Origin of the sequence: Stenotrophomonas sp. STK16_22, assembly GCF_051984505.1 — a bacterium.
Taxonomy (GTDB): domain Bacteria; phylum Pseudomonadota; class Gammaproteobacteria; order Xanthomonadales; family Xanthomonadaceae; genus Stenotrophomonas; species Stenotrophomonas maltophilia_A.
Genome location: NZ_CP196972.1, coordinates 3287052 through 3517737 on the forward strand (window position 1 = coordinate 3287052; position 230686 = coordinate 3517737).

General features: G+C 66.7%; 202 protein-coding genes, 4 tRNA genes and 1 riboswitch (2 of these 207 only partly in view). Of the genes, 83 read left to right on the forward strand and 123 right to left on the reverse strand.

Annotated features, from left to right (window positions below; genetic code table 11):
* The 28 genes from pnp to ACSYAO_RS15580 all read right to left on the reverse strand — a co-directional run.
* A protein-coding gene (gene pnp, locus ACSYAO_RS15445; RefSeq protein WP_134951918.1) for a polyribonucleotide nucleotidyltransferase crosses the window boundary here: on the reverse strand, positions 1-121 show its 5' end (the start). Its footprint begins 1988 nt before the window's first position; 121 of the gene's 2109 nt are visible here — the first part of the coding sequence; its start codon is at positions 119-121; its stop codon lies off the left edge, out of view.
* 151 nt (positions 122-272) lie between these two features.
* Entirely contained in the window at positions 273-533 is a 261-nt protein-coding gene (gene rpsO / locus ACSYAO_RS15450; protein ID WP_005410445.1) for a 30S ribosomal protein S15, read from the reverse strand.
* 172 nt (positions 534-705) lie between these two features.
* A complete protein-coding gene (gene truB / locus ACSYAO_RS15455; RefSeq protein WP_049462111.1) occupies positions 706-1614 on the reverse strand; it encodes a tRNA pseudouridine(55) synthase TruB in 909 nt (302 codons plus the stop codon).
* A gap of 107 nt (positions 1615-1721) precedes the next feature.
* Positions 1722-2105, reverse strand: coding sequence for a 30S ribosome-binding factor RbfA (gene rbfA, locus ACSYAO_RS15460; protein WP_005410447.1), 384 nt, complete (start codon positions 2103-2105; stop codon positions 1722-1724).
* A gap of 132 nt (positions 2106-2237) precedes the next feature.
* Complete coding sequence (infB, locus tag ACSYAO_RS15465; RefSeq protein ID WP_149909458.1) at positions 2238-4883, reverse strand: translation initiation factor IF-2; 2646 nt, start codon at positions 4881-4883, stop codon at positions 2238-2240.
* Between the two features lie 92 nt (positions 4884-4975).
* Complete coding sequence (nusA, locus tag ACSYAO_RS15470; RefSeq protein ID WP_005410449.1) at positions 4976-6487, reverse strand: transcription termination factor NusA; 1512 nt, start codon at positions 6485-6487, stop codon at positions 4976-4978.
* Positions 6488-6491: 4 nt separating this feature from the next.
* Positions 6492-7082 carry a ribosome maturation factor RimP gene (gene rimP, locus ACSYAO_RS15475; protein ID WP_005410450.1) on the reverse strand — a complete coding sequence of 197 codons (591 nt, stop codon included), beginning with the start codon at positions 7080-7082 and terminating at the stop codon, positions 6492-6494.
* Positions 7083-7448: 366 nt separating this feature from the next.
* A tRNA-Met gene (locus ACSYAO_RS15480) sits at positions 7449-7525 on the reverse strand.
* Between the two features lie 82 nt (positions 7526-7607).
* Positions 7608-7684: transfer RNA gene (locus ACSYAO_RS15485), tRNA-Met, on the reverse strand.
* A 129-nt stretch (positions 7685-7813) separates the two neighbouring features.
* On the reverse strand, positions 7814-9274 hold the full coding sequence (gene nuoN, locus ACSYAO_RS15490) for an NADH-quinone oxidoreductase subunit NuoN (RefSeq protein WP_049462729.1): 1461 nt from the start codon (positions 9272-9274) through the stop codon (positions 7814-7816).
* Between the two features lie 15 nt (positions 9275-9289).
* Positions 9290-10798 (reverse strand): NADH-quinone oxidoreductase subunit M, encoded by a 1509-nt coding sequence (locus tag ACSYAO_RS15495; RefSeq protein WP_005410452.1) that lies wholly within the window; start codon positions 10796-10798, stop codon positions 9290-9292.
* Between the two features lie 23 nt (positions 10799-10821).
* Entirely contained in the window at positions 10822-12981 is a 2160-nt protein-coding gene (nuoL, locus tag ACSYAO_RS15500) for an NADH-quinone oxidoreductase subunit L (RefSeq protein WP_049462728.1), read from the reverse strand.
* Positions 12982-12988: 7 nt separating this feature from the next.
* Positions 12989-13294, reverse strand: a complete 306-nt coding sequence (gene nuoK, locus ACSYAO_RS15505; protein WP_005417921.1) for an NADH-quinone oxidoreductase subunit NuoK — start codon at positions 13292-13294, stop codon at positions 12989-12991.
* Positions 13291-13947: an NADH-quinone oxidoreductase subunit J gene (locus tag ACSYAO_RS15510; protein WP_032128645.1), complete on the reverse strand. Its 657-nt coding sequence runs from the start codon at positions 13945-13947 to the stop codon at positions 13291-13293. Before ACSYAO_RS15510 ends, nuoK begins: the two co-directional genes overlap by 4 nt.
* A gap of 9 nt (positions 13948-13956) precedes the next feature.
* The gene (nuoI, locus tag ACSYAO_RS15515; protein ID WP_006381128.1) at positions 13957-14445 is read right to left on the reverse strand and encodes an NADH-quinone oxidoreductase subunit NuoI; all 489 of its coding nucleotides are present in this window, start codon (positions 14443-14445) and stop codon (positions 13957-13959) included.
* A gap of 3 nt (positions 14446-14448) precedes the next feature.
* A complete protein-coding gene (nuoH, locus tag ACSYAO_RS15520; RefSeq protein WP_006381129.1) occupies positions 14449-15543 on the reverse strand; it encodes an NADH-quinone oxidoreductase subunit NuoH in 1095 nt (364 codons plus the stop codon).
* Complete coding sequence (nuoG, locus tag ACSYAO_RS15525) at positions 15540-17774, reverse strand: NADH-quinone oxidoreductase subunit NuoG (protein ID WP_049462727.1); 2235 nt, start codon at positions 17772-17774, stop codon at positions 15540-15542. The genes nuoH and nuoG overlap by 4 nt, the downstream gene beginning before the upstream one ends.
* Positions 17771-19111: an NADH-quinone oxidoreductase subunit NuoF gene (gene nuoF, locus ACSYAO_RS15530; RefSeq protein ID WP_049462726.1), complete on the reverse strand. Its 1341-nt coding sequence runs from the start codon at positions 19109-19111 to the stop codon at positions 17771-17773. The genes nuoG and nuoF overlap by 4 nt, the downstream gene beginning before the upstream one ends.
* Positions 19112-19115: 4 nt before the next feature.
* Positions 19116-19643 (reverse strand): NADH-quinone oxidoreductase subunit NuoE, encoded by a 528-nt coding sequence (gene nuoE, locus ACSYAO_RS15535; RefSeq protein ID WP_006381132.1) that lies wholly within the window; start codon positions 19641-19643, stop codon positions 19116-19118.
* Between the two features lie 97 nt (positions 19644-19740).
* Positions 19741-21048, reverse strand: a complete 1308-nt coding sequence (locus tag ACSYAO_RS15540) for an NADH-quinone oxidoreductase subunit D (protein WP_005417935.1) — start codon at positions 21046-21048, stop codon at positions 19741-19743.
* Positions 21045-21794: an NADH-quinone oxidoreductase subunit C gene (locus tag ACSYAO_RS15545; protein WP_005410462.1), complete on the reverse strand. Its 750-nt coding sequence runs from the start codon at positions 21792-21794 to the stop codon at positions 21045-21047. The genes ACSYAO_RS15540 and ACSYAO_RS15545 overlap by 4 nt, the downstream gene beginning before the upstream one ends.
* A gap of 33 nt (positions 21795-21827) precedes the next feature.
* Positions 21828-22382 (reverse strand): NuoB/complex I 20 kDa subunit family protein, encoded by a 555-nt coding sequence (locus ACSYAO_RS15550; protein WP_005410463.1) that lies wholly within the window; start codon positions 22380-22382, stop codon positions 21828-21830.
* A complete protein-coding gene (locus tag ACSYAO_RS15555; RefSeq protein WP_008265012.1) occupies positions 22373-22729 on the reverse strand; it encodes an NADH-quinone oxidoreductase subunit A in 357 nt (118 codons plus the stop codon). Before ACSYAO_RS15555 ends, ACSYAO_RS15550 begins: the two co-directional genes overlap by 10 nt.
* A 111-nt stretch (positions 22730-22840) precedes the next feature.
* A tRNA-Leu gene (locus tag ACSYAO_RS15560) sits at positions 22841-22925 on the reverse strand.
* 51 nt (positions 22926-22976) lie between these two features.
* Entirely contained in the window at positions 22977-23414 is a 438-nt protein-coding gene (gene secG, locus ACSYAO_RS15565) for a preprotein translocase subunit SecG (RefSeq protein WP_010486424.1), read from the reverse strand.
* 31 nt (positions 23415-23445) lie between these two features.
* Entirely contained in the window at positions 23446-24201 is a 756-nt protein-coding gene (gene tpiA / locus ACSYAO_RS15570; protein WP_032128643.1) for a triose-phosphate isomerase, read from the reverse strand.
* An 836-nt stretch (positions 24202-25037) separates the two neighbouring features.
* Positions 25038-26272, reverse strand: a protein-coding gene (locus tag ACSYAO_RS15575; RefSeq protein ID WP_223224739.1) for an IS3 family transposase whose coding sequence is annotated in 2 segments (ribosomal slippage) — positions 25038-25921 and positions 25921-26272 — 1236 coding nt in all. Because the reading frame shifts where the segments join, the coding sequence is not laid out codon by codon here.
* A gap of 94 nt (positions 26273-26366) precedes the next feature.
* Entirely contained in the window at positions 26367-27302 is a 936-nt protein-coding gene (locus tag ACSYAO_RS15580) for an isopenicillin N synthase family dioxygenase (RefSeq protein WP_032128257.1), read from the reverse strand.
* Positions 27303-27497: 195 nt separating this feature from the next.
* On the opposite strand from ACSYAO_RS15580, the gene ACSYAO_RS15585 reads away from it, so the two are divergent.
* The 3 genes from ACSYAO_RS15585 to ACSYAO_RS15595 are packed head-to-tail and all read left to right on the forward strand — an operon-like array spanning position 27498 to position 31400.
* The gene (locus tag ACSYAO_RS15585; protein ID WP_049463486.1) at positions 27498-29384 is read left to right on the forward strand and encodes a DUF3413 domain-containing protein; all 1887 of its coding nucleotides are present in this window, start codon (positions 27498-27500) and stop codon (positions 29382-29384) included.
* A gap of 20 nt (positions 29385-29404) precedes the next feature.
* A complete protein-coding gene (locus ACSYAO_RS15590) occupies positions 29405-30550 on the forward strand; it encodes a glycosyltransferase family 4 protein (RefSeq protein WP_032128255.1) in 1146 nt (381 codons plus the stop codon).
* On the forward strand, positions 30543-31400 hold the full coding sequence (locus ACSYAO_RS15595; RefSeq protein WP_032128254.1) for a polysaccharide deacetylase family protein: 858 nt from the start codon (positions 30543-30545) through the stop codon (positions 31398-31400). Before ACSYAO_RS15590 ends, ACSYAO_RS15595 begins: the two co-directional genes overlap by 8 nt.
* 81 nt (positions 31401-31481) lie before the next feature.
* Here ACSYAO_RS15595 and glmM read toward each other — a convergent pair whose 3' ends face one another.
* From glmM to trpB, 5 genes are all read right to left on the reverse strand, one after another.
* Complete coding sequence (gene glmM, locus ACSYAO_RS15600; protein ID WP_032128253.1) at positions 31482-32843, reverse strand: phosphoglucosamine mutase; 1362 nt, start codon at positions 32841-32843, stop codon at positions 31482-31484.
* Complete coding sequence (gene accD, locus ACSYAO_RS15605) at positions 32843-33718, reverse strand: acetyl-CoA carboxylase, carboxyltransferase subunit beta (protein ID WP_005410473.1); 876 nt, start codon at positions 33716-33718, stop codon at positions 32843-32845. Before accD ends, glmM begins: the two co-directional genes overlap by 1 nt.
* A 218-nt stretch (positions 33719-33936) precedes the next feature.
* Entirely contained in the window at positions 33937-34746 is an 810-nt protein-coding gene (trpA, locus tag ACSYAO_RS15610) for a tryptophan synthase subunit alpha (RefSeq protein ID WP_049463483.1), read from the reverse strand.
* A gap of 1 nt (position 34747) precedes the next feature.
* Entirely contained in the window at positions 34748-35425 is a 678-nt protein-coding gene (locus ACSYAO_RS15615) for a hypothetical protein (RefSeq protein ID WP_049463482.1), read from the reverse strand.
* Positions 35422-36639: a tryptophan synthase subunit beta gene (gene trpB / locus ACSYAO_RS15620; RefSeq protein ID WP_032128250.1), complete on the reverse strand. Its 1218-nt coding sequence runs from the start codon at positions 36637-36639 to the stop codon at positions 35422-35424. The genes ACSYAO_RS15615 and trpB overlap by 4 nt, the downstream gene beginning before the upstream one ends.
* A gap of 97 nt (positions 36640-36736) precedes the next feature.
* Between trpB and ACSYAO_RS15625 the strand changes: the two genes are divergently transcribed.
* Positions 36737-37624, forward strand: coding sequence for a LysR family transcriptional regulator (locus tag ACSYAO_RS15625; protein WP_032128249.1), 888 nt, complete (start codon positions 36737-36739; stop codon positions 37622-37624).
* 48 nt (positions 37625-37672) lie between these two features.
* Here ACSYAO_RS15625 and ACSYAO_RS15630 read toward each other — a convergent pair whose 3' ends face one another.
* From ACSYAO_RS15630 to prmB, 10 genes are all read right to left on the reverse strand, one after another.
* Positions 37673-39529, reverse strand: a complete 1857-nt coding sequence (locus ACSYAO_RS15630) for a C40 family peptidase (RefSeq protein WP_080356591.1) — start codon at positions 39527-39529, stop codon at positions 37673-37675.
* 48 nt (positions 39530-39577) lie between these two features.
* Positions 39578-40267 carry a hypothetical protein gene (locus ACSYAO_RS15635; RefSeq protein WP_080356590.1) on the reverse strand — a complete coding sequence of 230 codons (690 nt, stop codon included), beginning with the start codon at positions 40265-40267 and terminating at the stop codon, positions 39578-39580.
* Positions 40268-40520: 253 nt separating this feature from the next.
* A complete protein-coding gene (locus ACSYAO_RS15640) occupies positions 40521-41177 on the reverse strand; it encodes a phosphoribosylanthranilate isomerase (RefSeq protein ID WP_019660598.1) in 657 nt (218 codons plus the stop codon).
* Positions 41174-41944 (reverse strand): tRNA pseudouridine(38-40) synthase TruA, encoded by a 771-nt coding sequence (truA, locus tag ACSYAO_RS15645; RefSeq protein WP_049398724.1) that lies wholly within the window; start codon positions 41942-41944, stop codon positions 41174-41176. The genes ACSYAO_RS15640 and truA overlap by 4 nt, the downstream gene beginning before the upstream one ends.
* Before the next feature lie 32 nt (positions 41945-41976).
* Positions 41977-42339, reverse strand: coding sequence for a VOC family protein (locus tag ACSYAO_RS15650; RefSeq protein ID WP_032128247.1), 363 nt, complete (start codon positions 42337-42339; stop codon positions 41977-41979).
* Positions 42340-42365: 26 nt separating this feature from the next.
* The gene (locus ACSYAO_RS15655) at positions 42366-44420 is read right to left on the reverse strand and encodes a FimV/HubP family polar landmark protein (protein ID WP_049463607.1); all 2055 of its coding nucleotides are present in this window, start codon (positions 44418-44420) and stop codon (positions 42366-42368) included.
* A gap of 148 nt (positions 44421-44568) precedes the next feature.
* Positions 44569-45597 (reverse strand): aspartate-semialdehyde dehydrogenase, encoded by a 1029-nt coding sequence (locus ACSYAO_RS15660; protein ID WP_012511725.1) that lies wholly within the window; start codon positions 45595-45597, stop codon positions 44569-44571.
* A gap of 93 nt (positions 45598-45690) precedes the next feature.
* Positions 45691-46728, reverse strand: a complete 1038-nt coding sequence (locus ACSYAO_RS15665) for a 2-hydroxyacid dehydrogenase (RefSeq protein WP_049460694.1) — start codon at positions 46726-46728, stop codon at positions 45691-45693.
* On the reverse strand, positions 46721-47824 hold the full coding sequence (aroC, locus tag ACSYAO_RS15670) for a chorismate synthase (protein WP_010483045.1): 1104 nt from the start codon (positions 47822-47824) through the stop codon (positions 46721-46723). Before aroC ends, ACSYAO_RS15665 begins: the two co-directional genes overlap by 8 nt.
* Positions 47821-48750: a 50S ribosomal protein L3 N(5)-glutamine methyltransferase gene (gene prmB, locus ACSYAO_RS15675; RefSeq protein ID WP_032128243.1), complete on the reverse strand. Its 930-nt coding sequence runs from the start codon at positions 48748-48750 to the stop codon at positions 47821-47823. The genes aroC and prmB overlap by 4 nt, the downstream gene beginning before the upstream one ends.
* A gap of 122 nt (positions 48751-48872) precedes the next feature.
* Here prmB and ACSYAO_RS15680 point away from each other — a divergent pair, with 122 nt between their 5' ends.
* Both ACSYAO_RS15680 and asd read left to right on the forward strand, forming a co-directional pair.
* Positions 48873-49523, forward strand: a complete 651-nt coding sequence (locus ACSYAO_RS15680; RefSeq protein WP_006381470.1) for an SCO family protein — start codon at positions 48873-48875, stop codon at positions 49521-49523.
* Positions 49520-50362: an archaetidylserine decarboxylase gene (gene asd, locus ACSYAO_RS15685; protein WP_006381472.1), complete on the forward strand. Its 843-nt coding sequence runs from the start codon at positions 49520-49522 to the stop codon at positions 50360-50362. The genes ACSYAO_RS15680 and asd overlap by 4 nt, the downstream gene beginning before the upstream one ends.
* A 91-nt stretch (positions 50363-50453) precedes the next feature.
* Here asd and ACSYAO_RS15690 read toward each other — a convergent pair whose 3' ends face one another.
* Both ACSYAO_RS15690 and ACSYAO_RS15695 read right to left on the reverse strand, forming a co-directional pair.
* Positions 50454-50801, reverse strand: coding sequence for a ribonuclease E inhibitor RraB (locus ACSYAO_RS15690; protein ID WP_032128242.1), 348 nt, complete (start codon positions 50799-50801; stop codon positions 50454-50456).
* Positions 50802-50825: 24 nt separating this feature from the next.
* Positions 50826-52430 carry a transglycosylase SLT domain-containing protein gene (locus ACSYAO_RS15695; protein WP_049460696.1) on the reverse strand — a complete coding sequence of 535 codons (1605 nt, stop codon included), beginning with the start codon at positions 52428-52430 and terminating at the stop codon, positions 50826-50828.
* 122 nt (positions 52431-52552) lie between these two features.
* Here ACSYAO_RS15695 and ACSYAO_RS15700 point away from each other — a divergent pair, with 122 nt between their 5' ends.
* Together ACSYAO_RS15700 and greB are read left to right on the forward strand one after the other, a co-directional pair.
* A complete protein-coding gene (locus tag ACSYAO_RS15700; protein ID WP_049460698.1) occupies positions 52553-54058 on the forward strand; it encodes a helicase HerA-like domain-containing protein in 1506 nt (501 codons plus the stop codon).
* A 78-nt stretch (positions 54059-54136) separates the two neighbouring features.
* A complete protein-coding gene (gene greB, locus ACSYAO_RS15705; protein ID WP_032128239.1) occupies positions 54137-54643 on the forward strand; it encodes a transcription elongation factor GreB in 507 nt (168 codons plus the stop codon).
* 158 nt (positions 54644-54801) lie between these two features.
* Here the strand turns inward: greB and ACSYAO_RS15710 are convergent, their stop codons facing one another.
* Positions 54802-55638: a DUF3025 domain-containing protein gene (locus ACSYAO_RS15710; RefSeq protein WP_049460700.1), complete on the reverse strand. Its 837-nt coding sequence runs from the start codon at positions 55636-55638 to the stop codon at positions 54802-54804.
* Positions 55635-56996 (reverse strand): 30S ribosomal protein S12 methylthiotransferase RimO, encoded by a 1362-nt coding sequence (gene rimO, locus ACSYAO_RS15715; RefSeq protein WP_049398716.1) that lies wholly within the window; start codon positions 56994-56996, stop codon positions 55635-55637. Before rimO ends, ACSYAO_RS15710 begins: the two co-directional genes overlap by 4 nt.
* 203 nt (positions 56997-57199) lie before the next feature.
* Between rimO and ACSYAO_RS15720 the strand changes: the two genes are divergently transcribed.
* The 3 genes from ACSYAO_RS15720 to ACSYAO_RS15730 are packed head-to-tail and all read left to right on the forward strand — an operon-like array spanning position 57200 to position 58473.
* Positions 57200-57871, forward strand: a complete 672-nt coding sequence (locus tag ACSYAO_RS15720; protein WP_049460703.1) for a dienelactone hydrolase family protein — start codon at positions 57200-57202, stop codon at positions 57869-57871.
* Positions 57868-58290, forward strand: coding sequence for an HIT domain-containing protein (locus ACSYAO_RS15725; RefSeq protein ID WP_049398714.1), 423 nt, complete (start codon positions 57868-57870; stop codon positions 58288-58290). The genes ACSYAO_RS15720 and ACSYAO_RS15725 overlap by 4 nt, the downstream gene beginning before the upstream one ends.
* 15 nt (positions 58291-58305) lie before the next feature.
* A complete protein-coding gene (locus ACSYAO_RS15730) occupies positions 58306-58473 on the forward strand; it encodes a LiaI-LiaF-like domain-containing protein (RefSeq protein WP_049460705.1) in 168 nt (55 codons plus the stop codon).
* Between the two features lie 96 nt (positions 58474-58569).
* Here ACSYAO_RS15730 and dcd read toward each other — a convergent pair whose 3' ends face one another.
* Positions 58570-59142, reverse strand: a complete 573-nt coding sequence (gene dcd / locus ACSYAO_RS15735) for a dCTP deaminase (protein ID WP_010483020.1) — start codon at positions 59140-59142, stop codon at positions 58570-58572.
* A 77-nt stretch (positions 59143-59219) separates the two neighbouring features.
* Entirely contained in the window at positions 59220-60074 is an 855-nt protein-coding gene (gene apbC, locus ACSYAO_RS15740) for an iron-sulfur cluster carrier protein ApbC (RefSeq protein WP_026347084.1), read from the reverse strand.
* 214 nt (positions 60075-60288) lie between these two features.
* Here apbC and ACSYAO_RS15745 point away from each other — a divergent pair, with 214 nt between their 5' ends.
* The 8 genes from ACSYAO_RS15745 (at position 60289) to ACSYAO_RS15780 (ending at position 78353) form a co-directional block, all read left to right on the forward strand.
* Positions 60289-63078 carry a TonB-dependent receptor plug domain-containing protein gene (locus tag ACSYAO_RS15745; protein ID WP_134951065.1) on the forward strand — a complete coding sequence of 930 codons (2790 nt, stop codon included), beginning with the start codon at positions 60289-60291 and terminating at the stop codon, positions 63076-63078.
* Between the two features lie 342 nt (positions 63079-63420).
* Positions 63421-66228: a TonB-dependent receptor domain-containing protein gene (locus ACSYAO_RS15750; RefSeq protein ID WP_049460709.1), complete on the forward strand. Its 2808-nt coding sequence runs from the start codon at positions 63421-63423 to the stop codon at positions 66226-66228.
* A gap of 168 nt (positions 66229-66396) precedes the next feature.
* Complete coding sequence (locus tag ACSYAO_RS15755; RefSeq protein WP_107431283.1) at positions 66397-68424, forward strand: alpha/beta hydrolase family protein; 2028 nt, start codon at positions 66397-66399, stop codon at positions 68422-68424.
* Positions 68425-68610: 186 nt separating this feature from the next.
* Positions 68611-71463 carry a TonB-dependent receptor plug domain-containing protein gene (locus ACSYAO_RS15760; protein ID WP_149909470.1) on the forward strand — a complete coding sequence of 951 codons (2853 nt, stop codon included), beginning with the start codon at positions 68611-68613 and terminating at the stop codon, positions 71461-71463.
* Positions 71464-71653: 190 nt separating this feature from the next.
* The gene (locus ACSYAO_RS15765; protein WP_049398732.1) at positions 71654-73756 is read left to right on the forward strand and encodes a M13 family metallopeptidase; all 2103 of its coding nucleotides are present in this window, start codon (positions 71654-71656) and stop codon (positions 73754-73756) included.
* A gap of 308 nt (positions 73757-74064) precedes the next feature.
* A complete protein-coding gene (locus tag ACSYAO_RS15770) occupies positions 74065-76071 on the forward strand; it encodes a M13 family metallopeptidase (RefSeq protein ID WP_049460715.1) in 2007 nt (668 codons plus the stop codon).
* Positions 76072-76197: 126 nt separating this feature from the next.
* Complete coding sequence (locus tag ACSYAO_RS15775; protein ID WP_032128230.1) at positions 76198-76692, forward strand: VOC family protein; 495 nt, start codon at positions 76198-76200, stop codon at positions 76690-76692.
* Positions 76693-76769: 77 nt separating this feature from the next.
* A complete protein-coding gene (locus ACSYAO_RS15780; protein ID WP_049460726.1) occupies positions 76770-78353 on the forward strand; it encodes a phytoene desaturase family protein in 1584 nt (527 codons plus the stop codon).
* A gap of 240 nt (positions 78354-78593) precedes the next feature.
* On the opposite strand, the gene ACSYAO_RS15785 is transcribed toward ACSYAO_RS15780, so the two are convergent.
* From ACSYAO_RS15785 to ACSYAO_RS15815, 7 genes are all read right to left on the reverse strand, one after another.
* Positions 78594-79268 (reverse strand): rhomboid family intramembrane serine protease, encoded by a 675-nt coding sequence (locus ACSYAO_RS15785; protein WP_005410509.1) that lies wholly within the window; start codon positions 79266-79268, stop codon positions 78594-78596.
* 93 nt (positions 79269-79361) lie between these two features.
* A complete protein-coding gene (locus ACSYAO_RS15790; RefSeq protein ID WP_414574461.1) occupies positions 79362-79790 on the reverse strand; it encodes an MGMT family protein in 429 nt (142 codons plus the stop codon).
* Complete coding sequence (locus ACSYAO_RS15795) at positions 79697-80617, reverse strand: DMT family transporter (protein ID WP_049460728.1); 921 nt, start codon at positions 80615-80617, stop codon at positions 79697-79699. Before ACSYAO_RS15795 ends, ACSYAO_RS15790 begins: the two co-directional genes overlap by 94 nt.
* A gap of 188 nt (positions 80618-80805) precedes the next feature.
* Positions 80806-82164, reverse strand: coding sequence for a glutathione-disulfide reductase (gorA, locus tag ACSYAO_RS15800; RefSeq protein ID WP_049460720.1), 1359 nt, complete (start codon positions 82162-82164; stop codon positions 80806-80808).
* Positions 82161-83411: an NAD(P)/FAD-dependent oxidoreductase gene (locus tag ACSYAO_RS15805; RefSeq protein ID WP_049460722.1), complete on the reverse strand. Its 1251-nt coding sequence runs from the start codon at positions 83409-83411 to the stop codon at positions 82161-82163. The genes gorA and ACSYAO_RS15805 overlap by 4 nt, the downstream gene beginning before the upstream one ends.
* A 3-nt stretch (positions 83412-83414) precedes the next feature.
* Positions 83415-84659: a DUF418 domain-containing protein gene (locus tag ACSYAO_RS15810; protein ID WP_049460730.1), complete on the reverse strand. Its 1245-nt coding sequence runs from the start codon at positions 84657-84659 to the stop codon at positions 83415-83417.
* A 99-nt stretch (positions 84660-84758) separates the two neighbouring features.
* Positions 84759-85241: an FKBP-type peptidyl-prolyl cis-trans isomerase gene (locus tag ACSYAO_RS15815; protein ID WP_049398704.1), complete on the reverse strand. Its 483-nt coding sequence runs from the start codon at positions 85239-85241 to the stop codon at positions 84759-84761.
* 73 nt (positions 85242-85314) lie between these two features.
* On the opposite strand from ACSYAO_RS15815, the gene ACSYAO_RS15820 reads away from it, so the two are divergent.
* Together ACSYAO_RS15820 and ACSYAO_RS15825 are read left to right on the forward strand one after the other, a co-directional pair.
* On the forward strand, positions 85315-85893 hold the full coding sequence (locus ACSYAO_RS15820) for a C40 family peptidase (protein ID WP_180862759.1): 579 nt from the start codon (positions 85315-85317) through the stop codon (positions 85891-85893).
* Between the two features lie 131 nt (positions 85894-86024).
* Positions 86025-86798: a C40 family peptidase gene (locus ACSYAO_RS15825; RefSeq protein WP_005414115.1), complete on the forward strand. Its 774-nt coding sequence runs from the start codon at positions 86025-86027 to the stop codon at positions 86796-86798.
* Positions 86799-87088: 290 nt separating this feature from the next.
* Here the strand turns inward: ACSYAO_RS15825 and ACSYAO_RS15830 are convergent, their stop codons facing one another.
* The gene (locus ACSYAO_RS15830) at positions 87089-88423 is read right to left on the reverse strand and encodes a dicarboxylate/amino acid:cation symporter (protein WP_006381938.1); all 1335 of its coding nucleotides are present in this window, start codon (positions 88421-88423) and stop codon (positions 87089-87091) included.
* A gap of 154 nt (positions 88424-88577) precedes the next feature.
* Between ACSYAO_RS15830 and ACSYAO_RS15835 the strand changes: the two genes are divergently transcribed.
* The 5 genes from ACSYAO_RS15835 (at position 88578) to ACSYAO_RS15855 (ending at position 93989) form a co-directional block, all read left to right on the forward strand.
* Positions 88578-90284 carry an alkaline phosphatase gene (locus ACSYAO_RS15835; protein WP_032128997.1) on the forward strand — a complete coding sequence of 569 codons (1707 nt, stop codon included), beginning with the start codon at positions 88578-88580 and terminating at the stop codon, positions 90282-90284.
* Positions 90281-90826, forward strand: a complete 546-nt coding sequence (locus ACSYAO_RS15840) for a WG repeat-containing protein (protein WP_049460724.1) — start codon at positions 90281-90283, stop codon at positions 90824-90826. The genes ACSYAO_RS15835 and ACSYAO_RS15840 overlap by 4 nt, the downstream gene beginning before the upstream one ends.
* 711 nt (positions 90827-91537) lie before the next feature.
* Positions 91538-92824 carry a tRNA lysidine(34) synthetase TilS gene (gene tilS, locus ACSYAO_RS15845; RefSeq protein WP_180862758.1) on the forward strand — a complete coding sequence of 429 codons (1287 nt, stop codon included), beginning with the start codon at positions 91538-91540 and terminating at the stop codon, positions 92822-92824.
* Between the two features lie 36 nt (positions 92825-92860).
* Complete coding sequence (locus ACSYAO_RS15850; RefSeq protein ID WP_005410522.1) at positions 92861-93121, forward strand: exodeoxyribonuclease VII small subunit; 261 nt, start codon at positions 92861-92863, stop codon at positions 93119-93121.
* Positions 93111-93989 carry a polyprenyl synthetase family protein gene (locus ACSYAO_RS15855; protein ID WP_049462723.1) on the forward strand — a complete coding sequence of 293 codons (879 nt, stop codon included), beginning with the start codon at positions 93111-93113 and terminating at the stop codon, positions 93987-93989. Before ACSYAO_RS15850 ends, ACSYAO_RS15855 begins: the two co-directional genes overlap by 11 nt.
* An 85-nt stretch (positions 93990-94074) precedes the next feature.
* Here ACSYAO_RS15855 and ACSYAO_RS15860 read toward each other — a convergent pair whose 3' ends face one another.
* Positions 94075-94446 (reverse strand): DUF4870 domain-containing protein, encoded by a 372-nt coding sequence (locus ACSYAO_RS15860; protein WP_010482972.1) that lies wholly within the window; start codon positions 94444-94446, stop codon positions 94075-94077.
* Between the two features lie 87 nt (positions 94447-94533).
* Positions 94534-95901, reverse strand: coding sequence for a metalloprotease PmbA (gene pmbA / locus ACSYAO_RS15865; protein ID WP_100437646.1), 1368 nt, complete (start codon positions 95899-95901; stop codon positions 94534-94536).
* 68 nt (positions 95902-95969) lie between these two features.
* Here pmbA and yjgA point away from each other — a divergent pair, with 68 nt between their 5' ends.
* A complete protein-coding gene (gene yjgA, locus ACSYAO_RS15870; protein ID WP_049462721.1) occupies positions 95970-96557 on the forward strand; it encodes a ribosome biogenesis factor YjgA in 588 nt (195 codons plus the stop codon).
* A 41-nt stretch (positions 96558-96598) separates the two neighbouring features.
* On the opposite strand, the gene tldD is transcribed toward yjgA, so the two are convergent.
* The 4 genes from tldD to ACSYAO_RS15890 are packed head-to-tail and all read right to left on the reverse strand — an operon-like array spanning position 96599 to position 104078.
* The gene (gene tldD / locus ACSYAO_RS15875; RefSeq protein WP_049462720.1) at positions 96599-98044 is read right to left on the reverse strand and encodes a metalloprotease TldD; all 1446 of its coding nucleotides are present in this window, start codon (positions 98042-98044) and stop codon (positions 96599-96601) included.
* Positions 98045-98104: 60 nt separating this feature from the next.
* Complete coding sequence (locus ACSYAO_RS15880; RefSeq protein WP_049462719.1) at positions 98105-101959, reverse strand: YhdP family protein; 3855 nt, start codon at positions 101957-101959, stop codon at positions 98105-98107.
* A 30-nt stretch (positions 101960-101989) separates the two neighbouring features.
* A complete protein-coding gene (gene rng, locus ACSYAO_RS15885) occupies positions 101990-103477 on the reverse strand; it encodes a ribonuclease G (RefSeq protein WP_010482960.1) in 1488 nt (495 codons plus the stop codon).
* Positions 103470-104078, reverse strand: coding sequence for a Maf family nucleotide pyrophosphatase (locus ACSYAO_RS15890; RefSeq protein ID WP_032128990.1), 609 nt, complete (start codon positions 104076-104078; stop codon positions 103470-103472). The genes rng and ACSYAO_RS15890 overlap by 8 nt, the downstream gene beginning before the upstream one ends.
* 131 nt (positions 104079-104209) lie before the next feature.
* Between ACSYAO_RS15890 and ACSYAO_RS15895 the strand changes: the two genes are divergently transcribed.
* From ACSYAO_RS15895 to ACSYAO_RS15910, 4 genes are all read left to right on the forward strand, one after another.
* Positions 104210-104947, forward strand: coding sequence for an SIMPL domain-containing protein (locus tag ACSYAO_RS15895; RefSeq protein ID WP_006382138.1), 738 nt, complete (start codon positions 104210-104212; stop codon positions 104945-104947).
* A gap of 216 nt (positions 104948-105163) precedes the next feature.
* The gene (locus ACSYAO_RS15900) at positions 105164-105814 is read left to right on the forward strand and encodes an energy transducer TonB (protein ID WP_049462718.1); all 651 of its coding nucleotides are present in this window, start codon (positions 105164-105166) and stop codon (positions 105812-105814) included.
* Positions 105815-106005: 191 nt separating this feature from the next.
* The gene (locus ACSYAO_RS15905; protein ID WP_032128988.1) at positions 106006-108840 is read left to right on the forward strand and encodes a TonB-dependent receptor; all 2835 of its coding nucleotides are present in this window, start codon (positions 106006-106008) and stop codon (positions 108838-108840) included.
* 138 nt (positions 108841-108978) lie between these two features.
* Positions 108979-110400 carry a basic amino acid/polyamine antiporter gene (locus ACSYAO_RS15910; protein WP_149909443.1) on the forward strand — a complete coding sequence of 474 codons (1422 nt, stop codon included), beginning with the start codon at positions 108979-108981 and terminating at the stop codon, positions 110398-110400.
* A 133-nt stretch (positions 110401-110533) separates the two neighbouring features.
* Here the strand turns inward: ACSYAO_RS15910 and ACSYAO_RS15915 are convergent.
* From ACSYAO_RS15915 to ACSYAO_RS15950, 8 genes are all read right to left on the reverse strand, one after another.
* Positions 110534-110610: transfer RNA gene (locus ACSYAO_RS15915), tRNA-Asn, on the reverse strand.
* Positions 110611-110632: 22 nt separating this feature from the next.
* Positions 110633-111103, reverse strand: a complete 471-nt coding sequence (gene rlmH, locus ACSYAO_RS15920; protein ID WP_005418108.1) for a 23S rRNA (pseudouridine(1915)-N(3))-methyltransferase RlmH — start codon at positions 111101-111103, stop codon at positions 110633-110635.
* Positions 111104-111167: 64 nt separating this feature from the next.
* Positions 111168-111578 carry a ribosome silencing factor gene (gene rsfS, locus ACSYAO_RS15925; RefSeq protein ID WP_005418109.1) on the reverse strand — a complete coding sequence of 137 codons (411 nt, stop codon included), beginning with the start codon at positions 111576-111578 and terminating at the stop codon, positions 111168-111170.
* Between the two features lie 58 nt (positions 111579-111636).
* Entirely contained in the window at positions 111637-112302 is a 666-nt protein-coding gene (gene nadD / locus ACSYAO_RS15930; RefSeq protein ID WP_049463217.1) for a nicotinate-nucleotide adenylyltransferase, read from the reverse strand.
* 3 nt (positions 112303-112305) lie between these two features.
* Positions 112306-113343, reverse strand: coding sequence for a DNA polymerase III subunit delta (gene holA, locus ACSYAO_RS15935; protein ID WP_032128985.1), 1038 nt, complete (start codon positions 113341-113343; stop codon positions 112306-112308).
* A 9-nt stretch (positions 113344-113352) separates the two neighbouring features.
* On the reverse strand, positions 113353-113937 hold the full coding sequence (locus ACSYAO_RS15940) for an LPS-assembly lipoprotein LptE (RefSeq protein WP_032128984.1): 585 nt from the start codon (positions 113935-113937) through the stop codon (positions 113353-113355).
* Between the two features lie 136 nt (positions 113938-114073).
* Positions 114074-116716 (reverse strand): leucine--tRNA ligase, encoded by a 2643-nt coding sequence (gene leuS, locus ACSYAO_RS15945; protein WP_032128983.1) that lies wholly within the window; start codon positions 116714-116716, stop codon positions 114074-114076.
* Positions 116717-116822: 106 nt separating this feature from the next.
* Entirely contained in the window at positions 116823-117425 is a 603-nt protein-coding gene (locus ACSYAO_RS15950; protein ID WP_149909442.1) for a DUF998 domain-containing protein, read from the reverse strand.
* Positions 117426-117550: 125 nt separating this feature from the next.
* On the opposite strand from ACSYAO_RS15950, the gene trxA reads away from it, so the two are divergent.
* From trxA to ACSYAO_RS15970, 4 genes are all read left to right on the forward strand, one after another.
* A complete protein-coding gene (gene trxA, locus ACSYAO_RS15955; protein WP_049463215.1) occupies positions 117551-118408 on the forward strand; it encodes a thioredoxin in 858 nt (285 codons plus the stop codon).
* A gap of 107 nt (positions 118409-118515) precedes the next feature.
* A complete protein-coding gene (locus ACSYAO_RS15960; RefSeq protein ID WP_149909441.1) occupies positions 118516-120216 on the forward strand; it encodes a FecR family protein in 1701 nt (566 codons plus the stop codon).
* Entirely contained in the window at positions 120213-121838 is a 1626-nt protein-coding gene (locus tag ACSYAO_RS15965) for a CHASE2 domain-containing protein (protein ID WP_440565899.1), read from the forward strand. The genes ACSYAO_RS15960 and ACSYAO_RS15965 overlap by 4 nt, the downstream gene beginning before the upstream one ends.
* 75 nt (positions 121839-121913) lie before the next feature.
* The gene (locus ACSYAO_RS15970) at positions 121914-122366 is read left to right on the forward strand and encodes a DUF4442 domain-containing protein (protein ID WP_032128978.1); all 453 of its coding nucleotides are present in this window, start codon (positions 121914-121916) and stop codon (positions 122364-122366) included.
* 7 nt (positions 122367-122373) lie between these two features.
* Here ACSYAO_RS15970 and ACSYAO_RS15975 read toward each other — a convergent pair whose 3' ends face one another.
* The gene (locus tag ACSYAO_RS15975) at positions 122374-123690 is read right to left on the reverse strand and encodes a hypothetical protein (RefSeq protein ID WP_149909439.1); all 1317 of its coding nucleotides are present in this window, start codon (positions 123688-123690) and stop codon (positions 122374-122376) included.
* 76 nt (positions 123691-123766) lie between these two features.
* Between ACSYAO_RS15975 and ACSYAO_RS15980 the strand changes: the two genes are divergently transcribed.
* The 9 genes from ACSYAO_RS15980 (at position 123767) to rnfB (ending at position 132714) form a co-directional block, all read left to right on the forward strand.
* Positions 123767-124462 (forward strand): DUF502 domain-containing protein, encoded by a 696-nt coding sequence (locus tag ACSYAO_RS15980; RefSeq protein ID WP_005414135.1) that lies wholly within the window; start codon positions 123767-123769, stop codon positions 124460-124462.
* Complete coding sequence (locus ACSYAO_RS15985) at positions 124459-125244, forward strand: queuosine precursor transporter (RefSeq protein WP_049398695.1); 786 nt, start codon at positions 124459-124461, stop codon at positions 125242-125244. Before ACSYAO_RS15980 ends, ACSYAO_RS15985 begins: the two co-directional genes overlap by 4 nt.
* 94 nt (positions 125245-125338) lie before the next feature.
* The gene (locus ACSYAO_RS15990; RefSeq protein WP_032128975.1) at positions 125339-127279 is read left to right on the forward strand and encodes a DUF885 domain-containing protein; all 1941 of its coding nucleotides are present in this window, start codon (positions 125339-125341) and stop codon (positions 127277-127279) included.
* A gap of 16 nt (positions 127280-127295) precedes the next feature.
* Positions 127296-128366 carry a serine hydrolase domain-containing protein gene (locus ACSYAO_RS15995; RefSeq protein ID WP_049463209.1) on the forward strand — a complete coding sequence of 357 codons (1071 nt, stop codon included), beginning with the start codon at positions 127296-127298 and terminating at the stop codon, positions 128364-128366.
* Positions 128363-128767 (forward strand): SMU1112c/YaeR family gloxylase I-like metalloprotein, encoded by a 405-nt coding sequence (gene gloA2 / locus ACSYAO_RS16000; protein ID WP_049463208.1) that lies wholly within the window; start codon positions 128363-128365, stop codon positions 128765-128767. Before ACSYAO_RS15995 ends, gloA2 begins: the two co-directional genes overlap by 4 nt.
* A gap of 196 nt (positions 128768-128963) precedes the next feature.
* Complete coding sequence (locus tag ACSYAO_RS16005; RefSeq protein WP_032130402.1) at positions 128964-129407, forward strand: DUF2147 domain-containing protein; 444 nt, start codon at positions 128964-128966, stop codon at positions 129405-129407.
* Positions 129408-129508: 101 nt separating this feature from the next.
* On the forward strand, positions 129509-131608 hold the full coding sequence (gene metG / locus ACSYAO_RS16010; RefSeq protein ID WP_149909438.1) for a methionine--tRNA ligase: 2100 nt from the start codon (positions 129509-129511) through the stop codon (positions 131606-131608).
* A 76-nt stretch (positions 131609-131684) separates the two neighbouring features.
* Positions 131685-132275 carry an HAD family hydrolase gene (locus ACSYAO_RS16015; RefSeq protein WP_049463206.1) on the forward strand — a complete coding sequence of 197 codons (591 nt, stop codon included), beginning with the start codon at positions 131685-131687 and terminating at the stop codon, positions 132273-132275.
* A 25-nt stretch (positions 132276-132300) separates the two neighbouring features.
* Positions 132301-132714 carry an Rnf electron transport complex subunit RnfB gene (rnfB, locus tag ACSYAO_RS16020; RefSeq protein ID WP_080291848.1) on the forward strand — a complete coding sequence of 138 codons (414 nt, stop codon included), beginning with the start codon at positions 132301-132303 and terminating at the stop codon, positions 132712-132714.
* Positions 132715-132854: 140 nt separating this feature from the next.
* On the opposite strand, the gene ACSYAO_RS16025 is transcribed toward rnfB, so the two are convergent.
* Entirely contained in the window at positions 132855-133202 is a 348-nt protein-coding gene (locus ACSYAO_RS16025) for a RidA family protein (RefSeq protein ID WP_049463205.1), read from the reverse strand.
* Between the two features lie 192 nt (positions 133203-133394).
* On the opposite strand from ACSYAO_RS16025, the gene mprF reads away from it, so the two are divergent.
* Positions 133395-135959, forward strand: coding sequence for a bifunctional lysylphosphatidylglycerol flippase/synthetase MprF (gene mprF / locus ACSYAO_RS16030; protein WP_149909437.1), 2565 nt, complete (start codon positions 133395-133397; stop codon positions 135957-135959).
* Positions 135960-136881: 922 nt separating this feature from the next.
* On the opposite strand, the gene ACSYAO_RS16035 is transcribed toward mprF, so the two are convergent.
* From ACSYAO_RS16035 to ACSYAO_RS16050, 4 genes are all read right to left on the reverse strand, one after another.
* A complete protein-coding gene (locus ACSYAO_RS16035; protein WP_053092114.1) occupies positions 136882-138228 on the reverse strand; it encodes a virulence factor family protein in 1347 nt (448 codons plus the stop codon).
* Between the two features lie 78 nt (positions 138229-138306).
* Complete coding sequence (locus ACSYAO_RS16040; protein ID WP_049463333.1) at positions 138307-138924, reverse strand: DUF998 domain-containing protein; 618 nt, start codon at positions 138922-138924, stop codon at positions 138307-138309.
* On the reverse strand, positions 138921-139094 hold the full coding sequence (locus tag ACSYAO_RS16045) for an oxidoreductase-like domain-containing protein (protein WP_049398321.1): 174 nt from the start codon (positions 139092-139094) through the stop codon (positions 138921-138923). The genes ACSYAO_RS16040 and ACSYAO_RS16045 overlap by 4 nt, the downstream gene beginning before the upstream one ends.
* A gap of 50 nt (positions 139095-139144) precedes the next feature.
* Entirely contained in the window at positions 139145-139747 is a 603-nt protein-coding gene (locus ACSYAO_RS16050) for an HD domain-containing protein (RefSeq protein ID WP_049463332.1), read from the reverse strand.
* A gap of 228 nt (positions 139748-139975) precedes the next feature.
* Between ACSYAO_RS16050 and ACSYAO_RS16055 the strand changes: the two genes are divergently transcribed.
* Positions 139976-141130, forward strand: a complete 1155-nt coding sequence (locus ACSYAO_RS16055; protein ID WP_032129363.1) for a tetratricopeptide repeat protein — start codon at positions 139976-139978, stop codon at positions 141128-141130.
* 6 nt (positions 141131-141136) lie between these two features.
* Here ACSYAO_RS16055 and ACSYAO_RS16060 read toward each other — a convergent pair whose 3' ends face one another.
* Complete coding sequence (locus ACSYAO_RS16060) at positions 141137-141472, reverse strand: zinc ribbon domain-containing protein YjdM (protein WP_010482882.1); 336 nt, start codon at positions 141470-141472, stop codon at positions 141137-141139.
* 192 nt (positions 141473-141664) lie between these two features.
* Between ACSYAO_RS16060 and ACSYAO_RS16065 the strand changes: the two genes are divergently transcribed.
* The 3 genes from ACSYAO_RS16065 to ACSYAO_RS16075 all read left to right on the forward strand — a co-directional run bounded on the left by ACSYAO_RS16065 (position 141665) and on the right by ACSYAO_RS16075 (position 143743).
* Complete coding sequence (locus ACSYAO_RS16065) at positions 141665-143026, forward strand: Hsp70 family protein (protein WP_032129362.1); 1362 nt, start codon at positions 141665-141667, stop codon at positions 143024-143026.
* Positions 143027-143297: 271 nt separating this feature from the next.
* Entirely contained in the window at positions 143298-143549 is a 252-nt protein-coding gene (locus ACSYAO_RS16070; protein WP_005410565.1) for a YkgJ family cysteine cluster protein, read from the forward strand.
* Positions 143550-143560: 11 nt separating this feature from the next.
* Positions 143561-143743: a hypothetical protein gene (locus ACSYAO_RS16075; RefSeq protein ID WP_005410566.1), complete on the forward strand. Its 183-nt coding sequence runs from the start codon at positions 143561-143563 to the stop codon at positions 143741-143743.
* Positions 143744-143792: 49 nt separating this feature from the next.
* Here the strand turns inward: ACSYAO_RS16075 and ACSYAO_RS16080 are convergent, their stop codons facing one another.
* The 3 genes from ACSYAO_RS16080 to ACSYAO_RS16090 are packed head-to-tail and all read right to left on the reverse strand — an operon-like array spanning position 143793 to position 145793.
* Positions 143793-144674 carry a DUF4097 family beta strand repeat-containing protein gene (locus ACSYAO_RS16080; RefSeq protein WP_032129361.1) on the reverse strand — a complete coding sequence of 294 codons (882 nt, stop codon included), beginning with the start codon at positions 144672-144674 and terminating at the stop codon, positions 143793-143795.
* A gap of 10 nt (positions 144675-144684) precedes the next feature.
* Positions 144685-145218, reverse strand: a complete 534-nt coding sequence (locus ACSYAO_RS16085; RefSeq protein ID WP_049463331.1) for a hypothetical protein — start codon at positions 145216-145218, stop codon at positions 144685-144687.
* Positions 145215-145793, reverse strand: a complete 579-nt coding sequence (locus ACSYAO_RS16090; RefSeq protein ID WP_032129359.1) for an RNA polymerase sigma factor — start codon at positions 145791-145793, stop codon at positions 145215-145217. Before ACSYAO_RS16090 ends, ACSYAO_RS16085 begins: the two co-directional genes overlap by 4 nt.
* Before the next feature lie 126 nt (positions 145794-145919).
* Between ACSYAO_RS16090 and ACSYAO_RS16095 the strand changes: the two genes are divergently transcribed.
* On the forward strand, positions 145920-146099 hold the full coding sequence (locus ACSYAO_RS16095) for a hypothetical protein (protein ID WP_049463330.1): 180 nt from the start codon (positions 145920-145922) through the stop codon (positions 146097-146099).
* A 35-nt stretch (positions 146100-146134) separates the two neighbouring features.
* Positions 146135-146728, forward strand: a complete 594-nt coding sequence (locus ACSYAO_RS16100) for a mechanosensitive ion channel family protein (protein WP_080291803.1) — start codon at positions 146135-146137, stop codon at positions 146726-146728.
* Between the two features lie 637 nt (positions 146729-147365).
* Here ACSYAO_RS16100 and ACSYAO_RS16105 read toward each other — a convergent pair.
* Entirely contained in the window at positions 147366-147632 is a 267-nt protein-coding gene (locus ACSYAO_RS16105) for a DksA/TraR family C4-type zinc finger protein (protein ID WP_032129365.1), read from the reverse strand.
* Positions 147633-147792: 160 nt separating this feature from the next.
* Entirely contained in the window at positions 147793-148350 is a 558-nt protein-coding gene (locus tag ACSYAO_RS16110) for a DUF2058 domain-containing protein (protein WP_032129357.1), read from the reverse strand.
* A gap of 62 nt (positions 148351-148412) precedes the next feature.
* On the opposite strand from ACSYAO_RS16110, the gene ACSYAO_RS16115 reads away from it, so the two are divergent.
* From ACSYAO_RS16115 to ACSYAO_RS16125, 3 genes are all read left to right on the forward strand, one after another.
* Positions 148413-148913, forward strand: coding sequence for a M48 metallopeptidase family protein (locus ACSYAO_RS16115; protein ID WP_005414217.1), 501 nt, complete (start codon positions 148413-148415; stop codon positions 148911-148913).
* A 47-nt stretch (positions 148914-148960) separates the two neighbouring features.
* The gene (locus ACSYAO_RS16120) at positions 148961-149659 is read left to right on the forward strand and encodes an RNA pseudouridine synthase (RefSeq protein ID WP_032129355.1); all 699 of its coding nucleotides are present in this window, start codon (positions 148961-148963) and stop codon (positions 149657-149659) included.
* 93 nt (positions 149660-149752) lie between these two features.
* Complete coding sequence (locus ACSYAO_RS16125) at positions 149753-151318, forward strand: phospholipase D family protein (RefSeq protein WP_049461637.1); 1566 nt, start codon at positions 149753-149755, stop codon at positions 151316-151318.
* Positions 151319-151321: 3 nt separating this feature from the next.
* Here ACSYAO_RS16125 and ACSYAO_RS16130 read toward each other — a convergent pair whose 3' ends face one another.
* Positions 151322-152398: an HDOD domain-containing protein gene (locus ACSYAO_RS16130; protein WP_032129353.1), complete on the reverse strand. Its 1077-nt coding sequence runs from the start codon at positions 152396-152398 to the stop codon at positions 151322-151324.
* Positions 152399-152676: 278 nt separating this feature from the next.
* Between ACSYAO_RS16130 and ACSYAO_RS16135 the strand changes: the two genes are divergently transcribed.
* Positions 152677-153774, forward strand: a complete 1098-nt coding sequence (locus ACSYAO_RS16135) for a Glu/Leu/Phe/Val dehydrogenase dimerization domain-containing protein (RefSeq protein WP_010482852.1) — start codon at positions 152677-152679, stop codon at positions 153772-153774.
* Positions 153775-153818: 44 nt separating this feature from the next.
* On the opposite strand, the gene ACSYAO_RS16140 is transcribed toward ACSYAO_RS16135, so the two are convergent.
* Positions 153819-156659, reverse strand: a complete 2841-nt coding sequence (locus ACSYAO_RS16140; RefSeq protein ID WP_049398307.1) for an autotransporter serine protease — start codon at positions 156657-156659, stop codon at positions 153819-153821.
* Positions 156660-156842: 183 nt separating this feature from the next.
* Between ACSYAO_RS16140 and ACSYAO_RS16145 the strand changes: the two genes are divergently transcribed.
* The 3 genes from ACSYAO_RS16145 to ACSYAO_RS16155 all read left to right on the forward strand — a co-directional run bounded on the left by ACSYAO_RS16145 (position 156843) and on the right by ACSYAO_RS16155 (position 159052).
* Positions 156843-158018: a thiolase family protein gene (locus ACSYAO_RS16145; RefSeq protein WP_010482849.1), complete on the forward strand. Its 1176-nt coding sequence runs from the start codon at positions 156843-156845 to the stop codon at positions 158016-158018.
* A 124-nt stretch (positions 158019-158142) separates the two neighbouring features.
* Positions 158143-158484, forward strand: coding sequence for a hypothetical protein (locus tag ACSYAO_RS16150; protein WP_004153024.1), 342 nt, complete (start codon positions 158143-158145; stop codon positions 158482-158484).
* Positions 158485-158641: 157 nt separating this feature from the next.
* Positions 158642-159052 carry a hypothetical protein gene (locus ACSYAO_RS16155; RefSeq protein WP_014647982.1) on the forward strand — a complete coding sequence of 137 codons (411 nt, stop codon included), beginning with the start codon at positions 158642-158644 and terminating at the stop codon, positions 159050-159052.
* A 282-nt stretch (positions 159053-159334) separates the two neighbouring features.
* On the opposite strand, the gene ACSYAO_RS16160 is transcribed toward ACSYAO_RS16155, so the two are convergent.
* The gene (locus ACSYAO_RS16160) at positions 159335-160972 is read right to left on the reverse strand and encodes an acyl-CoA dehydrogenase family protein (protein WP_049398306.1); all 1638 of its coding nucleotides are present in this window, start codon (positions 160970-160972) and stop codon (positions 159335-159337) included.
* 113 nt (positions 160973-161085) lie between these two features.
* On the opposite strand from ACSYAO_RS16160, the gene ACSYAO_RS16165 reads away from it, so the two are divergent.
* From ACSYAO_RS16165 to pdeM, 4 genes are read left to right on the forward strand one after another with little or no spacing between them, the layout of a single operon-like run.
* The gene (locus ACSYAO_RS16165; protein WP_049461635.1) at positions 161086-162084 is read left to right on the forward strand and encodes a ligase-associated DNA damage response exonuclease; all 999 of its coding nucleotides are present in this window, start codon (positions 161086-161088) and stop codon (positions 162082-162084) included.
* Positions 162081-163688, forward strand: a complete 1608-nt coding sequence (locus tag ACSYAO_RS16170) for an ATP-dependent DNA ligase (protein ID WP_049461634.1) — start codon at positions 162081-162083, stop codon at positions 163686-163688. The genes ACSYAO_RS16165 and ACSYAO_RS16170 overlap by 4 nt, the downstream gene beginning before the upstream one ends.
* Positions 163685-166144 carry a ligase-associated DNA damage response DEXH box helicase gene (locus ACSYAO_RS16175; RefSeq protein ID WP_149909436.1) on the forward strand — a complete coding sequence of 820 codons (2460 nt, stop codon included), beginning with the start codon at positions 163685-163687 and terminating at the stop codon, positions 166142-166144. The genes ACSYAO_RS16170 and ACSYAO_RS16175 overlap by 4 nt, the downstream gene beginning before the upstream one ends.
* The gene (pdeM, locus tag ACSYAO_RS16180; protein ID WP_149909435.1) at positions 166134-166775 is read left to right on the forward strand and encodes a ligase-associated DNA damage response endonuclease PdeM; all 642 of its coding nucleotides are present in this window, start codon (positions 166134-166136) and stop codon (positions 166773-166775) included. The genes ACSYAO_RS16175 and pdeM overlap by 11 nt, the downstream gene beginning before the upstream one ends.
* 1 nt (position 166776) lies before the next feature.
* On the opposite strand, the gene ACSYAO_RS16185 is transcribed toward pdeM, so the two are convergent.
* The 9 genes from ACSYAO_RS16185 to rlmD all read right to left on the reverse strand — a co-directional run bounded on the left by ACSYAO_RS16185 (position 166777) and on the right by rlmD (position 174109).
* On the reverse strand, positions 166777-167046 hold the full coding sequence (locus ACSYAO_RS16185; protein ID WP_032129345.1) for a hypothetical protein: 270 nt from the start codon (positions 167044-167046) through the stop codon (positions 166777-166779).
* A gap of 179 nt (positions 167047-167225) precedes the next feature.
* Positions 167226-168494 (reverse strand): FAD-dependent oxidoreductase, encoded by a 1269-nt coding sequence (locus ACSYAO_RS16190; RefSeq protein ID WP_032129344.1) that lies wholly within the window; start codon positions 168492-168494, stop codon positions 167226-167228.
* Between the two features lie 102 nt (positions 168495-168596).
* Entirely contained in the window at positions 168597-168803 is a 207-nt protein-coding gene (locus ACSYAO_RS16195; protein ID WP_005410590.1) for a cold-shock protein, read from the reverse strand.
* 88 nt (positions 168804-168891) lie between these two features.
* Positions 168892-169638 carry an S-methyl-5'-thioinosine phosphorylase gene (locus ACSYAO_RS16200; RefSeq protein WP_010482830.1) on the reverse strand — a complete coding sequence of 249 codons (747 nt, stop codon included), beginning with the start codon at positions 169636-169638 and terminating at the stop codon, positions 168892-168894.
* Positions 169639-169720: 82 nt separating this feature from the next.
* Positions 169721-170275, reverse strand: coding sequence for a hypoxanthine-guanine phosphoribosyltransferase (locus ACSYAO_RS16205; protein WP_005410592.1), 555 nt, complete (start codon positions 170273-170275; stop codon positions 169721-169723).
* Entirely contained in the window at positions 170275-171282 is a 1008-nt protein-coding gene (nagZ, locus tag ACSYAO_RS16210) for a beta-N-acetylhexosaminidase (RefSeq protein WP_049461631.1), read from the reverse strand. Before nagZ ends, ACSYAO_RS16205 begins: the two co-directional genes overlap by 1 nt.
* A gap of 163 nt (positions 171283-171445) precedes the next feature.
* Complete coding sequence (locus tag ACSYAO_RS16215; protein ID WP_049398295.1) at positions 171446-172141, reverse strand: DsbA family oxidoreductase; 696 nt, start codon at positions 172139-172141, stop codon at positions 171446-171448.
* 113 nt (positions 172142-172254) lie between these two features.
* Positions 172255-172740, reverse strand: a complete 486-nt coding sequence (locus ACSYAO_RS16220; protein ID WP_049461630.1) for a CYTH domain-containing protein — start codon at positions 172738-172740, stop codon at positions 172255-172257.
* A 34-nt stretch (positions 172741-172774) separates the two neighbouring features.
* Positions 172775-174109: a 23S rRNA (uracil(1939)-C(5))-methyltransferase RlmD gene (gene rlmD / locus ACSYAO_RS16225; RefSeq protein WP_049461629.1), complete on the reverse strand. Its 1335-nt coding sequence runs from the start codon at positions 174107-174109 to the stop codon at positions 172775-172777.
* Between the two features lie 127 nt (positions 174110-174236).
* Between rlmD and ACSYAO_RS16230 the strand changes: the two genes are divergently transcribed.
* Positions 174237-174965, forward strand: a complete 729-nt coding sequence (locus ACSYAO_RS16230; protein WP_032129364.1) for a response regulator — start codon at positions 174237-174239, stop codon at positions 174963-174965.
* A 458-nt stretch (positions 174966-175423) separates the two neighbouring features.
* Here the strand turns inward: ACSYAO_RS16230 and ACSYAO_RS16235 are convergent.
* From ACSYAO_RS16235 to rpoE, 10 genes are all read right to left on the reverse strand, one after another.
* A protein-coding gene (locus ACSYAO_RS16235) for an IS3-like element ISStma2 family transposase (protein WP_197656034.1) occupies positions 175424-176775 on the reverse strand; the annotation gives its coding sequence in 2 pieces (ribosomal slippage) (positions 175424-176328 and positions 176328-176775; 1353 coding nt in all).
* Between the two features lie 174 nt (positions 176776-176949).
* Positions 176950-177669 carry a DNA repair protein RecO gene (gene recO, locus ACSYAO_RS16240; protein WP_032129846.1) on the reverse strand — a complete coding sequence of 240 codons (720 nt, stop codon included), beginning with the start codon at positions 177667-177669 and terminating at the stop codon, positions 176950-176952.
* 18 nt (positions 177670-177687) lie between these two features.
* Positions 177688-178584, reverse strand: a complete 897-nt coding sequence (era, locus tag ACSYAO_RS16245; protein ID WP_049401335.1) for a GTPase Era — start codon at positions 178582-178584, stop codon at positions 177688-177690.
* Entirely contained in the window at positions 178581-179261 is a 681-nt protein-coding gene (rnc, locus tag ACSYAO_RS16250; protein ID WP_134951986.1) for a ribonuclease III, read from the reverse strand. The genes era and rnc overlap by 4 nt, the downstream gene beginning before the upstream one ends.
* Positions 179251-179634 carry a DUF4845 domain-containing protein gene (locus ACSYAO_RS16255; protein WP_010482821.1) on the reverse strand — a complete coding sequence of 128 codons (384 nt, stop codon included), beginning with the start codon at positions 179632-179634 and terminating at the stop codon, positions 179251-179253. The genes rnc and ACSYAO_RS16255 overlap by 11 nt, the downstream gene beginning before the upstream one ends.
* 52 nt (positions 179635-179686) lie before the next feature.
* On the reverse strand, positions 179687-180481 hold the full coding sequence (gene lepB / locus ACSYAO_RS16260; RefSeq protein WP_149909209.1) for a signal peptidase I: 795 nt from the start codon (positions 180479-180481) through the stop codon (positions 179687-179689).
* Positions 180482-180535: 54 nt separating this feature from the next.
* A complete protein-coding gene (gene lepA, locus ACSYAO_RS16265) occupies positions 180536-182329 on the reverse strand; it encodes a translation elongation factor 4 (protein ID WP_019662169.1) in 1794 nt (597 codons plus the stop codon).
* A gap of 179 nt (positions 182330-182508) precedes the next feature.
* Positions 182509-184044, reverse strand: a complete 1536-nt coding sequence (locus tag ACSYAO_RS16270; protein ID WP_032129850.1) for a DegQ family serine endoprotease — start codon at positions 184042-184044, stop codon at positions 182509-182511.
* Between the two features lie 74 nt (positions 184045-184118).
* A complete protein-coding gene (locus tag ACSYAO_RS16275) occupies positions 184119-185000 on the reverse strand; it encodes a sigma-E factor negative regulatory protein (protein WP_032129851.1) in 882 nt (293 codons plus the stop codon).
* Positions 184997-185617 (reverse strand): RNA polymerase sigma factor RpoE, encoded by a 621-nt coding sequence (gene rpoE, locus ACSYAO_RS16280; protein ID WP_010482816.1) that lies wholly within the window; start codon positions 185615-185617, stop codon positions 184997-184999. The genes ACSYAO_RS16275 and rpoE overlap by 4 nt, the downstream gene beginning before the upstream one ends.
* A 235-nt stretch (positions 185618-185852) precedes the next feature.
* Between rpoE and ACSYAO_RS16285 the strand changes: the two genes are divergently transcribed.
* From ACSYAO_RS16285 to ACSYAO_RS16300, 4 genes are all read left to right on the forward strand, one after another.
* Complete coding sequence (locus ACSYAO_RS16285; RefSeq protein ID WP_049463328.1) at positions 185853-187916, forward strand: 3-hydroxyacyl-CoA dehydrogenase NAD-binding domain-containing protein; 2064 nt, start codon at positions 185853-185855, stop codon at positions 187914-187916.
* 622 nt (positions 187917-188538) lie between these two features.
* The gene (locus ACSYAO_RS16290) at positions 188539-189402 is read left to right on the forward strand and encodes a pirin family protein (RefSeq protein WP_032129853.1); all 864 of its coding nucleotides are present in this window, start codon (positions 188539-188541) and stop codon (positions 189400-189402) included.
* A gap of 121 nt (positions 189403-189523) precedes the next feature.
* Positions 189524-190243 (forward strand): aquaporin Z, encoded by a 720-nt coding sequence (aqpZ, locus tag ACSYAO_RS16295; protein WP_032129854.1) that lies wholly within the window; start codon positions 189524-189526, stop codon positions 190241-190243.
* Positions 190244-190439: 196 nt separating this feature from the next.
* Positions 190440-190898 (forward strand): hypothetical protein, encoded by a 459-nt coding sequence (locus tag ACSYAO_RS16300; protein ID WP_032129855.1) that lies wholly within the window; start codon positions 190440-190442, stop codon positions 190896-190898.
* 128 nt (positions 190899-191026) lie between these two features.
* On the opposite strand, the gene ACSYAO_RS16305 is transcribed toward ACSYAO_RS16300, so the two are convergent.
* Positions 191027-191878: a pirin family protein gene (locus ACSYAO_RS16305; protein WP_032129856.1), complete on the reverse strand. Its 852-nt coding sequence runs from the start codon at positions 191876-191878 to the stop codon at positions 191027-191029.
* 215 nt (positions 191879-192093) lie between these two features.
* On the opposite strand from ACSYAO_RS16305, the gene ACSYAO_RS16310 reads away from it, so the two are divergent.
* Entirely contained in the window at positions 192094-194175 is a 2082-nt protein-coding gene (locus ACSYAO_RS16310) for a carbon starvation CstA family protein (RefSeq protein WP_049401342.1), read from the forward strand.
* Complete coding sequence (locus ACSYAO_RS16315) at positions 194175-194399, forward strand: YbdD/YjiX family protein (RefSeq protein ID WP_005410613.1); 225 nt, start codon at positions 194175-194177, stop codon at positions 194397-194399. Before ACSYAO_RS16310 ends, ACSYAO_RS16315 begins: the two co-directional genes overlap by 1 nt.
* A 204-nt stretch (positions 194400-194603) precedes the next feature.
* Here the strand turns inward: ACSYAO_RS16315 and ACSYAO_RS16320 are convergent, their stop codons facing one another.
* On the reverse strand, positions 194604-195854 hold the full coding sequence (locus ACSYAO_RS16320) for a DUF819 family protein (RefSeq protein WP_049421249.1): 1251 nt from the start codon (positions 195852-195854) through the stop codon (positions 194604-194606).
* A 132-nt stretch (positions 195855-195986) separates the two neighbouring features.
* Here ACSYAO_RS16320 and ACSYAO_RS16325 point away from each other — a divergent pair, with 132 nt between their 5' ends.
* Entirely contained in the window at positions 195987-196376 is a 390-nt protein-coding gene (locus ACSYAO_RS16325) for a VOC family protein (RefSeq protein ID WP_049401346.1), read from the forward strand.
* 266 nt (positions 196377-196642) lie between these two features.
* Here the strand turns inward: ACSYAO_RS16325 and ACSYAO_RS16330 are convergent, their stop codons facing one another.
* Entirely contained in the window at positions 196643-197929 is a 1287-nt protein-coding gene (locus ACSYAO_RS16330; protein WP_149909210.1) for a sensor histidine kinase, read from the reverse strand.
* The gene (locus ACSYAO_RS16335) at positions 197916-198629 is read right to left on the reverse strand and encodes a response regulator transcription factor (RefSeq protein WP_032129861.1); all 714 of its coding nucleotides are present in this window, start codon (positions 198627-198629) and stop codon (positions 197916-197918) included. Before ACSYAO_RS16335 ends, ACSYAO_RS16330 begins: the two co-directional genes overlap by 14 nt.
* Positions 198630-198759: 130 nt before the next feature.
* Here ACSYAO_RS16335 and ACSYAO_RS16340 point away from each other — a divergent pair, with 130 nt between their 5' ends.
* The 4 genes from ACSYAO_RS16340 to ACSYAO_RS16355 all read left to right on the forward strand — a co-directional run bounded on the left by ACSYAO_RS16340 (position 198760) and on the right by ACSYAO_RS16355 (position 205570).
* On the forward strand, positions 198760-200463 hold the full coding sequence (locus ACSYAO_RS16340; RefSeq protein ID WP_197655961.1) for an ArnT family glycosyltransferase: 1704 nt from the start codon (positions 198760-198762) through the stop codon (positions 200461-200463).
* A 111-nt stretch (positions 200464-200574) separates the two neighbouring features.
* Positions 200575-201342 carry a phosphatase PAP2 family protein gene (locus tag ACSYAO_RS16345; protein ID WP_149909212.1) on the forward strand — a complete coding sequence of 256 codons (768 nt, stop codon included), beginning with the start codon at positions 200575-200577 and terminating at the stop codon, positions 201340-201342.
* Entirely contained in the window at positions 201339-202988 is a 1650-nt protein-coding gene (locus tag ACSYAO_RS16350) for a phosphoethanolamine transferase (protein ID WP_134950779.1), read from the forward strand. The genes ACSYAO_RS16345 and ACSYAO_RS16350 overlap by 4 nt, the downstream gene beginning before the upstream one ends.
* Before the next feature lie 617 nt (positions 202989-203605).
* Positions 203606-205570, forward strand: coding sequence for a M2 family metallopeptidase (locus ACSYAO_RS16355; protein ID WP_149909213.1), 1965 nt, complete (start codon positions 203606-203608; stop codon positions 205568-205570).
* A 462-nt stretch (positions 205571-206032) separates the two neighbouring features.
* Here the strand turns inward: ACSYAO_RS16355 and ACSYAO_RS16360 are convergent, their stop codons facing one another.
* The 3 genes from ACSYAO_RS16360 to ACSYAO_RS16370 form a co-directional block, all read right to left on the reverse strand.
* Positions 206033-206425, reverse strand: a complete 393-nt coding sequence (locus ACSYAO_RS16360) for a hypothetical protein (protein WP_049463130.1) — start codon at positions 206423-206425, stop codon at positions 206033-206035.
* A gap of 67 nt (positions 206426-206492) precedes the next feature.
* Positions 206493-207389, reverse strand: coding sequence for a siderophore-interacting protein (locus ACSYAO_RS16365; protein WP_134951369.1), 897 nt, complete (start codon positions 207387-207389; stop codon positions 206493-206495).
* A gap of 140 nt (positions 207390-207529) precedes the next feature.
* Complete coding sequence (locus tag ACSYAO_RS16370; protein ID WP_049463132.1) at positions 207530-208756, reverse strand: multidrug effflux MFS transporter; 1227 nt, start codon at positions 208754-208756, stop codon at positions 207530-207532.
* Positions 208757-209055: 299 nt separating this feature from the next.
* A riboswitch (glycine riboswitch) is annotated at positions 209056-209158 on the forward strand.
* A gap of 62 nt (positions 209159-209220) precedes the next feature.
* On the opposite strand from ACSYAO_RS16370, the gene gcvP reads away from it, so the two are divergent.
* Entirely contained in the window at positions 209221-212088 is a 2868-nt protein-coding gene (gene gcvP, locus ACSYAO_RS16375) for an aminomethyl-transferring glycine dehydrogenase (protein ID WP_149909214.1), read from the forward strand.
* Between the two features lie 92 nt (positions 212089-212180).
* Here gcvP and ACSYAO_RS16380 read toward each other — a convergent pair whose 3' ends face one another.
* The 3 genes from ACSYAO_RS16380 to ACSYAO_RS16390 all read right to left on the reverse strand — a co-directional run bounded on the left by ACSYAO_RS16380 (position 212181) and on the right by ACSYAO_RS16390 (position 214866).
* Entirely contained in the window at positions 212181-212591 is a 411-nt protein-coding gene (locus ACSYAO_RS16380; protein ID WP_005410627.1) for a VOC family protein, read from the reverse strand.
* A gap of 103 nt (positions 212592-212694) precedes the next feature.
* Positions 212695-214062, reverse strand: coding sequence for an amino acid permease (locus ACSYAO_RS16385; RefSeq protein WP_149909215.1), 1368 nt, complete (start codon positions 214060-214062; stop codon positions 212695-212697).
* Between the two features lie 81 nt (positions 214063-214143).
* On the reverse strand, positions 214144-214866 hold the full coding sequence (locus tag ACSYAO_RS16390; protein ID WP_032127825.1) for an AraC family transcriptional regulator: 723 nt from the start codon (positions 214864-214866) through the stop codon (positions 214144-214146).
* A gap of 116 nt (positions 214867-214982) precedes the next feature.
* Between ACSYAO_RS16390 and ACSYAO_RS16395 the strand changes: the two genes are divergently transcribed.
* Positions 214983-217073: a catalase gene (locus ACSYAO_RS16395; RefSeq protein ID WP_134951365.1), complete on the forward strand. Its 2091-nt coding sequence runs from the start codon at positions 214983-214985 to the stop codon at positions 217071-217073.
* A 22-nt stretch (positions 217074-217095) separates the two neighbouring features.
* Positions 217096-217569: a hypothetical protein gene (locus ACSYAO_RS16400; RefSeq protein WP_049463124.1), complete on the forward strand. Its 474-nt coding sequence runs from the start codon at positions 217096-217098 to the stop codon at positions 217567-217569.
* A 9-nt stretch (positions 217570-217578) separates the two neighbouring features.
* Here the strand turns inward: ACSYAO_RS16400 and ACSYAO_RS16405 are convergent, their stop codons facing one another.
* Positions 217579-218319 carry an alpha/beta fold hydrolase gene (locus ACSYAO_RS16405; RefSeq protein ID WP_149909216.1) on the reverse strand — a complete coding sequence of 247 codons (741 nt, stop codon included), beginning with the start codon at positions 218317-218319 and terminating at the stop codon, positions 217579-217581.
* A gap of 140 nt (positions 218320-218459) precedes the next feature.
* On the opposite strand from ACSYAO_RS16405, the gene ACSYAO_RS16410 reads away from it, so the two are divergent.
* Together ACSYAO_RS16410 and ACSYAO_RS16415 are read left to right on the forward strand one after the other, a co-directional pair.
* Positions 218460-219017, forward strand: a complete 558-nt coding sequence (locus ACSYAO_RS16410; RefSeq protein WP_440565932.1) for a hypothetical protein — start codon at positions 218460-218462, stop codon at positions 219015-219017.
* 14 nt (positions 219018-219031) lie between these two features.
* Positions 219032-219322 (forward strand): hypothetical protein, encoded by a 291-nt coding sequence (locus ACSYAO_RS16415; protein ID WP_005410634.1) that lies wholly within the window; start codon positions 219032-219034, stop codon positions 219320-219322.
* 89 nt (positions 219323-219411) lie between these two features.
* Here the strand turns inward: ACSYAO_RS16415 and ACSYAO_RS16420 are convergent, their stop codons facing one another.
* Entirely contained in the window at positions 219412-221538 is a 2127-nt protein-coding gene (locus ACSYAO_RS16420) for a methyl-accepting chemotaxis protein (RefSeq protein WP_149909217.1), read from the reverse strand.
* Positions 221539-221770: 232 nt separating this feature from the next.
* On the opposite strand from ACSYAO_RS16420, the gene ACSYAO_RS16425 reads away from it, so the two are divergent.
* Together ACSYAO_RS16425 and ACSYAO_RS16430 are read left to right on the forward strand one after the other, a co-directional pair.
* Positions 221771-222733 carry a L,D-transpeptidase family protein gene (locus ACSYAO_RS16425; protein WP_149909218.1) on the forward strand — a complete coding sequence of 321 codons (963 nt, stop codon included), beginning with the start codon at positions 221771-221773 and terminating at the stop codon, positions 222731-222733.
* A gap of 4 nt (positions 222734-222737) precedes the next feature.
* On the forward strand, positions 222738-223415 hold the full coding sequence (locus ACSYAO_RS16430) for a M23 family metallopeptidase (RefSeq protein ID WP_049463118.1): 678 nt from the start codon (positions 222738-222740) through the stop codon (positions 223413-223415).
* Here the strand turns inward: ACSYAO_RS16430 and ACSYAO_RS16435 are convergent.
* The 5 genes from ACSYAO_RS16435 to hflK form a co-directional block, all read right to left on the reverse strand.
* Positions 223351-224013: a hypothetical protein gene (locus tag ACSYAO_RS16435; RefSeq protein WP_049463117.1), complete on the reverse strand. Its 663-nt coding sequence runs from the start codon at positions 224011-224013 to the stop codon at positions 223351-223353. The genes ACSYAO_RS16430 and ACSYAO_RS16435 overlap by 65 nt on opposite strands.
* A gap of 116 nt (positions 224014-224129) precedes the next feature.
* Positions 224130-225422 (reverse strand): adenylosuccinate synthase, encoded by a 1293-nt coding sequence (locus ACSYAO_RS16440; protein ID WP_006463282.1) that lies wholly within the window; start codon positions 225420-225422, stop codon positions 224130-224132.
* A gap of 541 nt (positions 225423-225963) precedes the next feature.
* On the reverse strand, positions 225964-226149 hold the full coding sequence (locus ACSYAO_RS16445) for a DUF2065 domain-containing protein (RefSeq protein ID WP_005410640.1): 186 nt from the start codon (positions 226147-226149) through the stop codon (positions 225964-225966).
* Positions 226150-226216: 67 nt separating this feature from the next.
* Positions 226217-227080 (reverse strand): protease modulator HflC, encoded by an 864-nt coding sequence (gene hflC, locus ACSYAO_RS16450; RefSeq protein ID WP_010482785.1) that lies wholly within the window; start codon positions 227078-227080, stop codon positions 226217-226219.
* Positions 227077-228210: an FtsH protease activity modulator HflK gene (hflK, locus tag ACSYAO_RS16455; protein ID WP_049401370.1), complete on the reverse strand. Its 1134-nt coding sequence runs from the start codon at positions 228208-228210 to the stop codon at positions 227077-227079. The genes hflC and hflK overlap by 4 nt, the downstream gene beginning before the upstream one ends.
* Before the next feature lie 153 nt (positions 228211-228363).
* On the opposite strand from hflK, the gene ACSYAO_RS16460 reads away from it, so the two are divergent.
* Together ACSYAO_RS16460 and pilH are read left to right on the forward strand one after the other, a co-directional pair.
* Positions 228364-229359 (forward strand): YhdH/YhfP family quinone oxidoreductase, encoded by a 996-nt coding sequence (locus ACSYAO_RS16460; protein ID WP_049463116.1) that lies wholly within the window; start codon positions 228364-228366, stop codon positions 229357-229359.
* Positions 229360-229447: 88 nt separating this feature from the next.
* Positions 229448-229819 carry a twitching motility response regulator PilH gene (gene pilH, locus ACSYAO_RS16465; RefSeq protein WP_005410644.1) on the forward strand — a complete coding sequence of 124 codons (372 nt, stop codon included), beginning with the start codon at positions 229448-229450 and terminating at the stop codon, positions 229817-229819.
* An 88-nt stretch (positions 229820-229907) separates the two neighbouring features.
* Here pilH and ACSYAO_RS16470 read toward each other — a convergent pair whose 3' ends face one another.
* A protein-coding gene (locus ACSYAO_RS16470) for a DnaJ C-terminal domain-containing protein (RefSeq protein WP_032127817.1) crosses the window boundary here: on the reverse strand, positions 229908-230686 show its 3' portion. The gene runs 115 nt beyond the window's last position; 779 of the gene's 894 nt are visible here — the last part of the coding sequence; its start codon lies beyond the right edge, outside the window; its stop codon occupies positions 229908-229910.

Sequence of the window (230686 nt, forward strand, 5' to 3'; positions counted from 1 at the left end):
CCAGCAGTACGGTGTCGTCCATCTTGACGATGACGGCGCCGCTGGCCTGACGGGCGACTTCGCCGGTCTCAAGCGTGACGGTGTGCTTGCCGTACTGGAAGGTTTTGGTGATTTTTGCCACGGAGGGTGTCCTTGGGGATGCTGTCTGCGAATTTGGACCGTCGGCGACCCTTGCCGCCAGCGGGTGGCCGGATCGTTCCGGCCCGAATCGGGGATTGCGGTACTACAAAACAAAACCGCGGCGCATCGCTGCGCCGCGGGGGATTCGTTGCTTAGCGACGCAGGCCAAGCTTCTCGATCAGGGCCTTGTAGCGCTCGACGTCCTTCTTCTTCAGGTAGTCGAGCAGGCTGCGACGGCGGTTGACCATCTGCAGCAGGCCGCGGCGGCTGTGGTGATCCTTCTTGTGGGTCTTGAAGTGGCCGGTCAGCAGTTCGATGCGGGCGGTCAGCAGCGCAACCTGGACTTCCGGGGAGCCGGTGTCAGCCGAGCTGCGCTTGTTGTCTTCAATGACCTTCTGGGTGTCGATCGACATTTCATTTTCTCTGTGATGCGTGGCCGGCAGGAACGCGCTTCGCGCACCGCCAGGCTCGCCGTGGACTACGAGGATGAAACCTGCGCCAGGCAGGCTGCCGGAAAACGGCCGCGAAATTGTAACGGTCGGGGGCTTCCGGGACAAGGACCGGGGCTGAACCGCCCGGGCCCGGTCAGAGGTTGAAACGACGCTGCGGGGCCAGCAGGCCGCTTTCGTCGACCTGGCCCAGGCCCTGGACAGCGTCGTCCGGACCAAACACCGCCACCAGGCCACGCGGCCAGGACAGATCGCGCTGGCGCTGGCCGACGCAGAAGCGGTGGGCCTGGTCGGCATCCAGGTCGACCCGCGGGTACTCGGCCAGGCCGGCCGCCAGCGGCAGCAGCAGCGCGTCCATGCCCGCCTCGTCACCCGCCTCGACCATCGCCCGCAGCTGGTCCAGGGTGACCATCACCGGCTCACGGAACGGCTCGACCCAGAGCCGACGCAGTGCGCTGATGTGGGCACCACAGCCCAGCGCCTCGCCCAGGTCGCGGGCCAGGCTGCGGATGTAGGTGCCGGAGCCGCAGGTGACGCGCAGCCGCAACCGTTCCGGCTGCTGCTCCAGCACCTCGATGGCATGTACCTGCACCTCGCGTTCGGGCGCTTCGATGACATCGCCGCGGCGGGCCTTCACATACAGCGGCTCACCGCCCTGCTTCAGCGCCGAATAGATCGGGGCACGCTGGCGGATGTTGCCGGTCAGCGCCGCCAGTGCGGCCTGCAGCGCTTCGGCACTGATGGCCGGCACCGGGCGCTGCAGCAGCACCTGGCCTTCGGCATCGTCGGTATCGGTGGTCTGGCCCAGAACGATCCCGGCGTCGTAGGCCTTGGCCGAGCCGAGCAGCAGGCCGGCGATCTTGGTTGCCTCGCCGAAGCACAGCGGCAGCAGGCCGGTGGCCAGCGGGTCAAGGCTGCCGGTGTGCCCCCCTTTCTCGGCGCGGAACAGGCGGCGGGCTACCTGCAGGGCGGCGTTGGAACTCATGCCGGTCGACTTGTCGAGCAGCAGGATGCCATCCAGGCGGCGGAACTGAATTCGGGTCATGGCAGAATTTTGTAGGGTCGAGCCATGCTCGACTGCCGCAGCGCGGTCTGCATCAGACATCGCGCAGCCGGAATGCAACAACGCCGGGCATGCCCGGCGCCACGCGGTTATTCTTCGTCGCTCTCGCGACGCTTCTCCGCGGCCAGCGTATCGGGCAGGTCGCGCAGGATGTTGTCGATGTGCTCACCACGGTCGACCGAGTCGTCGTAGTGGAAATGCAGCTCCGGCACGTGGCGCAGCTTCATCGCGCGCGCCAGGTCCATGCGCAGGCGGTAGCCCAGCTCCTTCAGGCCGGCCACGGCTTCGGCCGAACGTTCCGGCATCAGCGCGGTGACGAACACCTTGGCATGGGCCATGTCGCGGGTGATTTCCACGTCGGACACGCTCACCGAGGGCAACCCATGCTCGCGCACGGCGTTGTGCACCAGGGTGCCGAGTTCACGGCGCAGCTGGGCGGAGACACGGTCGGTTCGATGGAAAGTCTTGGGCACGAGGAGCTCTTGGTTCAGTTGTCGCCCGACCAAGGGTCGGGCGCTACCTTTGATTCGATTGTCGCCCGACCAACGGTCGGGCGCTACAGGTCCATGGTGGGGCCCGACCGTTGGTCGGGCCACCTTGCAGCATTACAGGGTGCGCGGCACTTCGATACGCTCGAAGCACTCGATCTGGTCACCCGGCTTGACGTCGTTGTAGGCCTTCACCGCGATACCGCACTCGGTACCGTTGCGGACTTCCTCGACGTTCTCCTTGAAGCGACGCAGCGATTCCAGCTCGCCCTCGAAGATCACCACGCTGTCGCGCAGCACGCGGATCGGCTTGTTGCGCCTGACCACGCCCTCGATGACCATCGAGCCGGCAACGGCGCCCAGCTTGGAGCTGCGGAACACGTCGCGGACCTCGGCGATACCGATGATCTCTTCGCGGATTTCCACGCCCAGCAGACCGGAGGCCACCTGCTTCACCTGATCGATCACGTCATAGATGATCGAGAAGTAGCGCAGGTCCACGCCGTTGGATTCGATGATGCGACGGGCCGAAGCGTCCGCACGCACGTTGAAGCCGATGACGGTGGCCTTCGAAGCGGCCGCCGAGTTGGCGTCCGATTCGGTGATGCCGCCCACGCCGGAGTGGATCACGTTGATGCGGATGTCTTCGTTGGACAGCGCCACCAGCGCCTGGCTGAGGGCCTGCACCGAACCCTGCACGTCGGCCTTGATGACCAGGTTGAGGACCTGCTGGCCCTCGCCCTTGCCCAGGGTCGCCATGATGTCTTCCATGCGGCTGCCGGCGGTGGCGACCAGACGCGATTCACGGCGCTTGGTCTCACGCTGCTGGGCAACGTCCTTGGCCAGGCGCTCGTCCTCGACCACCACGAAGTCGTCACCGGCTTCCGGCACGCCGGACAGGCCCAGGACCTGCACCGGGATGGACGGGCCGGCGAACTCCGGCTGCTTGCCGGTTTCGTCGAACAGCGCACGCACGCGGCCGTACTGGATGCCGCACACCAGGTAGTCGCCCTTCTTCAGGCGGCCCTGCTGCACCAGCACGGTAGCGACCGGGCCGCGGCCCTTGTCCAGCGACGATTCGATCACCACGCCCGAGGCGCGGCCTTCGTCGACGGCCTTCAGTTCCAGCAGTTCGGCCTGGATCGAGATGGCGTCCAGCAGATCGTCGATGCCCAGGCCGGTCTTGGCCGAGATCTCCACCATCTGGGTGTCACCACCGAAATCTTCGGCCACGACCTGCTCGGACAGCAGTTCGTTCTTGACCCGCATCGGGTCGGCGTCGGACTTGTCGATCTTGTTGATCGCCACGATCAGCGGCACACCCGCCGAACGGGCGTGCTGGATCGCTTCCTTGGTCTGCGGCATGACGCCGTCATCGGCGGCCACGACCAGCACCACGATATCGGTCAGCTTGGCGCCGCGGGCACGCATCGAGGTGAAGGCAGCATGGCCCGGGGTATCCAGGAAGCTGATCACGCCCTTCGGCGTATCAACGTGGTAAGCACCGATGTGCTGGGTGATGCCGCCGGCTTCGCCGGTGGCGACCTTGGTGCGGCGGATGTAATCCAGCAGCGAGGTCTTGCCGTGGTCGACGTGGCCCATGATGGTGACCACCGGCGGACGCTGGGTGGCTTCGCCCTGGTTTTCACCGGTCGAGGCCAGCAGTGCGTCTTCGGCGTCGTTGTCGTTGGCACGGATCGCCTTGTGGCCGAGTTCTTCGGTCACCAGCGCGGCGGTGTCGTGGTCGATGGACTGGGTGATGGTGGCCATCACGCCCATCTTGAACAGCGCCTTGACCACCTCGCCGCCCTTCAGCGCGAGCTTCTGCGCCAGGTCGGCCACGGTGATCGTGTCGCCGATCGCCACTTCACGCACCACCGGTGCGGTCGGACGCTCGAAGGCGTGCGGGCCGGCATTGTTGCCACCGCGCGACATGTCGCGACGGCCACCGGCCTGGTTGCGGCCGCCCGGCCGACCACGGGTGTTGCTGTTGTTGCTGTTGCCACGACGCGCACGGTCAGCAGCCGACAGGTGCATCTGGCCGGCGAAACGGTCGCCCGGGCCGCGCTCGTTGCGCGGCGCGCTGCGGTTGTTGCGGTCGTCGTTGCGCGGCGGCGGCGGTGCACTGCGCGGCGCAGCCGGAGCGGCGGCCGGCGTGCGCGGCGGACGCGGCGCGGTTTCATCGATCGGAGCGCGCTTGGGCTTGCTGGCCGCCAGTGCCTCGGCAGCCTTGGCGGCGGCCGCAGCTTCCTCGGCAGCCTTCTTCTCGGCCTCTGCGCGCTCCTTGGCCGCAATCTCTTCCTCACGGGCACGGACGATGGCTTCGTCGCGCAGACGATCCTTCTCGGCCAGGGCCTGCTGTTCGGCGAGGTTGCGGGCGCGCGACTCTTCCAGCTTGCGCAGGATGTCGGCGCGCTCTTCGTCCGGCGTCATGGCGCGCGCACCATCCTTGACGTAGGTGCGCTTCTGGCGCACCTCGACATTCACGGTCGTCTTGCTGCGACCGGAATTGACCGTCACTTCCTGCTGCTTCCGGCGGTTGAGCGTGATCTTCTTTGCAGACTGATCGCTCTCTTCCGGGGCCTGCTCGGGCTTGCCGTGCGAACGACGAAGGAAGCCCAGGAGCTTCACCTTCTCGGAGCTGGTCACGACCTGGTCGGGACCGCTGAACTTCATGCCGGCACCGGCCAGCTGTTCCAGCAGTTTTTCGACCGGCGTGTTGACCAGTTCGGCAAGCTTGCGGATGGTGGTTTGCTGCGACATTCGGATCCTATGATCTTGTGGGCGCCCCCCCGCATCTGGAGGTGGCGCGGATTCTACGCCCTGAGCGGCTCAGGGCCCTGTTCATTGCCGGCTCATTCGCCGCGTTCCAGTCGGGCGATCTCTTCGGCACGGGCGGCCAGGATCAGCGCAGCGGCGCGCGCCTGATCCAGTCCTTCGATGCCGAAGTCCATGACCTCGTCGGCGGCCAGGTCGGACAGGTCCTCGCTGGTACGCACGCCGTGGCCGGCCAGCGCATATGCGGTGGCTTCGTCCATGCCCTTCAGGGACAGCAGGTCCTGCGCCGGCTGGCCGTCTTCAAGGCCTTCTTCGACTGCCAGGGCCTCATTGAGCAGCGCATCGCGGGCACGAGCGCGCAGCTCTTCGACGATGTCTTCGTCGAAACCTTCCACGGCCAGCAGTTCGCCGACCGGGACATACGCGATTTCCTCGACAGTGCCGAAGCCTTCGCTGACCAGGATGCCGGCGATTTCCTCGTCCACTTCCAGCTTGTCCATGAACAGCTGGCGGGCCGAAGCCTGCTCGGCCTCCGACTTGGCGGTGACCTGGTCCTGGGTCATCACGTTGAGCTGCCAGCCGGTCAGGCGGCTGGCCAGGCGCACGTTCTGGCCGCCCTTGCCGATCGCCTGGGCCAGGCGGTCTTCGGCAACGGCCAGGTCCATCGAGTGCTTGTCTTCATCGACGATGATCGACTGCACTTCGGCCGGCGCCATCGCGTTGATGACGAAGTTGGCCGGGTTGTCGTTCCACAGCACGATGTCCACGCGCTCGCCATTGAGCTCGTTGGACACGGCCTGCACGCGCGAACCGCGCATGCCGATGCAGGCACCGATCGGATCGGTGCGCTGGTCGTGGGCGAGCACGGCGATCTTGGCGCGGTCGCCCGGATCACGTGCGCAGGCCTTGATTTCCACCAGGCCCTGGCCGACTTCCGGCACTTCCAGCTTGAACAGCTCGATCATGAATTCCGGGGCGGCGCGGCTGATGAACAGCTGCGGGCCACGGGGTTCCGAACGGACTTCGGCCAGGTAGCCGCGCACGCGGTCACCGGCGCGCAGCACGTCGCGCGGAATGCCCTTGTCCTTCGGAATGAAGCCTTCGGCATTGCCACCGAGGTCGACATAGATGTTGCCGCGCTCGGCGCGCTTGACCACACCGGTGATCAGTTCGCCGACGCGATCCTTCCACGCATCCACGACCTGCTGGCGCTCGGCTTCGCGCACGCGCTGGACGATGACCTGCTTGGCGGCCTGGGCGGCGATGCGGCCGAAGTCCGGGTTCTCGATCTGCTCTTCGATGTAGTCGCCGACGTCCACGCCTTCGGCTTCGTCGACGGCGTCCATCAGGCGGATCTGGCGGTCCGGCGATTCCATGACCACGTCGTCGGCCACCACTTCCCAGCGGCGGAAGGTTTCGTAGCTGCCATCCTTGTGGTCGATGACCACGCGGGTCAGCACTTCCTCGTCGGGATAGCGCTTCTTCGCTGCCGAGGCCAGGGCGGCCTCGATGGCATCGAAGATCACTTCACGCGGCACGCCCTTCTCGTTGGCGACCGCGTCGACTACCAGCAACAGTTCCTTGCTCATTGGCTCACTCCGCGCGCGGCTTCTTTGCCGCCGGCTCGTTGGAAGAAGAATTCGTGTTCGGCTTCGGACGCTTCGGCGCCGGACCGGTCGGCTTGCTCGGGGCCAGCCCCAGCGCCACCCAGTCGGGCATGATCCGTGCCTTGTCGATGTTGTCGGCCGACACCACCACTTCGGTCTTGTCGACGATGAAGGTGATGGTGCCTGCGGCCTCGTCGGTTGCCTCGATACGGCCCTGCAGGCGACGACGGTTGTCCTGCGGCAGCTTCAGCGTGACCTTGGCCGATTCACCCTGGTGGCGAGCGAACTGCTCCAGGTTGAACAGCGGGCGATCCACGCCCGGCGAGGACACTTCCAGCGTGTAATTGCCGCTGATCGGGTCTTCGACGTCCAGCTGCGCCGACACTTCGCGGCTGACCCGCTCGCAGTCGTCGACATTGATGATGCGCTCGGGCTGTTCAGCCAGCGGCACGTCGATGTAAAGGCGCAGGGTCGCACCGCCGGGGGCCGGCAGATACTCAACGCCCAGCAGCTCCAGGCCCAGCGACACAACGGTCGGGGCGAGCAGATTCGCGATGTCGGTTGCCTTGTCGCTCACAGCCTGCCTTGATCTCTTGGTTGGGTGCCGGCCTTGGCCGGCGTGAAAACATGACGCCCCGGAAACGACAAAGGGCCCGCTGGGCCCCTTTTCCGGAAAGACTCCGGTGACTGGATTCCGGTTGCAACCTGCAGTGCCTGCCGGTTGCGGCCCTCCTTCCGGGTCCGGACTCCCGCCGGGAGGCCGCCTTCAGGGGTACTGCTAGGCCACTGATGATAGCGGCTGCACCGCGCTGGTGCAAGGTGCGGACCTGGGGTCAGCTCCCTTTCCCGCGGAAAAGGGAGCTGACCCCGATCACGCAGAAACGACGCAGCCGCCCAAAGAAAAACGCCTTCGAAGCAGGACTTCGAAGGCGATCTCTTTACTTGGTAGCGGGGGCAGGATTTGAACCTGCGACCTTCGGGTTATGAGCCCGACGAGCTGCCAGACTGCTCCACCCCGCATCAGAAGCGGAATTATGAGCGTTGGCTCCAAAAAATGCAAGCTTTCCCTCATTCATCAAACCGGTTGGCGCCGATCTGAAGTTGGTAGCGGGGGCAGGATTTGAACCTGCGACCTTCGGGTTATGAGCCCGACGAGCTGCCAGACTGCTCCACCCCGCACCGGAAGTGTTTGAACTGCTGCCCTACTCTCTTTCGAGGAGGGCTACCGCAACGATGTTCTGGCTGAACCGCTGCAGTGACAACTCAGGCTGCGCATATTACACGAATCGCGCAGCTTTGTGTCAACTTTTATGCAAGATGCGCAAATGCCTGCTGGCACCAGACCATGATCGGGTTCCAGGCCAGGCCCAGCGCCAGCAGCGCCAGCGCGTTCACGCCCAGCACCAGGCCCAGCACGCGGTCGTTGCTGCGCGGCATGGCCTCGCCCACCGGCTCATCGAAGTACATGACCTTGATGACGCGCAGGTAGTAGAAGCAGCCGACCACGGCACATAGCACGCCGAGGATGGCCAGCCACAGCAGGCCCCCGTTGACGGCCGCGCCCAGCACCGCCAGCTTGGTCCAGAAGCCCAGGAACGGCGGGATGCCGGCCAGCGACGCCATGATGCACAGCACCAGGCCGGCCATCCACGGGTTGCGGGCATTGAGGCCCTTGAAGTCTTCGATGTTCTCGGCTTCGAAGCCGGCACGCGACAGCGCGATGATCGCGCCGAAGGCGGCGGTGGACATGATGGCGTAGGCCAGTGCGTAGAACAGCGCGGCGGCATAGCCCTGCGCGCCACCACCGGCGATGCCCATCAGCAGGAAGCCGATGTGCGAGACGGTGGAGAATGCCAGCATGCGCTTGAGGTTGCTCTGCGCGATGGCCATCAGGTTGCCGATGACCAGCGAGACCGCGGCCAGGCCGGCGATCAGCAGCTGCAGCTCAGTCGACAGCGGACCCACGCCCATTTCCAGCAGGCGGTAGGCCATGCCGAAGGCGGCCAGCTTCGGCGCCGAGCTGATGAACAGTGCGATCGGTGCCGGGGCACCCTGGTACACGTCCGGCAGCCACATGTGGAACGGTGCGGCACCCAGCTTGAAGGCGACGCCGGCGATCATGAACACCGCACCGGTGATCAGCAGCACGCGCTCTTCCGAATGCGGGATGGCGTCACGGATGATGTCCAGGTGCAGGCTGCCGGTGGCGCCGTAGATCAGCGACATGCCGTACAGCAGCAGGCCCGAGGCCAGCGAACCCAGCACGATGTACTTCATCGCCGCTTCCGAGGCCAGACCGTTCTCACGGTTGCTGGCAACCAGTGCGTAGGAGCACAGCGCCAGCAGTTCCAGGCCCAGGTAGACCATCAGCAGGCTGCCGGCCGAGACCAGGATCATCATGCCGGCGGTGCCGAACAGGATCAGCACCGGGATCTCGCCCTGGAACAGGTTGCGGTCACGCAGGTAGCGCCAGCCGTAGACCAGGGTCAGGCCGCTGAGCAGCACGATCCCGGTCTTCATCACGTCCGCGGCGGTATCGCGCACGAACATGCCATGGAAGACCTCGCCCTGCCCGCCCACGCCGGTGGCCAGCATGAACAGCACCACGGCCAGCGCAGCGAGCGAGAACAGGTGGGTGACGATCTTGTTCCGGTTGCTGACGAACAGGTCGAGGATCATCAGGGCGAAGGCGCTGCCGATCAGCACCAGCTCGGGAGCGAGCGGTGGCAGGTCAGCGGCGGTCAATGGCAGCAGCGGCGAGGTGGTCATCATCAAATCCTGGAATTACAGCAGCTTGCTGGATGCGATCTGCATCGCCAGCTTCGCGATCGAGGGCTCCATCAGGTCGGTCAGCGGCTTGGGGTAGATGCCCAGGGCCAGCACGCCGATGGCGAACACGCCCAGCACCAGCCATTCGCGGCCGTTGATGTCCTTCAGTTCGGCCACGTGGCTGTTGGCCACTTCGCCGAAGAAGATGCGCTTGTACAGCCACAGGGTGTAGGCGGCGCCGATGATCAGAGTGGTGGCCGCGCCCAGTGCGATCCACGGATTACGCTGGAAGGCCGACAGGATGACCATGAACTCGCCGACGAAACCGCTGGTGCCCGGCAGGCCCGCATTGGCCATGAAGAACAGCATGGCGAAGGTGGCGAACCACGGCATCACGTTGACCACGCCGCCGTAATCGGCGATGCGGCGGCTGTGCATGCGGTCGTACAGCACGCCGACACAGGAGAACATCGCACCGGACACGAAGCCGTGCGAGATCATCTGCACCATGGCGCCCTGCAGGCCCAGGCGGGCAGCATCGGCGTTGCCGGCTTCACGCACCAGCCACAGGGCGATGAAGGTGCCCAGGGTGACGAAGCCCATGTGCGCGATCGACGAATAGGCGATCAGCTTCTTCATGTCGTCCTGCACCAGGGCGACCAGGCCGACGTAGATCACCGCGATCAGCGACAGCGCGATCACCAGCCAGGCCCATTCCTGCGACGCGTCCGGGACGATCGGCAGGTTGAAGCGCAGGAAGCCGTAGCCACCGATCTTCAGGGCGATGGCGGCCAGGATCACCGAACCGGCGGTCGGCGCTTCCACGTGGGCGTCCGGCAGCCAGGTGTGGACCGGGAACATCGGCACCTTGACCGCGAAGGCGATCAGGAAGGCAAAGAAGATCCAGGTCTGTTCCTTGGCCGACAGCGGCAGCGCGTACAGGTCGGCCAGCTGGAAGCTGCCGCCCTTCATGTACAGGTAGATCAGCGCCACCAGCATCAGCACCGAGCCGAGGAAGGTGTACAGGAAGAACTTCAATGCTGCGTAGATGCGGCGCGGGCCACCCCAGACACCGATGATCAGGAACATCGGGATCAGCATGGCTTCGAAGAACACGTAGAACAGCATCGCGTCCGTCGCGGCGAAGATGCCGACGGTGACGCCTTCTAGGATCAGGAAGGCCGCCACGTACTGGTTGACGCGCTTGTCGATGGCGCTCCAGGCGCCGATCAGGGCAAGCACGCTGACCAGGGTGGTCAGCAGGATCAGCGCCACGGCAATGCCGTCCACGCCCAGGTTGTAGCCGATCTTGTACGCCGGGATCCAGGCATGGGTCTCGACGAACTGCAGGCCGTCGATGCCCGCGTTGTAGCCGCTCAGCAGCGAGAGGCTTGCAACGAAGGTGAGCACCGCGACGCCCAGCGACGCCCAGCGGGCAGTCTGTGCATCACGGATCGCAAGGATCAGGGCGCCACCGATGATCGGCAGCCAGATGAGGACACTGAGTAGAGGCCAGTTCGACACGTCTTCTTATTCCGTACAGGTCATCAACGCAGGTAATGCATCAGCACGCCCAGCAGGGCAATCAGGCCGATGATCATCGCGAAGGCGTAGTGATAGAGGAAACCGGATTGGGTACGACGCAGCACGCCGGCTGCAACGTCCACAACACGTGCCGAGAGATTGACCACGCCGTCGACGATGTTGCTGTCGATCCAGCGCGAGACCTTGCCCAGCTTGACGCTGCCACCGGCAAAGCCTTCGATCCACAGCTTGTCGAAGCCGTACTTGTTTTCCAGCACCGAAACGATCGGGGCGAAGGTCTTGCGTGCCTTGCCCGAGAGGTCCGGCTTCCACAGGTAGAACAGCGCAGCCAGCAGGAAGCCCGCCAGGGTCAGCCAGAACGGCGGCAGCATCATGCCGTGCAGCGCGAACGCGACCGGGCCATGGAACTCTTCACCCAGGAACGCGACGGTGTTCTTGGCCGGATCGTAGAAGTCGACGATGCCGGTGAAGAACGTCTGCGCCTGGCCCTTGATCGCCTCGTGCGCATGGTTGCCGGCCCAGTCGGTGCCGTGCAGCATCGGACCGATGCTGAAGAAACCGATGGCGATCGACGGGATGGCCAGCAGGATCAGCGGCAGGGTCACCACCCACGGGGTTTCATGCGGTTCATGCGGACCGTGGCCATGGCCGTGGTCGTCATGGGCATCGCCATGGTGGGCATCGGCGGCGTGGTGATCGTCATGGCCGTGGCCATGATCGTCGTGCGCGTCGCGGAAACGCTCCTTGCCGTGGAAGGTCATGAACAGCAGGCGGAAGCTGTAGAAGCTGGTCACCAGCACGCCACCCAGCACTGCCCAGTAGCCATAGGTGGCCACCCAGCTGTTCTGCATGTGGGCGTGGATCTCGGCCGCCTCGATGATGGTGTCCTTCGAGTAGAAGCCGGAGAAGAACGGCGTACCGACCAGGGCCAGGGTACCGATCCACATGGTGACGAAGGTGATCGGCATGTACTTGCGCAGGCCGCCCATCTTGCGCATGTCCTGCTCGTGGTGCATCGCGATGATGACCGAGCCGGCACCCAGGAACAGCAGCGCCTTGAAGAAGGCGTGGGTCATCAGGTGGAACACGGCGGCCGAGTAGGCGGACACGCCCAAGGCAACGGTCATGTAGCCCAGCTGCGACAGCGTGGAGTACGCGACGACGCGCTTGATGTCGTTCTGCACGATGCCGATCAGGCCGGTGAAGAACGCGGTGGTGGCACCGATGAACAGGATGAAGTTCAGCGCGGTCTGCGACAGCTCGAACAGCGGCGACATGCGGGTGACCATGAAGATACCGGCGGTCACCATCGTCGCGGCGTGGATCAGTGCCGAGATCGGGGTCGGGCCTTCCATCGAGTCCGGCAGCCACACGTGCAGCGGGACCTGGGCCGACTTGCCCATGGCACCGATGAACAGGCAGATGCAGATGACGGTGGCGATCGACCAGATCACCGGCTCGTTCAGCAGCTGCATGCCGAACAGGGTGCCGTCCCAGATCTGCAGCTGGGCGCGCGGGTCAGCCAGCATGCCGGCCTGCGAGAACACCTGCGAGTAGTCCAGGGTGCCGAACACCCACAGCACGCCGGCGATACCGAGCAGGAAGCCGAAGTCACCAACGCGGTTGACCAGGAACGCCTTCATGTTGGCGAAGATCGCGGTCGGGCGCTTGAACCAGAAGCCGATCAGCAGGTACGACACCAGGCCCACCGCTTCCCAGCCGAAGAACAGCTGCAGGAAGTTGTTGCTCATCACCAGGGTGAGCATCGAGAAGGTGAACAGCGAGATGTAGCTGAAGAACCGCTGGTAGCCCGGATCGTCCTGCATGTAGCCGATCGTGTAGATGTGGACCAGCAGCGACACGAAGGTCACCACCACCATCATCATCGCGGTCAGCTTGTCGACCATGAAACCGACGTGGGCCGAGTACTGGCCGACTTCGAAGAACGTGTAGATGTTCTGGTTGAACGGCTGCGCACCGCCCCACAGCAGCTGGTAGAGCGTGTACATCGACAGGCCGCAGGCAACCGCGACGCCGAGGATGGTGATGGTCTGCGCGCCGAAGCGCTTGACCTGGCGACCGAACAGGCCGGCGATGATGCTGCCGAACAGCGGTGCAAGCACCACTGCGATCAACAGACTCTTGGAGAGAGTGATTTCCATCTGTGGATCAGCCCTTCAACGAATCGACTTCGCCGACATTGATCGTGCGGCGGGTACGGAACAGGGTCACCAGGATCGCCAGGCCGATGGCGGCTTCCGCGGCGGCGACGGTCAGGATGAAGAACACGAACAGCTGGCCGGACGGATCGCCCAGCTGCCGCGAGAAGCCGACGAAGTTGATGTTCACCGACAGCAGCATCAGTTCGATCGACATCAGCAGGACGATGACGTTCTTCCGGTTGAGGAAGATGCCGGCCAGGCTGATGGCAAACAGCACCGCGCCCAGCGCAAGGATGTGGCCAAGGGTAATCACGGCTGGGTCTCCTCGCCGGCGGCCGGCTTGCTGTTGCTGTGCACGACCGGCGCTTCGGCGCCCATCTTGACCATGCGCAGGCGCTGGCCGGCCTTGACCATGGTCTGCTCACCCGGGTTCTGGCTCTTCACGCCGGTACGGCGGCGCAAGGTCAGCATCACGGCGGCAACCACGGCCACGGTCAGGATGACGGCGGCGAACTCGAACGGCAGCAGGTACTCGGTGAACAGCGTACGCGCCAGCCAGGTGACGTTGGAGCTGTCGGCAGCGACCGCGGCGGCATTGTCGGCCGGGAACGGGTTGACCGCCCTGCCCTTCACGCCGATCAGGATCAGCATCTGCACCAGCATCGCCACGGCAACAATGAGACCGACCGGCAGGTAGCGGACCCAGCCCTCACGCAGCTTGGTGGGGTCGATGTCGAGCATCATCACCACGAACAGGAACAGCACCATCACCGCGCCGACGTAGACCAGCACCAGCGCCACGCCGAGGAACTCGGCGCCGACCAGCAGCCACACGCAGGCAATGGAGAAGAAGGTCAGCACCAGGCAGAGCACGGCGTGAACCGGGTTGCGCACGCTGATCACCGCACCGGCCGAAACCGTTGCCGCGATGGCGAACACCCAGAAAGCGATATTTACCCAATCCATCTCTCGACCTCAGCGGTAAGCGGCATCGGCGGCGCGACGCTCGGCGATCTCGGACTCGAGACGGTCGCCCAGGGCCAGCAGCTGCGGCTTGGTAACGATGTTTTCGCCACGATTCTCGAAGTGATACTCGAGGATGTGGGTTTCGACGATCGAGTCCACCGGGCAGCTTTCTTCGCAGAAGCCGCAGAAGATGCACTTGAACAGATCGATGTCATAGCGCGTGGTACGGCGGGTGCCGTCTTCGCGCTTGGCCGAGTCGATGGTGATGGCCAATGCAGGGCACACCGCTTCGCACAGCTTGCAGGCGATGCAGCGCTCTTCACCGTTGGGGTAACGGCGCAGGGCGTGCAGGCCACGGAAGCGCGGCGACTGCGGGAACTTCTCCATCGGGTACATCATCGTGTACTTGGGCTTGAAGCTGTACTTCAGCGTCAGCCAAAGGCCGCCCAGCAGTTCGAGCAGCAGCAGGCTCTTGAAGTAATGGGTAATCCTGTTCATCACTTAGACGCCCTTTTGAATCACGCCGAAGAACACCATGACGGCGGTAACCGCGATCCACAGAATGGCCAGCGGGATGAAGACCTTCCAGCCCAGGCGCATGATCTGGTCATAGCGGAAGCGCGGGAAGCTGGCACGGAACCAGATGTAGGCACTGGCGAAGAAGAACACCTTGACGAACAGCCACGGTGCACCGCCCTTCCAGATCCAGTCGACCAGCGGCGAGACGTCGCCGAAGTTGACCCAGCCCTGGATGGGGCTCAGCCAGCCGCCGAGGAAGAAGATCGAGATCAGGAAGCTGATCAGGATCATGTTGGCGTATTCGGCCAGGAAGAACAGCGCGAACGCACCGCCCGAGTACTCGACCATATGGCCAGCGACGATTTCCGATTCACCTTCCACCACGTCGAACGGCGCGCGGTTGGTTTCGGCAACGCCCGACACCCAGTAGATGACGAACAGCGGGAACAGCGGCAGCAGGAACCAGTCGAAGAAACCGGAATTGCCAGCCTGCGCCATCACGATGTTGCTCAGGTTCAGGCTGCCCGACGCGATCATCACGCCGACCAGGGCGAAGCCCATGGCGATTTCGTAGCTGATCATCTGCGCCGAGGCGCGCATCGCACCCAGGAACGCATACTTCGAGTTGGATGCCCAACCGGCCAGGATGATGCCGTAGATGCCCAGCGAGGTCATCGCCAGCAGGTACAGCAGGCCGGCGTTGGCGTTGGACAGCACGATCTGCGAATCGAAGGGGACCACCGACCAGGCCGCGAAGGCCGGAGCCAGGGTGATCAGCGGGGCCAGCAGGTAGATCGCCTTGTTGGCGCTGCTCGGCTGGACCACTTCCTTGAACAGCAGCTTGAAGACGTCGGCGAAGGCCTGGAAGATGCCCATGCCCACGTACATCGGGCCGTGGCGGACGTGCATCCAGCCGATCAGCTTGCGTTCCCAGACCACGTAGAAGGCCACCGAGATGATCACCGGAACGGTGATCACCAGGATCTTCAGGATGATCCAGATCAGCGCGCCGATGTCACCAAGGCCAAGCAGCCACTGGTGCAGCGGATCGACCGCGTTCAACAGCAATTCGTTCATGCAGCCACCACCGTTACGCGAGCGGCACCCAGCGGCGCGGTCGCGCCGTGGCCCGATTCAATCCAGACCGAACCCGCAGCGACGCGGGCGTCGATCACCACCGGCAGGGTGGCCTTGCCGGCATCGGTGCCGACCTTGGCCATCTGCCCTTCCTGCAGCTGCAGGCGAGCGGCATCTTCAGCGTTCAGCACGATGCGCGGGGCGTTGTTGAGCGGATGCGACTGCAGCGCCGGGGCGCGACGGACCACCGCATCGGTGCGGTAGATCGCGGCGGTCGAAGCCACTTCCAGGCCTTCGCCGGCAACCACCGGCTGTGCCGAGGCGGCAACGGCGACCGACACCGGGGCCAGGCTGGCGCGCAGGCCGGCCAGGTCGGTGAAGTCGAAACCGGCTGCCGCCAGCTCACCGCCCAGGGCGCGCAGCACGCGCCAGCCCTCACGGGCCTCGCCCGGCAGCTTGCCGCCGGCACGCGCCGACTGCTCGCGACCATCGAGGTTGGTCAGGGTGGCGTCGATTTCCGGCAGCGCACCGATCGGCAGGATCACGTCGGCAACGTCGCGGGTGGAGACGCATGCGAACTGGCTGAAGGCCACCACCTTGGCGCCGACCAGCGCCTTGCGCGCGGCGGGGGCGTCGGCGAAGTCCAGACCCGGCTCCAGGCCGTACACCACGTAGGCCTGGCGCGGCTGCGCCAGCATTGCGGCGACGTCCTTGCCGGCCGGCAGCACGCCTGCGCGGGTCAGGCCAACGGCGTTGGCACCCTGCGGGATGCGGCACAGCTTGGCACCGGTCGCAGCGGCGAAGTCACGCGCGGCGGCGCGGATCGCGGCAGCCTGCGGATGGTTTTCGGCGATGCCACCAACGATCAGCACGGTGTTGTTGCCGCCCTGCACGGCCGAACGCAGCTCGGCGTTGGCCAGCGCGTCGACGAACTTCGACGGTGCAACGATCTGCTTGCCGGCAATGCTGAAGGCGAAGTCGAAGTCCACCGGATTGACGACGTGGATCTTCGCGCCCTTGGTGGTCTGCGCCTTGCGCAGGCGGGCGTGCAGCAGCGGCAGTTCGTGGCGGATGTTGCTGCCCAGAACGACGATGCGGTCGGCGCCTTCGATCTCGGCCAGCGGCAGGCCGAACACTTCGGCGGTTGCGGCGTCGGAGAAATCGCGGTTGTTGATGCGGTGGTCGATGTTGCTCGAGCCCAGGCCCTTGGCCAGGCGGGCCAGCAGCGCGCCTTCCTCGTTCGAGGTGGACGGATGCACCAGCACGCCCAGGTTGTCGCCCTGGTTGGCCTTGAGGATCTCGACGGCCGCGGCCAGGCCTTCGGCCCAGCTCACTTCCTTCCACTCGCCATTGACCTTGCGCAGCGGCTTGACCGCACGGTCTTCGCTGTACAGGCCCTGGTGCGAGTAGCGGTCACGGTCGGACAGCCAGCACTCGTTCACCGCTTCGTTGTCGCGCGGCACGGTGCGCAGCACTTCGCCGCGACGCACGTGCAGGAACAGGTTCGAACCCATCGCGTCGTGGTAGCCCAGCGACTCGCGCGCGGTCAGTTCCCACGGGCGGGCGCGGAACTGGAACACCTTGTTGGTCAGTGCGCCGACCGGGCAGACGTCGACGACATTGCCGGACAGCTCGGTGGTCAGCGGCTTACCGTCGAAGGTACCGATCTGCAGGTTCTCACCGCGGTACATGCCACCCAGCTCGTAGGTACCGGCAACGTCGGCGGTGAAGCGGACGCAGCGGGTGCACTGGATGCAGCGGGTCATCTCGGTGGCTACCAGCGGGCCCATGTCCTCGTCCGGCACCACGCGCTTGCGCTCGTTGAAGCGGCTGACCGAACGGCCATAGCCCAGCGACACGTCCTGCAGCTCGCACTCGCCGCCCTGATCGCAGATCGGGCAGTCCAGCGGGTGGTTGATGAGCAGGAACTCCATCACCGAGCGCTGGAACTTCAGTGCCTTCTCGCTGCGGGTGGCGACCTTCATGCCATCCATCACCGGGGTGGCGCAGGCCGGCGCCGGCTTCGGCGACTTTTCCACGTCCACCAGGCACATGCGGCAGTTGGCGGCGATCGGCAGCTTCTCGTGGTAGCAGAAGCGCGGAATCGAAATGCCGGCCTTGTCGGCCGCCTGGATGATCATCGAACCCTTGGGCACGACCAGCGACTTGCCATCGATTTCGATGGTCACGTGGTCCGGTGGCACGTTCGGGTTTACGGGTTGCGCGCTCATGCGGCGGCTGCCTCCACCTTCTTGCCGTCAACCATCGAATGACCGTTGACGATGTAGTACTCGAATTCGTCCCAGAACTGGCGCAGGAAGCCCTGGATGGGCCATGCAGCCGCTTCACCGAACGCACAGATGGTGTGGCCTTCGATCTGGCCGGCCACCGCCTTCAGCTGGTGCAGGTCTTCCATCGTGGCCTTGCCGGCGACGATGCGCTCCAGCACGCGGTGCATCCAGCCGGTGCCTTCACGGCACGGGGTGCACTGGCCGCACGATTCCTTGTGGAAGAACTGGCTGATGCGGCAGGCGAACTTGACGCAGCAGACGCTGTCGTCCAGCACCACGATCGCACCCGAACCCAGGCCGGAGCCCAGCGCACGGATGGTGTCGTAGTCCATCGGCAGATCCTTCAGCTCGGCCGCGGTCAGTACCGGCATCGACACGCCGCCCGGGATCGCGCCCTTGAGGGTACGGCCCGGACGCAGGCCACCGGCCATTTCCAGCAGGTCGTGGAATTTGGTGCCCAGCGGCACTTCGAAGTTACCGCCGTTCTGCACGCAGCCGGACACCGAGAAGCACTTCGGGCCGCCATTGGCGGTCAGGCTCAGGCCCTTGAACCACTCCGGACCGTTGCGGATGATCGCCGGCACCGAACCGTAGGTTTCGGTGTTGTTGATCGTCGACGGCTTGCCGTACAGGCCGAAGTTGGCCGGGAACGGCGGCTTGTAGCGCGGCTGGCCCTTCTTGCCTTCCAGCGATTCCATCAGCGCGGTTTCTTCGCCGCAGATGTACGCGCCGGCGCCCAGCGCACCGTAAATGTCGATGTCCACGCCCGAGCCCATCACGTTCTTGCCCAGCCAGCCATTTGCATAGGCGTCGGCCAGGGCCTGCTCGAAGTGCTCGAACGGCTCGTGGTGGAACTCACCGCGCAGGTAGTTGTAACCCACGGTCGAACCGGTGGCGTAGCAGGCGATCGCCATGCCTTCCACCACCGAATGCGGGTTGTAGCGCAGGATGTCGCGATCCTTGCAGGTGCCCGGCTCGGATTCGTCCGAGTTGCAGAGGATGTACTTCTGCATGTTGCCCTTGGGCATGAAGGACCACTTCAGGCCGGTCGGGAAGCCTGCGCCACCGCGGCCACGCAGGCCCGAGGCCTTGACCATCTCGATGACCTGCTCCGGCGGGATCTTCTCTTCGAGGATCTTGCGCAGGGCGGCGTAGCCACCGGTCTTCAGGTAGCTTTCGTACGACCACGGGATGTCGTAATGCAGGGTGGTGTAGACCACCTGGTGCGGCAGCGGCGCGGGGCCGACCGGACCCTTGGATTCGTGGTGATGTGCCATGCCCTTACTCCAGCCCGTCCAGCAGCTCGTCGACCTTTTCCAGGGTCAGACGCTCATGGTAGTGACCGTTGATGACCATCATCGGCGCGCCACCGCAGCCGGCCAGGCACTCTTCCTCGCGCTTGAGGTAGACGCGGCCGTCCGGGGTCGATTCACCGTGCTTGATGCCCAGCTTCTTCTCGCAATGGCGGACGATGTCCTCGGCGCCATTGAGCCAGCAGCTGATGTTGGTGCAGATGGCCACGTTGTTGCGGCCCACCTTCTCGGTCTCGAACATCGAGTAGAAGCTGGCGACCTCGTAGGCCCACACCGGCGGCAGGTCCAGGTACTTGGCCACGCCGGCGATCAGTTCGTCGGTCAGCCAGCCCTCGTTCTGCTCCTGGGCCGCATGCAGGCCCTGCAGCACGGCAGAGCGCTTGCGGTCCGGCGGGAACTTGGACAGCCAGTGATCGATGTGAGCGCGGGTCTTGTCGCTCAGCACCACCATCGGGTCGACGTCGCGCGCCGCCTCGAAATTACCTGTCGCCTTCATCGGCCGACCTCAGCGAAATGCATAACGTGAAATTCCAGAAACTGCGGCGCCGGCTTGCGCCGGCTGCCTGCAGCGGGCGTTGGCGTGGCGGACGGCATTACCGGTCAACCTCGCCGAACACCAGGTCGTAGGTACCGATCATCGCCACCACGTCGGCCAGCATGTGGCCGCGCACGACCGAATCGATCGAGGACAGGTGGGCGAAGCCCGGCGCACGCAGGTGCACGCGGAACGGCTTGTTGGCGCCATCGGAGACCAGGTAGCAGCCGAATTCGCCCTTCGGGGCTTCCACCGCCGAGTAGGTCTCGCCGGCCGGCACGCAGTAGCCCTCGCTGAACAGCTTGAAGTGGTGGATCAGCGCTTCCATGTCGTCCTTCATGTCCTCGCGCCTGGGCGGAGCAACCTTGAAGTTCTTCACCATCACCGGGCCGGGGTTGGCCTTCAGCCACGCCACGCACTGCTTGATGATGCGGTTGGACTCGCGCATTTCGGCAACGCGGACCAGGTAGCGGTCGTAGCAGTCGCCTTCCTTGCCCAGCGGGATGTCGAAATCGACGGCATCGTACTTGGCATACGGACGCTTCTTGCGAAGGTCCCAGGCAATGCCCGAGCCACGCAGCATCACGCCGGTCATGCCCCACTGGTGGGCCAGTTCCGGAGTGACCACGCCGATGCCGACGGTACGCTGCTTCCAGATACGGTTGTCGGTCAGCAGGGTTTCGTATTCGTCGATGCGCTTGGGGAACTCGACGGTGAAGTTCTCCAGGAAGTCCAGCAGCGAGCCTTCGCGCGAAGCATTGAGCTGCTTCAGCGCCTTGCCCTTGTGCCAGCGCGATTCCTTGTACTTCGGCATGTGGTCCGGCAGGTCGCGGTAGACACCGCCCGGACGGTAGTACGCCGCGTGCATGCGCGCGCCGGAGACCGCTTCATAGCAGTCCATCAGCTCTTCGCGCTCGCGGAAGGCGTACAGCATCACCGCCATCGCACCCAGGTCGAGCGCGTTGGAACCCAGCCACATCAGGTGGTTGAGGATGCGGGTGATTTCGTCGTACATGGTGCGGATGTACTGCGCACGCTCCGGCGCTTCGATGCCCATCAGGGTCTCGATCGCGCGCACGTAGGCGTGCTCGTTGCACATCATCGACACGTAATCCAGGCGATCCATGTAGCCGATCGACTGGTTGAACGGCTTGGACTCGGCCAGCTTTTCGGTACCACGGTGCAGCAGACCCACGTGCGGGTCGGCGCGCATGATGGTTTCGCCGTCCATTTCCAGGATCAGGCGCAGCACACCGTGCGCGGCCGGATGCTGCGGGCCGAAGTTCATGGTGTAGTTGCGGATTTCCTGCCGGCTTTCGGCGGCGTTGCTGGCGAAGGCTTCGCCGGCCTGGTGTACGTGGCTCACTTCACTGCCTCCTGCGCGCGCTCACCTTCTGCGGTCTGCAGACGGGCGTCGTCGCGGATCACGCGCGGCACGCCGACACGCGGCTCCACCGAGGTGACCGGTTCGTAGATCACGCGCTTCTTTTCTTCGTCGTAGCGGACTTCGACATTGCCGATCAGCGGGAAGTCCTTGCGGAACGGATGGCCGACGAAACCGTAGTCGGTCAGGATCCGGCGCAGGTCCGGGTGGCCTTCGAAGATCACGCCGTACAGGTCGAACGCTTCGCGCTCGAACCAGTTCAGGCCCGGCCAGATGCCGGTCAGCGAGGACACCACTGGCAGCGCTTCGTCAGGGGCGAAGCAGCGCAGGTGCATCATCAGGTTGTGCTGGTACGAACGCAGCTGGGCGACCACGGCGAAACGCTGGGTCGGCATGTGCTGCGGGCGGGCACCGTCGGCGCCGTTTTCCTCGGTGGGGAACTCGCCCCACGCGAAACGGCCCTGGGCCTTGCCTTCGACGCCACGGCTGAAGCCCTGCGAGGACACGTCGGCGGTGTCCCATTCGTCGGAGCCATAACCGAGGTAGTCGACGCCGCAGAGATCCACGGCCTGCTCGAAACCAAACTCGTCACGCAGCGCCAGGGCGGTGGCGTGCCACTCGGCGGCAGGCACTTCCAGCGTCACTTCGCCGCGGGGTTCGACCACGATGACCTTCGCACCTGCGAAACGTGCGGAGAGTCGGTCGATGAAGGATGCTTGCTCTGCCATGGGGGCTTGGCGCGCTCTTGTCAGGTGAAGGGGTCAGCGGGCGATGGTCTGTGTACGCCAGATCTTCTTCTGCAGCTGCAGGATCCCGTACACCAGCGCCTCGGCGGTCGGCGGGCAGCCCGGGACGTAGACGTCCACCGGCACCACGCGATCACAGCCGCGCACCACAGAATAGGAGTAGTGGTAATAGCCGCCACCATTGGCGCAGCTACCCATCGAGATGACCCACTTCGGGTCCGGCATCTGGTCGTAGACCTTGCGCAGCGCCGGGGCCATCTTGTTGACCAGGGTACCGGCCACGATCATCACGTCGGACTGACGCGGCGACGGGCGGAACACCACGCCGTAGCGGTCAAGGTCCAGACGCGCGGCGCCGGCATGCATCATCTCGACCGCGCAGCAGGCCAGACCGAAGGTCATCGGCCACATCGAGCCGGTGCGCGCCCAGTTCAGCAGTGCATCGACGCTGGTGGTGACGAAGCCCTTTTCCAGCAGCGGGTTGTCGCCTTCCGGCCGCAGGATGTCATCAACCCGGCCTTCCGGCGTGGGGTTGTTCATGAGGCCATCGAGAGTCTGAATCACTCCCATTCCAGCGCTCCCTTCTTCCAGACGTAAATGAAACCGAGGAACAGCATGCCGACGAACAGGCCCATGGTGATGAGCGAACGGGCACCCAGCTCCATGAAGACCTGGGTCCACGGCACGATGAAGATGATTTCCAGGTCGAAGACGATGAACTGGATCGCGATCAGGTAGTAGCGCACGTCGAACTTCATGCGCGCGTCTTCGAAGGCCTCGAAGCCGCACTCGTACGGCGACAGCTTTTCCAGATCGGGGCGGCGGGGACCGAGGAATCGACCAACCAGCATCAGCGTAATGCCGATACCGGTGGCAACGATCAGAAACAGCAGAGACGGCAAATATTCGGCCAGCACAGCGATTCTCTCTTGCCTCTGCCGCCGCGCCTGCAGGCGCTTTGGCATGGGGGAGTGGACGGGAATCTGCCTGGCGCCTTGCGCGCCAGACGAACCCGCTTTACTTACAAATGGTGCCCAAGAGGGGACTCGAACCCCTACGACTTGCGTCGCTACCACCTCAAGGTAGTGCGTCTACCAATTCCGCCACCTGGGCAAACGATCACATCAGACTATCTTCCCGATGCGCCGCGTATTGTAACCGGCTTCAGTCTTTCTGGGAGCCTTCCGAAGGCTTTTCTTCACCAGAAACCGAAGATTCCGCCTGAGCCGGCACATTCGCGGCCGGAACCGGGGCGGCCGGGACCGCATCGGCCTTCGGAACGGCCGGCAGTTCGCCCGCCGGAGCCGCCGGAGCGACTGCCGCCGGGGCGGACATCAGGCCCAGATCCTGGTCGGCCGCCGGGCGGCTGCCATGACCGGCATACCAGGCCATGAAGAGGCTGATACCGAAGAACACGACAGCCAGCCACTTGGTCGACTTGGACAGGAAGTTCGAGGCGCCGCGCGCACCGAACACCGTACCCGAGGCACCGGCACCAAAGCCCGAACCCGCCGCCGCACCCGAGCCACGCTGCATCAGGATCAGCGCGATCATGGCCACAGCGACCAGCACGTAGACGACATTGAGGATCAACATCAGCATTGGAAACCGCCCTCGGACAAAACTTCTAGGATTAGTTCGCGGCCGCCGCCCGTGCGATGGCCAGGAAGTCCGCGGCTACCAGGGAGGCGCCGCCGACCAGCCCACCATCGACATCCGGCTGCGCGAACAGTTCCCCGGCATTGTCGGGCTTCACGCTACCGCCGTAAACAATGGGCAGTGAATCAGCGATTCTAGCATCGATACGCGCGACTTCGCCACGGATGAACGCGTGCACCTGCTGCGCCTGCTCCTTGGTAGCGGTACGGCCGGTACCGATGGCCCAGACCGGCTCGTAGGCGACCACGGCCTTGGCGAAACCGGCCGCGCCGACCAGCTCCAGCACCGGCGCCAGCTGGCCGGCGATGACCGCTTCGGTCTGCCCGGCCTCGCGCTGCTCCAGGGTCTCGCCCACGCACAGCACCGGCACCAGGCCGGCGTGCTGGGCGGCGGCGAACTTGCGCGCGACCAGCTCGCTGCTTTCATGGTGGTACTGGCGGCGCTCGGAATGGCCGACCAGGCCATAGCGGGCGCCGACCTCGACCAGCATGGCGGCACAGACCTCGCCGGTGTAGGCGCCCTTCTCGTTGCTGCTCACGTCCTGCGCGCCAAAGGCCAGGCCGGTCTCGCCGAAGTCCTCGACCAGCTCCCCCAGGTACGGCAGCGGCGGCAGGATCACCACGTCCACCCCCTCCAGCGGCAGCCCGGCGGCGACCTGCCCCAGCAGTTCATTGGCGAATTGACGGCTGCCATGCAGCTTCCAGTTTCCGGCGACGATCTTGCGGCGCATGAGCGGGTGGCTCCTGTGTGAAGTCAGCCGATCATGATACCCGTTACGGCAAAAATCCGTTTCCGTGTAAGCGGTTACATGGATTTTCAGCCAACGGCGCAGCCCCTCGTGGCGGGGGCGGGGTTGGGTTGGTCGCGGAGAGCCCGGTTGGATTTGGGGCTTGGCCGGGCGGGTGGGACTGCGCAGGGGGCGCTGCAAGTCCCCCTCCGGGGCCCGGCCCAGCCGCTGGCGGCTGTGCGTTCGGGCGCTTGCGAAGCAGTGCTTCGCAAGCAAAGCGCCCTCCCCCCTGTAAGCTCGGTCGCCGCTTGCTCGTGTGCGCTGTCCTGCACACACGAGCAAGACCCGGGTTGGGCGTCCTGCCCAACGCGCCCGAGGCATGCCTCGGGCCCATGCGGCTCACGCCCCTGCGCAGCCCCACCCGCCCGGCCTCTGACACATTCCGGCGGTTCCGCCCGCCACGGAAAGAAATAAGAAGATCAAAAGCAAAAGCGGCAGTGTGGGTAGCTGCCCGCACCCATGGCGTGGATCTACCGTGTCGACCAAGGTCGACACCTACCGGAAATCGCGATTTACCCACCGTCACCGGGAAACTGTCGAAGGCGGGGAGGTGTCGGATGGCGGGGTGTCCGCGGCATGGATGCCGCGGCCAAGCCCCCAGGACGGGTTCACGGCGTCCCCGCCATCCGACACCTCCCCGCCTCCCCACGGAACATCCCAGAGCCGCTTTGGCTTTGGACTTGCCGGCCAGCGGCCGGCACTACCGCGGGTGCGGGGCGCAGCCCTGCTGACTCGTCCTGCCATAGGTTGACACCGATGGGTGGATGGTCCGGCCGCCGTCAGGCGGCCAAAGACGCCCGATGCATCGCATCGGGCGTCTGCATTTTAAGGGACAGGTGGGGGCGCTCAGCGTTGTAGATGTCTACGGCCTCAGCCACCATCTGGCGGGCTTGCCCCAGGTCCCGTGGGCGATGAAGCAGGAACTCGCACTTGAGGATCCCGTTGACTCGCTCTGCCAGAGCGTTCTGATAGCAGTCGTAGCCGTCGGTCATCGAGCAGGTCAGGCCGTGCCGCGCATGGATCTTCTGGTAGTAATCCGAGCAGTACTGGATTCCACGATCAGAGTGATGGATCAGCTTCTGCGGTGTCTTTCTCCCTTTCAGCGCCATCTCCAGCGCCTGAGCTACCTGCTCTGTCTGTAGCGTTTCATGCACGCTCCAGCCCACGATCTTGCGCGACCAGGCATCGGTGACCAGGCTCAGATACACGAACTTCCCCTGCGTCGGCAGATAGGTGATGTCCGCCACCCACACCTGCTCGCTACCGGTTGGTATTACGCATCCTTGGCCAGGTTTGAGCAGATTCGGATGCCTGCGAAAGCGATGATGGCTGTCGGTAGTCTTGTGATAAGCCCGACGTTTCGGTACCAGCAGGCGCGCTTCCCGAAGTACGTCAAACAACCGGTCACGCCCCATGGTGATTCCCGCCGCCTGCAGCTTCGGTCCGATCAAATGGTGCAACTTGCGCGTCCCGATCCGTGGCTGCCGCACGCGGCAATCGCTCACCAGCGCCAGTGCTTTGGTCTCGCTGGCGCGTCGTCGTTGATGCCGGCACCCCGCTTGATAGAACGCCTGTCGACTGATGCCGAAATGGCGGCAAGCCCTTGCCACGCTTACGCCTTTGAGGCGCCCTTGCGTGAGGACTTGCCTGAAGGCTTTTTTACGATGCGCACCCCGTAATCCTCTTTGAGGACATCCACGATGGCTTCGAAAAGCTGTGCTTTCTCGTTGGCCTCCCGCAACTGGACCTGCAGGGCCTTGATCTGTTGTTCCGGCGTCAGCGGCGTGGCCGGTCCACTTTTGGGAGAAGTCGTCATGGGGGCAGATGATGCACCACCTGACCAATCCTGCCGACCATGGCGGCGAAGCCACTTCAGAACCGTGCTGCTACCTTGGATACCGTATCGCTCCTGAGCCTTCTTATAGGTCAGTTCTCCACGCTCGACCTGATCGACCACGGACAACTTGAAGGCCAGCGAGTAATCCCGCTGACTGCGCCTGATTGTTGATTTCATTGAACATTCCTTTTCCAGAGGGAAAAAGTGTCAACCCAATTCAGGACGGGTCATGCTAAAGAAAAAGGCCGCCTTTCGGCGGCCTCACTTCTCATTACTTCAGCTTGATCTCGCGCAGGCGTTCCTCGAGGAAGCCGTGGGCGGTGATCGCCTCCGGGTACCGGCTCGGGTTCTCCGGGGTGATGCAGGACGGCAGCACGTCGATCAGATAGTCCGGGTTCGGATGCAGGAAGAACGGCACCGAGTAGCGCGGCTGGCGCGCCAGCTCACCCGGGGGGTTGACCACGCGATGGATGGTCGACGGGTACACGTGGTTGGTCAGGCGCTGCAGCATGTCGCCGATGTTGACCACGATGGTGTCCGCGTCCGAGGTGAACGGCACCCACTCGCCCTCGTGCGACTGCACTTCCAGGCCCGCGGCGCTGGCGCCGACCAGCAGGGTGATGAAGTTGATGTCGCCATGCGCGCCGGCGCGCACGTTCGGGATGTCGTCGGTGGTGATCGGCGGGTAGTGGATCGGGCGCAGGATCGAGTTACCGAAGTTGGTCTTGTCGGCGAAGAAGTCTTCCGGCAGGCCGATGTGCAGGGCCAGCGCCGACAGTACGCGCGAACCCAGGTTGTCCAGCGCCTGGTACAGGCCGTAACCGCGCTCGCGGAAGCCCTCGACCTCGGTCGGCCACAGGTTCGGCGCCATCACGTCGCGGTACTTGGAGTCGTCGGCGATCTCGCGACCGATGTGCCAGAACTCCTTCAGGTCGAAATGCTTGGAGCCCTTGGCGGTCTCCACGCCGAACGGGGTGTAGCCGCGGGCGCCGCCACTGCCGGCCACGTGGTACTTGCGCTTGACCTCCTCCGGCAGGGCGAAGAAGGCCTTGAAGGCATCGTAGGCCGCGTCGATGTCGGCCTGCGGGATGCCGTGGTTGCGGATGCCCGCGAATCCCCATTGGCGGTAGGCCGCGCCCAGCTCGGCCACGAAGGCCTCGCGGTCGCTGTCGAAACGGGTGATGTCGAGGGTGGGGATCTGGCTCACAGCGGTTCCTGGCTTGTCGTTGGGTCTGGAAGGGCCAGCGCATTCATGGCCCACCTGAACATTGTGACAGATCGCCCGGGGGACGCCACTCGATACGAAGAAACAAACCGATACAATGCGCAACCCGCGCGCGGATTAACGATTCCGTCACAACCGGGACTCCCGCCCCTGTTCCACCTGCCGCCTCCGTCCTTCATGCGCCCTGCTGCTCCTTCTGCCAACACCTCCCTGCCCTCCGGCCCGGCACGTCACTGGCGCCGATTGGCCTGGTGGTCGCTGTTCGTGGCCGGCAACGCGCTGCTGGCGATGGCGATCACGCTCGGCAACGTACCGCTGGCCGACAACCCCGGTGGCGCAATCGGCCTGGTTTACCTGTCCGTCGCTCTGCCGGGGCATCTGCTCGCCTTCGGTGCCCTCGCAGGCCTGCTGCCGCTGCTGCTGGGCCTGTGGCCGCGCAGCGCGCGCACGCTGAGCATCAGCGCCGTGCTGCTGCAGGGCCTGTGGCTGTGCCTGCTGCTGGTTGATGCGAAGGTTTTCACTCTGTATCGGTTCCACCTCAATGCCATGGTGGTGAACATGGTGTTCGGCGGCGCGCTGCAGGACCAGGTCGCGTTGTCCTGGAAAACCTGGCTGCAGGCCGGACTGCTGGTCGCCGCCATCTTCGCCGCCGAAGGCCTGCTGGCCTGGGCATGCTGGAAGCTGTTGCCCGCCCTGCCCCGCCGCCGCCGGGTCCTGCAGGCCTGGGCGGTGGTCGCTCTGCTGATGGGGGGGGGCCAGGTCGCCACCGCCTACTACGATGCCCGCGGCGACCGCGACGTCATCGCGCAGTGGAACTACCTGCCCTGGGCGCAGCCGATCACCGCCAAGAGCTTCATGCGCAAACTGGGCGTTGTCAGCGAACAGCAGGCCGGCCTGCCTGACCCGCGCCATGCGCAGCTGCTGTATCCGCTGCAGCCCCTGCGCTGCCAGAACCCGCATCGGCCGAATGTGCTGATGGTGGTGCTGGAGTCGCTGCGCCAGGACGCCATGACGCCGCAGCTGATGCCCAATACGACGGCACTGGCACAGGCTTCGCGCGTGTACGACCAGCATTTCAGCACCGGCAATGCCACCCGCTACGGCCTGTTCGGCCTGCTCTACGGCCTGCCCGGCGGCTACTGGCAGAGCATGCTGGACGAACAGCGCGGCTCGCAGCTGTTCCAGGTGCTGGGCCAGCAGGGCTACGACCTGCACCTGTACGGCAGCGCGCCGCTGTACAGCCCGGAGTTCGACCGCACCGCCTTCGCCGACGTACGCGACCAGCTGCACCAGGGCCCCTCCGCCCTGACGCCCGACAAGCGTGACGCAGCCATCGTCACCGCGCTGCAGAACGACATCCGCACCAGCCAGGCCGCGCAGCACCCGTGGTTCGGCTTCGTGTTCCTCGACTCCACCCACGCCGGCTACCACCTGCCCGCCAGCTACCCGCCGGTGGCCACGCCGATGGCCAAGGAGATCGACTTCCTGTCCTTCGGCCCGGACCACGACCCGACGCCGGAGCTCAACCGCTACCGCACCGCCGTTCACTACGCCGACAGCCTGATCGGCTCGCTGCTGGACGACCTTCGCGCACAAGGCTTGGCCGAGAACACCATCGTGCTGGTCACCGGTGACCATGCCGAAGAGTTCAACGACCTCAAGCTGAACTACTGGGGCCACAACGGCAACTTCTCCGACTACCAGCTGCAGGTGCCGTTCGTGCTGCACTGGCCAGGCCAGGCCAGCGGCCATGAGATGCGCACCAGTTCGCATGAGGACTGGGTGCCGACGTTGATGCGCCACGCACTGGGCTGCGAGAACGCACTGAGCGACTTCAGTACAGGCCAGGACCTGCTGGCCGCGCCCACCACCAGCGAACGTGCGCTGGTGGTGGAGAGCTGGTCGCAGCGCGCGGTACGCCATGGCGATGCCATCTACGTGTTCGACAAGTTCGGCAACGCCACCGCGCTCGACCGGCAGTACCGTCCGCTGTCGCAGCAGGCGCCGGACGCCGCCGCCATCCGCTCCGCATGGGAAGCGCTGACCCGCTTCCGCAACCGCTGAACTTCAAGGACCGATCCTGCATGAACCGTCCGCTGCGCATCCTGCATACCGAAGCCGCCAAGGGAATGGGCGGGCAGGAGATCTACATCTTCCGGCACATGCAGGTGATGCGCGCGCGTGGCCATGAAGTGTCGTTGCTGTGCCAGCCCGATGCGCGCCTGGCCACACTGGCACGCGACGACGGTTTCACTGTGCATACGCTGCGCATGGGAGGCCTGGCGCGCCTGCTGCGCGGCGTGTGGTCGGTATCGCGACTGGTGCGTCGCGAACGCTACGACGTGGTCAACACCACCAGCCGCCGCGATGCGCTGATCGCCGCCGCCGGTGCACGCCTGGGCGGCACGCCGCTGGTGGTGCGCTCGCGCCACCTGATGAGCCCGGTCAATTCGCTGCTGACCTATACCGGGCTTCCGCACCGGGTGTTGACCGTCAGCAGCTTCGTCAAGCAGCTGCTGGCCGACCGTGGCATTCCGGCCGAGCGCATCGGCATCGTGCCGCCGATCGCGGTTCCGCCGCGCTGGAGCGAGATCCGCAAGGCCGATCCCTGGCAGTGCCTGCAGGACGCGCGCGCGCAGGTGCGTGCCGAGCTCGGTTTCGGCGAACAGGACATCGTGGTCGGCTGCGTGGCGGTACTGCGCGAGCCCAAGGGCCATGCCGACCTGCTGCAGGCGATGATCCCGCTGTGCAAGGCCAACCCGGACCTGCACCTGGTGATCGTCGGTGATGGCCAGGCCGTGACGGAACGACTGCAGGCGATGTGCGCCGAGCACGGCCTGCAGCGCCAGGTGCACCTGCTCGGCTACCGCGATGGAGCCTGCCGGCTGATGGCCGGCTTCGACATCTTCGCGCTGGCCTCGCACAAGGAAGCGGCCGGCACCGTGTTCCTGGAAGCGGCTTATGTGGGCGTACCGATCGTAGCCACGCGGGTGGGTGGCGTGCCGGAGATGGTGGTCGATGGCAGCAATGCGATCCTCACCCGTTTGGGAGACAATGCCGCCCTGACAGGTGCCTTGCGCCTGCTGGTGGACGACCCGGAACGGCGGCGGCAGATGGGCCGCGCTGGCTGGGACTGGATGCACGGCGCACACCGCTTCACGCCGGACGGCCACGGTGAAGCCACCGAACACTACTACCACCAGTGGCTGAAGGAGCTGGGACATGGCTGATGCGCGAACCGTTCCGGTGCTGATGCACCACCATGTCAGCCCTTCGCCGGGCATGATCACCGTGTCGCCGGAAAACTTCGAAAGCCAGATCGCGTGGCTGGCAGGCAATGGCTGGACCTCACTGACGCTGGACCAGTACGCCGGCTTCCTGGCCGGCAAGCCGGTGCCGCGCAAGTCGATCGTCATCACCTTCGACGATGGCTACCTGGACAACTGGGTGTATGCCCATCCGATTCTGCAGAAGTACGGCATGCATGCCGTGGTGTTCGTGGTCACCGGCTGGATGGGCGAAGGCCCGGAACGTCCGCATGCCGGCATTGCCGGAGCGACGCTGCCGTCGACGCCGGACCATCGCGGCTGCGAAGCGGCGATCTACGAGCAGGACCGCAGTGACGATGTGATGATGCGCTGGAGCGAAGCACGTGCGGCCATCGCCGCCGGCACCTTCGAAGTGCATTGCCACACCCATACCCACACCCGCTGGTTGCGCCGTGACGATCTGGACCGTGCGCAGCGCCGTGCAGGCCTGAGCCGGGATCTGGCGATCTCGCGCGAAGTCCTGCAGGACAAGCTTGGCGACGTGTCCGATACCTTGTGCTGGCCGTACGGTGATTTCGACCAGGATCACATCGAAGTGGCGCGCGAGCAGGGCTTCCGCTACCTGCACACCACCCACCCGTTCGGCCGCAACGTGATCGGTGGCGACCCGGAACGCATCTATCGTTTCGCGATCCGCAACCGCCCGGCCAACTGGCTGCGCAAGCGCATCCGCCTGAGTTACAACCCGCTGATCGCGCCGCTGTTCAATGGGTTCAAGGCACGCCAGAAGAAGATGGTGCCGGGGCCCTGAGCACGCCATCCTCCCGGGCCGCCGCAAAAGAAAACGCCCCGGAATTCCGGGGCGCTTTCTTTGTACGGATGTGCAGTCGCCTCAGCTGGCGGCTTCACGCACCGCAGCGGACAAGCGGTCCAGCGTCTGCTGCATCAGCGTAGCGTCATCGGCTTCCACGGTGACCCGAACCACCGGCTCGGTACCGGACGGCCGCAGGAACGCGCGGCCACGGCCGGCTACGGCCTGCTGCGCCACAGCCAGCGCGGACTGCACGCTTTCAGACTGCACCGTGGCCTTGGCCGAGACATTGCCCAGACGCACGTTGACGGTCTTCTGCGGCACCCGCACCAGGCCCTTCAGTGCCTGGCGCAGGGTCTGCCCACTGTTGCGCAGCGCGACCAGCACCTGCAGAGCGCTGACGATGCCATCACCGGTGGTGGCCCGGTCCAGGCACAGCAGATGGCCCGACGCTTCCCCACCGAGTACACCGCCGCCTTCGACCAATGCCTGGTGCACGTAGCGGTCACCAACGTTGCTGCGCACGAACGGGATCTGCAGATCGGCGAAAGCTTTCTCCACGCCGTAGTTGCTCATCAGCGTTCCGACCACCGGGCCGCGCAGGCGGCCTTCGTCCTTCCAGGCGCGGGCCAGGATGTACAGCAGGTCGTCACCGTCGACCGGGTTGCCCTGGTCGTCGGCCATCAGCACACGGTCGCCATCACCATCGAACGCGATGCCGAGATCGGCACGGGTCTCGCGGACTTTGGCCGCCAGGTTGTCGATATGGGTGGAACCCACACCAGCGTTGATGTTGACGCCGTTGGGCTCGGCACCGATGCCGATCACCTCGGCCCCCAGTTCGCGGAACAGCAGCGGTGCGATCTGGTAGGTGGCGCCGTGTGCGCAATCCAGCACCAGGCGCACGCCACGCAGGTCGAACGCGCGCGGCACGCTGGCCTTGCAGAACTCGATGTAGCGGCCGACCGCTTCACGCGCACGCGATGCCTTGCCCAGCTTCTCCGATTCGGCGGTGGTGAACGGAACGTCCAGCGCCGCTTCCAGGGCAAGTTCGGTGGCATCGTCGAGCTTCTCGCCCTGGGCCGAGAAGAACTTGATGCCGTTGTCGTAATGCGGGTTGTGCGAGGCGCTGATGACGATGCCGGCGTCCACGCCCAGCGTGCGGGTCAGGAACGCCACCGCCGGGGTCGGCATCGGCCCCAGCAGCTGTACGTCGGCGCCGGCGGCGACCAGACCGGCTTCCAGTGCCGCTTCGAACATGTAACCGGAAATGCGGGTGTCCTTGCCGATCACCACGATCGGCCGGCGCCCGTCCTGGCCGCGCTGGGCGACCAGGACACGGCCCAGGGCATTGCCCAGGCGCAGCACGAAGTCGGCCGAGATCACGCCCTGGCCGACCCGCCCACGGATGCCATCAGTACCGAAGTACTTGCGGCCTCCCATCAAGCCACCTCCGGCGCCGGCTGACGGCCCAGCATTGCCAGCAGATCGGACAGGCGGTCGCGCATTTCGCGGCGGTCGCAGATCTGGTCGATGGCACCGTGCTCCAGCAGGAACTCCGAGCGCTGGAAGCCCTCCGGCAGCTTCTCGCGCACGGTCTGCTCGATCACGCGCGGGCCGGCGAAGCCGATCAGCGCCTGCGGTTCGGCGATGTTGATGTCGCCCAGCATCGCGAACGAGGCCGACACACCACCGGTGGTCGGGTGGGTCAGCACCGAGATGTACGGCAGGCCCGCTTCACGCAGCTTGCCCAGCGCGGCCGAGGTCTTGGCCATCTGCATCAGCGAGAACAGGCCTTCCTGCATGCGCGCGCCGCCACTCTGCGAGAAGCACACGTACGGGGCGCCGATCTCGACCGCGGTTTCGGCGGCCAGCGCGAAACGCTCACCCACCACCGAGCCCATCGAGCCACCCATGAAGGCGAAGTCGAACGACGAGGCCACCAGCGCACGGCCCTTGAGCAGGCCGCGCATGGCGATCAGCGCGTCGTACTCGCCGGTGTTCTTCTGCGCGATCTTGATGCGCTCGCTGTACTTCTTCTGGTCCTTGAACTTGAGCAGGTCGGTCGGGCCCAGGCGCGCACCGATCTCGGTGGTGCTGTCGGCGTCGAACAGGGCGGCCAGGCGCGCACGTGCGCGGATCGCCATGTGGTGGCCGCACTTCGGGCAGACCTCCAGGTTCTCTTCCAGTTCCGGACGGTACAACGCGCTGCCGCAGTTGCTGCACTTTTCCCACAGGCCCTCGGGGACACTGCGCTTCTTGCTGGGGGTGTTGTCGGTGCGGATGCCGGACGGCATCAACTTGCTGAGCCAACTCATGCGGGAGGACACTTCCGTTCAGGGCGGCCCGAGGGCCGCAAAGGCGGACAGTCTAGCTCCGCTTTCCCTGCCCGTGCACCCCCTTGCCGGCCACGGAGCCGCCGGAAAAAACCATGCTGGGACGTACGTTTAGGTGCGGGGAAGTGCCAGCCGCTGGCCGGCAACCCTTGTCGCACACGCGGCCCAGGCGTGTGCCGGCCAGCGGCCGGCACTACCCCTCAGGCGTCCAGCGCCTGCCGCAGCGGAGCCAGGAAGGTTCGAGCGCGCTGTGCGGCCTCTTCAGCCGAGCCCGCTTCGGCCAGCGCCGCCACCAGCGCGCTGCCGACCACCACGCCGTCGGCCTGGCGGGCCATCGCCGTAGCACTGTCGGCATCCTTGATGCCGAAGCCGGCCACCACCGGCACCGAAGCACGCGCGCGCAACGCCTGCAGGCGGGCACTGGCGGCATCGCTGTCCAGGCGCTCGGACGCGCCGGTGACACCGGCAAAGCTGACGTAGTAGAGATAGCCACGGGCCAACGCCAGCAGCTTGTCGGCGCGCGCCTCGCTGGTAGTCGGCGACGCCAGCAGCACCAGCGCCAGGCCGGCTGCGTCGAACGCCTGCTGGGCCTCGCCCGCTTCTTCCGGCGGCAGGTCGACCAGCAGCACGCCGTCCACGCCGGCGTCCACGGCGGCCTTGGCGAAAGCCGCGTAGCCGTGGATCTCCACCGGGTTCAGGTAGCCCATCAGTACCACCGGGGTCTGCGCATCGCGCTCGCGGAACTGCGCCAGGGCCTGCAGCACGTAGCGGCTGCCAGCACCGCGCGCCAGCGCGCGCTCGGAGCTGCGCTGGATGGTCGGGCCATCGGCCATCGGGTCGGAGAACGGCACGCCCAGTTCGATCACGTCGGCGCCGGCATCGACCAGTGCGTGCATGACCGGCACGGTGGCCTCCAGCGAGGGATCACCGGCAGTGATGAAGGGAATCAGCGCCTTGCGCTGCTGCTCGCGCAGGCGCTGGAAACAAGCATCGAGTCGGGATACAGACATCTCAGGCACATCCTTCAATCAGTTCAATCGCATCGCTGGTCCCCCAGTACATCCGGGTGACCTTCCCTTCAAACAGTTCCAGGCGGATGCCCAGGTCCGAACCCGGGTCCTGCCAGGTGAGGTACTCGCCCTGGTCACCGTCGTAGGCATGCGGGCTGGACACCGGCGGTTTCGGGAACTGGGCCATGGCCTGGGCACGGGTCATGCCGATGCGCAGGCCGAACGGTCCCGGCTGTTCAACCGGCAGTTCCGGCTCGTCGCCCGGCTTCAGATCAAAACGGACCACGCGGTCGTCGTCGGTCATCATCGACACGCCCGGCGGCAGTCCCTTGCCGTCGTAGTACTCGCAGTCGCCTTCGAAGAATTCCTTCGCGCCCTGCGCCTTCCAGGGACCCAGTGCCTTCAGGTCACTCATGTGCTGGCCAACCAGCACGTCACCAGCATGATCCAGCGCCACCGAAGCCACCGCGGGCGCGTCATCGCCGCTCGTCCCTTCTTCGGAGGGGGCATCGACAATGGGCGTACGCGCCATCGGGTCAATATCATCGTTGGCGGCCTGCTGCACAGGCTGCGTGGTGGCCTTGGCGGCCGGTGCCAGCACCGGCGGCTCCGGCGGCTGGCACGCGGCCAAGCCCAGCGCCAGCAGCAGCACGCCGCTGTTCCGCAGCCGCGCGCTCACAGCACCAGCCCTTCGCGCGCGGCGATGGTGTGCACGTCCTTGTCGCCACGGCCGGACAGGTTGCACAGCACGATCTGGTCACGCGGTCGCTCACGCGCCAGCTTGATCGCCTGTGCCAGCGCATGGCTGGACTCCAGCGCCGGCAGGATGCCTTCGGTGTGCGCCAGCAGGTGGAAGGCCTGCAGCGCTTCCTCATCGGTGATGCCGAGGTAGCGTGCGCGGCCGGTATCGGCCAGGAACGCGTGCTCCGGCCCGACACCCGGGTAGTCCAGGCCGGCTGACACCGAGTGGGTCTCGATGATCTGGCCGTCGTCGTCGCACAGCACATAGGTGCGGTTGCCGTGCAGCACGCCCGGCCGACCCGCCGCGATCGATGCAGCGTGGCGCCCGGTGCTGATGCCATCACCGGCAGCTTCGGCGCCGACGATCTCGACCTGGCGATCATTGAGGAAGGCATGAAACAGGCCGATGGCATTGCTGCCGCCGCCGACGCAAGCGGTGATCGCATCCGGCAGGCGGCCGTACTCGGCCAGCATCTGCTCGCGTGCTTCACGGCCGACGATGGCGTTGAAATCGCGCACCATGCGCGGGTACGGATCCGGGCCGGCCACGGTGCCGATGATGTAGAAGGTGTCCTGCACGTTGGTCACCCAATCGCGCATCGCTTCGTTGAGCGCGTCCTTCAGGGTGGCCGAGCCGGAGGTGACCGGCACCACCGTCGCACCGAGCAGCTTCATTCGGTAGACGTTGATCTTCTGCCGCTCGATGTCGGTGGCGCCCATGTACACCACGCATTCCAGGCCCAAGCGCGCGGCAACGGTGGCACTGGCCACGCCATGCTGCCCGGCACCGGTCTCGGCGATGATGCGCTTCTTGCCCATCCGCGCGGCCAGCAGCGCCTGGCCGATGGTGTTGTTGATCTTGTGCGCACCGGTGTGGTTCAGGTCCTCGCGCTTGAGCAGGATCTGCGCACCGCCGACATGGTCGCTCAGGCGCTGGGCGTGGTAGATCGGGCTCGGCCGGCCCACGTAATGGGCCAGGTCGCGGTCATAGGCCAGCTGGAATTCGGGGTCCTGGCGGGCCTGGTCATAGGCCTGGGCCAGTTCCTGCAGCGGGCCGACCAGGGTTTCGGCGACGAAGCTGCCACCGTAGCGGCCGAAGTGGCCCTGGGCATCCGGGAAGGCGTGGTAGTCGGCAATGGGGGAGGCAGACATGGAAGCGACCGCTGGTTCGAGACAGGTGGATACTCTAGCGCACGGGTCGTGACCGGAAAATGGATATTATCTGGCGCATATCGTCAGGAAATCTCACATGAGTCGTTCCCTGCTGCCTCCCCTCAATGCGCTGCGTGCGTTCGAGGCCACCGCCCGTCTGGGCGGGGTTGGGCGCGCCGCGCAGGACCTGCATGTCACCCACGGCGCGGTCAGCCGGCAACTGAAGCTGCTGGAGGATCATCTCGGCCTGGCATTGTTCCAGCGTGCCGGCCGCGGGCTGCGCCTGACCGCTGCGGGCACGCGGCTGCAGGCCGCGTGCAGCGAGGCGTTCAGCGGCATCGAAGACTGCGTGCGCGAGCTGCGCCGGCCGACGGCGGCCCCAGCACTGGTGCTGGGCTGCAGCGGCAGCGTACTGGCGCGCTGGATGATCCCGCGCCTGCCCGTGCTGCAGGCCGCCCTGCCCGGCGTGCGCCTGCAGTGGTCGGCGCTGGATGGCAGTTTCACCGAAGCACAGGCGGCGCTGGATGCCGTGCTGCTGCTGGCGCAGGGGCCGTGGCCACGGGGCTGGCAGGTGCGTGAGCTGGCGCCGGAACGGGTCGGCGTGGTGGTGGCACCCTCGCATCCGGCCGCGCAGCGCCTGCGGCAGGTACCGCCCTCGGCGCTGCTGCAGGAAACGCTGCTGCACACCAGCTCACGGCCGCAGGCGTGGCCGGCGTGGGCGCAGGCGCACGATCTGGACACCGCGAAGCTGCAGCTGGGCACCGCTTTCGAACATCTGTACTACCTGCTGGAAGCAGCCGTGGCCGGGCTGGGCCCGGCGATCGCACCGGAGCCACTGGTGGCCGAAGATCTGGCAGCAGGCCGGCTGGTCGCACCGTGGGGGTTTACCGCCACCGGCGGCTTCTGGGTGCTGGCGCGGCCGGATGGCCCGGCCGATGCACGGGTGGACGCCCTGGCCGACTGGGCAGCAGCGCAACTGCAATGAGACGAGGCCCCGGGCGGCGTTCACCGCCCGGAGCCGGCAACACAGGCCTCAGCGACCGCCCATCGCGACCCGCTGCTGCTCCTCATGCACCTGCTGCTGGTGCGAAGGATCTGCCAGCAGCTTGGCACTGGTCTGCTCCAGCGACGGCGGCGCCTGGGCCAGGTCCACCGCGGTGCGGAAGCCCGGCGTCGTGCCCATCACGAACGCCTTGCCATCCTGCACCGTGATGCTCTGCAGCTTGTCGGCCGCGTCGATTCCGTTCTGCTTTGCATGCAGGGTGATATTGGCGGCAGCCTCTTCGGAAAACACGCTGGGAAGCTTGCTGCGGACGGCGTTGTGCAGTGCGTGGTCCGGATGCGATGCATCGTTCAGCGACGGCCCCTTCGGTACAGCCGCTGCAGGTTCATGGCCCTGCGCACGGCCCGCCGCCAGCGCGGCAGCGGTCTGGCGACCGACAATTCCATCGGCCACCAGCCCCTGCTGTTTCTGCAGCGCGATCACCGCTTCGCGGGTGTGATCACCAAAACGACCATCCTCTGACAACCGATGGCCCTGCGCATCACGCACACCGAGCTGGTTGAGAGTCTGCTGCAACGCCTGCACGTCCGCGCCACGCTGCCCCTGCTTCATCACCTCGCTGGCGGCCGCGTGTGATGCAGCCGGCTGCACGGTGGCGGTTGGCCGGGACAGCGCAGGTTCGCCATTGCCGTGCAGCGGCGCGCGCACCTGGAATTCCGGCTTCGGTGTCAGCGCACCAACGATGCGGGTGCTTCCGCCATCCCAGTACCCGCCCGGCCGGATGGTGACTTCGGCCGGCCCGGTGCTTCCCTGTGAACCGATGAACTGGATGTTTCCCTGCGCGTCGTAGCCTTTGAAAATGCCGACATGCTGGCCCTGCGACGAGGAGAACATCAGGATGTCGCCCTGCTTCAGCGATCCGTTCGGTTTGCGTGCTTCGGCAGCCGAGGTCACATCGAAATGCTCGCGTGCGTAAGCCGTGGTGTTCGCACCATTGAACAGCGTCGACGTAGTGAACCCCGCAGCGTTCTCGCCCCGCACGTCGTAACCCGCGTTCTTCAGGCCGCGCCATACGAACGCCGAGCAATCCACGCCGAAGCGTCCGTCACCATCGAGGTCACGCTCCAGCCGGCTGCTGTCGCGACCCGGGCGCGGATGGTCCGGGCGCCCGTATTCGTACTGGCGGCCTGAGGCCATGAAATGCTGATAGGCCTCGTTGTAGAGCGCGGCACTGCCGACTGCAGCCGAAGCCTGTGCCGCAGCGGGCGCCGCCGCTGAAGGCGTCTGTACCTGCGGTTGGGTCTGGGTCTGCACGGGCGCGGCCGCCGGAGTGCGCGTGGGTGGCTGCTGCGTGGCAACCTCACCCGGCTGCCAGCCCTCGAAACGGCGGATGCCGTCGGCCAGCACTTCACGCTCGCGCACGCTCATCTGGCCGACGGTCTTCGAGCGCAGGTCGACCCCCTGGCGATCGCCTTCGGCATAGATGGTGGCCGCCTGCTCCTTGTGGTGGGTGGTGCCGCTGTAATCCTTGGTGGAGTAGCTCGGCAGCATTTCCTCCACGGTCTTGTCGCCGAACCGGCGTTCGAGCAGCTGGATCTTCGCTACCCGGCCGGCTTCATAGCTTTCGAAAATCGCGTTGCCCCATTGGTCGAGATCGACCACGCCCTTGTAGCGCCCCTGCGCCGATTCCAGCGCCTGCTCGCGGGTACGCGGATTGGTCACCGTCTTGTCCGCGCTGCCGGCAAATTCAAACTTGAGATTGCCAGGATTGTTGTTGCGCCACGAGACGCTGCCGCCTGATCGTTCGACGACACTGCCATCGTCCATTTCCAGCGTGCGTGTGGTACCTACGCTGCTGACCAGCCGGGTGATTTTCGGATCCGACATGAGCTGTTCCTTTGCCAGTGGTTGATTGGACCGCTCCCCTGGCGGTGATTACATTCCGTTGGAAAACACGTCGAGCACGTCCGCACTGACCCAGCCCTGTGCGCAGTTCCCGGCGTAACGTCCCGGCGCCGCCGCATGGCAGGCCTCGCCCCCCGTGGTCGCCAGGCCAGTGATCGGCCTGTCGCCATAGGTGTCACACAACGTGTTGCCCTTGCACTTGCCGACCGTCGCAGCGGGAACCGCAACGACGTAATAGAACAGCGGATTCTGTCCGGTGCGTCCGATGCCCTGCACGCAGACCAGCTGCCCCTTCGACAGCTTCGCGGTCACGCTGGCCTTGCTGCCGGTGGATGGCACCGCACTCAACGTCTCCACGCCCTTGGCATCGGCTACGCCCGCGAAGAAACCCTGGTCGCCACAGTCCGGCGACAGTTCGACATCGTAGAAATCACCGCTGTCCACATCGCCGGCCGTGCAGCCGCTGCCCGTACTGGCGTTGCTGCATTTCACGCCACTGGCCTGGATCAGCGCAGTCAGGCCGTCGGCTGCCGGTGCTGCCGCCGGAACCGTGGCCGGTACTGTGGCAGGTGCATCTGCCGGTGCGGCAGCGGCCGGTGCCGATGCGGTCGGGGCGGATGAGTCACCGGCCGCACACGCGCCCAAGGCAAGCAGCAGGCCGGGCACGAGCGTCAGGCGGGCCAAGCGGATACGGCGGAAAGAGAGATGGGGCATATCCATTGCGTCCTCGTTCGAAAGGTAAGGCGTATCTCAGGAGCGCGGCCAGCGACACGCACACGGCATCGCACCCAGCCAAGACAGGCTGGGCGCATTGTGTCCGATCAGATGTTCGGAGGGTGTCGACTTTTTGGCGCTGGAACCTGAATTACCCGAAAGCGTGATATTCATCGCATTCAGGATTCGCCCGCCTTCACGGCACGGCGGAATGCACCGTCGACGATGACATTCCGGGTGACCCCTCAGGTGACGCGGATCACTCCAGAACGGTGCAATCCGCGCGACGCACTTCTTCGACGAAGGTGCGCATTTTGTAGCCGTCCTTGATGCCCGGCTCCAGCTCGATACCGCTGGAGACGTCCACGCCCCACGGCAGCGTCGCCAGCACAGCATCGTAGACGTTCTCAGGGTTCAGGCCACCGGCCAGCAGGAACGGCCGGTGCAACCCGGTCGGAACGCGGCCCCAGTCGAACGCCACGCCGGTGCCGCCACCGCCACCCGGGGCGTGGCTGTCGAACAGGAAGCCGGCAGCGCTGGGGTAGCGCAGCTGCAGGGTGCGGGCGTTGACCTCTTCACGGCCGCCCATGGCGATCGCCTTCAGGTACGGCATGTTGAAGCTGCGGCAGAAGCTTTCGTCTTCCTCACCATGGAACTGCAGCAGGGTCGGACGTACCGTACGCAGCACCTCGCGCACTTCCTCCTTGCTGTTGTTGCGGAACAGCGCCACCACGTCGACCATCGGCGCGATCGCCTGGCGCATCGCGCGGGCCTCGGCCGGTGCAACCCGGCGGCTGCTCTCGCGGGCAAAGATGAAACCCACTGCGTCCACGCCCAGCTCACCGGCCAGGCGGACGTCGCCGGCACGGGTCATTCCACAGAACTTGATGCGCGTACGGTAGTAGGAACGGCTCATAGCGTGACCTCGGCGGGCAGATGCCAGTTGTCGGGGTACAGGGGCCCAAGGAACACCAGGCCCTGCGGCGGTGCGGTGGGACCAGCTACGGTGCGGTCGCGCCCGGCCAGCAGTTCGGCGATCCATTCCACCGGTTTTTCGCCGCTGCCCACCAGGATCAACGATCCGACGATATTGCGGACCATGTGATGAAGAAATGCATTGCCACGTACTGCGACTTCGATCACTTCGCCATGACGGCTGACCTGCAGCGACTGCAGTTCACGCCGCGCATGCAGCGCCTGGCACTGCACCGAACGGAACGCGCTGAAGTCATTCTCACCAAGCAATGCCTGGCCGGCGGCATGCATCAGGGTCTCGTCCAGCGCACGGCGCTCCCAGCTCAGAGTCTGCCGGTCCAGCGCCGGCCGTACCTCGCGGTTGAGCAGCCGATAGCGATAGCGGCGCGCACGCGCGGAGAAGCGGGCGTGGAAATCATCGGCCACCGGCACGCACCAGCGCACTGCGATCGAGCGCGGCAGGCGGGTGGTGGTGCCGAGCATCCAGGCGCGCGGATCGCGCACCACGTCGGTATCGAAATGCACGACCTGGCACTGGCCATGCACGCCGGCATCGGTGCGGCCGGCGCAGACCACCTGCAGCGGCGCGTCAGCCACCGATGACAGGGCCTGCTCGAGGCTGGCCTGCACGCTGGGACCACCCTCGCCCAGGTTCTGCCAGCCCCTGAAATCGCTGCCGTCGTACTCGACGCCAAGCGCATAACGCATGTGCTACCTCGATGTTGCGGATGGGGCGGCGCTCAGGCCGGATCGCGTTCGGACCAGACCGCCAGTTCGTTGCCACCGGGCTCGACGAACTGGAAGCGGCTGCCACCGGGGAAGGAAAACACCGCGCGCACGATCTCGCCGCCGGCGTCGCGCACGGCGGCCTCAACCGGTGCCAGTGCGTCGGCATACAGCACCAGCAGCGGTGCACCGCTGTCGCTGGCCCGCTGCGGCTGGCCACGGAAGAAGCCGCCCTGCAGGCGGCCATCGTCGAACGCCGTGTAGTCGCTGCCGTAGTCGACGAACGACCAGCCGAACACCTTCTCGAAGAAGGCACGGCTGGCAGCCGGGTCGCTGGACGCGAATTCAACGTAGTCGATGCGGCGTTCGCGGCTCATGGCAAGGTCCTTGTCGGCAGGTTCGGTCACGGCAGGCGGGCCAGCAGTTCGCGGGCCTGGGCCTGGCTGTGCAGGTCACCGCCTTCGGCGACTTCCAGCAACAGGGTGCGCGCCGTCTGCGCGTCGCCCAGATCGAGGTAGGCAATGGCCAGTTCCAGGCGCTCCTGGCCGGCACGTGGCGACCAGCCGGCGTCGCCGGCAGGCGCGGCCGCGCTCGACGCGATGTCGTCGGAATGAGAGGCCTCGATGCTGCCATGGTCGATGCCGTCGATGGCTTCGGGATGAGCGGCATCCGCCGGCGCCTCGTTGTCATGCGCGTCGGCCGGCAGATCGAACACGCCGCGGAACTGCGGCTGCTGTTCGGCATGCAGTGCGTAGTCCGGCACCGCCACTTCGGCCGGCGCCTGCGGTACAACGCGTTCGTCCTGCAGCGGCACGGCGACGACAGCCTCGTCGGCGGTGGTTGCGGAATCGTCCCAGCGCGGCAGATCGGTCACCGCTTCGGGCAAGGCCACCGCGTCCTCGTCGCGCAGCGTGTCGGCCTGCCAGTCGGCCCGTACCGCGTGCTCGACGACGGGTTCGGCGACCACTACGTCGTGCACTTCGGTTTCGGTCGCCCAGTCGGGCATCGCCGGTTCCTGGCGGCCGTTGCCGGCAACAGCCGATGACCACGAGGACTGCTCGGCCAGCGTATCCAGCGCCGCACCCGCCGGCAACGCTGCGGCCAGGCCGGCAGCATCGTCTTCCTCACGCAGCGGCGGCAGCGGCGACGGCTTGCGACGACGCAGCAGCCAGGCGGCGCCCGCCGCCAGCAGCAGCACCGGCAGCCCCAGCCAGTACCACGACGTTGCCGCATCGCGGGCATCCGGTGCCTGCGCCAGGCGCTGCTGCGCGGCGGCCAGGTCGTTGTCCTTCATCGCGATCAGCGACTGCTGCTGTTCCTTGAGCTTTTCCAGGTCGGCCACGCGCTGCTTCAGCTCGCCGATCTCGGCATCGCGGGTGGCGATGTCCTCACGCGCCTGGCGCAGTTGTTCGTTGCCCAGCATGTCACCCTCGCTGCCGGCAGCGGTGCCGGTGGTTGTGCCCACATGCGCGGCGTCGGACGCCAGCGCCGGAGCGATCTCAAGTCGTGCCCCATTGGCCGCAGCCGGGGAAGAAGCATTCGTGGCTGCCGCCTTGGCAACCGGTGCGGCCATGCCCACCGGTTGCGGCACGGTACGCGCCTGCCGCCATTGCGCGGCATGCTCGCGCACGAGCGTCGCCGCTTCGGCAGCGTCGACCGCAGCAAGCGCATCACTGCCGGGCATGCGCAGCACCGCACCCTGCTTGAGCAGGTTGACGTTGCCGCGGATGAAGGCTTCGGGATTGGCACGCAGCAGGGCGATCATCGCGCGGTCGCGACTGACCTGGTTGCCACGTGCCACCGCACTGGCGATCTCCGACAGGGTCTGCCCGCGCTGCACGGTGATGCTGCCATCGGCCGCCGGTGCAGCAACTGGCGCGGAGGCCGCACGCGGGCGTGCCGGTGCTGGCGCCACCGCTGGTGGCGGCGTCGTGGGCGTCTCTGCTGCTGGCACCGAAGCCGGTGCAGGTTCGCGCACGATGGTATTGGAGAGCGTACCGGCCGGCGCGACGATTTCCGGCTCGGCCACGGCCAACGCACTGGGCGGCGCATCGACCAGTGCCGAGTACTCACGCACCAGGCGGCCCTGGCCCCAGTCGGCTTCGATCAGGAAGCTGAGCGACGGCGTCTCCACCGGCGCCTGCGAGGTGACGCGCACCACCGCCCTGCCCTGCGTGTCGCGGGTCAGTTCGAACTGCAGTTCACTGACCAGTCCGGTTGGCCGCTGCAGGCCGACACGTTCGAAGGTGACCGGTGAGGCCAGCGCCACGCGCAGGTTTTCCAGTTCGGACGGGTCCGCCGAGACCACCGGGATTTCGGCCAGCAGGGGCTGGCCCGGCTTGGACAGGACCCGGATGTCGCCCAACCCCAGGGCAAGCGCCGAACTGCTGGCCAGGGCCAGCAGCGCGGCGGACAGATAGGTGAGCGGGCGCTTTGCGCCCTTGGCCCGTTTATTCATGGGCGACACTATAAAGCGTGCGGACCGGGGTCCGCACCCACCGATGGGAGACCTTCGGTAGGGCCGGCCGCTGGCCGGCATACACGCACGCCCCCATCACGGCAATACCGGCCAGCGGCCGGCACTACCGGTGAGGCAACCGCTGTGATCAGCGCTGCTCGGCGGCGACCAGCTCGGCCAGCTGCACGGCATTCAACGCCGCGCCCTTGCGCACGTTGTCCGACACGATCCACAGGTTCAGGCCGCGCGGGTGCGACAGGTCCTCACGGATGCGGCCGACGTACACCGCGTCGGTGCCCGACGCATGCGTGACCGGGGTCGGGTAACCACCGGCTTCGTGACGATCGACCACTTCGATGCCCGGCGACTGCTCCAGCAGCGCGCGTGCTTCGGCCACGGTGACCTTATCGCGGGTCTCGATCGCGACCGACTCGGAGTGGCCGTAGAACACCGGCACGCGCACCGCAGTCGGGTTCACCAGGATGCTGTCGTCGCCGAGGATCTTGCGGGTCTCCCAGATCAGCTTCATCTCTTCCTTGGTGAAGCCGTTGTCCTGGAAGTCGTCGATGTGCGGGATCAGGTTGAAGGCGATCTGCACCGGGAAGCGCTGCGGATCGATTTCCTGGAAGCTCAGCAGCTGGCCGGTCTGCTTGCCCAGTTCCTCGGTAGCCGAACGGCCGCCGCCGGACACCGACTGATAGGTGGAGACGTTGATACGCTCGATGCCGTACTTGCGGTGCAGCGGTGCCAACGCCACCAGCATCTGCATGGTCGAGCAGTTCGGGTTGGCGATGATGCCGCGCGGACGGTTGGCGACCTGCTCCGGGTTGACCTCGGACACCACCAGCGGCACGTCATCGTCGTAACGGAAGGCCGAGGAGTTGTCGATCACCACCGCACCCGCTGCGGCGAACTTCGGTGCGTATTCCTTGGACACGCTGCCGCCGGCCGAGAACAGGGCGATCTCGACGCCGCTCGGATCGAAGGTGGCCAGGTCCTGGACCTTGACCTTCTGGCCGTTGAACTCGATCTCGCCGCCGGCCGAACGCTCGGAAGCGAGAACGCTCAGGGTGCCGACCGGGAAATCACGCTCGGCCAGGATCGACAACATGGTCTCGCCGACCGCACCGGTGGCACCGACGACGGCGACGTGGAAACTGCGCTGTGCATTGCTCATGGGGGAAACTCTCACGAAAACGGGGATGGGGAAAAAAACACGCACGACAGCTGGGTTCGGGGAACCTCCTCAAGCGGGGCGCGCGGAGGTTCCCTATCGTTTCCCGGTTTTTTTGCCCAGAGTCACGCGCGCGGCCATCGCCGCGTCAGCGTTGATCGCGCTCGGCATGCGCGACGGGCCGCCGTCCAGGCCGAGCCCGGCAACCAGATTATCCACGGCCAGCTGTACCATCGCCGTGCGCGTGGCCAGCGAGGCGCTGCCGATGTGTGGAGTGAGCACGACGTTGCGCAGCGCCAGCAGTTCGGGGCGTACCTTTGGCTCGCCTTCGTACACATCCAGACCCGCTGCAGCAAGGCGGCCGTTGGCCAGCGCATCGGCCAGCGCGATCTCATCGACCAGGCCGCCGCGGGCGATGTTCACCAGCGTCGCCGACGGCTTCATCTTCGCCAGTGCAGCGGCATCGATCAGGTGATGCGAGGCCGGGGTATACGGCAGCACCAGCAGCAGGTGATCGGCCTGCGCCAGCAGCGTGTCCAGGTCAACGTAACGGGCCCCCACCTCCGCTTCGATCGCGGCCGGAAGCTGCGAACGGTTGTGGTACAGCACCTTCATGCCGAAACCATGCGCGCCGCGGCGGGCGATACCCTGGCCGATGCGGCCCATGCCGAGGATACCCAGCGTGCTGCCGTGGATGTCGGCACCGAGCATGGTCTGGAACGACCACTGCTGCCACTGGCCTTCGCGCAGCCAGCGCTCGGATTCAGTGATGCGGCGTGCGGTGGCCATCAACAGAGCGAAACCGAGATCGGCGGTGGTTTCAGTCAGGACGTCCGGGGTATTGCTGGCGAGGATGCCGGCCGCGCTGAGCGCGTCGACGTCCAGGTTGTTGTAGCCGACACCGACATTGGCGATCACCTGCAGCTGCGCGGCATCGGCCACCTGTGCTGCGCCGATGCGCTCGTTGAGGGTGATGATGGCGCCGTCGGCGCTGGCCAGCTGTTCGGCGATCTGGTCGGGCGACCACGCGGTGACGGTGTCGGTGCTGCGCAGCTGCACGCGATCGCGCAGCGGCGCGATGGCCGCGTCGATCAGCGGCTGGCTCACCCACACGGTCGGCCGCGTGTCAGCCATCGATCTGCCCGGGAATACGCGGGGTGATCGTGCCGACATCGCCGCACTGCGCGCGATGACGCAACGCCTGGTCCATCAGCACCATCGCCACCATCGCCTCGGCGATCGGGGTGGCGCGGATACCGACGCAGGGATCGTGGCGACCGGTGGTGACGACCTCCACCACGTTGCCGGCCGTGTCCAGCGACGGGCCGGGCAGGCGCAGGCTGGAAGTCGGCTTGAGCACGATCGAGGCGACCACCGGCTGGCCGGTGGAAATGCCACCGAGGATGCCGCCGGCATGGTTGCTGGCGAAGCCCTGCGGGGTCAGCAGGTCGCGGTGTTCGGTGCCCTTCTGTGCGGCGCTGGCGAAACCGTCGCCGATTTCAACGCCCTTCACCGCGTTGATGCTCATCAGCGCGGCGGCCAGTTCGCCATCGAGCTTGCCGTAGATCGGCTCGCCCCAGCCTGGCGGCACGTTGTCGGCCACCACGTCCACGCGCGCACCGACCGAATCACCGGACTTGCGCAAGGCATCCATGTACGCCTCCAGTTCCGGCACCTGTGCGGCGTGCGGCCAGAAGAAGGGATTGTCTTCCACCGCCGACCAGTCGAAACCGGCCGGGGTGATGTCGCCGAGCTGCGACAGGTAGCCGCGCACGGTCACGCCGAAGCGCTCAGCCAGCCATTTCTTGGCGACTACGCCGGCGGCCACGCGCATGGTGGTCTCGCGCGCGGAAGAACGGCCGCCACCGCGCGGGTCGCGGATGCCGTACTTGTGCCAGTAGCTGTAGTCGGCATGGCCCGGCCGGAACTGCTGGCCGATGTTGGCGTAGTCCTTGCTGCGCTGGTCGGTGTTGCGGATCAGCAGGGCGATCGGCGTGCCGGTGGTCAGGCCCTCGTACACGCCGGACAGGATCTCGACCTCGTCCGCCTCGCGGCGCGCCGAGGTGTGGCGGCTCTTGCCGGTAGCGCGACGCTGCAGGTCGTGAGCGAATTCGGCCGCGTCCAGCGCCAGCCCCGGAGGGCAGCCATCGATCACGCAGCCGATGGCCGGCCCGTGCGACTCGCCGAACGTGGTGACGGTGAACAGCTTGCCGAACGAATTGGAGCTCACGGGCGCTGCGCCGCCAGCTCGGTGATGCGCGCGCTGTGGGCGATCAGCTCGCGGCATTCGACCGCGAAGATGCCCATCTGGCCGACCTTGAATTCGATCCAGGCGAAGTCGACTTCCGGCAGCAGCTTGATCAGGTGCTGCTCGGACTCGCCCACTTCACAGATCAGCAGACCGTCTTCGCTCAGGTGCAGCGGCGCATCGCGTAGGATCTTCAGCACCAGGTCCAGGCCGTCGTCGCCGGCACGCAGGCCCATCTCCGGCTCGTAGGAGTATTCCTGCGGCAGGGCATCGGTCTCGTCGTTGGTGACGTACGGGGGGTTGGTGACGATCAGGTCGTAGTGGCGACCGGTCAGGCCGTTGAACAGGTCCGACTTGAGCAGGGTCACGTTGTGCGCCTGCAGGCGTTCCTTGTTTTCCTCGGCCAGCGACAGCGCGTCGTCGCTCAGGTCGACACCGTCCACTTCCCAGTTCGGGTAATAGTGGCCCATGGCGATGGCGATGCAGCCCGAACCGGTGCACAGGTCCAGCGCACGGCTGACATCGCGGCCGGCCAACCACGGCTCGAAGCCGCACTCGATCAGTTCAGCGATCGGCGAGCGCGGCACCAGGGCGCGCTTGTCGCTCTTGAAGCTCAGACCGGCGAACCAGGCCTCACCGGTCAGGTAGGCGGCCGGGATGCGTTCGTCGATGCGACGCTGGAACAGTTCCAGCACGCGCACCTTCTCTTCCTGCAGCAGGCGCGCCTGGCCGTAGGCCGGCCCCAGATCGTGCGGCAGGTGCAGGCTGTGCAGCACCAGCTGGGTCGCTTCATCCAGCGCGTTGTCGTAGCTGTGCCCGAAGGTCAGCCCGGCTTCGTTGAAACGGCTGGTGCCGTAGCGGATCAGATCGATGATCGTGTGGAGTTCGGCGGCCGTTTCAGCGGTCATGGCGGTACTGCGGGCAAAGTGGCCCTCGATTATAGGGGCTGGCGCCCGCGGCGGCATCCGTTGCGGCAGAAACGATCGGGCCGCAGCCGGTATGATGGAGCCCACTTCGCGCGGGGGCTCCCATGTTCAATCGCAACGCCGGCATCATCCTGCTGATCGCCCTGGCGGCGGGTCTCGGCCTGCTGGCCGCCCAGCAGGTGTTCGCGCCGAAACCGCCGGCCAATGCCCCGGCCACCGAAGCGATCACCCTGTACCCGCAGCCGCGCGAACTGCCCGACTTCAATCTGGCCCAGTCCGACGGCACCCGCCTGATCCCGGGCGAACTGAAGGGTCACTGGACCCTGGTGTTCCTGGGCTTCACCTTCTGCCCGGACGTCTGCCCGACCACCCTGGCCGAGCTGGCCGGCGCGCAGAACCAGTGGGAGGCCCTGCCCGACAGCCTGCGCCCGCGCGTGCTGTTCATCTCGGTCGACCCGGACCGTGACAGCGCCACCCGCCTCGGCGAGTACGTGCACGGCTTCCACAAGGACACCCTGGCCGCCACCGCCGATGTGCCCTCGCTGGAGCGCTTCGCCACCTCGCTGGGCTTCGTGTTCCAGAAGGTGCCGGGCAAGCACTTCGACGAGAACCCCGAGGATTACACCGTCGAGCACTCGGCCAGCCTGGCCGTGCTCGACCCGCAGGGCCGCCTTGCCGGCCTGGTGCGGCCCCCGTTCAACGCGCCGGCCATTGCCCGCGACCTGCAGAAGCTGACCGAGAAAACCGCCCCATGAGCCTCACCACCGCCCTGACGTACGCCCTGCCCCACCGCCTGCTGTCCTCGATGGCGCGTTCGCTGGCGTACTCGGACGATCCGCGCGTGTCGCGCTGGCTGATCGACACGGTCACCCGCAAGTTCAACGTCAATCTGGACGAAGCGGCCAACCCGGACCCGCGCAGCTATGCCACCTTCAACCAGTTCTTCACCCGTGCACTGAAGCCGGGCGCGCGCGTGGCCGATGCCGATCCGCGCAGCCTGGTGATGCCGGCCGACGGCCGCATCAGCCAGCTCGGCAGGATCGAAGCCGGCCGCATCTTCCAGGCCAAGGGCCAGTCGTTCACCGCCGCCGAACTGCTGGGCAGTGACGAGGACGCCAAGCCGTACAACGACGGCCTGTACGCCACCGTGTACCTGTCGCCGCGCGACTACCATCGCGTGCACATGCCGTGGACCGGCACCCTGCGCGAAACCGTGCACGTGCCGGGCCGCCTGTTCAGCGTCGGCCCGGCCGCCGTCAACGGCGTGCCGCGCCTGTTCGCGCGCAACGAACGCCTGGTCTGCCATTTCGACACCAGCTTCGGCCCGATGGTCAGCGTGATGGTCGGTGCGCTGCTGGTGTCCGGCGTGGAAACCGTGTGGAGCGGCGAAGAAATTCCGGCCTACGGTGACCGCATCACCCGCAAGGACTACCGCGGCCAGGGCATCCAGCTCGAGCGCTTCGCCGAGATGGCGCGCTTCAACTACGGCTCGACCGTGATCGTGCTGCTGCCGCCGGGCGTGGCCGAGTTCGCCCCGCAGCTGGGTGCCGAAAGCCCGGTGCAGCTGGGCCAGGCGCTGGCGAAGCTGCGCTGAGGCTTCGGTAGTGCCGGCCGCTGGCCGGCATCTCCGCTGATCCAACGCGTCGAGCATTGCCGGCCAGCGGCCGGCACTACCGGTACGCGCGTTACTGCAGGGCCGGAGCCGGGCCGACGTCCATGCCGTCGTAGTCTTCCACGCCCTTTTCCGCGGCCAGCGCAGCGAATTCCTGGTTGCGGCGGTCCAGCGAGGCTTCGTCGTGGATCTCCACACGCTCCACGTGCAGCACGTGGAACGGCGCGTCGCCCTCTTCCGGCTCCTGCTCGAACAGTTCCACGAAGGTGTAGCCCTGCGCCTGCAGGTGCTCTGCCAGTGCCTGCAACGGCTCAGCAGTGGAATGCACGAAGAAGTACCCCCACAGCAACGGGCCGTTGATGTCCCAGTCGGTGTTTTCGCGGAGGTTGGCGAACAGGTTGCGGGTGTCTTCGAGATCCATGTGGGTTCCAGAGGTCGTGGGGGATTACTTGTCGCAGCCCTGCAGCTTCAGCGTCTGGCCGTGGCGCAGGCTGTAGGCCGGGGCCTTCAGGCCGTTGGCGCGGGCCAGGGTCGGCACGTCGCACTGGAACTTCGCGGCAATGGCGCCCAGGGTCTCACCCCGGCCCACCTTGTGGCTGCGCACCGGCTTCGGCCGTGCCGCCGGGCGCGGCGTGGCTACCGGAGCGACCGGTGTGGTCGGCACGCTGGTGGAGGCCGCGGCGTCGGCCACCGGCACCACGCCGCCCACGGCCACGCTGCCGGTGTAGCTGGCGGCGGTCGAGCGCTTGATCGCCGCGTTCAGATCGGCGGTGATCAGGGTGCGGGCCAGGTCGGCACGCGGGCCACTGACGCAGTTGCGCTGGTACAGGCCGGCAATGCGGGTGGTGGCGTTGATCAGCGTGCCGGCCGGAATCCAGCCATCGGCCTCATAGCGCGGATTGAGATTGCGCAGCGCGCGCATGTAGCCATCACGGGTGCCGTGGCTGCCCAGGCAGATGGTCAGTTCGTAGATGGTGGTGGACTTGGCCAGGCGCAGCGTGGCCGGCTGCGCACTGATCTTCGGCAGCTCCACACCGTACTGCTGCGGGTGCAGGAAGATCCAGGCCGCGGCGATCACCATCGGCACGTAGTCCTTGGTTTCACCGGGGAACTGGTTGTAGACGCTGTCGGTCCAGAAACTCTGGCCACCGCTCTGCTTGAACACGCGCGCGGCGCGGCCTTCGCCACCGTTGTAGGCGGCCACCGACATTTCCACGTTGTTGTTCAGTTCGCGCAGGCGCTCGTTGAGATAACTGGCGCTGGCCTCGGCGGCACTGCGTGCGTCAAAGCGCGTGTCGAAGCCGGTGCCGTCCGGGCCCAGGCCGAAGCGGCGGCCGGTGGCCGGCATGAACTGCATCAGCCCGGCGGCGCCGGCACGCGAGGAGGCATGCACACGGCCGTTGGACTCCTTGGCCATGATGCCGAACAGCAGCGCCTCCGGCAGACCACGCTTTTCCCACTCCGGCCACATCACCGCGCGCAGGTTCTGGTAGTTCTCGTAGCTGGTCAGCAGCGCCGGGCGCATGTCGGTCAACCAGCGGCGGATGCCGGCCTGCACGGCGGGGTTGTACTCGACCATGGTGTCGAAGGCATGTCGCTTGTCGTTGAGCAGCGCTGCAGCGCGCGCGGCCTCCGGCACGTCGGCGGTAAGCGGGCCGATATGGTCGGGGTCGGCTTCCAGGCGGTCACCACCCTCATCGGCCACGTCATCGCTGGCAGCGGCATCAGCATCATGCTTGAGCAGACGCTTGTAGCTGGCCAGCAGGGTGCCCATCTGGCAGCCCTTCTGCTTCACGCAGTCGTTGAGGACATCTTCCATGTCCTCCAGCGCGGCGTCCGCCTCGTTGCTGCCCTTGGGGTCGGCATTGGCGACCAGCAGCAGCGCATCGCTGTAGCGCTTCTCGGCGGCGGTCATGCGCTGCTGCAGCGCATCCACCTTCACCTTGTCCCGGGCCGAAACCCGCTGCGCATGGGCGTCGGGCGCCAGGGAAACCAGGCCGGCCAGGGCCAGCAGCGGCCAACCGCGGGAAATCAGGACAGGAACGGGCATTGATGGCACTGTGTGCGAAACAGGCAGGCAGAGTAGCGGCGCCGCCAAGGTCCGGGCAAGCCGACCTTCGGCCCGTCACCGCCGGCGGTTAACATTGGGCTATTCACCACAAGGGCTGGACCATGGATCCGATTCTGCTCGGCAAAGGCATCACCGACGATATCGCCGTCACCCTGCTGCCGAAACTCGGCAACCGCCACGGTCTGGTGGCCGGCGCCACCGGTACCGGCAAGACCGTGACCTTGATGACCCTGGCCGAGGGCTTCTCACGGCTGGGCGTGCCGGTGTTCCTGGCCGATGTGAAGGGCGATGTGTCCGGCCTGGCCGTGCCCGGCACCGGTGCCGAGAACCTGCTCAAGCGCGCCGCCGAGATCGGCGTGGCCGACTACGCGCCGGCCGCCAGCCCGACCATTTTCTGGGACCTGTACGGCAAGCTCGGCCACCCGGTGCGCACCACGGTCAGCGAAATGGGCCCGACCCTGCTGGCACGCATCCTCGAGTTGAACGACACCCAGGCCGGGGTGCTCGATATCGTATTCAAGCTGGCCGACGATCGCGGCCTGCTGCTGCTGGACATGGATGACCTGCGCGCCCTGCTCGGCCTGGTTGCCGAGGAACGCAAGGACATCTCCACCGAGTACGGCCTGGTCAGCGCGCAGTCCATCGCTGCGATCCAGCGCTCGGTGTTGCGCCTGGCACAGGATGGCGGCGAGAACTTCTTCGGCGAACCGGCCTTGGAACTGGCCGACATCATGCGGGTCAATCACGACGGCCGCGGCGTGATCAGCATCCTCGCCGCCGACCAGCTGGTGCTCAAGCCCAAGTTGTATTCCACCTTCCTGCTGTGGCTGCTGTCGGAGCTGTTCGAGCAGCTGCCGGAGGTGGGCGACCTGGACAAGCCGAAGCTGGTCTTCATCTTCGACGAGGCCCACCTGCTGTTCGACGACGCACCGGCCTCGCTGGTGCAGCGCATCGAGCAGGTGGTGCGCCTGATCCGCTCCAAGGGCGTGGGCGTGTATTTCTGCTCGCAGTTCCCCGACGACGTACCGGGCAACATCCTCGGCCAGCTCGGCAACCGCGTGCAGCACGCACTGCGTGCGTTCACCCCGCGCGACCAGAAGGCGGTGAAGACCGCTGCCGAGACCTTCGTGCCGAATCCGAAGCTGGACGTGGCCAAGGTGCTCAGTCAGCTCGGCACCGGCGAAGCACTGGTCTCCACGCTGCAGGACAAGGGCGTGCCGATGCCGGTGCAGCAGACGATGATCGCACCGCCGCGCTGCCGGATGGGGCCGATCACCGAGGCCGAGCGCGCCCAGGTGCGTGCCGGCAGCCCGGTCGGCAGCCGCTACGACACCGCGATCAACCGCGAATCGGCCGCCGAGCTGCTGGCCCAGCGTGCGCAGAAAACAGTCGAGCAGGCGCAGGCTCCCGCCGCCCGCAGCCGCGAGCAGGACGAAGCGCAGGAAGGCGGTTTCGGCCAGGCGATCAAGGATGCGATCTTCGGCACCAAGCGCCGCCAGGGCATGATCGAGACCATGGCCAAGCAGACCACGCGTACCGTTGGCACCAAGCTGGGCAACCAGATCGTGCGCGGGCTGCTGGGCGGCATCTTCGGCGGCAAACGCTGACCTGCCCTCCCGGGGTCGGAGGCCTTTCCTGTGGAAAGGACCCGGCCCCATCGTTCCCCTGAAAAGAAGTCGCACCACATGTCGCGTTGGCGCCCCCCTGCAGAAAAGAGTACCGCCCTGATCACCGCCTCCGGCCACGCCCGGTTGAAGGCCGAACTGGATGAGCTGTGGCGCGTGCGCCGCCCGGAGGTGGTGAAGGCGCTGGCCGCTGCTGCAGCGGAAGGCGATCGTTCGGAAAACGCCGAGTACACCTATCGCAAGAAGCAGCTGGGTGAAATCGACCGCCGCGTGCGCTACCTGACCAAGCGGCTGGAATCGCTGCGCGTGGTCGACACCACGCCGACCGATCCGCAGGCGGTGTTCTTCGGTGCGTGGGTGGAACTGGAGAACGTGGACAGTGGCGACACCAGCCGCTATCGCATTGTCGGCCCGGATGAGACCGACGCAGGCCTGGGTTGGATCAGCATCGATTCGCCGCTGGCACGTGCACTGCTGAAGAAGCGGCTGGATGATGAATTCTCGGTGGAGCTGCCCGGCGGCCAGTTCACCTTTGCGGTAATCGGGGTGGAATACGAGCCGTTGTAGAGTCGACTGTCAGTCGACTACCGCGCGAAGCGCGGCACAAACCTCCGCAGCCGGACGGCAAACGCACCGCGATCCTCAATCGCGGATGATGACTCGCCGAAGCCATCTGTCAGGCGTTCACGGCCTCGGAACGAAGAGCAGTCGACTGACAGTCGACTCTACATAGCCCCGTGCAACGGCGGCGGATACTGGCGGCCGGCACGCAACGGGCGGAAGTACTCGGCATCTGCATAGAAGTCGGCGTCCTGTCTCTCGTGCCAGCCCGGAACTCCAGCCAACGGCAGCGGACGCAACTGCAGGGGATCGGTCACTGCCCTGCCTTCGGCAATGGCCGCGGTCACCGCGTCAACACAGGTGTCATCGGCTTTGCCGAGCACCACCACGCACTTGCCCACCAGCCGGCGGCCCGGCAGCAGCGCCTGCTCCATCAGCGCGTGCCCGAATACCGCAGCGATGGCGATGTCGCCGCTCAGCCAGTGTCTCGATTCGAACAGCGCACACCAGTCGTGCACATCCCAGGCAGCCAGCAGCCTGTGATCGCGCACACGCACGATCACGCCGGTTTCGTCGAACTGGGTCAGTGCCGCCTGCGCGCGGTTGCGCTGGCCCGGCGGCATCGCCTCGATATGCCGGCATTGCTGCGCATTGAGCGCCTGCTTGAGCTGCGGGTATCGGGCCCACACCAGTGCGTTGAACAGGTCATGCCAGTTGTCGGCGCGGGTGGCGATGCGGCCCTGTGCGATGCGGGCTTCGTAGTGCAGGCCGTCGGCCAGCAGCGTGGCATCCTGCTCGACCAGCTGCTTGCCCGGTAGCGCGAGACGTGCCTCGAGCGCTGCAATGGACGGCCACTCCGGGCCTTCCAACAGATCACGAACGTCGCGCAATCCGGCAAACACCGGGTGCCCGAACACCTGTGGATCGACCGCCGCACGCGGCGGCGGCACGAAGCGGCGGGCGCCGCTGCCGTCACCGGCGGCGGCCGTCGCCGCGGTCACAGCATCTTGAGATCGAATGCCGGGCGGGTGGCGGCCGGCAGCGCGTCACCGTACAGGTCGTGCTCGTCGCTCTCGGTGATGTCCACGTCGACGAACTCACCCACGCGCAACGGCACCTGGTCGGCATTCTGGATGTGCACCAGGCCATCGATCTCCGGGGCATCGGCCTTGGAACGGGCCACCGCGATATCGCCTTCGATGGCGTCGACCAGGCACTGCTGCACGGTGCCGATCTTGGCCTCCAGGCGCGCAGCGGAAATCTGCGCCTGCTTTTCCATGAAGCGGGCCAGGCGCTCCTGCTTCACTTCCTCCGGAACCGCATCCGGCAGGTCGTTGGCGGTGGCACCCTCGACCGGCGAATAGGCGAACGCGCCGACGCGGTCCAGCTGCGCTTCGTCGAGGAACGACAGCAGCTCTTCAAATTCGGCCTCGGTCTCGCCGGGGAAGCCGACGATGAAGGTGGAACGCACAGTGATGTCCGGCGCGATACGGCGCCAGTTCTGCACGCGCTCCAGGGTCTTCTCGACCGCGCCGGGGCGCTTCATCAGGCGCAGGATGCGTGGGCTGGCGTGCTGGAACGGGATGTCCAGGTACGGCAGGATGCGGTTTTCGGCCATCAGCGGCACCACCTCGTCCACGTGCGGGTACGGGTAGACGTAGTGCATGCGCACCCACGCATCCAGCTCGGACAGGCCTTCGCACAGCGCCTTCAGGCGGGTCTGGTAGGCCTTGTCGCGCCACATCTTCTCGGCGTACTTCACGTCCACGCCGTAGGCCGAGGTGTCCTGCGAAACCACCAGCAGCTCGCGCACGCCACCACGCACCAGGCGCTCGGCTTCACGCAGCACTTCATCCACCGGGCGCGAAACCAGCTTGCCGCGCATCGACGGAATGATGCAGAAGCTGCACTTGTGGTTGCAGCCCTCGGAAATCTTCAGGTAGGCATAGTGACGCGGGGTCAGCTTGATGCCGTAGTCGGGCACCAGGTCCACGAACGGATCGTGCTTGGGCGGCAGCGCTTCGTGCACCGCTTCCATCACGCTCTGGTAGTCCTGCGGGCCGGACACCGCCAGCACGTTGGGGTACGCCTCGCGGATCTGCTCCGGGCGCTTGCCCAGGCAGCCGGTGACGATGACCTTGCCGTTCTGGTTCATCGCCTCGCCGATCGCGTCCAGCGACTCGGTCACCGCCGAATCGATGAAGCCGCAGGTATTGACCACCACCACGTCGGCCGAATCGTAGGACGGCACGATGTCGTAGCCTTCCGAGCGGAGCTGGGTAAGGATGCGTTCGGAATCGACAAGGGCCTTCGGGCAGCCAAGGCTGACGAAGCCGACTTTGGGGTTCAGCTGGGACATGGAATCGCGGGACTCTGGGGGCCTGGGCCCCTGCCGTCGTGGCAGGGGTTCCTGGGGGCCGGGGCCTGAAAGGGCGCCAGTATACCGGGGTTGGCGGCCGCGCTCTGAATGGCCAGCCGCCCGATCACGCACAGCCGCTGACACCGCGCTAACCCACGCAGCGCCGACAATGCGGTTCTGTTCCCCGCAACGAGATGGAAACGATGGCCGAGTGGATCACCCTGGATACGCATCACGGCCCGGTACGGGCCTGGCACGCCCTACCGGAGGGCACCCCGCGTGGCGGGCTGGTGGTGGTGCAGGAAATCTTCGGCGCCAACCCGCACATCCGCGGCGTGGCCGAGCGCTTCGCGGCCGAAGGCTATGCGGTGCTGGCGCCGTCCTTTTTCGACCTGATCGACGGCACAGAAGCCGATCCGGATGCCCTGCCCTATGACGCCGACGGCGTGAAGCAGGGCCTGAAACGGGTGACCGCACTGGGCATGGAGAAGGCGCTGGAGGTGGTCCGTGCCGCAGCGACCCGGCTGGCCCCCTACGGCAAGGTCGGCACGGTGGGCTACTGCTGGGGCGGCACGGTGGCGATGCTGTCGGCCCTGCGTCTGGGCCTGCCCTCGGTCAGCTACTACGGTGCGCGCAACGTCCAGTTCCTGGATGAGACACCCAAGGCACCGGTGATCTTCCACTTCGGTGCCCAGGACAAGAGCATTCCGCCGGAAGCCGTGCAGGCCCATCGCGAGAAGCTGCCGCAGATGGCCACCTTCGTCTATCCGGCCGACCACGCCTTCAACCGGGAGGTCGGACATGCGTATGATCCAGACAGCGCCACCCTGGCGCTGCAACGCACCCTGGACTTCTTCTCGGAGCATCTTGGATGAGCGAATTCGAACTCGATTCACGCCTGGCCACCGATAGCGTGCTGGTGGCGGAAGGACCGTTGTCGCAAGTGCGGCTGATGAACGACGAACGATTCCCCTGGCTGGTGCTGGTACCGCGCCTGGCCGGGGTGACCGAGTGGATCGAGCTGGACGGCGAGCAGCAGGACAAGCTGCGCACCGAGCTCAACCGCGCCTGCAAGGCCCTGAAGGGCGCCGACGGGGTGGAGAAGATCAATATCGGGGCGCTGGGCAACATCGTGCGCCAGCTGCACTTCCATGTGATCGGCCGCCATGACGGCGACCCCGCGTGGCCGGGCCCGGTCTGGGGCAGTGGCCCCGCGCACCGCTACGAGCCGGGTGCGCTGGACCAGCATGTCGCCTACTGGAAGGAACGGCTAGGATATCCAGCCCAGTCCTGAGCGTTTGCCGACCCGATGCGATTCAACCTCGTTGCCGCCGTCCTGCTGATCCTGATCGGCCTGTTCATGCTCGCCAGCAACCTCGGCTGGACGCACCTGAACCTGTCCAAGCTGCTGTTGACCTGGTGGCCGGCGGCACTGGTGGGCGTGGGCATCGCGATGCTGTTCGGTCGCGGGAAATAAGCTGGCGCCGGGCCATGCCCGGCGAGCGCAGCGTGTGGCCGCACCCATGAAAACGCCGGGCATGCCCGGCGTTTTCGTCATGCGATGGCGCGCCGCTCAGGTCCGCGGCAGGGTCACGCCGGTCTGGCCCTGGTACTTGCCACCACGATCGCGGTACGACGTCTCGCAGATGTCATCGGCGGCCGCCTGGAAGAACAGCATCTGCGCCACGCCTTCATTGGCGTAGATGCGTGCCGGCAGCGGCGTGGTGTTGCTGAATTCCAGGGTGACGTGGCCTTCCCACTCCGGCTCCAGCGGGGTCACGTTGACGATGATGCCGCAGCGCGCGTAGGTGCTCTTGCCCAGGCACACCACCAGGGTGTCGCGCGGGATGCGGAAGTACTCCACGGTGCGCGCCAACGCGAAGCTGTTGGGCGGGATGATGCATTCATCGCCGACGATATCCACGAAGCTGCCCGGGTCGAAGTGCTTGGGATCGACGATGGTCGAGTTGATGTTGGTGAACACCTTGAACTCGCGCGAGCAGCGCACGTCGTAGCCGTAGCTGGAGGTGCCATAGCTGACGATGCGCTCGCCGTTGGCCTGCTTGACCTGCCCGGCCTCGAACGGCTCGATCATGCCGTGCTGCTCGGACATGCGGCGGATCCAACGGTCACTCTTGATGCTCATGCTTTGTCCTGGGGTACGAGGGGGCGCGAGGATTCTAGCAGGGGGCCGGGCGTCGCCGGCGGCCCCTGCCCTGGCACTTACAGCAGCGACGACAGGATCGGGATCGAGGCACGCGGACGCTTGCCAACCTCCTCGATCAGGCGCTGGGCGGCATGGCGGTAGGCCTGGGCCGGGACCGAATCCGGCTGGGCCACGGTGATCGGGGTACCGGAATCGCCCTGCTCGCGGATGCCGATCTGCAGCGGCAACGAACCCAGCAACGGCACGCCGTACTGCGCGGCCATGCGCTCGCCGCCGCCCTCGCCGAACAGGTGCTCGACATGCCCGCAGCTGCTGCAGGTATGCACCGCCATGTTCTCGACGATGCCGAGCACCGGCACCTCGACCTTCTCGAACATCTTCAGCGCCTTCTTCGCATCCAGCGTGGCGATGTCCTGCGGGGTGGTGACGATCACCGCGCCGGCCAGCGGGATCTTCTGGGTCAGGGTCAGCTGGATGTCACCGGTGCCCGGTGGCAGGTCGATCAGCAGGTAGTCCAGGTCATCCCACAGGGTGTCATTGAACAGCTGGGTCATCGCCGAGGTGGCCATCGGTCCACGCCAGATCATCGGCGTGTCTTCTTCGATCAGGTAGCCGATCGACATGGTGTCCACGCCGAACGCACGCAGCGGCTCGATGCTCTTGTTGTCCGGGCTTTCCGGGCGACCGGACAGGCCCAGCATGGCCGGCACGCTCGGCCCGTAGATGTCCGCATCAAGCACGCCCACGCGTGCGCCGAGCTGCTGCAGGGCCACGGCCAGATTGACCGCAGTGGTCGACTTGCCGACGCCGCCCTTGCCCGAACCAACCGCGATCACGTTGCGGATGCGGGCATGCGGCGTAAGTCCCTTCTGGACCTGGCTTGCATGGGGACGGCGGGGAGAACTGTTCACAACGAGCACCGGCGGGGTCAGGGGGAATAACCGAGCATCATACAAGCTGGACGTAACCTGACTGAAATTCAGGATTGCTACAGATTCGTGCACAGATTGTTAAGTTCATGTTACGTTCGACCCGCACTGTTTTGGGCTGCGGAGCTGGCATTTCCAGCCCGCGCGATGGCGCATGCGCAGTGCCGTTTTTGTTTTTGCTCTCCAATGGAACTACATGAACTACGTAAGCAACACCGCACGTCGCAACACGCTCGCCGTCGCCCTGATTTCCGCTCTGATGGCCGCCGCCCCGGCAATGGCCCAGGACAAGGCGACCAACCTGGACAAGATCACCGTCACCGGTTCGCTGATCCCGCAGACCCAGGTTGAAACCCAGACCCCGGTGATGTCCATCACCGCCCAAGACATCCAGACCCGCGGCTTCAGCAGTGTTGCTGAAGTGCTGCAGCAGTCGTCGCTGACCACCGGCGGCCTGCAGGGTGGCCAGACCTCGGGTTCGTTCACCCAGGGCGCCGAAGCTGCCGGCATGTTCGGCCTGAACCCGGGCTACACCAAGTACCTGATCAACGGCCGCCCGATGCTCTCGTATCCGGCGCTGTACAACGGCAGCGAAACCTTCAACAACATCAGCGGCATTCCGATCGACATCGTCGAGCGCATCGAAGTGCTGCCGGGCGGCCAGTCCTCGCTGTACGGCTCGGACGCAATCGCCGGTGTGGTCAACATCATCCTGAAGGAGCGCATGGACGGCGGCACCATGACCCTCCGTGGCGGCACCTACACCGAAGGCGGTGGCAGCAACATCCGCTTCAGCGCCGCCAAGGGCATCAACGCCTTCGACGACCGCTTCCATGCACTGTTCAACGTGCAGATCGAGAACGGCAGCCCGATCTGGGGCTACCAGCGCGACATCACCCGCCAGAACAACCCGGTCGGCTACACCGCCCAGGTTCCGTCGAACGACTTCGCCGTCATCACCAACGCTGACAACAAGCTGCTGATGATGGACCCGAGCCGTTGCGCGAACGTCGCTGGGCTGTATGACGGCACCACTGTGGTCGGCCAGCGCCCGTCGGGCGAGTCCTGCGGTTCGGTGTACAGCGCCGGCTACAAGACCCTGAAGAACGGCAAGAACAGCGGCCAGTTCTACTCGTCGATGACCTTCGACGTGAACGACAACTTCCAGCTGTTCGCCGATGTGCTGTACAGCAAGGAAAAGACCGAGTTCACCTCCGGCTCCAGCGCCCTGTGGTGGGGCACTAAGTCGAGCCTGGGCAGCTTCTACGACCAGGGCCTGGGCAAGGTCGTGAACCTGCAGCGCGCCTTCGCGCCGGAAGAAATCGGCCCGGGCCACTACAACAACATCATGAACTCCGACGAAAGCCGTGCCTACCAGGTCACCCTGGGCGGCAAGGGCATGGTCGGCGACTGGGACTACAGCGCCAGCTTCACCCGTGGTGAGTACCGCCTGGACCAGAACCGCTTCGTGCGCTGGAAGGACAAGATCGATGGCTTCTTCGGCGACAACGTGCTGGGCCCCAAGCTGGGCACCACCGCTGATGGCTTCGACATCTACAACCCGGACTACGCGGCCTTCTACTCGCCGATCACTCCGGACCAGTTCGCCAGCTTCACCGGCTACGGTACCCACCGCAGCAAGACCTGGCAGAACCTGGGCCGCGTACAGGTGACCAACGGCTCGCTGTTCAGCCTGCCGGGCGGTGACGCCGGCCTGGCCGTTGTGCTGGAAGGTGGCAGCGAAGGTTGGGACTACTCGCCGGACCAGGCGTTCGTCAAGGGCAACGTGTGGGGCACCACCGCCGTCGCCGGCGCCGGCCACCGCAGCAACTACGCGGTCACCAGCGAGCTGCGCATGCCGCTGCACGACAAGCTGACCGTCAGCGCGTCGGGCCGCTATGACGCCTTCAAGATCGCCGACAAGACCGTCGACAAGGCCACCTACAGCATCGGTGTGGAATTCCGTCCGATCGAGAGCCTGCTGCTGCGCGGCAAGTACGGTACCGCCTTCCGCGCGCCGACCCTGTCCGATGCCTTCCAGGGCATGAGCGGTTCGTACTCGTCCGGCCAGAACGACTACTACCGCTGCAGCCAGCTGGGCTACGGCCTGCGTGACGAGGCCTGCTCGTTCTACAAGAACACCTCGGTGTACAGCGAAAAGTCCGGCAACCCGGACCTGAAGCCGATCACCGCCGACGTCTGGAGCGCAGGCGTGGTGTGGGCCCCGGTCAGCAACTTCTCGCTGTCGGCCGACTACTACAACTGGAAGATCAAGAACGAGGTCAAGACCCTCAGCAGCGACCAGCTGCTGCTGGCCGAGTACCAGTGCCACAACGGCCTGCCGAACAACACCTCGGCCAGCTGCGGTGACGTGACCAACTGGGTGTCCCGCGATGCCGGTGGCAACCTGACCCGCGTGTACACGCCGAAGCTCAACGTTGCCAGCCAGAACCTGGAAGCGGTGACCGTGGCGGCCAAGTACCAGCAGGATATCGGCCGCTTCGGCTCGCTGATGTTCTCCGGCAACTACACCAACATGCTGAAGCGTGAAGTGCAGCCGATGCCGGGTGCCGCCAAGCTGGATCTGCTGAGCGATCCGTACAACATGTGGTACTACGACAACTTCGCCAAGGTCCGCGGCGATCTGTCTGTGGCCTGGAACATCGCCAAGTTCACCACCACCGTGTACGCCAACTACGTCGGCAGCACCCCGAACTACCTGGCCTACACCGGCCGCAGCTACGGCTACGTCCACTCCTCCGGCGCCAAGGCCGGCAAGTGGGGTTCGTACACCACGTACAACCTGAGCATGAACTACCAGGCACAGGAAGATCTGGTCCTGTCGCTGATGGTCAACAACGTGTTCAACAAGCTGCCGGAAGGCCAGCGCTACAACTACCCGGGCAACGAATCGACCCCGTTCAATGACGGCTTCTACAGCGTCTACGGCCGCCAGATCTCGGCCCAGGTCAAGTACAACTTCTGATCCCGTCGTTTTCCGGACTTCGTGTCTGGACCAGGCCCCGCTTCGGCGGGGCCTTTTTTTTGGTTCCAGGAAGCCTTCGGTAAAGCATTGATGCAGAAGCAGCAAATGCACTACGAAAGAATGTCTTTCATATCGCCATCTTTTGAAACACTCCAAAACAATTGGCGTTAGTCATTGATATACCGCCATTTTTCAGGCAAAAGCCCGATTGACGAAATGACGATCGTGTGTTCCCTGCGTTAAGTGCGTGTTACGGTCCGGCTGAATGGAATGCAACTGAACAGATCGCTAAGCCGACACGGAAGCCGGTAGCCAAGACATCGCTCACTACGGGGATTTTCCATGTCTCGCCATCGTTCCACACTCTCGCGCCACCCACTGACGCTCGCCCTGCTCGGCACACTGCTCGCCTCCGGCACGGCCCTGGCGCAAAGCGGCAACGCACCGACCCAGCTTGACCGCGTGACGGTCACCGGTTCGCTGATTCCGCAGACCGAGATCGAGAACCACACACCGGTCCTGACCGTGACCGCCGAGGACATCCAGACCCGCGGCTTCACCAGCGTTGCCGATGTCCTGCAGCAGTCCTCGCTGTCCACTGGCGGCCTGCAGGGTGGCCAGACCTCGGCCTCGTTCACCCAGGGCGCCGAAGCCGCCGGCATGTTCGGCCTCAGCCCGGGTTACACCAAGTACCTCATCAACGGCCGCCCGATGCTTTCATATCCGGCGCTGTACAACGGCGGCGATACGTTCAACAACATCAGCGGCATTCCGATCGACATCGTCGAGCGCATCGAGATCCTGCCGGGCGGCCAGTCCTCACTGTATGGCTCCGATGCGATCGCTGGCGTGGTCAACATCATCCTCAAGGAACGCATGGATGGTGGCGTCCTCAACGTCCGTGGCGGCGCCTACAGCGAAGGCGGCGGCAACAGCTTCCGCTTCAGCGGCGCCCGCGGCTTCAATGGTGTCGATGACCGCTTCCACGCGCTGGTCAACGTGCAGTACGAAAAGACCAGCCCGATCTGGGGCTACCAACGCGATCTGACCAAGGTCAACAACCCCGACGGCTACAGCCCGCAGTACGTTTCCAACGATTTCCTGGTGCTGCTGCCGGCCAACAACAACCGTTACGCGATGATGGACCCGAACCTGTGCGCCAACGTCGCCGGGCAGTTCGATGGCACCACCGTGCTCGGCACCCGCCCCACCGGCCAGGCATGCGGCTCGACCTATGGCACCGGCTACAAGACCATCAAGAACGGCAAGGAAAGCGCGCAGATCTACAGCTCTGCCACCTTCGACGTGAATGACAATTTCCAGCTGTTCGGCGATGCGCTGTACAGCCTGGAAGAGGTCAAGTACGCGACGGGTTCCGGCTACACCTGGTGGGGCACCTCTTCCGGTTGGGGCCGCTTCTACGACCAGGCCAGCGGCCAGTACATGAACCTGCAGCGCGTGTTCGCCCCGGAAGACATCGGCGGCGCCGGCTACCGCGACATCATGAACACCGACCGCAACAAGGCCTATCAGGTGACGCTGGGCGGCCGCGGCACGGCCGGCAACTGGGACTACAGCCTCAGCTTCACCCGCGGCGAGTACAAGCTGACCGAGCGCAACTTCGTGCGCTGGAATGACCCGATCAACGATTACTTCGAACAACGCGTGCTCGGCCCGGTGCTGGGAACCACCAGCACCGGCTACGACATCTACAGCCCGAACTGGGAAGCGTTCTACGCGCCGCTGCCGGCCGGTGACTTCCAGACCTTCACCGGCTACAGCTACAGCCAGAGCCGCACCTGGCAGAACCTGGCCCGTGCACAGGTCACCAATGGATCACTGTTCAAGCTGCCCGGTGGCGACGCCGGCCTGGCCGTGGTCGTTGAAGGTGGAAGCGAAGGCTGGGACTACAGCCCCGATCCGGGCCTGATGGATGGCAGCGTCTGGGGCACCACGGCGGTCTCCGGTGCTGGCCACCGCAGCAACTATGCGGTGACCGGCGAACTGCGCCTGCCCCTGCATGACATGCTGACGGTGACCGGTTCCGGTCGCTACGACGCCTTCAAGATCGGCAGCAACACCGTCGACAAGTCCACCTACAGCATCGGCGTCGAGTTCCGTCCGATCGAAAGCCTGCTGTTCCGCGGCAAGTACGGTACGGCGTTCCGCGCTCCGACCCTGTCCGACGCATTCCAGGGCCGTAGCGGCTACTACGCCAACGGCTCCACCGACTACTACCGCTGCGGCCAGTTGGGCTACGACCCGGCCAACACCACCGGCTGCCCGTATGACAGCGTCTCGGTGTTCGGCACCCGCGCCGGCAACCCGGACCTGGAACCGATCACCGCCGACGTCTGGAATGCAGGTGTTGTGTGGGCACCGATCAACAACCTGTCGCTGTCGGTGGACTACTACAACTGGAAGATCAAGAACGAGGTCGATACGCTCAGCTCCGACCAGCTGCTGCTGGCTGAGTACTACTGCCGTGGCGGCCAGGCCAACAACACCTCGGCCAGCTGCCAGAACGTCAACGACTGGATCACCCGCGATGCGTCCGGCGTGCTGGACGAGATCTACACCCCGAAGATGAACGTCGCCCGCCAGAACCTGGAAGCGCTGACCGCCAGCTTCAAGTACGTGCACGACATGGGCCGCTTCGGTTCGCTTCAGTTCTCGGGCAACTACACCGACATGCTCAAGCGCGAACTGCAGCCGCAGCCGGGCGATGAGTTCCTGGACCTGCTGCGTGACCCGTACGCGATGTGGGTGTACGACTCGTACGCCAAGGTGCGCGCCGATGGTTCGGTCGGCTGGGCCAAGGACAAATGGACCACCACCCTGTATGCCAACTACATTGGCAAGACGCCGAACTACATGGCGTACGTGGGCAATGGCTACGACTACGTCCACAGCTCCGGCTACAAGGCAGGCAAGTGGGGCTCCTACACCACTTACAACCTGAGCGTGAACTACCGTGCATTGGACAACCTGACCCTGTCGCTGATGGTCAACAACGTGTTCAACAAGATGCCGGACAACCAGCGCTTCAGCTTCGCCGGCACCAGCGGCCAGCCGTACAACAATTACCTGTACAACGCCTACGGGCGTGCCATCTATGTGCAGGCCAAGTACGAGTTCGGCGATCACTGATCCAGGCCCTTGCCGCACCAAAGACCCCGCCCCGGCGGGGTCTTTTTTTGCTGGCCGTCCCTCCAGGGCGTGACGCGCGCCCGGGCATTCACGCCAAGTTGACTGGATTCACGTCTTCGTTCATCTTCAGGTCATATTGATGTGCCCGCCACAAGGACCCTGCCGACCATGGAACTGCGCTTGTCCCCCGCCCGCCTTGGCGCCGCCGCACTGGCGGCGCTGTGCATTGCCCCTGCCCTCGCAAGCCCTCTGCCAGCCGAGGATTTCGCCAAGATCCCCACCATCCAGTCGGTCACCATGAGCGCCGACGGCAAGCAGCTGGTCGCGATCGTCGCCGCGCCCGGCAGCGACAACAGCGATACCGCCCTGGCCAACTGGAACCTGGATAACCTCGGCGCCGGTCCGGTCGCCATCACGCCATCCGGTGACCGGATGAAGTTCATCGCGGCAAGCGCACTGAAGGCGGGACGCAACCTCGTCATCGGGCGCCAGGAATGGACAGGCAAACTCGGCGGCTGCGGTGAAGGCAACAGTACGGGAGCCACCAAGACCTTCCTGACCAAGGCCTACCTCACCGACGCCACCCAGACCAAGTTCGACGAGGCGTTCGCCAACAACACCCGCACGCTCGGGGTCAGCCCCGAGACCCTTCGCTGCCTCGAACTTGCGGGTACCGCCTCGCTCGTCCATGGGCTGCCGCTGGATGCAGACAGGGTCATCATCAGCCAGCTCAATGAGGCCACGCTGCAGGCCAACTACTATCGCTTCAACCTGCGCACGGGCCAGACCGAACTGCTGTTCAAAGGCAGCTCCCGCACGTCACCCGGCCTGTTCCATCCCCGCACAGGTGAAGTCCTTACCCAGACCCAGGTCGAATCCGCCGGCTCCGACGATTTCGAACAACGCATTCTGATCAAGAACAGCGCCGGCCAGTTCGAAGTGCACGCCCCCCTGACCACCCGACTGAGCGAACGCTATACGGTGGAAGTCGTCGGCATAGACGATGACAGCGGCAAGCTGTACGTGCTGACCGACCAGTTCTCGGATCTGGTGCAGGCGCGACTGTACGATCCTGCCAAAAAGGAGTTCGACAAGGAGCCTCTGGCCGCCCATCCCTCCTTCTCGATCAGTTCACTGATCCTGGGCACGCGCAAGAGCAACTTCAACCAGGTCCTCGGCTTCTATATCGACGGTCCGCAGCGACAGGCCGTGTACGTGGATCCGCAGATGAAGGCCCTGCAGGAGGGCCTGCAGAAAGCCTATCCCGGCCTGAGCATCTACATCACCGGCTACAACGACGACCTTTCGCGCGTCCTGTTCACCACGGAAAGCAACCGCAACCCGAAGAGCTACTTCATCCTGGCTGATCGCAAGAATGTCGTGCCGCTGGGCAGCGAGCGCCCCTGGGTGGACAGCAAGCAGATCGGTGAACAACGCTGGGTGACCTACACCGCACGCGATGGGCTGCAGATTCCAGCGATTCTGGATCTCCCGCCGGGCTGGAAGCAGGGCGACGGCCCGCTGCCGGCACTCGTTCATCCGCACGGCGGGCCGTGGGCACGCGACTACACCGGCTGGGATGCATCCGGCTGGGTGCCGTTCTTCACTTCGCGCGGCTACGCCGTGTTGCGCCCTCAGTACCGCGGCAGCGCCGGCCTTGGCCGCAAGCTCTGGCTGGCAGGTGACGCCGAGTGGGGCCAGAAGATGCAGGACGACAAGGATGACGGCGCCGCCTGGCTGGTCTCACAGGGCATCGCCGCCAAGGACCGTATCGCGATCTTCGGCTATTCCTACGGCGGCTTCGCGGCTGCCGCCGCGACAGTGCGCAGCCCCTCCCCTTACCAGTGCGCCATCGCTGGCGCCCCGGTCACCGATCTTGGCCGGCTGGGCACCTCCTGGAGCCAGAACCGCCTGCAACGCATCCTGCAGGGGCGCACGGTGAAGGGCATGGACCCGATGCAGAACACTGCGAAGGCCACGATTCCTCTGCTGACCTTCGTCGGCGACCGTGACGTACGCACGCCGTCCTTCCATGCGAGGAACTTCTACAACGGCGTACAGGGCAAGGTCCCAGCCCGGTTCGAGCTGATCCCCGACATGCCGCACAGCATGCCGTGGTACCCCGCGCACTTCCGGACGACATTGACGCTCATGGCCGACTACCTGAGCAAGGATTGCGGCCCCGGCGGCCTCTGATCCCTCCCCGGGCACCCTCGCTTTCACCAAGCCCCTGCCGGCCAGGCAGGGGCTTTTTCATGCCCCAAATACTGAATTTCCCCATAACAACAGCAAGTTAAGAGATTTTAATATTCATGTTGCATTTACTTTACGCGACTCATACACTCCATTAACCGAAGCATAACAAGTGGGGATCAAACCGAAATGCGCAACGCCAACCGCCAATATAAGCCAAGCCGCGTCCCGTTGACTCTTGCTGTGCTGGCCTGCCTGCAGGTCGCACCGGCTCTGGCCCAGGAATCCACCCAGCAGGAAGCAAAGGCGTCAAGCAGCTCAAGCACTTCCACCCGCGCAACCGATCTTGACAAGGTCACAGTCACCGGCTCCCTGATCCGCCGTGCGGACTACGAGACCACTTCGCCGGTGTTCACCATCAACGCCGAAACCAACGCGAAGCAGGGCCAGGTCAACGTGGCCGAGTTCCTGCAGAAGTCGGCCATCGGTTCGGCCGAAACCCAGATCACCCACCAGTTCGGCGGCTTCGTCGTGGACGGCGGCACCGGCGTACAGACCGTGTCGCTTCGCGGCCTGGGCGCCAACCGCACCCTGGTGCTGCTCGATGGCCAGCGCCCCGGCCCGGCCGGTACCCGTGGCGCCGTCGGCGCCTTCGACCTGAACGTCATTCCCACCGCCATCCTGCAGCGTGCCGAGATCGTGAAGGACGGTTCGTCCTCGATCTATGGTTCCGACGCCGTGGCCGGTGTGGTCAACCTGATCACCAAGAAGAACATCGAGCGCCCGGAGCTGACCGTTACCGGCCGCGTCCCGACCGAAGGCGGCGGTGAAGTGTTCTCGGCGTCGCTGGCCAATGGCTGGAACTTCGAGAAGGGCAGCATCATCGCTGCCGTCGAGTGGTATCAGCACAACGAGCTGACCCGCGGCGACCGCGACTTCCTCAACTGCAGCAACGACCTGGTCAAGGACGCCGACGGCAACCGCATCGACCGCGAAGATCGTTCGCTCAATGCCGGTACGCCGCTGGCCAACTGCGTCAACATGCTGCACAACGTGGTCGACATCGGCAGCACCCGCTATGTGCCGTCGGGTGATGGCACCACTGTCGGCCCGCTGCCGGGCTACCGCCCGCGCAAGACCCAGAGCTACGCGCGCGGCCAGGCCTTCTTCGATGAGCCGGTGAACTTCGCGCGCTGGGGCCAGGGCCACATCATCAACAAGCAGGAGCGGAAGACCGCCTACGTGGCCACCGACTTCGGCTTCGATTCGGTCAACTGGAAGACCCAGTTCCTGTTCAACCGTCGCGAAACCGAGACGTTCTCCTGGCGCCAGTTCTTCCCGTATGCCTACATCCCGGGTACCGAGATCGTCGCCAACCCGGTGATGCTGTTCAAGTCCCAGCAGGATGTCACCGTCGATTACTTCTACGCCGCCACCAAGCTTGACGGCCTGTTCAAGGGCACCGACACCTGGGCGTGGGAAGTCAACGCGAACTTCAGCCACTCCAGTGGCAAGTACGGCAATCTGGCCATCCAGGCCTCCAAGAGCGGCGACCTGGACTACACCGACGCGCCGCCGGCGGTGAACTACTTCGACCCGGACTACCTGAGCGGCCGCAAGGTCGACGAGCTGGTCGACAAGCTCGGTGCGTGGGACTGGGGCAAGACCACTTACAAGCAGGCTACCATCAACGCCGTCGTCAGCGGCGACCTGTTCGAGATGCCGGCCGGTGCGGTCGGTTTTGCGGGCGGCCTGGAATACCGCTATTACTCGCTCAACGACCAGCCGAGCGAACTGTCCCGCACTGGCGACATCTGGGGCTCGTCCTCGGCTGATGTGACCAAGGGCAACGACAAGGTCAAGGAAGCCTTCGTCGAGTTCGACGTGCCACTGCTGAAGGGCCTGCCGGCGGTGGAATCGCTGAGCCTGAACGCCTCGGGTCGCGTGTTCAAGTACGACAACGTTGCCGATTCGGACAATGTCTGGAAGGTCGGCTTGAACTGGCAGGTCATTCCGTCGCTGCGTCTGCGCGGTTCGATCGGCACCTCCTACCGCGCGCCGGGCCTGTATGAGCTGTACCTTGGCAACGAGACTGGTTTCTTCCAGCAGGCGAACGATCCGTGCGTACGCTGGGGTGAAAGCTCCAATACCAATTACCAGGCCAACTGTGCGGCCGCAGGTATCCCGGCCGACTATGCCGGCGGCGGCAGCAGCGGCACGGTGTACCGCCAGGGCGGTGGTAATTCGCTGATTCCGGAAACTTCGCGTGCGAAGACCGCCGGTATCGTGTTCACCCCGACCTTCGCCAACCTGAGCGTGGCCATCGATTACTTCGACTACGAAGTGAGCAATGAAATCGCGCAGCTGGGCAGCACCAACGTCATGCGTGGCTGCTACGGCGGCACGGTGTACCCGAACAGCTACTGCGATCTGCTGACCCGCAATCCGGCCAGTGCTACCCAGCCGTATGCGGTGACCCAGATCCAGAACAAGTTCATCAACATCAACAAGCAGCGCACCCGTGGCTACGACCTGACCGCAAACTTCGACCACGATTTCTCGTTCGGCAAGTTCTCGGCCGAGACCCAGGTCACCTACACGATCGAAGACACCCAGGAAGTGTTCTCCAGCGCAGCTGCGAGCGGCCTGGAATCCTCGGAGCTGCTGGGTGACATCGGCCGTCCGAAGGTGGTGGGCAACCTGGCGCTGAGCCTGACCCGTGGTGACTGGTCGTACAACTGGCTGACCACCTACATCCACAAGACCGAAGACATCGATCTGAGCCCGGTGTTCACCTACCAGGGTCGTCCGAACTCCTATCGTGACATCGTGGCCGACTCGCGCATCTACCACACCGCTTCGGTCAGCTACGCGCAGGCCGATTGGGAAATCCTGGTGGGCGTCAGCAACATCTTCAACAAGACCCCGCCGTTGGTTTCCATCGGTGTCGCCGATTCCCGCTACGGCAACGTACCGGCCTTCGCCACCCAGTACGACTACTACGGCCGCACCCCGTTCGTGCGTCTGAAGTACAAGTTCTGATCCACGCCTGATCGCAGTACCCCGACAGACCCGGCTTTTGCCGGGTCTGTCTTTTCCGGCCCACGAAGCGGCCCCCTTGCGCCCGGCCATGACCTTCGACACCCTTGCAGGGCAGGCCGGCGGCGTATTGTTCGGCCCACGGCCGTCCCCGCGGCCCTTCCCTGACTCACTCGGCCTGGAGGCCATCAAAGTGACCCGTACTCCCAAGATCGTGCTGCTGACCCTGGCCGTTTCGGCCGCGCTGGTCGGCTGCGGCAAGAACGAAACCCCGGCCAAGGACGCCACCGCCTCCACGCCGGCCGCGGCCGAAGCCACCAACTACACGCTGGACGAGAGCAAGCTGCCGGCCTACAACGCCTTCCAGCCCAGCGATCTGGATGCCAGCAAGGACGCCTGTGGCGCCTTCGGCGACTACGTCAACAGCAAGTGGCTGGCCGCCAATGAAATTCCGGGCGACCGCACCAGCTGGGGCGCGTTCACCATCCTCGACGAGCGTTCGGTGGCCGTGCAGCACCAGCTGGCTGAACAGGTCGCGCAGGTCAAGAACCCGAACCATATCGAGAAGATCGTCGGCGACCTGTGGGCCACCGGCATGGACGAAGCCAAGATCAATGCCCAGGGCATCGAGCCGCTGAAGGCCGACCTGACCGCGATCGACGGCCTGCAGGACAAGGCGGCCATCGCCGACTACCTGCGCAGCAGCGCGGCCAAGGGTGACAACGTCCTGTTCGGCTTCGGCGCCGAAGCCGACTTCAAGAACTCGGCCGTCAACCTGGCCTACGCCAGCCAGGGCGGCCTGGGCCTGCCGGACAGCACCTACTACACCGATGCCAAGAACGCCGACAAGCTGAAGGCCTACCAGGCGCACGTCGCCAAGGTGCTGGAGCTGTCCGGCGTCGCCGCTGCCGACGCTGCCAAGCAGGCCGAGGACGTGGTCAAGTTCGAGACCCGCCTGGCCAAGGCCTCCAAGTCGCGCGTGGAGCTGTCGCGCAACGTCGAGCTGTACTACAACCCGGTCACCCTGGCCGACGCGGACAAGCTGACCCCGAACTTCAGCTGGACCGAGTTCTTCAAGTCGCAGGGCGTAGCCGCGCCGGAGAAGTTCTCGCTGGCCATGCCGGCCTTCCATGAGGAAGTGAGCAAGGCGCTGGGTGATACCGATCCGTCGGTGTGGCGCGCCTACCTGCGCTTCCACACCGTGGACAGCGCCTCGCCGTACCTGGCCGATGCCTTCGTGCAGGAGAACTACGAGTTCTACGGCAAGACCCTCAATGGCCAGAAGGAACAGAAGCCGCGCTGGAAGCGCGTGCTGGGCACCATCGAGAACGACGCCGGTGAAGCCTTCGGCCAGCTGTACGTGAAGGTTGCCTTCTCGCCGGAAGCCAAGGCGAAGATGGAAGAGCTGGTGAAGAACCTGGCCGCTTCGCTGAAGGAACGCATCCAGGGCCTGAGCTGGATGAGCGATGAAACCAAGGCCAAGGCCATCGCCAAGTGGGAAACCTTCACCCCGAAGATCGGTTACCCGGACAAGTGGCGTGACTGGGCGGGCCTGCAGACCCAGCGCGACAGCTACCTGGGCAATGTGCGCGCAGCCAGTGAGTTCAACTACAAGTTCAACCTGTCCAAGATTGGCAAGCCGGTGGACAAGACCGAGTGGGGCATGACCCCGCAGACGGTCAACGCCTACTACAACCCGCTGCAGAACGAGATCGTGTTCCCGGCCGCCATCCTGCAGCCGCCGTTCTTCGATCCGAAGGCCGACGACGCACTGAACTATGGCGGCATCGGTGCGGTGATCGGCCACGAAATGACCCACGGTTACGACGACCAGGGTGCACGCTTCGGGCCGACCGGCAACATGGAAGACTGGTGGACTGCCGCTGACAAGAAGAACTTCGAAGGCTTGACCGGCAAGCTGGTCAAGCAGTTCGACCAGTACAAGGTCGACGGCCAGGCCGTGAACGGTCACCTGACCCTGGGCGAGAACATCGCCGACCTGGGCGGCCTGGCTACCGCCTACGACGCCCTGCAGAAGGCCTCCGCCGGCAAGGAAGATGCAAAGGTCGATGGCTTCACCCGCGACCAGCGCTTCTTCTTCAACTGGGCCACCGTGTGGCGCACCAAGTACACCCCGGAAAACGCCAAGGTCCGCCTGGCCACCGACCCGCACGCGCCGGCGCAGTTCCGCGCCATGGGTGCGCCGTCGAACCTGCCGACCTTTGCCGCGGCCTTCCAGTGCAAGGCCGGTTCGCCGATGGCCCGCGCCGGCGAGCAGCAGGTGGTGATCTGGTAAGCCCTGGCTGATGCCAAGGTAGACCTGCAGAGGCCCGGGAACTCCCGGGCCTTTGTTTTTTGCGGCGCCCGTCATCCACGCATGGCGTGGATCTGCTGCGCCTGTGCAGGCCCACGCCATTGGCAGATGCCGACCTTGGTCGGCGCACGGCACGGCGGAGCCACCGTGATGCATGCATGCGGTGTCGATGCCACACACCCGGTAGCGCCGGGCCATACCCGGCGGATGCGCCGTGATGCGTGCATGCCGCGCCCATGCGCGGCTTGCTATAGTGCGCGCGCCCTCAATCCATCACGGATTCGTTCCACATGCCCAATTTCCGTCCGCTTGCCATCGCCCTGGGCATCAGCCTGGCGACTCTGGTCCCGACCCACGATGCCTTCGCCGCCAAGAAAAAGGCCGCGCGTGCCCCGGCTGTCAGTGCCCAGTGCAGCGACTTCTACGACGCCACCAATGCAGGCTGGCTGAAGGCCAACCCGGTGCCGCAGACCGGCGCCACCACCGCGCTGGGCCAGCTGGTCGACCGCAGCCGCCAGCAGCAGCGTGAACTGCTCGACGCAGCGATGAAGGCGCCGCAGGGCAACGTTCAGAAGCTGCTGGGTGACTTCTGGGCCAGTGGCCTGGACGAAGCGGCCGTGGAAGCAGACGGCTCCAACCCGATCGCCCCGCTGCTGACCCGCATCAACGCCATCAAGAAGGCCAAGGATGTGCCGGCCTCGATCGCCGCACTGCACCAGGTCGGCATCCCGGTGGCATTCAACTTCGGCCCCGACGTCGATCTGAAAGCGCTGGACCGTCACATCGGCTACTTCATGCAGGGCGGCATGGGCCTGCCGGATCCGGCGTTCTATACCCGCACCGACGCCGACACCGTGGCGCTGATGGGCCGCTACCGCAACTACGTCAAGCAGATCCTGGCGCTGACCGGCACCCCGGCGGCCAAGCTGGATGCCGAGTCGCAGGCAGTGATCGCGCTGGAAACCGAGCTGGCACGCAATGCACAGTCGCTGGCCGGCATCAACAACCCGTTCAACAACTACGCGCCGATCTCCACCAAGGAGCTCAACAGCCGCTACCGCAACCTGCAGCTGGATGCCTTCCTGAAGGCACAGGGCGTGGATGACGACCTGGTCTCGCTGGCCGACCCGGGCCTGTTCAAGCAGCTCGACGGCATGGTCACCAAGCTCAAGCCGGACCAGTGGAAGGCCTACCTGCGCTGGCGCGTGGGCGACTCGATGGCGCCGTACCTGTCCAAGGCCTACCGCGACGCCGAGTTCGAATTCCGCGGCCGCGTGCTGCGTGGCGAAACCCTGCCGCCGCAGCGCTGGGAAGACGTGCTGGAGGCGATCAACGTAGCCGCTGGCCCGATGGTCGGTCGCGAATACGCTGCCCGTTACCTGTCCGCCGAAGATCGTCGCCAGGCGGCGTGGATCGTCGACAAGGTGCGCGAAGTGCAGATCGAGGCGGTCAAGAACAGCAGCTGGATGAGCACCGAAGCCAAGGCCGAAGCGCAGGCCAAGCTGGCTGCGCTGAAGATCGAGATCGGCACCCCGCTGCGCGACCTCGACTACAGCGTGCAGCCGATGGGCCGCGGTTCGTTCGGTGGCAACATGCTGATTGCTTCGACCTGGCGCCATCGCGAGGAAATGAAGCGCATCGGCAAGGGCAACGCCGACCGTCGCTGGGACGTGCTGCCGCAGCAGCCTTCGCTGGCCTACGATCTGGCCCAGAACCGCCTGATCGTCACCGCCGCGATCCTGCAGGGCCCGGTGTTCAACGCCAAGGCCGACGCTGCCGACAAGTTCGGTAGCTTCGGTGGCCTGGTCGGCCATGAGCTGACCCGCGCGATCGATGCCAAGGGCGCGCTGGTCGACGCCAAGGGCGAGCTGCGCAGCTGGTGGACCCCGGCCGACAAGACCGCCTGGACCCTGCTCGGTAACCGCGTGGCCGCGCAGTACAGCGCCTACGACTTCCCGGGCGTGAAGGGTGCCAAGGTCAACGGCACGCTCACCCAGGAGGAGAACCTGGCCGACATCGCCGGTCTGGAACTGGCCTGGGCGGCGTATGTCGCGCAGGAGCCGAAGGCCAAGCAGGCCCAGCAGCAGGGCTTCTTCCGCGCCTGGTCTGCGCTGTGGGCGCAGCAGCTGGCGCCGAACGAGGCCGTACGTCGCCTGACCGCCGACATCCGTGCACCGGGCCTGTGGCGCAGCAACGGCACGCTGGCCAACCTGCCGGCCTTCGGCGCCACCTTCAGCTGCAAGGCCGGCCAGCCGATGCAGCGCAGTGAAGCCGAACAGATCAAGGTCTGGCGCTGATCCAGCTGCCACACGGGTAACGCAGAGGGCGCCTTCGGGCGCCCTCCTTTTTTGCAGGTGCAGCACGATCCCGGATTAACACCGCGCATGCTATCGCTGCGGCTTCGTCCAACGTGGAGCCCCGACATGGCACACAAGAACACGATCTGTGTCTGGTATGACAACGGCGCACTCGAGGCCGCCACCTTCTACGCCAGTATCCTGCCCGACAGCGCGGTGACCGCCGTGCATCACGCCCCCGGTGACTATCCGGACGGCAAGGAAGGCAACGTACTGACCGTTGAATTCACGGTCTGCGGCATCCCCTGCGTCGGCCTCAACGGCGGCACCGCGTTCAAGCACAGCGAAGCGTTTTCCTTCCAGATCCAGACCGAGGACCAGGCCGAGACCGACCGCCTGTGGAATGCGATCGTCGGCAACGGTGGCCAGGAGAGCCAATGCGGCTGGTGCAAGGACCGCTGGGGCATTTCCTGGCAGATCAGCCCGCGCATGCTCATCGAAGCGGTGACCAGCCAGGACAAGGCACTGGCCAAGCGCGCATTCAACGCGATGATGCCGATGAAGAAGATCGACATCGCCACCATCGAAGCAGCGATCAAAAAAGGGGACGGAGGGGATTAAGTCGTTTTTCCCCATTGCCGGTGACCCCATGCGAATTGCGACTTAATCCCCTCCGTCCCCTTTTTCGCGAGGTGCAGATGACCTGGGATGCGATCATCGTTGGCGGTGGCCACAACGGCCTGGTCTGCGCGGCCTATCTGGCGCGTGCCGGAAAGAAGGTGCTGGTGCTGGAACGTCGCGGCGTTCTTGGCGGCGCTGCGGTCACCGAGGAATTCCATCCCGGCTTCCGCAATTCAGTCGCCTCGTACACGGTCTCGCTGCTGCAGCCGAAGGTGATCGACGACCTGCAGCTGCATGCGTATGGGCTGCGCATCGTCGCGCGCCCGGCCAACAACTTCCTGCCATTGCCCGACGACCGCTATCTGTTGTCGGCACCTGGCCGCACTCAGGCCGAAGTGGCGAAGTTCTCCGAGCGGGATGCGCAGCGCTTGCCCGCGTACGAGGAACGCCTGGAAATCTTCGCCGACGTACTGCGCGCATGGGCTCTGCGCGCGCCGCCCGACCTGGGTGTAGCAGGCGGTTGGCGTGCGCTGCCCGCACTATGGCAGATGGGGAAACTCGGCCGCGAACTGGCGGCGCTGGATGCGCCACTGCGGCAGGAACTGCTGGACCTGTTCACGCTGTCGGCGGCGGAGTACCTGGACCGTTGGTTCGAGAGCGAGCCGATCAAGGCGCTGTTCGGCTTTGATGGCATCGTCGGCAACTACGCAAGCCCGTATACAGCGGGCAGTGCCTACGTGCTGCTGCACCACGTATTCGGCCAGTGCAATGGCGTAAAGGGTGCGTGGGGCCACGCGATCGGCGGCATGGGCGCGATCAGCCAGGCCATCGCCAGTGCGGCGCGCGAGGCCGGGGCCGAACTGCGCGTGGATGCCGGTGTGCAACAGGTACTGACCGAACAAGGCCGCGTCGTGGGGGTGGAACTGCCCAACGGCGAAACCCTGCGTGCTCGCGCGGTGGTGGCCAACGTCAATCCGAAGCTGCTGTACGAACAGCTGCTGGAGCCGACGCAGGTACCCGCTGCCACACGCGAACGCATGACGAACTGGCGCTGCGGTTCCGGCACCTTCCGGATGAACGTGGCGCTGTCGCGGTTGCCGGACTTCCGTGCCCTGCCCGGCCCCGGCGATCACCTCAGCGCCGGCATCATCATGGCCCCCAGCCTGGACTACATGGACCGCGCCTGGCTGGATGCGCGCCGCGAAGGCTGGTCGCGCGAACCGATCGTAGAGATGCTGATTCCGAGCACGCTGGATGATTCACTGGCGCCGCGCGGGCAGCATGTGGCCAGCCTGTTCTGCCAGCACGTGGCGCCGGTACTGCCCGACGGGCGCCACTGGGATGATCACCGTGAGACTGTGGCGGACCTGATGATTGCCACCGTCGAACGGTATGCGCCCGGCTTTGCCGGCAGCGTGCTCGGTCGGCAGGTGCTGTCGCCGCTGGATCTGGAACGCACCTTCGGCCTGGTCGGCGGCGACATTTTCCATGGCGCGCTCAGTGCCAACCAGCTGTTCTCGGCTCGACCGATGGTCGGCCAGGCCGGCTACCGCGGCGCCCTTCCGGGGTTGTATCTGTGTGGGTCGGGTACCCATCCCGGTGGCGGTGTGACCGGTGCGCCCGGGCACAATGCCGCGCAGGTGGTGTTGCAGGATATGTAGAGCCTCGCCATCGTGGAGGCGCGTGTACCCCGTCGCCTGCATCATCTGCTGTTGGTAGGTGCCAACCTTGGTTGGCACGAGGCAGCAAAGCGTGCCGACCAACGGTCGGCACCTACAGCGTCAAATGATCCCATTCAAAGCGTGCCAACCTAGGTCGGCACCTACAGCGTCAAATGATCCCATTCAAGGCGTGCCAACCAAGGTTGGCACCTACCCGCGTGAAGCGAGGCGCATCGCGCCTCACTTCACGCTGCGCAGATGGTTGGGGCGCTTCGGCGGGCCAGGCGGGCGGCGCTTGTTGAACGGCGGCTGCCCGCGCCAGTAGCGGATCAGCAACCAGCCGAACAGCATGCCGCCGAGGTGTGCGAAGTGGGCCACGCCCGGCTGCCAGCCGGTCATGCCCAGCACCAGCTCGCCCACACCGAACAGGATCACGAAGGTACGCGCCTTCATCGGGATCGGCGGGAACAGCAGCATCACCCGCTGGTTGGGGAACAGCATGCCGTAGGCCAGCAGCAGGCCGAACACGCCACCGGAAGCACCCAGCACCGTGGCCGGGTTTTCCAGCAGCGTACCCACCAGCAGCTGGCAGACACCGGCACCGGCCACGCACACCAGGTAATACAGCAGGAAGCGCTTCTCGCCCCAGGTCTGCTCCAGCGGCGCGCCGAACATGAAGACCGCCAGCATGTTGAAGAACAGATGGCCGAAGCTGCCATGCAGGAAGCCATAGGTCAGCAGCTGCCACGGCTGGAAATTGCCGCCCGGCGAGAACGCATCGAAGCCCTGCTGCAACGGCTGCAGCATGAACGGCTCGAAGGTCTGCATGCCGAGCAGGAACGGCTGCTGCAGCAGGAACAGGATCGCGTTGGCGATCAGCAGGGCCTTGGTGACGGTTGGCAGTCGCGGGAACATGGGAGCACCGGCATGGAACGGCCTCCATCATAGCCGCAGCACCGTGTCTTGTTGGCGACCGGCAGGCGCGGCCTGTTCAGTCGCCAGCGGTGCTCAGCCCGGACCCCACACAGCGGCATCCAGTGCTGCCGCCGGATCAGCCGCCGTCATCCGCACCCGGCCGTTCTCCACCACCACGCCCTCCGCGCGCAACCGCTGTGACTGCTCGCGCCAACCAGCCGAGCCTTCCTCCATGGCAATGCGCCCATCCGAGCGCAGCACGCGATGCCAGGGCAGGTCCGGGTCGTCGTTCTGGCCCAGGATGCGCGCGGTCAGGCGCGCACGCCCGGGCAGGCCCGCGCGCAGCGCCACCTGCCCATAGCCCATCACCTGCCCCGCCGGGATCGCGCGGATCACCGCCAGGATGCGCGCGCGCGCCTGCTCAGGCGTCAGCGCCGCAGGCGGGTTACCAGCAGAACGCCGATCAGCACCAGCACGGTGCCGGCGATCTGCGCCGGCCCCATCGGTTCGTCGAGCAGCCATAGGCTCATCACGATGGTGGAAACAGGGCCCAGCATACCGACCTGCGCGGCCAGCGACGAACCCACGCGCTGCACCGCCAGCATGATCGCCAGCACTGGCAGCACCGTGCACACGGTGGCATTGACCAGCGACAACCACTGCACCGCCGCAGGCGCCTGCCACAACAACGGCAGCGGATGGGTCACCGCGAAATGCAGCAGCACCAGCACGCTGGCCACGCAGCTGGCGTAAGCGGTCAGCCGCACCGCTCCGATACGCGCGACCACCTGCCCGCTGCCGAACAGGTACAGCGCATAGCTGAGCGCACTGCCCAGCACCAGCAGGCTGCCAACGATGATCTGCCCACCCTCTCGCTGCAGGTCATGGCCGAACGCCAGCAGCACGCCCAGATAACTCAGCGCCAGCGCGCCGATCTGCCATCGGCCCGGCCGCTGGCGCGCCAGCAGCACGTTGATCAGCAGCACCAGGGTCGGGTTCAAGTACAGGATCAGCCGTTCCAGCGTCACGCTGATGTACTGCAGGCCCTGGAAGTCGAGCAGGCTGGACAGGTAGTAGCCGGTGAAACCCAGCCACAGCACGCGGGCACGGTCGGCCCAGGACAGTGGTCCGGCCCGGCGCGCGGCCCACAGCGCCATCAGTACGAACAGCGGCAGCGCCATCAGCATGCGCAGGGCAAGCAGCGTGGTGGCATCCACGCCGTGACGCAGGCCGAGCTTGACAATGATCGCCTTGCCGGAAGCAGCGATGGCGCCGATCGCGGCCAGGCCGATACCCCCCAGCGCAATGCGTGGGGAGGCGGTGGCGATACGGGAAGCGGGATTGGACATCAGGACGACGGCGGGCCGCTCGGAGCGGCCCGGGAAAGCGTGGGGGCGCCCATTGTCGCACGGGGGCGTCCGGTGCCCGCCCTGTAGAGCCGAGCCAAGCTCGACTGTCTTTCCACCGCAGTCGAGCATGGCTCGACTCTACAAAGAGCGACGGCCGAGCATGGGCTCGGCTCTGCAGCAACCGCAGGTCAGCGCATCAACACCACCTCCTCGGCCGAGGTCGGGTGGATCGCCACGGTGTCATCGAACTGGGCCTTGGTCGCGCCCATCTTCACCGCCACCGCGAAACCCTGCAGGATCTCGTCGGCCGCTTCGCCCAGCAGGTGGATACCCACCACGCGTTCTTCCGGGCCGGCGCAGACCATCTTGAACAGGCTGCGCTGGGTACCGTTGGCCAGCGCCTGCAGCATCGGTCGGAAACGGCTGTGGTAAACGCTCACCTGGTCGAACCGCGCGCGCGCTTCTTCCTCGCTCATGCCCACCGCACCCAGCGGCGGGTGCGAGAACACCACGCTGGCCACGTTCTCGTAATCCATCTTCGACTGCGGGCGGCCACCGAACAGGCGATCCATCAGGCGCCGCGACGCCGCCACCGCCACCGGAGTCAGGCCGACTTTGCCGGCGATGTCACCCACCGCGTGCACGCTCGGCACGCTGGTGGTCTGCCATTCGTCCACCTGCACCTGCTGATGTTCGCCAATGCCGATGCCGAGCGCTTCCAGGCCCAGATCACGACTGTTGCCGCGGCGGCCGGTGGCGAAGAACACCGCGTCGAACACGCTGTCGAGCGGGCCGTCATGGCCGAACGCACGTACGCGTTTGCCATCGCGCTGCAGTTCGCGCAGGCGATAGCCGAAATGGATGCGCACGCCCTGCTGCTTCAGGTTCTCGGCCAGCTGATCAGTCAGCTCGTAATCGAAGCGATCCAGCAGCCGCTGGCCACGCACCAGCAGGCTCACCTTGCTGCCCAGTGCCTGCAGCAGGCCGGCCAGCTCCACCGCGATGTAACCGCCACCGATGATCGCCACCTCGGCCGGTGCCGCACGCAGATCGAAGAAATCATCGGAGACCAGGCCCAGTTCCGCGCCGGGGATATCTGGACGCAGCGGGTGCGCGCCGGTGGCGATCAGGATGTGCTCGGCGCTGTAACGCACGCCATCACTGCAGGCCACGGTATGCGCATCGAGCAGATGGCCGCGCGCCGGAATGCGCACCACGCCGGTCTCATCCAGGCGTTTGTGGTAGCTGGTGTGGATGTTGCTGATGTAGGCTTGGCGATGGATCACCAGTTCCTTCCACGACAGCGCCGGGCGCGCCTGAACATCGAAGCCCATCGCACTGGCCAGGCCGATGCGCTCGTGCAGGTCGGCCGCCAGCCACATCGCCTTCTTCGGCACGCAGCCGACATTGACGCAGGTCCCGCCCAGCTCACCGGGCTCCAGCATTGCCACGCGCTTGCCATGCTGCGCGGCACGGATCGCACCAGCCAGGCCGGCGGAGCCGCCGCCAAGGACGATCAGGTCGTAATCATAGGGTGCAGTGCTCATCGGAATCGCTCGGGTCGGTAAGGGGCAGGATCGATCGCTGGCGTGCGGCCGCAGACGAGATCGGCGATCAGCTGGCCGGTGCCGGCGCTCATGCTGATGCCGAGCATGCCATGCCCCGCTGCAAGCCAGACGTGAGGATGTGCGGGCGCGCGGCCGATCAATGGCACGTCGTCCACGCTCATGGGGCGCCACCCGCACCACTGCTCCTGCAGCTGCGCACCGCGTGGCGCACGCAGGTAGTGGTCGGCGGCCTGATGCAGGGCCTGCAGGCGGGCCGTGCGCAGCTGCGGGTCGGCACCGGCGAATTCCATGGTGCCGCCCAGTCGTAACGCCTCGCGCCAGGCAATCACGAACACGGAATGGTCCTTCAGCACCACCGGGCGCTGCGGCACCTGCACCGGTCGCGACCAGGTCACCGAATAGCCCTTGCCGGGCTGGATCGGCACGCGCAGATCCAGTTGCCGTGCCCAGCGCGGCGACCACGGTCCGGTGGCCAGCACCAGCTCGCGTGCGTGCAGCGTGCGTTCGCCGACGTGCACGCGCACACCCTGCGCGTCGGTGCTGAAATCCTGCATGTCCGCCTGCTCCTCGATCACCACGCCCTGTGCACGCAGCACGCGCGCCAGTTCGGCGGTGTAGCGGTCCGGACGCAGCTGCGCATCGCCGGGGAAGTGGATCGCGCCGGCAATGCGATCATGGAAAGCTGGATTGTCGCGCGCATAATCGGCGCCGTCGATGCGCGCCGTGGCGATGCCCTGCGCGTTCAGTGCCTCACACTCAGCGGCGTGGTGATCGAAATTGCGGGCATCGCCAAACACGTAGTCCAGACCGCGGGTATCGAATTCGCAGTCCAGCGCATGCACCTGCACCCACTGTGCCAGGCGCAGCCGGGAATCATTCAGCAGCGCAGCGCGGGCGCGCGTGGCCTGCAGCCAGTCGCGGGCATTGCAGCGTGCGCTGAACTGCAGCAGCCAGCGCCACAATGCAGGGTCCAGTCGCGTACGCACGTACAACGGCGCACGCGGATCGAGCATCCAGCGCAGCGCGCGCAACGGTACGCCAGGCGCAGGCAGCGGCGGCGCGTGGCTGGGGGTGATGGTGCCGCAGTTGCCATGCGAGGTCGCGCCGCCGACACGCCCACGGTCGATCACGCGTACCTGCCGGCCCTGTGCGCGCAGCGCGAGCGCGACGGCCAGTCCAATGGCACCGGCGCCGACCACGATCACATCCTCGCGCGCGCCCTGCATCGATCAGCCCTGCCCGGCCCCGCGCCGCATCGGCGGCCACTGCCGGTAGGTCATCGCACGCCACAGCCATTCCATCGGCCCGAAACGGAAGCGGCGCAACCACGCGTGCGAAATGCCCACCTGCACAGCGAACAGCAGTAGTGCGAACAGCAGCTGTACGCTGCGCGGCATCATCTCGAACCATCCCAGTCCGTAGTGATAGAAAAGCAGCGTGCAGACCAGCGACTGCGCCAGGTAATGGGTCAGCGCCATGCGCCCCACCGGCGCCAGCCAGGCCAGCCGCATGCGCCAGTGCACGATCCACGCCAGATAGCCCAGGCACATCGGTAGCGCGCCAACCGTTACCAGTGCCATCGCGGCGGTCACCGGCAGGTTGTACGCACCGGGTGCCAGGTAGGGTTTCCAGGCAACCCCCAGCAGCGTGACCAGCAGGCCCAGCGGCAGTGCGATCCAGCGCAGCGACGCGTACAGCCGCGGGAAGCGCTCCGGCGTCGCCAGCGCGCCACTGCCGGCGAACCAGCTGCCGATCAGGAACATGCCCAGCACTTCCGGACCGGTGATCAGCAGCGCCCCCATCGACGTACCGAACTCACTCAGGCGCTGCACATTGGCCTGCGCCCAGCTGCCCTGCCCGTACACCTGCCGCTGCAGCTCAATGCTCCGCTGCGCCTCAGCAAGCATGCCCTGCACATCTTCGGCCGAAGCCATCGACACCATCGCGCCGACCAGCAGCATCATCGCCACACCGCCGAGGTAGACCATCAGCCCCATCCACGGCAGCCAGCTGCGTGGCGCCTCGCGGCAGGCCAGCAGCGGCAACGAGATCAGTGCATACATCACCAGAATGTCGCCGGACCAGACCAGCAGTGCATGGCACAGACCGATCAGCAGCAAGCCAGCGCTGCGGCGCAGGTAGAACGGGGTGAAGTCGCGCCCGGCGGCCTCAGCGCGCTGCGCCATCACCGCGAAGCCGGCACCGAACAGCAACGAGAACAGGGTGAAGAACTTGCCCTGCACGAACACGTAGACAAAGGCATCGGCCCAGTAGTCGATGCCCTGCCAATGCACGTCGATGCCGGTGAACGCCAGGTCCAGCGGCCCGCTGAAGGCCTCGATGTTCATCAGCAGGATGCCCAGCAGCGCAGCACCGCGCAGCACGTCAAGCACGGCGATGCGTTCGCCGGAAGCCACCGGCTGCAGGGAAGGAGAAGCGGCGTTCACAGGGCGTCCGTCGGGCAGGTCCGCCATTATGCCGCCGGCCTGCGCGCCATGGATGGCCGCGCCGTGTTCCACAAACGCAACGGCCCGCCGAAGCGGGCCGTTGCTGCCATCACGATCGCGCTGCGATCAGTGCTGGTGACCGCCGTCGCCGTGGACGTGGCCGTGGTCGATTTCTTCCTTGCCGGCTTCGCGCACATCGACGATTTCCACGTCGAAGTGCAGGTCCTTGCCGGCCATCGGATGGTTCAGGTCGACGTCGACGACGCTCATGCCGACCTTCTGCACGGTCACCGCACGCGGGCCGAAGTTGGTCTGCAGCACGACCTGCTGGCCCGGAGCCAGCTTGGTGTTGCCGAAGTGCTTCTTCGGCACGCGCTGGGACAGGCCCTCACGACGCTCGCCGTAGGCATCGGCAGCGTTGACGTCGACGCTGAAGGTCGCGCCGGCTTCCTTGTCCATCATGGCGTTTTCCAGGCCCGGGATGATGTTGCCGTGGCCGATCAGGATCGCCAGCGGCTCGCCGCGGTCCTTGGACGATTCGATCGGCTCCTGGCCGACTTCGGAAACGGTGTAGTGGAAGCGGACAACGCGGTCTTTTTCGATCTTCATGCGCAACTCTGTCTGGATCTGCCGGAGGCAGGCGGGTTGGGGCGGGTTGTCGCCCGGCGGGGACGCCGCCATCATGACGGCCAATCCTAAGGTGGCGCATTATCCGGAGATCATGCACATCACGCCAGTTTCGTCCGGCCTGCGCCGGCTCCTCGCCCCGGCCCTGCTGCTGGCCCTGCCCGTGCTGATGACCGCCTGCGGCGGCGGCAAGGCCACCCGACCCGACCCGCCCCCGCCGACCGCGAACTGGCCGAAGACCGTGCCGGACAATCCCGAGGCGGCCAACTCGGTGCTGATGCGAGCCATCAGCCTGGTCGGCACCCCCTATCGCTATGGCGGCAATACCCCCGACTCCGGCTTCGACTGCAGCGGCCTGGTGGCCTACGTCTACCGCGAGATGCTGGACCTGAAACTGCCGCGCACCTCGCGCGACCTGGCGGCGGTACAGGGCCCGAAGATCGACCCGCAGCGCCTGGCCACCGGCGACCTGGTGTTCTTCGGCAGCCGCGGCAGCGTCACCCATGTCGGCATTTATGTGGGTGAAGGGCGCTTCGTGCACGCGCCGAGCACCGGTGGCACGGTCCGGCTGGACTCGCTCAGCGGTCCGTACTGGAAGGACCACTACACCGGGGCGAAACGCGTCCTTCGCTAAGATGAACAGGCGATATGTTCAAAATTGTGACGCACATCACCGTGCAGCTAACGATTTACTAACGGAATTTTTAACTTATTGCCGCTTTTACAGGGCATGATGCCCCATCGTTTTTTTCCTGTGACCGACGCGTGACGACTGACGACCTGAAAAGCGAAGGCCAGACTTCCGTATCTTCACGTAGTGCCCGCCCGCTGTTGCTTGGCTTGGCACTGTGTCTGACCAGCCTTCCGGCCTGGTCGCAGACTGCTCCGAACCGTTCCGATGTGACCCCGGCCCCGGTGGCCGAGAGCACCGCCCGACCGGCCGCCAAGGCCGAGGCTGCCGCTCCGCAGCGCAGCCGCGTCGATGCCGCCGCCAGCGCCACGCTGGCCGCCCTGCTGCCGCACCTGGCCGCCAATGACACCATTCCGCTGATGGACCGCTCGGCCGTGGTAGCCGGTGATCTCAGCCGCCTGCTCGCCAACTACGACACCAGCAGCGCCGCCAATGGCAGCGTTGTCGGCACCGCCGCCGACAACGGCAAGGTGCAATCGCTGCTGCGCCGCGCGATGACCCTGCTGGGCACCCCGTACCGTTGGGGTGGCAGCAACCCGGACAGCGGTTTCGACTGCAGCGGCCTGGTCGGTTACGTGTTCCGCTCGGCCCTGGGCATCGAGCTGCCGCGCGTGTCGCGCGAGATGGCACACGACGACAACGCCGAACTGATCAATGATCGCACCGCACTGGCTGCCGGTGACCTGGTGTTCTTCGGCCGCAAGGGCCGCGTCGACCACGTCGGCATCTATGTTGGCGATGGCCGCTTCCTGCATGCACCGAGCTCCGGCAAGGACGTCCGCGTGGACACCCTGCTCAGCGGCTACTGGGGCAACAAGTTCATGCAGGCCCGCCGGGTCGATCTCTGATCTGACCGGTTGGCGCTACCGCGCCGCCTGACACGAGAAAGCCGCTGCCCTGCAGCGGCTTTTTTGTTGGGCCCGTAATGGTGGGTAGCTGCCGACCTTGGTCGGTACCGCCTTCATCCACGCATGGCGTGGACCTACTGACCTCTGGTGGGTGCCGACCGTTGGTCGGCACTGCGGCCATCCACGCATGGCGTGGATCTACCAGGGACCTACCCTGATCGGCACCGCGTCAGTCAGCTCCAAAACAAAAAGCCCGCCGGTCAGGGCGGGCCTTTCATCTCCACGCAACCTCAGGCGCGTGGCGGTGTCGGGTCCGGATCGTCCACGCCGACATTGCTGGACGGGTTGTCATACACCGCCTGGTCGAGCAGCCCGGTTTCCTTGGCCACGATCACCGGCACCAGCATCTGGCCCGTCACATTCGTCATCGTGCGCATCATGTCCAGGATGCGGTCGATGGCATACAGGTAGCCGATGGTCTCCAGCGGCAGGTTGGCTGCGCTCAGCACCACCGTGGCCATGATCACCGCGGTACCCGGCACGCCGGCGGTACCGAAGCTGCCCAGCACCGAGGCGATCAGCACCACCACGTACTGCTCCGGGGTCAGCGGCACACCGCTGTACTGCGCGATGAACACCGCGCACAGCGCCGGGTAGATCGCGCCGCAGCCATCCATCTTGATGCTGGCGCCCAGCGGCACCGCGAACGAACCGTAGTCCTTGTTCACGCCCAGGTTGTGGGTGATCGAGCGCAACGCCACCGGCATCGCGGCGAAGCTGGACGAGCTGACGAAGGCGACCTGCATGCCCGGCGCCGCGCCACGGAAGAACTTCAACGGGTTCAGGCCGTGCGCCAGCAGCAGTGCGCTGTAGACCACCACGATGTGCAGTGCGCAGGCCACGTACAGCGCCAGCACGAAGTGGCCCAGCGGCAGCAGCTTCTCGAAGCCGTAGCTGCCGACCAGGCCGGCGATCAGGCCGAAGGTGCCGATCGGGGTGACTTCCAGCACGAAGCGGGTCACCTGGATCATGATGTCGCTCATCTGCCCGACCAGCTTGCGCGCCTCGGTCACCTTCTCGCCCAGCTTGACGATCGCAAAGCCCACCAGGCCGGCGAAGAAGATCACTGGCAGGATCGAGCCGCGACCGGCAGCCAGCACGGTTTCACCGGCCGCATTGACCTTGGTGCCGATGCCGGACAGCGCGTAGAAGACATTGGCCGGCACCACGTCCAGCAGCACCTGCACCACACTGGGCACTTCGCGCGGCACGTAGTTGCTGGCCATCGACAGCTGCAGGCCACCGGCGCCGGGCTGCAGCACGGTACCCACGCCCAGGCCGACGCACACCGCCAACGCGGCGGTGATCACGAACCACAGGAAGGTGCGGCCACTGAGCGCGGCGACCGACTTCTGGCCGTGCAGCGACGAGATTGCGTTGATGACCGCGAAGAACACCAGCGGCACGGCGATCATCTTGATCAGGGTGACGTACAGCTCGCCGAGCGGGCCGAACCACGTTTCCGCGGCCGGGCCGAGCGCCCAGCCGGCCAGCGCGCCGAGCACGAAGCCACCGACCACGCGCTGCCAGAATGGAATCCGCAGCCAGGCAGAGACCAGCTTCATAGGCAATCCAGAGGGGAAGGAAGGGATGCTGGCACGATAGCCCAAGGCGGCCCGCGGAACGACCGCCCGGCCGGCAAATCAGTGTGTCATCGGCGTGCCTTGCGAGGGCGGGCATAATGAACGTCCCGTTACAGTTTGTGAGATCCCAGCGTCCATGCGCCGTTCCGTCTCCCTGTTGGCCGCCTGCGCCACCACCCTGCTGCTGGGCGCCTGCGCCAGCACCACCCCCGCGTCCGCCCCGGCCGGCCTGAAGGTCGCCGTCGATCCCGTTGCCCACCCGGCCGGCGAGACCCCGCAGTGGTGGTACCGCAGCGGCGCCGCCCAGGCCGCCGCCAACGGTGCGATGTCCGGTAAGGCCAAGAACGTCATTCTGTTCCTCGGCGACGGCATGAGCCTGACCACCGTGGCCGCCTCGCGCATCTACGAAGGCCAGCAGAAGGGCGGCTCGGGTGAAGAGAACCTGCTGTCCTGGGAGCGCTTCCCGGCCACGGCGTTCAGCAAGACCTACAACACCGATTCGCAGACCCCGGATTCGGCCGGCACCATGACCGCCATCACCACCGGCGTGAAGACCCACATGGGCGCAATCGGCGTCAGCGCCGGCAGCCGCACCGACTGCGCCGACAGCCTGTCCAAGGGCCTGCTGACCTGGCTGCAGCTGGCCGACAGCGCCGGCCTGGCCACCGGCGTGGTCTCCACCGCGCGCCTGACCCATGCCACCCCGGCCGCCACCTATGCGCACTCGCCCGAGCGCAACTGGGAAAACGATACCGACCTGACTGAAGCCGCCAAGGCTGCCGGCTGCAAGGACATCGCCCAGCAGCTGCTGTCGACCTCGCGCTATGGGCGCGGCCCGCTGGTCGCCCTCGGCGGCGGTCGCGGTGAATTCACCACTGTGGAAGAGCGCGATCCGGAATACGACGACAAGGTCGGCCAGCGCCTGGACGGCCGTAGCCTGGTGCAGGAATGGCAGCAGGCGCATCCGCAGGGTGCCTACGTGTGGAACAGCAAGCAGCTGGCCGCCGCCGCGAATGCGCCGGCTATCCTTGGCCTGTTCGAGCCGGACCACATGCGCTACGAGTACGAGCGCCCGCAGGATCCGGGCGGTGAGCCGAGCCTGGCCGAACTGACTGCCGCCGCGATCAAGAATCTGGCCAAGCACCAGGAAGGCTACGTGCTGATGATCGAAGGCGCGCGCATCGACCACGCCAACCACAGCGGCAACGCCTACCGTGCGCTGACCGAGACCGTGGCCCTGTCCGACGCGGTGCGCGTGGCCAACGAACTGACCTCGGCCGACGATACCCTGATCATCGTCACCGCCGACCACTCGCACACCCTGAACTTCGTCGGCTACCCGGCGCGCGGCAACCCGATCCTGGGCAAGGTGAAGGACAAGGGCGGCGAAGACGGCGCCGGCAAGCTGGACTACGCGCTGGACGGCACCGGCCAGCCGTACACCACCCTGAGCTACGCCAATGGCCCGGGCCATACCGGCAGCAGCAACCAGCAGCCGGCCGGTCCGAAGCGTTACCCGCACAACCCGAGCAGCTTCGAACCGGCCAACGGCCGCCCGAACCTGCGCGAGGTCGACACCGAGCATCCGGACTACATGCAGGAAGCACTGGTGCCGATGAAGTCCGAGTCGCACGGCGGCGAAGACGTCGGTATCTGGGCACGCGGCCCGGGCAGCAAGGCGATCCGCGGCACGCTGGAACAGAACGCGATCTACCACATGATCGTGCAGGCCACCCCGGCCCTGCGCGAGCGCCTGTGCCAGGCCGGCACCTGCGACGACAAGGGCGTGCCGGTACAGCTGCCGGCACCGACGGCCTTCGAACGCAAGGCCGAGGCCAAGTGATCGTGCGGCAGGCCCGCCCTGCCCCCGCCCGCGGCCGTTTCGCACGGTCGCTGGCCTTGTTCGGTGTGCTGGCCAGTTCCAGCGCGCTGGCGCAGGCACCGGCCTGCAAGCTGCTGACCGACGAACACGGGTTGTGGCCGCTGCCCAACTGCGAGGTGGTCGATCACCGGCCGAAGATCAGCGCCGACACGCTGAAGGACCTGAACTACGACGACCACGGCCTGGCCGTGGTGTACGCCGACCAGGGCTTCCACTACGTCAACCGCAAGGGCCGCAGCCTGCCGGTACTGACCTGGGACAACGGTCCGGAAACACCACAGGAAGGCCTGCTGCGCGCCCGCGTCGGCAACCGCGTGGCCTACTTCGATCTGAAGTTCCGCCAGGTGGTGCCCGGCACGTTCGATTTCGGGTGGCCGTTCCAGGATGGCGTGGCCGAGGTCTGCAATGGTTGCCGTCGTGGTACGCCGGATGCCGATGGCCACACGCCGATGGAAGGCGGAGAGCGGTTCCGGATCGACCGCTCGGGCCGTCGGATAAAGTAGGTTTTTCGGCAGGGCTGCGCCCTGCACCTGCAGACGCAACGGCAACGGCCGAAGCAACAGCGTGCATTCCGTGGGATGGCGGGGCACTGTGGGTTTGCGGGGACGGCGCAAGTACGTCCATGTAGCCTTGATCGCCGCATCCATGCGGCTCACACCCCGCAAACCCACAGTGCCCCGCCTCTGACAGATCTCCGCGGCTGTTGGTAGGTGTCGACCTTGGTCGACACATCTGTCAGATATCGAATGAGTCATCGACGCATGGCGTGGATCTACTGTGTCGACCAAGGTCGACACCTACCAAAGCGGTGCACGACGCCGTTCTGGCAGATCGCGGCATTCTGTCGAAGGCGGGGTGGGTCCGGTTGCGGGGGCGTGAGCCGCATGGGCCCGAGGCATGCCTCGGGCGGGTTGGGCAGGATGCCCAACCCCGGTCTTGCCGTGTGCGCAGGACTGCGCACACGAGCAAGCGGCGACCGAGCTTACATGGGTGAGGGCGCTTTGCTTGCGAAGCACGGCTTCGCAAGCGCCCGAACGCACAGCCGCCAGCGGCTGGGCCGGGCCCCGGAGGGGGACTTGCAGCGGCCCCCGCAACCGGCCCCACCCCGCCAACCCTCAGGAAACCCGCTTCTGCTGTTGCTTCGGCCGTTGCCGTTGCTTGCGCGTCTGCGGGTGCAGGGCGCAGCCCTGCCGACCAACCCTATACTTGCCGCCGTGACTGAATTCCCTGCCCTCGTTCCGCTGGATGCGCCGCTGCTGGTGGGCTACAGCGGTGGTGTCGACTCCACCGTGCTGCTGCATTGGCTGTGGTGCTGCGCGCAAGCTTCCGGCACGGCGCTGCGCGCGGTGCACGTGCACCACGGGCTGCAGCCCGATGCAGATGACTGGGTGCGGCACTGCCAGCAGCAATGCGACGCCTGGGGCATCCAACTGGCCGTGCACCGCGTGCAGGTCGAGAACGGCACAGGCCTGGGCACCGAGGGTGCCGCGCGACTGGCACGACGCGCCGCGTTCGCGGCCGAACTGCGCGACGGCGAAACCCTGGCGCTGGCACAGCACCAGGACGACCAGGCCGAGACCTTCCTGTTGCGCGCCCTGCGCGCTTCCGGCGTCGATGGCCTGGCAGCGATGTCCACGCACAGCCGCCTTGGCGAAAAGCCTCTATGGCGACCGCTGCTGGCAGTGCCACGCAGTGCACTCCTCGACTACGCCCGCCAGCATGCACTGCACTGGATCGAAGACCCCAGCAACGCCGACGACCACGCCGATCGCAACTTCCTGCGCCTGCAGGTACTGCCACTGTTGCGCCAGCGCTGGCCGCATGCCGCTGCGGCGATGGCGGGCAGCGCAACGCACTGCGGGCAGACCCGCGAACTGCTTGACGAGGAAGACGCCGAGCTGATCGCACACCTGGAAGTCGCTCCACGCGTGCTGTCGCTGCAGCTGCTTCGCCAGGTCTCAACGGGCCGTGCCGCACGCGTGCTGCGTGCCTGGGTGGCCGGCCACGACGCGGCACCGCTGCCGGCCACCGTGCTGCAGCAGGCGCTGGACGAGCTGCTGCCGGCCGACAACGATCGCCAGGCGCGGGTGCGCTGGCACGATCACGCGATCCAACAGTGGCGCGACCACGCCTACCTGCTGCCGGCCCGGCTGCCTGCGCTTCCCCACGAGTGGCAGGCCGAATGGGATGGACGCGCACCGCTGGCACTGCCCGATGGCGGACAGCTGCGCCTGCAGGGCACCCCGGCCTTCGAACGCCCGCTGCAGGTCCGTGCACGCGTGGGCGGTGAGCGCATTCTGCTGCCGGGTCGCCAGCATTCGCACGCGTTGAAGGACTGCCTGCAACGCGAACACCTCGCCCCCTGGCGACGCGCGCAGCTGCCGCTGATCTTTGATGGCCCGCAGTTGCTGGCCGCCGCCGATGTGCTCGTCGCCGCACCGCTGCAGGCCTGGCTGCAGGCGCATGGCGCACAGTTGCAGTGGCGCCCGGGCGGCTGGTGAATTGACCCCCGCGCGCGGCCCGTCCACACTTGCCGCATGGCCAAGAAGTCCCCCGAAAACGCCTCCCCGGTCGCCCAGTTCGAGCAGTCGCTCGAATCGCTGGAGCAGCTGGTGGAGCAGATGGAAACCGGCGAGCTGAGCCTGGAAGCTTCGCTCAGTGCTTACGAACGTGGCGTCGGTCTGTATCGCCAGTGCCAGCAGGCGCTGGAGCAGGCCGAGCTGCGCGTGCGCCTGCTCAGCGATCCGGCGCAGCCGGAAGCATCCGAGCCTTTCGATCCGCCCAGCCATGACGGCTGAGGTTCTGTTCGCGCGCTGGCGCGACCGTATCGAAAGCCAGCTCGACGCCGCGCTGCCCTCGCCTGCCGAAGCGCCGCAGCGCCTGCACCAGGCCATGCGCTATTCGGTGCTGGGCGGTGGCAAACGCATGCGCCCGCTGCTGGTCTACGCTAGTGGCCACCTGTTCGGTGCGCAGCCGGAAAGCCTGGATGCGGCCGCCATGTCCGTCGAACTCATCCACGCCTACTCGTTGGTGCATGACGACCTGCCGGCGATGGATGACGACGCGCTGCGTCGCGGCAAGCCGACCACCCACATCGCCTTCGATGAAGCCACCGCGATTCTGGCAGGCGACGCGCTGCAGACCCGTGCCTTCGGCCTGCTGGCCGATGCACCGCTGCCGGCCACGCTACGCGTGGCCTGCCTGCAGACCCTGGCCCACGCGTCCGGCGCCGCTGGCATGTGCGGCGGCCAGGCGCTGGATATCGATGCCACCGGCCAGCAGCAGACGCTGGCGGCATTGACCCGCATGCATGCCCTGAAGACCGGCGCGCTGATCCGTGCGGCGGTGCGCATGGGCGCGCTGTGCGGCCAGGCCCACGAACCTCAGCTGGCCCAGCTGGACAGCTTCGCCGACGCACTCGGCCTGGCCTTCCAGGTTCGCGATGACATCCTCGATGTCGAGGCCAGTTCCGAGCAGCTGGGCAAGACCGCCGGCAAGGACCAGGCGCAGGACAAGAGCACCTTCCCCGCCCTGCTCGGCCTGGACGGGGCGAAGGCCCAGCTGCACGAACTCGCGGCACGCATGCAGGCGATCCTGGCCGGGTACGGCGAAGAGGCCGATGCACTGCGTGCGCTGGCGACGCTGGCGGTCGAACGCGATCATTGATCGCTCGCCGGGCACCGCCCGTCGCTCCCCGCACATGAAAACGCCCGGCAATGCCGGGCGTTTTCAATTCCGCATGCCGCCGGTGTTACTTGATCAGGCGCAGTGCGAACGGGTAGCGGTAGGCTTCGCCATTGTTGGCCTTGACCGCTGCGATGATGCTGAACACCAGGCTGATGATGCCCACGATCGGGGCCAGGAACACGCCGATGATCACGATGGTCAGGATCATGCTGATGACCATGGCGATGGTCACGGTGATCTGGAAGTTCAGGGCTTCCTTGGCCTGGTCGGTCACGAAGGCCTTGCCCGCGTCATCCTTGTTGATCAGCCAGATGATCAGCGCGCCGATGAAGCCGGTGAAGATGCCCAGCAGGTGCGCGGCCAGGGCCATGGTGCGCTGGTCGGCCGGCACGTCGGTGGTGGCCGGCGGCGGCGGGACGTTATCGAATTCGCTCACGACAAAACTCCTTTTCATTGGGTGGTCTTGACCCACCAGCACCAAGCTGGTTGCGTCAGGCGGGCATAGCTTACGCCATCGACGCCATCAATCATTACCGGCGATGGTCATCCGCCCCAGCAGGATCGAACCGGTCCGGATGTGCGAGCGCGGGTCGACGTCACTGCCGACCGCTTCGATGCTGCTGAACATCTCGCGCAGGTTGCCGGCGATGGTGACGCCATCCACCGGGTACTGGATCTCACCATTCTCGACGCGGAAGCCGCCGGCACCGCGCGAGTAGTCGCCGGTCACCCCGTTCACGCCCTGCCCCATCAATTCGGTCACCAGCAGGCCATCGCCCATCTGCCGGGCGATGTCCTGCAGGGAGCCCGCGTTGGCGGCCAGCTGCAGGTTGTGCACGCCACCGGCATTGGCGGTGGTCTGCAGCCCCAGCTTGCGTGCCGAGTAGCTGCCCAGCACATAGCGCTGCAGCACGCCGTCACGGACCAGGGCCGAAGCACGCGTGGCCACCCCGTCACCGTCGAAGGCGGCCGAGCGCAGGCCACGGCGCAGGTGGGGCAGTTCCTCGATCTGCATCCAGTCCGGGAACAGCTGCTGGCCAACGCTGTCCAGCAGGAAGCTGGCCTGGCGGTACAGGGCACCGCCCGATACCGCCGACAGCAGGTGGCCAACCAGGCTGCGCGCTACTTCCGGGGCGAACAGCACCGGCATGCTGCCGGTGGCCATCGAACGAGGCTGCAGGCGGGCGACGGTGCGCTCGGCAGCACGACGACCGACCAGGCCCACCTCTTCCAGATCCTCGCGGGCCAGCGCGCTGGTGTACCAGCCATCGCGCTGCATGCCATCGCCCTGGCCGGCGATCAGCGCACAGCCCACCGAATGATGGGTGCCACGCTCACGGCCGAAAAAGCCATGCGAATTGGCGTACACCGACAGGCTCTGCATGCTCGACACCGAGGCGCCGTCGGAATTGCGGATCTGCGCATCGGCCTCACGGCCTGCGTTCTCGCAGGCCAGGGCCAGGTCCACCGCCTCGTCGGCCTGCAGCGCCCAGGGGTGCCAGGCATCCAGATCCGGGAAATCGGTGGCCATCAGTGCGGCATCGGCCAGGCCGGCAGCCGGGTCATCTTCGGTGTGCCGGGCGATCGCACAGGCCTGCTCGACCGTGGCGGCAAGGCTGGCCTCGTTCAGGTCGCCGGTGCTGGCGCTGCCCTTGCGTTGGCCGAAATAGACGGTGACGGCGATACCGCGGTCACGGGTGGACTGCACGGTCTCCACCTCGCCAAGGCGGACATTGACCTCCAGGCCACGATCCTCGCTGCAGCTGACCTCGGCCTGGCTGGCGCCCAGCGCACGGGCGCGGTCGAGCAGCTGCTGGGAGAGGTCGGCCAGCCGTTCCAGCCGGGCCAGGCTGTCGTCGCCGACAGCGACTTCAGGGGCGATCACGTTCAATGCTTTATCCTGTACGGGTTGGGCCCGGCATCACGCCGGGCGACTTTTTTTGAGATCAGGTAGGAACGATGCGCGGACGCGACGAAGAAACCGGTGAATTCCACGACAAGAGCCGCAGCCAGAACCGGCGCGACGCGCTCGACGTCCTGGCCCTGGGCGAGAAGCTGGTGTCGTTGACCCCGGCCCAGCTGGCACGCCTGCCGATCCCGGAAGACCTGCTGCCGCATATCGCCGAGTGCAAGCGCATCACCGCCCACATCGCCCACAAGCGCCAGCTGGCGTTCCTGGCCAAGCACATGCGCCGCGAAGAAGACGCCACGCTGGATGCGATCCGCGATGCGCTGGACGCCAACAGCGAAACCGGTCGCCGTGAAGTGGCGATGATGCACCGCGCGGAAGACTGGCGCGAGCGCCTGCTGGCCGAGGGTGACAAGGCGCTGGCTGCACTGCTGGACGACTACCCGCAGGCCGACCGCCAGCAGCTGCGCACGCTGGTGCGCAATGCGCAGGCCGAGAAGGCCAGGAACAAGCCGCCGCGCGCCTACCGCGAAATCTTCCAGGTGCTGCGCGCCCTGATGCTGCCGGCCGCGCTGGGCCTGAAGGCCAGCGCCGAAGACGCCGCCCCCGTCGACAGCGACGAAGCCGACGAGGACTGAGTCCGCGCCGGCCTGGGCGGTGGCGCTGGCCATCGCCCGGCTCAGGCCTGGGTACCGCCGACCGTGATGCCCTCGATCAGCAGCGAGGGCTGGCCGACACCCACGGGCACGCTCTGCCCGTCCTTGCCACAGATGCCCACGCCCTCGTCCAGGGCCAGATCGTTGCCGACCATGCGCACCTTCTGCATGGTTTCCGGACCGTTGCCGATCAGCGTCGCACCCTTCACCGGCGCGGTGATGCGGCCATCCTCGATCAGGTAGGCCTCGGTGGCCGAGAACACGTACTTGCCGCTGGTGATGTCGACCTGGCCGCCACCGAAGTTGACTGCGTACAGGCCCTTCTTCACCGAACGGATCATTTCCTGTGGGTCGTGCTGGCCGGCGCGCATGTAGGTGTTGGTCATGCGCGGCATGGTCAGGTGCGCGAACGATTCGCGGCGGCCGTTGCCGGTCGGCGCCATGCCCATCAGCCGTGCGTTGAGGCTGTCCTGCATGTAGCCGACCAGGATGCCGTCCTCGATCAGGGTGGTGCACTGGCTCGGGTGGCCCTCATCGTCGATGTTCAACGAACCACGGCGTCCGTCCAGCGTGCCGTCATCGACGATGGTCACGCCCGGGGCGGCAACGCGCTCGCCGATGCGGCCCGCGTAGACGCTGGTGCCCTTGCGGTTGAAGTCGCCTTCCAGGCCGTGGCCGACCGCTTCATGCAGCAGCACGCCGGGCCAGCCCGGGCCCAGTACCACCGCCATCACGCCGGCCGGTGCCGGAACGGCGTCCAGGTTCACCAGCGCCTGGCGCAGCGCCTCGCGGGCAAAGGCCTCGGGGCGACCGTCCGCGAACAGCTCCTCATACCCGTAGCGGCCACCACCGCCGGCATAGCCGGACTCGCGGCGACCGTTGTGCTCCACGATCACCTGCACGTTCAGGCGCACCAACGGGCGCACGTCAGCGCCCAGCACACCGTCGCTGCGGGCGATCAGTACCGTATCGACGCCGCCGGACAGGCTCACCATCACCTGCTTCACGCGCGGGTCGGCGGCGCGCAGGTAGCCATCCAGGCGCTTGAGCACCTCGACCTTGGCCTCGTTGCCGATGCCATCGATCGGGTCCAGCGCCGGGTACAGCGCGCGCGCGTTGCCGCGCAGCAGCGACCGCCCGGACTGGGCGCCACCTTCACGCGAGATCGCACGCGCCGACTGCGCCGCCGTCAGCAGCGCATCGGCATGGATGTCGTCGGAGTAGGCGAAGCCGGTCTTCTCGCCGGAAATCGCCCGCACGCCCACGCCCTGCTCGATGGAATGGGCGCCGTCCTTGACGATGCCGTCTTCCACGCTCCAGCTCTCGCGGCGGGCATGCTGGAAATAAAGGTCGCCGAAGTCCACACCGGGGCCGAGCAGCTGGCCGAAGGTGCGCTCCAGGCCAGCGGTATCCAGGCCGCCGGGGCGCAGCAGGCGGTCTTGGGCAAGCGTCAGGGCGATATCAGTCATGGTTCTCGATCTGGGGATGCGGGGGCGCTCAGGCAAGCCCCGTGAACAGGAAAGCCGCGCTCAACGCGAGCGCGGCAGGCCGGTGACGGTCGGCGGAATGGCCGGCGCCGGTGCCGGTACGGGTGGCGGAGCCTTGTCGCGGCTGCGCTCGATCACTTCCACCTTCGGTTCCTTCCATGGACCGGTCACCTTGTAGGTGCGGGCGCCAATCTCGCCCAATGGCTTTGACAATACCGCATTGGTGGCCGCGCCCAGCGCCGCCCCCACCGGGCCACCGGCGACCGCACCCACCACGGTCAGCAGATTGCCTGCACGCGGGTTGACGTCGATGGTCTGGTCAAACTGCTGGTTGCGCAGGTCGGCCTGGCCGCGGATGGTGATGTTGGCTGCCGGGCCTTCGATCAGCACTTTGTCGGTGCGTGCCATGCCCTGGCCGAACTGCATGCTGCCGTCGATCTGGTTGAACGCGAAGCCCTTGGAGAAGAAGTCGCGGAAGTCGAACATCAGGCGCCGCGGCAGCTGGGTGACACTGAGCAGGCCCAGCACCCGGCCGGCGCCCGGTTCCAGCTCCAGCAGCTGGCCGTTGCGCGCGTGCAGGTCCAGGCGGCCCTGCAGGTTGCCCAGCTGGAAGTCCGACGGCCCCCCACTCCACGTGGCCTGCAGCTGCGCCTGGCCGGAACCGCCACGCAGCTGGCCGCCGTAGTCGAGGTTCTGCATCAATCCGCCCAGGTCCTCGCTGCGCACCTGTGCGGTCAGCTCGGTGCGGCCACCACCGGTGCGGCCCAGCCAGCGACCGCTGATGTCGATCTCCTGGTCGGGCGCACGGAAGCGCAGCTCGTCCACGTTCAGGCCATTGGCCAGCGGCCGCGTACGCAGTACCGCCTGGCCCAGCATCACCTTGCCGAACTTCAGGTCGGCGATGTCCAGCGCGAACGGCGGCAGCTTGGCCGGGTCCATGTCGTTGGCGCCGGCCTGTACCCGTGCCGGTGCGGCCGATGCACCCGGAGCCGCCGGCAGGGATTGCCAGTGCACGCGGTCGAGCTGGCCACTGATGGTGCCGCCATCTGCATTGGGGACGGTCAGGCGCCCGGCCAGCGACGGGCCGTCCAGGCGCACATCCAGTGCCTGCGCGCCCGGGCGCAGCTGCAACCGGGTCTGCTCGAACACGCCACCGATCAGCTTCAACTGGCCGACCTGCACGTCCACCGCACGCAGCGGCATGGCGTCGTCATCACTGCCACCCCGCGCCAGGCTGATCCATTCCAGGGCGTCCAGGGTCGGGCTGCGGCCATTGACGGTCAATCCGCTCGGCGGCGGCTCGCGGTCGACATGGTCGCTGCCCAGCGTCACCTGCACACCCGTCTGGTTGTTGTGGCTGCGTGCGGCCAGCGCCAGGCGCTGGCCGAACGCCACGTCGATGCGGCCGGCCCCCATCGGCAGCTGTGCAGCCACGGTGGTCGCCAGCGGCTCGGCAGCCGGTTTGTCCAGCGGCGCCGGCAGGTCCAGCCGGGTCCCGACCAGATCGGAGCTCAACCGCAGCTCGCTGGGCGGCGCAGGCGCCCCTGGAGCGACCTTGGGCAGGCTGACCGCGATGGTCCACGGCGAGGTTCCGGTGATGTAGGGCTTGAGCCAGGCCATCTCCGGCGCGCGGTCGATCAGCACGCCAGCATCCAGCGTGGCCGACAGCTGCGATTCGAAGGCCAGTCTGCTGTCGTGCACGTAGCCACCGGCACGCAGGCTCAGGCGACCGTCCTGGCCGAGGTGGCGCACCGACAGTGTCTCGGCATCGAAACCGCCATTGCTGTAGCGCGCCTGCCCCTGCATGTTGTCGAAGGCGAGCTGGAAGCGCTTGTCGACCAGCTTCACGCCGGCCAGATCGACCGTCCCCTGCAGGTGGCCGCCACCATCATCGTGGTGCAGTGGCTGCAGCAGATCGAAGGTCACATGCGCCGGGCCGGCAGCGGTGAGGTTGTCCAGGGTGTCGCCATAATCCTTGTGCAGCGGGCTCTGCCGCAGCATCGCCAGCAGCTTGCCCGCCTCGCTCTGCGCATCGGCGCGCACATACAGCGGCTGCTGCCCGAAATCCGGAATGCCCGCCTCGAACTTCTGCACCGCCACACCGGCCAGATCGCCGCGCCCATGCATGTCGAAGCCGGGGCCGATGAAGGCGATATCGGCGTCGACCTGGCTCATCAACGGCCAATCGTGCTGGAAACGGATGTCACCGTTGGTGATATGGCCGGTGGCCTCGAAGCGGCCATCGTTGTTGTCGAACGGCCAGTCGTCCAGGTCGCCACTGACCAGGCCGATGCCATTGCGCACCTGGCCGCCGGCCAGCGCCATGTCCAGCCAGTCGGTGGCGCCCTTGCTCATCTTGGAGTGGATCCAGAAGCGCTTGGCCGCGGTCATCGGCACGTCGTCCAGCTTGGCCGCCAGCTGCAGCCACGGCCGCGTACCGTCCCCCTGGAACCAGACCCCGCCGCGCACGTCGGCCGCATAGTCGGTGCCTTCCACGCGCATCGCCGCAGTACCGATACGCCAACCACCGCCCTCGTCGCGCCAGCCCACCACCTGTCCCGCCAGATGCAGGTCATGACGCACACCAAAGCCGGTCGGCCAATCGAACTGCAGCTGCCGTTGCGGCTGCAACTGCAGGCTGAAGCCATCCGCGTCGCCTTCGAAGCGCCCGCCCAGGCCGCGCAGGCCGGGCGAATTGCCCACGCTGGCGAAGCCCAGCGACTGCAGTTCGCCCTGCGCCCACAGTGGGCCATCGCGATCGCCCGCCAACTGCAACTCGCGCACATCCAGCTGCGGCCTGGACAGGAACAGCCAGCGACGCAGGCCCGGTTCGAGACGATCGCTCAGGGCCAGCGCACGCAGCGCGGTGCCGGCCTGCACTTCGCCAGAACGGACCCGCAGCTGCTTGCCAAGCTGCAGCTGCAGGCCATCGAGCTGCTGCTCGCCCTCTTCGGTTTTCAGGCGCAGGCGCGGCACCTGCAACGCCCAGCCATCAGCCTGGCGCTGCCAGCGCAGGCGTGCCTGCAACCGCTGCAGCTGCAGCTGCGGAGCCGCCATCGAGGGCATCGGTGCGCCATCGATGCGGACATCACGCAGGTCCGAATCGGTGGTCACCGCCACCGGTGCGAAATCGCGCAGGGTCAGCCACAGGTTGAGTTCGCCCTTGCCTTCGCGCAGGCGCACACCGCCGGCCGCCAGCAGCGGCGACCAGGCATGGAAATCGACCGGATCGGCGCCCAGCCAGGCCTGGCCATTGCCGCGCACGCGGTCCACGTCCAGCACCGCCGTCAACGGCAGCGCTTCGGTCTGGGCCCAGGCACGCACGCCTACACGCAGGCGGTCGCCATTGACCCGCAGGCGCACGTCGATGCGTGGCAGCGTGGTGTCGATTCCCAGCCCCGGCGCATGCACGCCCAGGCGGCCTCCGATCACCTGCAGTTCGCCCAGCCGGCGCAGCGCATCCAGCGGGTCCCCGCCATTGGCGGCCTGCGGCAGGCCGCGTACCGACCAGCGACCGTCCTCGCCCTGCTGCAGGTCGAGCGCCAGGCCACGCAGGCGCAGCTCGGTCAGCGACCGGCCAGGCAACAGGCCGCTGTACATCGATACCAGCACTTCGGCCTCGCCGATCGCCAGGCCCTGGCCGGCGCCGATGCGCAGGCCCTTGAGCTGCAGCAGCGGGCCGCGCCGGGTCCAGGCGGTCTGCAGCTGGTCGAAACGCACCGGCTGGCCAGCGCGTTCACTCAGCCAGGCGGCAATCCTGTCGGGATGGCGCTCGGCCAGCGGCAGCAGCTGGCTGAAGGTGCCCACCAGCAGTGCAAGCCCGACCAGGCCCACCGCGCAGGCGGCAATGAAATGACGGCGGATCCTTCGCAGTCGCAGGCGCGGCGGCGCGCTCATCGGCCACCGCCGGCCTGCGGCCGGCGAGGATCAGAGCAGAACGACATCGAATTGCTCCTGCAGGTACTGCTCGTCCGCCTGGAAGCGGATGCTCTTGCCGAGGAATTCCTCCAGCTCGGCCACCGCCGCGGATTCCTCGTCGGTGATGCGCGCGACCACCTTGGTCGACGCGATCACCAGCAGGCGCGCGGCATCGAACTGGCGCACGGCACGGGTGATCTCGCGGAAGATCTCGTAGGTCACCGTCTCGGTGGTCTTGATGCTGCCGCGGCCGCTGCACTGCGGGCAGGTCTCCGACAGCTGGCGCTCCAGGCTTTCCACCGTGCGCTTGCGGGTCATCTCCACCAGGCCCAGCGGCGAGAAGTCGTACACCGTGGTCTTGGCATGGTCGCGGGCCAGCGCCTTTTCCAGGGTGCGCAGCACCTGGCGGCGATGCTCGGCATCGTCCATGTCGATGAAATCGATGATGATGATGCCGCCCAGGTTGCGCAGCCGCAGCTGCCGTGCCACCGCCTGTGCCGCTTCCAGGTTGGTGCGGAACACCGTCTCTTCCAGGTTGCGCTGGCCGAGGAACGAACCGGTGTTGACGTCGATGGTGGTCATCGCCTCGGTCTGGTCGATCACCAGGTAGCCACCGGATTTCAGCGGCACCTGCTTGTCCAGCGCGCGGCCGATCTCGTCCTCCACCCCGAACATGTCGAAGATCGGGCGATCACCGCTGTACAGCTCGATCTTCTCGGCCAGCACCGGCATGTACTTGGCAACAAAGGCCTGCAACTGCGCGAAGGTCTCCTTGGAGTCCACCTTCACCTTGTCAACGTCCTTGCGGATCAGGTCGCGTACCGATCGCAGCGGCAGGCTCAGGTCTTCATAGATGTTGCTGCACGAGGCCGCTTCGCGGCCACGACGCTCGACCACGTTCCAAACGCGCGACAGGTAGGCGATGTCCTCGGCGATGGCCTCTGCCGGCTGGCCCTCGGCATTGGTACGCACGATGTAGCCGTAGCCCCCGTGCTGCGCCGACAGTTCGGTCACCAGCGCCTTCAGGCGGGCGCGCTCGGTTTCATCCTCGATGCGTGCGGAAACGCCCACCACCTTGGATTGCGGCAGCAGCACCATGTAGCGCGAGGGAATGCTGATCTGGGTGGTCAGGCGTGCGCCCTTGGTCCCGATCGGGTCCTTCACCACCTGCACCACGATGTCCTGGCCGTCGCGCAGCAGCTCGACGATCGGCACGCTGGACGGCGGCGGCAGCGTGGTGTTCTCGGTATCGGCACTGGCCACCGGCGCCGGCCGCACCACGTCGTTGGCATGCAGGAACGCGGCACGCTCCAGCCCGACTTCGACGAAGGCGGCCTGCATGCCGGGCATCACCCGCTGCACCTTGCCCTTGTAGATGTTGCCGACCACACCCCGGCGCCAACCGCGCTCGATGTGCAGTTCCTGCAGCATGCCGTTCTCGATCACAGCGACCCGGGTTTCGCGCGGGGTCACATTGACCAGGATTTCCTCAGACATCGGCAGCCTCCCTGGCGGCATCGGCAGTTGTGGCCGGCACGCCGCAGCGCGCCAGCAGACGATCGGTATGCAGCAATGGCAGCCCCATGACGCCGGAGTAGCTGCCGGAAAGATGTTCGATCCAGCGCTCGGCCCCGCCCTGGATGGCGTAGGCCCCGGCCTTGTCCAACGGCTCGCCGGTGGCCACGTAGGCGGCGATGTCGGCAGCGTCGATCGGGGCGAAGGTCACTTCGGAAATGACCAGTTCGCTGTCCAGCCCGTCCGCGCCGACCACCACCACGGCGGTCATCACCTGATGGGTACGCCCGGCAAGGCGCGCCAGCATCGCCCGCGCATCGGCGGCGTCAGTGGGCTTTCCGAACACGTCGCCATCCAGCACCACCTCGGTGTCCGAGCCGAGCACGCGCGCCTGCGGGTCATCGGCCAGCACCCGGGCCAGCCCGGCGCGCGCCTTGTCGGCGGCGACCCGGCACACATACTGTTCGGCGCTTTCAGCGGGCGCGCGCTGCTCGACGACCTCCAGGTCCAGGGCCTGGAAGGGGCGTCCGAGTCGGGCCAGCAGCTGGTTGCGTCGGGGGGAGCGGGAAGCAAGATAGAGCATCGGCACAGCATAACCTGAGGCCGCCACCTGAATCGTTGGCAACCCGTCCCGGAACGTGCGCAACCCCGAACGGGCTCACAGCGCGTTCATCGCTACGACACCACCCTCAACGGCACAACAAGGAGTTCTCCATGCGCCTGACCGCCACCCCGCTGCTGCTCGCCCTGTCCCTCGCCCTTGGAACCTCGATGACCGCCCATGCTGCCCCGTCGTCGCCGTCGATCGCCGCCCCGGCCGAAGGCACCCTGCTGAACATCTCGGCCAATGCCGAGGCGACCCGCGTGCCGGACGTGGCCACCCTGTCGGCCGGTGTGGTCACCCAGGCCGCCGATGGCAACAGCGCCATGCGCCAGAACGCCCAGCAGATGGACAAGGTACTGGCCGCGATCAAGGCCGCCGGCATCGCCGAGCGCGACGTGCAGACCAGTGGCGTCAGCCTCAATCCGCAGTACCGCTATGCCGACAACGAAGCACCGAAGATCACCGGCTACCAGGCCAGCAACACGGTCAGCCTGAAGGTGCGTGACATCGCCAAGCTGGGCAAGGTGCTGGATGCACTGGCTGCGCAGGGCGCCAACCAGATCAACGGCCCCAGCTTCGAGATCGACCAGCCGGAACCGGTCTACGACGAAGCCCGCCTGGCTGCATTGAAGAAGGCCCAGGCCCGCGCCCAGACCTATGCGAAGTCGCTGGGCCTGCAGGTGCGCCGCATCGTCAGCATTTCCGAGAACGCCGGCGGCGGCTACCGCCCGATGCCGATGATGCGGGCCATGTCGGCCGGCGCGGCGATGGACAAGGCCACCCCGGTCGCACCGGGTGAATCGACCGTCTCGGTCAACCTGGACGTGGTGTTCGAACTGGGTCGCTGATCCCGTTCGCCATTGCCGACAAAGGCGGATCCCGCAGGGGGTCCGCCTTTTTCATGCCCGCAGCCGGCGTTGGCTGAAGGCCAGCCCAACGATCGCCCCCCTGCCTCTAGGCAGTGGCCGCCCTGTCGCGCTACTGATGGACTGCCAGCCGCGTGCGGCAACCCCGCCACGGGCCCTGGTGCGTTGAGGACTTCGTCACTGGCATGGAGGTGGACCATGGTTCGTACGTATCCCGTTGCATCCCCGCATTTCGACCCCGCCCGCGTTGCCGCCTGGAGCGCGGCCATCGCCCTGCATCTGCTGGCCTTCCTGTTGCTGCTGATCCCGGCGACCTACCAGGCCGTGCAGGTCCCACGTGACAAGACTGCGGTCAGGCTGATCGAGAAGATCCCGCCACCGCCCACGCCGCCGGTTCCGATCACGCCGAAAGAGATCGTCCAGGTGGTGCCCAAACCCCGGACGCAGCCGGTAGCACCGCCCCTGCCCGCACCTACCGCGACCGTGGAGGAGACCCAGGGCATCGCACTGCCGGCCGCCGAACCGGCCCCGCCCCAGCTGGCACCGAGCATCGACACCTCCACGCCTCTGGCCGGCGCCCAGCTGCAGTACCGCAGCGCCCCGCCGCCGGCCTACCCGCTGGCGGCACTGCGCAACCGCGAGCAGGGTACGGTGCTGTTGCGGGTAGAGGTGGACTCCCACGGGCAGCCGGCGGTGGTCAGCATCGAGCGCAGCAGTGGCTCGCGCAGCCTGGACCAGGCCGCACGCCAGCAGGTGCTCAGGCACTGGCGCTTCGAGCCGGCCCAGCGTGATGGCGTGGCCGTGCCGGCCATCGGCATGGTGCCGGTGCAGTTCTCGCTGCCGGACTGAGGTGATCGCCGGCCCGGCTGCTTGCCGGGCCGGCGCTTCCGTCCGGGCGGGTACGGACGGAACAGGATCAACTGTTATTGATTAAGCAAAAATTCACGACTTCGTCACCTGTCGGAAACCTAGATTGGTCCGTCCCGGAATCTTCCGGAGACAGCCCTCAACGCTACGGTTTTCCAGTTAGGAGAGAAGCTGTGAAACACCTGATCCAACGGCCCGCCAGCCGCCGCCGCACCACCCTGGCATCGTCCATCACCCATATCCTTACCGGCGGCACGCTGCTGCTGGTTGGCGCCGTGGCTTCCACCTCCGCTTTCGCGCAGGAAAAGGCCACCAACCTGGACCGCATCACGGTCACCGGTTCGAACATCCCGCGCACCAACACTGAAACACCGTCCCCGGTGCAGGTGGTGACCCGCCAGGAAATCGACCGTACGGGCAAGACCACGGTTGCCGAGTACCTGCAGACACTGACCGCCGACGGTTCCGGCTCCATTCCCAAGACCTTCGGCAACGGCTTTGCCGGCGGTGGTGCCGGCATCTCGCTGCGCGGCTTGGGCGCGGGTTCGACCCTTGTCCTGTTGAATGGTCGCCGCATGGCCACCTACGGCCTGGCCGATGACGGCCAGAAGGTCTTCACCGACCTGAGCACCATCCCGCTCGACGCCGTCGAACGCGTGGAAGTGCTGAAGGACGGCGCCTCGGCGATCTATGGTTCCGACGCCATCGCCGGCGTGGTCAACATCATCCTGCGCAGCGACTTCCAGGGCGCGATCCTCCGGGGCTCCTACGGCCTGTCTGGCGACAGCGATGGCGACGCGAAGAAGGCGACCCTGACCGCCGGTACCGGCGATCTGGCCACCGACGGCTGGAATGCCTTCTTCAGCCTGGATGTGGCAAAGACCGACGCGATCAAGATCAGTGATCGCAAGAACCGCAAGTGGATCGGTACCGGCGATACCCGCCCGTGGGGCTATGGCAACAACGCCCAGTTCCTCGGCGGCGCCTTCCTCAGCGGCAAGACCCGCGGCGGTGTTGGTCCGAACGGTTCGGTGTATGACGATCGCAATGTGACCAAGGACAATCCTGCCTTCCTGGTCGCATTGCCGGGCTGTGCTGGCCTGACCACCATTCCCGGCCAGACCGAGGCTACTGCACAGGCGCAGGGCTGCCTGTGGGATCCGAACCAGCTGTATCGCGATCTGACCCCGGAAGAGAAGTACGTCAACGTGTTTGGCCGTGCCAGCTTCGCGTTTGGTGAAGGTGGCGAGATCTACACCGAAATCGGCTACTCGAAGAAAGAGACCACCTTCAGCAACACCCCGTCCGGCGTATCCGGCAGCTGGGGCTTCCCCGAAGGCCCGGTCAACGGCAACAGTGGCCCGGGCGCAGTGGTGCTGGGCCCGAATCATCCTGACAATCCCATTCCCGGCCAGGCCTCGCGCCTGCGTTATTCGGCGTGGGATGTCGGTCCCCGCGTGACCAACAACACCAATGAGTTCACCCGCTTCCTGGTCGGCGTCAAGGGCAACTGGGGCGACTGGAGCTACGACACCGCCTATCTGCACTCGGGCACTGATCTGGTCAACAAGCGCACCGGCTTCCTCAACTACGACAACGTACGTTGCGCATTGGCCAACCCGAACTGCGCCGGTGGTGTTTGGCGCATCGGTGACAACGCGGGCATGAACTCGCAGGCGTTGTACGACTTCATCTCGCCGGATATCAGCGCCCGCGCCAAGTCCAGCCTGGACATGTTCGACTTCACCGTGTCGCGCAGCCTGATGGACCTGAAGGGTGGCCCGCTGGGCCTGGCATTGGGTACCGAATGGCGCAAGACCAGCAACAGCCTGACCCCGCAGACCTACACCGACAAGGGCCAGATCATCGGCCTGGGCTACTCGGCCTACGACGGCACCCAGAACGTGTACGCAGGCTACGTTGAGCTGTCTGCGCCCGTGCTGGAAACCCTGGAACTGTCCGGTGCGGTTCGCTACGACAAGTACGAGAGCGGTGAAGGCAAGGCCACGCCGAAGATCGGCATCAAGTGGACCCCGGCCGACTGGATCGCACTGCGTGGCAGCTACGCCGAAGGCTTCCGGGCACCCAACCCGGCCGAGAACGGCGATGGTGGCCTGGCAGCGTTCTCCAACGCGTCCGATCCGGTACGTTGCCCGAACGGCAACCCTGCACCGGGTGCCACCGGGGATGACTGCGGTGCCCTGCCGGTGGCCATCATCACCCGCCCGAACAAGGATCTGAAGCCGGAAGAGTCCAAGAGCTACTCGGTGGGTATCGTCCTGCAGCCGACGTCCACGACCTCGCTGACCATCGATGCCTGGCAGATCAAGCGCACCAACGAAATTGCCCAGGGCAGCACCTCCGAAGCCATTGCCGCCGGCAACGTGTTGCGTGACAGCAACCTGCTCAACGGCGTGCCCGGCACCGGCAGCATCCTGGCAGTCAACACGCAGTACATCAATGCCGCATCGACCCGGGTCCGGGGTATCGATACCGATATCCGCCAGACCTTCGACATCGGCCCGGGCCAGCTGGAGATGGACCTGCAGTGGAGCCATGTGCTCAAGTTCGAGCGCACCGATGCCGACGTGACGGTTGACTACGCGGGTACTCACGGCAACTGCGACGTGACCAACTGCATCGGCACCCCGAAGGACCGCATCAACTTCGGCACCACCTGGAGGCAGGGTCCGTGGAGCGTCAGCGGCGTTGCCAACTACATCTCGAAGATGGACAACAAGGACTTCCGTGGTCCGAACGGCTCCTATCTGTTCGCGTATGCAGACGGAACGGACGTCAAGAAGATCTCCTCGTTCACCACCTTCGACCTGTCGGGCCGCTGGAACATCACTGAAGCCTTCGAGTTGAACGCCTCGGTGCAGAACGTGTTCGATCGCATCGCGCCGCTGGATCCGTCCACCTACGGCGGTGTCAACTACAACCCGCTGCACTTCAGTGGTGCCATCGGTCGCTACTTCACCGTCGGTGCCAAGTACACCTTCAAGTAATACAGGCAATACACTTCAACGCAGCAACTTCGAAGGCCCGGGCAGCTGCCCGGGCCTTCGTCGTTCCGCCCCTTGCAGGCATGTTCACGGGCACATGGCTACCGTGTGCACGCGGCATCACCGCCGCAGGGGATCTGCATGGCCGCAACTTCGCAACGCCTGGGCCTGCCCGCGTTGACTGCACTGGTGGTCGGCTCGATGGTCGGCGCCGGCATCTTTTCATTGCCGCAGAACGTGGCGCGCAGCGCCGGGCCTGCCGCCGCGCTGATCGGCTGGGCCCTGAGCGGCGCGGGCATGCTGATGCTGGCCTTCGTATTCCAGGCGCTGGCCAACCGCCGGCCTGATCTCGATACCGGCATCTACGCATACGCACGCGAAGGCTTCGGCAACTACATCGGCTTCTCCGCTGCGTGGGGCTACTGGGTTGCCTCGGTGCTCGGTAACGCCAGCTTCTTCGTGCTGATCTTCAGTGGCCTGGGCCACTTCATGCCCGTGTTCGGCGAAGGCAATACCCCGGCCGCCGTGGCCGCATCGTCATTGCTGTTGTGGACCGTGCACCTGTTGGTGCTGCGTGGCCTGCGCACTGCAGCCATCGTCAATGGCCTGGTGACCGTGGCCAAGCTGCTGCCCATTGCGTTGTTCCTCATCCTGGCCGCCGGCGCGTTCCGCATGGACGTGTTCGGTGCCGATTTCCTGGGCACGCCCGCACTCGGCGATCTCGGCCAGCAGCTGCGCGGCATGATGCTGGTGACCGTATGGGTGTTCATCGGCATCGAAGGCGCCAGCATCTACTCGCGGCGCGCCGCACGCCGTGCCGACGTGGGTCGCGCCACGGTGATCGGCTTCCTCGGCGTGTGGCTGCTGCTGGTGCTGGTCAGCCTGTTGTCGATGGGCGTGCTGTCGCAGGCGGAACTGGCCGGACTGCCCAATCCGTCGATGGCCTATGTGCTGCAAGCCATTGTCGGCGAATGGGGCGCGACGGTGATCATCATCGGTTCGATCATCTCCGTTCTCGGTGCATTGCTGGCCTGGGTGCTGCTGTGCGCCGAAGTGCTCTATGCCGCCGCGGGTGACGGCACCATGCCGGCCTTCCTGGGGTGTGAGAACGCGCGCGGCGTGCCGGCCAATGCACTGTGGTTGAGCAACGGGCTGATCCAGTTGTTCCTGCTGCTGGTGCTGGTCAATTCCGGCAGCTATACCGGGCTGGTGCTGCTGGCCGCGTCGATGAGCCTGGTGCCCTACTTCCTGTCCACCGCGTTCGGTGTGCAGCTGGCCTGGCGTGGGCAGGCCTATGCCGGTGAACCAGGCGTGCGCTGGCGCGATTTCGTGGTCGCACTGCTGGCCAGCGCCTATGCGCTGTGGCTGGTGTATGCCGGTGGCCTGGACAACCTGCTGCTGTCGGTGCTGCTGTACGTGCCCGGTGTGGTGCTGTTCGCGCTGACCAGGCGCCAACGCGGCGAACAGGTATTCACGCGTTGGGAGGGGGTGCTGTTCGCTGCGATCCTGATCGTGGCGATCGCCACGCTGGTGGCGTTCTGGCGAGGCAATCTCGCGCTGTAGACCCGAGCCCACGCTCGGCTGGTTCATCCGCAGCAGCCGAGCATGGCTCGGCTCCACAACAGCAGTCGCGCAACCTCGACGCTACAAAGACGCAAAAAAAAAACCTGCATCTCGCGATGCAGGTTTTTCAAGGTGGCGCCCGAAGTTGGACTCGAACCAACGACCCCCTGATTAACAGTCAAGTGCTCTAACCGGCTGAGCTATTCGGGCAGACGACTAGTATAACCACTCTTCACGCGCGATGGTAGGGGTGATTGGCAATCATTGCGGCAGCCCGATACAGCTGCTCGGCCACCACCAGGCGCACCAGCATGTGCGGCAGCGTCAGCGGGCCGATCGACCACTTCTCATCGGCCAGCGCGGACACCTCCGGCGAATGCCCTTCCGGGCCACCGATCAGGAACGCCAGGTCCCTTCCCTGCCCGCGCCAGTGTTCCAGGCGCTGCGCCAGCTGTTCGGAACTGAGCTGGCGGCCCGGCACGTCCAGCGCCACCACATAGGCATTCTTCGGCAGCGCAGCGATGACCCGCTTGCCTTCATCTTCGGTGGCGCGACGCGGATCGCGCCCCTTGCCACGCAGGCCGGGCTCGATTTCCACCAGCTCGAACGGCAGCCAGTGCGACAGCCGCTTCTGGTACTCGGCGAAGCCCTGCGCCACCCAGCTGGGGGCGCGTTCACCGGTGGCGATCAGGCGGGCTTTCATCAACGGTCCTCCAAAACGTCGACGGCGCCATCGGCGCCGTCGAAGGGATGCATCAACGCGTGGCTCAGGCCACTTCGTCGTCGCTGGACGGCGGCTGGTCGCCGACGGTCCACAGGCGCTCGAGAGCGTAGAACTCACGCACGCGCGGCAGCATCACATGGACGATCACGTCGCCCAGATCGACCAGCACCCACTCGGCTTCGCGCTCGCCTTCCACGCCCAGCGGCATCACGTCGATGTTCTTGGCGAAGCGCACGACTTCGTCGGCAATCGACTTGACGTGGCGGGTCGAGGTGCCCGAAACGACGATCATGTAGTCGGCAACGCTGGACCGGCCGCGCACGTCGATCTCGACCAGGTCCTTGGCCTTCAGGTCTTCGGTGGCTTGGCGGACGCTGGCCAGCAGTTCCGGCACGGACGGCGGCGGGCTGGGCAGATCGACCTTGATGGTCTGGGGCTGGGTCTGGTTGCTCAAAGTGGATCGACTCGATAAACGTGGGGGCGATTATACGGGGATGGCGCCGCTGCGCCATTCACGGCCTGGCCGGGCGGTACAGCCCGTGTGCAGCCACATAGTCCGCCACGCTGGGTGGCAGCAGGGCGCGCCAGGGGCCGCCGGCGGCGATCTGCGAGCGCACGGCGCTGGCCGATTCCTCGCGCAGCGGGTGGTGCAGGCGCAGGATGCGCCCGGCCGGGCTGGCGAACAGGGCCTGCTCGGTGTCGGCCCAACGCCCTTCCAGCGCCCGGCCCAGCTCGCCATCCACCGCGGCCTGCAACGGACTACCCGGGCGCTCCGCCACCACGAAATGAGCCAGCCCGAACAACGCCTCCCATTCGTGCCAGCGGGACAGGCCAAGCAGGCTGTCGGCGCCGACCAGCCAGGCCAGCGGCCGGCTCGGCCCCAGCTCGCCGCGCAGCTCGCGCAGGGTGTCCACGGTGTAGGACGGCCGACCGGGGAAACGCACCGCGCGATCCAGCTCGCGCCGGTCCAGCAGCAGGCCCGGTTCGTCGCCGATGGCCAGCGACAGCATGGTGCAGCGCTGCTCGGCCGTGGCGCCGGGCACGGCACGGTGCGGCGGATCGGCCGCCGGCAGCATGCGCACGGCAACCTGCAGTTCGTCACGGGCAGCCCGCGCGATCGCCAGGTGCCCGAGGTGCACCGGATCAAAGGTGCCCCCGTAGTAGATCCGCAGGCTCATTGCTCAGGCCCGCGCCAGCAGGCGCACGGCACGCGGTTCGGCCACAGCCACCAGCAGGCGCTCCAGCGCCAGCCAGGCGTCGCCGTCGGCGCGCCCCTTGGCGATACGGTCGACCAGTCCCGCTTCAGCCACGAAGCGCTCCCAGCGCTTGCTTTCCGGATGCCGCTGCAGCGCGCGCTTGTACGGCGCCTGCCGCGATTCCCAGATGCCGCGCGATTTCATTTCGGCGGCCAGGTTGCCACCACGGGCCTGCACCCGGGCCAGGCCAGCACCGGCCAGCAGCTCGCGGATCACCATCGGCATCAACGCAGCCACCGCCTCACCCTCGCCTCGCAGGCCGGCCAGCATGCGCAGCACCGCCGGCGGTTGCCCGGAGAATGTCGCCTCCACCAGCCGGAACACGTCATAGCGGGCGGCGTCGGCCACCAGCGACTCCATGCGCTCCACATCCAGCGGCTGGCCATCGGCCAACAGCGCCAGCTTGTCGATTTCCTGGGCGGCAGCCAGCAGGTTGCCTTCCACCCGCTCGGCCAGGCGCTGCACGGCGGCCGGGTCCGCGCGCAGGCCCTTGCCACGCAGGCGGCGCTCGATCCAGTCCGGCAGTTCGTGCGGCTTGATCGCCCACGCCACCGACAGCACGCCGATGCGGTTGACCGCTTCGGCCCACTTGCCCTGGTGCGCCTTGCTCCATTCGTTGGCGGTGATCATCAACACCACGTCCGGCGCCGGATTGGCGCAGAACTGGCTGATCACCTCGGCACCGTCCTTGCCCGGCTTGCCGCTGGGCAGGCGCACCTCGACCAGGCGACGGGCGCTGAACAGGCTGGGGGCATTGAAACTGGCGTCGAGCTGGTTCCAGTCAAAATCACGCCCATCGGCGTCGAACACTTCACGTTCGCCAATGCCCGAGGCGCGTGCACGCGCGCGGATGGCGTCGGCCGCCTCCAGCACGCGCAGCGTTTCCGGGCCGGCAATCAGGTAGACCGGCGCCAGCGCGGTATCAGCGCCCTGGCTGGCCAGCTGCTCCGGACGCAGTTCCATGCGCGCGGCTCAGTGCTTGGCTGCGGGGACCGGCTCGGCCGGTACCGCGCCTTCGATCGGCTTGTCCTTCGGCGCCGACAGGCTGCCGCCCTTCTCGATCTCGGCACGCACCACGCTGTCGATGCGGCGGATGATCGAGGCGGACATTTCCCGGCGCAGTTCATTGGCCAGGATTTCACGTTCGGTGGTGGTACCGGTGGCGTCGGTCGGCGGCGACACGTAGTCGCGCGACAGCTCGATCACCTGCTGCGGCACCAGTTCGCTGCCGTCTTCGCGACGGAAGATGAAGATCACCGCGTAGCGCAGGCTGTATTCCTGCGCACGGCCCTGCGAGTCGATGGCGATCGGCAGGTCGCCCCAGCGCTCGGACAGTACCTGCAGCTGGGCGCTGGGCTCCTTGCTGTCCTCATCGGCCAGCCTGGCGCCGGAGGCCAGCAGGCTGCGGTTGAGCAGCTTGACCAGTTCGCTGTACGGCGCAGTGGAAACCACCTTCACCGGTGCCGTGTCGGTCGGCAGCATCAGCTTGTTGCGCAGATGGAAACCGCAGCCGGCAAGGCCGAGGACAAGAACGAGGGCAAGCAGGATTCGGGTCATGGAGACAGTCTGGCGGAGCCGGGCGATCACGGCAACACACAGCGTGCCCGAAGCCGCGTGAATGCAGGGCCATCAAACGCCGGGCCCTGCACCGGAATGGTACCGGCCACCACGCGGGTGGCCGGTACGGGGTACATCAGGCGGCGACGATGTTCACGATCTTGCCCGGCACGATGATGATCTTGCGCACCGTCAGGCCTTCCATGAACTTGGCCGCGTTGGGCTCGGCCAGGGCCAGTGCCTCGACCTGCTCGCGCGCGGCGTCGGCCGCCACGTCGATGGTGCCACGCAGCTTGCCGTTGACCTGCACGGCCAGGGTCAGCGCGTCGCGCACCAGCGCACCGGCATCGGCCTGCGGGAACGGCTGGTCTTCCAGCAGGGTCTCGCCATGGCCCAGCACCTGCCACAGGGCATGGCTGGCGTGCGGGGTGATCGGGTTGAGCAGCAGCACGATGGCCTGCAGCGCTTCCTGGCGCACCGCGCGCCCCTGCGCACTGCCGTCCTCGAACTTGGCCAGCGCGTTCATCAGTTCCATCACCGCGGCAATGGCGGTGTTGAAGCTGTGGCGGCGGCCATAGTCGTCACCGACCTTGCCGATGGTCTCGTGGGTCTTGCGGCGCAGTGCCTTCTGGTTGGCATCCAGTGCTGCAACATCCAGCGCCGGAGCGGCGCCATCGGCGGCATGCTTCTGCACCTGGGCCCACAGGCGGCGCAGGAAGCGGGCCATGCCATCCACGCCGGCTTCGTTCCACTCCAGCGACTGTTCCGGCGGCGCGGCGAACATCGAGAACAGGCGCACGGTGTCGGCGCCGTACTTGTCGACCATCGCCTGCGGGTCCACGCCGTTGTTCTTCGACTTGGACATCTTCTCGGTGCCACCGACCACCACCGGCTGGCCGTCGGCGATCAGGGTCGCGCCGGTGATGCGGCCGCGCTCGTCGCGCTGCACTTCCACATCGGCCGGGTTGATCCAGTCCTTCGAGCCATCCGGGTTCGGGCGGTAGTAGGTCTCGGCAATCACCATGCCCTGGCACAGCAGATTGCGCGCCGGTTCGTTGCTGTCGACCATCCGCGCGTCGCGCAGCAGCTTGTGGTAGAAGCGGAAATACATCAGGTGCAGGATCGCGTGCTCGATGCCACCGATGTACTGGTCGACCGGCAGCCAGTAGTTGCCGCGCTTGTCGACGGCATCACGGGCACCCGGCGAGGTGTAGCGGGCGTAGTACCAGCTCGACTCCATGAAGGTGTCGAAGGTGTCGGTCTCGCGCTCGGCCGCGCCGCCGCAGTCCGGGCAGGTGGTCTTGCGCCATTCCGGATCGGTCTTGATCGGCGAACCGGTACCCGAGAATGCCACGTCCTCCGGCAGCACCACCGGCAGCTGTTCTTCCGGCACCGGCACCGCACCGCACTTGGCGCAATAGATCACCGGAATCGGGCAGCCCCAGTAGCGCTGGCGGCTCACGCCCCAGTCGCGCAGGCGATAGTTGACGCGGCGCTGGCCCTGGGCCTTGCGCTCGAAGCGTTCGGCCAGGGCTTCGAAGGCGCCCTGGAAATCCAGGCCATCGAACTCGGCCGAGTTGACCAGCTCGAAGGCACGGCTCTTGTCGCTGTACCAGTCCTGCCAGCGGCTGCCATCCCAGGTGCGCTCTTCTTCGGTGCGCGCATCCTTCAGTGCGATCACCTGCTTGATCGGCAGGCCGTACTTGTTGGCCACTTCGTTGTCGCGCTGGTCATGACCCGGCACGGCCATCACCGCGCCGGTGCCGTAGCCCATCAGCACGAAGTTGGCGACCCACACCGGCACCGGCTCGCCGGTGACCGGATGCAGCGCACGCAGGCCGGTGTCCATGCCGCGCTTTTCCTGGGTTTCCAGTTCCGCCTCGGACACGCCACCCTGCTTCAGGTCGGCCAGCATCGCGGCCAGTTCCGGGTTGTTCTTCGCCGCATGCAGCGCCAGCGGATGTTCGGCGGCGATCGACACGAAGGTCACGCCCATCACGGTATCCGGACGGGTGGTGAACACGCGCAGCGGATCCAGCACGCCGCCGTCAACGTCACGTACGTCGAACTGGATTTCCAGGCCCTCGGAGCGGCCGATCCAGTTGCGCTGCATGGTCTTGACCGAATCCGGCCAGCCGTCCAGCTCGTCCAGGCCGTCCAGCAGTTCCTGGGCGTAATCGGTGATGCGCAGGAACCACTGCGGAATCTCGCGCTTCTCGACCAGGGCGCCGGAGCGCCAGCCGCGGCCGTCAATCACCTGCTCGTTGGCCAGCACGGTCTGGTCGACCGGGTCCCAGTTCACCACCGCATTGCGGCGGTAGGCCAGGCCCTTGCGCATCAGGCGGGTGAACATGCGCTGCTCGTGGACGTAGTAGTCCGGGCGGCAGGTGGCGAACTCGCGCGACCAGTCAACGGCATAGCCCATGGCCTTGAACTGGCCACGCATGTGCTCGATGTTCTTGTAGGTCCAGGCCGCCGGTGCGGTCTTGTTCTTGATCGCGGCGTTTTCCGCCGGCAGGCCGAACGCGTCCCAGCCCATCGGCTGCAGCACGTTGTGGCCGGTCATGCGCTTGTAGCGGCTGATCACGTCGCCGATCGTGTAATTGCGCACGTGGCCCATGTGCAGCGCACCGGACGGGTACGGAAGCATCGACAGGCAGTAGTACTTCGGCTTGTCCGAAGTCTCGTCGACTTCGAAGGCACGGGTGGCGTCCCAGTACTGCTGGGCGGCGGATTCAACCTGCTGCGGGTCGTAGGCGTTGGTTTCAGCGCTGGTCATGGAACACGCGGATGCGGCGGCAAAGCGGTACAGCGTACCGCAGTGCGGCAAACGTCTCCAATCCCGCCCGCTGAAGGCCGGCTCCGCGAGCGCCCGGAGGCCGGTCTCAGCGCGGCCGCGACAACGGCAGGGCCAGGGCCAGCCAGGCCGTCCAGCAGGCGAACGCAAGCCGTTGTGCCAGCGGCGCCGCCAACACGCCCTGCAGGGCAAACGCCGCCAGCGCGGCCAGTACGCCACAGGCGAGCGCCACTGCGCCCAGCGCGCGGCCATGCGCCTGGCGCAACTGCGACGTGCCCAGCAACAGGGTCCCGGCAACGAAACCCAGCACCCAGATCATCCAGGCGCTGGCATGCAACTGGCTGGCCGGCCCGTGCAGGTCATCCACATCCAGCGGCAGCAGCCCCATCGCGGCGAACGCCAACCCGGCCAGCAGCAGCATCTGGCTGCCCACCCGGGGCGCCCAGCCGGCGGTTGCCGACAGCCCACGGCGCAGGCACTCGGCCACAACCACCGCCAGCAGGCCCGGCAGCACCAAGCCCAGCAGATTGAAGGCCAGCGCATGCGGCACCCCCTGTGCTCCCAGCAGCGCCACCGGGTGGCGAGCCTGTGCGTAGCCATCCAGGCCGGCGCCGAAACCGAGCACCGCCAGCACGAACAGCAGTGCGGCGACCAGACCGGAGAGGCGCAGCAACGGGGACAGGGACGACATGCAGGCTCCGGAAAGGACGGCGACAGGAAGGCGGCATTGTCAGGCATTTACTACAACCCGGGTTGAGACCGGCATCGATCGTCACCATAGAATCAGTCTCCAGACGCCAAACGATGCTTTCCCCCATGACCGAGACGACCTACGTATTCGACGCCACCACTGCGACCTTCGAGGCCGAAGTCCTGCAGAAGTCGCTGCAGACGCCGGTGCTGGTCGACTTCTGGGCCACCTGGTGCGGGCCGTGCAAGACCCTCGGGCCGATGCTGGAAAAGCTGGCTGCCGAGTACAACGGCGCCTTCGAACTGGCCAAGGTCGACGTCGACAAGGAACAGCAGATCGCCGCCGCCTTCCAGATCCGCTCGGTGCCGACCGTGTTCCTGGTCAAGGGCGGCCAGCTGGTGGACGGCTTCCCGGGGGCCATCCCGGAAGGCCAGCTGCGTGAATTCCTGGCCCAGCACGGCATCGTGCCGGCCGACATCGGCGACGCCGTCGCCGAAGACGAAGCGCCGCTGGACCCGCAGGCGCAGGTGGACGTGCTGCGCGCGCAGATCGCCGCCGAGCCGGACAAGGACGAGCTGAAGCTCGACCTGGCGCTGGCCCTGCTGCAGATCGGTGGCGTGGATGAAGCCGGTCTGCTGATCGATGGCCTGCCCGCCAACCTGGCCACCGACGACCGTGCCGTGCGTGCACGCGCCCGGCTGGCCTTCGCCTCGGCCCTGAAGGACGCCCCGGCCGCCGAAGTGCTGGACGCGCGCATCGCCGCCGATGGCAAGGACCTCAAGGCACGCCACCTGCGTGGCGTACAGCTGCTGCTCGGTGGCCACGACGAAGCCGCGCTGGCCCAGTTCCTGGAAATGCTGCGGATCGACCGCACGTTCGAGGACGGACTGCCGCGCAAGGCCCTGATCGACGCCTTCAATGTGATCTCCGACGAGGACCTGGTCGGCCAGTACCGCCGCCGGATGGCCTCCCTGCTGTTCTGAACGGGAACCCACTTCGTTCAGAATCCCTGCACTGAACGCGGGCAATAATGCGCGGGATGGCGGCCGTACGGTCGCCACGATCCGTTCGGGGGGATGAGGTCGGGGCCATGGGGTCTTGCAGCTGCGCCCCCGCATTGCCGGGATTGCAAACTGTGACCTTCGTCCGCTCGCTGTCGTTCGCCATGCGCTTCCAGGGCGCGCTGCTCTGCGCTCTTCTCTTCCTGCCGGCCGTGGCCGCCGCCCAGGACTGGAACTACCGGGTCCGTCCCGGCGATACCCTGTGGGATCTGGGAGGCCTGTACCTCAAGCCCTCGGTGCGCTGGCAGCAGCTGCAACAGCACAACCGCATCGACAACCCCTACCAGCTGCCGCCGGGGCAGCTGCTGCGCTTCCCGATCAGCTGGCTGCGCATCGAACCGGCACCTGCCCGCGTGCTGTCGGTGCGCGGCAAGGTCGAACTGTCAGGCGCCGATGGCAGTGCCTCGCGCGCGATACTCGCCGGGGAACAACTTCGCATCGGTGACACCGTGCAGACCGAAGGCGACTCCAGCGTCACGCTTGAATTCGCTGACGCCTCGCGCCTGCAGCTGCGCGAGTACTCCCGGCTGCGCCTGGACCAGCTCAGCCGCTACGGCCACACCGGCATGGTCGATACCCGCCTGCGCCTGCAGCAGGGCCGCGCCAGCAATCGGGTGACACCTGCCCGTGGCCCGGCCTCGCGCTACATCATCGATGCACCTACGGCGACCAGCAGCGTGCGCGGCACCGTCTTCCGGGTCAGCGCCGGTGACACCGGCCAGGTGGCTGCCACCGAAGTACTACAGGGCAAGGTGCAGGTCGGCAACACCCACGGCAAGCGCCTGGTCCAGCCTGGACAGGCCAGCCGCAGCAGCAGCGCCGATGCCGCACCGGACGCTGTCTCCGCCCTTCTTCCAGCGCCGCAGCTGCGTAGCGACGAGGTGCGCCTGGCGCCCCTGCCGACCCTGCTTGCCTGGGACCCCGTCGACGGCGCCGCGCGCTACCGCGTGGAAGTTGTACAGGCAGCGACGCCGGAAATCCTGCTGTTTGCCGCCACCACCGCCGACACCCGGCTGGCGATCAGTGACCTGCCCCCCGGCCAGCTGCGCATCCTGTTGCGCGCGGTGGATGCACAGGGCGTGGAAGGCCTCGACGCCAGCGCCGATTTCGAACTCAGCGACCAGCCCCCACCGCCGCTCACCGTGGCCCCCCTGCATGGGCAGACCGTCAACAGCGACCGCCCGCGCTTCCGTTGGAGCCAGGCGCCGGGCGCGCGCAGCAGCGTGCTGCAGATCGCCGCCGAGCCGAGCTTCGTGCAGCCACTGCAGGAACAGAGCACCCCAGGCACCGACCTGCGCCTGGCGCAGCCGCTGCCGCCCGGCGAGTACTTCTGGCGGGTGGCGTCGCGCGATGGCAACGGCCACCAGGGCCGCTACGGCCAGGCCCTGCCCCTGCAACTGAGCAATGAACCGGTGGACCCTGCCCTGCAGCCGCCTGAGGCCGCGCATGGCGAACTGACCCTGCGCTGGCAGGCCGGCAGCGAAGGCCAGCAGTACCGGGTGCAGGTGGACCGTCGTGGCGACTTCAGGGCGCCCCTGGTCGACCAGACCGTGAGCGAGCCGCAGGTCAGCTTCAAGCGGCCGTGGAGCGGCACCCTGCATGTGCGTGTGCAGTACATCGACGACGATGGTCATGCGGGTGAGTACTCACCGGCCCAGCAGATCAAGCTGCCCTGCCGCCTGTGCTACGGCGCCGGTGGTGGCGCCCTGCTGCTGTTGCTGTTGTTATGAGGCGCTCGCCGCTGCCGTGGCCGAAGCGGATCCTGCTGGCACTGCTGGCCGGGGTGCTGACGGTGATCGCCAGCCAGGGCCAGTGGCTGTGGCGACAGGACGAAGCGGCCTACGACGCCATGGTCGGCAACTGGGACTACCGCCCCGACCCCAGCGTGCTGATCGTGGCCATCGACGAGGGCAGCCTGCAGCGCATCGGCCAATGGCCCTGGCCCCGCTCGATCCATGCCCGCCTGCTCGACCGGCTGACCGATGCCGGTGCCGAGCGCGTCGCACTGGACCTGATGCTGTCAGAACCTGATCGTCGCGACAGCCGCCAGGACGATGAACTGGCCGCCGCGATACGCCGCAACGGCCGGGTGGTGCTGCCGGTACTCGCGGCACCGGCCGCCGGCGACCGCATGGCCGAGGAAATGCTGCCGATTCCGCAGATCGCGGCCAGTGCCGCAGCGATCGGCCACACCGATGTGGAAGTGGATGGCGATGGTGTCGCGCGCGGCGTGTACCTGCGTGCCGGCATCGGCCACGCCCACTGGCCAGCACTGGGCCTGGCGCTGGCCGACCTGCCGGCGGGCGCGGTGCACGGCCTGCCCGACCCCGACCCGGAGATCGGTTCGCCCTATCAATGGCGGCGCAACGACTACGTGCGGGTGCGTTATGCCGGACCGCCCGAACGCCTGCCGCAGGTGTCCTATGCCGATGTGCTGGATGGTCACGTGGACATGGCGATGCTGCACGGCCGCCGCATCGTGGTGGGCATGACCGCCAGCGGCATCGCACCGCGGCTGCTGACCCCGACCACCCGCGAGTTCTGGATGAGCGGCAGTGAGTACCAGGCCAACATCGCCTCGATGCTGCTGCAGCACAAGCAGATCGACCTGCTGCCCCGCCTCCGGCAGCACGCCATCAGTGGCGTCCTGGTGGCACTGTGCGTGATCCTGCTCGGCCTGCGCCTGCCATGGCTCGCGGCGCTGTGCTCGCTGCCGCTTCCACCGCTGCTGAGCTGGCTGCTGTTGCGCGCCGGTGACCTGTGGTGGGCACCGGCCAGCGCCATGCTGGGCATCCTGCTGGTGCTGCTGGCCTGGGCGACCTGGCGCGTCTCGGCCTGGCACCGCCTGGCCAACCGCGATGCGCTGACCGGTCTCGGCAATCGCCTGCGTTTCGAGCAGTCGCTGCAACAGGAATGCGATGCCGCGCGACGCAGCGGCAAGTCCTTGAGCCTCGCACTGATCGACGTTGACCATTTCAAGCGCCACAACGACCGCCACGGCCATCAGGTCGGCGACCGCGTGCTGCGCGATGTTGCACGCCTGATCGGTGCGCATGCGCGACGCCCTCGCGACATGGCCGCGCGCTACGGTGGCGACGAGTTCGCACTCGTGCTGCCCGATACCCCGGCCGAGGGCGCGCGTCAGGTCATCGAGGACCTGATCGCCTGCGTGCGTGCACTGCCGGCGCCCGGTGACGGCAGCGAAGCAGGCGTCACCCTCACCATCGGCGTGTTCACCCGCGTACCCGACGGCACGCTGCAACCACACCATTTCGTCGAAGGCGCCGACACCGCGTTGTACCAGGCCAAGGCCAACGGCCGCGATGGGTATGTCATCGACGGCGAGGCGTGACCCTCGCCGCCCGGGGTGCAACATACGCATGCGGATGGTTAGACTGGGCGCCTCGCCCTGCGCCCCCGGACCCGCATGAACGCCCGCCTGTTCCGCTTCGGTATCAATCTCTGGCCGCCGTTCCTGTTCACCGGCATCCACGTCACCCGGGTCTCGCCGGACTACCGGCAGATCGACGTCGAACTGCGCATGCGGCCCTGGAACCGCAACTACGTCGGCACGCATTTCGGCGGCAGCCTGTTCGCGATGACCGATCCGTTCTGGATGCTCGGCCTGCTGCATATCCTTGGCCGCGACTACTACGTGTGGGACCGTGCCGGCGCCATCGATTTCCTCAAGCCCGGCAGAGGCACCGTACGTACGTCGTTCCGCATCGATGACGCACTGCTGGACGAACTGCGCGCCGAAGCCGCCGCTGGTGACAAAGTGCTGAGATGGTTCAGCAATGATGTCGTCGATGAAAGCGGCGAGGTGGTCGCCCAGGTGCGCAAGCAGGTCTACCTGCGGTTGAAGCCACACGCACGCTGAGCGCGCATCAGTCGCGTCCCGCAGCAGTCGAAGCCGATTCCTTCTGCAACGGCACCGACAGCCACGGGTTCTCTTCAGCGCTGCGCGCTGGAGAGCGACGCGGCACCTGCAGGTGGCGGCCGTCGGCCGACAGCTGCGGCGCCCGCACCGGCGAGCGGAACTGCACCGGCAGCCGCTGCAGTGCGTCCACCGGATCATCCGTCTGCTGCCGCAGCCAACGCTGCGCCCCCAGCAGCCGCACCATCGCCGCGGCATCCTGTGGCCGTGACGAATAGGCAGGATAGATCGGCGCGGCGATATCGGTCAGCACGCAGCCCATGACGTTCGACAGGCAGCCGAAGTCATGCTGCGGTGGCGCCGGCACTGGCAACGGGCGATCCGCTTCCAGCGCCGATGTGGCTGCCGCGCCACAGGCCCAGCCAAGATTGCCGGCCACGCGGGCCAGGGTGCTGCTGCGATCCAGCACCAGCACGCCGCCGAACTCCCGCGCCGATGTCTCGATCGCCGCCCGGCTCATCGCGTACTCACCCTGCATGGCACGGCACAGGCTCTGTTCCTCGGCCCGCAGCGGCTGCATGGCCTGTTCGCACTCCGCCGGCAAGGGGTGGTCGGCCGGCAGTTCGACCAGCATGTCGGCCAGCAGCTGGGCATTGGCCTGCACCAGGCTGGCACCGATGATGCTCTCGACCAGATAGCTGCTGCCGGGCAACAGCCGCCGGCCCAGTTGCAAGCCACGGCAGGCACCTCGCAGGGCACCGTCGATATCGCCCTGCACGTACGCCAGCGCGCGTGCACTGGTGGCGTCCATCACCACGCCATAGGTCGGCAATGGAACCAGAATGCCCTCGCCCTTCGGCGGGAACGGCGACATGAAGTAGTCCGCTTCGGCCAGCTGATCCAGCCGCGCATGCAACTGCTGGTGGCCGGCGTGGGCCTCCACGAAGCGTTGCGGGTCCGCGCGGACCTGGGCGAGGCAGCCGCTGGCGGCCGGCCCGCAACTGGCACCGGGACGCGAACGCAGCTCGGCATGGTTGGCCACCAGGTGTGTCTGGCCGCCGCTGCTGCCCCGCAGGTCGGCCTCCCAACGGCGCACGTCCTCGGCCAATGCCTGCTCGCGCTGGCGGGCATCCAGATCGTCGAACGGCAGCGTCCACAACAGGGCATAACCGTTGTGGCCAGTCGCCGGCAGGCGTGCTTCCAGTCGCTGCTGCGCCTGCAGCCGCGATTCGGGCACCGGCCACATGCGCGAGGCGCACCACACCACGATGGCCAGCACCAGCAGGCCTGCCAGGGTCCAGCCCAGTCCGCGCAGAATCTTCAACACAGCTTCCCTTCCATGTGCCGTTGCCGCAGTCGATTCCCCAGCGTAATCGACCGGCAGTGACCGCTACAATGCGCGCATGTCGCTCGAAGCCCCCGCCCTGGTCCCCCGCCCCTCCCTGCAGCGCCTGTTCCTGACCGGCCTGCTCACCCTGCTGCCGATCTGGCTGACCTGGGTCGTGGTCAAGTTCGTGTTCGTGCTGCTGTCGGGCATTTCCAGCCCCTTGGTGGTACCGCTGTCCGAGCAGATCGCGACAAGCTTTCCGCACTACCTCGGCTGGGTCCGCGCCGAATGGATCCAGGACACCATCGCCCTGCTGGCCACCCTGCTGGTGATCCTGGCGGTGGGCGTGGCCAGCCGCCGCGTGCTCGGCCAGCGCCTGCTGCGCTGGGTGGGCGCGGTCATCAAGCGCATTCCGCTGGCCAGCATCATCTACGACAGCGCCAAGAAGCTGCTGGACATGCTGCAGACCGAGCCGGGCAGCACCCAGCGCGTGGTGCTGATCGACTTCCCGCACCGCGACATGAAATCGGTCGGCCTGGTCACCCGCGTGATCAAGGAACACGGCACCGACCGTGAGCTGGCCGCGGTGTATGTGCCAACCACGCCGAACCCGACCTCGGGCTACCTGGAAATCGTGCCGGTGGAACTGCTGACGCCGACCGACTGGACCGTCGACCAGGCCATGAGCTTCATCATTTCCGGCGGTGCCGTGGCGCCGTCCAGCGTGCCGTTCACCCGTGCCGGCGAACGCACCGGCGAACGCACCGAATGACCCCGGCGCCGATCGAGCGCCCGCTGCAGGACCGCGCGGTCCTGCTGTTCATCGTGCTGGCCGCGTTCTTCTGCGGCAATGCGGTGCTGGCCGAGCTGATCGGGGTGAAGATCTTCGCGCTGGAAGACACCCTGGGCATCGCTCCGCTGAACTGGAACCTGTTCGGCCAGACCGGCTCGCTCAGCTTCACCGCCGGCACCCTGTTGTGGCCGGTGGTGTTCATCATGACCGACACCATCAACGAGTTCTTCGGCAAGCGCGGCGTGCGCTTCATCTCGTGGCTGGCGGTGGTGCTGATCGGCTACGGCTTCCTGTTCGCCTTCGCGGCCATTTCGCTGGCGCCGGCCAGTTGGTGGGTCACGTCGATGGATGGCCACGGCGTGCCGGACTACCAGGCGGCATTCGCAGCGGTGTTCGGCCAGGGCATGTGGACCATCGCCGGTTCGCTGGTGGCCTTCCTGCTCGGCCAGCTGATCGACGTGGCGGTGTTCCATCGCATCCGCCAGGCCACCGGCGAGCGCCACGTGTGGCTGCGTGCGACCGGGTCCACCGCGGTCTCGCAGGTGGTGGACAGCTTCGTGGTGATCTGGATCGCCTTCGTGCTGGGCCCGCAACACTGGCCGACCTCGCTGTTCCTGGCGGTCAGCAGCGTCAACTACATCTACAAGATGGGCTTTGCGATCGCCCTGATTCCGTTGCTGTACCTGATGCGGCGTGCAATCACCCGCTATCTGGGTGCCGAGCGAGCCGCATCGTTGCGCGCCGCCGCTGCGGCTGACTGAAGCCCCAGCAGCAAAAAGCTGACTGCGCCTTCACGCTGGCCGTACGCGGCCGGATCGTGCAAGCTCCACGGTCTGTGTTCCACGGAAGCTCCTGATGCCGCATCCCACCCGCGCCCTGGCCGCCGCCATCGCCGCGTTGTTCCTGTTCAGCGCCGTGCCGTCGGCCGAAGCAGCGAAAAAGAAGGCCAGCCGCCCTGCCGCCGCGCAGACCCGCCAGGCCGCCAAGCCCAAGGCCCGGCCTGCCCGCGCTACCGCGCCGGCCCGTGGCAGTTCGGCGCGCCGCGCCACGCCGCGTCCGGTCGCACCGGCCCGCGCCGTACCCAAGCAGGTGCAGCTGGAGCGCCTGTATGACGAATACTGGGATGCCTCGATGCGGTTGAATCCGCTGCAGGCAACCTTCCAGGGCGAGGCCCGCTACAACGACCAGCTGCCCAACATCCTGTCCGCCGCGTGGCGCCAGCAATCGCACGACTTCACCACCGAGTGGCTGGGCAAGGTCGAGAAACTCGGCAGCGACGGCCTGCAGGGCCAGGACCTGCTCAGCTACGAGATCTTCGTGCGCGACGCGCGCGCTTCGCTGGCCGCCGAGCGCTACCCGAGCTGGATGATGCCGATCAGCCAGTACTACAACGTCGGCAGCATCATGGCGATCCTCGGCGCCGGTGCCGGCGCGCAGCCGTTCAACACCGTACAGGACTACGACACCTGGTCGCGCCGTTCGCTGGGCATTCCCGAGCTGTTTGACCAGGCCATCGACAACATGCGCCAGGGCATGAAGGCCGGCGTGGTGCAGCCACGCGACCTGATGGAAAAGGTACTGCCGCAGCTGGATGCAGTGATCAAGCCGACTGCTGAAGAGAGCATCTTCTGGTCGCCGATCCGCACCATGCCCAACACCATCGCGGCCGAGGACAAGGCCCGCATCAGCGCCGAATACAAGCGCATGATCGAACTGCGCATCATGCCGGCCTATCGTGCCCTGCGCGGTTTCATCGCCACCGAATACCTGCCCGCCTCGCGCACCAGCAGCGGCCTGGGCGCACTGCCCGATGGCCAGGCCTGGTACGCCAACCTGATCGTGCAGACAACGGCCAGCGACCAGACCGCCGCGCAGCTGCACGCGCTGGGCGAGCAGCGCGTGCAGGAACTGCAGGCGCAGATCGCCACGGTGATGAAGGACGCCAAGCTGCGCGGCACGCCGGCCAAGCTGCTGCGCAGCATGCGTAACGACCGCCAGTTCCAGTACGGCGACGCCAATGCGTTGATCAACCGCTATCGCCAGGTGCAGCAGCAGGTCAACGCACGCCTGCCGCAGGTGCTCGATACCCTGCCCAAGTCCGCGCTGGACGTGCGCGCGGTGGAACCGGAGCGTGCACTGACCGCCGCAGCAGCGGCCTACCAGCCGTCTGCGGCCGGGCAACCGGGCGTGCTGTACGTGAACACCCGCGACCTGCCCAGCCGCAAGCGCTGGAATGTGCCGGTGCAGTACCTGCATGAAGCGATCCCCGGCCACCACGTGCAACTGGGCCTGCAGCAGGAGCTGGCCAAGCTGCCGCGCTTCCGCCGCCTGGGTGGCGATCTCGCCTTCGTCGAAGGCTGGGGCCTGTATGCCGAAACACTGGGTGAGAACCTGGGCATCTACACCGATCCCTACGACCGCATCGGCTACCTGTATTCGCGCCTGCTGCGCGCTGCCCGCGTGGTGGCCGACACCGGCGTGAACGCCCAGGGCTGGAGCAAGCAGCAGGCCGTGGCCTACCTGCAGAAGACCGTGGACATGAGCAGCGATGACGCCAACGCCGAAGTCGAGCGGATCATGGCCCAGCCCGGCCAGGCGCTGTCCAACGTGGCCGGCCTGACCACCATTGTCGCCCTGCGCGACAAGGCCAAGGCACGCCAGGGTGCCGCCTTCGACCTGCGCCGCTTCCACGCCGAACTGCTGAAGGATGGCTCAATGCCGCTGGACGTGCTGGACCGCAAGATGGAGCGCTGGATGGCCCAGCCGGCCAGCGCCACGCCCGCGCCTTCACCCTGACCCCTCCGGAGCCGCCATGCGCCCTGCCGTCGCCCTGTTCGCCGTCGTGCTGGGCCTGCTGCCGCTGGCCACCTCCGCCGCACCGGTGCTGACCCCACCGGATGCGGGCATCGACGGCCTGATGCAGGCCTACGATGGCCAGGTACCCGGCGCCGCCGTGCTGGTACTGCACGACGGGCAACCGGTATTCCGCCGCGGCTACGGCCTGGCGGTGCTGGAGGACGGCACCACGATCACCGCAGCCAGCAACTTCCGGCTGGCCTCGGTCAGCAAGCAGTTCACCGCTGCGGCGGTACTGCTGCTGGTGGAGGATGGCCGGCTTGGGCTCGACCAGCCGGCCCGGCAGTGGCTGCCCGAGTTGCCGCCGGCTGCAGCGGCCATCACGATCCGCCAACTGCTCTCGCACACCGGTGGCCTGCTCGACTACGAAGACCTGATGGACCCGGCTGACCCTCGGCAGGTGCATGATGCCGACGTGCTGACCCTGCTGTCGCGCCAGGACCGGCTGAATTTCGCACCCGGCACGCAGTATCGCTACAGCAACAGCGGCTATGCACTGCTGGCAATGATCGTCGGCCGCGCCTCCGGACAGGATTTCGCCACTTTCCTGCAGCAGCGCATCTTCCGCCCGCTGGGGATGGCGCATACCGTGGCCCACCAGGACGGCGAGGACACGGTCGCTGCACGCGCCTATGGCTACAGCTGGATCGATGGCCGTTGGCAACGCACCGACCAGAGCACCACCAGCGCCGTGCTCGGCGATGGCGGCATCTATTCCTCGCTGGACGACCTGGCCCGCTGGGATGCGGCGCTGTATGACGACCGCCTGCTGTCGAAAGCCTCGCGCCGCGCGATGTTCAGCCCGGCCACGTCGACGCCTGAAGCCGACGTGCCGCACTACGGCTTCGGCTGGCGCCTGAACGGGCCGGTGCAATGGCACAGTGGCGAAAGCATCGGCTTCCGCAACGTGATCGTGCGCCATGCGGACAAGCACCTGACCGTGATCGTGCTGACCAACCGCAACGACCCCGAACCCTATCCGCTGGCGCTGAAGATCGCCCAGCGCTGGCTGGACACCCTGCAATGACCCGCGATGCCGACGCCCTGCTGGGCATCCACCACGCCGCACTGATCTGCAGCGACTACGCACGCTCAAAGGACTTCTACGTGCGCATCCTCGGCCTGCGCGTGCTGGCCGAGAACCACCGTGCCGCGCGCGATTCCTGGAAGCTGGACCTGGCCCTGCCCGACGGCGGCCAGCTGGAACTGTTCTCCTTCCCCTCCCCGCCACCCCGTCCCAGCCGCCCGGAAGCCCAGGGCCTGCGCCACCTCGCGTTCCGCGTCGCCCGGCTGGAACCCTTCATCCAGCGTCTGGCTGCGCATGGCGTGGTGTGCGAACCGATCCGCGTGGACGAATACACCGGCCGCCGCTTCACCTTCTTCGCCGACCCCGACGACCTGCCGCTGGAGCTGTACGAAGTCGGTTGAGCGTTCTTCAATCGAGATTCATCCACGCATGGCGTGGATCTACCGTGTCGACCAAGGTCGACACCTACCAACAGCCGCAGAAATCTGTCAGAGGCGGGGCGCAGCCCTGCAAAGCCCCCCTTCCCCATACCCCGCCGAATGGGTATACAGTCGACCCATGCCGGCACCGTGCCGGAATGAACCCTGGGAGGGGACCATGCGCAACACCTTCAAGACCCTGCTGCTGGCACTGCCGCTGTGCCTGGCCGCCCTGTCGGCACAGGCCGCCGACGGCGCCGCCGGCCGCTGGAAGACCATCGACGACAAAACCGGCAAGGTGAAGTCGATCGTCGAGATCAGCCAGGCCGCCAACGGCACGCTGACCGGCAAGGTGGTAGACATCCTGCACTCGGACAAGGGCCCGAACCCGGTCTGCGACGGCTGTGAAGGCGCCAACAAGAACAAGCCGGTGAAGGGCATGACCATTCTCTGGAACCTGAAGGCCGACGGCGCCAACAAGTGGTCCGGCGGCACCATCCTCGACCCGGCCAACGGCAAGACCTACAAGTCGAAGATGGAACTGCAGCCCGGCGGCACCAAGCTGGACGTGTCCGGCTGCATTGCCTTCATCTGCCGCGCGCAGACCTGGCAGCGCGAATAAGCCCCCAGGCCCCGCTTCATCCCCGTGACCCGGCTTCGGCCGGGTCACGTCGTTGCGGGCATGCGATACTCTGCGGTTCCCCTCGGCTTCACCCCGCGACCATGACCCGTACCGCGCTCGTCACTACCGCCCTGCCCTACGCCAACGGCCCGCTGCATCTGGGCCACCTGGTCGGCTACATCCAGGCCGACATCTGGGTGCGTGCGCGGCGAATGAGTGGCGGCAAGGCCTGGTTCGTCTGCGCCGACGACACCCACGGCACGCCGATCATGCTGGCCGCGGAAAAGGCCGGGGTCACCCCGGAAACCTTCATCGCCAACATCCAGGCCAGTCACGAACGTGACTTCGCCGCCTTCGGCGTGGCCTTCGATCACTACGACTCGACCAATTCGGCGGCCAACAAGGCGCTGACCGAGCAGTTCTACCTGAAGCTGGAAGCGGCCGGCCACATCAGCCGCCGCTCGGTGGCGCAGTTCTACGACCCGGCCAAGGGCATGTTCCTGCCCGACCGCTACGTCAAGGGCATCTGCCCGAACTGCGGCAGCCCCGACCAGTACGGCGACAACTGCGAAGTCTGCGGCGCCACCTATGCGCCGACCGACCTGAAGGAGCCGCGTTCGGTCATCTCCGGTGCCACGCCGGAAATGCGCGATTCGGAGCACTTCTTCTTCGAGGTGGGCCACTTCGACGCGTTCCTGCGCGAATGGCTGGCCGGCGACGTCGCCCTGCCGGGCGTGAAGGCCAAGCTGGGTGAGTGGCTCAATGCCGAAGGTGGCCTGCGCGCGTGGGACATCTCGCGCGATGCGCCGTACTTCGGCTTCCAGATTCCCGGCCAGCCGGGCAAGTACTTCTATGTCTGGCTGGACGCGCCGATCGGCTACCTGTCCAGCTTCCAGACCCTGTGCGGCAGGATCGGCGAGGACTTCGAAGCGCACCTGCGCGCCGGTACCAGCACCGAGCTGCACCACTTCATCGGCAAGGACATCGTCAACTTCCACGGCCTGTTCTGGCCGGCGGTGCTGCACGGCACTGGTCACCGCGCGCCGACCCGCCTGCACGTCAACGGCTACCTGACCGTGGACGGCGCCAAGATGAGCAAGTCGCGTGGCACCTTCGTGATGGCGCGTACCTTCCTCGATGCCGGCCTGGAACCGGAAGCGCTGCGCTACTACTACGCCGCCAAGTCCGGCGGTGGCGTCGACGATCTCGACCTGAACCTGGGTGACTTCATCGCCCGCGTCAACGCCGACCTGGTCGGCAAGTTCGTCAACCTGGCCAGCCGCTGCGCCGGCTTCATCAGCAAGCGTTTCGACGGCCAGCTGGCCGCGCAGCTGCCCGATGCGGCGCAGTACCAGCGCTTCGTCGACGGCCTGGCGCCGATCCGTGAAGCCTACGAGCGCAACGACCCGGCCGCGGCGATCCGCCTGACCATGGCCCTGGCCGACGAAGCCAACCGCTACATCGACGACGTCAAGCCGTGGGTCATCGCCAAGCAGGAAGGCGCCGACGCGCAGCTGCAGGCCGTGTGCAGCCAGGGCCTGAACCTGTTCCGCGTGCTGGTCACCGCCCTGAAGCCGGTGCTGCCGGCCACCGCCGCGCAGGCCGAAGCCTTCCTGGCCGCGCCGGTGAACGACTGGACCGAACTGGCACAGCCGCTGCTGGGCCACCGCATCACCGACTACACCCCGCTGTTCACCCGTATCGACCCGAAGAAGATTGACGCCATGATCGACGCCTCCAAGGACACCCTGCAGCCGGCCGCCACTGCCGCCCCCGCCGCCAAGACCGACGCCGCCAAGCCGGCCGCACCGGCACCGGCACCGGCACCGGCACCGGCCAAGGACGAAGCCAAGGGTGCCGATGCTCCGGCCTACATCGGCATCGACGATTTCGCCAAGCTCGACCTGCGCATCGGCAAGGTGCTGGTCTGCGAGTTCGTGGAAGGTTCTGACAAGCTGCTGCGCTTTGAACTGGACGCCGGCGAGCTGGGCAAGCGCCAGATCTTCTCCGGCATCCGCGCCAGCTACGGCGAGCCGGAGAAGCTGGTCGGCCGCAGTGTGGTGTTCATCGCCAACCTGGCCCCGCGCAAGATGCGCTTCGGCCTGAGCGAAGGCATGATCCTGTCGGCCGGTTTCGACGGCGGCGCGCTGGCGCTGCTGGACGCCGACAGCGGCGCGCAGCCGGGCATGCCGGTCCGCTGATGCCCGCAGCGGGCGTGGTTGCGGCCACGCCCGCCGGCAGCACCGGCCTCGGGGCAACGCGATGGGAGGCAACGGAATGGAACTGGCGCTGTTCGACTTCGACCACACCGTAACCACCTGCGATACCTATGGCCGTTTCCTGCGCCGCGTGGCCACGGCCGAACAGCTGGCACAGGCGTGGTGGAAGGTCGGCCCGTGGCTGGCCGCATACAAGCTGAAACTGATCTCGGCCGAGCGCATCCGCGCGCGCGTCACCCGTTTGACCTTCAGCGACCGCCACAGCGATGACATCGCCACGCTGGCCGCCGGCTTCTCGCGTGAGTTCCTGCCCGACGTGGTGCGCCCGGAAATGCTGGAGCAGATCCGCTGGCACAAGGAACAGCAGCACACCGTGGTGATCGTGTCCGGCTCGCTGGACCTGTACCTGCGGCCGTGGTGCGAGCAGCTGGGCCTGCAGTTGATCTGCAACCGGCTGGAGAGCCAGGACGGACGCCTGACCGGCCGTTACGCCGGTGGCGACTGTGGCCCGCGCAAGGTCGAGCACATCCGTCGCCAGTTCGATCTGTCGCGTTACGTGCGCATCCATGCCTACGGTGACAGTTCCGAGGACAAGCCGATGCTGGCGCTGGCCCACGAGCGCTGGTTCCGTGGCAAACCCTTGAAGTAACCCCAACGCGCAGCCTTCGCCACGCATGAGCCTGATTCCTCCCCTGACCGAACGCCTCGACCGCCTGCTGCCGCAGACCCAATGCGGGCAATGCGGCTACGACGGCTGCCGCCCGTACGCGCAGGCCATGGCGCGCGGCGAGGCAGGCGTGGACCGCTGCCCGCCGGGCGGCGACGCTGGCGCGCGCGCACTGGCGCAGGTACTGGACGTACCCGCCATTCCGTTTGATCGTTCGCGCGGCGAGCACAAGGCGCCGCAGGTGGCATTGATCGTGGAAGCCGACTGCATCGGCTGCACCAAGTGCATCCAGGCCTGCCCGGTGGATGCCATCGTCGGTGGCGCCAAGTACATGCACACGGTCATTGCCGATCTGTGCACCGGTTGCGAGCTGTGCATTCCACCGTGCCCGGTGGACTGCATCGAGCTGGTGCCAACGTAGCCACCAGACCAACCGGCAGTGGAGCGGCGGGGTAGAGTCGACTGTTTGTCGACTGCTCTTCGTTCCGGCGGCGCAAAACCCCGCGCTGCGCGCGATAGTCGACTCTACCCTCCGCTGGTGGGACCTGACCTTGCCTGCCGTTACGGTACCGCCGCCGTCACTACGATCTCGACCTTCCAGTCAGCGTGGGCCAGCTTGGCCTCGACCGTGGCACGCGCCGGGCTCGCACCCTCGACCACCCACTCATCCCACGCCTTGTTCATGCCGTCGAAGTCGGCCATGTCGGCCAGGAACACCTCGGCGCGCAGCACGTGCTGGCGGTCACTGGCGACCAACGCCAGCAGCTTGTCGATTTCTGCCAGCACCTGCCGGGTCTGGCCGGTGATGTCCTGGCTGGTGTCTTCCGGAATCTGGCCGGAGAGATAGGCGACCTTGTTGTATACGGTCATTTCGGACATGCGCGGTCCGACGTCGTAACGCTCCATCATGGGCGTGGCTCCTGCGGTTGATCAGGCCTGCATTGTCCTCCAAACCGGTCGACGGTGGGTGCACGGGCATCCTCCGCGACACGTCACTACCGGACTCCGACGGTCCCACTGGTCAAATGACGATGACAGGCGCACGATGCGCCACGCCCGCGTTGACACCGCCCTCGCCCCTCCTGCCGCACCCTTGCGCCGATGACCGCCCCCGTCGATTCCACCACTGCCTCTTCCACGCCAACCTGGAAGCGGGTTGCCACCATCGTCATCCCCCTGCTGATCCTCGCCCTGGCCCTGCACGGCCTGGCCAACGAGTTCGACGAGCACGGCTATCGCGCCATCCGCCAGGCGTTCCTGCAGCTCAGCGGCACGCAGATCGCGCTCACCGTGGTACTCGGCCTGGCCAGTTACGCCTGCCTGATCGGTTTCGATGCCATCGGCCTGCGTCGCAGCGGCATCCGCGTGCACCCCGCGCGCGTCGGCATCACCGCCTTCCTTGCGCACACGCTGGGCCAGACCGTGGGTTTTGCCGCGTTGACCGGCGGCGCGGTGCGCCTGCGTGGCTACCGCAGCGCCGGCCTGGACCTGGCGCAGATCGGGCAGGTGGTGCTGATGAGCACGCTCGGATTCGTGTTCGGTGCATGGCTGCTGATCAGTGTGGCGCTGTGCATGGAACCGGCTGCCGCAGCCTTGGCGCTGCCGCTGGATCCCAATGCGGTACGTATCGTCGGCATCGTCGCGTTGCTCGCCTACCTCGCCACGGTGCTGCTGGTCGGCCGCGATGGACGGCAGTTCAGCGTATTCGGTCATGCGTTGTGGCTGCCCGACCGCCGCACCATGATCGGTGTCACCGTGCTCAGCGTGATCGAACTGGTGCTGGCCAGTGCCGCGTTCTACGTGCTGCTGCCGGACTCCACGCCGACCGGCCTGCCGGGCTTCGTCGGCCTGTACCTGGTGGCAGTGCTGGCCGGCTTGGTCTCGACGGTTCCCGCGGGCCTGGGCGTATTCGAATGGAGCCTGTTGAAGCTGTTGCCACAGGTGGCACCGGCTGCGGTGCTGGCGGCGGCGCTGATCTATCGCGTCACCTACTACGTGCTGCCGCTGGTGCTGGCCACCCTGCTCGCCCTTGCGCCTGCCCTGCGGCAGCCGCTGCAGGCCAGCGCCGGAGCAACGCGTGCCGGCTGGAACGCGCTGCGCCCGTGGCTTCCGCAGATCATCGCGCTGGCGGTGTTCAGCATCGGCGCCGCGCTGGTCATCGACGGCACGCTGCCGACGCCTCGCCGTCACCTGGTCAATGCCTCGCTGCCGATCCTGGAAACCTCGCACCTGATCGGCAGCCTCAGCGGGGTCGCGCTGCTGCTGATCGGCCAGGGCCTGGCCCGGCGCAGCCATGCGGCGTGGATGCTGGCGATGGCAGTGTGCGTGATCACCCCGCTGCCGCTGTGGCTGCGTGGTGGCCAGCTGTTGATCGCGGTCTCGGCAGTGCTGGTGGCGATGGCACTGTGGGCCGCACGCCGCGAGTTCTACCGCCAGGGTGCCCTGCTGGACGAAGCCTGGTCGTGGCCGTGGCTGCGCAATCTCGGCCTGGTGCTGGTTGCGGTCACCTGGCTGCTGTTCTTCACCTACAGTCATGTCGAATACCAGAACGAGCTGTGGTGGCAGTTCGCGGTGTCGGGCAATGCACCGCGCGCACTGCGTGCGTTGCTGGTGGTCGCCATCGCGCTGGTGATGTTCGGCCTGGCGCGGCTGCTGCACAGCACGCGCATCCCGCTGCCAGCCGCCGATGAGGCCACGCTGCAATCACTGGCGCCGGTACTGGTCGGTGCCACCGATACCCAGGCCTGCCTGGTACTGACCGCCGACAAGGCGGTGCTGCGCGATGACGCGAAACAGGGCTTCGTGATGATGCAGCGCTACGGCGGTTCGCTGATCGCGATGGGCGATCCAGTCGGCCCGCCTGACGTGGCGCGCGCGTTGATCTGGCGCTTCCGCGAGGAAGCCGACCGGCTGGGCCTGCGCCCGGTGTTCTACCAGGTGGGCGAGACCTACTGGCAGACCTACCTCGACCTGGGCCTGGGCCTGGTCAAGCTGGGCGAGGAAGCGATGGTGCCGCTGCATGACTTCGGCCTGGAAGGCCGCGAACGCGCCGATCTGCGCCAGGCCTGGAACCGGGGCAAGCGCGGTGGCCTGACCTTCCGCGTGGCACCGGTGGAGGAAATTCCCAGCCTGCTGCCGCGCCTGCACGCAATTTCCAATGCATGGCTGGAAGACAAGGCCGGCGATGAGAAGGGCTTCTCGCTGGGCAGCTACGACCCGGACTACCTGGTGCGCTTCCCGGTGGCGCTGGTCGAAGCCGAGGGCCAGATCGTGGCGTTCGCCAACCTGTGGCAGGCACCGGCCGGCGCCGAGCTGTCGGTCGACCTGATGCGCCACGTCAACGAAGCACCGAAGGGCACGATGGACTTCCTCTTCATCGAACTGTTCCTGTGGGGCCGCGCGCAGGGCTATGCGCGTTTCTCGCTGGGCATGGCACCGTTGTCCGGGCTGGCACAGCATCGGCTGGCCGGTCGCTGGAACCGACTGGCCGGTCTGCTGGCGCGGCACGGCGAACGCTTCTACGGGTTCAGTGGCCTGCGCCGCTTCAAATCGAAGTTCGATCCGCAGTGGCGGCCGCGCTATCTCGCCGCGCCCGGCGGCATGCATCTGCCGGCCGCGCTGCTGGATGCCACGCGCCTGATCTCGCTGGATCCGCGGCGGAATTGAAGCCGCGATCCGCCAGGCATGACCCGGCGCTACCTGCCACCCGGTAGGTGTCGACCTTGGTCGACACGCTCATTCCACGGCACCTTCAGCCCCGGCGCCGACCAAGGTCGGCGTCTACCAACAGCCGTCGAGCGTGGCTCGACGCTACATGCGCCTGGTAGGTGTCGACCTTGGTCGACACGCTCATCCCGCGGCGCCTTCAGCCCCGGCGCCGACCAAGGTCGGCGTCTACCAACAGCCGTCGAGCGTGGCTCGACGCTACATGCGCCTGGTAGGTGTCGACCTTGGTCGACACGCTCTTCCCGCGGCGCCTTCAGCCCCAGCGCCGACCAAGGTCGGCGTCTACCAACAGCCGTCGGGCGTGGCTCGACGCTACATGCGCCTGGTAGGTGTCGACCTTGGTCGACACGCTCTTCCCGCGGCGCCTTCAGCCCCGGCGCCGACCAAGGTCGGCGTCTACCAACAGCCGTCGAGCGTGGCTCGACGCTACATGCGCCCGGTAGGTGTCGACCTTGGTCGACACGCTCATTCCACGGCACCTTCAGCCCTGGCGCCGACCAAGGTCGGCGTCTACCAACAGCCGTCGAGCGTGGCTCGACGCTACATGCGCCTGGTAGGTGTCGACCTTGGTCGACACGCTCATTCCACGGCACCTTCAGCCCCGGCGCCGACCAAGGTCGGCGTCTACCAACAGCCGTCGAGCGTGGCTCGACGCTACATGCGCCGGGTAGGTGTCGACCTTGGTCGACACGCTCATTCCACGGCACCTTCAGCCCCGGCGCCGACCAAGGTCGGCGTCTACCAACAGCCGTCGAGCGTGGCTCGACGCTACATGCGCCTGGTAGGTGTCGACCTTGGTCGACACGCTCATTCCACGGCACCTTCAGCCCCAGCGCCGACCAAGATCGGCGTCTACCAAACGCTACACCCCGCCCTTCAGGATCACTTCGGCGAGGCGGTCGTAATCGCCACCGAAATGGTGATCGCCCGGCAGCTTCACCTTCCTCACGCCGTCATTGGCCGGCAGGTCCGGGCACAGCGCGTCCTCATCCTTGTCGCCGTACACGCACAGCGTTTTTTCCGCCGGCAGCCTGGCCACTTCCGGTGCGATCGGCAGGCCGTCGCCGCCACCGCCCAGCCAGTTGCTGACATGGAATTCGAAGTCGGCCTTCCTGCCCACCGACAGCAGCACGATGCGCTCCAGCGCCTCACGGGTGCCAGCGTCGAGCTGGTTGATGGTGGCCGGCAGCACGTCGGCGCCCTGCGAGAAACCGATCAACATCACCTTGTCGCGGTGCCATTGCTGGCGGTAGTGGTCGATGATCTTCTGCAGGTCGCCCGCAAAGCCCTTCGGTGTGCGCTCGCTCCAGAAGTAGCGCAGCGAATCGATGCCGACGACCGCCACGCCATGCTCGTTGAGTGACGACGCCACGTTCTTGTCCAGGCCAGCCCAGCCACCGTCACCGGAGACGAACACCGCCAGCGTATCGCCGCTGCCGGTCGCCGGCATTTCCACCACGGGCAGGCCCTTCAGTGCAGCAGGCGGCGGTGCCAGGCTGACGCCGGCCTGCGCGCCGATCACCCGTGCCGCAGCCACCAGGCCCGGTGACGCATCACCGCGCGCGGTGCGCTTGAACTCGCGTGCCATCGCGACCTGCTGCACGAACGCGCTGGCCTGGCCGACCTTGCAGCCGCGGTCACCGGCCGCGCTCAACCACGGAAAATTCAGTTCGGCCGGCTGCAGCCTGTCGTGCTTCACACCATCGCCGCAGACCATGCGCTGGTGGTTGTGGTCCGGGCAGAAGCCGGTGGTCAGTACACCGGCAAACACCTGGGTATCGGCCTGCGCTGCCAGCGAATAGGCCATCTCGGCACCTTCGCCATCACCGCCGACCAGCGGCAGGTGGTAGCCGGGCAGATGCAGCGAGGCCTGCAGCCAACGTGAGAAATTCTCGACGTCACCGGAACCGAACGAACAGGTCGGGTCCCCCTCGCGCTTGAGCACACCGCGCAGGTGCGCAATGTCCACTGCCGCGACCAGCGCGCCATCGGCACGCAGGGCCTCGATCGGCAGGCGGCTGGTGTCACCACCGGCCGTGGGTTCGTGGAACCAGATCACCACCCGTTGCGGCGTGCCGGATGGCATGTGCACCGGAATCTGCTCGAACCGCCCATGGCTGAACTGCTGCGGGGTCACGGCCGCCGTTGCCGGCAGCGCGGCCAGCGCCAGTACCACACCCATTGCCCTGCCCAGCCCTGCACGCTTCATATCGCATCCCCGATGGAATGCGCACACGATACGCCGCCGCCGCGTGCACGGCACGTACCGGCGCAGGCCGTTGGGGATTCAGTGGGCTGCGGCCCGACGGCTGCGACGGTACAGCGCCATCGCCAGATACAGCAGCCAGCCAACGATCACCGCGATCACCACTTTCTGTCCCAGCCCACGCGGTGGTCCACCACGCCACAGCACATGCAGCCACAGCAGCACAAAGGCCAGCCATGCCCAGCCCCAGAGCAGGCCCGCAGCGGACCGCCAACCCGGTTCACGACGCAGATACCAGGCCTGCAGCAGCATGCCGACACTGGCACACAGGAACGCCGTGTTGGCTGCCAGCCCATGGATGAACGGTGCCAGCAGCGGTGTTGCTTCAGGCAGCCAGCTGTCGCCGATGGCGACCGTCGCCAGGCCCAGCGCGGAAACCGTGAACAGCAATGGTGCGGCCGCACTGCGCCGCGGGCCGATGCTGCCGCGATACAGCGCAATGCCAAGCGCCGCAATGGCCAGCGCCAGCAGGCAGTAGGCAGCGCGCAATGCCAGCCCCCACGGCCCGTGCAGGTACAGGCTCAAGGTCGCCCGCACCCAGTCCAGATCACTGCGCGCAACCTGGGTCCACAGCGCGGTGGCCACGAACAGCACCAGTGCCACCAGCGCCAGCACCGCCGCCGGGCGTGCACGGCTCATGGTGCGGCCTCTGGATGCCGCGTCTTCCACTCGGCCAGCGCCTTGCGGTAGCGCTGCAGCTCATCGGAATACAGGTCCAGCACACACAGCGGGCAACCACTGCCGCAGCATTCGTTGGGGCCGGGTTCTTCCGGTGGCAGCGGGCGGGGATCGGGATCAGGGACGGACACGGTCGGAAACGGCAATCATTGGAAACAGGTCACCAGTGTACCGGGCCGGCTCAAACGCCCAGCTGACGTCGCAGGTTGTCACGGGCGGCCGCGTCCAGGCGCTGGTGGAAGAACTCGCTGAGGAAGATCCGCGGAGCGCGCAGCAGGCCCTGCAGGAAGCGGCGACGGCCGGCACGGTACAGGAAGCCCGGCACCCCCCCTTTGTATTCTTCGGCCACGCCACGGTCATAGGCAGCGAACACCGGTTCCGGCGCGGCCAGGATCGCCATGTCGCAGTCCAGGAACAGCGCCGCCTCGGCATCCACATCCTCCGGACCAAGCGCGCCGTGGCGGGCGGTCAGCAGGATCAATTGCTGCACGCGAGCGGCGTCGACAGTGGCAAGCTCTGGCGCCTGTGTGATCGCCTGCAAAGCCAGCTGCGCCGAACGCGCCTCGTTGTCCTTGCGCCCCGCCTGGTAGATCGCATCGTGATAGAGCACGGCCAGATAGATCTCGGCCGGCTGCTTCCAGCCGGGGCCGTCGGCGACCTCCTGGCAGTGCTGCAGCACCGCGCGCACATGGCCGAAGTGGTGGTAGGCCCGTGGCGGCGTTGCATAGCTGTCCTGCAGCGCCTGCCACTGCGCCGGGGCAAGCGTCAGCGGTGAGAAGTCCATGACCGGATCATCCCGCCTGCGCCGGCGCCGGGCAAGCTGGCGGTTTTTTCACCACGCACTCACAACGCTTGCCGGGCGGGGCCCGGAGCCAGTTGTCCACAGCTTTGTCGAGCGCTGGTCCACACCGGTTGTGGATGAACGCGACGCCGACCAACGGTCGCTGCAGCCGGACATCCATGGGCATACACTCGCCACAGGCGGGAGCGCCCGCCGCTGCCGGGAACCGTCATGTACCGTTCTGCCGCCCATTGCCTCACTCTTTCGCTGCTGGCCTTCTGTGCTCCTGCCTTCGGCGCAGGCCAGGCACCGCCCGCCGATGTGGTGACGACCCCGACCATCACCGTGTCGGCCGCACGTGTGCCGACCCCGGAAGAAGTGTTCGCCATTCCCGCGGACCTGCGCGCGATGCTCCAGAAGCAGGTGATCCAGCGCAGCTACTCCCGCGACCAGCGGCTGCAGGCGCTCGTGGAGATGATCTTCGACCAGCACGGGCTGGACCTGCAGTACGACGCCAATGCGACCTACACCGTCAGCGATATCTGGCAGCACCGCCGCGCCAACTGCCTGGCCTTCACCCTGCTGTTCGTGACGCTTGCGCGGGAGGCTGGCATCCAGGCCCGCGTGCAGGAAGTCGGGCAGGTGGTGTCCTGGTACCAGGACCAGGACGCGGGCGTGGTCTACAGCGTCGGCCACGTCAACGCCGGTGTCGACGTCGGTGGGCGTTTCGGTACCGTCGATCTGGATCGCAATGTGCTCTATGACCGCCGCGGCCCGGTTCCCGTCAGCCGTGCGCGGGCGTTGGCGCACTTCTACAACAACCGGGGTGCGGAGCGCCTCGCCGACGGTGATTTCGTCGGCGCGCGTGCATTCTTCGACGCGTCCCTGGCTCAGGACAGCGGGTTCGCTCCGGTGTGGAACAACCTCGGCGTGCTCGACCACCGCGAAGGCAACAACGAGGCGGCGCGGCAGGCGCTGGACCGATCGCTGCAGCTGGAAGGCCGCCAGGATGCCGCACTGACCAATGCCTCCGCGCTGTTCCGCAGCCTGGGCTTGACCGCGCAGGCGCAGTCACTTGAGCGCCGGTTGAAGTCGGTGCAGCGCGAAGACCCGTTCGCGCAGTACATGTTCGGCGCCAAGGCCGAACGTGCCGGCCAGCTGGACCAGGCGATCCGCTATTACCGGCAGGCCGTTCGCCTGTATGACACCGCGCATCAGTTCCACTTCGGGCTGGCACGCGTCTATTTCCTGGCTGGCCAGCTCAAGCGCGCCGATCGCGAACTGCTGCGTGCACAGGAACTGGGGGGCGCGCCGGAGCAGGCGCGCTACCAGGCCAAGCTGGACAGCCTGGCCCGCTGGCGCGCGCAGCAGCAGGCCAAGCGCTGAAGGCGATCAGGCCTTCTTGAGGAAGCAGGTCTTCAGGACCAGGCCCTTGATCTTGTCCGAGTTGCCTTCGATGTGCTCGGCGTCATCCTCGACCAGGCGGATGTTGCGGATCACGGTGCCCTGCTTGAGCGGGATCGAGGAGCCCTTGACCTTCAGGTCCTTGATCACGGTGACGGTGTCGCCGGCCTGCAGGGTGTTGCCGTTGCTGTCACGCACGACCAGGGTGGAACCGGCGCTTTCCTCGGCGGTCCATTCGAAACCGCAGTCGGCGCAGATCCACAGCGCACCATCGGCGTAGGTGTTTTCCAGGGTGCACTGCGGGCAGGCGGGGGCAGAAGACATCAGCAAGTACCTCAAAGTGAATCAACAGCCGCCATTGTAACCGCCTGGCTCGCTGCCCTTTTCCGGCCAGCGCCCGGCGGCTCGCATGACCCGATCCGGAACCCCCCATCCAGAACAGAAGGCCGCAGGAACTTGCAGTCGGCGACGAACTGCAGCAGAGTGCGCGGCCCCTGATCGCCCCCGGAACTCCCCATGCGCCTCGGCATCGACTTCGGTACCAGCAACTCCGCCGCCGCCATCGTGCATGAGGGGAAACTGCTGCCGATCCGCTTCGGCGACGCCGAGCAGTTCCGTACCAGCGTGTACTTCCCCGGCGTGGTGCCCGACCCGGATGACTTCCAGCTCGACGCCGGCCAGGAACACGAGCTGCAGCAGATGATCGACAGCGCCGCGCGCGCGGCCCGTGCCGCCGGCCAGGAACGCACGCCGCAGGCGCTGCGCCGCGAAGCCCTGCGCGCACTGCGCCGGGAATGGATGGAAGCCCGCGCCGGCAAGGAGCGCAGCGCCAGCGACCTGCTGCAGAACGCGGTCTACGGCGACGACGCGCTGGAAGCCTATTTCGAGGAACACGAAGGCAACCTGGTGCAGAGCCCGAAGTCGATGCTGGGCTACAACCTGCACCCGCGCGCGAAGCAGACCATCACCGGCATCGCCGCGCACATCCTCGAGCACATCCGCCTGACCGCCAGCGCCCAGCTTGGCCAGCCGCTGCGTGCCGCCCTGCTCGGCCGCCCGGTGCAGTTCCGCAGCTCGATCGGCGCGGCCGGCAACGATCAGGCACTGGACATCCTGCGCGAAGCCGCCACCCAGGCCGGTTTCGACCAGATCGATTTCCTCGAGGAACCGGCCGCGGCGGCCATGCATTACCACGCCGAAAGCCGCGAGCGGCACCAGGCGGTGATCGTTGACATCGGCGGCGGTACCACCGATATCGCCCACGCCGAGGTTGGTGGCGATGCTGCGCCGCGCATCCACCGCGCCTGGGGTATCGCCCGTGGCGGTACCGACATCGATCTGGCGCTGAGCCTGTCCAGCTACATGCCGCTGTTCGGCCGCGGCATCACCCGCGTGCCCGCCCACCACTACGTGGAAGCCGCCACCGTGCAGGACATGACGCGCCAGCGCGACTTCCGCCAGCACAAATACGACCATGTCGACGAACCGTGGGGCGCGCGCCTGCAGGCCCTGCAGGACACCGGCAACACCGCCCGCCTGTACCGCGATGTCGAACGCGCCAAGATTGCCCTCAGCGCCGCCAGCGAACACCGCAGCACGCTGGACTACATCGCCCGCGACCTGCATGCCGACAGCAGCGCCGACGGACTGGCCGCCGCCGCCCATGGCTACCTGGAGCAGATCCGCGAGCTGCTGGCCCAGGTCCGCAGCGACATCGGCGGCGACCCGGACGCGGTGTTCCTGACCGGTGGCATGTCCCGTGCCGGCTACCTGCGCCAGGCCGTGGCCGAGGCCTTCCCGGGGGCCCGCATGGTCCACGGCGAGCCCTCGCTGGGCGTGGTCCAGGGCCTTGCGCTGGCGGCAGCCAGCCAGGATTAACAAAACGTTACGCGGTCTAAGTTACTCTTGGTCGGCTAGAACCACGCTGCACCTTCCGCCGGCCACGCCGGTGTGTGTCCACAGTGCAGCCTGGCCCGCCCCGCGGGCCTAGCGGCCATGCCTTCCTGGCTCGTTCATGGTCCGCGCAGCACCTGAGCCGCCATCGAGACCCGCTTTGGGCACCCGCCAGGCCCCTGTGGCCTTACAACCTGACGCAGCACCTGCACCCATCGACTGCCGCCGTTGTGACGCGGTCTGTTGCCGGCTGCCCGTGCTGCTGCAACCCGGCGACCACGTGCCCGGCCAGTTCCTGTCACGCGACACCCACGGCCGTGCCGTGATGGCGCGCAACGAGGAAGGCTGGTGCGCAGCGATCGATCCCTATCACCTGCGCTGCACGATCTATTCGCAGCGCCCGGCGATCTGCCGCCAGTTTTCGATGGGCGGCGATGACTGCCGCCGCGAGCGGCAGGACTACCTGCGCCAGGCCGATGCCTGGGCGCTTTCCTCCCCTTCCACCTGACAGGAGCAACCATGCCCCGCAAGGCAAAGACCCCCGCGAAGGCCAGCAACAGCATCCGCAGCGAACGCAAGGGCGCGGCCGCCAGCACTGTGGTCAGCAGCGATTCGATCGCTTCGGACCTGGCAGCGTTCCGCAAGGCCGGTGGCAAGATCGAAGTCCTCGGCACCACCTGGGCGCTGAAGAAAGCCAGCTGACCCAGTACCGACCGCGGCGGCGCTGCCGCCGCGGCCTGCCGGATCGCGTTCAGCGGTCCAGGCGTACCCGCACACTGCCCGAATGCGACTGGATGCGGATGTCACCATCACCGCCGCCCAGACGCGTATCGAGGTGGCTGCCCGGCCCATAGCGCGGCCGCTCCACCTGCCCGGCGTCACTGTTGATCGAACCACTGAAGCTGTTCACCGACAGCTGTGCCGACACCGTGCGCGGCAGGCTCAGCGTGACCGAGGCACTGACCGATTCGACGTTGATGCGGCCGCCGGGAGCCAACCCGGCCGCTGCCAGATCGATGCTGCCCGAGACGGTCTCCACCGCCAGCCGCTGCACGCGCCCGGCGTCCACCTCGACCCGGCCGGACACCGTCTGCGCACCGATATCACCGGACACGCCGCCGCCGGCCTCGATCCGGCCACTGACCGTGTTCACGTCCAGCTTCGGCGTCTGCAGGCGTGCGCTGACGCTGCCACTGACCGTGTTGAGCTTGCTGTCGCCACTGCGGCCAGCCGCGCTCAGGCTGCCGCTGACCGTGTCGGCCTGCAGCCGTCGCACATCGATGCCGCTGATGTCCTGGCTGGCGCTGACCGTGCTCAGCAGCAGCTCCACCGAGCGCGGCACGTTCAGTACCAGCGTCGCGCCACCATTGCTGCTGCGGCGCGGGTATTCGATCTCCCAGCGCACACGGTTGGCACTTTTCTCCTGACGCAGCTGCAGGCCGTCGCTGAGCGTGCCGGTGAGCTGCACGTCATTGCGGTCCCAGCCACGCACGGTCACCTTGCCGGCCACATTGCTCAGCTCGATGCGACCGCCCGCGGCCAGGGTGTGGCGCTCGTCGATGCGGGTGTCGGCCAGCGCCACGGCAGGGGCCAGCAGCAGCGCGACACAGCAGGAAATCAGGGTTCGGGTCATGGGGGTCTCCTCAGGTCGTCAAGCCGGACTCGGCGGCATAGGCCGCCTGCCGGGTCAGTTCCAGCCGCAGCGCGTAGGTGCGCTTGAGCTGGCCAAGCAGGTGCGGCGCACGCGGGTCCTGCGCCAAGGCGGCACGGATCTGCGCTGCGCTTTCATCCAGTTCGTGCAGCGCCGGCTGCCATTCCGGCGCCCGTCCATCGGGCAGCGAAGCGACGGCCTGCTGGTACTGCTCGGTCATCGCCGCCGCCTGCAGCTGCAGCGCTGAAGGTACCGGCACCTCCGGCTGCGCATGCCGCCACGGTGACACCGCGTAGAGCGCCAGGCTGGCCGCCAATGCCGCACCGACCGGCAGCCACCAGCGACGCCGCGAGCGCGCTGGCAGGGCCACCACGTTGTCGCCCGGCGCAGGTGCCGCCTGCGGTTCACGCGGCGGCAGCTGCGCCGACAGGCGTGCCCAGCCATCGGTGGGTACGCCGCGTTCGGTCGGCAGCGCGCGCAGCCGGGCCAGCAGATCGTGGTCGGAATCGTGGTCGTGTGTACTCATGTCATGTCTCCCAGCCGTGCGCGCAACAGGCCGCGCGCACGATGCAACTGTGCCTTGGAACTGCCGACGGCCATCTGCAGCTGTTCGGCGATTTCCTGGTGTTTCCAGCCTTCGATGTCGTGCAGTACCAGTACCGCACGTGCCCGTGGCGGCAGTGTCGACAGTGCCCGTTCGAGGTCGCGTTCGGTGCCGGCGCAACGATCGTGCACTGCCAGCTCCTGCAACCCTCCGTCCACTTCGTCGAGGCTGTCGTGATCCTGCCCGCCCGCACGTCCGCGCAGCTCCATCAGTGCCGCGTTGACGCCCAGCCGGTGCAGCCAGGTCGACAGGCTGCTCTCGAAACGGAAGCCCGGCAGCGCCTTCCACGCCTGCAGGAACGCTTCCTGCAGCGCGTCCTCGGCGCGTGCCTGCTGGCCGCCACACAGCCGCCACAGCACAGCGAATACACGGGGCGCGTGGCGCCGGTACAGCAGTTCATAGGCAGCGGTATCACCGGCGGCCGCCGCCCGCACCAAGGCGGGTTCATCGACGGCGTCGTTGGCGGCAGGCGGCGCGGGCATGGTGGTGTCGAGCATATCGCTTGGATGCGGCGACCCGGGAAAAGGTTTAGAGCCGATCGATGATCGATGGCATGCAACCTTTTGGGTGGCTGCTGCATCCATGAAAGGTCCTTCGCGAAATTGCCGTCCAGGAGTCCTGCCATGTCCAGCCCATCCTGCGCCGCCCTGCTGGTGATCACCGCCTGTGTCCTGCTGCAGGCGCTGGGCCTGTCACTGCAGCTGCGTCCCGACAATGGCCGCGCCTGCCTGCAGCAGAACCGCCAGGAACTGGTGTGCGTGGCCTGGAACCCGGCGGTCGAATCCCCCGCACGCGCCGGGTAACATCAGGGGCCGTTCCCGCCGCCTGTTTTCGCCCCATGATGTTGTCGCTGAAGGATCACCTGCCCGCCTGGACCCACCCGTGGTTGAACTACGCCGGCGTCGCCCTGCAGATCGTACTGGTGCTGCTGGTCGCATGGCTCCTGCGCGTGCTCGCCCGTCGCCTGATCCGCCGCTTCGCCGAGCACTACACGCTGCCGCCAGAGATGGTGATGGGTGCGCGCCGGATCACCAGTTTCGTGGTCTATTTCAGTGCCCTGCTGTACATCCTCAGCCTGCTCGGCGCGAAGCCGTCGGTGCTGTGGACCGCGTTCACCGGCTTTGCAGCCGTGGGCGCGGTGGCCTTCTTCGCGGCGTGGAGCGTGCTGTCCAACATCTTCTGCACGCTGCTGATCTTCACCACCCGCCCGTTCCGCCTGCACGACTACATCGAGGTGCTGGAAAACGGCGAGAAGCCGGGCCTGAAGGGCCGGGTGATCGACGTGAACCTGATCTACACCACGCTGCAGGAGACCGGCGACGGCCACGAGGGCACGGTGCTGCAGCTGCCGAACAACCTGTTCTTCCAGCGCACGGTGCGCCGCTGGCGCGACCCGGCGCAGGCCCCCGGCGGCATCCAGGGCGACGGCTGAGGGTGGTTTTCGGCAGGGCTGCGCCCTGCACCTGCTACGAGCTGGAGCAACAGCAACAGCAACAGCAACAGCACCAGCAACAGCAAAGGCAAAAACAAAAGCCGGCATTCCGTGGGTTGGCGGGATGGATCCGATGGCGGGAGACGCCGTAAACCCGTCCATGGGGGCTTGGCCGCGGCATCCATGCCGCGGACACTCCCGCCACCGGACCCACCCCGCCTTCGACAGATTTCCGCGATCTGCCCGCATTGCGGTAGAGCCGAGCCATGCTCGGCTCAAATGTCTCGGATCTCGAAATATTCGATTTCGATGGAGATTCATCCACGCATGGCGTGGATCTACCAGATCCCGGGAATCTGTCAGAGGCGGGACGGTGTGGGTAGGCAGGACCGTTGGCGCCATGGATGGCGCCATCGAGCCCCCATGGGTGAGGGCGCTTTGCTTGCGAAGCACTGCTTCGCAAGCGCCCGAACGCCCAGCCGCCAGCGGCTGGGCCGGACCCCGGAGGGGGGTTTACGGCGTGTCCTGCCTACCCACACCGTCCCGCCTACCTGCGGAATGCCCGCTTTTGACGTTGAAGTTGCCTTGGCTTGAAGGCTTCGGCAGATGCAGGGCTGCAAGCCCTGCCGAACAACCTTTACCTCAACTGGCTGTCCTTGCTGCCACGCCGGTTGTAGCCGGCATGCGCCTGCGCTTCGTCGTCATGCGCCTGCTGGCACGCCACGCACAGCCGTACCCCGGGGACGGCCTGGCGCCGCGCCAACGGGATCGGCGCGTCGCATTCCTCACAATGTTCCAGACCAGGCCCCTCGCGCAGCTGGCGCCGCGCGCGGGCGATCGCATCGTCGACGGTGGCGTCGATCTGGTCCTGGACCGCGCCGTCTCCCGCCCAACCGGTGGCCATGGCCATCCTCCGCAGGTGTGTCGCCTGATATGGGGACGATACACCGCGCAGTAAACGGTAGCGCCGAGCCATGACCGGCAGGCCTTCAGCAAGCTGAGCAGAAGGCAGACGGGCCGGAGCAGGCCATTTGCGGCTTAATCCCCTCCGTCCCCTTTTTGGCTTACCAGACCAGGTCGTCCGGCACCTGGAACTGCGCGTAGTAGGCGTCGTCCTCGGCATTGCCGGTGGAGATCTCGGCGGTCGAGCCCGGCTGGCCGTGGTCGACGATGATCGCCTCCGGGGCGCGTTCACGCACTTTTTCGGCAGCGGCGCGCGGCAGCAGGGCGTAGCCCTCGCCGTGGGCAACGATGACCAGCACGCCCACCGACAGCGCCTTGCGCAGCTTGGGGTCGATCAGCAGGGTGCGGATCGCCGCGCCATCGCTGAAGCGGTACTCGTCGTCGCCCTTGTGAGGCACGGCATGGGCCGTGATGATCTGCCGGGCCTGGGCCTTCTGTTCAGCCTGCCTGGCCTGGGCATTGCGCTCGGCGGCCAGTGCGCGGTCGCGCTCGACCTTCTCGGCGCGGGCCCGTTCAGCCTCGCGCTGGACATCGGCCGAGGTCGATTCGGCCTTGCCCTGCCGGGCCTTGGCCTGCGCGCTCGCGGCAGCGCTGGCCTGCGACTTCTTGGCCAGGCCGGCCTTGAGCAATTGTTCCTGCAGCGCGTTGGGCTTTGCCATGGTCGATGCGTACCGCGTGTAATCTTGGATGCCCCATTCTACCGACGCCCCGCCGCCCCTGCATGGCAGTCCTGAAGTACCTCACCGGCTATCCCGAACCCCTGGTCGCCCAGGTCAGTGAACTACTGGCGCAGGGCAAGCTCGGCCCCTGGCTGCAGCAGCGCTATCCCGATCCGCACGAGGTGCGCAGCGACCGCCAGCTGTACGACTACACGCAGGAGCTGAAGGACCGCTACCTGCGCAAGTCGGTGCCGCTCAACAAGGTCTGCTACGACAACACGCTGGAAGTGATCAAGCATGCGCTGGGCACCCATACCGCCATCTCCCGCGTGCATGGCGGTCGCCTCAAGGCCAGCCGCGAGATCCGCATCGCCACCGTGTTCCGCCAGGCACCAGCGGCGTTCCTGCGCATGATCGTGGTGCATGAACTGGCCCACCTGAAGGAAGCCGATCACAACAAGGCCTTCTACCAGCTGTGCCAGCACATGGAGCCGGAGTACCTGCAGCTGGAGTTCGATACCCGCCTGTACCTGACCGAGCTGGCCAACCGCGGCCAGCGCTGACCGGCCGCAGCGGCTACACTGCGCGCCCCCTGCCTGACCTTTCCGCCATGGAACCGATCCGTCTCGACAAACGCCTGTCCGCCCTGCTCGGCATCCCGCGCGGTGAAGCGCGGCGCTACATCGAAGGCGGCTGGGTCAGCGTCAATGGCGAGGTGGTCGAGCAGCCGCAGCGCCCGGTCGATGACAGCGCGGTGATCGTCGTGGCCGAGCAGGCCAGCGATGAAAAGGCCGAGCGGGTCAGCATGCTGCTGCACAAGCCGGCAGGCGTTGCCGCTGAAACCCTGTGTGCGCTGGTCAGCAGTGACAGCCGCAGCGAACTTGATGCCAGCGACATCCGTCCGCTTCAGCGTCACTTCCACGGCCTGCAGCTGGCCGCCTCGCTTCCGGCCAGCGACAGCGGCCTGGTGGTGGTCAGCCAGGACCCGGCCACGCTGGCCCATCTGCAGCGCAATCTGGGCCGCACCGAACAGGAATACCTGATCGAAGTGGCCGAAGGCGGTCCCGAGCGCGGCCCGTGGCTGATGGCGCGGCTGCAGCAGGAATCGGGCGGCGCCAAGGTCAGCTGGCAGAGCGAGCAGCGCCTGCGCTTCGCCGGCAAGGGCCTGACGGCCAAGGGCCTGCGCGTGGCGGTCACCGCTGCCGGCCTGCAGGTCGCGGCCGTGCGTCGGCTGCGGATTGGCCGCGTGGCACTGGGACCGCTGCCTGCGGGGCAGTGGCGTTACCTGGGCAGCGACGAGCGCTTCTGACCGCGAAGTCCCTGCCATCCACGCATGGCGTGGATCTACGGCGATAGGTCTGTTGGCTTTCATCCACGCACGGCGTGGCTCTACCATCGGGGCATGAGCCTGCCCAAGCCTTTGTGGCGACGTCTGCTGCGCGTCGCTGCGATCATCCTCGCCGCGCTGTTGCTGCTGGTCCTGTCCGGGCTGCTGCTGGCCGACCACCTCACCCCGCGGGCACAGGGCGCACCCTCGCATGTGCTGCCACTGCAGCCGGCGCAGACCCGCATCGACCAGCAGATCGTGCCGCTGCAGGACGCACGCCCCGGGCAGTCCGGCGTGGCGTTCCTCAGTGATGGCATGGATGCCTTCGCCGCACGCGCGATGATCACCGCTCATGCAGGCCGCAGCCTGGACCTGCAGTACTACATCTGGCACGACGACCTGATCGGCCATCTGATGGCCAAGGCGCTGTACGACGCCGCCGAGCGCGGCGTGCGCGTGCGCATCCTGCTTGACGACATGAACGCCAAGGACAAGGACGCGTTGATGATGGCACTCGATGCGCATCCGAACATCGAGATCTGCCTGTACAACCCGTTCCGCAACCGCAGCGGCATCGCGCGCACGCTGGAACTGGTGCAACGCGCTTTCAGCGTCAACCACCGCATGCACAACAAGAGCTGGATCGCCGACGGCCGCATCGCGATCGTCGGTGGCCGCAACATCGGCGAGGAATACTTCAGCGCGCGCGACGATGTGAACTTCCAGGACCTGGATCTGGTGGTGGCCGGCCCCGCCGTGCAGCAGGCCAACCAGATCTTCGACGACTACTGGAACAGCAGCACGGCGATCCCGATTTCCGCGCTGGCCTCGTATACCGATGCACAGTTGCAGCAGCTGGTACGGCAGTCGGACCTGGATGCCATGCATGCCAAGGCACAGCCCTACCTGCAACGCGTGGCCGAGTCGCGCGCGCTGCAGCGGCCCAGCCCGGAACCGCTGCACTGGAGCGCGAACGTGCACATCGCTTCCGATCCGCCGATGAAGCACCGCGATGACGATCGCCGCGGCTGGCTGGTCAGCCGTCTCAGCGACGAGTTGCGCAGCACGCGGCGCAGTGCGCTGTTGATCTCGCCCTACTTCGTGCCCGGCAACGATGGGGTCGAGGCGCTGTCGGCGCTGGCCGCACGCGGCGCGCAGGTGGGGGTGGTGACCAACTCACTGGCCGCCAACGATGTGGCAGCGGTACACGGCGGCTACATGGGCTACCGGGTGCCGCTGCTGAGGGCCGGCGTGCAGCTGTACGAACTGAAGGCACACGGCCAGCTGGATGCCAGCCTGTTCGGCAGCAGCGGCGCCAGCCTGCACACCAAGGCATTCGTGGTCGATGACCGCCGCGGTTTCGTCGGTTCGTTCAACCTCGACCCGCGTTCGGCCTACCTCAATACCGAAATGGGCGTGCTGTTCGATGACCCGGTGCTCGGTGCACAGCTGCGCGACGAGTACCTGCGCCTGGCCGGCCCGGAGCACAGCTGGTGGCTGGCGCTGGGGCGCGATGATGACCTGCGCTGGCTGGAGCGGCAGCCACCGCCGCACTGGGTGGAGGCCGAACCCGGGGCCAGCCTGGGCAAGCGCTGGACCGCGCGGGTGATCAGCTGGCTGCCGGTGGAATCGCAGCTGTAGCGCTCAGGGCGCAGGACCCGCCTCTTCCTGTCCGGCGTCATCCCGTGTTTCCACGCTGCGCCCATGCAGGCGCCGCCAGATCCAGCGCAGCGCATGCGGCGGCGCCGAAGGCAACTGTTCAAGCAGGGCCAGCATGCGACTCTGGCTGGCATGTCCGTGCCGGCACAGCAGGCTGGCCGCTGCGGCCGCGCTGGCCAGGCGCAGGCTGTCGGCCAGCGGGCCATCCGCCTCGGGCGCCAGCGCCTGGTGCACCGGCTCGGGCAGCTCCCAGGCCGCGGCCACGCGTTGCGCCAACGGCAGTGACCACTGCTGGAGCAGCTGCAGCGCCAGCGCCGGCTCCACCGTTTCATCGCGTGCCTGCGCTTCCTGCAGCAGCTGGCGCATCACCAGCGCGGCCCCCAGCCCCTGTACCAGGCCCAGCCACTGGGCGGCGAAGGCATCGCCGAAAGTGACCGTGCGCGCGTGGTCAGCGGCTGCGCGCGAGGCCAGCAGTGCGTGCTCCCAGATGATCGTGCTGAACTGCGGAAACACCTCGCACTGCACCTGCATCACCGGCTGCACCAGAACTGCGCTGATGATCTGTCGCACGCCTTCGGTACCGACCAGCGTCACCGCCCGCTGCAGGCTTTCCACCGGGCGCTCGTGCACCTTGTAGGCCGGGCTGTTGGCGATGCGCAGCAGGTTGCCGGTCAGCACCGGGTCCTGGCCGATGATCGCCGCCATCACTCGCGCCGACGCAGCATCGTCGTTGACCGTCTGGATCAGCTGCGGCAGCAGTTGCGGGCGGCGCGGCAGCTGACGGGCCGCCCAGTCCCGGTCCTGCAGCGCGCGCGCCACCGCCTCGCCCAACCCCGCGGCCTGCACCGCCGTGGATTCACCGGCCAGGCGCGGGTACAGGGCCAGTGCATGCAGGCCACGCTGCAGATGTGCAGCGATCTCGGCCGAGGGCAGAGCCTCGCCCTGCAGGCTGGCCGCAGCCGCCGCCACCGCCTGCCGCGACGCCGCCGCCAACCGGGACGGTGCCGTCCCGGTCGAGCGCGCCAGCCAGCCACGCAGTGATCGCCACCAGGCCGGCGTCATCGCCGCCCGCCCTGTCGTTGTGGTGCCCTTGCCGTCACTGACCGCCCTGCCTCTTCACGCGAATCCGGCCACCCGCCGTCGTCGCAGCATCGGCCGAACTTTCATCTTCTTTAACCGGAAGGCCACCGATGTCGACGGCACCGGCCGGGGGAATGGACTAGAATGGCGCCGCGCGACCCGTCCCCCTGCACCGACGACGTCGCTTTTTTTGTTTTGGGACCCTACCGTTCACTGGCCGTTCGCTGCAGTTCGCCGCTGATCGCGCCATCGGAGACGCCATGCTATTCGAAACCCTCGCCACCACCGGCCACGAACAGGTGGTGTTCTGCCACAACCACGACGCCGGCCTGAAGGCGATCATCGCCATCCACAACACCACCCTCGGCCCGGCCCTGGGCGGCGTGCGCATGCGCCCCTACGCCAGCACCGACGAGGCGCTGGCCGATGCGCTGCGGCTGAGCCGGACGATGACCTACAAGAATGCACTGGCCGGCCTCAACGTGGGTGGCGGCAAGGCGGTGATCATCGGCGACCCCAAAGTGGACAAGACCGAGGTGCTGTTCCGTGCCTTCGGCCGCTATGTCGATTCGCTGGGCGGGCGCTACATCACCGCCGAGGACGTCGGAACCGACGTCAACGACATGGAGAACATCTACCTGGAAAGCCAGTTCGTGACCGGCGTGCACCAGGTCCATGGTGGCTCCGGCGATCCCGCCCCGTTCACCGCCTACGGTGCGCTGCAGGCACTGATGGCGTCGATGCGCTTCAAGTTCGGCCATGAGGAAGTGGGCAAGACCAGCATCGCCGTGCAGGGCCTGGGCCACATCGGCATGGAACTGGTGAAACTGCTGCGCGACCGCGGTGCCAAGCTGTACGTCACCGACCTGGACAGCGCGCTGGTTGATCGCGCGGTCAGCGATTTCGGCGCCGAAGCAGTCAAGCCGGATGAGATCCACGAGGTGAACGCCGACGTGTTCGCACCGTGCGCGCTGGAAGGTGCGATCAACGCCGACACGCTGCCGCGGATCAAGGCGAAGATCATCTGCGGCACCGCCAACAACCAGCTGTCGAGCCTGGAAATCGGCGACGAGCTGCATGCGCGCGGCATCCTGTATGCGCCGGACTATGCAGTCAACGCCGGTGGCGTGATGAACGTGTCGCTGGAGATCGACGGTTACAACCGCGAACGCGCAATGCGCCTGATCCGCAGCATCTACCACAACCTCACCCGCATCTTCGAACTGTCGCAGCGCGAGAACATCGCGCCGCAGCGTGCCGCCGACCGCATCGCCGAAAGCCGCATCCTGTCGATCGGCAAGCTGAAGATGCCGCTGGGCCGCAGCACCCCGCGCCTGGGCAACCTGCGCGGCGGTTGAACCTGCCGATGTCGCGCCGGGCATGACCCGGCGCGAGCCGTCCTTCAGAAGCCGGTGCTGTAGCGCAAGGCGGCCTGCCGCGCACCTTCGCCACCAACGCGCTGGTCGAAGCCCAGGCTCAGGCGCCCATTGCGGCCCCACCACGATTCCAGCGCCACGCCGATCAGCGCACTGCCGCGCGGCGCGTTCCAGCCCGCCAACGGCGCCCAGGCATCGACGCCGACGAAGCTGGCCTGCCAGTCCGCATCCGCACCATCAAGCCGTTGCTGCCATTCGGCATGCCCACGCAGCGTCCAACGCCCCCAGCCGCGCTCGCCGCGGATACCGGCCAGCATCTGGCTGCGCTGCACGCGGTTGGCATCGCCCCGCAGGCCGAAACCAAAGCCGCCGAGTTCATTGAAGGCGTCGGTCTCCACACGCGTGGTGCTGGCACCGACGTAGGGCGTCATCGATGCGCCCGCACGCCCCAGCCGGTACCCGCCCTCCACGCTGGCACTGCTGAAACGGCCGCCGTACCGCGCGGAGACGCCATAGGCACCCGCACCGAGCAGCAGCTGACGATCCAGCGCGCGGGTGAACTGTCCGCTCCCCACCTGGGCCAGCGCGTAGCCACGTCCCAGATTCCAGCCGGCATACAACTGTGCCTGCGCCTGGCGATCACGCCCACGATCACCGCCGAAACTGCTGCCACCAGTGCTGCGGGTCTCGCCAAACGCCACGCCCATCAGGCCGTTGCTGCCCAGTGGCAGATCCTGGCCGGCCATCCAGCCCCGGCTGTCGGCAGCGTTGCCGGCGAAGCTGCCCTGCCCCGCCTCACCCAGCGCGCTCTGCCAGCTCCCGCGCAGGCGCGGTGCGGCCTGTACACGATCAAAGCGCTCGGCGATCGCACGCCGCGACATGTCGATGCTGTCGAAGGTCGCTGCTTCGGCTCGCGCATGCGCTTGACCGGACAGGCTCTGCAGGCTGGCGGCCAGGCCCTGCGGGCCACCGCCGGTCCACTGCAGGGCACCGGCCGCTGCACCAAAGGCCGATCCCTGCAGGCCTGTGTTTTTGTCCAGCGCTGCGAATGCACCTTCCAGGCGCTGTGCTGCCGCCTGGGCGGACGCCCCCAGCCCGCTGGCCGCTGCGGTGACGCTGACCTGGGTCAGGTTCAACCACGCGTTGTTGCTGTCATAGCCGTAGCTGCTCTGCAGCAATGACAGCCCCTGCAGGCCACTGGAGGTAGCCGGCGTACTGAAGGTGCCGCTGAGTCCGCCTGCCGCATGGATCAGGTCCTGCCGGCTGCCGTTCTGTGGCACGTAGCCGGAAACGAAGCCATGCACGCGCACGCCACCGTCGATCGCGGCATTGCCGGTGACCTGCAGCGCATTGGCACCGAGCGCGATCATCAGCTGGCCACCTGCCTGCTGCGTGTAGTTGCCCTCGATGGTGCCGGTGGTGTTGCCGGTGGTGAGGAATACGCTGCTGCCGTTGACCACATTGCCGATCACGCGGGGCGTGCCGCCATTGAACTGCAGGCCGGTCGAATCCGGATCGGACTGGCCGAGGATGGTCACGTTGGAACGGATCACGCCACCGTTCTGCAGCGACAGGATGCCGCGTTCGATGCGGGTGGCACCGGTGTAGCTGTTGTTGCCGGCCAGCACCAGGGTGCCCCCGCCCTGCTTGACCAGCCCGCCGCTGCCGACGATATCGTTGCGCCACGCCGAGCCGGTCGAGGCCAGATCCACGTTGGCGACCACATCACCCCAGTCGAAACGACCCGGACCGTTGATCGCACGACCGATGTCGAGCAGGCCGTAGCCGAACACCGGATCCACGCCCGGCGCGCCGATATCCTTGGCGGTGCCCAGCAGGGTCTGCCGCACCAGATCGTTGCTGAAGTACGGGAAGCGCTCCCAGACCAGCGCCGCCGCACCGGAAATCAAGGGCGCCGCGAATGACGTGCCGTAGTTCCAGTAGTAGCTGCCACCGTTGGCATCGGGGTAGACCGCGCTGCCGGGCGCCGCCAGGCAGTAGCGGGCCGCCTGGCCACAGGCATTGGCATAGCTGGCCAGCGTACCGGGCGCATACGGATCCACGGCGGTGGCCACCAGCCAGCCGCGCTCCAGGTCGGCAGCCGGCAGCGTGCCGGCCACGCCCTGCTGGCTGGGCAGTGCGGCCAGGCTGCTCGGCTCGCTGCGGCCGTCATTGCCCGCGGCGAACACCACCAGCCCGCCATGGTTGATCACGAAGGGGCGATATTCGGCGGCCACCTGCGCGGTGGTCGGTAGATCGGTCCAGTACAGGCCGCCCCACGAATTGTTCATCACCTTCACGTTGTAGCTGATCAGGTCCTGGTGGACCTGCGCCACGCCCAGCGGGCCGCTGAAGGAATTGCCCTTGCCGCTGCCGTCATCGACGGGCGGCTTGTCGGCAATGATCCGTGCCGACACGATCTGCGCCTTTGGCGCGATGCCACCCGGCCAGGAGCCCGTTGCCGCGCCGGCAGCGAGGCTGGCCACGGCGGTGCCGTGGCCGACCACATCATCGACACCCAGATTGTTCCTGGCCGGATCGATGTAGTTGAGGTTGGCCAGCACCCGGCCATTCAACGCCACCGCATTGCGCTGCACGCCGGAGTCGACGATGCCGATGCGCACGTTCTGGCCGGTCAGGCCGGCAGCCTGTGCGGCGCGCGCATTGGTGACTGACAGATGCGCGTCGAAGGCCGGCTCCTGCGGTTTGACCGGGGGCGGCGTCGTCGGTGGCGGGGTAGTCGGTGGCGGCGGTGGTGGCGGGGTATCGATGCGCACGTTGCCGCCCCCGCCACCTCCACCACAGGCCGTCAGCGCTACCACCAGCGCGGTTCCCAGGGCAGACCTCACCATCATCGTGCGTTCCATCGATTCCTTCCCATGAACGTTGTCCTGCCTTCATCCCGGCAGGCGTGCGGCCGCGCCCAGCGGCGGCCCTCCCCGACCCTCTATACTTGGGTCGACCCCCACGCAGTCTGCCGGGAAACCGGGGCACATCCAACGGCCCCCGGTCTCCTTTCCGAACATTGCTTACGCATCAACGAGATTGCCATGTCCAACATCGTCATCGCCGCCGCCAAGCGCACCGCCATCGGCTCCTTCCTCGGCCAGTTCAACGGCGTGCCGACCCCGACCCTCGGCGCGGCCGCCATCGCTGCCGCCCTGGAACAGTCGGGCATCCCGGCCAGCGACGTTTCCGAAGTCCTCATGGGCTGCGTGCTGCCGGCCAACCTCGGCCAGGCGCCCGCCCGCCAGGCGGCGATCGCTGCCGGCATCCCGCTGTCGACCGGTGCCACCACGCTGAACAAGGTGTGCGGCTCGGGCATGAAGACCATCATGCTCGGTCATGACCTGATCAAGGCCGGTTCGGCCAGCATCGTTGTCGCCGGCGGCATGGAATCGATGTCCAACGCGCCGCACATGCTGCCGAACTCGCGCACCGGCAACCGCTTCGGCAACTTCCAGGCGGTCGATCACATGGCCCACGATGGCCTGGTCAACGCTTATGACGGCAAGGCGATGGGTGAATTCGCCGAATGCGCCGTGGACAAATACCAGTTCAGCCGCGAAGAGCAGGACGCCTACGCCATCGAATCGGTCAAGCGCGCGCAGGCGGCGCAGGCCAACGGTGCGTTCGCCGATGAAATCGTCGCGGTGAAGGTCGCCACCCGCAAGGGCGAGGTCGAGGTCACCACCGACGAGCAGCCGGGCCGCTCGGACATCGCCAAGATCCCGACCCTGCGCCCGGCCTTCAAGAAGGACGGCAGCGTCACCGCCGCCAGTTCCTCCAGCATCTCCGACGGCGCTGCTGCAGTGGTCCTGCTGACCGAGGAAGATGCAGCCGCTCGCGGCATCACCCCGCTGGCCCGCATCGTCGGCCACGCGACCCATTCGCAGGAACCGGAGTGGTTCACCACCGCCCCGATCGGCGCGCTGCACAAACTGCTGGACAAGACCGGCTGGTCGCTGGACCAGGTCGATCTGTTCGAGATCAATGAAGCCTTCGCCGTGGTGGCGATGGCGCCGATGCGCGAACTGGGCATTCCGCACGACAAGCTCAACGTGAATGGCGGCGCCTGCGCACTGGGCCATCCGATCGGTGCCTCCGGTGCACGCCTGGTGGTGACCTTGGTCAACGCCCTGCGCACGCGCGGTGGCAAGCGCGGCATTGCCACCCTGTGCATCGGCGGTGGCGAAGCAACGGCTATCGCCATCGAATTGATTTAAATGGGTTTAACGATGATTTCGCAAAAATGAATGCGGGATCGCTTGACACCCAATCTTGGCTTGTCATCATGTTGTCGGCGCGCAGCATGCGCGTTGCCTAATTCTAACGACGAGGATTCACACAATGAGCATCAACAAGCTGCTGGTCGCGATGTCCCTGGCTCTGGCCCTGGCCGCCTGCTCGAAGCAGGAAGCTGCCCAGGACGCCGCTGCTTCGGCCAACGAAGCCGCCACCGAAGCCCAGGCTGCTGCCGACCAGGCCGCCGCTGCTGGCGCCCAGACCGCCGACGCTGCCCAGCAGGCCGCTGACACCGCCGCCACCGCTGCTGACGCTTCGGTTGACGCTGCTGCCCAGGCTGGCGCTGCTGCCACCGACGCCGCTGCCGGCGCCGCTGCTGACGCTGCCAAGGCTGCTGAAGGCACCGCTGAGAAGGCCAAGGACGCTGCTGAAGAAGCCAAGAAGTAATAACTTCTTTCTTCACGCTGTTCTGGAAAAGCCGCTGGTTCCCCAGCGGCTTTTTCTTTTTTCGAATGCGCGCGACTGAGCCGCTGCATCGCGACCCCGTCTTCACAACGGCATGAATAGGCTGGCGTCCCCATCCATTGCAGTACCGGAGACCGCCATGAAGATTCGTCCGATCACCACCACCCTGCTGGCCGCCTCCCTGCTGCTGGCCCTGGCCGCCTGCAAGGGCCCGGAAGCCGAACAGGCCAAGCAGGACGCACAGCAGGCTGCTGACAGCGCAGGCGCTGCCGCCCGTGACGCCGTGGACAAGGCCGCCGAAGCCACCCGCGACGCCGCCGACAAGACCGCTGCCGCGTCCGAGCAGGCCGCCGCCGATACCCAGCAGGCGCTGGACAAGGCTGCAGACGCCACCGCCAACGCCGCCGACAAGGCCAAGGACGCCGCAACCGATGCCGCCGCACATGCCAGCGACGCCACTGCGAACGCCGCACAGAAGGTCGCCGACAAGGCTCGCGATGTCGCCAATGACGCCAAGGCCAACGCCGCCAAGGAAGAAGCCAAGCACTAAGCCCTACCGGCAGCCGAGCATGGCCTCGGCGCTACAGGAAAAGCCGCGGCACTGCCGCGGCTTTTCTGCTTTTCGCTCTCTGCTCTTTCTGTTGATTCCGTGGTGGACGCGTACGGAAAGTGTCCACGGACGCGCGGGTAGGTTGCGCAGGGGCGTAAGCGCCATGGATGGCGCGCCCGAGCTTACATGGACGTACTTGCAGCGCCCCCTGCGCGACCTACCCGCGCGGCCCACCCATCAGTATCAGCGCCCACCACGAGGGGCTCCGCCGTTGGCCGCCTCCTACGGCAGCGCGCGCGCCAGCATCGCCGTCAGCTCCACCCCCGCCGGCAGCGTCCCGAACGCCAGCCCGTGCTCCCCTTCCAGCCTGCTACGCACGAACGCCTCCGCCATCGGGCTGCGCGCACGCAGCAACAGCGCCGCCTGCAGCAGCAGCGCAGTGCGCTCGCAGAACAGCCGCGCCTGCGCTTCCTCCGGTGGCGGTGCCGCTGCCCAACGCTGCAATGCCGCTGCATAGCGCCCATCACGGTCAGCCACCGATGCCAGCTCACCGCGCAGCGCCGCCATCGCCTCCGGTTCGCGCGCCAGCGCACGCAGCACATCCAGGCACTGGATGTTGCCGCTGCCCTCCCAGATCGAATTCAACGGTGCCTGCCGGTACAGGCGCGGCAGCATCGACTCCTCCACGTAGCCCGCACCGCCCAGGCATTCCTGCGCTTCATTGACGAAGGCCGGCGCGCGCTTGCACAGCCAGTACTTGCCCAGCGCCGTCCCCAACCGCGCCATCGCGGCTTCATTGGCATCCACACCGGCGCGATCCACCGCGCGCGCGATCCGCATCGCCAACACCGTGGCCGCTTCCGACTCCAGCGCCAGATCAGCCAGCACGTTGGTCATCAGCGGGTGCTCGACCAGCAGCTTGCCGAAGGTACGTCGATGACGTGCGTGGTGCAGCGCCTGCGCCAGCGCCATGCGCATCTCCGCCGCTGCACCCAGCATGCAGTCCAGGCGGGTCATCATCACCATGCCGATGATGGTGGCCACGCCGCGCCCCTCTTCGCCCACGCGCCATGCCTGTGCGCCGCAGAACTCGACCTCACTGGAAGCGTTGGCCCAATCGCCGAGCTTGTCCTTCAGCCGCATCAACCGGAACGCATTGCGGTCACCATCGGCCAGCCGGCGCGGCATCAGCAGGCAGGTCAGGCCTCCCGGCGCCTGCGCCAGCACCAGGAAGCCATCGCACATCGGTGCGGAAAAGAACCACTTGTGGCCGACCAGACGGTAACGCTCGCCATCGATCGGTTCGGCGCGCGTACTGTTGGCACGGACATCCGAGCCGCCCTGCTTCTCGGTCATGCCCATGCCCAGGGTGATGCCGGCCTTGTCCGCCACCGGCACGTCGCGCGGGTCATAGACCGGCGCAGCGGCCTTGCGCGCCCACTCGGCCAGATGCGGCTGCGAATGCAGTACCGCCACTGCCGCATGGGTCATGGTCAACGGGCAGCTGGTGCCCGCCTCGGCCTGGTGATGCAGGTAGCTCAACACCGCACGTGCCACGTGCGCGCCAGGCTGCGGCTCATGCCAGGACAATCCAGCGACACCGTGCGATTTTGCCGTGTCCATCAACTGGTGATAGGCCGGATGGAACTCCACGGTGTCGATGCGATGGCCCTGTGCATCATGCGTGCGCAGCCGCGGACGATCACGGTTGGCATCGAAGCCCAGCCGGTACAGTTCATCACCGGCGAGTGCACCATAGACACCCAGTCGCGGCGCGAAGCTGGCGGCGCCTTCGCGCTGTACGGCCTCCATCAGCGCCACGTCGTCGGTCCACAACTGTCGCCCTGCGAACGGCGGCGGCTGGTTCAACACCACATGGGTTTCATACGGTGCGTTGCTGCTGAAGCTGGGTCCACTCATCCGGTCCATCCTGGCGGCAAGAGGTCTGCGGCCCGATTGTGCCGCATCGCCTGCCAAGCCCGTGTTCAGGCCGGTTCTCACCCTCTGCACGAGACGCAGGCCACAGTGACCGCATGGCAGGCAACGACGATCTGGTGGTGCTGCGCCCGGAGGGGCTGTACTGCGCCGCCGGCGATTTCCATATCGACCCGTGGCGACCGGTAGCGCGCGCGGTCATCACCCATGGCCACGGCGACCATGCCCGCCCGGGCATGGGGGAGTACCACTGCAGCGAAGGCAGCCTGCCGATCCTGCGCTGGCGCCTGGGTGACGTGCCGGTGCAGGCGCATGCCGAGGGTGTGCCGTTCCGCCTGGGGCAGGTGCAGGTATCGCTGCATCCGGCCGGCCACGTACTCGGTTCGTCACAGGTACGCATCGACGACGGGCAGCAGGTATGGGTAGCCTCCGGCGACTACAAGCGACAGCCTGATCCGACCTGCACACCGTTCGAAGTGGTGCCCTGCGATACCTTCATCACTGAAGCTACGTTCGCACTGCCGATCTACCGCTGGCCGGACACACCGGCGGTGGCTGCAGAGATCGTGGCGTGGCGCCGCGAATGCGAACAACGTGGCGAAGCCGCGATCCTGCTGTGCTACGCATTGGGCAAGGCACAGCGGGTGCTGGCCGAGCTGCTGCCGCAGGATGATCGCCCGGCCTGGCTGCACGGCGCCATCGCCAATGGCGTCGCGGTGTACCGGCAGGCCGGCGTGCCGATGCTGGAGACGCTCGCCGTGGCCGAACAGGGCCGTCAGCCCGATGCCGCCGGCCAGCTGATCCTCGCACCACCCTCGGCCGCCGGCACACCGTGGACGCGCCGCTTCGGCCGCCACCAGCTGGGCTTCGCATCCGGCTGGATGCAGCTGCGCGGCAATCGGCGGCGCCGCAATGTCGATCGCGGTTTCGTCATTTCCGATCACGCCGATTGGCCAGCACTGCTGCAGACCATCGAACAGACAGGCGCGCAGCGGGTGATCGCTACCCATGGCAATACCGATGCGTTGATTCCGTTCCTGCGCGAACGCGGCGTGGCTGCCGAAGCCTTCCGCACCGATTTCGGGAGCGAGGAATGAAGGCCTTCGCTGCGCTCTACCAGCGCCTGGACCGCAGCACGGCTACGCTGGACAAGCGTGCAGCCCTGGTCGACTACTTCCGCCAGGCGCGCGCGCACGATGCGGCATGGGCGATGTACCTGCTCAGCGGTGGCAAGGTGGGCGGCGCACGCCGGAAGATCGCCGCCAGCGGCGAACTGCGCGGCTGGATTGCTGATGAATCCGGCTTCCCCCCCTGGTTGGTGGAAGACAGCTATGCGCAGGTGGGTGACCTGGCCGAAACGCTGACCCTGCTGCTGGATGATCCATCGCAGCCAGCCGCCGACCACCCGTTGGCTGATTGGATCGAACAGCATCTGCTGGCCGTGGCCAACCAACCCGAGGCAGTACGCCGCGCTGCGGTCGTCGCCGGGTGGCGGCAGCTGTGCAGCAGCGAACGCCTGGTGTTCAACAAGCTGCTGACCGGCGCCCTGCGCGTTGGCGTTTCGCAGCGACTGGTACAGCAGGCACTGGCGGAATGGTCCGGCCTGGACATCGCACGCATCGCCCAGCGCATGCTCGGCGAGTGGGTCCCCTCGCCCGGGCTGCTGGCTCAACTGCTGTCACCGGACGAGCTGCCGTCCGACCGCCAGCAGCCCTACCCCTTCTTCCTCGCCTCCCCTCTGGAAGGCGATCCTGCCGAACGCCTCGGCGCGATCGACGACTGGCTGCTGGAATGGAAATGGGATGGCATACGCCTGCAGCTGCTGCGCCGGCGTGGCGAAGTCGCGCTGTGGTCCCGTGGCGAGGAACGACTGGATGGCCGCTTCCCCGAGATCGAGCACGCCGCGATGGCGTTGCCGGAGGGCTGCGTGCTGGACGGAGAGCTGCTGGCCTGGGACGAGACCGCCAACCTGCCGCGCGCATTCACCGCCCTGCAGACCCGCATCCAGCGTCGCAAGCCAGGAGCAGCGACTCTGCGCAACACGCCGGTACGCGTGCTCGCCTATGACCTGCTGGAGCACGATGGCGCGGATCTGCGTGAGCTGCCGTTGCAGGAACGGCGTACGCGGCTTGCCGCGGTCATCGGCGCATTGGACGATGTGCGGATCCAGCTGTCGCCCGACGTTGCCGCCGTCGACTGGGCGCAGGCGGCGGCGATGCGCGATGTGGCACGCGAACGTGGCGTGGAAGGGCTGATGCTGAAACGACGCGGCTCGCCCTACCTGGCTGGGCGACGCCGCGGTGACTGGTGGAAATGGAAGGTCGATCCGCTCACCATCGATGCGGTGCTCCTGTACGCACAGGCTGGCCATGGGCGGCGCAGCACGCTGTACACCGACTACACCTTCGGCGTCTGGGACGGCGACACGCTGGTGCCGGTGGCCAAGGCGTATTCGGGCTTGGACGACAAGGAGATCCTCGCGCTTGACCGCTGGATCCGCGCCAACACCCGCGAGCGTTTCGGGCCGGTGCGCAGCGTACGCGCCGAACAGGTGTTCGAGCTGGGTTTCGAAGCGGTCAACCGCAGCAGCCGGCACAAATCAGGGATCGCCGTGCGCTTTCCGCGCATCCTGCGCTGGCGCCACGACAAGCCTGCCAGCGAGGCCGATCAGCTGGCCAGCCTGCAGGCGCTGGCGCGATGACCCGCAGCCAGGCACTGCGCCGGCTGGAAGACTGGTTCGCGGCACGCGGCTGGCGCTCACTGCCCTTCCAGCGCGCGATGTGGCGCCACTACCTGGCCGGCGAATCCGGGTTGCTGCATACGCCCACGGGCAGCGGCAAGACACTGGCGATGTTCGGCGGGCCGTTGCTGCAGGCGCTTATCGATCCACCGCCCTCGCCCCGCCGCGCCAGTGCGGTGCGCCCATTGCAGGTGCTGTGGGTAACGCCCTTGCGCGCGTTGGCCAGTGATACCGCACGCGCGCTCCAGGCCGTCGTCGACGGCTTGGGACTGGGATGGCGTGTCGGCCTGCGCAGCGGTGACGCCAGCAACCGCGAGCGGCGCCAGGCCCGCGAAGGCCGCATCGACGTACTGGTAACCACGCCCGAATCACTGGCGCTGCTGCTGAGCTATCCGGATACGTTGCCGCGCATGCGCCAGCTGCGCTGCGTGGTGGTGGACGAATGGCATGAGCTGATGGGCAACAAGCGCGGTGTGCTGCTGCAGTTGAACCTGGCGGTGTTGCGCGAAGCTGCGCCTGCAGCGCAGCTGTGGGGGCTTTCGGCCACGCTGGGCAACCTGGATGAGGCGCGCGACGTGCTGCTGCCCGGACAGCCCGACGCGCCGATCGTGCAGGGCGTGCGCCCGCGCGCGATCAGCGTGCGCAGCCTGCTGCCGGAACCCGGCGAACGTTTTCCGTGGGCCGGGCATCTGGGCCTGGCGCAGCTGCCGCGGGTGCTGGACGCGTTGATGCGGGCACGCAGCAGCCTGTTGTTCACCAACACCCGTGCGCAGGCAGAACTGTGGCATCAGGCACTGGCCGCGGTCTGGCCGGAAGCCCCGGACACGCTTGCGCTGCACCACGGCTCGCTGGATCCAGCGCTGCGCCAGCAGGTCGAGGATGGCCTGCGCGCGGGCGCGCTGCGCTGCGTGGTTGCCACCTCCAGCCTCGACCTCGGCGTGGACTTCCCCGAGGTTGAGCAGGTACTGCAGCTGGGCAGCCCGAAGGGCGTGGCCCGCCTGCGCCAACGCGCGGGACGTGCGCGTCACCGCCCGGGTGCCAGCGGTTCCATCCTGTGCGTGCCCAGCCATGCACTGGAGCTGGCCGAATACGCCGCGGTGCGCCGTGCATTGGCCCAAGGCGTGGTCGAAGCGCGCAGGCCGCCGACGCTGTCGCTGGATGTGCTGGCCCAGCATGCGGTCAGCCGCGCCCTGGCCGGTGGCTTCGACAGCGATGCGCTGCTGGCGCAGGTACGGCGTACCCATGCCTTCGCATCTCTCGGCGACGACGCATGGCAGGCCGTGCTGACGTTCATCGTGCAGGGTGGCCAGGCCCTGGCCCAGTACCCCGATTTCCACAAGGTCGTGCGTGATGCCGACGGCTACTACCGCATGCACGATCGCCGCCAGGTACTGCGCCATCGGCTGTCGATCGGCACCATCAGCAGCGATGGCAGCGTGCGCGTGCAGTTCCTGCGCGGTGGTGGCCTGGGCGCCGTGGAGGAACAGTTCGCCAGCCGCCTGCGTCGCGGCGACCGTTTCCAGTTCGCCGGGCGCCTGCTGGAACTGGTGCAGCTGCGCGACATGACCGCCTTCGTGCGGCTGGCACGAGGGCGCGGTGATGGTGTGGTGCCGCGCTGGCAGGGAGGCCAGTTGCCACTGTCGATGCCGCTCGGCCGCGAGCTGGAGTGGGTACTGTCCGGCGCCGACGACAGTGCCGAATCACGCTGGTTGTCCCCCTTGCTGGCACTGCAGCAGCAGTTGTCGACGCTTCCCGGACCAGAGCATCTGCTGGTGGAAGAGGTGCGGCGCCGCGACGGCCAGTTCCTGTTCGTCTACCCTTTTGCCGGCCGTCACGTGCACGAGGCGCTGGCCGCCTTGCTGGCACTGCGCTGTACCCGCCGGCAGCGCAACAGCATCGGCTACGCGGTGAACGATCATGGCCTGGTGCTGGCACCGGCGCAGGCGATCGAACTGGATGCGGCGCAATGGCGAGCATTGTTCACCGCCGATCAGCTGCTGGACGATCTACGTGCCGCGGTGAACCTGGGCGAGCTGGCGCGCCGCCAGTTCCGTGGCATCGCACGCGTAGCGGGCCTGCTGGTCCCCAGCCTGCCCGGCGGTATGCCGCGATCGCTGCGCCAGCTGCAGGCCTCGGCAGGCCTGCTCTACGACGTACTGCGCGAGCATGACCCCGGCCACCTGCTATTGGCATTGGCCGAACGCGAAGTGCTGCATGACAGCCTGGACCTGCCGGGACTACAGCAGGTCCTGGCAAGGATCGGCATGCAGGTCCTCTCCGTGCAGCACCCGACATCACTCACGCCACTGGGCTTCCCGTTATGGGCCGAACGCCAGCGCGGGCAGTTCAGCAACGAGGACTGGCGCACCCGCGTGCAACGTGCGGCCCAGCAGCTGGAGCGCCGCCATGGCCGATGAACTGCCGCTGCTGCGCGCCGGCGAATCGCTGATACTGCTTGGCGCGCGTGCGCTGTACTGGCCCGCGCGGCAGGCGCTGTTGATCGCCGACCTGCACCTGGGCAAGGCCGATGTATTCCGCCGCGCCGGCATCGCATTGCCCAGCGGCGGCACCGGCGAAGACCTGCAACGCCTGCAGGGGCTGCTGGACAGGCATGCCTGTCGCGAGCTGTGGATCCTGGGTGACATCCTGCATGGACCGGCGCATCGCGCTGCGTGGTACCAGCAATGGCTGGCATGGAGCGAACGCAATGCTTCGCTGGACGTGCATGTCCTGCGCGGCAATCACGACCGCCAGCTGCCGCATGCTCAGTTGCAGGTACAGATCCACGATGAAGTACGGCTGCAGCCGTTCCTGCTTCGCCATGAGCCGATGCCCGATGCAGAGCTGCATGTGATCGCCGGGCATCTGCATCCGCAGGTCGCCTTGCCGCCATTGCGACGGCGCTTCCCCGCGTTCTGGCTGCGTGAGCGGATGACGGTGCTGCCGGCCTTCTCCGCATTCACTGCCGGCATCGTGCCCGTGCCCGCCCGCGGCGAGCAAAGGGTCGCCTGCGTGGGAAACGGCCTGGTGCAACTGCCGGTGGCTTGAATCAGGCCGGACGAATGCCCAGCTGCGGCATCAACTGGAAATCAGGCGTGTCGCCCTCACGTCGTCGCGGCAATGCCTGGATCGCCGCCAGCATTTCCTGCGCGCAGGTGCGGATGCGCGCGTGGTGCTCCGCTGATGCATGACTGATCAGGCTGCCGACATGGAACTCGAACACGTCCTCCAGTACGTCGGGCTGGTCCTCGTGCAGCATCTGCAGCAATCCGCGCAGCTTGCAGATTTCCGATTCCAGCTCCTCGACCGCGAACAACATGGCGTCCTCCTCTTCAACATCAGCGGCACATCCGGGCCGCAACAGGCCGCAACGGCAGCGCCGCCCGGGCCACGCGCGATGTTGATCACGGAAAGGAAAACGGGCGACGCGCAATCGCGTGCAACCTACTTCTCGCATATCGGCGGTGAGGCAACCGTTAATTCAGGTGACGACGCGCTTCACGCATTGGCCGAAATCGCGTTGATACGAGGCATTTCCGCTGCGGTAGCCAGTGCGTCGACGAACGCCGGATCCAGTGCAAGTGCACCGAACCAGCCGTGCTGGGTGCCACTGAGCACGCGCAGCATGTGGCCACGGCCACCGGGCAGGCGCCCCATCGGGCCCAGCAGCACGTCACGCGCCTTCGCCCAGGCGTCGCGGTCGGACTGGAACAGCGGCGTCAGCCAACGACTCCAGCGCTGGTACACCGCAACGTGTGCCCTGCGTTGCGCCTGGTAGGCCTGCAGCGCGACCGTGCTGCCGCCGTAGGTGCGCACCGCATCGCGCAGCGCCAGCGCGTCCAACAGCGCCATGTTCACGCCCTGCCCCAGCTGCGGGCTCATCGCATGCGCGGCATCACCGGCCAGCACCATGCGGCCGTGGTGCCAGCGCGTCATCACCGCATCACGGTAGACCGCGCGCGCCAACTGGCCGGCATCACGCAGATGGGCGAAGCGCGCACTGGCCTGCGGCCACAGTGCATGCAGTTCATCCAGCCAGGGCGTCATGCCATCGGCCTGCCAGCGTTCGAAGTCAGCGCGTGGCAGGCTCCAGAAGAAACTCAGGCGCGGCGTGTCATCACCGGGGCGCGTGCCGACCGGCAGCAGTCCGATCATCTTGCGCGCGGCCACGTAACGCTGCCGCAGCTCCTGCACGTGCGGCCAGTCCTCGGCCGGCAGCAGGCACCACAGCGCCCCCCACGGATACACGCGGTCCAGCCCGGCACCGCCGGCGATCGTGCCGCGCAGCGTCGACGCGGCGCCATCGGCGACCACTACCAGGTCGAACGGGCCATGCGTGCGCCCGTCGCTGTCGCGCAGACGGCCGTGTTCGGCATCCACCTCGGTAATGGTGGTACCGGCATGCAGCTGGCCCTCGCCTGCGCGCGCCTCGTCCAACAGCGAGAACAAGGCCCCGCGCTGCATGCCCAGGCCGTGCAGGCGCGCATCCAGTCCCTCGTAGCGCATGTCCATCACCGCGCGCTCGCACGGCGTGTCGCCATACAGGCGGTGCACCGGCGCGGCATGTGCGCGCACGGAATCAAGCAGGCCCATCTGCCACAGTACCTGCAGGCCGCTGGGCTGCAGCAGGAAACCGGCACCCACCGGCCCCGGCGTGGGCACGCGTTCGAAGATCTCCACCTCGTGGCCGTCACGGGTGAGCAGGATGGACACTGCCTGTCCAGCGGTGCCGTAGCCGATCACGGCGATGCGCAGTCGTTCCGTCATGGCCGCATTGTGCCCGAGGCGGGTGGATCGCGAGCGGGTCGCGGGCAATCCGCGCAAAAAAAACCCCGCCGAAGCGGGGTTTTCAACGCACTGTCGAGTGGATCACTCGGCCGGCGTGATGTTCGAAGCCTGGGCACCCTTCGGGCCCTGGGTCACGTCATAGGTGACACGCTGGCCTTCCTGCAGGCTGCGGAAGCCCTTGGAGTTGATGGCGGAGAAGTGCGCGAACACGTCGGCGCTGCCATCCTCCGGCGAGATGAAGCCAAATCCCTTGGCGTCGTTGAACCACTTGACGGTACCGTTCGGCATGGTGATGCGAGACCTTATGCAATGAATGGGTGGTGTACGCTGAACCCGCGCACAAGCTGAGTATGCAAAGCTTGCTCGGGGAAGACAATCACCCCCGTGCCAATTCGCCCACCAGTTCCGGAAGTCCGTTGCCGGCCGCCTGCACGTTGGCCAGCACTTCGGCCATCGTGATCTCCTCGCCATCACCACAGCCGGCAGCCCAGTTGGCGATGATCGCCAGGCAGGCGTAATCCAGCCCCAGCTCGCGTGCCAGCGCGGCTTCCGGCATGCCGGTCATGCCCACCAGATCGCAGCCGTCGCGGCGCATACGGGCGATTTCAGCGATGGTTTCCAGGCGCGGGCCCTGTGTTGCGCCGTAGCAGCCACCGTCATGGACCGTGACGCCGGTCACTTTGGCCGCAGCCAGGATCTTGCTGCGCAGCATTGGCGTGTACGGGTGGCCGAAATCAACGTGGACCACGTCGGTGCCTTCTTCCTCACAGATCGTGCTGATGCGGCCCCAGGTGTAGTCGATGATCTGGTCCGGGCAGGCCAGCACGCGCGGACCAAAGTGTTCGGTGATGCCCCCCACCGTGTTCAACGCCAGCACGCGCTGCGCGCCCAGCTGCTGCAGCGCGGCCAGGTTGGCGCGGTAGTTGATCTTGTGCGGCGGCAGCGAATGGCCTTCGCCATGCCGCGCCAGGAACGCCACGCGATGGCCGAGCAGCGTACCAACGCGCACCGGGCCCGACGGACGGCCGAAGCGGGTGTCGACCTCGTGGGTCTGCACGTCGTCAAGCTTGGCCAGGTTATAGACACCGGTACCGCCGATCACGGCCAGGGCGATCTGTTGCATTCGAAGCACTCCATGAAAAGACGAACGCCGGCACCCGAAGATGCCGGCGGCAGAAGAAGACGCGCCGCGGGCGGCTGCGCCGTTATTCCTTCATCGCGTAGATGGCCGGCACGCAGCGCAGGGTTTCGTTGACGTCCATGCCGAAGCCGAACACGTAACGGTCCGGCAGTTCGATGCCGGCGTAGTCGGCAGTCACGTCCGGCAGCGCGCGGTCGTGCTTCTTCACCGTCATCGCGGCGATGCGCACGTCGGTCGCGCCTTGTTCCAGGCACCAGGTGCGCACGCCCTGCAGGGTGTAGCCCTCGTCGAGGATATCGTCGACCAGCAGCACGCGGCGGCCGAACAGCGAGGTGGCCGGCTTGTGCTTCCAGACCAGGTCGCCGCCGGTGGTTTCACCGCGGTAACGGGTGGCGTGCAGGTAATCGAACTGCACGTCCTGGCCGCGCGCGCCCAGTTCCAGCGCCAGCTGGCCGGCGAACGGCAGCGCACCGTGCATGATGGACAGGAACAGCGGCACCTCGCCCTTGTAATCGCGCGCGATGGCGTCGGCGATACCAGCGATGGCCTTGTCGATGGTGGGGCGGTCGACCAGCAGGTCAGCCTGGGCCAGGGCCTGGGAAATGGTGAGGTTGGGCATCAGACGGTTCTTCCAAGGGTTTCAAGCAGACGGGATTGGGTGTCGCCATGGCGGGCATCGGCCAGCAGGCCGTCCCAGCCGAGCGCGCCGCGGCCCAGCAGGCCCAGCAGCGCAGCAGTATTGAGGGAGCGTCCCTGCACGGCGTGCAGGGCTTCATCGACCAGTTCCGGGTGGCAGACCAGCACCACGTCGCAGCCGGCATCCAGATGCGCGTGCACGCGCGCCGGCACGCCGCCCGCACTGTGCGAGGCGGCCATGCCGATGTCATCGGAGAACACCACGCCGCGGAAGCCGAGCTCGCCGCGCAGGATGTCCTGGATCCAGCGCGGCGAATAGCCGGCCGGTTCCGGTGCCACCTGCGGATAGATCACGTGCGCCATCATCACCGCGTCGGCACCGGCGGCGATGCCGACCTGGAACGGGACCAGGTCCTGGGCGCGCAGCTCGTCCAGCGCGCGCGGGTCGATCGCGGTATCCACGTGGGTGTCTTCCAGCACGGTGCCGTGGCCGGGGAAATGCTTGAGCGTGGCGGCCATGCCGACCGCATGCATGCCGCGCACGTAGGCGGCGGTGAACGCGGCCACCACCTGCGGATCTTCACTGAAGGCGCGGTTGCCGATGGCGCGGTTGCCACGGCCCAGATCGACCACCGGCGCGAAGCTCAGGTCCAGGCCGCTGGCGCGCACTTCGCTGGCCATCAGCCAGGCGTGCTGCTCGGCCAGGGCCAGCGCCTGCTGCGGATCGGTGGCGTACATCGCCCCGATGTCCTGCAGCGGCGGCAACTCGCTGTAGCCCTCGCGGAAGCGCTGCACGCGGCCGCCTTCCTGGTCCACGCAGATCAGCTGCGGGCGCGGCGCGGCAGCGCGGATCGCCGCGCTCAGATCGGTCACCTGCTGGCGCGAGGCGAAGTTGCGCTTGAACAGCACCACTCCGGCCACGGCATCGTGCTGCAGCCAGTCACGTTCCTGGGCGGTCAGTTCGGTGCCGGCAACGCCGATCAGCAGCATGGTCGATCTCCACAACGCGCGCCCGCATGGCGCAGTGCCGCATTGTCGCAGAACCGGCCGACAGGCGCAGTGGTCAGAAAAAGGGGACGGAGGGGATTAAGCCGCAATCGACCCCTACGGGCTGGATACGTCTTAATTCCCTCCGTCCCCTTTTCGGATCCGGTCAGACCTTGCAGCCGTCCGGGCCGCAGGCCTCGTCGCCGTCAGCCGGGGCCGCAGGCGCGCCCTGCTCGGCGGCGATCTGGCGCAGGGCGTTGGCGAAGGCCTCGGGGGGCTGCGCCCCGGAAATGGCCCACTTCCCATCGATGACGAAGGTCGGCACCGAAGAAACGCCCAATGCATGAGCCTGCGCCAGCTTGGCTTCGACCTCGGCCAAGCCGCGGTCGGAGGCCAGCATCTGCGTGATTTCACCCGCGTCGAGGCCGCCTGCCGCGCCCGCCTTGATCAGCACCGAGGGGTCCGCCAGGTTCTGACCGTGCTCGAAGTGGGCGCGGAACAGTGCTTCGCCCACCGCATCCTGCACGCCGTGCTCGCCCGCCAGCCACAACACCCGGTGCGCCGGCAGCGTGGTCACCCGCACCTGGCCCTGGCTGAAGTCCATCGGCAGGCCCTCGGCCCGCGCGGTGGTCTGGGTCTGGCCGAGGATCTGTTCGGTACGCTCAACGCCGCCGAACTTGCGCACATAAGCCTCGCGCAGCGGCACCGGGGTGGCGTCAGCATCCGGGTCGAGCTGGAACGGCTGCCAGTGGATATCGAGTTCAGGCGCGTTGGCGCCCAGCAACTGCACGCCCTGCTGGAAACGATGCTTGCCGATCCAGCACCAGGGGCAGACCACGTCGGAGTAGATGTCGATTCTCATCCCCCCGACATGGGGCCCGCCCCCGCCGAAAAAAGGGGACGGAGGGGATTAAGTCGCTTTCCGCACAGGCGGGGTAAAGACGACTTAATCCCCTCCGTCCCCTTTTCAGGGTTTCACCACTGTGAATAGGGATGACTGGCGAGCGCGACGTTGTAGTAGCGGGCGTCGTCGGTGACTTCCGCGCCGGCCCAGTCCGGCAGCTCGATGGCCCGGTCGGCGCTGTCCAGTTCCACCTCGGCCACCACCAGGCCGGCGTTGTCGCCGAGGAACTCGTCCACTTCCCAGGTCAGGCCGGCGTGCTCGACCAGATGGCGGCGCTTGTCGATCAGGCCACCCACGCACAGCGCCAGCAGCGCGCGCGCGTCCTCCACCGGAATCGGGTAATCGAATTCCTGCCGGGTGTGGCCGATGGTGCGCGACTTCAGGTTCAGCGCAGCATGGTCGCCCTCGATACGCACGCGCACCGAGGCGTTCTGGGTACCGCGATCCAGCGCGCCCATGTCGTTGATGTAGCCCTGCGCCATGGGGATCACCCGGTGCGCAGCGGATCGCCAGCCATCGTTGATGACCAGGAATTTGCGTTCGATTTCAATGCCCATGGCGCGATTATGCGCCATGGGTGATGACAGCCGCTCAGCGCTTCTCGAACACCGCGATGCTTTCCACGTGCGCGGTGTGCGGGAACATGTCCATGGCACCGGCGCTGACCAGGGTGAAGCCCTGTTCGTTGACCAGATAGCCGGCATCGCGCGCCAGCGAGCCCGGGTGGCAGCTGACGTAGACAATGCGCTTGAACTGCTTCAGCGGCAGCTGCTGCAGCACTTCGATCGCACCCGAGCGCGGCGGGTCCAGCAGCAGCTTGTCGAAGCCCTGGCGCATCCACGGCGTGCTGCGCTGGTCCTGGGTCAGGTCGGCGCTGAAGAACTGGGCGTTGGCCAGGCCGTTGCGCACGGCATTCTCACGGGCACGCGCGACCAGGCCGGCATCGCCCTCCACACCCACCACCTCGCGCACGCGGCGCGCCAGCGGCAGGGTGAAGTTGCCCAGGCCGCAGAACAGGTCAAGCACGCGTTCGTCCTCGCCCGGCTCAAGCAGGTCCAGGGCGTGGGCGATCATCTTTTCGTTGAGCTTGGCGTTGACCTGGATGAAGTCCAGCGGGCGGAACGCCAGTTCCACGTCCCACGGCGCCAGCCGGAACGACAGCGGCACGCCCTGCCCGTCCAGCGGCTGCACGGTATCCACGCCACCGGACTGCAGGTAGATCACGAAGCCATGCTGCTGGCCGAAGGCGGCCCAGGCCACGCGGTCGGCATCGCTGAGCGGCTGCAGGTGACGCACGGTCAGGACCACGGCCTGGTCGCCGGCAATGAATTCGATCTGCGGGATATCGCGCTTGCCATCGAGCGATTCGATGAAGCTGGAAAGCGCCTCGACCTTGGTGCCGATTTCCGGGATCAAGGTCAGGCACTGGCTGAGGTCGGCGACGAATCGCGGATCCTGTTCACGGAAGCCGACCAGGGTCTTGTCCTTCTTTTCGACCCGGCGCACCGAGAAGCGGCCCTTGCGCCGGTAGCCCCAGCTCTCGCCGACCAGCGGCGCCAGCACGGTGCCCGGCTTCACGTGGCCGATGCGCTCCAGGTTGTCCATCAGCACGCGCTGCTTGGCGACAATCTGCTGGTCTTCGTCCAGGTGCTGCAGCACGCAGCCGGCGCAGGTGCCGAAGTGCGGGCACTTCGGGGTGACGCGCTGCGGCGAGGCCTGCAGCACTTCCACCGTACGCGCTTCGTCGAAATGGCGGCTGCGGGCGGTCTGTTCGGCCATGACCACCTCACCCGGCAGGGCGCCGCTGACGAAGGTGACCTTGCCGCCCTCGCCTTCACGGCGGGCGACACCGCGACCATCATGGCTGAGGTCGAGGATCTCGGTCTGGAACGGGGTACGGTCGATGCGGGAGCGGGATCGGGCCACGTGGCAACAGGCTGCGGGCAAAAATGGGGGCGTATTGTCGCAGATCCTGACCGGCAGGGTCCGGACCCGCTTGCGCCCGCCGCCGCTGTGCTTGATGATTGCAACAGCTGACATGGAGGCAGCCCTGATGCAGATGACCCCGCGGGCCAGCCGGCCCCGCTTCCTGCTTGTCGAGGACGACATCATCAGCCGCGGTTTTTTCAAGGCGGCGTTGGAAACGTTACCGGCGGACGTGGACACCGCAGACTCATTGGCCAGTGCCCTGGCCAGCGCCGAGCCCGGCGCGCATGACCTGTGGCTGATCGACGTCAACCTGCCTGACGGCAACGGCGCGCAGCTGCTGCGCGAACTGCGACGTTCACATCCCGACACCCCGGCGTTGGCGCATACCGCCGACGGTGATACCTCGATCCATGCGCGCCTGCGCGAGGCCGGTTTCAGCGACACGCTGGTCAAGCCGCTGGGCCGCGACCAGCTGCTGAAGGCGGTGCGCCGCGCCCTGGTCAACAGTCCGGCCGGGATCGTCATGGCCCAGGCGCCGGCCGCGGTCGAGCTGCAGGTACAGGACTGGGACGAGACTGCGGCACTGGCCGCGCTTAATGGCCAGCGCAACCACCTGATCGCGCTGCGCGAGCTGTTCCTGGCCGAGCTGCCAGGCGTACGCGATGCGGTCGAGCAGGCGGTGGACCAGCATGACGAGCGCCAGCTGCGCAGCCAGTTGCATCGGCTTCAGGCGAGCTGTGGCTTCGTGGGCGCGGCGCGGTTGGGCCGGGCGGTGCGCCAGTTGCATCATGCGCCGGAGTCCGGGCAGGCCCAGGCGGGGTTCCGCGACGCGGTGGCGGCCCTGCTGCATTGAGGGTTGGTCGGCAGGGCTGCGCCCTGCACCTGCTGAAGCCTTCAGGCAGTGGCAACGTCAAAGGCCAAAGCAGCATTCCGTGAGATGGCGGGGCACTGTGGGTTTGCGGGGACGGCGCAAGTACGTCCATGTAGCCTTGGTCGCCGCATCCATGCGGCTCACACCCCGCAAACCCACAGTGCCCCGCCTTCGACAGTTGGCCTGTGGCCAGTAGATCCACGCCCTGCGCGGATGAATCTCAATCGGAATCAAATATTTCGAATTGAAATCGAAACGCATCCACGCAGGGCGTGGCTCTACTGTGTCGACCAAGGTCGACACCCACCAGAGCAGAGTGCCATTCCGACAGCTCGCGAGAAACTGTCCAAGGCGAGGTGGGTCCGGTTGCGGGAGTGTCCGCGGCATGGATGCCGCGGCCAAGCCCCCATGGTGAAGTGACCCCCGAGACTTGGACGGGGTCAGGCGGCCGATTGGGCCTGCTCCCGGTACTTTACCGGGCTCAGACCTTTCAGTTTCAGTTTGATGCGCTCTTCGTTGTAGTACTGGATGTATTCCACCAGCCCAGCTTCCAGACTCTCGATGCTGTCAAAGCTGTTCAGGTAGAAGAATTCCGACTTCAGCGTCCCAAAGAAGCTTTCCATCGCCGCATTGTCCAGGCAGTTGCCGCGCCGGGACATGCTTTGTTTCAACGAGTGCTTTTCCAGCATGTGCCGGTAGTTTTCATGCTGGTACTGCCAGCCCTGGTCGGAGTGGATCATGGGGCGCTCATCCGGGGGAAGCTTCTTGATGGCCTCCTCCAGCATTTGACCCACCAGATCAAATACGGGCCGACGCTTGATCTGATAAGCCACGATTTCGCCGTTGTAGAGGTCCATGATCGGCGACAGGTATAGCTTCATGCCCTGCACCTTGAACTCGGTCACGTCAGTCACCCACTTCTGGTTGGGCCGCTCGGCATGGAACTGGCGATTGAGGTCATTGCCAACCACAACATTGGCCGCCCCCTTGAAGGCCTGGTAGCGCTTTACGCGCACCCGCGATTTCAGTCCCATCTCCCCCATCAGGCGCTGAACCCGCTTGTGATTGGTCCGATGACCCTGATTGGCTAATTCCAGCGTCACCGTGCGATAGCCATAGCGCCCTTGGCTTTGATCGTAGATTGCACGGATGCGCTCGCACAGGGCTGCCTCATCCTGATCCGGATGGGCCAGGACATGGTTCTGGTAATAGAACGTACTGCGTGACAGCTCAGCTGCTTCGAGCAGAAGCGACAGCGTATGAACCTGCCTCAATCCTTGGACGGCTTGCGCTTTGCGTCCTGCGCCGCCTGCTCTTCCCGGATCAAGGCATCGAGTTTTTTTAGGTAGTCGGTCTCCGCACGCAGATAGGCGACTTCCTTGAGCAGCTCATCGCGGCTCATATCTTCAGGCGGCTTGGACGAACGGGTCTTCTTCATCGGCTTTCGGGGCGGCGGCGGAGGGGGTGCCAACGCTTGGGCACCGCCTTGAGCATACAGGCGCCGCCATCGCCCCACCGCGCCGGCATCGCCAATTTGAAAGTAGGTGGTGGCCTCGCGCCCGGACAGGCCGTCCTGGCTCATTTTCTCCAGGACAGCCAGCTTGAACGGGAGGTCATAGGACCGGGCCTGGCGATGAAATCCCCGCCTACCATGCAGCCGATAGGTCGCCACCCAGCGCCTGACCGTGGAGAACTCCAGGCCGTGGCGACGGGCAATGGCTTTGACCGATGTGGAGGTCTTGCAGGCCTCTTTGGCGACCTGCAGTTTGAAACGCGCGTCGTATTTGTTCATGTATCCCTCGGGGTTGGATCTGGTGTCCAACTCCCGGGGGTCACTTCATGGACGGGTTTACGGCGCCCCCCCCCCCGCAACCGGACCCACCCCGCCATCCCACGGAATGCATGCTGTTGTTGCTGTTGCTTTGGCCTCGGCAGGTGCAGGGCTGCAAGCCCTGCCGAACACCCCCTACCTGCGAGGCGCGAGCTGCTCGAGCATTTCCCAGGACTTCAGGCCGCGTGGCCCGAGGTGATGGGCCAGCACCCGCCGCATCGGCAGGCGCAGGCTGGCCAGGTCGGCGGCATCGGGCTCTTCATCGGCGGCCAGCGCCAGCAGCGCAGAACCCGTCGCGGCCGCCCGGCGTTCCCCACCGCGCTCGCTGAGCAGGCGCTGCGCGCCTTCCTGTGGGTCCAGTTCGTAGCGCGCGGCCGGGTCGATCGGCTGGCCGTCGCTGGCGCTGTCCAGATCGAAACCCAGGCCCAGCGCAGACAGCAGCTCGCGCTCAAACCGGCGCAGGGTCCAGGCCAGGCCGGCGCCCACGGCCAGCCGCGCGCGTGCCTCGCCGTAGGCCAGGTACAACTCCGGCAGCGGGTCCTGGCGCGGGGCCAGGCGCAGGGTCAATTCACTCAGATAGAAGCCGGCCAGCATCGCCTGGCCGACCAGGCGCGGGGCAGCATCCAGTGCCTCGGCACCCCGCAGCTGGGCCAATTCGCCCCGCTGCTGGGCACTGAAGCGGATCCACTGCAGCGGCTGCAGGGCCGCGCGCAGCACCTGTCCCTTGGCGGTGGATACGCCACGCGCGAGCAGGCCGATCCGGCCATGCTGCGCGCTCAGCACTTCGACCAGCAGGCTGGTCTCGCGATAGGCCCGTGCATGCAGCACGAAGCCGGTGTCGTCCTCGATCATCATCGAAGCGACTGCAACGGCTTACTCGTAACCGAAGGCCTTCAGTGCGGCCTCGTCGTCGGACCAGCCTTCACGCACGCGCACCCAGGTCTCCAGGAACACCTTGGCGCCGAACAGGCGCTCCATCTGCAGGCGGGACTTGGCCCCGATCTCCTTCAGGCGGGTACCACCCTTGCCGATCACGATCGCCTTCTGGCCCTCGCGCTCGACCCAGATCACCGCACCGATGCGCAGCAGGTTGCCATCTTCGGTGAAGCGCTCGATTTCCACGGTGGTGGCATACGGCAGCTCTTCGCCGAGCTGGCGCATCAGCTGTTCACGTACCAGTTCGCCGGCCAGGAAGCGCTGGCTGCGGTCGGTGATCTCGTCTTCGCCGAACATCGGCGGCGCTTCCGGCAGCAGCGCCAGTACGTCGCGTACCAGTGCTTCCAGGCCGTTGCGCTTCTGCGCCGAGATTGGATGCACCGACGCGAAATCGCGGCCGGCCGTGACTTCCTGCAGGAACGGCAGCAGCGCGCCCTTGTCCTTCAGCCGGTCGATCTTGTTGACCACCAGCACCACCGGGATACCGGCGTCGCGCAGAACATTGAAGGCCAGGCTGTCTTCCTCGTCCCAGCGACCGGCTTCGATCACCAGCAGGCCGGCATCGACGCCTTCCAGCGAGCCGCGCGCGGCGCGGTTCATCACCCGGTTCATCGCCCGCTTCTGCACCTTGTGCAGGCCGGGGGTGTCGACCAGCACCAGCTGGCCTTCCGGATAGGTGGCGATGCCCAGCAGGCGATGGCGCGTGGTCTGCGGGCGGTTGGAAACGATGCTGACCTTGGCCCCGACCAGGGCATTGGTCAGGGTCGATTTGCCCACGTTCGGGCGGCCGATGACGGCCACGCTGCCGCAATGATGGGAAGTTTGTTCGCTCACTTGGAATCCAGTTGTTCTAGGACGGCTGCAGCCGCCTGTTGTTCGGCAAGCCGCCGCGAGGCGCCTTCGCCCTCGGTGCTGGCGGCCGGGTCGGCTACGTTGCAGCGTACCCGGAAGTGCTTGGCGTGGTCGTCACCGGATTCTGACACCAGTTCATACTGCGGCAACGCCTTCTGTCGGGCCTGCAGCCATTCCTGCAGGCGGGTCTTGGGGTCCTTCTCGGGCCGACCGGAAGCCGGCAGTGCCTCGATCGAAGCGCTGAACCAGGGCAGTACCACCGCCCGGCAGGCCTCGAAGCCGGCATCCAGGTAGATCGCGGCCACCACGGCTTCCACCGCGTCGGCCAGGATCGAGTCGCGGCGATGACCACCGGACTTCATTTCGCCGGGGCCCAGGGTCAGCCGCTCGCCCAGTTCCAGGGTGCGCCCGATCACCGCCAGCGCGCCTTCACGCACCAGCTCGGCACGGGCACGGGTCATCGCGCCTTCGTCAGCCTTGGGCCAGCGTCGGTACAACGCCTCGGCCGCCATCATGTTGACGATGCTGTCGCCGAGGAACTCCAGGCGCTCGTTGTGCGGCGCACCGGCACTGCGATGCGTCAGCGCCTGCTTGAGCAGGGTCGGGTCGCTGAAGGCATGACCGATCAGGTCGCCACGTTGGATGAATTTACTGGGCACCGCTTCGTGTCAGGTCCTGGGAAGAATCGAATTTGCCAACCACATCGAGGTTGCCGATCAGCTGACGGCGCACTTCGTAGTTGACCTTGAGGGTCCAGCCATTGTCGCGACGGTCGAACTTCACGTTGGCCGGCTTCACGTTGTCCGAATAGTTGATGTACAGGCGCTTGAAGAACAGGTCCTGGATGCGCGCCGGCTCCATGCTGCCCACGCCCGGCTCGTTGGCCAGGCTCTTCATCGCCGAGCGCACCGCGTAGTACTCCTGGTACATCGGGAACAGCTTCATGCCGATGTAGAGGAAGAAGCCAACCACGATCAGGACCGTCAGGAACGAGGTCAGGGTCATGCCACGCTGCGTGTTCATCGTCTTCATTGCGTTCTCCCCAGATACGCGTTGGATGTGAAAATACTCAGTTGGTGCCCGCTCAGTTGATGCTCGAGCCGATCCGCGACGGCTCGAAGCCATCCTTGCAGAACCAGCCCTGGCAGTTCAGCCAGATCAGGAACGCCTTGCCACGCAGGTTCTCTTCCGGCAGCAGGCCCCAGAAACGGCCATCATCGCTGTTGTCGCGGTTGTCGCCCATCACCAGGTACTTGCCGGCCGGCACGGTCCACTGGCCCTGGCCACGCGGATAGTCGGTCTCCAGCACCGTGTGGGTGCGGCCCGGCAGGTGCTCGACCAGCAGGTTGGCGCCCTCGCCCTGGCCCTTGTGGCCGGCGTAGATCCCCTTGTTGTCGTACTTCAGCGGCTCGCCGTTGAGGATCACGCCATCGCCTTCGAAGACCACGGTGTCACCCGGCACGCCGATCACGCGCTTGATGAAGTTCTCGCCCTTGGCCGGATCGTTCTCGCCATGGCCGGGGAAGTGGAACACCACCACGTCACCACGCGACGGCTCGCCAAACGGCACGATCTTGGTGTTGCTGATCGGCAGGCGCAGGCCATAGGAGAACTTGTTGACCAGGATGAAATCGCCAATCAGCAGGTTCGGCATCATCGAACTGGATGGAATCTTGTACGGCTCGGCAATGAAGCTGCGCACGACCAGCACGATCGCCAGCACCGGGAAGAACGCACGCGAGTAATCCACCAGCACCGGCTCGGAATCGAGCAGGCCCGCGCGCTGGGCGCGACGCTTGGCGAGGTACAGCTTGTCCGCAAGCAGGATCAGGCCCGAGGCCAGGGTCAGCACGACCAGGAGGATCTCAAACAGTTTCATTCAGGGTCCTTTGCAACGTCACCAGACGACCGGCCCCGCAGGGCCGGTGCGGGCTTACTTGTTGTCCATCTGCAGCACGGCCAGGAACGCTTCCTGCGGGATCTCCACGCGGCCGACCTGCTTCATGCGCTTCTTGCCTTCCTTCTGCTTTTCCAGAAGCTTCTTCTTGCGCGAAACGTCGCCACCATAGCACTTGGCCAGCACGTTCTTGCGCATGGCCTTGACCGTGGTGCGGGCGATGATCTGCGAGCCAACGGCGGCCTGGATGGCCACGTCGAACATCTGGCGCGGGATCAGGTCCTTCATCTTTTCGCACAGCTCGCGGCCGCGGCGGTCGGCATGGCTGCGGTGCACGATCAGCGACAGGGCATCGACCTTGTCGCCGTTGATCAGCACGTCCACGCGCACGAACGGGCCGGCGTCGAAGCGCACGAAGTGGTAGTCCAGCGAGGCATAGCCACGGCTGACCGACTTCAGCTTGTCGAAAAAGTCCAGCACCACCTCGGCCATCGGCAATTCATAGCTGATCTGCACCTGGCTGCCCAGGTAATTGATGCCGATCTGGCTGCCGCGCTTTTCTTCGCACAGCTTGATGATGTTGCCGATGTACTCCTCGGGAGTGAGCACGTTGGCACGGATGATCGGCTCGCGGATCTCCTCGACCTGGTTCACCGGCGGCAGCTTGGCCGGATTGTCCATGTTGATGATCGAGCCATCGGTCTTCAGGACCTCGTACACCACCGTCGGCGCGGTGCTGATCAGGTCCAGGTTGTATTCGCGCTCCAGGCGCTCCTGCACGATCTCCATGTGCAGCATGCCCAGGAAGCCGCAGCGGAAGCCGAAGCCCATCGCCTCGGAGCTTTCCGGCTCGAAACGCAGCGCGGCGTCGTTCAGGCGCAGCTTGTCCAGCGCTTCGCGCAGGTCCGGGTAGTCCTCGGCGTCGACCGGGAACAGGCCGGCGAACACGCGCGGCTGCATTTCCTGGAAGCCCGGCAGCGGCTTCGGGGCTGGGTCGCCGGCCAGGGTCAGCGTGTCGCCGACCGGCGCACCGTGCACGTCCTTGATGCTGGCGGTGACCCAACCCACTTCACCGGCCTTCAGCGCCGGCAGCACCTTGCGCTTCGGGGTGAACACGCCAACGTTGTCGACCTGGTGGTTGCGGCCGGTGGACATCACCTGCAGCTTGTCACCGGCCTTGATCTCGCCCTGCATCACGCGCACCAGCGACACCACGCCCAGGTAATTGTCGAACCACGAATCGATGATCAGCGCCTGCAGCTTGTCGGTGTCGCGCGGCGCCGGCGGCGGGATGCGGTGCACGATCGCTTCCAGCACATCCTGCACGTTCAGGCCGGTCTTGGCGCTGACCGGCACCGCGTCGGAGGCGTCGATGCCGATCACGGCCTCGATCTCGGCCTTGGCGCGCTCGATGTCGGCGGTGGGCAGGTCGATCTTGTTGATCACCGGCACCACTTCCAGGCCCTGCTCCACCGCGGTGTAGCAGTTGGCCACCGACTGCGCTTCCACGCCCTGGGCCGCATCGACCACCAGCAGCGCGCCTTCGCAGGCGGCCAGCGAGCGGCTGACTTCATAGGAGAAGTCGACGTGGCCGGGGGTGTCGATGAAGTTCAGATGGTAGGTCTGCCCGTCCTTGGCCAGGTACGGCAGCGACACCGACTGCGCCTTGATCGTGATGCCACGCTCGCGCTCGATCGGGTTGGAGTCGAGCACCTGCGCTTCCATCTCGCGGGCCTGCAGGCCACCACAGAGCTGGATGATGCGGTCGGCCAGCGTGGACTTGCCGTGGTCGACATGGGCGATGATGGAGAAGTTGCGGATGTTCCGCATCGAATCAGAAGACATAGGTGGCGGCGGCGCGCGGCGTCGTCAGGGTAACGGTCGATTATCGCATGCCCGGCGCCCGCCCGCGAAAACGGCCTCATCGGACCGGGCCCGGAATGGCCGAAGCCCCGCCAGGGCGGGGCTTCGGGGAAAAGCCGGGGCCGCCGAAGCGGCCCCGGCAGGCCTTACTGGCCAGCCTTGACCGCGACGAACGCGCTGTTGCCGCTGCCGGTGCGCACCAGCAGCATCACCACGTCGCCCTTCTTGTAGCTGGAAAGCGCACGGTTCAGCGCGTCCACGCTGCCGACCTGGGTGCTGGCCACCTGCAGGATCACCATGCCCGGAGACAGGCCCGCATCACGCGCTCCCTGGCCCTTGACCCCGGTGATGCGCACGCCTTCGCCCGATTCCAGGCCCAGCTGCTTGCGCTGCGGTGCGGTCAGGTCACTGACGTCCAGCCCCAGCAGGGCATTGGCGCCGGCCTGCGGAGCCGCATCGCTGTCGCCGGTGGCCGGGCCACGCGAACCGGCCTGCCCGTCTTCAGTCAGTGCGGTCAGGGTGGCACTGAGGTCGCGCGGCTTGCCATCACGGATAACGCCCAGGGTGACCCGGCTGCCCGGTGCCATCGCGCCGATCAGCGGCGGCAGGTCGGACCAGCTGTTGACCGGCGCACCGTTCACCGAACGGATCACATCACCGATCTTCACCCCGGCCCGGGCTGCAGCCGAGTCCGGCACGATCTGGTTGACCAGGGCGCCGCGGCTGTCCGGCAGGCCCATCGCCTGCGCCTTCAGCCCGTCGATTTCCTGCACCACCGCGCCGAGCTGGCCACGGGTGACCTTGCCGGTCTTCTTGATCTGCTCGACCGCGCTCATCGCCAGGTCGATGGGGATCGCGAAGCTGATGCCCATGTAGCCGCCCGAGGCGGAGAAGATCTGCGAGTTGATGCCGACCACTTCGCCACGGGTGTTCAGCAGCGGGCCACCGGAGTTGCCCTGGTTGATCGCCACGTCGGTCTGGATGAAGGGCACGTAGCGCTGGTCCGGACCACCTGTGCTGCGGCCGAGGGCGCTGACCACGCCGGCAGTGACCGAGTGGTCGAGGCCGAACGGCGAACCGATCGCGACCACCCACTGACCCGGCTTGAGGGAGTTGGAGTCGCCAACGCGCACGGTCGGCAGGTTCTTGCCGTCGATTTTCAGCAGTGCCACGTCGTACTGCTGGTCGCTGCCCACCACTTTCGCGGTGAACTCACGGCGGTCACCCAGCTTGACCTTCACCTCGCTGGCATCGGCCACCACGTGGTAGTTGGTCAGCACATAGCCATCGGGCGAGATGATGAAGCCCGAGCCCATGCCGCGGCCCTTGATGCTGGGGCCACCGTCCGGACCGCCCGGGCCCTGCCCCGGCATCGGGAAATCCGGGCCGAAGAAGCGGCGGAAGAACTCCGGCATGTCATCGTCGCCGCCCATCGGGCCCCGCGAGGCCTGGCGGTTGTTGCGGACGATGGTGGTGTCGACGTTGACCACGCCAGGCCCGACCTGTTCGACCAGATTGGTGAAGTCAGGCAGGCCCGTGACCAGCGGCTGGGCCGGGGCCCGCGGCGCGGCGGCCGGCGCGGCCTGGGTCTGGGCGGCCGGAGCCGGGGCCTGCGCGCAGGCCACCAACGGCAGGGTCAGGGCCAGCAGGCCCATGGCCTGCGTGCGGAGTCGGGGAGTCATCGGACGGCAACCTCCGGATCGGATGGAAAGAGGAATACGGGCCCCGCCGACGGCGGGGCGTGAAAGCGCCCGGCTCAGTCGCGCGGGCGCGGCGGCACCGGCAGGTCGTCCTGCAGGCGCGGCTCGAACGGGTAGAACGCGGCGCCCCCGGCGTGGGCCGGGAAGCTCGCATTGAGCGCGCCACCGGCAGCGGGCGCCAGGCTGGAGCGCGGCCACGGTCGCGCCTGCAGGCCACCAACCTCACCGAACGGCATGTTGCGGCTGGCATTGGCCGGCACGGTCGGGGTCAGCGGCGCCTGTGCGGCGGCCACGGCGCGTTGCGGCATGTCCTCGCGCTGGGCGGCACGCGCAGCCTGCTGGCTGCGGGTAGCGCTGGCGCGACGGGTGTCCTGGCGTCGGCTGGCCGCGGCCATGGCCACTGCCGGTACACCGGCCACGGCCATTGCGGCGGTATCCACCGAGGCTTCGGTTACCGGAGCCGGCGTCGTCGGCGCGGGCGCAAGTTCGGCCTGGCTGGCGATCACCTGCGGTGCCAACGGCTCGCCCGGGGTGGCTTCCTTCAGCTTCTCGCCGCCCATGAACAGCGCCACCGCCGCCACCGAGGCGGCCAGTGCGGCGCCACCGCCCCAGGCCCGCCAACCGCTGCGGCGCACCTCGCGGCGCGGCTCGGCCTGCGGCGCCGGTTCGGCAGCGATGGCGGCGGCCACGGCCGCGCTGAAGCCGGCCGGCGCCAGCGCCGAGGCCTGCCCGCGCATCACGTCACCCAGCAGCTGCCAGCGTTCCTGGCAGCCGGCCAGCTCGGGGTCGTGCTCCATCCGGCGCAGCAGGAAGCGCGCTTCGTCGGCGCCCAGCTCGCCATCGACCAGGGCCGACAGCTGTTCGCGATGGCGCTGGTCCAGGCGCTGCCCGGCGGGCGATTGGTGGTTCTGCGATTCGTTGAACGGATTACTGGTCATACGCGGCTCTTCTCACGGGTGGCGCTGCCGATGTCCAACAGCGGCCGGAGTTCGGTGTCGATCGCCTCGCGCGCCCGGAAGATCCGTGAACGCACGGTGCCGATCGGGCACCCCATTTTCTGCGCGATATCTTCGTAACTCAGGCCTTCCACCTCGCGCAGGGTGATCGCCAACCGGAGTTCTTCCGGCAGCGCATTGACGGCCTTCATCACCGTCTGTTCCAGTTCCTGGCGCATCAACTCGCGTTCGGGCGTATCCGTGTCGCGCAGGCGCGTCCCGCTGTCGAACTGTTCGGCGTCACCGATGTCGATGTCATCGGTCGGCGGCCGGCGATTGTGTGAAGCCAGGTAGTTTTTGGCGGTATTCACGGCGATTCGATGCAACCAGGTTGAGAACTGGGCATCGCCGCGGAAACTTCCGATCGCGCGGTACGCACGGATGAAAGTGTCCTGGGCGACGTCCTGACATTCGCTCCAGTCGGCGATGTAGCGACCGACCAGGGCCACCACGCGATGCTGGTACTTGCGCACCAGGACATCGAACGCGGCGCTCTCGCCGTGCTGCACGCGCCGGACCAGTTCCAGATCCAGCTCCTGAGGTGTATCAACATCGGCCATGAGGGGCCGCACTCCTGTCAGCCCAACCGACGTCGGGCAATGAGACTGCCAATCCCGGGAAAAGTTCAGTCGCCGATCACCTGGCGCCGCACCAGCTTTTAACCACCGTTCCGTTAGCGTCCCGGTCCACGGCCATGGATCCGGGGTCGCCACTCCCCTGCTATTGGGATTTGACGCGGGGGAAACAACCTCTGGATCATAGCCGCTTCTCCATACACAACCGGATGGAACGTCCATGCTCTCAGGCTTCGATGGTCTCCGCTTCAGCCACTGGCACCCCGAGATCCGCGACGACGGCGTGGTGGTTCTCTCCCTGGATCGTCAGGACAGCAGCGTCAACGCCATGTCGCAGGACGTGCTGCTGGAACTGGGCGACCTGCTTGAGCGCATCGCCATGGACCCGCCCAAGGGCGTGGTGATCCAGTCGCTGAAGAAGGCCGGCTTCATCGCCGGTGCCGACCTGAAGGAATTCCAGGAATTCGACCGCCGCGGCACCGTGAACGATGCCATCCGCCGTGGCCAGTCCACCTACCAGAAGCTGGCCGAGCTGCCCTGCCCGACCGTGGCGGCGATCCATGGCCACTGCCTGGGCGGCGGCACCGAGCTGGCGCTGGCCTGCCGCTACCGTGTGGCTTCGAATGACAGTTCGACCCGCATCGGCCTGCCGGAAACCCAGCTGGGCATTTTCCCGGGCTGGGGCGGCAGCGCGCGCCTGCCGCAGCTGGTGGGCGCACCGGCGGCGATGGACATGATGCTGACCGGCCGCACCCTGTCAGCCTCGGCTGCGCGTGGCATCGGCCTGGTCGACAAGGTGGTGGCACCGGCGGTGGTGCTCGACACGGCCGTAGCGCTGGCGCTGTCCGGCACCACCCGCCCGTTCAAGCAGCGCGCGACGGCCTGGGCCACCAACACCTGGCTGGCACGCACCCTGCTGGCACCGCAGATGGTCAAGCAGGTCGCACGCAAGGCCAAGAAGGACCAGTACCCGGCGCCCTACGCGCTGATCAGCACCTGGCAGCGCAGCGGCGGCAAGCCGATCCAGGCACGCCTGGATGCCGAGCGGCGTGCCGTGGTGAAGCTGGCCAGCACGCCGACCGCGCGTAACCTGATCCGCATTTTCTTCCTGACCGAGCGCCTGAAGGGCCTCGGCGGTGGTGATTCCGGCATCCGCCACGTGCACGTGGTCGGCGCCGGCGTGATGGGCGGCGACATCGCCGCGTGGGCCGCCTACAAGGGCTTCGACGTGACCCTGCAGGACCGCGAGCAGCGCTTCATCGACCCGGCCATGGAGCGCGCGCAGGCGCTGTTCGCCAAGAAGGTACGCGACGAGAGCAAGCGTCCTGCAGTGGCCGCGCGCCTGCGTGCCGATCTGGAAGGCAACGGCGTGGCCGAGGCCGACCTGGTGATCGAGGCGATCATCGAGAACCCCGAGGCCAAGCGTGCGCTGTACCAGACGCTCGAACCGAAGATGAAGCTGGACGCGCTGCTGACCACCAACACCTCGTCGATTCCGCTGGTGGAGCTGCGCGACCACATCCAGCGCCCGGCACAGTTCGCTGGCCTGCACTACTTCAACCCGGTCGCGCAGATGCCGCTGGTGGAAATCATCCATCACGACGGCATGGCGCCTGAGACCGAACGTCGCCTGGCCGCGTTCTGCAAGGCACTGGGCAAGTTCCCGGTGCCGGTGGCCGGCAGCCCGGGTTTCCTGGTCAACCGCGTGCTGTTCCCGTACATGCTGGAAGCCGCCACCGCCTATGCCGAAGGCATCCCGGGCCCGGTGATCGACAAGGCCGCTGTGAAGTTCGGCATGCCGATGGGCCCGATCGAACTGATCGACACCGTGGGCCTGGACGTGGCCGCTGGCGTTGGCCGCGAACTAGCACCGTTCCTCGGCCTGCAGATTCCGGCCGCGCTGCAGACGGTGGAACCGGACAAGCGCGGTAAGAAGGATGGCCAGGGCATCTATACCTGGGAAAACGGCCGTGCGAAGAAGCCGGACGTGGCCAGCGATTACCAGGCACCGGCCGATCTGGAGGACCGCCTGATTCTGCCGCTGTTGAACGAAGCGGTGGCCTGCCTGCACGAAGGCGTGGTGGCCGATGCGGACCTGCTGGATGCCGGCGTGATCTTCGGCACCGGCTTCGCACCGTTCCGCGGTGGTCCGATCCAGCACATCCGCGCGGTGGGTGCCGACGCGATCGTCGAGCGATTGAAGGCGCTGCAGCAGCGCCATGGTGACCGTTTCGCCCCGCGCCCGGGCTGGGACAACCCCGCCCTGCGCGAACCGGTGGTGTGAATTTATCGGCCGGGCCTGCGGCCCGGCACCCGCAGAGGCAACAGCAACAGCCGAAGCCAGAGCCGGAGCAACAGCCGGCTCTGGCTTTTCTGTTTGTTGGGCGGGGTGGTGTGGGCTTGCAGGACACGCCGTAAACCCGTCCATGGGGGCTCGATGGCGCCATCCATGGCGCCAACGGTCCTGCAAGCCCACACCGCCCCACCCCTGACAGTTTCCCGGTGACGGTCAGTGACCTTCGGGAGCTGGTAGGTGTCGACCTTGGTCGACACGCTTGGTCCACGCCATGCGTGGATGCGAGCGAAGCGACCGGCGTTTGATTTTGATTTTCTTTTTTCTTCTCCGTGGCTGGACGCACACGGAAACTGTCAGAGGCCGGGCGGGGTGGGTTCGCGGGGGTGTCCGCGGCATGGATGCCGCGGCCAAGCCTCCAAGGACGGATTCACGGCGTCCCCCGCGAACCCACCCCGCCCGGCCAAGCGCGGCTTTTGCTTTACGCGACCAACCCCACAGCCACGAGGGGCTGCGCCGTTGGCTGGAACAACCTGTTACCCATACGGGGCATGTCCCCGTCACAGCTGCATGCGATGCTGATCACCTGATCCCTGCCAGCGAGAACGCCCGCATGACCACCATCATCGCCCCGCGCGTGCACGACATCGGCGGCCTAGAAGTCCGCCGGGCCGTCCCGACCCTGCAGGCCCGCAGCATCGGCTCGTTCGTGTTCGTCGACCAGATGGGCCCGGCACTCATGCACCCCGGCACCGCCATCGACGTGCGCCCGCATCCGCATATCGGCCTGGCTACCGTCACCTACCTGTGGTCGGGCGCGATCGGCCACCGCGACACGCTGGGTTCGGATCAGGTGATCCGTCCCGGTGACGTCAACTGGATGACCGCCGGCCGCGGCATCGCCCATTCCGAGCGTACGCCGCAGCCGGACCGCGACCATGACAACCCCATCCACGGCATGCAGACCTGGGTGGCGCTGCCGAAATCGCATGAGGAAATCGAACCGGCGTTCTACCACCATGCCGCCGCCACCCTGCCCGAGCAGCGCCGCAATGGCGCATGGCTGCGCGTCATTGCCGGCCGCGCCTACGGCGAAGAATCGCCGGTGAAGGTGTTCGCCGATACGCTCAACGTGGCGATCGACCTCGACCCGGATGCGGAAATCGATATCGACAACGGCCACCGCGAGCGCGCGTTGTACATCCTCGAAGGCGACGCGCAGCTGGATGGCGTGGACATCCCTGCCCAGCACCTGGTGATCCCCGAGGCTGGTGCGCGTGGCCGCCTGCGCGCGAAGACGCCGGTGAAGGCGATGTTGTTCGGTGGCGAGCCGCTGGATGGCCCGCGTCACCTGTGGTGGAACTTCGTGTCCAGCTCGAAGGAACGTATCGAACAGGCCAAGCACGACTGGGAAGCCGGTCGCTTCGGCACCATCCCGGGCGACGACAAGGAATTCATCCCGCTGCCGCAGTACTGAACATCGCGTGTTGCACACATCCGAAGGTGTATCCCTGCACCCGGCGTTGACACTACAGTCACCCGCTGATCATTGAAATGTGACATAAATCACACTTTCGACCGTCAAAGGAGTGCAACACATGAGCATGGGTAAACGCTTGTCCGCCGAGTTCCTCGGCACGTTCTGGCTGGTTCTGGGTGGCTGTGGCAGTGCCGTGCTGGCCGCCAAGTTCGGCGGTGACGGCAATCCGCTGGGTATCGGTTTCCTCGGCGTTGCGCTGGCCTTCGGCCTGACCGTGGTGACCGGCGCCTATGCGTTCGGCCATATCTCCGGCGCGCACTTCAATCCGGCGGTCAGTGTCGGCCTGTGGGCCGGCGGTCGTTTCCCGACCAAGGACCTGATCCCGTACATCATCGCCCAGGTCGCCGGCGGCCTGCTGGCCGGCTTCATCCTGCTGCAGATCGCATCGGGCGCCAGCGGCTTCGCCATTGATGGCAGCCAGGCCGGTGCATTCGCCAGCAACGGCTACGGCGCGCTGTCCCCCGGCGGCTACAGCGTGGCCGCGGCCTTCCTGTGCGAAGTGGTGCTGACCGCCGTGTTCCTGATCGTGATCATGGGCGCCACCCACGGCAAGGCACCGGCCGGGTTCGCCCCGCTGGCGATCGGCCTGTCGCTGACCCTGATCCACCTGATCAGCATCCCGGTCACCAACACCTCGGTGAACCCGGCCCGTTCCACGGCGGTGGCCTTCTTCGCCGGCAGCGGCGCGGTCAGCCAGCTGTGGCTGTTCTGGGTCGCCCCGCTGCTGGGCGGCGCGATCGGCGGCATCATCTACAAGTGGATCGGCAACGACCGCTGAGGCCTGTGCGGACCATTGCGGCCGACCATCGGCCGCAATGGTTACGCGTGTAACCGCGATTTGTGCGATCGCTCACGTTCCGTTAAGGTTGAGTTGACCGTCCGTGCACATGCCGGCCGGGGCGGCATCCGGGGATGGGATGCCAAGGCTGCCGGTCCATCCGGCGGAGCCAACGACACACCACCTTGGGGGATGCATGAAGTTCGCGCCTGTAGTGTTGTCGAGCCTGCTGTTCGCGGTGGCCCAGGCCGCCGCGCAGGCTCCCACCGAATGTCCTTCATTGCCGGCCAGCAGCGGCCTGCAGTGGCAACAGCAGGCACAGGCCGATTTCCTGGTCTGCCGCGCCAGCACCGGCGATGGCCGCGAGGTACTGAGCCTGATGCTCAGTGCGCGCGATCCCAACCTTCCATTGAACCGCTCGCTGCGCCAGGAAAAGGGCAGCTTCGGCGGTGAATCGCTGTACTGGTACCAGCCCGATCTGGGTGGCCAGCAGCCGCCCGGCTATGCCGAGCGTCGCATCAGTGTGGTCAAGCTCGACAAAGGGCGTTACGCGCAGATTTCGCTGTATCCGGACAGCGCGCAGGAACTGGGCTCGCTGCAGCAGCTGGCGCAGGGCATGAGCCTGACCCCGTCGGCCGTGGCCGCGGGGCGCTGAAGGTGACGGGGATGACTGCCTGGCAGCATCCCCGCAATGCGAGCCGATCCGACGGTAGTGCCGGCCGCTGGCCGGCACCCCGATCCGCCTTTGTCCGAGGCTGCTGCCGGCCAGCGGCCGGCACTCCCTCAGAACTTGCCTTCCTGGAAATCGACGAAGGCCTGCATCAGTTCCTGCCGCGTGTTCATCACGAACGGCCCGTGGCGCATCACCGGTTCGCGCAGCGGACGGCCGGCCACCAGGATCAACCGCGCACCTTCGCTGCCGGCCGAGAGGTGCAACTGCTCGCCACCGCCCAGCACCGCCAGTTCCTGGCGTGCAACGTCGCGCGCGGCGTCCTGCTCACCCACGGTCATCGCACCTTCGAACACGTAGGCGAACGCGTTGTGCCCCTCCGGCAGCGCATAGGTCCAGGCCCGGTCGGGCGCCAGCGTGATGTCGAGGTAGAGCGGATCGGTGGCCGGCTGCACGATCGGCCCATCGGTGCCGTCCACGCTGCCGGCAATCACCTTCACCTCCACGCCCGGCTCCGGGTGCACCACGGGAATGCGCTCGGGTGCGAATTCCTGATACTTCGGCTCGGTCATCTTCTCCTTCGCAGGCAGGTTCACCCACAGCTGGAACCCGCGCATCTGCCCGCTTTCCTGCTCGGGCATCTCCGAATGCACCAGGCCACGGCCAGCGGTCATCCACTGCACGCTGCCCGGGGTGAGCAGGCCTTCGTTGCCATGGTTGTCGCGATGCCGCATGCGCCCGTCGAGCATGTAGGTGACGGTCTCGAAACCACGGTGCGGGTGTTCCGGGAAGCCGGCGATGTAGTCCTCGGCGCGGTCGGTACCGAACTCATCAAGCAGCAGGAACGGATCCAGGTCGGGCAGCGTCGGGCCGCCGATGACGCGGGTCAGGCGCACGCCGGCACCGTCGGAGGTGGGCATGCCACGGATGGTGCGCAGTACGCGGACCGGTTCGGGAAAGCTCATGGCGACTCCTGTTGGATGGGTGCCACTGAAGATGGACGCCACACGGCCGTAGGCCAATGGATGGCTCCGCAACCGATTGTTCCATCCCTGATGTTCGCTGCACGTCAGCGCAGCCGCCGTACGACCAAAGTACTACCGCCGATTCGTCCTGTGCCAATTGACCCTGTCGTGGGCAAGCAGGACTCTTTGTCTGTCTTTCCGGGAGAGAGCACCTCATGAAAGGGTTTTCCAAACTGGGCTGGGCGGTACTCGCTCTGCTCGGCGCGTTCTGTCTGGGCACCGTGGCGCTGCGCCGCGGCGAACACATCAATGCCCTGTGGATCGTCGTCGCGGCGGTGTCGCTGTACCTCGTCGCCTATCGCTTCTACAGCCTGTTCATCGCCAACAAGGTGATGCAGCTGGATCCGACCCGGGCCACCCCGGCGGTGATCAACAACGATGGCCTGGACTACGTTCCGACCAACAAGCACGTGCTGTTCGGCCACCACTTCGCCGCCATTGCCGGCGCCGGCCCGCTGGTCGGCCCGGTCCTGGCCGCGCAGATGGGCTACCTGCCCGGCCTGCTGTGGCTGGTGGTGGGCGTGGTGTTGGCCGGTGCGGTGCAGGACTTCATGGTCCTGTTCCTGTCCAGCCGCCGCAATGGCCGCTCGCTGGGTGACCTGGTAAGAGAAGAGATGGGCCAGGTGCCCGGCACCATCGCGCTGTTCGGTGCGTTCCTGATCATGATCATCATCCTGGCAGTGCTGGCGATGGTGGTGGTCAAGGCGCTGGCCGAAAGCCCGTGGGGCATGTTCACGGTGATCGCGACGATGCCCATCGCGATCCTGATGGGCGTGTACATGCGCTACATCCGCCCCGGCAAGATCGGCGAGATCTCGGTGGTTGGCCTGATCCTGCTGCTGGCCGCGATCTGGTACGGCGGCAAGGTCGCCGCCGATCCGGTCTGGGGCCCGGCCTTCACCTTCACCGGCACCCAGATCACCTGGATGCTGATCGGCTACGGCTTCGTCGCCTCGGTGCTGCCGGTGTGGCTGCTGCTGGCCCCGCGTGATTACCTGTCGACCTTCCTCAAGATCGGCACCATCATCGCGCTGGCCATCGGCATCCTGGTGGTGATGCCGGAACTGAAGATGCCGGCGCTGACCCAGTTCGCCGCCAGCGGCGACGGCCCGGTGTGGAAGGGCGGCATGTTCCCGTTCCTGTTCATCACCATCGCCTGTGGCGCGGTCTCCGGTTTCCATGCACTGATTTCCTCCGGCACCACGCCGAAGCTGCTGGCCAATGAAGCGCACATGCGCTACATCGGCTACGGCGGCATGCTGATGGAATCGTTCGTCGCGGTGATGGCGCTGGTGGCGGCCTCGATCATCGATCCGGGCATCTATTTCGCGATGAACAGCCCGGCGGCGGTGATCGGTGCCGATGCGGCCTCGGCCGCGCACTACATCACCAACACCTGGGGCTTCACCATCACCCCCGAGCAGCTGACCGCGACTGCGGCGGCGATCGGTGAACCGACCATCCTGCATCGTGCAGGTGGCGCGCCAACACTTGCGGTAGGCATCGCGCAGATCCTGCACGAAGCGATTCCCAGTGGCAGCGACGCGATGATGGCGTTCTGGTACCACTTCGCGATCCTGTTCGAAGCGCTGTTCATCCTCACCGCGGTGGACGCCGGTACCCGTGCGGGCCGCTTCATGCTGCAGGACCTGCTGGGCAACTTCGTGCCGGCCCTGAAGAAGACCGAATCGTGGACCGCCAACATCATCGGTACCGCCGGCTGCGTGGCGCTGTGGGGCTACCTGCTCTACACCGGCGTGGTCGATCCGTTCGGCGGCATCCAGACGCTGTGGCCGCTGTTCGGCATCTCGAACCAGATGCTGGCCGGCATCGCATTGATGCTGGGCACGGTGGTGCTGTTCAAGATGAAGCGTGACCGCTATGCATGGGTGACTGCGGTACCGGCGGTGTGGCTGCTGATCTGCACCACCTACGCCGGCTTCATCAAGATCTTCGACAGCAATCCGGCACAGGGCTTCCTGGCACAGGCACACAAGTTCCAGGCCGCGCTCGCCAGCGACACCATCACTGCACCGGCCAAGTCGGTGGCGCAGATGAAGCAGATCGTGGTCAACGCCTACGTCAACACCGGCCTGACCGCGCTGTTCCTGCTGGTGGTGGGCGCGGTGCTGGTGTATTCGATCAAGACCATCCTGGCGGCCCGCCGCAATCCGCAGCGCACTGACCGCGAGACCCCGTACGTGGCGCTGAAGCCGCATGAAATGGTGGATCTGTGATGAGTACCCAACTGGTTCCCGCCGGCCAGTACCAGGCGCACCGCCGCATCTGGCGGCGCTTGGTGCAGACCGCACGACTGTGCTGTGGCATTCCTGATTACGACAACTACGTCCGGCACATGCTGGAAAAACATCCGGACCAGGAGCCGATGGACTACAAGACGTTCTTCCGCGAGCGCCAGGAAGCGCGTTATGGCGGACGCAACGGTGGCCGCTGCTGTTGAGGGTCCGGTTCAACAGCGCTCGAATGACGTTGAGTGGATCCACGCCATGCGTGGATGAAGCCTGGCAGATATCGAGTTGAGTCCGGGGTCGGATCCGTTTCCTCCGGGAAACGGATCTGACCCCTTCCTTGTTCATGGATACCCATGAAATGCATCCACGCATGGCGTGGATCTACGGAAGCATGACGCCAGGGCGGTCCGAACTCAGCCGGTGGCCATCCACTTCAGGATCAGGCCGGTGACGTAGGCCAGGCCCGTGCCGGTGGCATAACCCACCGTACCCAGCAGCACGCCCACCGGCGCCAGCGTCGGATGGAACGCCGCCGCCACCACAGGGGCCGAAGCGGCTGCGCCGATGTTGCCCTGCGAACCAATGGCGAAGAAGAACAGCGGCGCGCGCAGCAGCTTGGCCACCACCCACAGCACCAGCACGTGCGTGGCCATCCAGATCGCGCCGAGCAGGAACAGCCACGGCCGATCCAGCAGCGACAGCAGGTTCATCTGCATGCCGATGCAGGCGATCAGGAAGTACAGGAACACCGTGCCCAGCCGCGAAGCGCCTGCCGCTTCCAGCCGGCGCGCACGGGTGAAGCTCAGGCCCAGGCCCATCGCCGTGGACAGCAGGATCACCCAGACGAACTGGCTGTCGAGGCTGAACTGGCTGGCCCAGCTGACATTGGCCTTGAACCAGCCTGCCAGCGGCGCGGCGATGGCATGGGCCAGGCCAACGCCGCCCAGTGCCACGCCAACGATCACCATCAGGTCGGTCATGCTGGGAATGCGCGCGTTCTGCGCCTCGTAGGCACTGATGCGCGCCTTCATCTCGTCGATGGCACGGGTGTCGGCACCATTGCGGGTGTCGATCTGCTGTGCGCGGTTGGCCAGGAACAGCAGGATCGCCATCCACAGGCTGGCACAGGCCACGTCAACCACCGCGAACTGGCCGAAGGTGGTGGCATCGGTGCCGAACACCTCGCGCATGGCGACCATGTTGGCGCCGCCACCGATCCAGCTGCCGGCCAGCGCCGCCATGCCGGCCCAGGTATCACCGGCCACGGTTTCCGGATGGATCAGCTTCATCAGCTGGAACGAAACGATGGCGCCGAGCATGATGCCGGCGGTACCGGCACAGAACACGATCAGCAGTTTCGGGCCGAGCTTGATGACGCCTTTCAGGTCGATCGACAGGGTCAGCAGGACCAGCGCGGCCGGCAGCAGCACGTCACGCGCGACCGGGTTGTACAGCGAGGTGTTGTGGCCATCGATGACACCGGCGGTGTTGTAGACGGCGGGGATGAAATAGCACAGCAGCAGGGCCGGCACCCAGGCGAAGATCTTCTTCAGCAGCGGGGTTGGACCACTGGCGGCCCAGAAGATCAGGGCCAGGGTGGCGGCAATCAGGCCCAGTCCAACGATGTCGTTGCTGATCAGGGCAGTAGCGGGTTCGGTCGGCATGGGATCCTCTGTCGATCGAAAGAGCGGAGAAAAAAAGCGCCGCATAAGGCGGCGCAGATCGAGATTAACATTGTCTTCACGCCCGGTCATGCTGCAGTGCCGACACCCCCCATCCCGTCAGGGAGCCCACTCATGCAGCTTGGTGCCTTTTCGGTCAGCCTCTCGGTGAAGGATCTCGCGGCCTCCCGTGCCTTCTACGAAGCCCTGGGCTTCTCGGTCACCGGCGGCGATCCGGCACAGAACTGGCTGGTGATGCGCAGCAACGGCACGGTGATCGGGCTGTTCCAGGGCATGTTCGAGGGCAACCTGCTGACCTTCAACCCCGGCTGGGACCAGCACAAGCAGGAACTCCCCCACTTCCAGGATGTGCGTGAGCTGCAGGCAGAGCTGGATACCAGGGGCATCGAACTGGCGGTCCGCACCGATCCTGATGGCCAGGGTACGGGCTATCTGCAGTTGGCCGATCCCGACGGCAACGTGATCCTGATCGACCAGCACGTGGCGCGACCGAACGGGCGTTGAAGCGGACAGCCATTGCCTGGGTGGGCGTCGACCTTGGTCGACGAACGGCATGCCAACCAAGGTTGGCATCTACCAGAGCACGCCCAGCCACCGCCGGGGCATGCCAACCAAGGTTGGCATCTACCAGAGCACGCCCAGCCACCGCCGAGGCATGCCAACCAGGGCTGGCACCTACCAGAACACGGACAGCCACCGCCTGGGTAGGCGTCGACCTTGGTCGACGAACGGCATGCCAACCAAGGTTGGCATTTACACGAACGGCCGGATCAGCGCGGTCGCGAGGCACTGAAATCGAGCGTGACACGCGTGCCACGCGGCTCGCAGGGCTGCAACTGCAGGGTCCATCCGAGGTGCTCGCACAGCCGCGCGATCAGATCCAGTCCGATGCCGCCGCCACGATCGGCGCGTTCGCCACGGGCCATCCGCGCATGGATCGCCGCGATCTCCTCCGGGCTCATGCCATGTCCCGGGTCCTGCAGGGTCAGCACCGCCGATGAACTCAGGCCCAATTCGATGTGGCCACGGCCACTGTTCTCGATGGCGTTGCGCAGCAGGTTGCCGATCGCTGCCTGCACCACCGCCAGCGGCGCGACGATGTCCACCGGTGCGGCCTGGATGCCGATGCTCAGGTCCTTGTCGCCCAGCAGGTGGCGATGGTCGTCGACGATCTCCGGCAGCAGCTGGTCCAGCGCGATGCGCTCGGCACGCGCCGCCAGTCGCGCCGGATCACGCGCCAGCACCAGCAGCAGTTCGATCAGCTGCTCCACGCTCTGCGCGGTGCGCAGTACCCGCTGCATCTGCTGGCGCGCGCGCTCGGGCAGGCCCGGTTGCTCCAGCGCCAGTTCGGCGGCACCGGTCATCACCGCGATCGGCGTGCGCAATTCGTGGCTGGCGGTGCTGATGAAGACCCGCTCGCGTTCGACGAACTGCTCGTTGCGGTCCAGGTAATCGTTCAGCGCATTGGCAATGGTGTGCAGCTCTGAGCTGCCGCGCGGGTCGACCTCGATGCGCTGCCCCTGCACGCCCGGCCTGAGCGCGGCGATGTGTTGTGCCAGCAGGCTCAGCGGACGCACCATCCGCTCCATGCCGAACGAAGCCATCAGCACGGTAACGAAGATCATGATCACCCCGGCCAGCATCACCCAGCGCGTGGCGAACTGTTCCAGGTCATGGAAGTCGGAGATGTCCAGTACCAGCGCGACCCGTCCCATCGACTGGGTTTCACGCACCATCACCGCCGTCTCGCGGCCCTTGACCATTACGCCGTCGTGCAGCCCTGGATGCAGGGTACGCAGGCTATCGGGAAGGTTGACCGCGTCGAAGCGGTACAGGCTCAGCGTGTCCGAATCCTGCCAGCGATAGTGCGGTTCGTGCTCGACATGCTCGACGATGCTGTCGAGCTCGGAGTTGAGCAGCGCGCGCCAGGCAGCATGCTCGGCGTGCTCGTGCACGTAGTTGCCGACGCTGAACACCGCGATCGACAGCAGCGCCAGATAGCCCAGCAACCACCACACCACGCGCCGGTACAACGGCCCCGGCTTACGCGCCCTCATCAGCATTCCTGCCGGCGTCGGCACCCTCCACTACCGCCAACCGGTAACCCACACGCGGCAGGGTGTGGATCAGCTTCTCGGCAAACGGACCGTCAACGCTGCGACGCAACTCGTAGACATGCGAACGCAGCAGGTCGCCATCCGGCGGCTCGTCGCCCCACAGGGCGAACTCCAGCTGCTGTCGCGTCACCGCACCCGGGCTGGCCCGCATCAGCACTTCCAGCAGTTTGCGGCAGGCCGGGTACAGGTGCAGCACCTGGCCCTCACGCTGGGCCTCCAGCGTCGCCAGGTCCAGCACCAGGTCGCCCACCTGCAGGCGCTTGCGCGGGTTGCGGCCCTGCGCACGCAGCAGCAGCGCTTCCAGCCGCACCTCCAGCTCGGGCAGGGCGAACGGCTTGGTCAGGTAGTCGTCGGCACCGGCGCGGAAACCGGCGATCTTGTCCGGCAGTTCATCGCGCGCGGTCAGCATGATCACCGGCACCTCCGACGCGTGTTCGGCACGCAGCCGGCGCAGCACTTCCGGTCCCTCCATGCGCGGCAGCATCCAGTCCAGGATCACCGCATCGTAGGGGTGGCTGCCGGCCAGGTGCAGGCCGGTGATGCCATCCGGGGCCACGTCCAGCACATGCCCGCGCGACTCGAAATAGTCGAACAGGTTGGCCACCAGCTGGCGGTTGTCCTCGATCACCAACAGACGCATGCACGAAACATCCACGGAAGTTCGTACCATGGTAGCGCCGCCCATGTCGGAATGCGGTCGTCCCGCCCCCTTCTGACGCTTTTCCCACCCCCGCCACCTCAGAATGGCCGTTTTGCTCCCGGAGCCTGCCGTGCCCGTAGCCCTGCCCCGCCGTTGGCGACTGCCCCTGTTGTGGCTGCTGATCATTGCTGCATTGGCAGCGGGCATCGGCCTTCGGCAGCCGCAGCCACCGGACGAGCCGCGCTTCGTGCTGGCCGCACGGACCATGGTCGAGAGCGGGCAATGGCTGCTGCCGCATCGTGGCAGCGAGCTGTATGCCGAGAAACCACCGGTGTTCATGTGGCTGCAGGCGGCCGCCTACGAGGTGGTCGGCAGCTGGCAATGGTCGTTCCTGCTGCCGTCATTGCTGGGCGCCCTGCTGAGTCTGTGGCTGGTGTCGGATCTGGCACGGCGGCTGTGGTCGCCGCGGCATTCCATCTATGCCCTCGCGGCGCTGTTCTGCACCCTGCAGTTCGGGCTGATGGCCAAGCGTGCGCAGATCGACATGGTGCTGGTGGGGATGACCACCGTCGCCCTGTGGGGCTTGATGCGGCACCTGTGCGAACGTCGCAACCTGCCCGCGTTGTGGCTGGCCGGTTTCGCCGCCGGTGTCGGCACGGTGACCAAGGGCGTGGGTTTCCTGCCGCTGCTGCTGGTGCTGCCCTGGTTCGGCTGGTGGCTGTACCAGCGCCGTCGCGGGCACCGTGTGGAGGGTCCGCACCCGGCAACGCTGCTGTGGTTGATCCCGGCGTTCCTGCTGGGCGTGGGCGTGTGGCTGGCGCCGCTGGGCTGGGCCCTGCTGCATACGCCCAGCGCCGAACTGCAGGCCTACGCGCACGAGCTGTTGTTCAAGCAGACCGGCACCCGCTACGCCAATGCCTGGCACCACCGGCAGCCGGCCTGGTACTACCTGCAGGTGATCCTGACCCTGTGGCTGCCGGGCAGCCTGCTGCTGCCGATGCTGTTCAAGCCCTGGTGGCGCCGCATCCTTCGTGGCGATCGCCGCCAGTGGCTGCTGCTGGGCTGGGCCGTACTGGTACTGGTGTTCTTCAGTGCCAGCCCGGGCAAGCGCGAGGTGTACCTGCTGCCGATGCTGCCGGCGATGGCACTGGCCGTGGCGCCGCTGCTGCCCGGCCTGCTGCGCCGCGTGTGCGTGCGCCGCTACCTGTTCGGCTACAGCGTGGTGCTGATGCTGGCCACCGGCGTACTCGGCGTGATGCTGATGACCGAGCACCCATGGGCGTTGGCGCAACTGCAACGCCGCGCCATGCCCGAGACGTTGCTGCCGGTGCTGGGCGATGGCCTGCTGACCTTCGCCATTGCCCTGGCCACGCTGATCGTGTGGCTGCGGGTACGCCGTGCCGCGACGCTGGTACTGCTGACCCACGGCATGCTGTGGATGCTCTACGGCCTGGTGCTGATGCCTGCACTGGACCCCTTCGCTTCGGCGTCGGCACTCATGCGCCGGGTGGGCGCGCGGATCGGACCCGACGCCGAACTGGCGCTGGTGGCCTGGCGCGAGCAGAACCTGTTGCAGGCCGACCGGCCGGTGCGCGAGTTCGGCTTCAAGCGGCCCTGGGCCGAGCAGTGGCACGACGCCGGCCCGTGGCTGGCCGAGGCACCGGGCAAGCGCTGGCTGCTGGTGCTGGACGATGCGATGAGCCCGTGCGTGGACCCGAGCAAGGTGATCGATATCGGTATTGCCAACAGGAATCGCTGGCAACTGCTTCCCGGTACCGCGTGGGACGCGGAATGCCACGCCGAACGGGCCGGCGCGACCGCTGAAGAAGACTGAACGCTGACACGTGCCGGGCAAGCATTAACCCGGCACGAACGAGCGTCCGACCCTTCTCCGACATCCAGGTGACGAGCATGGCCGCGGATTCCCGACCCGCCCGTTCCCAGCATGCCCGTCCGTCCCCTTGATTCGGTAGCGCCGCTTGCGACATCGCCACTGGCGTCAAAATTCGCCGTAACTCACCTCTGGCTGCCTGTCGCACTCGGTCTGCCCGTGTTTACGCTGCTGATGGGTTTCGGCGGCGACCAATGGGTGGCCGATCACCTGTTCCACCTTGAGGGTGGCCATTGGGCGCTACAGGACGCCTGGGTCACCCGCACGGTGGTGCACAAGGCCGGCAAGTGGCTGAGCACAGCTGCTGCGCTCGTGGCGATCCTGCTGTGCTTCCACCACTGGCGAAAGGGTCGCGATCGCACCCTGCGGTGGGCGCTGCTTTATGTCGTGATTGCCATGGCCTTGGGCACAGGTGTGATCTCCCTGCTGAAGTCGCTGGTGCCGATGGAATGCCCCTGGGACCTGCTGCGCTACGGTGGCCACCAGCCGTTCATCGGGCTTTTCACGGCACGCCCCGCAGGCATGGCCGCACAGGCCTGCTTCCCGGCCGGCCACGCCAGCGCGGGCTATGCATGGTTGTCCCTGTACTTTTTCGCCTTGCTGTGGCGCCCTTCATGGCGCTGGGCCGGGTTGTGGATCGGCCTTGGCACCGGCCTGGTATTCGGCGTGAGCCAGCAACTGCGGGGCGCGCATTTCCTTTCGCATGACGTTGCTACTGCGTTGATCTGCTGGCTGCTTTCGCTGGGCCTGTATCTGATCGTCAAACGCGTCCTGGCCCGCCGTCAGCTGGACCGTCCCCACCGCCAGGAGGCAAACGCATGAGTGCATCGGTCCAACGCCCCGCCCGCCTTCCCGCGTTGGCGAACCTTCGCCGCTGGCGGCCGCAGCTGTCCACCGAAGCACTGATCGCACTGACCAGCCTGTTCTTCGCAGTGGCCGGCAACGGCCTGTTCTGGCACAGCGCGATGGCCAGCCATCCGGGCAGCCTGCGCTACGCGCTGTCGCTGCTGCTGTTGCTGCTGGGTGCGCACGGCGTGCTGCTGGGTATCCTGGTCTGGCGCTGGAACGCCAAGGTGGTGATCAGCCTGTTGCTGCTGGTGACCGCATTCGCTGCGCATTACATGAGCCGTTACCACATCTACCTGGATGCGGACATGCTGCGCAACGTGCTGGCGACCGATCCCAAGGAAAGCCGTGAGCTGATGACCGTGTCGCTGCTGTGGCCGGTGTTGTTGCTGGCAGTGCTGCCGATGGCGGTGCTGTGGCGCGTGCAGCTGCGCCGCCGCAGCTGGGGCCGCAGCCTGCTGTGGCGCCTCGGCTTCCTGGTGGTGGCGGCGGTGACTGCGGTCGGCGGCGCGTTGATCTCGTTCCAGGACGTCTCGGCACTGATGCGCAACCAGCGCGAAGTGCGTTACCTCGCCACCCCGGCCAATGTGCTGCTGGGCATGCCGCGTGCACTGCGTGGCGACAACCCGGTACAGCGCGCACCGAAGTTGCCGATCGGTACCGATGCCAAGGCCACCCCGCGTGCCCCTGCCAGCAAACCGCGCCTGCTGGTGATCGTCATGGGCGAGACCGTGCGCGCGCAGAACTGGGGGCTCAACGGTGGCCGCAACACCACCCCGGAACTGGCGCAGGCCAGCGTGATCAATTTCCCGGACATGCACTCGTGCGGCACCAGCACCGAGGTTTCACTGCCGTGCCTGTTCTCGCCATGGGGCCGGCACGACTACGACGAGAAGAAGATCCGCGCGCACCAGTCGCTGCTGCACGTATTGAACCGTGCCGGTATCGCGCCGCTGTGGCGTGACAACCAGTCCGGCTGCAAGGGCGTGTGCGAAGGCCTGGACTTCCAGTCATTGTCCGATGCGACCACCCCGGGCCTGTGCGCTGACGGCCGCTGCATGGACGAAATCCTGCTGCAGGACCTGGCCACCCAGGTACGTGCAAAGCCGGGCGACCGGGTGGTGGTGCTGCATCAGCTGGGCAACCACGGCCCGGCCTACTTCGAGCGCTACCCGCCCGCGTTCCGCCGCTTCACCCCCACCTGCGATACCCGCGACATCGGCCGCTGCTCGCGCGAAGAGATCACCAACAGTTACGACAATGCCGTGCTGTACACCGATCACTTCCTGACCAAGACCATCGGTACGCTGCAGGGCATGCAGGACTACGACACGGCGATGATCTACCTGTCCGACCACGGCGAGTCGCTGGGCGAGAAGGGCCTGTTCCTGCATGGCGTGCCCTACGCCATCGCCCCGGCCGAGCAGACCCGGGTACCGATGACGATGTGGTTCTCGCAGGGCTTCGCCAGCAGCCGCGGGCTGGACCTGCAGTGCGTGCGCAAGCGTTCGGCGGCCTACACCGACCACGACAACCTGTTCCCGTCGGTACTGGGCCTGATGCAGGTAAAGACCTCGCTGTACGAGCGTGACCGCGACGTGTTCGCCAACTGCGAGGGTTGAGGGTTGTTCGGCAGGGCTTGCAGCCCTGCACCCGCGGTAGTGCCGGCCGCTGGCCGGCAGCCTCGACAGCAACAGCAACAGCAACAGCAGAAGCTGGCTATCCGTGGGTTGGCGGGGTGGGTCCGGTTGCGGGGGACGCCGTAAATACATGCCTGTAGGCTCGGTCGCGCCATCCATGGCGCTCACGCCCCCGCAACCGGACCCACCCCGCCTTCGACAGTTTTCCGCGATCTGATGGAACGGCCTTGGGGTCAGATCCGTTTTCCGGAGGAAACCGGATCTGACCCCAGATTCATTTCGATATCTGACAGATGTGTCGACCAAGGTCGACACCTACCCACAGCACACGGAATCTGTCGGAGGTGGGGCGGTGTCGGAGTGCGGGGTGTCAGCCGCATGGATGCGGCTGCCAAGCCTACAGGGACGTACTTGCGGCGTCCCCGCACTCCGACACCGCCCCGCCAAACCACGGAATACCCGCTTCTGACGTTGACGTTGCTTGAAGGCTTCGGCAGGTGAAGGGCGCAGCCCTGCCGAACCCAACCGACTTCCGCCACTTGCGGTGGCGGCGACGGCCCACTAGCCTTCGGCCGTCGTTCACCACCCAAGGACCGCCCGTGAAACACCGTCATCTCCTGCTGGCCTCGGCAATCGCCGTCGCCACGCTGGCCCTGGCCGCCTGCAAGAAGGAAGCTGCGCCAGGCACCGATACCGCCAGCAGCAGCGCCCCGGCCGGCGAAACCGCCGACCAGTTCGTGGCCCGCATCAATGCCGAATTCAAGGCCGCCTACCCGGAGATGACCTCGGCGCAGTGGCTGTCCTCCACCTACATCAACAGTGATTCGGAACGTATCGCGGCCAAGGCCAACGAGCGCTCGCTGACCCAGCTCAACAGCTGGATCGAACAGGCCGCCAAGTTCGATGGCAAGCCGATGAGCGAGGACAGCAAGCGCGCGATCCACCTGCTGAAGCTGATGTCCTCGATGCCGGCACCGCGTGACCCGGCCAAGCTGGCCGAGCTGACCCAGATCGCCACCCGCATGGAAGGCAGTTACGGCGCCGGCAAGTACTGCACCGATGCCAACGATCCCAACTCCTGCCGCCAGCTGGGCGAGCTGGAGCAGGTGCTGGCACGCAGCCGCGACTACGACAAGCAGCTCGACGCCTGGCAGGGCTGGCACAGCACCACCAAGAGCATGCGCGGCGACTACCAGAAATTTGTCGGTCTGGTGAACGAAGGTGCCAAGGGCATGGGCTTCACCGATGCCGGCCAGATGTGGCGCAGCGGCTACGACATGCCGCCGGAGCAGATCGGCCCGGAAACCGATCGCCTGTGGGAACAGGTCAAGCCGATGTACGAGCAGCTGCACTGCTACGCACGCGGCAAGCTGGACAAGACCTACGGCAAGGACAAGGCGGAAGTGGGCAATGGCCTGATCGCCGCACACCTGCTGGGCAACATGTGGCAGCAGGACTGGTCGAATCTGTGGGACCAGCTGGAGCCGTATCCGGGTGCCGGCAGCCTGGACATCACTGCAGCGCTTGAAAAGCAGTACCAGACCAACCTGAGCGCGGCGCTGGCCAAGGCCGGCAAGGATGCCAACGTAGCGGCGCAGTATAAGGTACAGCGCGAGGCCGAACTGCGTACCGCCAAGCAGATGACCGAGCGCGCCCAGGACTTCTACGTGTCGCTGGGCATGCCGTCGCTGCCGCAGTCGTATTGGGAAAAGACCCAGTTCATCAAGCCCGATGACCGCGACGTGGTCTGCCACGCCAGTGCCTGGGACATGAACATGGAAGGCGATGTGCGCACCAAGATGTGCATCAAGCCGAACGAAGAAAACTTCACCACCATCTACCACGAGCTGGGCCACATCTATTACGACCTGGCCTACAACCCGCTGCCGCCGCTGTTCCAGGGCGGTGCCAACGATGGCTTCCATGAAGCGATCGGCGACACCATCGTGCTGGCGATGACGCCCAAGTACCTCAGCTCGATCGGCCTGGTTGATGCGCCGACCGAAAGCCGCGAAGCGGTCATCAACAACCAGATGCGCATGGCGCTGTCGGGCGTGTCGTTCCTGCCGTTCGGGCTGATGATCGACCGCTGGCGCTGGGGCGTGTTCGATGGATCGATCACCGCCGACAACTACAACAAGGCGTGGTGGGACCTGAAGGCCAAGTACCAGGGCGTGGCTCCGGCCAGCACCCGTGGCGAGGAGTTCTTCGATCCGGGCGCGAAGTACCACGTGCCGGGCAACACCCCGTACACCCGCTACTTCCTGGCGCGCATCCTGCAGTTCCAGTTCTACAAGGGCCTGTGCGACGCGTCCGGCTACAAGGGCCCGCTGCATGAGTGCACCTTCTACGGCAACAAGGAAGCCGGCCAGAAGTACTGGGCGATGCTGAGCAAGGGTGCCAGCCAGCCGTGGCAGGCCACGCTGAAGGAGCTGACCGGCACCGACAAGCTCGATGCCGGCCCGATGATCGAGTACTTCACCCCGGTCAACGAGTGGCTGAAGCAGCAGAACGAAGGCCAGATGTGCGGCTGGCAGGCCAACGCGGCCCCGGCGGCGAAATGAAAAAAGGGGCGGATCCGAAAGGATCCGCCCCTTTCCGGTAATGCCGGCCGCTGGCCGGCAACTACGCGATGAAGACCCAACGGGCAGCCGGCCAGCGGCCGGCTCTACCGAAACAGCAGTCAAAGGCCAGATGTGCGGCTGGCAGGCCAACGCGGCCCCGGCGGCAAAATGAAGAAAGGGGCGGGTCCGCGAGGATCCGTCCCTTTCCGGTAGTGCCGGCTGCCGGCCGGCAACTACGCGATGAAGACCCAACGGGCAGCCGGCCGGCGGCCGGCTCTACCGAAACAGCAGTCAAAGGCCAGATGTGCGGCTGGCAGGCCAACGCGGCCCCGGCGGCGAAATGAAAAAGGGGCGGATCCGAAAGGATCCGCCCCTTTCCGGTAGTGCCGGCCGCTGGCCGGCAACTGCACGGTGGAAATCCGTCTGGCAGCCGGCCAGCGGCCGGCTCTACCGCAACAGCGGTCAGCTGTTCTTCTTCGCGGCCATCGCTGCGGCCAGCTCGGCCTTGAATTCCTCGAAGGTCTGGCCCTTGTCCCTGGCTTCGGCCTGTGCGGCATCGCGCAGCGCATCGGAGTACATCAGGCGCACCGGCGTGCCGTTGCGCTCGTGCAGTTCACCGGCCTGCATGATCAGCGCCAGCACCTGCGCAGCGCTCTCGCTGTGGCCCGCGATGCGGCCGTCCATGCCCAGCACCCATTCGCCGTCGCGGCGCACGACACCGGCCAGCAGGGTGCGCTGTGCATCGCGCAGTTCCGCATGCGGCTCCACCGGCGAGGCCTGCGCGGCGGCCTTGTTGGCGGCCTGCTTTTCCTGGCGACGGCGCTGGTCGCGGCGGGTCTTGGAGCTGGTGGACATGGTGCGGTACCGCTGCGAAGGGGGCGCAAGGATAGCGCACCCCGCCCGCAGCACCGCTTCACACCCCTCAGTCCAGCACTTTGCCGTGCCGCCAGTAGCCCATGAAGGTGATCGCGCGGCGGTCCAGCCCGCAGTCGCGCACCAGATGGCGACGGATCGCCATCACGGCCCCCGCCTCGCCCGCCACCCAGGCATACAGCGGCCCGGCCACACCGGTTTCGGCCTGCTCCCAGAGGATCTGCGTATCGACGTCGATCTCCTCCAGCGCATCGCCGGCGGTCACGCCCGAGGTCGCTGCCAACCGCGCCTGGACCGCCTGCAGCAACCGCTGTCCGTAGGCGGCCTGCCCGCGCGGCAGCCAGACCAGCTCGGCGCTGGAGGGCGCCTTCAGGTGCACCGCATCACCGGCCTGCGCCACCTCCAGCAGCGCCAGCGTGCGCGGTGGGTCGACCATGGCCGCCAGCTCCTCGAGGATGCCGGCCACCGCAGGCAACGCGGTTTCATCGGCCACCAGCAGCACCTGGCCGACACCGGCCGGTGGCTTCCACTCCCAGCCCTCGCTGCTCCCGGCACAGTCGGCGTCCGGGGCCAGCAGCACCACGCGGTCGCCTGGGCGGGCGTGCATGGCCCAGCGCGAGGCGGGGCCGGTTTCGCCATGGATGACGAAATCGACGTCGACCTCGCCCTGCTCGGCGCGCAACTGGCGGATGGTGTAGGTACGCATCGGCGGGCGCTTGTCATCCGGCAGGGCCCGGTAGCGTGGGTACCAGTCTTCACCGCTGGGGACCTGCGGCACCTCCTGGCCGGGCAAGGGGAAGAACACCTTGATGCGCTGGTCAGGGCCTTCGGTCTTCATCCGCGCCACGTCGGCACCGGTGAACACCATGCGGTCCAGGGAAGGGGAAAGAACGCGGCGCTCCTTCAGCGCCACCTCGAACAGGCGGTAGGTCTGCTGCGCAGCCATGGGGAACCTCATGCAACGACATCGGATTGGCTGGCTGTCGTGCATCCACGCACCGGCTGGCTGGAGTGCCCAGCCTAGTCCGGTCGTTCCTCTTCGCAAGCGTTGCGGGCAAAGCGGCCGGCCCTACCCCTGCGCGCTGCTCAATGGCCCGTGCAGGCCGCCTGTGCCGCGCGTTCACGCTGGTGTTCCCAGTACCAGAACACGAAGCCGGCGGCGAAGAACGCGGCCTGCCCCAGCGCCAGGTACAGCGGGCTGGCGCTGAGCAGCGGCGACACCACGCCGGCCACCACCGTGCTGATCATCAGCTGCACGAAGGCCTGCAGAGACGAAGCCAGGCCGCGCTGGTGCGGGTACATGTCCAGCACCGCCAGCGCCAGGATCGGGAAGATCAATGCCATGCCCATGCCGCCCAGGAAGATCGGCAGCACCGCCCACGGCAGCACGAACTGCGGCGACAACGCCACGTAGCCGACATTCAGCAGTACCGACAGCGCACACAGGCCGAAACCAATGGACACCTGGCGGGTGGGCGTGGTGTGCCCGGCCATGCGCCCGGACAGGAACGAGCCGGTGGTCATGCCGCCGATGGTGGGGATGAACAGCCAGGCAAAACCACCCTCGCCCAGATGCAGGTGCTGCATCACGAACACCGGCGCCGAGGAGATGTACAGGAAAATGCCGCCGAAACCGATGCTGCCGGCCAGCGCCAGGCGCAGGAACCGCGGGTTGAAACCAATGCGCACGTAATCACGCAGCAGCACGCGCGGCGACAATGGCACCCGTGCCTCCACCGGATGGGTTTCCGGCAGGTAGCGTGCAGTGGCCGCCAGCAGGAGCAGCGCAAACACCACCAGGAACCAGAAAATCAGTGGCCAGCCGGCGCCACTGAGCAGGATCCAGCCGCCAATGATCGGTGCGATGGCCGGAGCGATGCCGAACAGCATCGATACCTGGCTCATCAGGCGCTGCGCGTCGTGGCCGTGGTACAGGTCGCGGATCACCGCGCGGCCGACGATCATGCCGACGCCTGCTGACAGGCCCTGCAGCGCACGGAACGCCAGCAGCGTGGTCAGGTCGGTGGACAGCGCGCAGCCGACCGAAGCGCCGACGAACACCACCAGGCCACCGAGGATCACCCGCTTGCGGCCCCAGGCATCGGACAGCGGGCCGTGCGCCAGGCTCATCAGGCCGTAGAACAGCAGGTACACGCTGATGGTCTGCTGCACCGCCACTTCGTCCACCGCCAGGCGCTGGGCCAGCTGCGGGAACGCGGGGAAGATGGTGTCGATTGAAAACGGACCGAACATGGCCAGGCCGGCGAGCAGCAGGGCCATGCGGCGGGTGGAGGGAGCAACAGCGGCGGTCATGGGGAAGGCGTCCGGCAGGGCCATGCGCGGCACGCACGGCGGGCGCCGGTCCCCTTCTGCAGGGACGGCGCCAGATGAATTCGGGTATCCACCCATCATAGGTGGGGATTGCGCCCGATGCCATGCAGCGGTGCACAAATCGCACGGCCGGGCCATCGGCCATTCAGGCGCGGCGGCCATGCCTGGAGGCGGCCGGCGGGCCCGCAACGGGCTATAATCAGCGGGCAACACGGTGGGAGAAGCGGAACACCGCTGCCGAAGGCGCAACGCCCGTAATCGCTCAGGCCCGATACCACCTGTAACACAACTCTGGAGAGACCGGTTCGATCCGGCGCCGAAGGGGCACGAAGCTGCGGTCCGCCGCGCTTTTAAACTCTCAGGCAAAAGGACAGAGGGGCGCCCCGCAGACCGCCGACCGGCGGCTTGTGCCCGTGCGTGTGCCCTTTCCTGACGGATCCTTCGCCATGTCCCAGAACACCCCTTCCCTGCGTGAGCTCGAGCACCACAACGCGTTCGTCGAGCGCCACATCGGCCCCAACGACGCCGAGATCGCGCAGATGCTCGACGTCGTCGGCCACGCGTCGCTGGATGCGATGACCGACGCCATCGTGCCGGCCAAGATCAAGTCGCCGGCACCGCTGGCACTGCCGGAGTCGATGACCGAAGTGCAGGCACTGGCGAAGATCCGTGCGATCGCCGACAAGAACACCGTGCTGCGCAGCTTCATCGGCCAGGGTTACTACGGTACCCACACGCCGAACGTGATCCTGCGCAACATCCTGGAAAACCCGGCGTGGTACACCGCCTACACCCCGTACCAGGCGGAAATCTCGCAGGGCCGCATGGAAGCGCTGATCAACTTCCAGACCCTGTGCGCCGACCTCACCGGCATGGAAATCGCCAACGCCTCGCTGCTGGACGAAGCCACAGCCGCCGCCGAAGCGATGACCCTGGCCAAGCGTTCGGCCAAGTCGAAGTCGGACACCTTCTTCGTGCACGACGCCGTGCACCCGCAGACCCTCGAACTGCTGCGCACCCGCGCCGAGCCCATGGGCATCGTGCTGCGCGTGGGCACTCCGGCCGAAGCGCTGGAAGCGGAAGCCTTCGGCCTGCTGCTGCAGTATCCGGATACCTTCGGCCAGGTCGGCGACTACAAGGCACTGGTCGATGCCGTGCACGCGCGCGGCGGCCTGGTGGCCGTGGCCACCGACCTGCTGGCCCTGACCCTGCTGGCCGCTCCGGGCGAATGGGGCGCGGACATCGTGGTCGGCAACAGCCAGCGTTTCGGCGTGCCGTTCGGCTTCGGTGGCCCGCACGCCGCCTTCATGGCCTGCCGTGACGCCTACAAGCGCTCGATGCCGGGCCGCCTGATCGGCGTCTCGATCGACGCGCAGGGCAACCCGGCCTACCGCCTGACCCTGCAGACCCGCGAGCAGCACATCCGCCGCGAGAAGGCCACCTCCAACATCTGCACCGCACAGGTGCTGCTGGCGGTGATGGCCTCGATGTACGCCGTTTACCACGGCCCGGACGGCCTGACCCGCATCGCCCGCCGCACCCATCGCCTGGCCTCGATCCTGGCCGCCGCGCTGCGCAACGCCGGCGTGCAGGTCGGTGGTGACTTCTTCGACACCCTGCATGTCACCGGCGTGCATGCCGATGAGATCCACGCCAAGGCACGCGCCGCCGGTTACAACCTGCGCGCGATCGACAGCGACTCGGTCGGCATCAGCCTGGACGAGACCGCTACCCGCGCCGACGTGGTCGCGCTGGCCGCCGTGTTCGGTGCGCAGGCCGACGTCGATGCGCTGGATGCCAGCACCGCCGATGCGCTGCCGGCCGGCCTGCTGCGCCAGTCCGCGTTCCTGACCCACCCGGTGTTCAACACCCACCATAGCGAGCACGAGCTGCTGCGCTACCTGCGTTCGCTGGCCGACAAGGACCTGGCAATGGACCGCACGATGATCCCGCTGGGCTCGTGCACCATGAAGCTCAACGCCACCGCCGAGATGATCCCGGTGACCTGGCCGGAGTTCTCGCAGATCCACCCGCTGGTGCCGGCCGACCAGGCGCTGGGCTACAAGGAACTGATCGACACGCTGGAAGCGATGCTGGTGGAATGCACCGGCTACGACGCGGTCAGCCTGCAGCCGAACTCCGGCGCGCAGGGCGAGTACGCCGGCCTGCTGGCGATCCGCGCCTACCACCGCTCGCGCGGTGAGGAACATCGCGATATCTGCCTGATTCCGGACTCGGCGCACGGCACCAACCCGGCCTCGGCACAGATGTGCGGCATGAAGGTGGTGGTGACCAAGACCGATGCCAACGGCAACGTCGACGTCGAGGACATCCGCCTCAACGCCGAGAAGTACAGCGACCGCCTGGCCGCGATCATGATGACCTACCCGTCCACGCACGGCGTGTTCGAGGAAGAGGTGGTGGAGATCTGCGAGATCATCCACAAGCACGGCGGCCAGGTGTACACCGACGGTGCCAACATGAACGCCCTGGTCGGCGTGGCCAAGCCGGGCAAGTGGGGTTCGGATGTTTCGCACCTGAACCTGCACAAGACCTTCTGCATCCCGCACGGTGGTGGCGGCCCGGGCGTCGGCCCGTGCGCGGTCAAGGAGCACCTGGCCCCGTTCCTGCCGGGCAAGCTGGGTGACAACGGCCCGGTCGGCATGGTCAGCGCTGCCAGCTTCGGCAGCGCCTCGATTCTGCCGATCAGCTGGATGTACATCGCGATGATGGGCCGCGACGGCCTGCGCAAGGCCACCCAGGTCGCGCAGCTCAACGCCAACTACATCGCCAAGCGCCTGGCCCCGCACTTCAAGACCCTCTACACCGGCCGCAACGGCCTGGTGGCACACGAGTGCATCCTGGACGTGCGCCCGCTGGAGAAGACCAGCGGCATCGGCGCCGAGGACGTGGCCAAGCGCCTGATCGACTTCGGCTTCCACGCCCCGACCCTGAGCTTCCCGGTGGCCGGCACGCTGATGGTCGAGCCGACCGAGAGCGAGTCGCTGCACGAGCTGGATCGCTTCATCGACGCGATGATCCAGATCCGCGAGGAGATCACCGCGATCGAAGACGGCCGCCTGGACCGCGAGGACAACCCGCTGAAGAACGCGCCGCACACCGCCACCGCGGTGACCGCGAGCGAGTGGACCCACGCCTACCCGCGCGAACTGGCCGCCTTCCCGCTGGCCAGCCTGAAGCAGAGCAAGTACTGGCCGCCGGTGGCCCGTGTCGACAATGTGTACGGCGACAAGAACGTGATGTGCGCCTGCATCCCGGTCGATGCCTACAAGGATGATGAAGTCGAGGCTTGATTCCTCGCTGCATCGGTAAACAGAACGGCCCGCGCAAGCGGGCCGTTTTCATAAGCGCGTGTGGACCAAGGTCCACACCCACAAACATCCGATCACGGATCCGGCATCTGCCCCAGGCTCAACTGCCACGAGACACCGAAGCGGTCCTGCACCCAGCCGTAGCGGTTGCTGAAATCGTAGTCACCCACCGGCATCAACCAATGGCCGCCCTCACCCAGCACGCGTGCGGCACGCTCGAACTGCTCGGCGCCGGAGCACTCCACGAACAGCGAGATCGACGGTGAGAAGGTGAAATCGTGCACGTCCAGGCTGTCGAAGCACAGGTAGTGGGTTCCACCGAGCAGGAAGATGGCCTGGCGGACCTGCCCGGGCACGCCGGCACCGGCGCCGTCCGGATGGCGCTGCATTGCCAGCAGGCGGAAATCGGCGAAGGCCTCGGCATACAGAGCCAGGGCCGCTTCGGCCTGGCCGGTGAACATCAGGAAGGGGCGGCTGCGCAGCATGCGGTACTCCTGGTCGACGGGCCGCGGACGGCCCACACGATCAGGATGGCACGGCAGATGTACAGCCCCCGTGGTAGTGCCGGCCGCTGGCCGGCAGCTTCAGTCACGCCTCGCGCATGCGCCGGGCGATGGCGCTGCTGGCGGCGATCGTGGCAGTCAGTGCCACCATCGACAGGAACTGCAGGCGGGTGTGCGACTCGCTCAGCAGCAGGCCGAAGATCAGTGCCAGGATCGCCAGCGCACAGACGGTCAGCCACGGGAATCCGGCCATGCGGAACGGCAGGCGGGTGCCGAGGCGGTCGGCCCGGCGGCGCAGCACCAGCTGCGACACCAGCGACAGCGTCCACACCAGCAGGCAGGTGGAACCGACGATGTTCAGCAGCACCGGCAGTACCCGGTCCGGGAACAGCAGTTCCATCACCGTGGCGGCAAAGCCGAACAGCACGCTGGCCAGCACGGCGATCACCGGTACCTGGCGCGGGTCGGTCCAGCCCAACACGGCCGGGGCTTCGCGGCGCTGCGCCAGCGAGTACATCATGCGCGAGGCGCCATAGAGGTTGGCATTGAGTGCCGACAGCAGTGCGATCACGGCGATCAGGGTGATGGCCGTACCCGCGCCCGGGATGCGGGCGATATCCAGCACCGCAGCGAACGGCGACTTCAGCGCCTCGCTGGTCCACGGCACCACGGCGATGATCACGCTCAGCGAGCCGATGTAGAACACCAGGATGCGCCAGGCCACGGTGCGGATGGCACGGGCAATGCTGCGCTCGGGATCTTCGGTTTCGGCCGCAGCGACGGCTACGATCTCGGTCCCGCCAAAGGCAAAAACGACAACCAGCAGTGCCGCGCCAATACCGGCCAGCCCCTTCGGCGCGAAGCCGCCATGCTCGGTGAAGTTGCTCAGGCCCGGCGAGGTCACCTGCGGCAGCCAGCCCATCTGCAGCGCCACGCCGATGGCGATGAAGGCCAGGATCGCCACCACCTTGAGGATGGCGAACCAGAATTCGAACTCGCCGAAGTTCTTCACTCCCAGCAGGTTGATCGCGGTGAAGAACAGCATGAAGGCCAGCGCCGCCATTGGTACCGGTATCGCCGGCCAGACCGTGGCAAGAAGCCCGGCCGCGCCTACCGCCTCGGCGGCGATCACGATCACCAGCTGCACCCACCACAGCCAGCCCACGGTGGCGCCGGCGGTGGCTCCCATGGCATCAGCGGCATAGACCGAGAACGCGCCACTGGTCGGCTTGGCCGCCGCCATCTCGCCCAGTGCGTTCATCACGATGATCACCAGCGCACCAGCGACCAGATACGACACCAGGACCGCCGGACCGGCCGCCTGCACACCCACGCCCGAGCCGAGGAAGAGGCCGGCGCCGATGGCGCTGCCTAGGCCCATCATGATCAGCTGGCGGGGCTTGAGCGAGTGCCCGAGGCGGGACGGCGAAGCGGTCGGAATCGAGTTGGGCATCGGCAGGGCTGGCGGCGGCTACAGGGGCGACACCTTACCCTGTCCCGTGCCCACGGGGATAGGCACAGCGCAGCAGGCGGCTCAGGCCAGCGCCGGCTCGCCGACGTTGCCACCAATACGGGCCCGGTAGGCGCGCGGCGAGAAACCGGTTTCAGCCTTGAACTTGCGGGTAAAGGCGCTCTGGTCGCTGAAACCGCAGGCCTGGCCGATGCAGGCGATGCTGTCGTCACCGTGCAGCAGGTGCATGGCCATCTGGATCCGCAGTCGGGTCAGCACCTGCTGCGGGGTCATCTGGAACACCTTGCGGAAGCTGCGCTCCAGCTTCGACAGCGAGAAGCCGGTGATGTCCAGCAGGGTCTGCATGCGCACGTTCTCGGCGTAGTGCGCATTGAGGTGGGCCAGGGCCAGCCGCAGCTGCTCGTATTGGGTGCCCAGGCTGTCCTTCTGGCCGAGGTCGCGGGATATGCCGATCAGGCCCTCGATGGCCCCATCGACCACCAGCGGGCGCTTGCAGGTCAGGCACCAGCCCGGTTCGCGGTTGGCGAACAGGTGCAGCTCCATCAGGTTCTCGATCACCTCACCGGACAGCACGCGGGCGTCCTGGTCGACGTAGTCCGCGCTGAGGCCGGTCGGGTAGATTTCAGCCGCGGTACGCCCGATCACGTCCTTGCGCGCGCGCAGGCCCAGCCGCCGCAGCATGGTCTGGTTGACGTGGGTGTAACGCCCCTGAAGGTCCTTGATGAAGAACAGCACATCCGGGATGGCGTCGAACAGGGCTTCGATGTCGGCGGGCTCGACTCGCATGGGGCAAGCATACCCGAGCCTGCTTTTGCCTGTACGTTCACCTTTGCCGGACCTCGGTTTAACGGGCTCGGTTCCAGTGTCGTGGTTCTCTTTCAGATCATCCGGAGCCAACGTCAATGGCCGCCAGCAAGCCGACCGGCAAGCGCGCAACCACCCACGCTGAAAACCAACACCGGGGCAACGGTGATGAACTGCACCAGCAGGCCGGGGGCAGCCATCCGGTGATGACCACCGATCAGGGCATCCCGGTGGCGGACAACCAGAACTCCCTGCGGCAGGGAACCCGGGGGCCCACGCTGCTGGAGGACTTCATCCTGCGCGAGAAGATCACCCACTTCGATCACGAACGCATTCCCGAGCGCATCGTGCACGCACGTGGCAGCGCAGCACATGGCTACTTCGAATTGACCCGATCGCTGAAAGCGCATACCCGCGCGCGCGTCCTGACCGAAGTAGGCGTGAAGACACCCGTGTTCACCCGCTTCTCGACGGTAGCCGGTGGCGCAGGCTCGGTGGACACCCCGCGCGACGTGCGCGGCTTCGCGGTCAAGTTCTATACCAAGGAGGGCAACTGGGACCTGGTCGGCAACAACATCCCGGTGTTCTTCATCCAGGACGCCATGAAATTCCCGGACCTGGTGCACGCGGTGAAGATGGAACCGGACCGTGCCTTCCCGCAGGCGGCCACGGCCCACGACACCTTCTGGGATTTCATCTCGCTCATGCCCGAGTCGATGCACATGATCATGTGGGCAATGAGCGACCGTGCCATTCCGCGTTCGCTCCGCATGATCGAAGGCTTCGGCGTGCACAGCTTCCGCCTGCTGAACGAGGCAGGTGAGTCGACCTTCGTCAAGTTCCACTGGCGGCCGAAGCTGGGCATCCAGTCAACGGTCTGGGACGAAGCGCTGAAGCTGCAGTCGGCCGACAATGACTTCCATCGCCGTGACCTGTTCGAGGCCATCCAGCGCGGTGACTTCCCGGAATGGGAGCTGGCAGTGCAGCTGTTTACGGAAGAAGAGGCCGACGCATTCCCGTTCGATCATCTGGACCCGACCAAGATCATTCCCGAATCACTGGTGCCGTTGCAGGTCATCGGCCGCATGGTGCTGGACCGCTGGCCGGACAACTTCTTCGCCGAGACCGAGCAGGTGGCGTTCTGCCCGGCCAACGTGCCGCCCGGCATTGACTTCAGCAACGATCCGCTGCTGCAGGGGCGCCTGTTCTCCTATCTGGACACCCAGCTGCTGCGCCTGGGCGGCCCCAACTTCCACCAGATCCCGGTGAATGCTCCGAAGTGCCCGTTTTCCAATCATCAGCGCGACGGGCACATGCAGATGCAGGTGCCCAAGGGCCGGGTGGCCTACGATCCCAGCTCGCTGCAGGACGACACACCACGCGAGACCCCGAGCGGCTTCCGTAGCCACGCCACTGCGGACGACGGTCGCAAGGGGCGGACCCGCGCGGAGAGCTTCGCCGACCACTACAGCCAGGCGCGCATGTTCTTCCGCAGCCTTGAAAAGCCGGAACAGGCCCATCTGGCATCGGCGCTGGTGTTCGAGTTGTCCAAGGTGGAAACGCTGAAGGTGCGGGTGCGTACCGTCAGCCACCTGCGCAATATCGACGACTCACTGGCACAGCGCGTGGCCGACGGGTTGGCGTTGCCTGCACTGCCCGACCCGGCGCCGACCGCTACTCCAGTGCGGGACATGCCCCCCGCCCCCGAAGTGCGGGTGATTGGTCGCAACAAACCCACCCTGCAAGGGCGCTGCATCGGCATCCTGTTCGACGAAGGCTCCGACGCGCGCTTGATTGCCAGCCTGAGCAAAGCGGCCCGGAAGGCAGGTGCAAACGTGAAGCTGGTCGCACCAAAAGTGGGAGGCGCCACGCTCAGTGACGGCAGCGTACAGGCCGCCGATGGGCAACTGGCCGGCACGCCATCGGCCGTGTTCGATGCGGTGGCCGTGGTGCTGAGCGTAGAGGCATCAAAGGCGTTGTCGAAAGAGAGCGCTGCCCTTGAGTTCGTCAGCCAGGCGTGGGCGCACCTGAAGGCCATCGCCAGCGACGCGGGCGGCCAGGCGCTGCTGAAGGCGGCAAGGGTCGGCAACGACGCCGGCATCGTCGAAGCGGAAGACGCCAAGGCATTCCTGGCAGCGACCGCCACCCGCCAGTGGGCGCGCGAACCCAAGCTGCGCCTGCTGGCCTGACTACAACAACAGGAGAACTGTCATGCCCCGTGGTGACAAATCCGCATATTCCGATAAACAGAAGCGTCAGGCCGAGCACATCGAGGAAAGCGAGCGCGAGCGCGGTGCCAGCGAAGGCACGGCCGAGCGTATTGCCTGGGCTACCGTGAACAAGCAGGATGGCGGCGGCAAGCGTAGCGGCAGCGCACGCAAGGGTACGAAGAAGGCGACCCGCAAGACGGCTGCGAAGAAGGCGCCTGCCAGGAAGTCCGCTACAAAGAAGGCCACACCCAAGACGGCAGCGAAGAAGGCACCTGCGAAGAAGGCGGCGGCAAAGAAGGCACCGGCTCGCAAGACAGCCACAAAGAAGGCGACAAAGAAGACGGTGGCCAAGAAGTCCAGCACTCCCGCCTCGCGTAGCGCTGCGGCGAAGAAGGCAGCGAAAACCCGTGCGGCAAAGAAGACCGTGCGCAAGGTGGCGGCGAAGAAGGCCGCGCGTACCCGCGCGCGCGGCTGAGTCCTTCGATCAGGGCGACAGCATCCTCATCCACGCGGCAACTTCGGCTGCGGCTGCGTCAGCGCGTGCCTGCAGCAGCAGATGCGGCCCTTCCAGCGAAACATGCCGGGCATCCGGCAAAAGGGCCTGCAGTTCTGCCACGCTGGGCGGCCACAGCAGGCGGTCATGGCACGCGTGCAGGCACAGCGTCGGCACGTCGATTGCCGGCAGCAATGCGCGTACGTCGACGCGCAGGGTCGCTGCGGCGCGTTGCCGCAGTGTGGCCGCCGGAATCCGGGCCAGCGCATCGCGCAGCATCGACAGGTGCTCGCGGGTGCGCCACCGCCCCAGCAGAAGGCGCGCCAGCAACGCCACGGGAGGCAGAGGCCAGGCCGGCGTCAGCAGGGCTGCGCTGGCTGCCGGCAATGGCACCGGCCGACACGCAAAGGTCGCGGCAAGCACCAGTCCGCGCAGCCCGGCGGGCTGTCGCGTGGCCAGTTCAACCGCCAACGGGCCCGAGAAGGACTCGGCAAGCAGGATGAAGGGATGGCCGGGCAGCTGCGACCACAGCCGTTGGGCCAGCGTGGCGTGATCCTGCCCTCCCTGCGCAGGCAGCGTAATCGCCTGCGTCGTCAGCCCATGAGCCTGGAGTGCTGACAGAAACGGGATCGACAGCCTGCCGGAGCCATCCAGCCCGGGCAGCATCAGCACGTGCTGCGGCGTGGGTGATGCTGAATCACAGCCCGGCTTTTCCTCGCTCCCGATTCCCATGTCACCTCCTTTGCTGGCAAGCATCGCCCACATCGGCAGGCAGCGGAACCTCCGCTCCGGCTCTCCTGCTGCTTTGCCGGTCAAGGTTGAGCGATACTCCCCGCTCTGCCGCGGGACGCGGCTGCCAAGGAGAGCCTCTGATGCGATGGACCTACGCGCTGGCCATGATGGCCATGATGGCCATGATGGCCATGATGCTGCCACTGAACAGTTCCGCCAACGATGGCTGGATAAACGGGGCAGGCAAGGCGATGCCGGAGACCGATGCCATGAAATCCAGCGGTGGCTTTGCGGCATCGCTGCTGGTCACCTCCGATGCCGACTGGCAGGCCAAGTGGGAGACCCCGCCTGAGACCACTCCCGGTTTTACCCAGGCCGACGAAGTCCACCCGGGCGGTGAATTGTTCCTGCTGACATTCCTGTCCAACCCGCAACTGGATGAGAACCGCGTACCCAAGGTGCACTGCGATCTGCGCATGCTGCGCCCGGACGGCAGTACCAGCATCGACGAACGCGATGTTCCCTGTTTCACCGCTGCCCTGCCCGGCCCGCCAACCCTGTTGTACATGACCAACCTGCACCTGAAGTTCGTGGCCGAGGCCAGTGATCCGAAAGGCACGTGGACTGCGCAGGTGGTGGTCAGGGATCTGCTGCGGAATGTGAGCCTGCCTCTGCAGGCTCACTTCGACGTCCGTTGAACGGAGGCGTGCGGATGAAGATGCGGCGATTACTGAGCTGGACCGGTCTTGCGCTTTGCGTGGTCTACCTGCTGTTGACCGCATGGCTGGTTCACGGCGCGCAGTCGGATGCGGACCCGAAGGGGGCCTATATCCTGATGTCGCTCCCCATCACCCTGCAGTCTGCTGCACTCGATGCCATCGGCGCAGGCAGCCTGCTGTACGGCAAACCCTGGTCGACCGCGTATGCAGTACTGGTTCCGCCAACACTGCTGTTGCTGTACGCAGCCGGCTGGCTGATCGAACGCGCCGCGCGCGGCCGCTAGCCCGCGGCACCGACCGGTTGCGTGCATGCGGTGCCCTGCATGCGGGGCATCGCATGCAGGGCGTCATCCAACATCCAATCGCAGGTTGCTTACGCCGCCTGCGCAGGCACGATGGGCATGCGCGCGCCCTGCTCCACCTTGAACACCGCCACCGACGTGGTCAGCGCATGCGCCTGTTCCTCCAGCGCGCGGCTGGCGGCAGTGGCTTCTTCCACCAGCGCAGCGTTCTGCTGGGTCACCTGGTCCATCTGCACCACCACCTGGTTGACCTGCTCGATACCGGCGGCCTGTTCCTTGCTGGCCGCTGCGATGTCGCTCATCAGCTGCGTGGTGCGCGAGCTGGCCTGGGCCACGCGGGCGATCGCGGCTTCCGATTCAACGGTCACCGCCAGGCCACTCTTCACCTTGGCAGCGGCGTCTTCGATCAGCTCCTTGATCTCCTTGGCGGCGACACCGGCACGCTGTGCGAGCGTGCGTACCTCGCTGGCGACCACGGCAAAACCACGGCCCTGCTCACCTGCACGCGCGGCTTCAACCGCAGCGTTCAGCGCCAGGATGTTGGTCTGGAACGCGATGCCGTCGATCACGGTGGAGATTTCCGAGATGCGTGCCGAGGACTGATCGATCTCACCCATCACCGACGCCATCTGCCCCATCGCCTGCTCGGTTTCGCGTACGGCGGCACCGGCGGCGTGCGCTTCACTGTCGGCCTGACGCGCCAGTTCGGCATTCTGGCGCACAGTCGAGGTCAGTTCCTCCATCGATGCGGCGGCTTCTTCCAGGTTGGCGGCCTGCTGCTCGGTGCGGCGCGACAGGTCGTTGTTGCCGGCGGCCAGTTCCTGTGCCGCGTTGTTGATGCTGTCGGCAGCCAGCTGGATGCCGCGGACAATGCCGGTCAGCTGCACGGTGGTGGTGTTGGCATCGTCGCGCATGCGGGCGAATACACCGTCGTACTCGCCGTCCATGCGTGCAGTCAGGTCGCCGTGCGAGATCGCGCGTAGCACGTCGGAAACGTCGGCGATGCTGGCCTGCGAACTGGCCATCATGCCGTTGAGGTGCTCGACCATCGCCTTGAACTGGAACTGGAACGCAGCGGCATCGCCACGCATGCTGAAATCACCGGCGCGCGCGGCCCGGGCCAGTTCATCGATCTGCGCGTTGATCGCCATCAGGCTCTGCTTCACTGCGGCCAGAGTGCGGGTCAGCGTGCCCTTCTCGCCCGGGTAGTCCGGCAGGTCGCGGCTGAGGTCACCGATGGCGTAACGCTGCATCACTTCAGCCATCAGCAGTTCCACCTGCACGTGCGATTCGACCAGGCTGTTGGTGGCCTGCACCATGCGGCCGAAATCGCCGGGGAAGGCGCTGGCGTCCATGCGGTAGCGGATCGCACCCGCCTCGTGCTGTTCGGCCATCTGCAGCTGTGCGCCGATCGCCGCCTGCACGCTCTGCCGCACGCTGGCCATCGCCTCGCCCAACTGGGTCAGTTCGTCACGGCCGCCGAGGCGGAACTCCTGGTCCAGCTGGCCCTTGGACAGGCGTTCGGCCAGGTTCACCGCGCGGGCCAACGGGCCGGTCAGGCTGCGGCCGATCATCACCGAGGCACCGATGCCCACCAGCAGCGCAACCCCGCCCAGCACCAGCAACTGCAGCAGGCTGCGCTCGCCCAAGCGGATCGCCTCGGCGGCCGCCTCACGGCTTTCCTTCTCTTCGAAGTCCACGCCATCGGACAGCGCCTTGTTCCAGCCGTTGGCGGCTTCCTGCACCGGGCCCAGGGTCAGCGCCACGGCGCCCGGGTAGTCGCCCTGCTCCATCAGTTCGCTGGTCTGCTTGTTGAGCGGACGCGCGATGGCACGCTTGGCGGAGATGGTTTCGGCAATGGCCTTGCCCTCGGCGTCGCTGGGCAGCGCCTGGTAGGCCGTCCAACTGGCCTCATAGCGCTTGACCAGATCGGCGATGCGCTGCTCATCATGGCCACGGTCATCGCCCTGGCGGATCAGCATCTCGCGGCGAACGACCATCATCTGGTTGTTGGCATCGAGCATCTGCGAGAGCAGGCGCACCTTGGCCACGCTGACATCGACCACCTGCTGCATCGCGCGCTTCTGCACGACACTGGCGGTGGCGCCGGTGGCCACCACGGCCGCAACCAACAGCAGCAACAGGCCAAAGCCCAGCCCAAGACGCCAGGCAACCCTGACATTCCTCAAGTAGTTCATCGGTACATCCAAAACGGGGGGATGTGGCGTTATCGGCGGCCCGCCAGGCAATCTTGATCGCCAACCGCCAACGGCGTGGGGCACCATTCACCTTGGTGAGCCCTTGGCCGGCGGCACCCGCGCGGGGACGGTGGCGCAACGACCCGACTGCTCATGCAGACGTCAGATCTCTTTCACGGCGGCTCGGCGCGGCCTGCAGGCAAGGTGGTGGCGTCATCTGCTGGAGTTCCCAATGCCATTACCCGTGTACCGATCCACCCTGCTCGCTCTCTCGCTGCTGGCATCGCCGGCGTTCGCGCAGGCACCGCCGCCTGGACTGCCCGCCCCCATTGCCGAGAAGGCCGGACAGGACACCGCAGCACGTTCCGCCCTGCATGCCCAGGTGCTGCTGGATCGTGCGAATTTCTCGCCCGGCCAGATCGACGGTGAAGTGGGCAGCAACCAGCGGCGCGCGGTGTCTGGTTTCCAGGCGGCGCACGGCCTGACCGTCACCGGTGAACTGGACGACGCGACCTGGCAGGCCCTGCAGGCTGATAAGGTCACCCCCCTGGCCAGCTACACGCTGACCAGCGAGGATGTCGCCGGGCCGTTCCAGGCGGTGCCGAAGGGCCCCGCCGCACAGGCCAAACTGAAATCGCTGGGCTTCAACAACGTCGAAGAGTCGCTGGGCGAACGCTTCCACGCATCCCCTGAGCTGTTGAAGCTGCTCAATCCGGGCGTGGACCTGAGCAAGGCGGGCAACCGCATCCAGGTGCCCAATATCGCACCATCGCCGCTACCGAAGGCGGCCAAGGTGGTCGTCGACAAGTCCGATTCCAGCCTGCAGTTGCTGGATGCGCAAGGCAAGGTGATCGCTCAGGTGCCGGTTTCCTCCGGCAGCCAGCATGATCCGCTGCCGATCGGCGAATGGAAGATCCTGGGCGTGTATCGCGACCCGCCGTTCCACTACAACCCCAAGCTGTTCTGGGATGCGCGCAAGGGCGAAAAGAAGGCGACACTGCCGCCGGGCCCGAACAATCCGGTCGGCCGGGTCTGGATCGACCTGTCCAAGCCACACTACGGCCTGCATGGCACGCCCGAGCCCGGCCATGTCGGCAAGACCGAGTCACATGGCTGCGTGCGCATGACCAACTGGGATGCGCTGCGCGTGGCCGATGCGGTGGATACCTCCGTCCCCGTGGTGATGCAGGAGTGAGCCGATGCGTCTTTCGCAGCTGATCGCGCTGGGTGTTCTGCTGGGACTGGGGGCCGGCTGGTGGCTGCGCCCCGATGCAGGCGAGCCGGTAGCCGCCTCGCTGCCGGAAGCACAACCGGCAGCAGCTGTGGCGCCGGCCAAGGAATCCGTAGCGCCGCTCGGCACGGCCCCTGCCCCCGCCGCCACCGCACCGTCAGCCGCGCGGACTGCGGATGCGCCAGCCGGTCTGCTGCTGCCGGTGCAGGGCATCCAGGCGTCCCAGCTGCGCGACACGTTCACCGATGCACGCAGCGAGGGCCGCGTGCACGATGCCATCGACATCATGGCCACCGCCGGCACGCCGGTGCTGGCGGTGGCCGATGGCACCGTGGAAAAACTGTTCAACAGCGAGCGTGGCGGGCTGACGATCTACCAGTTCGAGCCCAGCGGACGCTGGTGCTACTACTACGCGCACCTGCAGCGCTATGCCGATGGCCTGACCGAAAAGCAGGTGATCAGGCGCGGGGAGGTGATCGGTTACGTGGGCAGTACCGGCAACGCCAGCGCTGAGGCCCCGCACCTGCATTTCGAGGTGCACGTGCTGGGACCGGAGAAACAGTGGTGGAAGGGCGAATCGATCAATCCGTACCCACTGCTGAATCCGCCTGCTTCGAAGCCCGGTGCTGCCAGCGCCGCAAAGTGAACGTGAACACCGCCAAGGCAGCCCCTGGAATCAACAGGAGCAGTGCCGCCACTTTCCAGAAGAAGAACGGCCACAACCAGACATAATCCAGGTCAGTCAGCTTCAACAGGTCCAGTGGCGGCTGCAGCTCGACGGTGGCCGCGCGCCCCGCCAGCGCCGGGTCCACCTCCAGCACGGTTACCCGTAGCCATGAGCGGCCGCGTGGCAATGCGTCGCCGCGGCCATAGCCAAAGTAGAACGCCGTTGGGCCGCTGGACTCAACCGAAGCCAGCGCGCGATTGATGCCCTGCCCGGCCACTCCCGAACGCTCCCCTGCACGGAAGTCTCCCTGATCGGTCGGAGTTTCGATGCGCAGCAGCACCTCGGGGTCAGCCTCTGTGCCGTCTGCGGCATAGCGCAGGCGCAGCCGCAGATGGTCATCGATGAGGCGGTAGACGGTGATCTGGGCGGTTGCGCCAGGACTCAGCACCAGCGGCACCGTCTGCGTGCGCGACGCCAGGGTATTGGCAGCCGCACCCAGCAGCAGTACCAGGCAGGCGATGCCCCACAGGCTCCACAGCACCCACAGGGTGATCCGCACGACTGTCTCGCCCTTCACGCTGACATCCTGGTCATTGCGTCGCTTCCCGCTGGCCCTGGCGACACAGTAACGAAAAAGCCCCGCTTGCGCGGGGCTTTTCCTGTCACCTACGCCGGGCAGCACCCGGCGCTAGCTCAGGCGAACGGATCCTGCAGGACCATGGTGTGGTCGCGGTCCGGGCCGGTGGAGACGATGCTGATCGGGCAGCCGGCCAGCTCTTCCAGCGAACGCAGGTAGGCACGTGCGGCCGGCGGCAGCTCGTCCCAGTTGGTGATGCCGTGGGTGTTCTCGCTCCAGCCCGGGAACTCCAGGTACACCGGGGTGCAGTCTTCCCAGCCCTGCGCATCCAGCGGCGCGTACTCGGTGCGCTTGCCGTTGTACTCGTAGGCGATGCAGACCTTCAGCTTTTCCATGCCGTCCAGCACGTCCAGCTTGGTGATGCACAGGCCGCTGATGCCGTTGATGGCCACGGCACGCTTCAGCGCGACGATGTCCATCCAGCCGCAACGACGCGGACGGCCGGTCGAGGCACCGTACTCGGCGCCGCGGTCACGGATGCCCTGGCCGACTTCGTCGTCCAGTTCGGTCGGGAACGGGCCGCCGCCGACGCGGGTGGCGTAGGCCTTGGCGATGCCCAGCACGTAGTCGATCGAATCGGCGCCGACGCCGGAACCGGCCAGTGCACCACCGACGGTGGTGTTGGAGCTGGTGACGTACGGGTAGGTGCCGTGGTCGATGTCCAGCAGCGCACCCTGCGCGCCTTCGAACAGCACGCGCTTACCCTGCTTGCGCAGGTCGTGCAGGATGCCGGCCACGTCGGACTTCATCGGCTGCACGTATTCGCCGAAGGCCAGCGCTTCGTCGAAGGTCTTCTGGAAATCGACCGCATCGGTGTTCAGATACTTGGTCAGCACGAAGTTGTGGTAATCCAGCGCGGTGCGCAGCAGTTCTTCCAGCTGCTTCGGGTAATGCAGGTCGGCGATGCGGATGCCGCGACGCGCCACCTTGTCTTCGTAGGCCGGGCCGATGCCACGGCCGGTGGTGCCGATCGCCTTGCCGCCGGCAGCGCGCTCGCGCGCCTGGTCCAGGGCGATGTGGTACGGCATGATCAGCGGCGCGGCCGGGGAGATCTTCAGGCGCGAACGCACTTCCACGCCGGAGGCTTCCAGCTCGGCGATTTCCTTCTGCAGCGCGGCCGGCGAGATCACCACGCCGTTGCCGATCAGGCACAGCGCATCGTCACGCAGGATGCCCGACGGGATCAGGTGCAGGACGGTCTTCTTACCGTTGATGACCAGGGTGTGGCCGGCATTGTGGCCGCCCTGGAAGCGCACGACGGCGCCGATTTCCTCAGTGAGCAGATCGACGATCTTGCCCTTGCCTTCATCGCCCCACTGGGCACCCAACACTACGACAGACTGACCCATGACGGGCTCCTCATATGTTGCGGCCATCGGGGCCGCGGACGGTTGAACCGTGGCGGGGCTGGCCAGCACCTGGAGGGCGGCTCCAAACGGGGAGCAGCCGGCGATGGAAGGCCCAGACACGGAAAAAGCCGAACGGGGAGGCCCGTCCGGCTTTTGTGCATTATCCGGGTTTCCGGGGTCGGGTGCCACCTTTCCGACGGACGGCTTCACCGGCCGGTCAGCCGCCCCGCCCGGTCGTGCTGGCCGTTGGCCGGCAATGCCAACCAAGGTTGGCATCTACCAGAGCCGGGCCACGCATGTACCGGCCGGTCAGGTGCCTCCCGGTAGTGCCGGCCGCTGGCCGGCAATGCCAACCAAGGTTGGCAGCTACCAGAGCCGGGTCACGCATGTGCCGGCCAGTCAGGCACCTCCCGGTAGTGCCGGCCGCTGGCCGGCAATGCCAACCAAGGTTGGCATCTACCAGAGCCGGGCCACGCATGTGAACGCAGGCGGCCGCTGGTGGGCAATCCCAGGTTGCCGGCCAGCGGCCGGCACTACCCTTTCAATGCCGCGCCCACCACAGCAGGCTCAGGCCGGCCAGCAGCACCAGCCCGCCGAAGCTGCGCAGGGCCGGGCTGGGCAGGTCCAGCAGGCGCTCGGCCATGCGCTTCCAGGCGAACGGGGCGACGAACAGGAACAGGCCTTCCAGCACCGCCACCAGGCAGACGGCGGCGAACAGATCTTTCATGGGGGACTCCGGAAAAAGCACGGGGCCCGGCATCTGGCCGGGCCCCGTGGGGTACTGCCCTGCGACCTCAGCGGTCGTTCTTCAGGTACTGCAGGAACGGGTCGTTCTTGTCGAGCACGATCACGCCGTTGCCGTCGGTCATGGAGCCACGGTAGGCCTCCAGGCTGCGGTAGAACGCATAGAACGACGGGTCGGCCGAGCCGGCCTTGCCGTAGATGCGCGCCGCATCGGCGTCGCCTTCACCGCGCAGGCGCTGTGCATCACGCTCGGCCTCAGCGATCAGCACGGTGCTGTCACGGTCGGCCTGGGCGCGGATGGTCAGCGACTGCTCCTCGCCCTCCGCACGCAGCTTGGCCGCTTCCTGCTTGCGCTGGGCGCGCATGCGCTCGTACACGTCATTGATCACCTGGCTGTCGGTGGGCAGGTCCACCTGCTTGATGCGCAGGTCGATCATCTGCATGCCGAGGCCGGCCACCGCTTCGTTGATCCCCTTCAGCTGCTCGGCGATCAGCTCGCTGCGGTCGCCGGAGACCAGCTGCTGCAGGGTGCGCGAGTTGATCTGGTTGCGCAGCGAGTCGGTGATGATCGGTGCCAGGCGGGCATTGGCGATGCGCGGATCGCCACCGGTGGCACGGAAGTAGTCACCCACGTTCGAGATGTAGCCGATGGCGAAGAAGTCGACGCTGACGTCCTTCTGCTCGGCGGTGAAGTAACGCGCCGGGGCGGTGTCGAGCACCTGGAAGCGGCGGTCGAAGACCTTCACCGTTTCCACCACCGGCACCTTGAAGTGCAGGCCCGGCTTGATGTCCGAACGCACCACCTTGCCCAGGTTCAGCACCATGGCGGTCTGGTCCTCACGGACCACGTACACCGAGCCGAGCAGGCCCAGCACCACCGCCACGATCACGGCGATCCAGATAGGACTCTTCATCGGCTGCCCTCCTCACGGCCGCTCGGTCGCCCGGTCGGGCGGCCCACCGGCCGGCCCGGATCACGGGAAGCTTCCGCCGCTGCACCCGGCAGCGACGGCATCACCACCTCCGGATTGGTCACTCCCGGCGGCGCCGAGGTGGTGGGACGGGTATCGCCGGTCATCGGCACGTAGATCAGCTGGCGGCCATCGCCACCGATCACCTTGCGGTTCTCGCTCAGCACCTGCTGCACGGTCTCCAGCCACAGGCGCTTGCGGGTCACTTCCGGGGCGTCCTTGTACTGGGCCTGCAACAGGCTGAAGCGCTGCGCGTCACCCTCGGCCTTGGACACCACGGCCTGCTTGTAGCCTTCGGCGGTGGTACGGGCACGCGAGGCCTGGCCTCGGGCTTCCGGCACGACCTTGGCGGCATAGGCCTGGGCTTCGTTGATCAGGCGTTCCTTGACCTGCTGGGCACCGTTGACCTCGTCGAAGGCCGGCTTCACTTCCTCCGGCGGACGGGCGTCCTGCAGGGTCAGGCCAGTCACGGTCAGGCCGGTCTTGAACGCCTTCAGCAGCGCCTGCAGGCGCTCCTCGGCGGCCACGGCCAACGGGCCACGGTTGTTCAGTACCGCGTTGAGGTCGGCACGGCCGACTTCCTCGCGCACCGCGCTCTGCGCCGACTGCTCCAGCACCTGGTTGGCATCGACCGTGCCGAACAGGTACTGCTGCGGGTCGTCGATGCGGTACTGGACGTTCAGCGAGACGTTGACGATGTTCTCGTCGCGGGTCAGCACCGGCACCTGGATCGAGAAGGTCTTGATCTCGGTGGCATTGACCTTGGTGACCGATTCGATCGGCCACGGCAGCTTGAAGTTCGGGCCGGGCTGCAGGATGCGCGAGAACTGGCCGAAGCGCAGCACCACGCCACGCTGCTGTTCGCCGATCAGCTGGAAGCTGGAGAACAGCACCAGCAACACGACAGCCGCCACCACCCAACGCATGATGCCACCGTCGAACAGGTCCTTCAGCGGCCCGGGCAGTCCGCCCCAGCCACCACCATTGCCACCGCCGCGCGACCCGAAGGGCCCGCGTCGATTGTCCTCGGGGCCTTGTCCGCCCTTGTTGCCGCCGGGTGTATTCCAGGCCATGCACGCTCCATCAAGATTTGGGCTGCGGCGCGGGCCCTTCCCGCACCACCAGCCGTGAAACCATCACCGATCATACAAGATGGGGCGGATCGGCAGGATCGAAAGGGGGGCAACGGGGTAAGGTGGCGTTTTCCTCGAAGTCAGGCAACGCCGATGGCCCCCACCACCCCGTTCACCGCCTTCCGCATCGAAAACGACGCCGCCGGTTACCGCAGTGGCCTGGCCCAGCTCAATGTCGACGACCTCAACCCCGGCCAGGTACTGATCCGCGCCCACTGGTCTTCGGTCAACTACAAGGATGCCCTGGCCGGCACCGGCAAGGGCAGGATCCTGCGCCGTTTCCCGCTGGTGGGGGGCATCGACGTGGCCGGCACCGTGGTTGCCAGCACCGATCCAGACTGGCGTGAAGGCGATGCGGTGCTGGCCACCGGCTGCGGCCTCAGCGAAACCCGCGATGGCGGCTACAGCCAGTATGTGCGGCTGGAGTCGCGTGCGGTGATTGCCCAGCCGGCCGGGCTCAGCCCGCGCGAGGCGATGGTGCTGGGCACCGCCGGCTTCACGGCGGCGCTGGCGCTGCTGCGCATGCAGGACAACCGGCAGGTGCCGGAACTCGGCCCGCTGGCGGTCACCGGCGCCAGCGGCGGTGTCGGTGCGCTGGCGCTGTCGATCTTCAGTCGTGCCGGCTACACCGTGCACGCAGTCAGCGGCAAACCGGACCAGGCCGAGTTCCTGCATGGTATCGGCGCCGCTGAAGTACTACCGCGCGAGGCACTGTCCGACACCGGCCCGCTGCAGTCGGCCCGCTTCGGCGGGGGCCTCGACAATGCCGGAGGCGACATGCTTGCCAGCCTGCTGGCGCAGACCGTGCCCTACGGCAGCGTGGTCAGTGCCGGCCTGGCAGCCAGTCCGACGCTGGATATGACGGTGATGCCGTTCATCCTGCGCGGCGTGTCGCTGCTGGGGGTGTCCTCGGCCAATGCACCGCGTGGGCTGCGCGAAGAAGTGTGGTCGCGGCTGGGCAGTGACTGGAAGCCGCAGCACCTGGACCGCATCTGCACCGCCGAAGTCGGCCTCGATGGCCTTCCTGCCGTATTCGAACGGATGCTGGTGGGTGGTTCGCTGGGCCGTACCGTGGTGCGGATCGACTGAACGTCGCAGGCAGGCGACGGACGGCAGATGCGCCCCTCCCGCCAGTAATGTGCCCGCACTACACTGCGGGCATTACATGGGGAACAACATGGCACGCATTCTGATCGTCGACGACTCACCGTCGCAGCTGTTGGGGATACAGCGCATCGTCGAGAAGCTCGGGCACCAGATCCTGACCGCCACCGATGGCGCCGCCGGGGTCGAAACCGCCAAGGCCGAGCTGCCCGACCTGGTCCTGATGGACGTGGTGATGCCCAACCTCAATGGCTTCCAGGCCACCCGTACCCTCGCCCGCGACGAGGCGACCCGGCATATTCCGGTGATCCTGGTGACCACCAAGGACCAGGACACCGACCGCATGTGGGGCATGCGCCAGGGCGCCAAGGCCTACATCACCAAGCCGTTCTCGGAAGACGAACTGTCCGAGGTGCTGGAACGGGTGTTCGCCGGGCAGGGCTGAGACACGCGCGGTAGTGCCGGCCGCTGGCCGGCAACCACGCATCACCGTCCCGGGCAATGAAGTTGCCGGCCAGCGGCCGGCACTACCTTCAAATGGTCTCGCCGAAGGCCTTGGCCAGATTCCGGTAGGCCTTCTTCTGCGCCTCGTCGGTCGCGGCCGGGGCCACGATCTCGATCTCGACGATCTGGTCGCCCTCCGGATTGCCCGGCAGCCCACGGCCACGCAGGCGCAGCTTGCGGCCGGCATCGGAATCGGCCGGAATCTTCAACTCCACCGCTCCACCCAGGGTCGGCACGCTGATGCTGGTACCCAGCGCGGCCTGCCACGGGGTCACCGGCAGCGTATAGAGGATGTTGCGGCCATCGACCTCGAACTGCGGGTGGGCGGCATATTCCACTTCCAGCAGCAGGTTGCCGCCATGGTTGCCCTGCCCGGCCAGCCGGATCACCTGCCCTGGGCGGATACCCTTGGGCACGCGCACGTCCAGCTGCTTGCCGTTGACGGTGATGCGCAGGCTGTCGCCGCTGTAGGCCGCTTCCAGCGGAACCGACAGCTTGGCGCGGGTATCGCGGTTGGGCGCGTGGCCCTGGCTGCTGAAGCCCGGCCCCGGACCAGCGCCACCACCGCCACGCTGGCGCGCGAACAGGCTCTCGAAGAAGTCGCTGAAGCCTCCATTGGGGCCGCCACCGCCGAATACTTCCTCGAAATTGAAACCGCCAGCACCACCATAGTTCGGCGGCACGTTGAACTCCTCGCCCGGGCGATAGCCCTGCGCGCGCAGCTGGTCGTAGGCCGCGCGCTTTTCCGGATCGCGCAGCGCCTCGTAGGCCTCGTTGACCGCCTTGAACTTGTCTTCGGCCCCGGCCT

Coding starts and splice junctions, on each gene's coding strand:
- rpsO (WP_005410445.1), bottom strand. CDS start 533: ATGTCGATCGACACCCAGAAGGTCATTGAAGACAACAAGCGCAGCTCG.
- truB (WP_049462111.1), bottom strand. CDS start 1,614: ATGACCCGAATTCAGTTCCGCCGCCTGGATGGCATCCTGCTGCTCGAC.
- infB (WP_149909458.1), bottom strand. CDS start 4,883: ATGTCGCAGCAAACCACCATCCGCAAGCTTGCCGAACTGGTCAACACG.
- nusA (WP_005410449.1), bottom strand. CDS start 6,487: ATGAGCAAGGAACTGTTGCTGGTAGTCGACGCGGTCGCCAACGAGAAG.
- nuoN (WP_049462729.1), bottom strand. CDS start 9,274: ATGACCACCTCGCCGCTGCTGCCATTGACCGCCGCTGACCTGCCACCG.
- nuoL (WP_049462728.1), bottom strand. CDS start 12,981: ATGGAAATCACTCTCTCCAAGAGTCTGTTGATCGCAGTGGTGCTTGCA.
- ACSYAO_RS15510 (WP_032128645.1), bottom strand. CDS start 13,947: ATGGATTGGGTAAATATCGCTTTCTGGGTGTTCGCCATCGCGGCAACG.
- nuoI (WP_006381128.1), bottom strand. CDS start 14,445: ATGAACAGGATTACCCATTACTTCAAGAGCCTGCTGCTGCTCGAACTG.
- nuoH (WP_006381129.1), bottom strand. CDS start 15,543: ATGAACGAATTGCTGTTGAACGCGGTCGATCCGCTGCACCAGTGGCTG.
- nuoG (WP_049462727.1), bottom strand. CDS start 17,774: ATGAGCGCGCAACCCGTAAACCCGAACGTGCCACCGGACCACGTGACC.
- nuoF (WP_049462726.1), bottom strand. CDS start 19,111: ATGGCACATCACCACGAATCCAAGGGTCCGGTCGGCCCCGCGCCGCTG.
- nuoE (WP_006381132.1), bottom strand. CDS start 19,643: ATGAAGGCGACAGGTAATTTCGAGGCGGCGCGCGACGTCGACCCGATG.
- ACSYAO_RS15545 (WP_005410462.1), bottom strand. CDS start 21,794: ATGGCAGAGCAAGCATCCTTCATCGACCGACTCTCCGCACGTTTCGCA.
- ACSYAO_RS15550 (WP_005410463.1), bottom strand. CDS start 22,382: ATGGGAGTGATTCAGACTCTCGATGGCCTCATGAACAACCCCACGCCG.
- secG (WP_010486424.1), bottom strand. CDS start 23,414: ATGCTGATGTTGATCCTCAATGTCGTCTACGTGCTGGTCGCTGTGGCC.
- tpiA (WP_032128643.1), bottom strand. CDS start 24,201: ATGCGCCGCAAGATCGTCGCCGGAAACTGGAAGCTGCATGGCAGCCGT.
- ACSYAO_RS15585 (WP_049463486.1), top strand. CDS start 27,498: ATGCGCCCTGCTGCTCCTTCTGCCAACACCTCCCTGCCCTCCGGCCCG.
- ACSYAO_RS15590 (WP_032128255.1), top strand. CDS start 29,405: ATGAACCGTCCGCTGCGCATCCTGCATACCGAAGCCGCCAAGGGAATG.
- ACSYAO_RS15595 (WP_032128254.1), top strand. CDS start 30,543: ATGGCTGATGCGCGAACCGTTCCGGTGCTGATGCACCACCATGTCAGC.
- glmM (WP_032128253.1), bottom strand. CDS start 32,843: ATGGGAGGCCGCAAGTACTTCGGTACTGATGGCATCCGTGGGCGGGTC.
- accD (WP_005410473.1), bottom strand. CDS start 33,718: ATGAGTTGGCTCAGCAAGTTGATGCCGTCCGGCATCCGCACCGACAAC.
- trpA (WP_049463483.1), bottom strand. CDS start 34,746: ATGTCTGTATCCCGACTCGATGCTTGTTTCCAGCGCCTGCGCGAGCAG.
- trpB (WP_032128250.1), bottom strand. CDS start 36,639: ATGTCTGCCTCCCCCATTGCCGACTACCACGCCTTCCCGGATGCCCAG.
- ACSYAO_RS15625 (WP_032128249.1), top strand. CDS start 36,737: ATGAGTCGTTCCCTGCTGCCTCCCCTCAATGCGCTGCGTGCGTTCGAG.
- ACSYAO_RS15630 (WP_080356591.1), bottom strand. CDS start 39,529: ATGTCGGATCCGAAAATCACCCGGCTGGTCAGCAGCGTAGGTACCACA.
- ACSYAO_RS15635 (WP_080356590.1), bottom strand. CDS start 40,267: ATGGATATGCCCCATCTCTCTTTCCGCCGTATCCGCTTGGCCCGCCTG.
- ACSYAO_RS15640 (WP_019660598.1), bottom strand. CDS start 41,177: ATGAGCCGTTCCTACTACCGTACGCGCATCAAGTTCTGTGGAATGACC.
- truA (WP_049398724.1), bottom strand. CDS start 41,944: ATGCGTTATGCGCTTGGCGTCGAGTACGACGGCAGCGATTTCAGGGGC.
- ACSYAO_RS15650 (WP_032128247.1), bottom strand. CDS start 42,339: ATGAGCCGCGAACGCCGCATCGACTACGTTGAATTCGCGTCCAGCGAC.
- ACSYAO_RS15655 (WP_049463607.1), bottom strand. CDS start 44,420: ATGAATAAACGGGCCAAGGGCGCAAAGCGCCCGCTCACCTATCTGTCC.
- ACSYAO_RS15660 (WP_012511725.1), bottom strand. CDS start 45,597: ATGAGCAATGCACAGCGCAGTTTCCACGTCGCCGTCGTCGGTGCCACC.
- ACSYAO_RS15665 (WP_049460694.1), bottom strand. CDS start 46,728: ATGGCTGACACGCGGCCGACCGTGTGGGTGAGCCAGCCGCTGATCGAC.
- prmB (WP_032128243.1), bottom strand. CDS start 48,750: ATGACCGCTGAAACGGCCGCCGAACTCCACACGATCATCGATCTGATC.
- ACSYAO_RS15680 (WP_006381470.1), top strand. CDS start 48,873: ATGTTCAATCGCAACGCCGGCATCATCCTGCTGATCGCCCTGGCGGCG.
- asd (WP_006381472.1), top strand. CDS start 49,520: ATGAGCCTCACCACCGCCCTGACGTACGCCCTGCCCCACCGCCTGCTG.
- ACSYAO_RS15690 (WP_032128242.1), bottom strand. CDS start 50,801: ATGGATCTCGAAGACACCCGCAACCTGTTCGCCAACCTCCGCGAAAAC.
- ACSYAO_RS15695 (WP_049460696.1), bottom strand. CDS start 52,430: ATGCCCGTTCCTGTCCTGATTTCCCGCGGTTGGCCGCTGCTGGCCCTG.
- ACSYAO_RS15700 (WP_049460698.1), top strand. CDS start 52,553: ATGGATCCGATTCTGCTCGGCAAAGGCATCACCGACGATATCGCCGTC.
- greB (WP_032128239.1), top strand. CDS start 54,137: ATGTCGCGTTGGCGCCCCCCTGCAGAAAAGAGTACCGCCCTGATCACC.
- rimO (WP_049398716.1), bottom strand. CDS start 56,996: ATGTCCCAGCTGAACCCCAAAGTCGGCTTCGTCAGCCTTGGCTGCCCG.
- ACSYAO_RS15720 (WP_049460703.1), top strand. CDS start 57,200: ATGGCCGAGTGGATCACCCTGGATACGCATCACGGCCCGGTACGGGCC.
- ACSYAO_RS15725 (WP_049398714.1), top strand. CDS start 57,868: ATGAGCGAATTCGAACTCGATTCACGCCTGGCCACCGATAGCGTGCTG.
- ACSYAO_RS15730 (WP_049460705.1), top strand. CDS start 58,306: ATGCGATTCAACCTCGTTGCCGCCGTCCTGCTGATCCTGATCGGCCTG.
- dcd (WP_010483020.1), bottom strand. CDS start 59,142: ATGAGCATCAAGAGTGACCGTTGGATCCGCCGCATGTCCGAGCAGCAC.
- ACSYAO_RS15745 (WP_134951065.1), top strand. CDS start 60,289: ATGAACTACGTAAGCAACACCGCACGTCGCAACACGCTCGCCGTCGCC.
- ACSYAO_RS15750 (WP_049460709.1), top strand. CDS start 63,421: ATGTCTCGCCATCGTTCCACACTCTCGCGCCACCCACTGACGCTCGCC.
- ACSYAO_RS15755 (WP_107431283.1), top strand. CDS start 66,397: ATGGAACTGCGCTTGTCCCCCGCCCGCCTTGGCGCCGCCGCACTGGCG.
- ACSYAO_RS15760 (WP_149909470.1), top strand. CDS start 68,611: ATGCGCAACGCCAACCGCCAATATAAGCCAAGCCGCGTCCCGTTGACT.
- ACSYAO_RS15770 (WP_049460715.1), top strand. CDS start 74,065: ATGCCCAATTTCCGTCCGCTTGCCATCGCCCTGGGCATCAGCCTGGCG.
- ACSYAO_RS15775 (WP_032128230.1), top strand. CDS start 76,198: ATGGCACACAAGAACACGATCTGTGTCTGGTATGACAACGGCGCACTC.
- ACSYAO_RS15780 (WP_049460726.1), top strand. CDS start 76,770: ATGACCTGGGATGCGATCATCGTTGGCGGTGGCCACAACGGCCTGGTC.
- ACSYAO_RS15785 (WP_005410509.1), bottom strand. CDS start 79,268: ATGTTCCCGCGACTGCCAACCGTCACCAAGGCCCTGCTGATCGCCAAC.
- ACSYAO_RS15790 (WP_414574461.1), bottom strand. CDS start 79,790: ATGGCTGCTCGACGAACCGATGGGGCCGGCGCAGATCGCCGGCACCGT.
- ACSYAO_RS15795 (WP_049460728.1), bottom strand. CDS start 80,617: ATGTCCAATCCCGCTTCCCGTATCGCCACCGCCTCCCCACGCATTGCG.
- gorA (WP_049460720.1), bottom strand. CDS start 82,164: ATGAGCACTGCACCCTATGATTACGACCTGATCGTCCTTGGCGGCGGC.
- ACSYAO_RS15805 (WP_049460722.1), bottom strand. CDS start 83,411: ATGCAGGGCGCGCGCGAGGATGTGATCGTGGTCGGCGCCGGTGCCATT.
- ACSYAO_RS15810 (WP_049460730.1), bottom strand. CDS start 84,659: ATGGCGGACCTGCCCGACGGACGCCCTGTGAACGCCGCTTCTCCTTCC.
- ACSYAO_RS15815 (WP_049398704.1), bottom strand. CDS start 85,241: ATGAAGATCGAAAAAGACCGCGTTGTCCGCTTCCACTACACCGTTTCC.
- ACSYAO_RS15820 (WP_180862759.1), top strand. CDS start 85,315: ATGACGGCCAATCCTAAGGTGGCGCATTATCCGGAGATCATGCACATC.
- ACSYAO_RS15830 (WP_006381938.1), bottom strand. CDS start 88,423: ATGAAGCTGGTCTCTGCCTGGCTGCGGATTCCATTCTGGCAGCGCGTG.
- ACSYAO_RS15835 (WP_032128997.1), top strand. CDS start 88,578: ATGCGCCGTTCCGTCTCCCTGTTGGCCGCCTGCGCCACCACCCTGCTG.
- ACSYAO_RS15850 (WP_005410522.1), top strand. CDS start 92,861: ATGGCCAAGAAGTCCCCCGAAAACGCCTCCCCGGTCGCCCAGTTCGAG.
- ACSYAO_RS15855 (WP_049462723.1), top strand. CDS start 93,111: ATGACGGCTGAGGTTCTGTTCGCGCGCTGGCGCGACCGTATCGAAAGC.
- yjgA (WP_049462721.1), top strand. CDS start 95,970: ATGCGCGGACGCGACGAAGAAACCGGTGAATTCCACGACAAGAGCCGC.
- tldD (WP_049462720.1), bottom strand. CDS start 98,044: ATGACTGATATCGCCCTGACGCTTGCCCAAGACCGCCTGCTGCGCCCC.
- ACSYAO_RS15880 (WP_049462719.1), bottom strand. CDS start 101,959: ATGAGCGCGCCGCCGCGCCTGCGACTGCGAAGGATCCGCCGTCATTTC.
- rng (WP_010482960.1), bottom strand. CDS start 103,477: ATGTCTGAGGAAATCCTGGTCAATGTGACCCCGCGCGAAACCCGGGTC.
- ACSYAO_RS15890 (WP_032128990.1), bottom strand. CDS start 104,078: ATGCTCTATCTTGCTTCCCGCTCCCCCCGACGCAACCAGCTGCTGGCC.
- ACSYAO_RS15895 (WP_006382138.1), top strand. CDS start 104,210: ATGCGCCTGACCGCCACCCCGCTGCTGCTCGCCCTGTCCCTCGCCCTT.
- ACSYAO_RS15900 (WP_049462718.1), top strand. CDS start 105,164: ATGGTTCGTACGTATCCCGTTGCATCCCCGCATTTCGACCCCGCCCGC.
- ACSYAO_RS15910 (WP_149909443.1), top strand. CDS start 108,979: ATGGCCGCAACTTCGCAACGCCTGGGCCTGCCCGCGTTGACTGCACTG.
- rlmH (WP_005418108.1), bottom strand. CDS start 111,103: ATGAAAGCCCGCCTGATCGCCACCGGTGAACGCGCCCCCAGCTGGGTG.
- nadD (WP_049463217.1), bottom strand. CDS start 112,302: ATGAGCCTGCGGATCTACTACGGGGGCACCTTTGATCCGGTGCACCTC.
- holA (WP_032128985.1), bottom strand. CDS start 113,343: ATGGAACTGCGTCCGGAGCAGCTGGCCAGCCAGGGCGCTGATACCGCG.
- ACSYAO_RS15940 (WP_032128984.1), bottom strand. CDS start 113,937: ATGACCCGAATCCTGCTTGCCCTCGTTCTTGTCCTCGGCCTTGCCGGC.
- leuS (WP_032128983.1), bottom strand. CDS start 116,716: ATGACCAGCGCTGAAACCAACGCCTACGACCCGCAGCAGGTTGAATCC.
- ACSYAO_RS15950 (WP_149909442.1), bottom strand. CDS start 117,425: ATGTCGTCCCTGTCCCCGTTGCTGCGCCTCTCCGGTCTGGTCGCCGCA.
- trxA (WP_049463215.1), top strand. CDS start 117,551: ATGACCGAGACGACCTACGTATTCGACGCCACCACTGCGACCTTCGAG.
- ACSYAO_RS15960 (WP_149909441.1), top strand. CDS start 118,516: ATGGGGTCTTGCAGCTGCGCCCCCGCATTGCCGGGATTGCAAACTGTG.
- ACSYAO_RS15965 (WP_440565899.1), top strand. CDS start 120,213: ATGAGGCGCTCGCCGCTGCCGTGGCCGAAGCGGATCCTGCTGGCACTG.
- ACSYAO_RS15970 (WP_032128978.1), top strand. CDS start 121,914: ATGAACGCCCGCCTGTTCCGCTTCGGTATCAATCTCTGGCCGCCGTTC.
- ACSYAO_RS15980 (WP_005414135.1), top strand. CDS start 123,767: ATGTCGCTCGAAGCCCCCGCCCTGGTCCCCCGCCCCTCCCTGCAGCGC.
- ACSYAO_RS15985 (WP_049398695.1), top strand. CDS start 124,459: ATGACCCCGGCGCCGATCGAGCGCCCGCTGCAGGACCGCGCGGTCCTG.
- ACSYAO_RS15990 (WP_032128975.1), top strand. CDS start 125,339: ATGCCGCATCCCACCCGCGCCCTGGCCGCCGCCATCGCCGCGTTGTTC.
- ACSYAO_RS15995 (WP_049463209.1), top strand. CDS start 127,296: ATGCGCCCTGCCGTCGCCCTGTTCGCCGTCGTGCTGGGCCTGCTGCCG.
- gloA2 (WP_049463208.1), top strand. CDS start 128,363: ATGACCCGCGATGCCGACGCCCTGCTGGGCATCCACCACGCCGCACTG.
- ACSYAO_RS16005 (WP_032130402.1), top strand. CDS start 128,964: ATGCGCAACACCTTCAAGACCCTGCTGCTGGCACTGCCGCTGTGCCTG.
- metG (WP_149909438.1), top strand. CDS start 129,509: ATGACCCGTACCGCGCTCGTCACTACCGCCCTGCCCTACGCCAACGGC.
- ACSYAO_RS16015 (WP_049463206.1), top strand. CDS start 131,685: ATGGAACTGGCGCTGTTCGACTTCGACCACACCGTAACCACCTGCGAT.
- rnfB (WP_080291848.1), top strand. CDS start 132,301: ATGAGCCTGATTCCTCCCCTGACCGAACGCCTCGACCGCCTGCTGCCG.
- ACSYAO_RS16025 (WP_049463205.1), bottom strand. CDS start 133,202: ATGATGGAGCGTTACGACGTCGGACCGCGCATGTCCGAAATGACCGTA.
- mprF (WP_149909437.1), top strand. CDS start 133,395: ATGACCGCCCCCGTCGATTCCACCACTGCCTCTTCCACGCCAACCTGG.
- ACSYAO_RS16035 (WP_053092114.1), bottom strand. CDS start 138,228: ATGAAGCGTGCAGGGCTGGGCAGGGCAATGGGTGTGGTACTGGCGCTG.
- ACSYAO_RS16040 (WP_049463333.1), bottom strand. CDS start 138,924: ATGAGCCGTGCACGCCCGGCGGCGGTGCTGGCGCTGGTGGCACTGGTG.
- ACSYAO_RS16050 (WP_049463332.1), bottom strand. CDS start 139,747: ATGGACTTCTCACCGCTGACGCTTGCCCCGGCGCAGTGGCAGGCGCTG.
- ACSYAO_RS16055 (WP_032129363.1), top strand. CDS start 139,976: ATGTACCGTTCTGCCGCCCATTGCCTCACTCTTTCGCTGCTGGCCTTC.
- ACSYAO_RS16060 (WP_010482882.1), bottom strand. CDS start 141,472: ATGTCTTCTGCCCCCGCCTGCCCGCAGTGCACCCTGGAAAACACCTAC.
- ACSYAO_RS16065 (WP_032129362.1), top strand. CDS start 141,665: ATGCGCCTCGGCATCGACTTCGGTACCAGCAACTCCGCCGCCGCCATC.
- ACSYAO_RS16075 (WP_005410566.1), top strand. CDS start 143,561: ATGCCCCGCAAGGCAAAGACCCCCGCGAAGGCCAGCAACAGCATCCGC.
- ACSYAO_RS16080 (WP_032129361.1), bottom strand. CDS start 144,674: ATGACCCGAACCCTGATTTCCTGCTGTGTCGCGCTGCTGCTGGCCCCT.
- ACSYAO_RS16085 (WP_049463331.1), bottom strand. CDS start 145,218: ATGAGTACACACGACCACGATTCCGACCACGATCTGCTGGCCCGGCTG.
- ACSYAO_RS16090 (WP_032129359.1), bottom strand. CDS start 145,793: ATGCTCGACACCACCATGCCCGCGCCGCCTGCCGCCAACGACGCCGTC.
- ACSYAO_RS16095 (WP_049463330.1), top strand. CDS start 145,920: ATGTCCAGCCCATCCTGCGCCGCCCTGCTGGTGATCACCGCCTGTGTC.
- ACSYAO_RS16100 (WP_080291803.1), top strand. CDS start 146,135: ATGATGTTGTCGCTGAAGGATCACCTGCCCGCCTGGACCCACCCGTGG.
- ACSYAO_RS16105 (WP_032129365.1), bottom strand. CDS start 147,632: ATGGCCACCGGTTGGGCGGGAGACGGCGCGGTCCAGGACCAGATCGAC.
- ACSYAO_RS16110 (WP_032129357.1), bottom strand. CDS start 148,350: ATGGCAAAGCCCAACGCGCTGCAGGAACAATTGCTCAAGGCCGGCCTG.
- ACSYAO_RS16115 (WP_005414217.1), top strand. CDS start 148,413: ATGGCAGTCCTGAAGTACCTCACCGGCTATCCCGAACCCCTGGTCGCC.
- ACSYAO_RS16120 (WP_032129355.1), top strand. CDS start 148,961: ATGGAACCGATCCGTCTCGACAAACGCCTGTCCGCCCTGCTCGGCATC.
- ACSYAO_RS16125 (WP_049461637.1), top strand. CDS start 149,753: ATGAGCCTGCCCAAGCCTTTGTGGCGACGTCTGCTGCGCGTCGCTGCG.
- ACSYAO_RS16130 (WP_032129353.1), bottom strand. CDS start 152,398: ATGACGCCGGCCTGGTGGCGATCACTGCGTGGCTGGCTGGCGCGCTCG.
- ACSYAO_RS16135 (WP_010482852.1), top strand. CDS start 152,677: ATGCTATTCGAAACCCTCGCCACCACCGGCCACGAACAGGTGGTGTTC.
- ACSYAO_RS16140 (WP_049398307.1), bottom strand. CDS start 156,659: ATGGAACGCACGATGATGGTGAGGTCTGCCCTGGGAACCGCGCTGGTG.
- ACSYAO_RS16145 (WP_010482849.1), top strand. CDS start 156,843: ATGTCCAACATCGTCATCGCCGCCGCCAAGCGCACCGCCATCGGCTCC.
- ACSYAO_RS16150 (WP_004153024.1), top strand. CDS start 158,143: ATGAGCATCAACAAGCTGCTGGTCGCGATGTCCCTGGCTCTGGCCCTG.
- ACSYAO_RS16155 (WP_014647982.1), top strand. CDS start 158,642: ATGAAGATTCGTCCGATCACCACCACCCTGCTGGCCGCCTCCCTGCTG.
- ACSYAO_RS16160 (WP_049398306.1), bottom strand. CDS start 160,972: ATGAGTGGACCCAGCTTCAGCAGCAACGCACCGTATGAAACCCATGTG.
- ACSYAO_RS16165 (WP_049461635.1), top strand. CDS start 161,086: ATGGCAGGCAACGACGATCTGGTGGTGCTGCGCCCGGAGGGGCTGTAC.
- ACSYAO_RS16170 (WP_049461634.1), top strand. CDS start 162,081: ATGAAGGCCTTCGCTGCGCTCTACCAGCGCCTGGACCGCAGCACGGCT.
- ACSYAO_RS16175 (WP_149909436.1), top strand. CDS start 163,685: ATGACCCGCAGCCAGGCACTGCGCCGGCTGGAAGACTGGTTCGCGGCA.
- pdeM (WP_149909435.1), top strand. CDS start 166,134: ATGGCCGATGAACTGCCGCTGCTGCGCGCCGGCGAATCGCTGATACTG.
- ACSYAO_RS16185 (WP_032129345.1), bottom strand. CDS start 167,046: ATGTTGTTCGCGGTCGAGGAGCTGGAATCGGAAATCTGCAAGCTGCGC.
- ACSYAO_RS16190 (WP_032129344.1), bottom strand. CDS start 168,494: ATGACGGAACGACTGCGCATCGCCGTGATCGGCTACGGCACCGCTGGA.
- ACSYAO_RS16195 (WP_005410590.1), bottom strand. CDS start 168,803: ATGCCGAACGGTACCGTCAAGTGGTTCAACGACGCCAAGGGATTTGGC.
- ACSYAO_RS16200 (WP_010482830.1), bottom strand. CDS start 169,638: ATGCAACAGATCGCCCTGGCCGTGATCGGCGGTACCGGTGTCTATAAC.
- ACSYAO_RS16205 (WP_005410592.1), bottom strand. CDS start 170,275: ATGCCCAACCTCACCATTTCCCAGGCCCTGGCCCAGGCTGACCTGCTG.
- nagZ (WP_049461631.1), bottom strand. CDS start 171,282: ATGCTGCTGATCGGCGTTGCCGGCACCGAACTGACCGCCCAGGAACGT.
- ACSYAO_RS16215 (WP_049398295.1), bottom strand. CDS start 172,141: ATGAGAATCGACATCTACTCCGACGTGGTCTGCCCCTGGTGCTGGATC.
- ACSYAO_RS16220 (WP_049461630.1), bottom strand. CDS start 172,740: ATGGGCATTGAAATCGAACGCAAATTCCTGGTCATCAACGATGGCTGG.
- ACSYAO_RS16230 (WP_032129364.1), top strand. CDS start 174,237: ATGCAGATGACCCCGCGGGCCAGCCGGCCCCGCTTCCTGCTTGTCGAG.
- recO (WP_032129846.1), bottom strand. CDS start 177,669: ATGATGATCGAGGACGACACCGGCTTCGTGCTGCATGCACGGGCCTAT.
- ACSYAO_RS16255 (WP_010482821.1), bottom strand. CDS start 179,634: ATGAAGACGATGAACACGCAGCGTGGCATGACCCTGACCTCGTTCCTG.
- lepB (WP_149909209.1), bottom strand. CDS start 180,481: ATGAAACTGTTTGAGATCCTCCTGGTCGTGCTGACCCTGGCCTCGGGC.
- lepA (WP_019662169.1), bottom strand. CDS start 182,329: ATGCGGAACATCCGCAACTTCTCCATCATCGCCCATGTCGACCACGGC.
- ACSYAO_RS16270 (WP_032129850.1), bottom strand. CDS start 184,044: ATGACTCCCCGACTCCGCACGCAGGCCATGGGCCTGCTGGCCCTGACC.
- ACSYAO_RS16275 (WP_032129851.1), bottom strand. CDS start 185,000: ATGACCAGTAATCCGTTCAACGAATCGCAGAACCACCAATCGCCCGCC.
- rpoE (WP_010482816.1), bottom strand. CDS start 185,617: ATGGCCGATGTTGATACACCTCAGGAGCTGGATCTGGAACTGGTCCGG.
- ACSYAO_RS16285 (WP_049463328.1), top strand. CDS start 185,853: ATGCTCTCAGGCTTCGATGGTCTCCGCTTCAGCCACTGGCACCCCGAG.
- ACSYAO_RS16290 (WP_032129853.1), top strand. CDS start 188,539: ATGACCACCATCATCGCCCCGCGCGTGCACGACATCGGCGGCCTAGAA.
- aqpZ (WP_032129854.1), top strand. CDS start 189,524: ATGAGCATGGGTAAACGCTTGTCCGCCGAGTTCCTCGGCACGTTCTGG.
- ACSYAO_RS16300 (WP_032129855.1), top strand. CDS start 190,440: ATGAAGTTCGCGCCTGTAGTGTTGTCGAGCCTGCTGTTCGCGGTGGCC.
- ACSYAO_RS16305 (WP_032129856.1), bottom strand. CDS start 191,878: ATGAGCTTTCCCGAACCGGTCCGCGTACTGCGCACCATCCGTGGCATG.
- ACSYAO_RS16310 (WP_049401342.1), top strand. CDS start 192,094: ATGAAAGGGTTTTCCAAACTGGGCTGGGCGGTACTCGCTCTGCTCGGC.
- ACSYAO_RS16315 (WP_005410613.1), top strand. CDS start 194,175: ATGAGTACCCAACTGGTTCCCGCCGGCCAGTACCAGGCGCACCGCCGC.
- ACSYAO_RS16320 (WP_049421249.1), bottom strand. CDS start 195,854: ATGCCGACCGAACCCGCTACTGCCCTGATCAGCAACGACATCGTTGGA.
- ACSYAO_RS16325 (WP_049401346.1), top strand. CDS start 195,987: ATGCAGCTTGGTGCCTTTTCGGTCAGCCTCTCGGTGAAGGATCTCGCG.
- ACSYAO_RS16330 (WP_149909210.1), bottom strand. CDS start 197,929: ATGAGGGCGCGTAAGCCGGGGCCGTTGTACCGGCGCGTGGTGTGGTGG.
- ACSYAO_RS16335 (WP_032129861.1), bottom strand. CDS start 198,629: ATGCGTCTGTTGGTGATCGAGGACAACCGCCAGCTGGTGGCCAACCTG.
- ACSYAO_RS16345 (WP_149909212.1), top strand. CDS start 200,575: ATGCCCGTCCGTCCCCTTGATTCGGTAGCGCCGCTTGCGACATCGCCA.
- ACSYAO_RS16350 (WP_134950779.1), top strand. CDS start 201,339: ATGAGTGCATCGGTCCAACGCCCCGCCCGCCTTCCCGCGTTGGCGAAC.
- ACSYAO_RS16360 (WP_049463130.1), bottom strand. CDS start 206,425: ATGTCCACCAGCTCCAAGACCCGCCGCGACCAGCGCCGTCGCCAGGAA.
- ACSYAO_RS16365 (WP_134951369.1), bottom strand. CDS start 207,389: ATGGCTGCGCAGCAGACCTACCGCCTGTTCGAGGTGGCGCTGAAGGAG.
- ACSYAO_RS16370 (WP_049463132.1), bottom strand. CDS start 208,756: ATGACCGCCGCTGTTGCTCCCTCCACCCGCCGCATGGCCCTGCTGCTC.
- gcvP (WP_149909214.1), top strand. CDS start 209,221: ATGTCCCAGAACACCCCTTCCCTGCGTGAGCTCGAGCACCACAACGCG.
- ACSYAO_RS16380 (WP_005410627.1), bottom strand. CDS start 212,591: ATGCTGCGCAGCCGCCCCTTCCTGATGTTCACCGGCCAGGCCGAAGCG.
- ACSYAO_RS16385 (WP_149909215.1), bottom strand. CDS start 214,062: ATGCCCAACTCGATTCCGACCGCTTCGCCGTCCCGCCTCGGGCACTCG.
- ACSYAO_RS16390 (WP_032127825.1), bottom strand. CDS start 214,866: ATGCGAGTCGAGCCCGCCGACATCGAAGCCCTGTTCGACGCCATCCCG.
- ACSYAO_RS16395 (WP_134951365.1), top strand. CDS start 214,983: ATGGCCGCCAGCAAGCCGACCGGCAAGCGCGCAACCACCCACGCTGAA.
- ACSYAO_RS16400 (WP_049463124.1), top strand. CDS start 217,096: ATGCCCCGTGGTGACAAATCCGCATATTCCGATAAACAGAAGCGTCAG.
- ACSYAO_RS16405 (WP_149909216.1), bottom strand. CDS start 218,319: ATGGGAATCGGGAGCGAGGAAAAGCCGGGCTGTGATTCAGCATCACCC.
- ACSYAO_RS16410 (WP_440565932.1), top strand. CDS start 218,460: ATGCGATGGACCTACGCGCTGGCCATGATGGCCATGATGGCCATGATG.
- ACSYAO_RS16415 (WP_005410634.1), top strand. CDS start 219,032: ATGAAGATGCGGCGATTACTGAGCTGGACCGGTCTTGCGCTTTGCGTG.
- ACSYAO_RS16420 (WP_149909217.1), bottom strand. CDS start 221,538: ATGAACTACTTGAGGAATGTCAGGGTTGCCTGGCGTCTTGGGCTGGGC.
- ACSYAO_RS16425 (WP_149909218.1), top strand. CDS start 221,771: ATGCCATTACCCGTGTACCGATCCACCCTGCTCGCTCTCTCGCTGCTG.
- ACSYAO_RS16430 (WP_049463118.1), top strand. CDS start 222,738: ATGCGTCTTTCGCAGCTGATCGCGCTGGGTGTTCTGCTGGGACTGGGG.
- ACSYAO_RS16440 (WP_006463282.1), bottom strand. CDS start 225,422: ATGGGTCAGTCTGTCGTAGTGTTGGGTGCCCAGTGGGGCGATGAAGGC.
- ACSYAO_RS16445 (WP_005410640.1), bottom strand. CDS start 226,149: ATGAAAGATCTGTTCGCCGCCGTCTGCCTGGTGGCGGTGCTGGAAGGC.
- hflC (WP_010482785.1), bottom strand. CDS start 227,080: ATGAAGAGTCCTATCTGGATCGCCGTGATCGTGGCGGTGGTGCTGGGC.
- hflK (WP_049401370.1), bottom strand. CDS start 228,210: ATGGCCTGGAATACACCCGGCGGCAACAAGGGCGGACAAGGCCCCGAG.
- ACSYAO_RS16460 (WP_049463116.1), top strand. CDS start 228,364: ATGGCCCCCACCACCCCGTTCACCGCCTTCCGCATCGAAAACGACGCC.
- pilH (WP_005410644.1), top strand. CDS start 229,448: ATGGCACGCATTCTGATCGTCGACGACTCACCGTCGCAGCTGTTGGGG.